The 224730-nt window shown below is 62.8% G+C and carries 227 protein-coding genes, 1 tRNA gene and 1 pseudogene (2 of these 229 running past the window's edge); 155 read left to right on the top strand and 74 right to left on the bottom strand.

Annotation, left to right across the window (positions count from 1 at the left end; all coding sequences use genetic code 11):
* Together BUB23_RS01440 and BUB23_RS01435 are read left to right on the top strand one after the other, a co-directional pair.
* Positions 1 to 545: the 3' end of a TonB-dependent receptor gene (locus BUB23_RS01440; protein ID WP_178372247.1), read on the top strand. 1873 nt of this gene lie to the left of the window's left edge; the window shows 545 of its 2418 coding nt (coding positions 1874–2418); its start codon lies beyond the left edge, outside the window; the stop codon is at positions 543 to 545.
* Between the two features lie 40 nt (positions 546 to 585).
* A complete protein-coding gene (locus BUB23_RS01435; RefSeq protein WP_073101252.1) occupies positions 586 to 1767 on the top strand; it encodes a PepSY-associated TM helix domain-containing protein in 1182 nt (393 codons plus the stop codon).
* On the opposite strand, the gene BUB23_RS01430 is transcribed toward BUB23_RS01435, so the two are convergent.
* Both BUB23_RS01430 and BUB23_RS01425 read right to left on the bottom strand, forming a co-directional pair.
* Positions 1758 to 2624, bottom strand: coding sequence for an alpha/beta fold hydrolase (locus BUB23_RS01430; protein ID WP_073101250.1), 867 nt, complete (start codon positions 2622 to 2624; stop codon positions 1758 to 1760). The two genes, BUB23_RS01435 and BUB23_RS01430, sit on opposite strands and share 10 nt — an antisense overlap.
* Before the next feature lie 146 nt (positions 2625 to 2770).
* On the bottom strand, positions 2771 to 4003 hold the full coding sequence (locus BUB23_RS01425) for an MFS transporter (RefSeq protein ID WP_084135665.1): 1233 nt from the start codon (positions 4001 to 4003) through the stop codon (positions 2771 to 2773).
* A 90-nt stretch (positions 4004 to 4093) separates the two neighbouring features.
* Here BUB23_RS01425 and BUB23_RS01420 point away from each other — a divergent pair, with 90 nt between their 5' ends.
* The gene (locus BUB23_RS01420) at positions 4094 to 4672 is read left to right on the top strand and encodes a TetR/AcrR family transcriptional regulator (protein WP_073101248.1); all 579 of its coding nucleotides are present in this window, start codon (positions 4094 to 4096) and stop codon (positions 4670 to 4672) included.
* Positions 4673 to 4878: 206 nt separating this feature from the next.
* Positions 4879 to 5331 carry an Hsp20/alpha crystallin family protein gene (locus BUB23_RS01415; RefSeq protein WP_073101623.1) on the top strand — a complete coding sequence of 151 codons (453 nt, stop codon included), beginning with the start codon at positions 4879 to 4881 and terminating at the stop codon, positions 5329 to 5331.
* Between the two features lie 104 nt (positions 5332 to 5435).
* On the opposite strand, the gene BUB23_RS01410 is transcribed toward BUB23_RS01415, so the two are convergent.
* Positions 5436 to 6014: a lipid-binding SYLF domain-containing protein gene (locus BUB23_RS01410; protein ID WP_073101245.1), complete on the bottom strand. Its 579-nt coding sequence runs from the start codon at positions 6012 to 6014 to the stop codon at positions 5436 to 5438.
* Positions 6015 to 6160: 146 nt separating this feature from the next.
* On the bottom strand, positions 6161 to 6808 hold the full coding sequence (locus BUB23_RS01405) for a BON domain-containing protein (protein ID WP_073101244.1): 648 nt from the start codon (positions 6806 to 6808) through the stop codon (positions 6161 to 6163).
* A 318-nt stretch (positions 6809 to 7126) separates the two neighbouring features.
* On the opposite strand from BUB23_RS01405, the gene BUB23_RS01395 reads away from it, so the two are divergent.
* From BUB23_RS01395 to BUB23_RS01385, 3 genes are all read left to right on the top strand, one after another.
* Positions 7127 to 7582 carry an Hsp20/alpha crystallin family protein gene (locus tag BUB23_RS01395; RefSeq protein ID WP_073101622.1) on the top strand — a complete coding sequence of 152 codons (456 nt, stop codon included), beginning with the start codon at positions 7127 to 7129 and terminating at the stop codon, positions 7580 to 7582.
* Positions 7583 to 7688: 106 nt separating this feature from the next.
* Entirely contained in the window at positions 7689 to 8090 is a 402-nt protein-coding gene (locus BUB23_RS01390; protein ID WP_073101240.1) for a TraR/DksA family transcriptional regulator, read from the top strand.
* A 30-nt stretch (positions 8091 to 8120) separates the two neighbouring features.
* Positions 8121 to 9224 carry an alkene reductase gene (locus BUB23_RS01385; RefSeq protein WP_073101237.1) on the top strand — a complete coding sequence of 368 codons (1104 nt, stop codon included), beginning with the start codon at positions 8121 to 8123 and terminating at the stop codon, positions 9222 to 9224.
* Positions 9225 to 9302: 78 nt separating this feature from the next.
* Here BUB23_RS01385 and BUB23_RS01380 read toward each other — a convergent pair whose 3' ends face one another.
* Both BUB23_RS01380 and BUB23_RS01375 read right to left on the bottom strand, forming a co-directional pair.
* Entirely contained in the window at positions 9303 to 10175 is an 873-nt protein-coding gene (locus tag BUB23_RS01380) for an SDR family NAD(P)-dependent oxidoreductase (RefSeq protein WP_073101235.1), read from the bottom strand.
* Between the two features lie 124 nt (positions 10176 to 10299).
* Entirely contained in the window at positions 10300 to 11136 is an 837-nt protein-coding gene (locus tag BUB23_RS01375; RefSeq protein WP_084135621.1) for a Crp/Fnr family transcriptional regulator, read from the bottom strand.
* Positions 11137 to 11364: 228 nt separating this feature from the next.
* Between BUB23_RS01375 and BUB23_RS01370 the strand changes: the two genes are divergently transcribed.
* Entirely contained in the window at positions 11365 to 12897 is a 1533-nt protein-coding gene (locus BUB23_RS01370) for a bifunctional aminoglycoside phosphotransferase/ATP-binding protein (RefSeq protein ID WP_073101233.1), read from the top strand.
* Positions 12898 to 12916: 19 nt separating this feature from the next.
* Here the strand turns inward: BUB23_RS01370 and BUB23_RS01365 are convergent, their stop codons facing one another.
* The 3 genes from BUB23_RS01365 to BUB23_RS01355 all read right to left on the bottom strand — a co-directional run bounded on the left by BUB23_RS01365 (position 12917) and on the right by BUB23_RS01355 (position 15200).
* Positions 12917 to 13567 (bottom strand): BON domain-containing protein, encoded by a 651-nt coding sequence (locus BUB23_RS01365; RefSeq protein WP_218598820.1) that lies wholly within the window; start codon positions 13565 to 13567, stop codon positions 12917 to 12919.
* 213 nt (positions 13568 to 13780) lie between these two features.
* The gene (locus BUB23_RS01360) at positions 13781 to 14776 is read right to left on the bottom strand and encodes a zinc-dependent alcohol dehydrogenase family protein (protein ID WP_073101620.1); all 996 of its coding nucleotides are present in this window, start codon (positions 14774 to 14776) and stop codon (positions 13781 to 13783) included.
* Positions 14777 to 14969: 193 nt separating this feature from the next.
* Positions 14970 to 15200, bottom strand: coding sequence for a hypothetical protein (locus tag BUB23_RS01355; RefSeq protein WP_073101229.1), 231 nt, complete (start codon positions 15198 to 15200; stop codon positions 14970 to 14972).
* A 124-nt stretch (positions 15201 to 15324) separates the two neighbouring features.
* Here BUB23_RS01355 and BUB23_RS01350 point away from each other — a divergent pair, with 124 nt between their 5' ends.
* Together BUB23_RS01350 and BUB23_RS01345 are read left to right on the top strand one after the other, a co-directional pair.
* Positions 15325 to 15726, top strand: a complete 402-nt coding sequence (locus tag BUB23_RS01350) for a hypothetical protein (RefSeq protein WP_143160838.1) — start codon at positions 15325 to 15327, stop codon at positions 15724 to 15726.
* 36 nt (positions 15727 to 15762) lie between these two features.
* Positions 15763 to 15963 (top strand): hypothetical protein, encoded by a 201-nt coding sequence (locus BUB23_RS01345; protein WP_073101225.1) that lies wholly within the window; start codon positions 15763 to 15765, stop codon positions 15961 to 15963.
* 215 nt (positions 15964 to 16178) lie between these two features.
* Here BUB23_RS01345 and BUB23_RS01340 read toward each other — a convergent pair whose 3' ends face one another.
* Complete coding sequence (locus BUB23_RS01340) at positions 16179 to 16508, bottom strand: hypothetical protein (RefSeq protein ID WP_143160837.1); 330 nt, start codon at positions 16506 to 16508, stop codon at positions 16179 to 16181.
* A 229-nt stretch (positions 16509 to 16737) separates the two neighbouring features.
* Between BUB23_RS01340 and BUB23_RS01335 the strand changes: the two genes are divergently transcribed.
* Positions 16738 to 16956 (top strand): hypothetical protein, encoded by a 219-nt coding sequence (locus BUB23_RS01335; protein ID WP_073101618.1) that lies wholly within the window; start codon positions 16738 to 16740, stop codon positions 16954 to 16956.
* Between the two features lie 53 nt (positions 16957 to 17009).
* Positions 17010 to 17312, top strand: coding sequence for a hypothetical protein (locus tag BUB23_RS01330; protein ID WP_073101223.1), 303 nt, complete (start codon positions 17010 to 17012; stop codon positions 17310 to 17312).
* Positions 17313 to 17351: 39 nt separating this feature from the next.
* Here the strand turns inward: BUB23_RS01330 and BUB23_RS01325 are convergent, their stop codons facing one another.
* From BUB23_RS01325 to BUB23_RS01315, 3 genes are all read right to left on the bottom strand, one after another.
* Positions 17352 to 17630 carry a hypothetical protein gene (locus BUB23_RS01325; RefSeq protein WP_073101221.1) on the bottom strand — a complete coding sequence of 93 codons (279 nt, stop codon included), beginning with the start codon at positions 17628 to 17630 and terminating at the stop codon, positions 17352 to 17354.
* Between the two features lie 83 nt (positions 17631 to 17713).
* Positions 17714 to 17917, bottom strand: a complete 204-nt coding sequence (locus BUB23_RS01320) for a hypothetical protein (protein ID WP_143160836.1) — start codon at positions 17915 to 17917, stop codon at positions 17714 to 17716.
* A gap of 131 nt (positions 17918 to 18048) precedes the next feature.
* A complete protein-coding gene (locus BUB23_RS01315; protein ID WP_178372246.1) occupies positions 18049 to 18660 on the bottom strand; it encodes a thermonuclease family protein in 612 nt (203 codons plus the stop codon).
* Between the two features lie 67 nt (positions 18661 to 18727).
* Between BUB23_RS01315 and BUB23_RS01310 the strand changes: the two genes are divergently transcribed.
* Positions 18728 to 18919 (top strand): YqaE/Pmp3 family membrane protein, encoded by a 192-nt coding sequence (locus tag BUB23_RS01310; protein WP_073101217.1) that lies wholly within the window; start codon positions 18728 to 18730, stop codon positions 18917 to 18919.
* Positions 18920 to 18953: 34 nt separating this feature from the next.
* On the opposite strand, the gene BUB23_RS01305 is transcribed toward BUB23_RS01310, so the two are convergent.
* The 4 genes from BUB23_RS01305 to fdxA form a co-directional block, all read right to left on the bottom strand.
* Complete coding sequence (locus BUB23_RS01305) at positions 18954 to 19568, bottom strand: peptidoglycan DD-metalloendopeptidase family protein (RefSeq protein WP_245801123.1); 615 nt, start codon at positions 19566 to 19568, stop codon at positions 18954 to 18956.
* A 286-nt stretch (positions 19569 to 19854) separates the two neighbouring features.
* Positions 19855 to 21090: an alpha-hydroxy acid oxidase gene (locus tag BUB23_RS01300; RefSeq protein WP_073101215.1), complete on the bottom strand. Its 1236-nt coding sequence runs from the start codon at positions 21088 to 21090 to the stop codon at positions 19855 to 19857.
* A gap of 88 nt (positions 21091 to 21178) precedes the next feature.
* Positions 21179 to 21757 (bottom strand): YceI family protein, encoded by a 579-nt coding sequence (locus BUB23_RS01295; protein WP_073101213.1) that lies wholly within the window; start codon positions 21755 to 21757, stop codon positions 21179 to 21181.
* Between the two features lie 360 nt (positions 21758 to 22117).
* Complete coding sequence (gene fdxA / locus BUB23_RS01290; protein WP_073101211.1) at positions 22118 to 22450, bottom strand: ferredoxin FdxA; 333 nt, start codon at positions 22448 to 22450, stop codon at positions 22118 to 22120.
* Between the two features lie 198 nt (positions 22451 to 22648).
* On the opposite strand from fdxA, the gene BUB23_RS01285 reads away from it, so the two are divergent.
* Positions 22649 to 23527 carry a LysR family transcriptional regulator gene (locus tag BUB23_RS01285; RefSeq protein WP_073101209.1) on the top strand — a complete coding sequence of 293 codons (879 nt, stop codon included), beginning with the start codon at positions 22649 to 22651 and terminating at the stop codon, positions 23525 to 23527.
* 258 nt (positions 23528 to 23785) lie between these two features.
* Positions 23786 to 24745 (top strand): 3-hydroxyacyl-CoA dehydrogenase family protein, encoded by a 960-nt coding sequence (locus BUB23_RS01280; RefSeq protein ID WP_073101207.1) that lies wholly within the window; start codon positions 23786 to 23788, stop codon positions 24743 to 24745.
* Here BUB23_RS01280 and BUB23_RS01275 read toward each other — a convergent pair.
* From BUB23_RS01275 to BUB23_RS01265, 3 genes are all read right to left on the bottom strand, one after another.
* Positions 24637 to 24963 carry a DUF2269 family protein gene (locus BUB23_RS01275; RefSeq protein WP_073101205.1) on the bottom strand — a complete coding sequence of 109 codons (327 nt, stop codon included), beginning with the start codon at positions 24961 to 24963 and terminating at the stop codon, positions 24637 to 24639. The two genes, BUB23_RS01280 and BUB23_RS01275, sit on opposite strands and share 109 nt — an antisense overlap.
* A gap of 92 nt (positions 24964 to 25055) precedes the next feature.
* A complete protein-coding gene (locus BUB23_RS26565; RefSeq protein WP_143160835.1) occupies positions 25056 to 25466 on the bottom strand; it encodes a hypothetical protein in 411 nt (136 codons plus the stop codon).
* Positions 25467 to 25510: 44 nt separating this feature from the next.
* Entirely contained in the window at positions 25511 to 25720 is a 210-nt protein-coding gene (locus tag BUB23_RS01265) for a hypothetical protein (RefSeq protein ID WP_073101201.1), read from the bottom strand.
* A gap of 485 nt (positions 25721 to 26205) precedes the next feature.
* On the opposite strand from BUB23_RS01265, the gene BUB23_RS01255 reads away from it, so the two are divergent.
* A complete protein-coding gene (locus BUB23_RS01255; RefSeq protein ID WP_073101615.1) occupies positions 26206 to 26958 on the top strand; it encodes a glucose 1-dehydrogenase in 753 nt (250 codons plus the stop codon).
* 82 nt (positions 26959 to 27040) lie between these two features.
* On the opposite strand, the gene BUB23_RS01250 is transcribed toward BUB23_RS01255, so the two are convergent.
* Entirely contained in the window at positions 27041 to 27871 is an 831-nt protein-coding gene (locus tag BUB23_RS01250; protein WP_073101197.1) for an SDR family oxidoreductase, read from the bottom strand.
* A 111-nt stretch (positions 27872 to 27982) separates the two neighbouring features.
* Here BUB23_RS01250 and BUB23_RS01245 point away from each other — a divergent pair, with 111 nt between their 5' ends.
* Both BUB23_RS01245 and BUB23_RS01240 read left to right on the top strand, forming a co-directional pair.
* Positions 27983 to 28879 carry a LysR family transcriptional regulator gene (locus BUB23_RS01245; protein ID WP_073101195.1) on the top strand — a complete coding sequence of 299 codons (897 nt, stop codon included), beginning with the start codon at positions 27983 to 27985 and terminating at the stop codon, positions 28877 to 28879.
* Positions 28880 to 29020: 141 nt separating this feature from the next.
* Positions 29021 to 29341, top strand: coding sequence for a DUF1330 domain-containing protein (locus BUB23_RS01240; RefSeq protein ID WP_073101192.1), 321 nt, complete (start codon positions 29021 to 29023; stop codon positions 29339 to 29341).
* Between the two features lie 7 nt (positions 29342 to 29348).
* On the opposite strand, the gene BUB23_RS26955 is transcribed toward BUB23_RS01240, so the two are convergent.
* Positions 29349 to 29510 (bottom strand): hypothetical protein, encoded by a 162-nt coding sequence (locus BUB23_RS26955; RefSeq protein WP_178372245.1) that lies wholly within the window; start codon positions 29508 to 29510, stop codon positions 29349 to 29351.
* Between the two features lie 249 nt (positions 29511 to 29759).
* Entirely contained in the window at positions 29760 to 30281 is a 522-nt protein-coding gene (locus BUB23_RS01235) for a hypothetical protein (RefSeq protein WP_073101190.1), read from the bottom strand.
* 418 nt (positions 30282 to 30699) lie between these two features.
* On the opposite strand from BUB23_RS01235, the gene BUB23_RS27230 reads away from it, so the two are divergent.
* The 13 genes and pseudogenes from BUB23_RS27230 to BUB23_RS01170 all read left to right on the top strand — a co-directional run bounded on the left by BUB23_RS27230 (position 30700) and on the right by BUB23_RS01170 (position 41318).
* Positions 30700 to 30900 (top strand): type II toxin-antitoxin system RelE/ParE family toxin, encoded by a 201-nt coding sequence (locus BUB23_RS27230; RefSeq protein ID WP_281255532.1) that lies wholly within the window; start codon positions 30700 to 30702, stop codon positions 30898 to 30900.
* Positions 30890 to 31177, top strand: coding sequence for a helix-turn-helix domain-containing protein (locus BUB23_RS01225; protein WP_245801121.1), 288 nt, complete (start codon positions 30890 to 30892; stop codon positions 31175 to 31177). Before BUB23_RS27230 ends, BUB23_RS01225 begins: the two co-directional genes overlap by 11 nt.
* Before the next feature lie 677 nt (positions 31178 to 31854).
* Entirely contained in the window at positions 31855 to 33024 is a 1170-nt protein-coding gene (locus BUB23_RS01220) for an ABC transporter substrate-binding protein (protein ID WP_073101188.1), read from the top strand.
* Positions 33025 to 33047: 23 nt separating this feature from the next.
* Positions 33048 to 33914: a branched-chain amino acid ABC transporter permease gene (locus BUB23_RS01215; protein ID WP_073101186.1), complete on the top strand. Its 867-nt coding sequence runs from the start codon at positions 33048 to 33050 to the stop codon at positions 33912 to 33914.
* Between the two features lie 4 nt (positions 33915 to 33918).
* Complete coding sequence (locus tag BUB23_RS01210; RefSeq protein ID WP_073101184.1) at positions 33919 to 34938, top strand: branched-chain amino acid ABC transporter permease; 1020 nt, start codon at positions 33919 to 33921, stop codon at positions 34936 to 34938.
* Positions 34935 to 35699: an ABC transporter ATP-binding protein gene (locus BUB23_RS01205; RefSeq protein WP_073101182.1), complete on the top strand. Its 765-nt coding sequence runs from the start codon at positions 34935 to 34937 to the stop codon at positions 35697 to 35699. Before BUB23_RS01210 ends, BUB23_RS01205 begins: the two co-directional genes overlap by 4 nt.
* Positions 35692 to 36384, top strand: a complete 693-nt coding sequence (locus tag BUB23_RS01200) for an ABC transporter ATP-binding protein (RefSeq protein WP_073101180.1) — start codon at positions 35692 to 35694, stop codon at positions 36382 to 36384. Before BUB23_RS01205 ends, BUB23_RS01200 begins: the two co-directional genes overlap by 8 nt.
* Positions 36381 to 37220 (top strand): N-acyl homoserine lactonase family protein, encoded by an 840-nt coding sequence (locus BUB23_RS01195; protein WP_073101178.1) that lies wholly within the window; start codon positions 36381 to 36383, stop codon positions 37218 to 37220. Before BUB23_RS01200 ends, BUB23_RS01195 begins: the two co-directional genes overlap by 4 nt.
* A 65-nt stretch (positions 37221 to 37285) precedes the next feature.
* Positions 37286 to 38338 (top strand): LacI family DNA-binding transcriptional regulator, encoded by a 1053-nt coding sequence (locus tag BUB23_RS01190; protein ID WP_073101176.1) that lies wholly within the window; start codon positions 37286 to 37288, stop codon positions 38336 to 38338.
* 20 nt (positions 38339 to 38358) lie between these two features.
* Positions 38359 to 39477, top strand: coding sequence for an NADH:flavin oxidoreductase/NADH oxidase (locus tag BUB23_RS01185; protein ID WP_218598818.1), 1119 nt, complete (start codon positions 38359 to 38361; stop codon positions 39475 to 39477).
* Positions 39478 to 39515: 38 nt separating this feature from the next.
* A complete protein-coding gene (locus tag BUB23_RS01180; RefSeq protein ID WP_073101174.1) occupies positions 39516 to 40652 on the top strand; it encodes an NADH:flavin oxidoreductase/NADH oxidase in 1137 nt (378 codons plus the stop codon).
* Between the two features lie 32 nt (positions 40653 to 40684).
* Positions 40685 to 40907, top strand: a pseudogene (locus BUB23_RS26380) (IS630 family transposase); the annotation flags it as partial.
* Between the two features lie 105 nt (positions 40908 to 41012).
* Complete coding sequence (locus BUB23_RS01170; protein WP_073101172.1) at positions 41013 to 41318, top strand: hypothetical protein; 306 nt, start codon at positions 41013 to 41015, stop codon at positions 41316 to 41318.
* 353 nt (positions 41319 to 41671) lie between these two features.
* On the opposite strand, the gene BUB23_RS01160 is transcribed toward BUB23_RS01170, so the two are convergent.
* Positions 41672 to 41750: transfer RNA gene (locus tag BUB23_RS01160), tRNA-Ile, on the bottom strand.
* A 224-nt stretch (positions 41751 to 41974) separates the two neighbouring features.
* Between BUB23_RS01160 and BUB23_RS01155 the strand changes: the two genes are divergently transcribed.
* The 5 genes from BUB23_RS01155 to BUB23_RS01135 all read left to right on the top strand — a co-directional run bounded on the left by BUB23_RS01155 (position 41975) and on the right by BUB23_RS01135 (position 52887).
* The gene (locus tag BUB23_RS01155) at positions 41975 to 47887 is read left to right on the top strand and encodes an alpha-2-macroglobulin family protein (RefSeq protein WP_245801120.1); all 5913 of its coding nucleotides are present in this window, start codon (positions 41975 to 41977) and stop codon (positions 47885 to 47887) included.
* Positions 47888 to 47920: 33 nt separating this feature from the next.
* Entirely contained in the window at positions 47921 to 50089 is a 2169-nt protein-coding gene (pbpC, locus tag BUB23_RS01150; protein ID WP_073101168.1) for a penicillin-binding protein 1C, read from the top strand.
* Positions 50090 to 50193: 104 nt separating this feature from the next.
* Positions 50194 to 50829, top strand: coding sequence for a SecDF P1 head subdomain-containing protein (locus tag BUB23_RS01145; protein ID WP_245801119.1), 636 nt, complete (start codon positions 50194 to 50196; stop codon positions 50827 to 50829).
* Between the two features lie 135 nt (positions 50830 to 50964).
* Positions 50965 to 51489 carry a hypothetical protein gene (locus BUB23_RS01140; RefSeq protein WP_073101166.1) on the top strand — a complete coding sequence of 175 codons (525 nt, stop codon included), beginning with the start codon at positions 50965 to 50967 and terminating at the stop codon, positions 51487 to 51489.
* A 105-nt stretch (positions 51490 to 51594) separates the two neighbouring features.
* A complete protein-coding gene (locus BUB23_RS01135; protein ID WP_073101164.1) occupies positions 51595 to 52887 on the top strand; it encodes an aspartate carbamoyltransferase in 1293 nt (430 codons plus the stop codon).
* A gap of 12 nt (positions 52888 to 52899) precedes the next feature.
* Here the strand turns inward: BUB23_RS01135 and BUB23_RS01130 are convergent, their stop codons facing one another.
* From BUB23_RS01130 to BUB23_RS01115, 4 genes are all read right to left on the bottom strand, one after another.
* Positions 52900 to 53796 (bottom strand): recombination-associated protein RdgC, encoded by an 897-nt coding sequence (locus BUB23_RS01130; RefSeq protein ID WP_073101611.1) that lies wholly within the window; start codon positions 53794 to 53796, stop codon positions 52900 to 52902.
* A 433-nt stretch (positions 53797 to 54229) separates the two neighbouring features.
* On the bottom strand, positions 54230 to 55855 hold the full coding sequence (locus BUB23_RS01125; protein ID WP_073101162.1) for an MFS transporter: 1626 nt from the start codon (positions 55853 to 55855) through the stop codon (positions 54230 to 54232).
* A gap of 246 nt (positions 55856 to 56101) precedes the next feature.
* Positions 56102 to 57643 carry a sensor histidine kinase gene (locus BUB23_RS01120; RefSeq protein ID WP_073101160.1) on the bottom strand — a complete coding sequence of 514 codons (1542 nt, stop codon included), beginning with the start codon at positions 57641 to 57643 and terminating at the stop codon, positions 56102 to 56104.
* Between the two features lie 23 nt (positions 57644 to 57666).
* The gene (locus BUB23_RS01115; protein ID WP_073101158.1) at positions 57667 to 58356 is read right to left on the bottom strand and encodes a response regulator transcription factor; all 690 of its coding nucleotides are present in this window, start codon (positions 58354 to 58356) and stop codon (positions 57667 to 57669) included.
* A 201-nt stretch (positions 58357 to 58557) separates the two neighbouring features.
* Here BUB23_RS01115 and recA point away from each other — a divergent pair, with 201 nt between their 5' ends.
* Both recA and recX read left to right on the top strand, forming a co-directional pair.
* On the top strand, positions 58558 to 59634 hold the full coding sequence (gene recA, locus BUB23_RS01110; protein WP_073101156.1) for a recombinase RecA: 1077 nt from the start codon (positions 58558 to 58560) through the stop codon (positions 59632 to 59634).
* Between the two features lie 16 nt (positions 59635 to 59650).
* Positions 59651 to 60190, top strand: a complete 540-nt coding sequence (recX, locus tag BUB23_RS01105) for a recombination regulator RecX (RefSeq protein WP_073101154.1) — start codon at positions 59651 to 59653, stop codon at positions 60188 to 60190.
* Between the two features lie 25 nt (positions 60191 to 60215).
* Here recX and BUB23_RS01100 read toward each other — a convergent pair whose 3' ends face one another.
* The gene (locus BUB23_RS01100) at positions 60216 to 61133 is read right to left on the bottom strand and encodes a LysR family transcriptional regulator (RefSeq protein WP_073101152.1); all 918 of its coding nucleotides are present in this window, start codon (positions 61131 to 61133) and stop codon (positions 60216 to 60218) included.
* 131 nt (positions 61134 to 61264) lie between these two features.
* Here BUB23_RS01100 and metE point away from each other — a divergent pair, with 131 nt between their 5' ends.
* From metE to BUB23_RS01020, 17 genes are all read left to right on the top strand, one after another.
* Positions 61265 to 63559, top strand: a complete 2295-nt coding sequence (gene metE, locus BUB23_RS01095) for a 5-methyltetrahydropteroyltriglutamate--homocysteine S-methyltransferase (RefSeq protein WP_073101150.1) — start codon at positions 61265 to 61267, stop codon at positions 63557 to 63559.
* 31 nt (positions 63560 to 63590) lie between these two features.
* Positions 63591 to 64169, top strand: a complete 579-nt coding sequence (locus BUB23_RS01090) for a DUF2889 domain-containing protein (RefSeq protein ID WP_073101148.1) — start codon at positions 63591 to 63593, stop codon at positions 64167 to 64169.
* A gap of 86 nt (positions 64170 to 64255) precedes the next feature.
* Positions 64256 to 65416, top strand: coding sequence for an ADP-forming succinate--CoA ligase subunit beta (sucC, locus tag BUB23_RS01085; protein WP_073101146.1), 1161 nt, complete (start codon positions 64256 to 64258; stop codon positions 65414 to 65416).
* 22 nt (positions 65417 to 65438) lie between these two features.
* On the top strand, positions 65439 to 66320 hold the full coding sequence (gene sucD, locus BUB23_RS01080; RefSeq protein ID WP_073101143.1) for a succinate--CoA ligase subunit alpha: 882 nt from the start codon (positions 65439 to 65441) through the stop codon (positions 66318 to 66320).
* A 178-nt stretch (positions 66321 to 66498) separates the two neighbouring features.
* A complete protein-coding gene (locus tag BUB23_RS01075) occupies positions 66499 to 67197 on the top strand; it encodes a TerC family protein (RefSeq protein WP_073101141.1) in 699 nt (232 codons plus the stop codon).
* An 88-nt stretch (positions 67198 to 67285) separates the two neighbouring features.
* Positions 67286 to 68005: a TerC family protein gene (locus BUB23_RS01070; protein WP_073101139.1), complete on the top strand. Its 720-nt coding sequence runs from the start codon at positions 67286 to 67288 to the stop codon at positions 68003 to 68005.
* Positions 67992 to 68120 carry a hypothetical protein gene (locus BUB23_RS27525; protein WP_281255531.1) on the top strand — a complete coding sequence of 43 codons (129 nt, stop codon included), beginning with the start codon at positions 67992 to 67994 and terminating at the stop codon, positions 68118 to 68120. Before BUB23_RS01070 ends, BUB23_RS27525 begins: the two co-directional genes overlap by 14 nt.
* Positions 68121 to 68123: 3 nt before the next feature.
* A complete protein-coding gene (gene hemC, locus BUB23_RS01065) occupies positions 68124 to 69071 on the top strand; it encodes a hydroxymethylbilane synthase (RefSeq protein WP_073101137.1) in 948 nt (315 codons plus the stop codon).
* Between the two features lie 17 nt (positions 69072 to 69088).
* Positions 69089 to 69919, top strand: a complete 831-nt coding sequence (locus tag BUB23_RS01060) for a uroporphyrinogen-III synthase (protein ID WP_084135617.1) — start codon at positions 69089 to 69091, stop codon at positions 69917 to 69919.
* A 15-nt stretch (positions 69920 to 69934) separates the two neighbouring features.
* Complete coding sequence (locus tag BUB23_RS01055) at positions 69935 to 71290, top strand: uroporphyrinogen-III C-methyltransferase (RefSeq protein WP_073101135.1); 1356 nt, start codon at positions 69935 to 69937, stop codon at positions 71288 to 71290.
* Positions 71291 to 71293: 3 nt separating this feature from the next.
* Positions 71294 to 72811: a heme biosynthesis HemY N-terminal domain-containing protein gene (locus BUB23_RS01050; RefSeq protein WP_073101133.1), complete on the top strand. Its 1518-nt coding sequence runs from the start codon at positions 71294 to 71296 to the stop codon at positions 72809 to 72811.
* Between the two features lie 36 nt (positions 72812 to 72847).
* Positions 72848 to 73381 carry an inorganic diphosphatase gene (ppa, locus tag BUB23_RS01045; RefSeq protein WP_073101131.1) on the top strand — a complete coding sequence of 178 codons (534 nt, stop codon included), beginning with the start codon at positions 72848 to 72850 and terminating at the stop codon, positions 73379 to 73381.
* 4 nt (positions 73382 to 73385) lie between these two features.
* Complete coding sequence (locus BUB23_RS01040; RefSeq protein ID WP_073101129.1) at positions 73386 to 74081, top strand: fumarylacetoacetate hydrolase family protein; 696 nt, start codon at positions 73386 to 73388, stop codon at positions 74079 to 74081.
* 59 nt (positions 74082 to 74140) lie between these two features.
* A complete protein-coding gene (locus BUB23_RS01035) occupies positions 74141 to 74272 on the top strand; it encodes an entericidin A/B family lipoprotein (RefSeq protein WP_073101127.1) in 132 nt (43 codons plus the stop codon).
* A 222-nt stretch (positions 74273 to 74494) separates the two neighbouring features.
* Positions 74495 to 75460, top strand: a complete 966-nt coding sequence (locus tag BUB23_RS01030; RefSeq protein WP_245801118.1) for a Bug family tripartite tricarboxylate transporter substrate binding protein — start codon at positions 74495 to 74497, stop codon at positions 75458 to 75460.
* A gap of 24 nt (positions 75461 to 75484) precedes the next feature.
* Positions 75485 to 76267: a citryl-CoA lyase gene (locus tag BUB23_RS01025; protein ID WP_073101123.1), complete on the top strand. Its 783-nt coding sequence runs from the start codon at positions 75485 to 75487 to the stop codon at positions 76265 to 76267.
* A 22-nt stretch (positions 76268 to 76289) separates the two neighbouring features.
* Positions 76290 to 77441: a CaiB/BaiF CoA transferase family protein gene (locus BUB23_RS01020; RefSeq protein ID WP_073101121.1), complete on the top strand. Its 1152-nt coding sequence runs from the start codon at positions 76290 to 76292 to the stop codon at positions 77439 to 77441.
* A gap of 9 nt (positions 77442 to 77450) precedes the next feature.
* On the opposite strand, the gene BUB23_RS01015 is transcribed toward BUB23_RS01020, so the two are convergent.
* On the bottom strand, positions 77451 to 78353 hold the full coding sequence (locus BUB23_RS01015; RefSeq protein ID WP_178372244.1) for a LysR substrate-binding domain-containing protein: 903 nt from the start codon (positions 78351 to 78353) through the stop codon (positions 77451 to 77453).
* Positions 78354 to 78512: 159 nt separating this feature from the next.
* Between BUB23_RS01015 and phnC the strand changes: the two genes are divergently transcribed.
* From phnC to phnP, 12 genes are all read left to right on the top strand, one after another.
* Positions 78513 to 79346, top strand: coding sequence for a phosphonate ABC transporter ATP-binding protein (gene phnC / locus BUB23_RS01010; protein WP_073101119.1), 834 nt, complete (start codon positions 78513 to 78515; stop codon positions 79344 to 79346).
* An 86-nt stretch (positions 79347 to 79432) separates the two neighbouring features.
* Positions 79433 to 80437: a phosphonate ABC transporter substrate-binding protein gene (gene phnD, locus BUB23_RS01005; RefSeq protein ID WP_073101117.1), complete on the top strand. Its 1005-nt coding sequence runs from the start codon at positions 79433 to 79435 to the stop codon at positions 80435 to 80437.
* A gap of 62 nt (positions 80438 to 80499) precedes the next feature.
* Positions 80500 to 81294, top strand: coding sequence for a phosphonate ABC transporter, permease protein PhnE (phnE, locus tag BUB23_RS01000; RefSeq protein WP_073101115.1), 795 nt, complete (start codon positions 80500 to 80502; stop codon positions 81292 to 81294).
* A gap of 57 nt (positions 81295 to 81351) precedes the next feature.
* Complete coding sequence (phnG, locus tag BUB23_RS00995; RefSeq protein ID WP_073101113.1) at positions 81352 to 81813, top strand: phosphonate C-P lyase system protein PhnG; 462 nt, start codon at positions 81352 to 81354, stop codon at positions 81811 to 81813.
* Positions 81813 to 82421 (top strand): phosphonate C-P lyase system protein PhnH, encoded by a 609-nt coding sequence (phnH, locus tag BUB23_RS00990; RefSeq protein WP_073101111.1) that lies wholly within the window; start codon positions 81813 to 81815, stop codon positions 82419 to 82421. The genes phnG and phnH overlap by 1 nt, the downstream gene beginning before the upstream one ends.
* Positions 82422 to 83522, top strand: a complete 1101-nt coding sequence (locus BUB23_RS00985; protein WP_073101109.1) for a carbon-phosphorus lyase complex subunit — start codon at positions 82422 to 82424, stop codon at positions 83520 to 83522.
* Positions 83519 to 84394 carry an alpha-D-ribose 1-methylphosphonate 5-phosphate C-P-lyase PhnJ gene (locus BUB23_RS00980; RefSeq protein WP_073101107.1) on the top strand — a complete coding sequence of 292 codons (876 nt, stop codon included), beginning with the start codon at positions 83519 to 83521 and terminating at the stop codon, positions 84392 to 84394. The genes BUB23_RS00985 and BUB23_RS00980 overlap by 4 nt, the downstream gene beginning before the upstream one ends.
* Positions 84394 to 85164, top strand: a complete 771-nt coding sequence (phnK, locus tag BUB23_RS00975; RefSeq protein ID WP_073101105.1) for a phosphonate C-P lyase system protein PhnK — start codon at positions 84394 to 84396, stop codon at positions 85162 to 85164. Before BUB23_RS00980 ends, phnK begins: the two co-directional genes overlap by 1 nt.
* A gap of 10 nt (positions 85165 to 85174) precedes the next feature.
* Positions 85175 to 85879 carry a phosphonate C-P lyase system protein PhnL gene (gene phnL / locus BUB23_RS00970; RefSeq protein ID WP_073101103.1) on the top strand — a complete coding sequence of 235 codons (705 nt, stop codon included), beginning with the start codon at positions 85175 to 85177 and terminating at the stop codon, positions 85877 to 85879.
* A complete protein-coding gene (locus BUB23_RS00965) occupies positions 85869 to 87014 on the top strand; it encodes an alpha-D-ribose 1-methylphosphonate 5-triphosphate diphosphatase (RefSeq protein WP_073101101.1) in 1146 nt (381 codons plus the stop codon). The genes phnL and BUB23_RS00965 overlap by 11 nt, the downstream gene beginning before the upstream one ends.
* Positions 86987 to 87625, top strand: coding sequence for a phosphonate metabolism protein/1,5-bisphosphokinase (PRPP-forming) PhnN (phnN, locus tag BUB23_RS00960; protein WP_218598816.1), 639 nt, complete (start codon positions 86987 to 86989; stop codon positions 87623 to 87625). Before BUB23_RS00965 ends, phnN begins: the two co-directional genes overlap by 28 nt.
* Positions 87616 to 88371: a phosphonate metabolism protein PhnP gene (phnP, locus tag BUB23_RS00955; RefSeq protein ID WP_073101099.1), complete on the top strand. Its 756-nt coding sequence runs from the start codon at positions 87616 to 87618 to the stop codon at positions 88369 to 88371. The genes phnN and phnP overlap by 10 nt, the downstream gene beginning before the upstream one ends.
* Here the strand turns inward: phnP and BUB23_RS00950 are convergent, their stop codons facing one another.
* Positions 88372 to 89358, bottom strand: coding sequence for a LysR substrate-binding domain-containing protein (locus BUB23_RS00950; RefSeq protein WP_073101097.1), 987 nt, complete (start codon positions 89356 to 89358; stop codon positions 88372 to 88374).
* Between the two features lie 155 nt (positions 89359 to 89513).
* On the opposite strand from BUB23_RS00950, the gene BUB23_RS00945 reads away from it, so the two are divergent.
* Complete coding sequence (locus tag BUB23_RS00945) at positions 89514 to 91817, top strand: NADP-dependent malic enzyme (protein WP_073101095.1); 2304 nt, start codon at positions 89514 to 89516, stop codon at positions 91815 to 91817.
* Here the strand turns inward: BUB23_RS00945 and BUB23_RS00940 are convergent.
* Positions 91777 to 92154 carry a GFA family protein gene (locus BUB23_RS00940; RefSeq protein ID WP_084135615.1) on the bottom strand — a complete coding sequence of 126 codons (378 nt, stop codon included), beginning with the start codon at positions 92152 to 92154 and terminating at the stop codon, positions 91777 to 91779. The genes BUB23_RS00945 and BUB23_RS00940 overlap by 41 nt on opposite strands.
* A gap of 66 nt (positions 92155 to 92220) precedes the next feature.
* Here BUB23_RS00940 and BUB23_RS00935 point away from each other — a divergent pair, with 66 nt between their 5' ends.
* A complete protein-coding gene (locus BUB23_RS00935) occupies positions 92221 to 92583 on the top strand; it encodes a type II toxin-antitoxin system RelE/ParE family toxin (protein ID WP_073101091.1) in 363 nt (120 codons plus the stop codon).
* Between the two features lie 2 nt (positions 92584 to 92585).
* Positions 92586 to 92906 carry a helix-turn-helix domain-containing protein gene (locus BUB23_RS00930; RefSeq protein ID WP_073101089.1) on the top strand — a complete coding sequence of 107 codons (321 nt, stop codon included), beginning with the start codon at positions 92586 to 92588 and terminating at the stop codon, positions 92904 to 92906.
* A gap of 42 nt (positions 92907 to 92948) precedes the next feature.
* Here the strand turns inward: BUB23_RS00930 and BUB23_RS00925 are convergent, their stop codons facing one another.
* Positions 92949 to 93854, bottom strand: a complete 906-nt coding sequence (locus tag BUB23_RS00925; protein WP_073101087.1) for a DMT family transporter — start codon at positions 93852 to 93854, stop codon at positions 92949 to 92951.
* Positions 93855 to 94311: 457 nt separating this feature from the next.
* On the opposite strand from BUB23_RS00925, the gene BUB23_RS00915 reads away from it, so the two are divergent.
* From BUB23_RS00915 to BUB23_RS00900, 4 genes are all read left to right on the top strand, one after another.
* Entirely contained in the window at positions 94312 to 95010 is a 699-nt protein-coding gene (locus BUB23_RS00915) for an aspartate/glutamate racemase family protein (RefSeq protein ID WP_073101083.1), read from the top strand.
* 71 nt (positions 95011 to 95081) lie between these two features.
* Positions 95082 to 95828 (top strand): GntR family transcriptional regulator, encoded by a 747-nt coding sequence (locus tag BUB23_RS26560; protein WP_073101081.1) that lies wholly within the window; start codon positions 95082 to 95084, stop codon positions 95826 to 95828.
* A 15-nt stretch (positions 95829 to 95843) separates the two neighbouring features.
* Positions 95844 to 96707, top strand: coding sequence for a sulfite exporter TauE/SafE family protein (locus BUB23_RS26555; protein ID WP_073101079.1), 864 nt, complete (start codon positions 95844 to 95846; stop codon positions 96705 to 96707).
* A complete protein-coding gene (locus BUB23_RS00900; protein ID WP_073101077.1) occupies positions 96704 to 97045 on the top strand; it encodes a DUF1634 domain-containing protein in 342 nt (113 codons plus the stop codon). The genes BUB23_RS26555 and BUB23_RS00900 overlap by 4 nt, the downstream gene beginning before the upstream one ends.
* A 48-nt stretch (positions 97046 to 97093) precedes the next feature.
* Here BUB23_RS00900 and tam read toward each other — a convergent pair whose 3' ends face one another.
* Both tam and BUB23_RS00890 read right to left on the bottom strand, forming a co-directional pair.
* A complete protein-coding gene (gene tam / locus BUB23_RS00895) occupies positions 97094 to 97864 on the bottom strand; it encodes a trans-aconitate 2-methyltransferase (protein WP_073101075.1) in 771 nt (256 codons plus the stop codon).
* 51 nt (positions 97865 to 97915) lie between these two features.
* Positions 97916 to 99373, bottom strand: a complete 1458-nt coding sequence (locus BUB23_RS00890; RefSeq protein ID WP_073101073.1) for an aminotransferase-like domain-containing protein — start codon at positions 99371 to 99373, stop codon at positions 97916 to 97918.
* A gap of 116 nt (positions 99374 to 99489) precedes the next feature.
* Between BUB23_RS00890 and BUB23_RS00885 the strand changes: the two genes are divergently transcribed.
* The 20 genes from BUB23_RS00885 to BUB23_RS00790 all read left to right on the top strand — a co-directional run bounded on the left by BUB23_RS00885 (position 99490) and on the right by BUB23_RS00790 (position 122596).
* On the top strand, positions 99490 to 100098 hold the full coding sequence (locus BUB23_RS00885) for a LysE family translocator (RefSeq protein WP_425439507.1): 609 nt from the start codon (positions 99490 to 99492) through the stop codon (positions 100096 to 100098).
* A gap of 144 nt (positions 100099 to 100242) precedes the next feature.
* A complete protein-coding gene (locus BUB23_RS00880; protein WP_126708223.1) occupies positions 100243 to 100470 on the top strand; it encodes a hypothetical protein in 228 nt (75 codons plus the stop codon).
* A 485-nt stretch (positions 100471 to 100955) separates the two neighbouring features.
* On the top strand, positions 100956 to 103121 hold the full coding sequence (locus BUB23_RS00875; RefSeq protein ID WP_178372243.1) for a TonB-dependent siderophore receptor: 2166 nt from the start codon (positions 100956 to 100958) through the stop codon (positions 103119 to 103121).
* A 43-nt stretch (positions 103122 to 103164) separates the two neighbouring features.
* Positions 103165 to 104568, top strand: a complete 1404-nt coding sequence (locus BUB23_RS00870; protein WP_084135613.1) for an alanine racemase — start codon at positions 103165 to 103167, stop codon at positions 104566 to 104568.
* Between the two features lie 24 nt (positions 104569 to 104592).
* Entirely contained in the window at positions 104593 to 105591 is a 999-nt protein-coding gene (locus tag BUB23_RS00865; RefSeq protein ID WP_073101068.1) for an ornithine cyclodeaminase, read from the top strand.
* Positions 105585 to 107000, top strand: a complete 1416-nt coding sequence (locus tag BUB23_RS00860; protein WP_073101066.1) for an MATE family efflux transporter — start codon at positions 105585 to 105587, stop codon at positions 106998 to 107000. Before BUB23_RS00865 ends, BUB23_RS00860 begins: the two co-directional genes overlap by 7 nt.
* 25 nt (positions 107001 to 107025) lie before the next feature.
* Positions 107026 to 108156, top strand: a complete 1131-nt coding sequence (hisC, locus tag BUB23_RS00855) for a histidinol-phosphate transaminase (RefSeq protein ID WP_073101065.1) — start codon at positions 107026 to 107028, stop codon at positions 108154 to 108156.
* Positions 108157 to 108257: 101 nt separating this feature from the next.
* Positions 108258 to 109328 (top strand): PLP-dependent cysteine synthase family protein, encoded by a 1071-nt coding sequence (locus tag BUB23_RS00850; protein ID WP_073101063.1) that lies wholly within the window; start codon positions 108258 to 108260, stop codon positions 109326 to 109328.
* Between the two features lie 55 nt (positions 109329 to 109383).
* Positions 109384 to 109782 (top strand): DUF2946 domain-containing protein, encoded by a 399-nt coding sequence (locus tag BUB23_RS27725; RefSeq protein WP_073101061.1) that lies wholly within the window; start codon positions 109384 to 109386, stop codon positions 109780 to 109782.
* 214 nt (positions 109783 to 109996) lie between these two features.
* Positions 109997 to 112105: a TonB-dependent siderophore receptor gene (locus tag BUB23_RS00840; RefSeq protein WP_143160833.1), complete on the top strand. Its 2109-nt coding sequence runs from the start codon at positions 109997 to 109999 to the stop codon at positions 112103 to 112105.
* Positions 112106 to 112109: 4 nt separating this feature from the next.
* Positions 112110 to 113336, top strand: coding sequence for a PepSY-associated TM helix domain-containing protein (locus BUB23_RS00835; RefSeq protein ID WP_073101057.1), 1227 nt, complete (start codon positions 112110 to 112112; stop codon positions 113334 to 113336).
* 301 nt (positions 113337 to 113637) lie between these two features.
* The gene (locus tag BUB23_RS00830; protein ID WP_073101055.1) at positions 113638 to 114978 is read left to right on the top strand and encodes a hypothetical protein; all 1341 of its coding nucleotides are present in this window, start codon (positions 113638 to 113640) and stop codon (positions 114976 to 114978) included.
* Positions 114975 to 115778 (top strand): hypothetical protein, encoded by an 804-nt coding sequence (locus tag BUB23_RS00825; protein WP_073101054.1) that lies wholly within the window; start codon positions 114975 to 114977, stop codon positions 115776 to 115778. Before BUB23_RS00830 ends, BUB23_RS00825 begins: the two co-directional genes overlap by 4 nt.
* Positions 115775 to 116227, top strand: a complete 453-nt coding sequence (locus tag BUB23_RS00820; RefSeq protein WP_073101052.1) for a hypothetical protein — start codon at positions 115775 to 115777, stop codon at positions 116225 to 116227. The genes BUB23_RS00825 and BUB23_RS00820 overlap by 4 nt, the downstream gene beginning before the upstream one ends.
* A gap of 10 nt (positions 116228 to 116237) precedes the next feature.
* Positions 116238 to 117230: a Flp pilus assembly protein CpaB gene (gene cpaB, locus BUB23_RS00815; protein ID WP_084135612.1), complete on the top strand. Its 993-nt coding sequence runs from the start codon at positions 116238 to 116240 to the stop codon at positions 117228 to 117230.
* On the top strand, positions 117230 to 118672 hold the full coding sequence (locus BUB23_RS00810; protein ID WP_073101605.1) for a type II and III secretion system protein family protein: 1443 nt from the start codon (positions 117230 to 117232) through the stop codon (positions 118670 to 118672). The genes cpaB and BUB23_RS00810 overlap by 1 nt, the downstream gene beginning before the upstream one ends.
* A gap of 3 nt (positions 118673 to 118675) precedes the next feature.
* Positions 118676 to 120511 (top strand): TadA family conjugal transfer-associated ATPase, encoded by a 1836-nt coding sequence (locus BUB23_RS00805; RefSeq protein WP_084135611.1) that lies wholly within the window; start codon positions 118676 to 118678, stop codon positions 120509 to 120511.
* Positions 120512 to 120529: 18 nt separating this feature from the next.
* The gene (locus BUB23_RS00800) at positions 120530 to 121375 is read left to right on the top strand and encodes a type II secretion system F family protein (RefSeq protein WP_073101050.1); all 846 of its coding nucleotides are present in this window, start codon (positions 120530 to 120532) and stop codon (positions 121373 to 121375) included.
* Positions 121376 to 121385: 10 nt separating this feature from the next.
* Entirely contained in the window at positions 121386 to 122255 is an 870-nt protein-coding gene (locus BUB23_RS00795; RefSeq protein WP_073101048.1) for a type II secretion system F family protein, read from the top strand.
* Positions 122252 to 122596 carry a DUF192 domain-containing protein gene (locus BUB23_RS00790; protein WP_178372242.1) on the top strand — a complete coding sequence of 115 codons (345 nt, stop codon included), beginning with the start codon at positions 122252 to 122254 and terminating at the stop codon, positions 122594 to 122596. The genes BUB23_RS00795 and BUB23_RS00790 overlap by 4 nt, the downstream gene beginning before the upstream one ends.
* Here the strand turns inward: BUB23_RS00790 and BUB23_RS00785 are convergent.
* Both BUB23_RS00785 and BUB23_RS00780 read right to left on the bottom strand, forming a co-directional pair.
* Positions 122544 to 123347, bottom strand: a complete 804-nt coding sequence (locus BUB23_RS00785) for a BPSS1780 family membrane protein (protein ID WP_073101604.1) — start codon at positions 123345 to 123347, stop codon at positions 122544 to 122546. The genes BUB23_RS00790 and BUB23_RS00785 overlap by 53 nt on opposite strands.
* Positions 123348 to 123439: 92 nt before the next feature.
* Positions 123440 to 124408, bottom strand: a complete 969-nt coding sequence (locus tag BUB23_RS00780; RefSeq protein ID WP_073101044.1) for a homoserine kinase — start codon at positions 124406 to 124408, stop codon at positions 123440 to 123442.
* 472 nt (positions 124409 to 124880) lie between these two features.
* On the opposite strand from BUB23_RS00780, the gene BUB23_RS00775 reads away from it, so the two are divergent.
* The 12 genes from BUB23_RS00775 to BUB23_RS00720 all read left to right on the top strand — a co-directional run bounded on the left by BUB23_RS00775 (position 124881) and on the right by BUB23_RS00720 (position 135515).
* Complete coding sequence (locus tag BUB23_RS00775; RefSeq protein ID WP_073101043.1) at positions 124881 to 126737, top strand: methanol/ethanol family PQQ-dependent dehydrogenase; 1857 nt, start codon at positions 124881 to 124883, stop codon at positions 126735 to 126737.
* Positions 126738 to 126804: 67 nt separating this feature from the next.
* Entirely contained in the window at positions 126805 to 127686 is an 882-nt protein-coding gene (gene moxJ / locus BUB23_RS00770; RefSeq protein ID WP_073101041.1) for a methanol oxidation system protein MoxJ, read from the top strand.
* A 48-nt stretch (positions 127687 to 127734) separates the two neighbouring features.
* The gene (gene moxG / locus BUB23_RS00765; protein WP_178372241.1) at positions 127735 to 128274 is read left to right on the top strand and encodes a cytochrome c(L), periplasmic; all 540 of its coding nucleotides are present in this window, start codon (positions 127735 to 127737) and stop codon (positions 128272 to 128274) included.
* 128 nt (positions 128275 to 128402) lie between these two features.
* Positions 128403 to 128708, top strand: a complete 306-nt coding sequence (locus BUB23_RS00760; RefSeq protein ID WP_073101039.1) for a methanol dehydrogenase [cytochrome c] subunit — start codon at positions 128403 to 128405, stop codon at positions 128706 to 128708.
* A gap of 133 nt (positions 128709 to 128841) precedes the next feature.
* Positions 128842 to 129882, top strand: a complete 1041-nt coding sequence (locus tag BUB23_RS00755) for an AAA family ATPase (RefSeq protein ID WP_073101037.1) — start codon at positions 128842 to 128844, stop codon at positions 129880 to 129882.
* Positions 129879 to 130745, top strand: a complete 867-nt coding sequence (locus BUB23_RS00750; protein ID WP_073101035.1) for a DUF58 domain-containing protein — start codon at positions 129879 to 129881, stop codon at positions 130743 to 130745. Before BUB23_RS00755 ends, BUB23_RS00750 begins: the two co-directional genes overlap by 4 nt.
* 10 nt (positions 130746 to 130755) lie before the next feature.
* Positions 130756 to 131685: a hypothetical protein gene (locus tag BUB23_RS00745; RefSeq protein WP_073101034.1), complete on the top strand. Its 930-nt coding sequence runs from the start codon at positions 130756 to 130758 to the stop codon at positions 131683 to 131685.
* Positions 131682 to 132710, top strand: a complete 1029-nt coding sequence (locus BUB23_RS00740; RefSeq protein WP_073101032.1) for a vWA domain-containing protein — start codon at positions 131682 to 131684, stop codon at positions 132708 to 132710. The genes BUB23_RS00745 and BUB23_RS00740 overlap by 4 nt, the downstream gene beginning before the upstream one ends.
* Positions 132703 to 133341 carry a hypothetical protein gene (locus BUB23_RS00735; RefSeq protein WP_218598811.1) on the top strand — a complete coding sequence of 213 codons (639 nt, stop codon included), beginning with the start codon at positions 132703 to 132705 and terminating at the stop codon, positions 133339 to 133341. The genes BUB23_RS00740 and BUB23_RS00735 overlap by 8 nt, the downstream gene beginning before the upstream one ends.
* Positions 133338 to 134345, top strand: a complete 1008-nt coding sequence (locus BUB23_RS00730) for a vWA domain-containing protein (protein ID WP_218598809.1) — start codon at positions 133338 to 133340, stop codon at positions 134343 to 134345. Before BUB23_RS00735 ends, BUB23_RS00730 begins: the two co-directional genes overlap by 4 nt.
* A 14-nt stretch (positions 134346 to 134359) precedes the next feature.
* Positions 134360 to 134890 (top strand): SRPBCC family protein, encoded by a 531-nt coding sequence (locus BUB23_RS00725; RefSeq protein WP_084135610.1) that lies wholly within the window; start codon positions 134360 to 134362, stop codon positions 134888 to 134890.
* Positions 134891 to 134924: 34 nt separating this feature from the next.
* Complete coding sequence (locus tag BUB23_RS00720) at positions 134925 to 135515, top strand: amino acid kinase family protein (protein ID WP_073101026.1); 591 nt, start codon at positions 134925 to 134927, stop codon at positions 135513 to 135515.
* Positions 135516 to 135659: 144 nt separating this feature from the next.
* Here the strand turns inward: BUB23_RS00720 and pqqA are convergent, their stop codons facing one another.
* From pqqA to BUB23_RS00700, 4 genes are all read right to left on the bottom strand, one after another.
* A complete protein-coding gene (gene pqqA / locus BUB23_RS00715; protein WP_006410019.1) occupies positions 135660 to 135734 on the bottom strand; it encodes a pyrroloquinoline quinone precursor peptide PqqA in 75 nt (24 codons plus the stop codon).
* 231 nt (positions 135735 to 135965) lie between these two features.
* Positions 135966 to 138050, bottom strand: a complete 2085-nt coding sequence (locus BUB23_RS00710; RefSeq protein WP_073101024.1) for a sigma-54-dependent Fis family transcriptional regulator — start codon at positions 138048 to 138050, stop codon at positions 135966 to 135968.
* A gap of 282 nt (positions 138051 to 138332) precedes the next feature.
* Positions 138333 to 139541 carry an ABC transporter substrate-binding protein gene (locus tag BUB23_RS00705; RefSeq protein WP_073101022.1) on the bottom strand — a complete coding sequence of 403 codons (1209 nt, stop codon included), beginning with the start codon at positions 139539 to 139541 and terminating at the stop codon, positions 138333 to 138335.
* An 85-nt stretch (positions 139542 to 139626) separates the two neighbouring features.
* Positions 139627 to 140919 (bottom strand): hydroxymethylglutaryl-CoA reductase, degradative, encoded by a 1293-nt coding sequence (locus BUB23_RS00700; protein WP_073101020.1) that lies wholly within the window; start codon positions 140917 to 140919, stop codon positions 139627 to 139629.
* A gap of 145 nt (positions 140920 to 141064) precedes the next feature.
* Here BUB23_RS00700 and BUB23_RS00695 point away from each other — a divergent pair, with 145 nt between their 5' ends.
* Both BUB23_RS00695 and dusA read left to right on the top strand, forming a co-directional pair.
* On the top strand, positions 141065 to 143101 hold the full coding sequence (locus BUB23_RS00695; RefSeq protein ID WP_073101018.1) for a helix-turn-helix domain-containing protein: 2037 nt from the start codon (positions 141065 to 141067) through the stop codon (positions 143099 to 143101).
* 35 nt (positions 143102 to 143136) lie between these two features.
* Positions 143137 to 144207 (top strand): tRNA dihydrouridine(20/20a) synthase DusA, encoded by a 1071-nt coding sequence (gene dusA, locus BUB23_RS00690; RefSeq protein WP_281255530.1) that lies wholly within the window; start codon positions 143137 to 143139, stop codon positions 144205 to 144207.
* On the opposite strand, the gene BUB23_RS00685 is transcribed toward dusA, so the two are convergent.
* Entirely contained in the window at positions 144162 to 144620 is a 459-nt protein-coding gene (locus tag BUB23_RS00685; protein ID WP_073101015.1) for a CBS domain-containing protein, read from the bottom strand. The genes dusA and BUB23_RS00685 overlap by 46 nt on opposite strands.
* The gene (locus BUB23_RS00680; RefSeq protein WP_073101013.1) at positions 144604 to 146016 is read right to left on the bottom strand and encodes a YihY family inner membrane protein; all 1413 of its coding nucleotides are present in this window, start codon (positions 146014 to 146016) and stop codon (positions 144604 to 144606) included. Before BUB23_RS00680 ends, BUB23_RS00685 begins: the two co-directional genes overlap by 17 nt.
* A gap of 76 nt (positions 146017 to 146092) precedes the next feature.
* On the opposite strand from BUB23_RS00680, the gene BUB23_RS00675 reads away from it, so the two are divergent.
* From BUB23_RS00675 to BUB23_RS00660, 4 genes are all read left to right on the top strand, one after another.
* Entirely contained in the window at positions 146093 to 146473 is a 381-nt protein-coding gene (locus tag BUB23_RS00675; protein ID WP_073101011.1) for a DUF2069 domain-containing protein, read from the top strand.
* Between the two features lie 9 nt (positions 146474 to 146482).
* A complete protein-coding gene (locus BUB23_RS00670; RefSeq protein ID WP_073101009.1) occupies positions 146483 to 147958 on the top strand; it encodes a protein adenylyltransferase SelO in 1476 nt (491 codons plus the stop codon).
* Positions 147959 to 148097: 139 nt separating this feature from the next.
* Positions 148098 to 149156: a chorismate synthase gene (gene aroC, locus BUB23_RS00665; protein WP_073101007.1), complete on the top strand. Its 1059-nt coding sequence runs from the start codon at positions 148098 to 148100 to the stop codon at positions 149154 to 149156.
* 31 nt (positions 149157 to 149187) lie between these two features.
* Complete coding sequence (locus BUB23_RS00660; RefSeq protein WP_073101005.1) at positions 149188 to 150027, top strand: M48 family metallopeptidase; 840 nt, start codon at positions 149188 to 149190, stop codon at positions 150025 to 150027.
* Between the two features lie 79 nt (positions 150028 to 150106).
* Here the strand turns inward: BUB23_RS00660 and BUB23_RS00655 are convergent, their stop codons facing one another.
* Positions 150107 to 150505, bottom strand: coding sequence for a RidA family protein (locus BUB23_RS00655; RefSeq protein WP_073101003.1), 399 nt, complete (start codon positions 150503 to 150505; stop codon positions 150107 to 150109).
* Between the two features lie 114 nt (positions 150506 to 150619).
* Between BUB23_RS00655 and BUB23_RS00650 the strand changes: the two genes are divergently transcribed.
* From BUB23_RS00650 to BUB23_RS00540, 23 genes are all read left to right on the top strand, one after another.
* Positions 150620 to 152209 carry an ABC transporter substrate-binding protein gene (locus BUB23_RS00650; RefSeq protein ID WP_073101001.1) on the top strand — a complete coding sequence of 530 codons (1590 nt, stop codon included), beginning with the start codon at positions 150620 to 150622 and terminating at the stop codon, positions 152207 to 152209.
* Between the two features lie 13 nt (positions 152210 to 152222).
* A complete protein-coding gene (locus tag BUB23_RS00645) occupies positions 152223 to 153179 on the top strand; it encodes an ABC transporter permease (protein ID WP_073100999.1) in 957 nt (318 codons plus the stop codon).
* A gap of 59 nt (positions 153180 to 153238) precedes the next feature.
* Entirely contained in the window at positions 153239 to 154105 is an 867-nt protein-coding gene (locus tag BUB23_RS00640) for an ABC transporter permease (RefSeq protein ID WP_143160832.1), read from the top strand.
* Positions 154102 to 155142 carry an ABC transporter ATP-binding protein gene (locus BUB23_RS00635; protein WP_073100997.1) on the top strand — a complete coding sequence of 347 codons (1041 nt, stop codon included), beginning with the start codon at positions 154102 to 154104 and terminating at the stop codon, positions 155140 to 155142. Before BUB23_RS00640 ends, BUB23_RS00635 begins: the two co-directional genes overlap by 4 nt.
* Positions 155139 to 156104 (top strand): ABC transporter ATP-binding protein, encoded by a 966-nt coding sequence (locus BUB23_RS00630; RefSeq protein ID WP_073100996.1) that lies wholly within the window; start codon positions 155139 to 155141, stop codon positions 156102 to 156104. Before BUB23_RS00635 ends, BUB23_RS00630 begins: the two co-directional genes overlap by 4 nt.
* A 40-nt stretch (positions 156105 to 156144) precedes the next feature.
* The gene (locus BUB23_RS00625) at positions 156145 to 157413 is read left to right on the top strand and encodes an amino acid deaminase (RefSeq protein WP_073100994.1); all 1269 of its coding nucleotides are present in this window, start codon (positions 156145 to 156147) and stop codon (positions 157411 to 157413) included.
* 14 nt (positions 157414 to 157427) lie between these two features.
* On the top strand, positions 157428 to 158306 hold the full coding sequence (locus BUB23_RS00620; RefSeq protein WP_073100992.1) for a MurR/RpiR family transcriptional regulator: 879 nt from the start codon (positions 157428 to 157430) through the stop codon (positions 158304 to 158306).
* Between the two features lie 38 nt (positions 158307 to 158344).
* Positions 158345 to 159823, top strand: coding sequence for an N-acyl-D-amino-acid deacylase family protein (locus BUB23_RS00615; RefSeq protein ID WP_073100990.1), 1479 nt, complete (start codon positions 158345 to 158347; stop codon positions 159821 to 159823).
* 19 nt (positions 159824 to 159842) lie between these two features.
* Positions 159843 to 160775: a 2-dehydro-3-deoxygalactonokinase gene (locus BUB23_RS00610; RefSeq protein WP_073100988.1), complete on the top strand. Its 933-nt coding sequence runs from the start codon at positions 159843 to 159845 to the stop codon at positions 160773 to 160775.
* A 17-nt stretch (positions 160776 to 160792) separates the two neighbouring features.
* Complete coding sequence (locus BUB23_RS00605) at positions 160793 to 161434, top strand: 2-dehydro-3-deoxy-6-phosphogalactonate aldolase (RefSeq protein WP_073100986.1); 642 nt, start codon at positions 160793 to 160795, stop codon at positions 161432 to 161434.
* Between the two features lie 118 nt (positions 161435 to 161552).
* Positions 161553 to 162956, top strand: a complete 1404-nt coding sequence (gene leuC, locus BUB23_RS00600; protein WP_073101600.1) for a 3-isopropylmalate dehydratase large subunit — start codon at positions 161553 to 161555, stop codon at positions 162954 to 162956.
* A gap of 9 nt (positions 162957 to 162965) precedes the next feature.
* Complete coding sequence (leuD, locus tag BUB23_RS00595; protein WP_073100984.1) at positions 162966 to 163616, top strand: 3-isopropylmalate dehydratase small subunit; 651 nt, start codon at positions 162966 to 162968, stop codon at positions 163614 to 163616.
* 105 nt (positions 163617 to 163721) lie between these two features.
* A complete protein-coding gene (gene leuB / locus BUB23_RS00590) occupies positions 163722 to 164798 on the top strand; it encodes a 3-isopropylmalate dehydrogenase (protein ID WP_073100982.1) in 1077 nt (358 codons plus the stop codon).
* A 41-nt stretch (positions 164799 to 164839) separates the two neighbouring features.
* A complete protein-coding gene (asd, locus tag BUB23_RS00585; RefSeq protein WP_073100981.1) occupies positions 164840 to 165970 on the top strand; it encodes an aspartate-semialdehyde dehydrogenase in 1131 nt (376 codons plus the stop codon).
* Between the two features lie 59 nt (positions 165971 to 166029).
* On the top strand, positions 166030 to 168006 hold the full coding sequence (locus BUB23_RS00580) for a type IV pilus assembly protein FimV (protein WP_178372240.1): 1977 nt from the start codon (positions 166030 to 166032) through the stop codon (positions 168004 to 168006).
* A 6-nt stretch (positions 168007 to 168012) separates the two neighbouring features.
* Positions 168013 to 168825 carry a tRNA pseudouridine(38-40) synthase TruA gene (gene truA, locus BUB23_RS00575; RefSeq protein WP_073100979.1) on the top strand — a complete coding sequence of 271 codons (813 nt, stop codon included), beginning with the start codon at positions 168013 to 168015 and terminating at the stop codon, positions 168823 to 168825.
* A 163-nt stretch (positions 168826 to 168988) separates the two neighbouring features.
* Complete coding sequence (locus BUB23_RS00570; protein WP_073100978.1) at positions 168989 to 169615, top strand: TRAP transporter small permease subunit; 627 nt, start codon at positions 168989 to 168991, stop codon at positions 169613 to 169615.
* A gap of 2 nt (positions 169616 to 169617) precedes the next feature.
* Positions 169618 to 171306, top strand: a complete 1689-nt coding sequence (locus BUB23_RS00565) for a TRAP transporter large permease (protein ID WP_073100976.1) — start codon at positions 169618 to 169620, stop codon at positions 171304 to 171306.
* Between the two features lie 21 nt (positions 171307 to 171327).
* Positions 171328 to 171975 carry a phosphoribosylanthranilate isomerase gene (locus BUB23_RS00560; protein WP_073100974.1) on the top strand — a complete coding sequence of 216 codons (648 nt, stop codon included), beginning with the start codon at positions 171328 to 171330 and terminating at the stop codon, positions 171973 to 171975.
* 25 nt (positions 171976 to 172000) lie between these two features.
* On the top strand, positions 172001 to 173200 hold the full coding sequence (locus BUB23_RS00555) for an MFS transporter (protein ID WP_073100972.1): 1200 nt from the start codon (positions 172001 to 172003) through the stop codon (positions 173198 to 173200).
* Between the two features lie 78 nt (positions 173201 to 173278).
* Entirely contained in the window at positions 173279 to 173980 is a 702-nt protein-coding gene (locus tag BUB23_RS00550) for a GntR family transcriptional regulator (RefSeq protein WP_073100970.1), read from the top strand.
* A gap of 61 nt (positions 173981 to 174041) precedes the next feature.
* On the top strand, positions 174042 to 175016 hold the full coding sequence (locus BUB23_RS00545) for a Bug family tripartite tricarboxylate transporter substrate binding protein (RefSeq protein WP_073100968.1): 975 nt from the start codon (positions 174042 to 174044) through the stop codon (positions 175014 to 175016).
* A gap of 56 nt (positions 175017 to 175072) precedes the next feature.
* Complete coding sequence (locus tag BUB23_RS00540) at positions 175073 to 176443, top strand: MmgE/PrpD family protein (protein WP_073101599.1); 1371 nt, start codon at positions 175073 to 175075, stop codon at positions 176441 to 176443.
* A gap of 140 nt (positions 176444 to 176583) precedes the next feature.
* Here BUB23_RS00540 and BUB23_RS00535 read toward each other — a convergent pair whose 3' ends face one another.
* From BUB23_RS00535 to BUB23_RS00500, 8 genes are all read right to left on the bottom strand, one after another.
* Positions 176584 to 177351: an SDR family oxidoreductase gene (locus tag BUB23_RS00535; RefSeq protein WP_073100966.1), complete on the bottom strand. Its 768-nt coding sequence runs from the start codon at positions 177349 to 177351 to the stop codon at positions 176584 to 176586.
* Positions 177352 to 177415: 64 nt separating this feature from the next.
* Positions 177416 to 178423, bottom strand: a complete 1008-nt coding sequence (locus BUB23_RS00530) for an ABC transporter substrate-binding protein (RefSeq protein ID WP_073100964.1) — start codon at positions 178421 to 178423, stop codon at positions 177416 to 177418.
* Entirely contained in the window at positions 178420 to 179223 is an 804-nt protein-coding gene (locus BUB23_RS00525) for an ABC transporter permease (protein ID WP_073100963.1), read from the bottom strand. Before BUB23_RS00525 ends, BUB23_RS00530 begins: the two co-directional genes overlap by 4 nt.
* Positions 179220 to 179969, bottom strand: coding sequence for an ABC transporter ATP-binding protein (locus tag BUB23_RS00520; protein ID WP_073100961.1), 750 nt, complete (start codon positions 179967 to 179969; stop codon positions 179220 to 179222). Before BUB23_RS00520 ends, BUB23_RS00525 begins: the two co-directional genes overlap by 4 nt.
* A 13-nt stretch (positions 179970 to 179982) precedes the next feature.
* Complete coding sequence (locus BUB23_RS00515; protein ID WP_084135606.1) at positions 179983 to 181509, bottom strand: acyl-CoA reductase; 1527 nt, start codon at positions 181507 to 181509, stop codon at positions 179983 to 179985.
* Complete coding sequence (locus BUB23_RS00510; RefSeq protein WP_178372253.1) at positions 181506 to 182582, bottom strand: LuxE/PaaK family acyltransferase; 1077 nt, start codon at positions 182580 to 182582, stop codon at positions 181506 to 181508. Before BUB23_RS00510 ends, BUB23_RS00515 begins: the two co-directional genes overlap by 4 nt.
* 433 nt (positions 182583 to 183015) lie before the next feature.
* Positions 183016 to 183213 (bottom strand): YgaP family membrane protein, encoded by a 198-nt coding sequence (locus BUB23_RS00505; protein WP_073100957.1) that lies wholly within the window; start codon positions 183211 to 183213, stop codon positions 183016 to 183018.
* Positions 183214 to 183299: 86 nt separating this feature from the next.
* Positions 183300 to 183824 carry a rhodanese family protein gene (locus BUB23_RS00500; protein ID WP_073100955.1) on the bottom strand — a complete coding sequence of 175 codons (525 nt, stop codon included), beginning with the start codon at positions 183822 to 183824 and terminating at the stop codon, positions 183300 to 183302.
* Positions 183825 to 183959: 135 nt separating this feature from the next.
* On the opposite strand from BUB23_RS00500, the gene BUB23_RS00495 reads away from it, so the two are divergent.
* Positions 183960 to 184328: a carboxymuconolactone decarboxylase family protein gene (locus BUB23_RS00495; RefSeq protein ID WP_073100953.1), complete on the top strand. Its 369-nt coding sequence runs from the start codon at positions 183960 to 183962 to the stop codon at positions 184326 to 184328.
* A 74-nt stretch (positions 184329 to 184402) separates the two neighbouring features.
* On the opposite strand, the gene BUB23_RS00490 is transcribed toward BUB23_RS00495, so the two are convergent.
* The 7 genes from BUB23_RS00490 to BUB23_RS00460 form a co-directional block, all read right to left on the bottom strand.
* A complete protein-coding gene (locus BUB23_RS00490; RefSeq protein WP_073100951.1) occupies positions 184403 to 184714 on the bottom strand; it encodes an ArsR/SmtB family transcription factor in 312 nt (103 codons plus the stop codon).
* A gap of 130 nt (positions 184715 to 184844) precedes the next feature.
* Positions 184845 to 185855, bottom strand: a complete 1011-nt coding sequence (locus BUB23_RS00485) for an Ldh family oxidoreductase (RefSeq protein WP_073100949.1) — start codon at positions 185853 to 185855, stop codon at positions 184845 to 184847.
* A gap of 47 nt (positions 185856 to 185902) precedes the next feature.
* Complete coding sequence (locus BUB23_RS00480) at positions 185903 to 187303, bottom strand: MmgE/PrpD family protein (RefSeq protein WP_073100947.1); 1401 nt, start codon at positions 187301 to 187303, stop codon at positions 185903 to 185905.
* Entirely contained in the window at positions 187300 to 188295 is a 996-nt protein-coding gene (gene lhpI, locus BUB23_RS00475; RefSeq protein WP_073100945.1) for a bifunctional Delta(1)-pyrroline-2-carboxylate/Delta(1)-piperideine-2-carboxylate reductase, read from the bottom strand. The genes BUB23_RS00480 and lhpI overlap by 4 nt, the downstream gene beginning before the upstream one ends.
* Before the next feature lie 16 nt (positions 188296 to 188311).
* The gene (locus BUB23_RS00470; protein ID WP_281255529.1) at positions 188312 to 188548 is read right to left on the bottom strand and encodes a tautomerase family protein; all 237 of its coding nucleotides are present in this window, start codon (positions 188546 to 188548) and stop codon (positions 188312 to 188314) included.
* Positions 188520 to 189476, bottom strand: a complete 957-nt coding sequence (locus BUB23_RS00465; RefSeq protein ID WP_178372239.1) for a Bug family tripartite tricarboxylate transporter substrate binding protein — start codon at positions 189474 to 189476, stop codon at positions 188520 to 188522. Before BUB23_RS00465 ends, BUB23_RS00470 begins: the two co-directional genes overlap by 29 nt.
* Positions 189477 to 189571: 95 nt before the next feature.
* Positions 189572 to 190540, bottom strand: coding sequence for a Bug family tripartite tricarboxylate transporter substrate binding protein (locus BUB23_RS00460; protein WP_073100939.1), 969 nt, complete (start codon positions 190538 to 190540; stop codon positions 189572 to 189574).
* A gap of 136 nt (positions 190541 to 190676) precedes the next feature.
* Between BUB23_RS00460 and BUB23_RS00455 the strand changes: the two genes are divergently transcribed.
* A complete protein-coding gene (locus BUB23_RS00455) occupies positions 190677 to 191885 on the top strand; it encodes an ROK family transcriptional regulator (RefSeq protein WP_073100937.1) in 1209 nt (402 codons plus the stop codon).
* Between the two features lie 133 nt (positions 191886 to 192018).
* Here BUB23_RS00455 and BUB23_RS00450 read toward each other — a convergent pair whose 3' ends face one another.
* From BUB23_RS00450 to BUB23_RS00435, 4 genes are all read right to left on the bottom strand, one after another.
* Positions 192019 to 193503 (bottom strand): serine/threonine protein kinase, encoded by a 1485-nt coding sequence (locus BUB23_RS00450; RefSeq protein ID WP_073100935.1) that lies wholly within the window; start codon positions 193501 to 193503, stop codon positions 192019 to 192021.
* Positions 193500 to 194258 (bottom strand): metallophosphoesterase family protein, encoded by a 759-nt coding sequence (locus tag BUB23_RS00445; RefSeq protein WP_073100933.1) that lies wholly within the window; start codon positions 194256 to 194258, stop codon positions 193500 to 193502. The genes BUB23_RS00450 and BUB23_RS00445 overlap by 4 nt, the downstream gene beginning before the upstream one ends.
* 175 nt (positions 194259 to 194433) lie before the next feature.
* Positions 194434 to 194844: a PIN domain-containing protein gene (locus tag BUB23_RS00440; RefSeq protein WP_073100931.1), complete on the bottom strand. Its 411-nt coding sequence runs from the start codon at positions 194842 to 194844 to the stop codon at positions 194434 to 194436.
* Positions 194831 to 195064 carry an AbrB/MazE/SpoVT family DNA-binding domain-containing protein gene (locus BUB23_RS00435; RefSeq protein ID WP_073100929.1) on the bottom strand — a complete coding sequence of 78 codons (234 nt, stop codon included), beginning with the start codon at positions 195062 to 195064 and terminating at the stop codon, positions 194831 to 194833. The genes BUB23_RS00440 and BUB23_RS00435 overlap by 14 nt, the downstream gene beginning before the upstream one ends.
* Positions 195065 to 195386: 322 nt before the next feature.
* Here BUB23_RS00435 and BUB23_RS26550 point away from each other — a divergent pair, with 322 nt between their 5' ends.
* Positions 195387 to 195587 (top strand): hypothetical protein, encoded by a 201-nt coding sequence (locus tag BUB23_RS26550; RefSeq protein WP_143160830.1) that lies wholly within the window; start codon positions 195387 to 195389, stop codon positions 195585 to 195587.
* 124 nt (positions 195588 to 195711) lie between these two features.
* Positions 195712 to 196692, top strand: a complete 981-nt coding sequence (locus BUB23_RS00425) for a helix-turn-helix domain-containing GNAT family N-acetyltransferase (protein ID WP_073101597.1) — start codon at positions 195712 to 195714, stop codon at positions 196690 to 196692.
* Positions 196693 to 196696: 4 nt separating this feature from the next.
* On the opposite strand, the gene trhA is transcribed toward BUB23_RS00425, so the two are convergent.
* From trhA to BUB23_RS00410, 3 genes are read right to left on the bottom strand one after another with little or no spacing between them, the layout of a single operon-like run.
* On the bottom strand, positions 196697 to 197311 hold the full coding sequence (gene trhA / locus BUB23_RS00420; RefSeq protein WP_073100925.1) for a PAQR family membrane homeostasis protein TrhA: 615 nt from the start codon (positions 197309 to 197311) through the stop codon (positions 196697 to 196699).
* Between the two features lie 31 nt (positions 197312 to 197342).
* On the bottom strand, positions 197343 to 197645 hold the full coding sequence (locus BUB23_RS00415) for an invasion associated locus B family protein (RefSeq protein WP_073100923.1): 303 nt from the start codon (positions 197643 to 197645) through the stop codon (positions 197343 to 197345).
* A gap of 30 nt (positions 197646 to 197675) precedes the next feature.
* Complete coding sequence (locus tag BUB23_RS00410) at positions 197676 to 198545, bottom strand: LysR family transcriptional regulator (protein ID WP_073100921.1); 870 nt, start codon at positions 198543 to 198545, stop codon at positions 197676 to 197678.
* Positions 198546 to 198611: 66 nt separating this feature from the next.
* Between BUB23_RS00410 and BUB23_RS00405 the strand changes: the two genes are divergently transcribed.
* The 3 genes from BUB23_RS00405 (at position 198612) to BUB23_RS00395 (ending at position 200379) form a co-directional block, all read left to right on the top strand.
* Complete coding sequence (locus tag BUB23_RS00405; protein WP_073100919.1) at positions 198612 to 199781, top strand: YbfB/YjiJ family MFS transporter; 1170 nt, start codon at positions 198612 to 198614, stop codon at positions 199779 to 199781.
* On the top strand, positions 199699 to 199941 hold the full coding sequence (locus tag BUB23_RS27720) for a Na+/H+ antiporter NhaA (RefSeq protein WP_084135604.1): 243 nt from the start codon (positions 199699 to 199701) through the stop codon (positions 199939 to 199941). Before BUB23_RS00405 ends, BUB23_RS27720 begins: the two co-directional genes overlap by 83 nt.
* 117 nt (positions 199942 to 200058) lie before the next feature.
* A complete protein-coding gene (locus BUB23_RS00395; protein WP_073100917.1) occupies positions 200059 to 200379 on the top strand; it encodes a chemotaxis protein CheB in 321 nt (106 codons plus the stop codon).
* 99 nt (positions 200380 to 200478) lie between these two features.
* On the opposite strand, the gene BUB23_RS00390 is transcribed toward BUB23_RS00395, so the two are convergent.
* Positions 200479 to 201228, bottom strand: coding sequence for an ArsR/SmtB family transcription factor (locus BUB23_RS00390; protein WP_073100915.1), 750 nt, complete (start codon positions 201226 to 201228; stop codon positions 200479 to 200481).
* A 152-nt stretch (positions 201229 to 201380) separates the two neighbouring features.
* Here BUB23_RS00390 and BUB23_RS00385 point away from each other — a divergent pair, with 152 nt between their 5' ends.
* On the top strand, positions 201381 to 202670 hold the full coding sequence (locus BUB23_RS00385) for an MFS transporter (RefSeq protein WP_073100913.1): 1290 nt from the start codon (positions 201381 to 201383) through the stop codon (positions 202668 to 202670).
* Between the two features lie 39 nt (positions 202671 to 202709).
* On the opposite strand, the gene BUB23_RS00380 is transcribed toward BUB23_RS00385, so the two are convergent.
* The 5 genes from BUB23_RS00380 to BUB23_RS00360 all read right to left on the bottom strand — a co-directional run bounded on the left by BUB23_RS00380 (position 202710) and on the right by BUB23_RS00360 (position 207516).
* Complete coding sequence (locus tag BUB23_RS00380; RefSeq protein ID WP_084135603.1) at positions 202710 to 203660, bottom strand: alpha/beta fold hydrolase; 951 nt, start codon at positions 203658 to 203660, stop codon at positions 202710 to 202712.
* 301 nt (positions 203661 to 203961) lie between these two features.
* Positions 203962 to 204828, bottom strand: a complete 867-nt coding sequence (locus tag BUB23_RS00375) for a metal ABC transporter permease (protein WP_073100911.1) — start codon at positions 204826 to 204828, stop codon at positions 203962 to 203964.
* Positions 204825 to 205694 carry a metal ABC transporter permease gene (locus tag BUB23_RS00370; RefSeq protein WP_073100909.1) on the bottom strand — a complete coding sequence of 290 codons (870 nt, stop codon included), beginning with the start codon at positions 205692 to 205694 and terminating at the stop codon, positions 204825 to 204827. Before BUB23_RS00370 ends, BUB23_RS00375 begins: the two co-directional genes overlap by 4 nt.
* Entirely contained in the window at positions 205694 to 206605 is a 912-nt protein-coding gene (locus BUB23_RS00365) for a manganese/iron ABC transporter ATP-binding protein (RefSeq protein WP_073100907.1), read from the bottom strand. Before BUB23_RS00365 ends, BUB23_RS00370 begins: the two co-directional genes overlap by 1 nt.
* On the bottom strand, positions 206605 to 207516 hold the full coding sequence (locus BUB23_RS00360) for a metal ABC transporter substrate-binding protein (protein ID WP_073100905.1): 912 nt from the start codon (positions 207514 to 207516) through the stop codon (positions 206605 to 206607). The genes BUB23_RS00365 and BUB23_RS00360 overlap by 1 nt, the downstream gene beginning before the upstream one ends.
* A gap of 159 nt (positions 207517 to 207675) precedes the next feature.
* On the opposite strand from BUB23_RS00360, the gene mntR reads away from it, so the two are divergent.
* The gene (gene mntR / locus BUB23_RS00355; RefSeq protein ID WP_084135602.1) at positions 207676 to 208182 is read left to right on the top strand and encodes a manganese-binding transcriptional regulator MntR; all 507 of its coding nucleotides are present in this window, start codon (positions 207676 to 207678) and stop codon (positions 208180 to 208182) included.
* Here the strand turns inward: mntR and BUB23_RS00350 are convergent.
* Positions 208115 to 209098: a helix-turn-helix transcriptional regulator gene (locus BUB23_RS00350; RefSeq protein WP_178372238.1), complete on the bottom strand. Its 984-nt coding sequence runs from the start codon at positions 209096 to 209098 to the stop codon at positions 208115 to 208117. The two genes, mntR and BUB23_RS00350, sit on opposite strands and share 68 nt — an antisense overlap.
* A gap of 190 nt (positions 209099 to 209288) precedes the next feature.
* Between BUB23_RS00350 and BUB23_RS00345 the strand changes: the two genes are divergently transcribed.
* The 5 genes from BUB23_RS00345 to argH all read left to right on the top strand — a co-directional run bounded on the left by BUB23_RS00345 (position 209289) and on the right by argH (position 218374).
* Positions 209289 to 211478 carry a TonB-dependent receptor gene (locus BUB23_RS00345; protein WP_245801117.1) on the top strand — a complete coding sequence of 730 codons (2190 nt, stop codon included), beginning with the start codon at positions 209289 to 209291 and terminating at the stop codon, positions 211476 to 211478.
* A gap of 22 nt (positions 211479 to 211500) precedes the next feature.
* On the top strand, positions 211501 to 212760 hold the full coding sequence (locus tag BUB23_RS00340) for an MFS transporter (protein ID WP_245801116.1): 1260 nt from the start codon (positions 211501 to 211503) through the stop codon (positions 212758 to 212760).
* Between the two features lie 55 nt (positions 212761 to 212815).
* Positions 212816 to 214591: an ABC transporter ATP-binding protein gene (locus BUB23_RS00335; protein ID WP_143160829.1), complete on the top strand. Its 1776-nt coding sequence runs from the start codon at positions 212816 to 212818 to the stop codon at positions 214589 to 214591.
* Positions 214588 to 216372, top strand: a complete 1785-nt coding sequence (locus BUB23_RS00330; protein ID WP_073100900.1) for an ABC transporter ATP-binding protein — start codon at positions 214588 to 214590, stop codon at positions 216370 to 216372. Before BUB23_RS00335 ends, BUB23_RS00330 begins: the two co-directional genes overlap by 4 nt.
* A gap of 580 nt (positions 216373 to 216952) precedes the next feature.
* Complete coding sequence (gene argH / locus BUB23_RS00325; RefSeq protein ID WP_178372237.1) at positions 216953 to 218374, top strand: argininosuccinate lyase; 1422 nt, start codon at positions 216953 to 216955, stop codon at positions 218372 to 218374.
* A 63-nt stretch (positions 218375 to 218437) separates the two neighbouring features.
* On the opposite strand, the gene BUB23_RS00320 is transcribed toward argH, so the two are convergent.
* Complete coding sequence (locus BUB23_RS00320; RefSeq protein WP_245801115.1) at positions 218438 to 218890, bottom strand: Lrp/AsnC family transcriptional regulator; 453 nt, start codon at positions 218888 to 218890, stop codon at positions 218438 to 218440.
* Positions 218891 to 219028: 138 nt separating this feature from the next.
* Here BUB23_RS00320 and BUB23_RS00315 point away from each other — a divergent pair, with 138 nt between their 5' ends.
* From BUB23_RS00315 to BUB23_RS00290, 6 genes are all read left to right on the top strand, one after another.
* Complete coding sequence (locus BUB23_RS00315; protein ID WP_073100894.1) at positions 219029 to 220255, top strand: diaminopropionate ammonia-lyase; 1227 nt, start codon at positions 219029 to 219031, stop codon at positions 220253 to 220255.
* Between the two features lie 38 nt (positions 220256 to 220293).
* Positions 220294 to 221424 carry an NAD(P)/FAD-dependent oxidoreductase gene (locus BUB23_RS00310; protein WP_143160855.1) on the top strand — a complete coding sequence of 377 codons (1131 nt, stop codon included), beginning with the start codon at positions 220294 to 220296 and terminating at the stop codon, positions 221422 to 221424.
* Positions 221405 to 221701, top strand: coding sequence for a (2Fe-2S)-binding protein (locus tag BUB23_RS00305; RefSeq protein WP_073100891.1), 297 nt, complete (start codon positions 221405 to 221407; stop codon positions 221699 to 221701). Before BUB23_RS00310 ends, BUB23_RS00305 begins: the two co-directional genes overlap by 20 nt.
* 110 nt (positions 221702 to 221811) lie before the next feature.
* Positions 221812 to 223230: an FAD/NAD(P)-dependent oxidoreductase gene (locus BUB23_RS00300; protein WP_245801141.1), complete on the top strand. Its 1419-nt coding sequence runs from the start codon at positions 221812 to 221814 to the stop codon at positions 223228 to 223230.
* Between the two features lie 37 nt (positions 223231 to 223267).
* Positions 223268 to 223615 carry a RidA family protein gene (locus BUB23_RS00295; protein ID WP_073100889.1) on the top strand — a complete coding sequence of 116 codons (348 nt, stop codon included), beginning with the start codon at positions 223268 to 223270 and terminating at the stop codon, positions 223613 to 223615.
* 112 nt (positions 223616 to 223727) lie between these two features.
* Positions 223728 to 224730 carry the 5' portion of an ABC transporter substrate-binding protein gene (locus tag BUB23_RS00290; RefSeq protein ID WP_073100887.1) on the top strand. 35 nt of this gene lie beyond the right edge of the window, so 1003 of the gene's 1038 nt are visible here — the first part of the coding sequence; the start codon lies at positions 223728 to 223730; its stop codon lies off the right edge, out of view.

Genomic DNA, 224730 nt, shown 5'->3' with positions numbered 1-224730 from the left:
TCGGCCAATTTGCCGCCACGGTCAGCGCCTTTCAAATCGAGCAGCCCAGCGGCTACACCGACGCGGCCACGAACACCTATGGGCTGAATGGCGAGCAGCGCAACCGGGGCATCGAGATCAATGTCTTCGGAGAGCCCTGGCGCGGCATACGCACCCTGGGCGGCGCGGCGTTCACGCAAGGGACGCTGACCAAAACGGCCAACGGCGCCTTTGACGGCAACAAGGCCGTCGGCGTCCCGGCGACGCAGCTGAATCTGGGGGGTGAATGGGACACGCCATTTCTCGCCGGACTGACGCTCACCGGCCGCGTCATCTACACCTCCTCGCAATACTACAACGCATCGAATTCCCAGGACATTCCCGCCTGGACCCGGGTCGATATCGGGGCGCGCTACAAGACCAAAGTCTCCGGCGTTCCCGTCACGATCCGGGCCGGCATCGAAAACCTGCTCGACAAGGATTACTGGGCCGCGGCATCGAGTTCATTCGGCTTGGCGCGCGGCGCGCCCCGGACCTTCCTGCTTTCGACAACGATGGAGTTCTGAGCATGCCGCGCAGACCGGATGAACCGTTGCCGCGATCGACATGAAATCCGCCCGTTCGACAAGGCGCTGGTATGTGTTGCACAAGTGGTCCAGCCTGATATGCACGGGCTTCTTGCTGATCCTGTGCCTGACCGGCCTTCCCTTGATTTTCTCCCACGAGATCGAGGACTGGCTGGACGAGCAGCCTCTCGCCCGCGTCGTTCCCGAAGGACAGCCCCGGGCGGCGCTCGACGACATGGCTGCCGCCGCGAAACGCCGCTACCCGGCGGAAGTCCTGCGTTTCATCTTTATCGATGACGACGAGCCCAGGGTGACGGTCGTCATGGCGCCGTCCGACGGCCCCCGGCGCGACCTGGACCACCGGGTCGAGTTCGATGTCCGGACCGGCTCGGTCGTGAAAGACGATATGTCGGGCGCGCAGCGGCCCGCCACATTCATGGGAGTCATGCTCAGGCTGCACGCGGACTTGTTTGCCGGCTTCACGGGAGAAATGCTGCTTGCGGTGATCGCCCTGGTCTTCGTGGCGGCCATCGTCTCCGGCGCGGCGCTCTATGCGCCCTCCATGAAGCGCCTGGCATTCGGCGCCATCCGCCTACGGTCCTCGCGCACGAAATGGCTGGACCTGCACAACCTTCTGGGCATTTCGGTTCTCGTGTGGATGCTTTGCGTAGCAGTCACCGGCGTGATGAACGAATTGTCCAAGCCGCTCTCGGCGGTATGGAGAACGTCGGAAATGCGCGCCCTGCTGACGGCATACCGGGGGCTTGCGCCGGCGGCAAGCCCGAGCCCGGCGCAAGCCGCGTTCGAGACCGTCCAGCGTGCGCTGCCCGGGCGCAATATCACCAGCATCATCTATCCCAGCGCATCGTTTTCCAATCCGCATCACTATCTGATCTGGACCAACGGCAGCACGCCGCTGACATCCCGGCTGTTCACCGCGGTGCTGGTGGATGCGAAGACCGGGGAATTGACGGCCATCGCCGACATGCCTGTATATCTGCGCGCGCTCCAGTTGTCACGCCCGCTGCATTTCGGCGATTATGGAGGGCTGCCGCTAAAAATCCTTTGGGCATTGCTGGATCTCATCACTATTGCCGTGCTTGGCAGCGGCCTGTACCTGTGGTTCATGCGGCGCAGGACCCATGCCGCCAGAATCGGGCGGCCGGCGGAAGCCGGCGAGCATGGAAGAGCCGCGCCGGTGTGCGACAGAACTCACCGGTGAGGAATGTTGTCCGGGGATGCCGGTTCGCCGAGGAAGCGGGCGAGAAGGCAATTGAATTCTTCGGCGCGTTCGTATTGAAGCCAATGCCCCGTATCGTCGAGGATGGCGGTCTCGCGCAGGCCCAGCCCGCCGGCGGCACTGCGCAGGCGGTCGATCTGGCCGCGATACAAGGCGTCCTGCCGCGCCCATACGCCATAAGCGGGGCACTGCCACTGTTGCGACAGGCGCAGCATGATATCGGTCAAGACCAGCTTGCGGTTCTTGACCCGGTCGCGCGGCGCGCTGCGCTCCTGGACGGCGATTGCCAGGTCATCGACCTTGGCGGCGTCGGACAGCATGAGCGCACTAAGATTGGACCGGAACACTTCGGCGCGCTCCCGCGGGTCTTCGACCCCGCGCATGGATTTGAGCCGCGGCGGCTGGCCGAGCAGCCCCAGCCCCGCGACGCTGACCAGCACCAGGCGGTCGAGCCGCGCCGGCCGCTGGGCCGCTATCAGCGCGGAAACCAGCCCGCCGAAGGAGAACCCGACCAAGTCGAAGCGCTGTCCGTCCAGCACCTGCTCCATGCCGCCGAGGACGTAAGGCGCCAGGGTGTCGGCATCCAGCCCATCGCGCGGCAGATCGGAGTCGCCGAAGCCGGGAAGGTCGGGGGCCCATACCGTGCGCGTTCGCGCCAATGATTCGATATTGCGGATCCAGTGCATCCAGCTGCCGGCTCCGCCATGGACCAGCACGACGGCGGGGCCGGCGCCCCATCGCCGCCACGTCATCTTCGCGGCAGGGCCGCAAGCGGTCCGGACCTTGCTCGATTGCGCATCGAGCCGTTCTATCTCCAGGGCGGCTTTATTCGTGTCCAAACCTGTTCCTCCATGTGTTGCGGTTCGCGGACCGCCACCCGGCAGTCGCGCACAAGGGCCCAGTATATGGCTGATCGCTTCGATTGCGCCTGCGCCATGTTCCGGCGTCCGCGCTTTCTGCGCGGACGCCTGGCATTGCGTTTGCCTCAAGCCGCCGCCTTTTTCCTGCCGGGCGGGAACAGCCTGGCGCCGATCAACGCCGCGGCCGCCAATACGATAAGCGCGGCGCCGTAATAATCGGTCGCGGCGATCAGGCCCACGGCATGGGTCAGGACGCCTGCGCCAATCGCGGGCAGGCTGAAGGCCAGGTAGCTCAGAATATAGAACGCTGCCATCAAACCCGCGCGCTCGTGGGGCTGCGCCGTGGGCAGCACGGTCCGCAGGGCGCCCAGGAAGCCCAGTCCAAAGCCGACGCCAGCCAGGGAGGTGCCCAGAAAGAACAACGATACCGCGCCGCCATGCACGCCGGCCAATGTGACCGCAATGCCCGCCGTCAGCGCGGACGCGCCGAAGACCAGCATGCGCTGCGGCGCCCAGCCGCGCAGCAGCAGCACGGCAATGGCGGCGCTGACGGTCAATGCGAAAATCATCAGGCCGCCAATGACCGGCGCATGGATTCCGCTTACGCGCCCCGCCAGGGTAGGGCCCAGCGACAGATAGAAGCCGCCCAGCGCCCAGGCCGCCACATCCATGGGGGCGATCAGCAGCAAGGCGCGCCATGCCTGGCGCGGCACGTTCACGGTGGGCAGCATGGCCGCCAGGGCCCCCCGGCGCTTGCTGGAAGTCTCCGGCAAGAAACAGGCAGCCAGCGCCTGGACGGCAAACGCCGCCAGCAGCACGATGAACACCACTTGCATGGGCGCCGGCGCAAACTGCACCAGGATGCTGGTACCCAGGGCGCCCAGGGCAAGGCCTATCATGGGCGCCACGCTATTGATCAGCGGCCCGCGCTGGCGATCCAGGTCCATCAATCCCGCCGCCAGCGCGCTGGTCGCGGCCCCGGTAGCCAGCCCCTGCAGCAGGCGCGCCGCTATCAGCAGCGGCACGGCGGAGGCCGTCATGAACACCGCCATCGCCGCGGCATTGAGCGCCAGCGCGCCGATGATGACGGGCCGCCGGCCGATATGGTCCGATAGCGACCCGAGCATCAGCAGGGCCAGGAGCAGGGAAATCGCATAGACGGCGAAAACGATGGTCAGCGTAATGGCCGAAAAACCCCAGTTCGCGCGATAAATGCTGTACAACGGCGTCGGCGCGCTGGAGGCCGCCATGAAGGTAAGCAGGATCAGGGCCTGCAGCCACGTGGCGGCCGGGCGTCCGAACCGGAATGGCTGGCGGGAGCTGCGCGACAGGGCCAGGGAGGAGGGACCAGGAGGCATATTCATTCCAATTAAACGCAAAAAAATTGCATTAGTGGATTGTGCGCTCAAACACTACTTAAAGCAAATAATTTGTGTTAACGTAGCGCCATGAGTATCCGTGAATGTGTTCGTCCGGGGGGGCGCAGCGCCCGCGTGCAGGAATCCGTCCATAAGGCGGTGCGCGAACTGGTCGCCGAAATCGGCCGGCCGCAGCTTACCGTACCCCTGATCGCGGCGCGGGCCGGCGTCACACCGTCGACGATCTATCGGCGCTGGGGAGATTTGTCCGAGCTGCTGGCCGACGTCGCCGTAGAGCGCCTCAGGCCTGACGGCGAGCCGGCCGACACCGGCAGCTTGAGCACCGATCTGCACGCCTGGGGCGAGCAATTTTTCGAAGAAATGACCTCCGAACCGGGCATGGCCATGGTGCGCGATGTCATGGCAAGCGCCTCCGACGGCGGCTGGCAGAACCAGTGCGCGGCCTACATCCGCGAGCAGATAGCGGTCATACTCGACCGCGCCGCCCTGCGCGGCGAAGCCGCGCCGGATGTGGACAAGGTCATGGACCGCTTTGTGGCCCCCATCATCTATCGGAACCTGTTCGACAGCCAGCCCATGGGCGCTGAACGCGCCCGGGCGCTGATGCAATCCTGCCTGGATGAGAAAACCCCAAAGTTCGCCGGATGACCTCGCTCGATAGGCTGTGGGCATCGAGCCGCCCATTCAAAAAACCCGGGTCTTGTTGATAGCGGTCAATAGCTGGCGCCGTCGCGGCCATATCATGATCATACGGCGCCGCGCCGGGCGTGTGTCCCATCACCCGGCGCCCGCGGATGCCGTCATGCTAGCAAAGCTGAAACCTGAACCCGACTTTTTCTTTGATGAGGCTGATCATGGCTAACAATTTAATGCGGTTCGACCCTTTTTCCGATATCGCTCGCTTCGAGCCCTTACGGAGCCTGGAGGATTTTTTCAAGGATTTTCGCATCCAGCCCGCCGCCGGCAATTTCGATGTGGAGCCGAGAATAAAAATGGACGTCTCGGAAACCGAGCAGGCCTATACCGTGAAAGCCGAGATCCCGGGAGTCAGCAAGGACGATGTGAAGGTATCCCTGCAGGGCAACCAGGTCACGATCACGGCCGAAACCAAACAGGAAAAAGAAGAAAAGCAGGATGAAACCATCGTGCGCCGCGAACGTTACTTTGGACGGCAGTCGCGCAGCTTCACCCTGGCGCACGACATAGACGACACGCAAGCCGTCGCCAAATATCAGGATGGCGTGCTGGAATTGTCCTTGCCCAAGAAGGCCGGGCAAGGCGGCGCCAAGGTGCTTGCCATCAGTTGACGGCAAATGGCGGGGCGGCCATAAAGTATCGGCATGCGCCGCGCCCGCCAGCCTTTGCCGGGCGGCGGCGCAAGCGGGGCGGCGGTAGCCGCAGCGCCACTAAGCTAGAGCGCCACTTTGGTAAACCGCCCCCCGGTCAGCGATGCATCCAGCATTAGCCCTTTATTTGTCACGACGTATCCGACGATGCCCGAACGGGCGGTATTGGTGTCCAGATTGCCCGCCACTCCTTTCGTGGCGATGGTGACCGATCCATCGATGCCGGCAGTCCAGCCCTGGCCATTGCGGAAGCGGTCGAGCGCCTCCTGGGTCAGGAACAATAAAACGACTGTCTTCTTTTCCATGCCCAGCTTTGCGCCTATGGACCCGGTAATGAGGTTGTAGTAGGTATGGGCGCCGTCTTCGGTGCGAAGCACGCCGCGCCCGTACTCTACCCCGAGGATGGCGCCGCCGGCGACCACTTCGGGCATGATCAGCACCCCCCGCGACTTGGAAACCAGCTCCTTGGAATCTTTTACCCGCTCGTACAAGCGCTGCAGCGCCTCGTCGGCCTGCTTCTCTACTTGTTGCAATATCACGGGCGATACTTGCACGCTGGGCGCCGTTTCCTGCGCAAACAGCGGCGCCACGTTCAATGCGAGCGCCATGAAAGCCATATGGCCAGCTATGAGGGATTTTTTCATTTCAGTATCCGCTATTCAGAATGGTTCATCGGTCGCGGGCCTTCGTGCCCGGCGCCCCTGGCATGGAACCGGCCGCGGCGCATGCCAGGGAATGCGTCTGCCGCCGCGGGCATGGGTCTTGATGCCATGCCGGGAGGGAGGCCGGATCAGCCTATGGCCAGATTGTCCTTGACGGACGTTACGCCGGCGACGGACCATGCGGCCCGCTCCGCCGCGCTGCGCTCATGCCAGCTGTGCACCACGCCGTCCAGGGTCACCTTGCCGCCTTCGACCTGAACGCGGATGCCATGGGCTTCGAATTCGGCGCCGCGCTTGAGGGCGTTTTCGATGCTGCTCTTGACATTGGCGGAATGAAGCTGAGGCTTGACCTCGATGAGGTTGCTGACGCCAGCCACGCCCGAGAGCCGGCGCACCGCGTCGGCGGCGCTGATGCGCTGGAACTGCCAATCCACCGTTCCCGACAGCGTGACCCAGCCTTTCTGGACCTTGACCAGCACCGCGCCATCGGGAATCGCGGTGTTCCAGGCGAGGATGTCCACGGCCCGCTTGGCGATCTGGTCGTCCGCGGTCTTCTTGGCGTCGGGGAAGCGGACTTCGATCTCCTGGGCGATGCCGCGCACTCCCCTGACACGTTGCGCGGCGTGCTCTGCCGCGACCTTTTCGGCATAGCTGGCGACATGGCCGGACAGCGTGACGATCCCGTCATCGACCGCGACGCCGATGCTGGCGGCGTCTATGCTGGGTTCGAAGTCGAGTTCATCGATAATGTCCTGGCGAAGTTCATCGTCTTTCATAATGCTCTCCATCTCGGTAAGGTTCAGTATGGGTGCACCAGGAAGGCTGAAACGATTTGCCGCGGCGCACAAAACGATTCTGTGCCAAGAGAGGACTAGCGTGTTGATGACGGTCAAGCGCGAGAAAGATAGGCGGTCCGGCAAGGATTTGAAAAACCTGGATCTTGTTGACGCCGGTCAATAGCCGTCATTCTCGCGGCCATATCATGAGTATGCGGTGCCGTGCATCGATCGTGTATCAATCGCATGATGCTTTCCGGATGCCGGCGTGGCAGCAAAGGCAAGACCTGAACCCAACTATTCTTCATGAGGCTGATCATGGCTGACAATCTAACGCGGTTCGACCCTTTTACCGATATAGCTCGCTTCGAGCCATTTCGGGGCCTGGAGGATTTCTTCAAAGGTTTTCGCATACAGCCCGGCCTTGCCAATTTCGGCGTGGAACCGAGAATAAAAATGGATGTCTCGGAAACCGAGCAAGCCTATACCGTGAAAGCCGAGATACCAGGAGTCAACAAGGAAGATGTGAAGGTATCCGTGCAGGGCAAGCAGGTGACGATCACGGCCGAAACCAAACAGGAAAAAGACGAAAAGCAGGACGAAACCGTTGTGCGCAGCGAACGTTACTATGGCTTGCAGTCGCGCAGCTTCACCCTCGACAACGAGATAGACGATGCGAAGGCCGTGGCCAAATATCAGGATGGCGTGCTGGAATTGTCCTTGCCCAAGAAGAAGGCCGGCCAGAGCGGCGCCAAGTTGCTTGCCATCAATTGACGGCAAGAAGAATGCAATGTGGCGGCGCGTCGGGCTGGCGGCGTTGCTGCGCCCGATTATCCGTCCATAGCGGGCAGGCTTTACTAGGCACTGCGGAGAAAAGCAAATGAAGCATCTATCCACCGACGATATTCGCCTGTTGCACCAGCGGCTTGCCGTGATGAAAAGCCAAGCGCTTGATGACCTCCGGGAGGCGGATGCCGATATAAAAGCCGGCTTCGAAGCGCAGAACCTGGATGTCGGAAGCCGCTCGGACGACGCGGAAATCCTGCGTTTCGAAGCGATACGCCGCACTGAGATGGAAATCGACGGCGGCCTGCTGCAGGGGATCGAAGCGGCCGAGCAAAGGATGCGCGATGGCTGCTATGGAACCTGTGTCGACTGCGGCAAGCCCATCGCGCGCGAACGCCTGCTGGCCCAGCCCGCCGCCGCTCGATGTACCGCCTGCGCAAGCAGGAAAGAACTCGCGTCGGCAGCCCCGGGGGGCGGACACGGATATCGCCCGTAATCCTAATCCAGATAGATCAAAGCATCAGACATGGCAAACGATACTTCCCTTTCATTGTTCAGCCCTTATCGCTTGGGCGGCCTCGCGCTGCCCAACCGCATCGTGATGGCGCCGCTGACGCGCAACCGCGCCGCGCCCGGCAATGTGCCGACGCCGCTCATGGCCCAGTATTATGCCCAGCGTTCCTCCGCCGGCCTCATCATTGCCGAGGCAACGCAGGTCAGCGCCACGGCGCAGGGCTACCAGGATACGCCTGGCATTCATACCCCCGCGCAGATCGCCGGCTGGCGCGGCGTCACCGAGGCGGTGCATGCCAAGGAAGGGCGCATATTCCTGCAGATCTGGCATGTGGGGCGGGTGTCGCATCGTTCGCTTCAGCCGGGCAATGCCGAACCCCTTGCTCCTTCCGCAATCCGCGCCAACACCAAGACCTATGTGAATGACGGTTTCTTTGATGTCGATGCCCCCCGCGCGCTCGACATCGCGGAGATTCCGGGCATCGTCGCCGACTTCCGCCAGGCGGCGGCCAATGCGATCGCCGCCGGCTTCGACGGCGTCGAAGTGCATGGCGCCAATGGCTACCTTATCGACCAGTTCCTGCGCGACGGCGCCAATCAGCGCAGCGATGCCTATGGCGGCTCCGTCGAGAACCGTGTCCGCTTCCTGAGCGAGGTGATGCAAGCGGTGATCGCCGAGATCGGGCCAGAGCGCGCCGGCATCCGCATCTCGCCGGTGACGCCCGCCAATGGCATATCTGATTCCGATCCCCAGCCGCTGTTCAACCATGTGGTGGAAGTGCTCGATCGCCTGGCGCCGGTCTATGTCCACATCATCGAGGGCGCGACGGGCGGGCCGCGCGATATCGCGCCAGATTTCGATTTCGGCGCGCTGCGCGAACGCTTCCATGGCACGTGGATCGCGAACAATGGCTATGATCTCGTCCAGGCGGAAAGCGCCATCGCCAGCCATCGCGCCGACCTCATCGCCTTCGGCAGGAATTACGTGTCGAATCCCGATCTGGTCGAACGGCTCTGGCAAGGCGCGCCCCTCAACCCGATAGACCAGGATCGTCTGTATGGCTATGGCAACGGCGCGCGGGGGTACACCGACTACCCGGCCCTGAGCGCCGCATAGCGTGCGCAGCCGCCTTGCCAGAGGCGGCTCGCTTGGGCTTTGATGTCCGGCTTCGATGCCGCCAGGCTTGGTCCGGTGTCACGAGCGCGCGCGGTAGACCTCTTTGCCGCGCAGTCCGTCGTGTGTGTGCCTGAGCGTCAGCGCGCCGTCCGGCGCGCGCCGCAGCTCGGCGCCGACCCTCGCGCCAATATCGCTTTTGGCCGGCGTGACGCCGCCATCGGCCAGCCATAGCGCGCCCGTTACGTAGCTCGCTTCGTCGGACGCGAGAAATGCGAAGATATTTGCGATTTCTTCGGGCGTCCCGCGGCGCCCGAGCGGGACCATGGCGTCGATCGACGCTTGCTCGGCCGGCCCTATCGGGCTGTCGGCGCCGCGGGTCCAGGCGGTGTCGATGGGGCCGGGGCAGACGCAATTGGCCCTTACGCCATAGGGCGCCTGCTCCAGGGCGACGCCTTTCATGAAGGCGTGAAGAAAGCCTTTGCTGCCGCCGTAAGGCGTGAATCCGGGCGAGCCGTTCAACCCGGCTTCCGAGCCTGTGAAAATGATATTTCCGCGGCTGGCCCGCAGATGGGGCAGGGCGAACTTGCTCATCAGAAATGCCGTGCGGATATTGCTCCTGATGGTCCGGTCGAAATCTTCGATACGGTAGGCATCGGTCTCGGCATTGGCGATGAAAATGCCGGCATTGCTCACCAGCACGTCGAGCGCCCCGAATTTCCGCAGGGCGAGATCGACGCACGCGCGGGCTTGCGGCTCGTCGGCCAAGTCCCCGCAATAGGCCTCGGCGCGGCCTCCCGCCCTGGCGATGGCTTGGGCTACGTCGGCGACAGGGTCGGCCGGCAGCCCCGCGAGCACAAGCAACGCGCCCTCGCGGGCGAATTTGTGCGCGATCGCCTCCCCGATGCCGGTGCCCGCGCCGGTAATGATGGCAACCTTGTCCTGTAAACGCATGGCCGTTCTCCCGAATCCTGGATGCTCGCTTCATTCTGCGCCGCCGGTCCGGATCACGGATTGACGGGGATCAACATGCACGTAGCGGTTCGCATGGCGCGATCATCGCGGTGGCACAGGCCGGCTATTGTCCAGCCTCCGCCAGTTCGATCTCCCGCGGCCGATGCCGGGATTTTGCCTTCGGCAAAGGATGCATATGGCGAAACAAATGCAGCAATTCGGGTTTCAGTATTTGTACATGGCGCCGCTCGATGGCGATAACGCCGGCGCTCGCCATGGCGGAAAGCGAGCGGCTGACCGTTTCCAGCGACAGGCCCAGATAGCTGCCGATATCGCGCCTGCTCATGGGCAGCAGGAAATTGCGGGGGGAATACCCCAGGCTGGCGTAGCTATCGGCCTGCTTTTCGAGGAAGCGGGCCACGCGGGCTTCCGCCCTGATCGCGCCAGCCAGGCTTTCGGGGCGCCCGGGCGCCAGTTCGCGGCTGATGGCGAGGTATATCATTTGCTCCAGGTCCCTGTAGGAATGGGCCATGGTCAGCAACTGCTTGAATGGCAGCGCTACGAGTTCACAGTCGGTCAAGGCGATGGCGTCGGTGGCGTAGCGATTGCGGTAGATGCCGTCGAAGCCCAGGAAATCGCCTTTCGCCGGGAAGGAAAGCACCCGGGCGTCGCCATCCACGCTGCGTATCACGGTTTTCAAGAAACCGAGCCTTACGATGTACAAGACATCGAAGGCCTGGCCCATGCGATAGACGGCTTGTCCGGCCTTGGCCCGCCTGTGCCTGAATTGCAGCGCGGTTTCGGTCTGCCCGCCGCTGCGGGCCTGCCGGCCGAACGGCAGCAGTTCATAGATGTCCTGAATCGTGGAGAAGAGCCTGGCGCCCTGCGCGCCGGGGTGGGGATTGGACTCGCCGCGCACACTGGGAACGGCGGCCTGCATACGTTGGATAGCATTCATCATAGCTCTCGATTTATTGCACTATTGGTGCATTGAGCGACTACATCAAGATGACGGTGCGGCAAGTGGAGCGGCCGTATCGCAGGAGCGAGTACTGCAGTTCAGTATAGTATCCGCAGGGCTGCAGGAAATTTGATTTAGATCAAGCACTTCCGTAACGATGTGTGGCATTTTGCATGTAAATACTTGTCCTCGGGGGACCTTGCCCGCATGAGGAGGGGAGCTACCGGTATGCCTGTCCAAGACCAAGCGTCCACCCTGGCTTTTTTGGCCGATCCGGCGAACTACGGCGAGCCTGCGAGCCCTGTCGCCATTATTGAAACTCACATCTCGGTGGTTTTCCTTGTGGGGCGGCGCGCCTACAAGCTCAAGCGGGCCGTTTGTCTGCCCTACGTCGATTTTTCCACGGCGCAGCGGCGCCTGGCTGCGTGCGAGAAGGAGCTCGAATTGAACCGGCGCACCGCCGCCGCCCTCTACATAGCGGTGCACGCCATCAGGCGCGGGGCGGACGGCCGGCTCGCCTTCGCCGACCAGGGGGAGCTCGTCGACGCCGTCGTGGAGATGGCGCGCTTCGATGAGGAAACGCTGTTCGACCGGATGGCGGCGCGCGGCCAGTTGACGCCGGCATTGGCCACGGAACTGGCGCGCGGCATCGCGCGTTTTCATGCCGGGGCGGACATCGACCATCGCCGCCGGGGCGCCGCCAATATCATGTCGGTGCTCGACATCAACGAGCAATCGCTGGCGGCGACGCGCATCTTTGCGCCGGACGATGTCGCCAGGCTCAATGCCGCGCTGCGCGCGGCGCTCAGGCGCCATGAGGCGCTGCTCGATGCCCGCGCGCAAGCGGGCAAGGTCCGGCGCTGCCATGGCGATCTGCACCTGGGCAATATTTGCCTGGTCAATGGCGCGCCCACGCTGTTTGACTGCCTGGAATTCAATGATGCGCTGGCGACCATAGACGTGCTGTATGACCTGGCTTTCCTGGTCATGGATTTGTGGCGCTGCGGCCGCGAATCAATCGCCAATCTGGTCCTGAACCGCTACCTCGACGAGCGCGATGAGGCGGACGGCCTGCCGCTCATGCCTTTTTTCATGTCTCTGCGGGCGGCTGTCCGGGCCCATGTCGTGGCTGCGCGGGCTGAAACGGCCGGGGAAGGAGACCGCGCAGCGTCTATCCGCGAAGCCAGGGCTTTCATGGGGCTGGCGCTGCGCTTGCTCGAGCCGGCGCCGGCCCGCCTGGTGGCGATCGCCGGCCTGAGCGGCACAGGCAAGTCGACGCTCGCGGCGGCGCTCGCCTGCCGCATAGGCCCCGCGCCCGGCGCCCGGATATTGGCCAGCGACCGCATCCGCAAGCGCATCCATGGCGTCTCCGCCGAGACTTCTTTGCCGCAAGACGCCTACGCGGCGCAGGCATCGGAACAGGTCTACGCGATCCTGGCGCGGGAAGCGCGGGCGATACTCGCGACCGGCCATGCCGTGATCGCCGATGCGGTGTTTCTTCGGCCGGAGGATCGCGAGCGCATCGAACAAAGCGCCCTGGATGCCGGCGTCCCCTTCGCCGGCCTCAGGCTCGAGGCCTCGCCCGCCGAGCTGTTCACGCGCGTCGAGGCGCGCCGCGGCGACATTTCCGATGCCAACGCGGACGTGCTGCGCCTGCAGCTTGCGCGGCGGCAAGAATCGGATGGCTGGACGCGCATCCAGGCGGACGATGGCATCGCCGCCGTAGTGGCGCGGGCAAGCGCAGCGTTGCGCTGCGATTAGCGCCGCGCCTGGCTGGCGGTCAGCCTATGGCCAGATTGTTGCTGACGGCGACTACGCCGGGCACGGACCACGCCGCCCGCTCCGCCGCGTCGCGCTCATGCCAGCTGTGCACCAGGCCGTCCAGTATCACCTTGCTGCCATCCACCTGGATGCGGATGCCGTGGGCTTCCAGCGCGGCGCTGCGCTTGAGCGCGCCCTCGATGCTGCTCTGGATGTCGGCGGGGTGAACCTCGGGCTTGACCTCGATGAGGTTGCTGACGCCGGCCACGCCCGAGAGCCGGCGCACCGCGTCGGCGGCGCTGATGCGCTGGAACTGCCAATCCACCTTGCCCGACAGCGTGACCCAGCCCTGCTGGACTTTCACCTGCACCGCGCCATCGGGAATCGTGGTGTTCCAGGCGAGGATGTCCACGGCCCGCTTGGCGATCTGGTCGTCCGCGGTCTTCTTGGCGTCGGGGAAGCGGACTTCGATCTCCTGGGCGATGCCGCGCACACCCTTGACGCGCCGCGCGGCATGTTCTGCCGCGACCTTTTCGGCGTAGCTGGCGACATGGCCGGACAGCGTGACGATCCCGTCGTCGACCGCGACGCCGATGCTGGCGGCGTCTATGCTGGGTTCGAAGTCGAGTTCATCGATAATGTGCTGGCGAAGTTCGTCGTCTTTCATCATGCTCTCCATCTCGGTAAGGTTCAGTGTGTGGGGTGCACATCAAGGCCGCAACGACTGCCGCGGCGCACAAAACGATTCTGTGCCAAGAGAGGACTGGCGTGTTGATGCCGGTCAAGCGGGGGAAAGATTGGCGGGCCGGCCGGGCGCCGCCGCTACGCACGCAGCCATAGCGGCAAGGCGCCTGCCGCAGGCGATGGCATGAGGAGGGGATGCTCAGCCCAGGTCCAGCACCACCGCCCCCTGCGATGCGCCAGAGCGCAGGCGCGCCAGGGCTTCGTTTGCGCGCTCCAGGGGGAAGACGGTAACCGCCGTATGGATGGGGGCCTGCCGCGCCAGCTCGAGAAACTCCAGCCCATCGTTGCGCGTGAGATTGGCGACGGAACGGATGGTCCGTTCCCCCCAGAGACGGGCGTAGGGAAAGCCGGGGATGTCGCTCATGTGGATGCCAGCGCACACTACGCAGCCTCCTTTTTCCGTATGGCCCAGGGCCAGCGGAACCAGCGCGCCGGCCGGCGCGAAGAGCAGGGCGGCATCGAGGGCGGCCGGCGGCGGCTGGTCGGTTCCCCCGGCCCAGGCCGCCCCGAGGCGGCGGGCGAACTGCTGGCTGTCCAGATCGCCCGGGCGCGTGAAAGCGTAGAAGGAACGCCCCTGATGGTTCAGTACCTGCGCGATGATATGGGCCGCCGCGCCAAATCCATAAAGACCGATATGTTGCGCGTCGCCCGCCAGGCGCAGCGCCCGATAGCCGATCAGGCCGGCGCACAAAAGGGGGGCCAATTCCACTGCCGCAGGGGCGTCCGCGGCGTCCCCGAGCGCAAAGCAGTAGCGGGCGTCGGCCACCGTGTATTGCGCAAATCCGCCATTGATCTGATAACCGGTGAAACGGGCCGCGTCGCATAGATTTTCGCGTCCGCTCAGGCAGTAGCGGCATTTTCCGCAGGTCCAGCCCAGCCACGGCACGCCTACGCGCTGATTCAGGGAGAACCCCGACACCTGCGGCCCCACCGCGCTGACGCGCCCGACGATTTCATGGCCAGGCACGATGGGCAGGATAGGATCGTCCAGTTCGCCATCGATAAGATGCAGATCGGTGCGGCAGACTCCGCATGCTTCGACGCGGATTTGGATCTGCCCCGGCCCCGCGACCGGACGCGCAAGCCGCTCGAGGCGCAGCCTGTCGCCAGGGCGGTGGAGAACCATTGCATTCATGGTGTCGGGGCTGGAGTTCATCGCGCTACTTCCTGCAAGCGTTGCGGGCATATCCACCATACCGCGGAAATCGGCGTGGATATTGATCTTGCGCAATATTCACGGCCAATGCCGGCACGGCCTTCATGCCGGCCAAGTCCAGTCGCTTGCGCGGGCGCGCCTGCCGGCGCGGTCGCCTGCCGCTCTCCTTGCGCTATTTGCGGCGCTCAGCCCGATCTCGGCCTTCCAGCGTATCGATATCGACCTCGGCCTGGATGGCTGCCTGTTCAGAGGCGTCCTCCGCGGAGCAGCACGCTTCATCGGTGCGCGTCATTCCCGCCACGGGCAGCCCGTGGCTGTTGAGTATGCGGTAGGTGTAGCGCCACTGCCCCGGCGCAATTTCCACCGGGTCGTCGAATTCGGCGGTATATTTTTCGTTGGGCATGTTTTCCTCCAGAGAGTGCGCCTCGGTGCCGGCCGCGTAAGCCTCGTCATATCCGGACGATCCCCAGCGCGTCGCTGTTGTTCATTGCAGATTCTACCTTCCGTAGGCTCAGCACGCGAAAGAAATGAACACCGCCGCCGGGGCCGCGCGCGGGCGCCCGCTCTTTTCTGAAATACTCCGTTTCAACGTCGTCGCCCCTTTTTTCCGCAGGTGGCCGATACTTGAACGTCCTGCACCACATGCCAACAATGAGGAGATTCCCATGGCTGAACAACCTGCGGACAAGGCCAAAGAAGCAATCGAGAAGGGCGCGGAGAGTGCCGACCGGGCGATCAGCACCGCGGCCAGCAAGGCTTCCGACGCCACGGCCCGCGTCAAGAATATCGCCGAAGACGCGCTGGACGACGGGCGCGATGCCCTCGAAAATGCGCTGGTGTGCGCCAAAGATGCGGTAAGGGCCAACCCGATCACGGCCGTTGCGGTGGTCGCCGCCATCTTCTACCTCTGGGGTCGCATGAAGAAGTGAAGCGGCCCTCGCCGATGTCGATTTCCTGGAGTAGCCATGGGTAAGAAAGTGTTCAACTACAAGGATCGGGAGGTCGAGGTCCTGTCCATCGATAAAGCCGGCGGGGGCCATGGCTTCGGCCTGCTGATCGATGGCATGGCCATCAATCGCGGCGGCTACGATGACAGCGAATCGGCGGACGAAGCCATTGCCGATGGCGTGAAGTTTGCAAAGGAATACATCGATTCCCTGCCGTGAAGCTTTGGCGCCATACCGGTTCCGCAAGGGCGGGCCTGTACAGCGCCGCAAGCCCCGCCACAAATTGGCGCAGGAGATGAAAATGGAACATCAGGAATGACAATGCCCGCGAGGACCTCGCAAGACCAGTCGCTGAATGAGGCCCAGGCCGCCGGCAAAGCGGAAGCCAGTCGCAGAAAGGCCCAGCATCCGCCGGCCTGATTGCCTGGAGCCTTTTACCTGTGACGCAAGCCGCGGTCGCGCCTGTCGTGGCGATAGCGCTGCGCGACCTGGCGGCGTTCGACGCGGGGGCGGGCCCCGCCCTGCTTCCAGCCAGAGCGGCCGCGGTCTTCAGTCAGAACATTGCCAAGCAGGCCGCCTGCGGCCGCGCCCCCCAAGGTCAGGAGTGGATCCCCCTGCGTCAGCACGGCGCCCGCCACGGCTCCCAGGCCGGCTCCAAGCAAGGTGTTGGTGGTTTTGCGATCGGCGGCCGACGCGGAGGTCGCGACGGCCAGGGCCATAAGTCCCGCGATGGCGAATTGAGCCAGGTTCAGGGGTAGTTTCATAGCGGCGCTCCATCAGGTTTCGGAATAGACATCCATAGCGTATCGATGCGCTCGCGCCGCCGCAAGCGCGTCACGCCGATTTTGAAGCACGCTGAAATACCTGGGCTGCCTGGCAGGCGATCTGTTACGTTTTAGTGGCCTGGCGCGCCGGCAACGGGCCGCCGTCCGCGCCTTGATTTTGCTGCTACGCTGACAGGTGTACGATCACCAGGACGACCGGGAGGCGGCCATGGCATACAACGGAGTGGACTGGAAGCAGGCGCCGAAACTTGCGCGCTGGTGGGCGCTGGATGCCGATGGCAAGGCGCATTGGTATTGCGAGCCGGATGTGGCGGCGTCCGCCGATTTCTGGATAGCTGCCGAATTGGCGGCGCCGGATTTCGATTATGAGGGAAGCTGGCGTGAATCGCTGGTGGAGCGCCCGGTCCGGCCCCTGCGCTCCGCATGAACCCAGGCGCGGGCTTGGGGTAAGATGGGCCGCGCGATATATACGGGACAAACATGAGCGAAGAAGCCAGCAGGATCAAAGAAGTGGTGGCCCGCGGCAAGCAGCGGTTTTTCGAGCTCCACCCCCGCTTGCTGCAGGAGATCGAGGCAGTCACCGGCAGGGATTCGGATATGCCGGCGTCCGCTGCGGCCGAGCAGCGGGAAATAGCCAGATACCGCGCGATTGCGGGCGTGGCCAAGACAATGGGGAAGGACAGCCTGATGCTGCTGCTGGAGCTGGGCTCGAGTTCGAAAGAAGAGCTCGATCAGCTCGTCGCGGCCCAGAACAGCCAGATAAAAAAGTCGGTTGGCATGTAATTGCCGCGAGCGCGAGCGTGCCGCCGCTCACCCTTTTGCCTAGGCGGCGGCCGGCAGGACCTCGCTCTCGAATATCAGCTTGCCGTCCCGGTCCGTCAGGAGCAGGTGGGGCGCTTCCCAGCGCTCTTCGGATATCTTTGCCCGAAGCAGGATAAGGGCCTGGGGCCTTTGATGGTCAATGACGGCCGCCGGGACCAGAATAGTGCGCCGGCCTTTTATATGTAAAACACATCCACCATGCCCGCTTTTATTATCATAAGCGGCAATGTAGCCTTCGATACCCTTGTTGAGTTCGCCTACAAATTTGCCATAGCTCATTGGCTTCCTTATATCGTCATGGCGAGTGTGCCGAACAAAAATTTATCAGATCCATGGGCTTAAATCCAGCGGCACATCCCCCGCTATTTGCCGAGGTCTATTCCGTCATCCAGGGGGCTGGCTTTATTGTCCTTGGTCTTGGGTTTGACCGGATTCTCCAGCCCCAGCTCGGGCAACAGGTCGCGCTCCTTGCCGGAGCGCTTCTTGCCGGGGGCGCGGCCGGATTTGTCGTCCTTGCCCGCCAGCGATATTCCGGTTTCGCCTGGCTCGATCTTGGCTTGTGTCATGATGGCCTCCTTAGACTTGGTCAGGGACAAGCAGAAATTGCAGGTCATCCTGACTGGCAAGCAATCGCCGTTCCCGAGTGCGCATGCCGGGGCCGATGCCGCGCGGGCGCGGGCGCCATGTCTGGCGCCTGTTACCGGTCCCGCGGCGCCGCCTCTCTGAATTCCCACGGCGCCACGGGCTCGGGTTCACGCCAGAGTCCCATGTGCGTGGCCCGTGCCTCGGCCTGCAATGCGTACAACTCTTTATCTTTGGCATACTTGCTGTAGACCCAGGCGTGACCCGCTTTGACCATCGCAACATTCGCGTTGATCTCATTGCATGTCACGGAACCGAGCGTACGTTCATGGCGGTCTTTTTTCCCCTGGCTTTCGATCAAGACGTTCATGCCGACGGGGCAGATGAACCTCAAAAAGTCCCGCGATCTGATGCCATTGGGTTGATCGAGTTCGGGGGCGTCGATCTGCATCAACCGTATCGAGATGGGTTTCTTCTGCCCCGGGCAGCGCACGCGCAGGCTGTCGCCCTCGGGTACGGAGATGACTGTGCAGGTTTCCCCCCAGGCGAAGGTGGAGGACAGGACAAGAAGAGCGGCAAATAATAATCTGATCATTTTTACAGGTTGTTCACATCGTCGGCGATATGGCAACACGTCCCGCCATATTACGCCATACAGATAAGCCCTTAATTGCAATTGTTGCAAAGAGCGCGCTCCAGCCGGCATGGCGTTTTCGAGGCGGCCCATCGGGCATTTTCGAGGACGCCGGGGCATCGGGTAAACTGGTTGACGTCTCACTTTTTACGTTAATGACATGCGGCTACTAATCGCTTTGATTCTCCCCTGGCTCACCTTCTTCACGATAGGCCGGCCATTCGCGGGCATCTTTTGCCTGATTCTGCAAATCACGCTGATTGGCTGGATACCTGCCGCCATCTGGGCCGTATATGCCTTGAGCCAGTACAAGACCGATAGGAAAATTGCCAAGGCGCTGGGGCAGCGCTAAGGCCTGGCCGGGGCGCTTGCGATTCCCCGCGCTTTCAATGAGAGGAAGCTTTAGGCAGATAGCGCAAGGCGTCAACCGCCTTGCCGTTGTAGCGCAGTTCGAAATACAGATTCACGGCGTCGCTACCGCTGCTGCCCATCGTGGCTATCGTTTGCCCCTGCCTGACCTGCGCGCCTTCTTTCACCAGCAAGGCCTGGTTATGGGCATAAACGCTTAAAAAGTCAGCGTCATGGTTCACGATGAGCATATTCCCATAGCCGCGCAAACCGTTGCCGGCGTAAACCACTTTGCCCGCCGCCGCCGCCTTGACGGGCGATCCTGCCGCAGCGGCGATATAGATCGCCTGGGAGTTGGACGCCGATGTTCCCCGCCTTGACTTGCCCTCCGCGGGCCAGACCAGATCAATGGACCGGGGCGCGGCTATCGAAGGGCCGTTCGCCGCCGGCGGCGGGGCCGATGCCGATGCCGGGCCGCCCCTGACCTTCAGGACTTGCCCAACCCGAATATGGTCGAGGTCTTTCAGATTATTCAAACGGATAAGGGAGTCGACGCTTTGCCCATGCTTGCGCGCAATCTGCGTCAGCGTGTCGCCCTTCATGACCCGATACTGGCCTTCCACGCCGGGCTTGCTGGTCCCGCATGCGGTCAACAAAGCCGCCACAGCCGCAATCGCAATGAACCGGCCGCATGGCCGGGCCAGGGATGCAAAGCTGAAGAGGTTTGCAAAACCGCGAAATTGGGTAAAAAGTGTCAGTAGTAACATTGCTCGGAAAAAGATGTGCACGGGCCGGGACCTCGGCCAGACTCCACCCGTGTCGGCGCGGGGATGTCGGCCGTCTCGATCGGCGTGGTGCGCGCTCAGGACACTGACATACTACACGATGGCTATTTCCGGCTCTTCATCGGGCCGCGGCGTTGCCGCGGGTTCCCGGCAACTACGTCCGGCCGGCGCGCCACACGTGGGTGGCATCTAGCTTGGCGATACTGTCGACGCCGCTATGCAATACGGTATTGACGAGTTCACGCTGCATGAACTCCATCACGCTGTTGACGCCGCCGGCGCCGCCGACCGCCAAGCCGTACATCAGCGGACGGCCTATGGCCACCGCGTCGGCGCCCAGCGCCAGCGCCTTGACGATGTCGGTGCCGCGGCGTATGCCGCTATCCATGATGATGGGCGCATCGCCCTGCAGGGCCTGGGCGACTTCGGGCAGCACGGCAATGGCCGCCGGCGTGCCATCGAGCGCGCGCCCGCCATGGTTCGACACCTGTATCGCCGCGGCGCCGGCCTTGACGGCGGCCACCGCGTCTTCGGGGCGCGTAACGCCTTTGACTATCACTGGCAAGCCCGTGATCTTGCGGATCATCTCGACATCGCTCCATGAGAGATTCGTTTTGAAGGCATTGGCGCTGCCCGTCGTGAAGTTGCCGTAAGGCAGCCAGGGCCGGGGATTGCCCAGGCGCATGTATTCGTCTGATGAGCCCTGGCCGATGGCGTCAATGGTCAGGACGATGGCCTTGAATCCCGCGTCGCGCGCCCGCTGCAGCACCTCTTTAGACAGCCCTTCGTCGACGTTCAAATACATCTGGAACCATTTGGGGCCGGTGGAAGCCTTGGCGATGTCTTCCATGCTGCGGGTGGAGGCGCTTGAAACCGTAAGCAGGGCTCCCGATCTGGCCGCGCCTTCGGCGGTCGCCACTTCGCCTGCCGGATGATGCAGGCCGTGGCTGCCGAACGGCGTGACGATGACAGGATGAGGAAGCTTTTCCCCTAGCAGGGTGACGGACGTGTCGATTTTTTCGCGCACGATGCCTTGCATGCGCTGCGGAGTAAAGACATAGTCCCCGAAAGCGCGCCGGTTCTCGGCCAAGGTCCATTGATCGCCCGAGCCGTGTGATACAAAAACATAAGTGCCGTGGCCGTATTTTTGCTTGGCCTGCTCTTCAAGGAGATCAATATTGAAGACTTTGATGTCCTTGTCGATGCCTTTGCGTTCTATCATCAGCGACTCGGTGTTCGCTTCCTCGGCCACCTGGGCGCGGGCCAGGCCCGATGCGGACAACGCCGCGGTAGCGAACCCGGCGCCGGCCAGGCGGAGCATATCGCGCCGCGCACGGTTCTGCGGCTCGACTGGATCGTGGGCAATAGCGTCGGTTTTTGTGATATTCATGGTGTTTCCTTTCGTAGATCCAGAATACAGGGATGTCTCGTCGCCATGCCTGGGCTCTCTTTCAACCAGGCCATACTGTCAATACGGCTTATTTCTTGACGGCTTCCAGCGCAAGGTCGATTCGGACCTTGTCGCCGATGTGCGGCGCGAACTTCCCCGCATTGAAATCGGAGCGCTTGATCACCGTGTAGGCATTGGCGCCAATAGCGTCCTTCTTCATCATGGGATGCGGCATCGCCTGAAATGATGTCACGGTGAGGGTGACAGGCTTGGTGATGCCTTTGATCGTCAAATTGCCTTCAATCGTCGCCGGCTTGTCGCCGTCGAAGTTCACCTTGGTGGACTTGAAGATGGCCGTCGGATAGGCGGCGGTGTCAAGAAAGTCGGTCGCTTGAATATGCTCGTCAAACTCCGCAGAACCCGTGTTGACAGACGTGGTGTCTATCGTGATGTCGACGGCGCCGGTCTTCGCCGTCCTGTCGAACACGATTTGGCCGGAGGTGTTGTCGAAGCGGGAAAGCTGCGTGGAAAAGCCAAAGTGGTCGTACGAAAAGCGCGGGTAGCTATGCGCTCCATCGACAACATACGTTTCCGGCGCGGCCATGGCCGGCGCAGCCATGGAGGCGGCAAGCGCGATAGCTGCCAAAGTCTTCGTCAAGTGTTTCATAGGATATCTCCGTGTATTAATGCCGGTTGCGAAGCCGGCAGATGGGGCGCTGCAGCGGGGCGCATGGCGATGGGCTGCGGCACAGTCATGAGCCCTACTCTACAGACATTGGTAGATCTTAAATAGGAGACAATTCGGACATGTTTGTTCCATAAAAAGCAACAATTGCAACGCGCATTTGACAGCGAGGGGCGAGCCAGGAAGCGCTCGATCCATTGCGTATCAACCTTGTCCAGGCGGGTTGGCTCCAGGGCCTGCAGGACAAGGTAATAGCGGTAGGCGCGTAGCGGGAGCGGGGTGTCGAGCGCGACGGCGCGGCGCGCGTCGCCGCCTATCCCGGGCTGCGGGTCAGCCTGCTGTTCAGGGCTGTTCCAGCAAATGCATTTTGTCTTTTACCTTGGCCCAGGCATCGTGTTCAGGCAGGGGGCTCTTGGACCGCGTGATCCGTTTCCATCGAGGATTGCGCGAGAGGTCGCGATTGATGTGTACGAAATGCGCTTGGCCAGGATCGATTTCTTTTTCCTCGACAATGGCGGCGACGGGACATTCCCCGACGCAAATCGAGCAGTCTATGCACTCATCCGGATTGATGACGAGAAAATTGGGGCCTTCATAAAAACAGTCCATGGGACATACGCTCACACAGTCCGTGTATTTGCAGGCAATACACCTTTCAGTAACGACAAATGGCATTGTCTTTGTGTTCCCATTTTTTCCGTTGATAGCGGGGCCAAACGCGATAGCAGTCAAGCTTCGTCCAGCATTTCGCCGGGCTTTCTTCAAACAGCGGGCAGTTGCCGGTGTCGGCCGTTTGCGTTGGAAGACTTTAGCGTTGTTGGACGAAGTTAAATAGACGACAATTTGGACATGTTTGTTTCAGAAAGAGCAACAATGAGTAAACTTAAATCGATGGCAATGTTCATACGTGTTGCCGAACTGGGCAGTTTTTCCGCCGCAGCGCGGCAACAAGGCATTGCCCGCTCTATTGTCACCCGCCACATTGCGCAACTGGAAAGCGCGCTCGGGATAAAGCTGATGACGCGCAGCACCCGGCGCTTGACCTTGACATCGGCCGGCAGCGCCTATCTGGAGAAATGCCGGGAAATCCTTGATTTGATCGAGTCGGCGGAAACCGAGCTGGCGCAAGAGCATCAGACCTTGCGCGGCTCCTTGCGTATCAGTCTTCCATTGAGCTATGGCATAAAGCGCTTGGCGCCTCTTCTTCTGGAGTTCGCGGATAGTCACCCGCAAGTTCGTCTGGAGATGAACTACAGCGACAGGCAGGTCGACCTGATCGAAGAAGGGGTGGATCTCGCGATACGCATTACCCGGCGCTTGGTGGACAGCGACATCGTCCGCAGGATAGGAACCGTGCGCGTGCTGGTCGTGGCATCGCCCGGGTATTTGACGCGGCATGGCGAGCCGCGCCATCCAGCGGACCTGCTCAATCACGATTGCCTCAGCTATACCGCGAGCGACAACTACGACGTTTGGCCCTTCCTCGTGGACGGCGCGCCCGCGGACTTTGCAGTACGCGCACGACTCCATTCAAATAACGGCGACGTGTTGAACCAGGCCGCGGCCCAAGGCATGGGGATTACCTACCAACCCGATTTCATCGTGGCCGACAGCATCGAAGCAGAAAGCGTCAAGCCGATTTTGACCGATTACCCGCCGCCGGAGCTGGGCGTATACGTGATGCTGCCAAGCAATCGGCAGATACCTTATCGGGTGCGCATCCTTATCGACTTCCTTGCCAATCGGCTTTAGCCGCCAGAAATTCTCGCCGGCTTTACCATCCGTGTTCTTGTTTCCGGTTGATTATGCAGCGTCCCGTACCGGCGACCGAATCGAAGCGCGAACGCCATGCCACGCCGGCCCCGAAACAAGGGGCGGGCAAACTTGACAACGGTAGCGGACCGGGATGTGCCGGTCCGCTATCTTGCTATCATGGCCGGGTCCGGGAACTAAAGATGGCCTGGCAAAATATCACACGATACCGGCTCACTATATAAAAAGGTTGTAAGCATGAAGCATGAAAATGGTTTGGGAGCACCGTCGGACTCTTGTGCCGTGGTGGTGGGCGGCGGAACCATGGGCGCCGATGTGGCGGTCGTTTTGCTGCGCGCCGCCTGCAAAACATGGGTGGTCGAGCCCAGGCAGGAAGCCCACGGCGAGATACGCCGTAAAGTCCATGCGAATCTCGAGGCCATAGGCAAGCCGCGGAATATCGAATTATTGCAAACAGTGCGTTCGATTGATGACGTGGACTGGTCTCGCATCGACTTGATGATCGAATGCGTGCCGGAAGTGCTGGATATAAAGCGCTCCCTGTTCAAGCAACTGGCCGACAAGGCGCCTTCCAGCGTCATCCTGGCCAGCAATAGCTCCAGCTTCCCCATCAGCCAGATCGCCGAAGGCCTGCCCACGCAGGGCCGTATGGCAGGCTTGCACTTTTTCATGCCGGCGCATATTGTTCCCCTGGTTGAGGTCGTGCTCGGTCCCGATACCGACAACTCGGTTGCGCAGGCATTGAGAGCCTTCATGCGCCGCTGTGGATCGGTGCCCATCCTGGTGCGGAAAGATGTGCCGGGATTCATTGCCAATCGTCTGCAGCACGCGTTGGGGCGCGAGGCCTTTTCCCTGATCCAGGAAGGCATTGCGAGCCCCGAAGATATTGATGCCGCGGTACGCTTCGGTTTCGGTTTCCGGTATCTGGCTGCGGGGCCCATCATGCAAAAAGAACACGCCGGACTGGATGTTCACGCGGCCGCCGCCGCCACCATTTACCCCACGCTGTCCAACACGGCGGTACCGCCTCCGGTGCTGGCCAGCAAACCGCAAGACGGGACGATAGGAATGAAGTCCGGCAAAGGTTTCTATGAATGGACTGATGAAACCATTCTGGCGGAAAGGCAGCGGTACAACCGCGTGCTGAGAGCGGGACTGGAAATACTGGGCGACGAGCTGCCCAGGATCGATCCCTGATCAGGTAAAAACACTGCTACAAAGGCAAAGAAGGCCGGCATGCCCAGGGCTATCCATATTCGGAAGTAGCGCCAGTATGCCGGTGGCAAGGGGCCATGGTCCCGCAGGGCCTGTTCGGCGAGGTTGCGCAGCTTTATCTGGATACTTACTACTGGCAGCCAGCACGCGATGGCGACAAGGTAAAGCCCGATGGACCATTGCAGCCATGCCGCCGTCATTATCGCCCATAGGAAGCAGGCATGGCCATTCGGGGCATGAGGATTTTAAAACAGCCAGGCGCTGTGTTCACCAATCGCTCTCTACCTTCAGGCTATTCTTTCGGCATATCAAGAATGTCATCTGTTGCATTGCCTGCTTTGTCCTTGGCAGTGTCTGCGTCCTTCCCGGCGCCGCCTTTTACTTGTTCCACTTGCTCCTTGTCTATAGCGCTGTCTTCCTGAAGATCGCGCGCTTTGGGCCCCTTGATGCCGGGATAGCTCTGTGTCTCGCCTTGGCCGGGCTGCCCTTGTTCTTGTTGGCCCGGCTGGTCTTGGCGCGTGTGGCCTGGCGTATTGTGAGCGGGATTTGCATGGCCGGCATTTTTTTTGCCATGAGCGCCGGGCAAGTCTGGATCTGACTGATGTCGGTCCGGATTGGCGGGTTCATTCTGACGGACATCTCTAATGTTGCCTTGCTCCGGGTTTTGTTGAGAAGGGTGCGCGGGCTTTTGATTCTGTTCCATGGCATTTCTCCATATGCGTCGTCTGGGCATGGCTGCGCGGATTGTTATTGATCGTTGCGGGACTCTTTGGATTTTCCAAATGCCATCGGGGTGTCATCCTCGCCGTTAAGGGGCGGGGAAGAGGCTCCCTGCGGATTTGGATTACCGTCAAATTGCGTCGCTTTCCGTCCCGCCGCTTCGCTCTTCTCGGCGCTGTCCTTTGCCTGTTTCCGGTCTTGCTGCGAGGGGTTTGCGCGTTTCTGATCCTGTGTCATGATATTTCTCCATAAGCATCATCCGGGCAGCTCGGTTGAACAGCCTTCACGCTTTGCGTACACGCATTGAAAGCAAACAATGTGCCTGATAGGGGCAGATGACTTCGCCGGGCGCGCATCCAGGAACGGCTTTCAAGAGCATGCTACAAGAAAGGCTATAGCATCTCCGGAGGATCAGGCAAAATGTCCATTCAATCGTTTAGTCGATGCGGCGTAGCGCTTCTTTTTGGCGCACTCGTTGGGTGCTCCTTCACCGGCCCCGAAGCTCCGGGCATCGGCACCAAGGCCTCGGATGCCGGCACCAAGCCCTCGGCTCGTGGAGACAATTGCAGGCAGAATCGCAGCGGGTGCATATATGAAGGGGCGTACGAGCCAAGAGAGCGGGACTACGCTGAACAGGAAGCGAAACGCCTGAATCACGCCGCATTGGAAAGGTTGCGCCGCGGCTCTCGCAAATGACCATCAGTGTTCGAGGATTTAGCCCCATGAAAACATTTACCGATAAAGTCGTTCTCATTACCGGCGGCACCTCTGGCATTGGCCGGGCCACCGCTATTGCTTTTGCTCAAGAAGGGGCCAGCGTTGTCGTTGTCGGGCGGCGGGAAGATGAGGGCGCCGAATCCGTCGCTCTCATCGAGCAAGCAGGTGGCAAAGAACTCTTCGTGCGGGCCGATGTTTCAGTCGAAGATGATATTGCATCAATGGTCGCGCAGACCGTTGAAGCGTTTGGCGGCCTGAATTTTGTTTTCAACAATGCGGGAGTTTTTCTTCAGCCCACTCCCATTACCGAGGTAAGGGCCGAGGCCATCGACCGCATCCTGGCCGTCAACGTGCGCGGCATCGCGCTTTGCATGAAGCACGAAATTCCGGCGCTCATACAGAGTGGTGGTGGCGGCATCGTCAATACCGCCTCGTTCCTGGGCATCCGGCCTTTTCCAGGCACGGCGATATATAACGCGAGCAAGTTTGCGGTCATCGGGCTCTCCAAATCGGCGGCATTGGAGTTCGCTGCGCAAGGAGTCCGGGTCAATGTGGTGTGTCCGGGCGTGATCGACACGCCCATGAACGAGGCGATGCGAGCGGAAGAAAGCGGCCGCGACTTTCTCAATGGACTGCAGCCGATGAAGCGCACTGGTCGCCCTGAAGAGATTGCTGGGGCGGTCCTATACTTGTGCTCGCCGAGCGCGGGGTTTACCACGGGCACGATACTCAGCGTGGATGGAGGGATCACGGTTTAGTGTGATTGCCGGCGCGATTCCGGTGGATCGCAGTCGCGCCGGCGGCCCCCAAAGCGGTACTGGCAAAGAAGGATGATGGACGCTACACCTCACGATCGGCGGAAAGCGTCACCGCTTTCTGCGCCTCCAACTGTCGCAAGCGCTCGGCCAGCGCCTGGCTGATCGAGGCATAGGCGGTGCTGCCCAGGGCAAGGCGCAACGGCGCAGCCTTGGCATCCGCCGCAACAATCATCGCGTCGACCGTCCTGGCGGCATCGCCCTTGATGGCGAAGGCGCCGGATGCGATCGCCCGGCGCACTTCGCCAGCCGGCGTGTCTTCGTAGCATGGCATGGGCGGCGCGCGATCCATGCCCTCGGCGAAATTCGTGCAGGTCGGGCCAGGCTCGACGATCAGGAAATCGATGCCGAATGGTGCGACCTCCTTGGCGACGGATTCCACGAAGCCTTCGATGCCCCACTTGGTCGCGTGGTAGAGGCTGAAGTTCGGGTAGGCGATCTGCCCGCCTTCGGAAGACACCTGGACGATGCGCCCGCCGCCCTGCGCGCGCAGATGCGGCAGGACCGTGCGAATGAACTGGATGGACCCGACCAGGTTCGTAGCGATCTGGCGCTCGATCTGCGCGTCGCTTGCTTCCTCGGCTGCCCCGAACAGGCCGTAGCCAGCATTGCTGACCACCACATCGATGCGGCCCATGCGCGCGAAAGCGTCCGCCACGGCGATCCTCATGGCGCCGGTGTCCGTCACGTCGAGCGTCAGAACCTGCAAGCTGTCGCCGTGCTGCGCGAGCAAACCGTCGAGTGCGCCGGGTTTGCGCAGCGTGGCGACGACCCGGTCGCCGCGCGCCAGCAGACGCTCGGTAAGGAGGCGGCCGAGGCCGGTCGATGTGCCAGTGATGAACCAAGTCTTGACCATGATGTGCATCCAGAAAGAGGAAAAGGCGAACTACTGGAATGGATTGTATGGCCGTATCATTGTTATGATAACCACCAATTATTTGCATGAAGAGGTGAAAATAAATCACCAATGAGCAAACCGACACTGACCGATCTGCGCGCCTTCATGGCGGTGGCCGAACACCGCAGCTTCCGGCTTGCGGCCGATCTGCTGGGAATGACGCGCTCTTCTCTGAGCCACGCCATCCGCGGGCTGGAAGACAAGCTAGGCGCCCGTCTGCTGCATCGGACGACACGCAGCGTGTCCGTCACCGAGGCGGGCGAGCGCCTGCTGAACCGCCTTGATCCGCTGTTGCACGACCTCGACACGGCGCTGGAAGAGGTTGCCGGCGCGCACGGCCAGCTTCAGGGCCGACTGCGCATCAATGGCAACGAGGCCGCGATTCGCCTTCTGTTGCAGACGGTGGTGCCGACGTTCCTGGCCCGCTACCCCGGCGTCGAGCTGGACCTCGTGGCCGAGGGGCGCCTGGTGGATATAGTCGGCCAGGGCTTTGACGCGGGCATCCGGTTGGGCGAAGCCGTGCCGAAGGACATGGTGGCCGTGCGCCTTGGCCCGGACATTCGTTTCCTCGCAGTTGCCTCTCCGGACTACCTGGCGGGACATCCCGCGCCGAAAGTGCCTGACGCGCTTGCAGGACACCAGTGCATCAGGCAGCGGCTGCCTAGCGGCAAGCGTTACCGCTGGGAGTTCAGCAAGCGAGGACAGTCCCTGGAGATCGACGTGCCCGGCGCGCTAACCTTGGACAACAGCCAGTTGATGGTCGAGGCGGCCGTGGCCGGCACGGGAATCGCCTACGTGCCGGAACCCTATGCGCGCGCCGCCCTCGATGACGGGCGCCTGGTTGCCATCCTGGAAGACTGGTGCCCGCGCATCCCGGGATTGTTCATCTATTTTTCCCGCAACCGGCATGCACCGGCGAGCTTGCGGGCTTTCATCGACGCGATTCGGGAAGCGGCAGAAAAGTGAAGGCGGGTAGCAGCCATCAGCGGGTGGCTCGAAGGCATGGCGCGCGCCGTGGGTGTGAAGTTCGTATTCGCTCATGTCATTCCTCTGAGTGGACGCGCGTGCGTGTGATAAAAAAGAGGCGTATGAAACTTGGAGCGGGCGATGACTGCATATGCTGTGGCTGTAATTCGGGAAACTCGATTCAACGATGAAGTAGTCGAGTATTTGCAGCGTATTGATGAGACGCTGGCACCTTTCTCCGGCAAGTACATAGTCCACGGCGGCCCATATCAGCCTCTTGAGGGCTCTTGGTCAGGGGATCTGGTAGTGATCGAGTTTCCTTCGATGGAAATGGCGAAGGCTTGGTATGGCTCTGATGCTTATGCGGCTATTCGCCCGCTGCGCATGAACAACACAGAAGGGGAGGTACTGCTGGTGCCGGGCGTTCCAAAAGGCCACAGGGGCGCAGATATCCTCGGCTAATCATTAGCTATCCAACCGGCCAGCCGATGCCGGGCAATTCCGGTGATACCCGGCGGTAGCTTGCCATTCCCGGCCGATCCAAGAACGGCGTTTCGCCGCCATTGTTTGCCCGGATGTAATCGGCCTCGATCTTGGAACTGGCGATGACCACCTGCCCGATGTCTGACATGGCCTTATTGCAGGCAGGCGAGGATGCGCAGGCAGGAGCCATCCCGATGATCCTCGGGACGAATATTGCAGCAGGCTCGGTTGCGGCAGCCTTCTGGCGGGCGGCGGCTTCTGAACATCGGGAGAGGCAGGTGGCACATACACAGAAAGATCTGCAGGGCCGTGCATGAAATTGATGATTTCTAGTGAAGGTCTGATCTATTGGGCGGCGATTGCTGTGGGGCTGTTGGTGTGGCGCGTGGCTCTTGTGCTAATCCGAACTCAACACGCGGGCTTCACCAGAGCAAAGCGTCAAGCCAATGCTGAGGCGGCCGTCCTCGCGTAAGACCAGATGACAGCAGTCGGCTTCCGTGTCGACAGTAACGTGGCTGTTCTTATCCTGGCCTACCCCAGAGGGCGTTTGGAATACGATGTGCTCATGCCATGTCGCTTTTACGGTTGCAGCATCGGTGCCATGCGAGATGACATCCTTGATTTTTACATCAAGCGAATAGTCGGCAATACTATTCTTGCTCGCCAGCGTGCCAAAGAGTCCACCCAGTTGCAGTATGTCATCCTTCTCGAGCGTCATGGCCACGCTACCCGTATGGGCACCGTCTTTCTGAATGCGGATATCTGCCTGGAACGCGGCGCCTTCGGCCAAATTGGCCTCTGTCCAATCCAACACCAGTTGCGGATCGTAGGCTTGCATCAAATCCTTAGCCTCTTCGCAGATTCTGTGTAAATATTTACGGATATCTTCTTTCGATAAGCCATGCGCTGCCGTGTCCATGTCATCCTCCTTGAGTGTTTTGACATAAAGCCAGCTTTATTCTAGAGCGTTATTCTAGAGCGCAAACGAAATCGCTTCCGCCACGCCTGGTTTCAGAAGCTTACTTTGCTTTTCCCGGGGCTACGGTAACCGTCATGCACTGGCACGGCTACATCATTTCGATGAGCATGCCGATAGCGAAAGATGCTGATGGCCTTGTATAGCGCCCTTGAGCGGAAAAAGGCCAAAGTTACGCCCTTACGTAGCAATGTGGCCGAGGTACTATCAAACATAGCAAAAAAGAGATAAAATGATGACGTGGCGTGTAAAACTGTTGCCCATCGCGGAAGATGAACTGATGACAATACCCGCCGATATGCAAGCGCGCTTTTTACATATATCCGAACTGCTGGAAGAGCTAGGCCCCTGAAACGTGGGGATGCCGCACATCCGGCATTTGGAGGAAAAACTATGGGAAATGCGCATGACCGGGCGCGATGGTATTGCCCGTGCTGTGTACGTGGCTCGCACCGGCAAGCTATTAACGGTGCTGCATGTGTTCATTAAAAAAACACAGAAGACCCCACGCAAAAACATTGCTATTGCCTATGAGCGATTACGGAGCCTTAATGATGACTGAACTATCCAAGCTGAAAGCCCGCTTGCTGGCTGACCCCGAAACAAGGGCCGAGTATGACGCCCAGGCCCCCGAGTTTGCGATTGCCCGTGAACTGATTGCTGCCCGTGTTCGTGCTGGCTTGACGCAAGATGAGATTGCCAAGCGTATGCATACAACGCAGTCCACCGTCGCCCGACTGGAAAGCGGCCGGACTATGCCCTCAATGCGCACGCTCACACGCTATGCCGAGGCCACGGGCAGCCGTACTGTTATCAGGCTGGAAGCAGAGACAGCTTGATGGTTTGAAGCGCTTTACGCCAGCATTTAGTCCGGGGCGAAAAGCCGGACACCTTCACCGGCCTGATGCTGGCACCTTTTCATGAAGGATGCCCGGCGGTCGATACCACCGCTGCCGCGTATTACCTAAACCGTCCAAAGCCAGTGCTCTTTCGAAGCATGATTCACCGGAGGGCTTGCAATGAGCGAAATGCAAGCAGTGCTGTACCGTACGCCAAAGACTGACATGGCACGCGCTGCTCCATGATCTTCCCATGCGCTGCGCGGTTGAAAAAGCGAGATTCCGATGGCCTGTGTTGCTTTAAATAGTTGCGATACAGCCCGAAAATAAAATTGTTTCATTCATGAAAACCCTTACATGGGCGACGGCTTGCCTGCTGTCGAAAGAACGGACTCGTCTGTCAGCCTCAATGCTATTTCACATCGGAAGATAAAAAACATATTCGTTATTATTGTAACTATCTGATTTTTATACATTAAATAATGTAGACGAAAAGTTCGGCGTTGCATGGTACTGCATCGCTGAATTTTTTTCGACTTATAAAGTATATGGTTTGATCTCCGGCTCCTAGTTGACGGTGCCTTACTTTTTAGAGTACTTTTCTCAAAAATGAAACATTTCATTTTTATTGCCTAGAAAATCGATTGTGACTAAATCAGAAGTTTAGAGGAGACGGTATGAAAAGAAAGCTTGTTGGCTTTGTTGTCGCATGCGCGATTACTGCCTTGCCCGGTGTGGCAGCGGCAAACTGTGAGATTAAGTTGGGTGCGACGGGCCCTCTCTCTGGGGCTGCAACTCAGTGGGGGCTCGCCATCAAGGGGGCTGCTGACTATGTGGCCGCCGAGGTGAACGCCAAGGGCGGGATGAAGGTCGGCGATGAAACCTGCCAGCTTCGCGTGATTGCCATTGACGCGAAATATACAGCGGAAGGGGCGGCTGCGGCTGCGAACAATTTCGTCAGCCAAGGCGTCAAATTTATCCTGGGACCCATGGGTTCACCGGAAGTCACCGGTATGAAGCCGATCGCGACCCGCAACAAGATGCTCATGATGAGCGATAGCTATGCTCGCGATGCCATCGGTCCTCGTTGGCCTCTTACGTTTCACATGGGTCCTGGGCCTGCCGCATGGGGCGATCCAATTGTGAAGCATGCCAAGGAGAAATTCGGTGTCAAAAAGGCGTTGACGATTGCACCAAACGACCAGGCCGGAACCGATGTGGCTGAAGTGGTTGCCGGTATTTATGAAAAAAATGGCGTACCGACCAAGCTTGAGTATTACCAGCGCGGCACAACCAACTTTGCACCGATTGTCACGCGCATCATGGCCAATGCACCCGATGTGGTGGATACCGTATCGACCCCTCCGGGCGACGCGGGCATTCTGGTCAAGCAATTGCGCCAGGCCGGCTATCAGGGTGTGATCGGCCGTCTTGGCGGTCCAGGCACTGCCGAGATCGCTCGCGTTGCCGGAGGCATGGACGTATTGCGCGACTTCTACTGGTTTGAACCTGTCTTCATTGATGAGAATGTTCTCGAGCTGCAGAAAAGCTATAAGAAGTTGCTGAACGCAGAACCGCCAGAGAACAACTTCTTCTACCTATTCGTTGCCGGCGGCCGGGCCTTGGTGCAAGCCATTGAAAAAGCAGGTACCTATGAAGATGCCGTAAAGGTGGCCGAAGCCCTGCGCACGATTGATGTGATCGACCCCAACCTTGGCGAGGGCAAGTGGATTGGCCAGGCAACGTACAAAATCAATCAGGAACTGTCATTGCCGTTTGGAATTGGAACGATTCGTGATGGCAAGGAACAGCCTGTGATCCGGGTTGACGCGCCGGTCGATTACTGACATCGAAGACGAGGGGTAGGATCGTGGATAGTTTTATCTCAGCTGGCCTCATAGGGCTTGCGCTCGGCGCTCAGTATGCACTGCTTGCCTTGGGGTTTACTTTGATTTTTGGAATTCTTGGTGTCGTGAATTTTGCACACGGGGGGTTCTATCTTCTAGGCGGGTATGCGGCATACGTATGCGTATCGTGGTTCGGGATACCTTATCCTCTCGCGGTCGTATGTGCGGCTTTGGCAACAGCAGCGCTGGGGTATCTTTTCGAACTCCTGCTCCTTGAAAGGGTGATCGATAATCATCTGGCAACCCTGATCCTGACTCTCGGTCTGTATCTGGTCATCTGCACCGCGGTTGTCGTGGTGTTCGGGCCAGATGCGCCGCTCTTTCAATTCCCTGTGGACGGGGTGTTGCGCTTTGGCGGTGTGTATCTTCCGCTAGCCAACCTCGTTGTCTTTGCGATCTGTTTTGCTGCGATCGGCGTGACATACGGCCTTCTGTATCGAACCAACTTCGGACGCAGCCTTCGGGCGTTGTCTGAAGATCGCTCGGTGGCGGTGGCCTTGGGAATTCGAGCCAAGCTGATGTTCCCACTGGCTTTCGCGCTGGCGACCGGCTTGGCGGGAATGACCGGTGCGCTGGTGACGCCGATTCTTTCGCTCACGCCTCATGCAGGTGATCCGGTGCTGGCCGCGTCTTTCCTGGTTGTGATTCTGGGCGGGCTGGGCAGCTTGAGCGGTGCAACAGTCGCCGCCTTCCTGGTAGGTCTGGTTGAAGCCTATGCCGCTGTTTATCTGGGCGGCTCCAAAGGCGCACTGATGCTGTTTGTGCTTGTTCTGATTGTCTTGCTTGTGAGGCCGACCGGGCTCATGGGTGTGCCGACGCGCGGAGCCTGAAGACATGCAAAAAAATAATCTTGTAAATCGTATTGGATCTTCGGAGCTGATCGCGCTGGCCGCCATGCTGCTTGCGCTGGTTTTACCGGCGATCACCACTGATGCGGCTGCCGTTTCCGTTCTGACGCAGTTTATGATTGCGACCATGGGCGCGCTAAGTGTCTACATCATGCTGCGCATGGATCTGATGTTTTTTGCGGTCCCTGCCTTTATGGCGATTGGGGGCTATTCAGCCGCCATTCTGAGTGCCCACCACGATATCACCGACCTGTTTATCTTGACGGTGACAGCGTTCGGGCTGCCGTTTCTGCTGGCAATCCCGCTTGGCCTTCTGGTCTTGCGGATGAAGGGAGTGTATTTTGTGCTCGTCACCTTCGTGCTCGCTGAAATCATGCCGCTCGTCCTTTTTGAAACTCCTGAGCTTACCGGCGGTTCGAACGGGATATCGGGATTGCCGGCTGTCACGATTTTTGGTGACTACTACGCAATTGAATCCAATAATTCGGTGCTGATGTTCGCCTCTGGCCTGGCGCTGTTGGCCGTGGCGCTTACCGTGATTCTAACCCGCTATTTCAAGCCCCAGTTCGACTCCATCTGTGAAGACGAAATGCTGGCTCAAAGTGTGGGACTGGCGGTCGCGCGCTACAAGATCATTGGCTTCTGTTTTGCTGCAGGTATTGCGGGGCTGGCCGGGTTTGCACTGGTTGAAATGCTCATGACGGCACATCCCACTTCGTTCTCCGCCATGTCTTCAGTCAATTACGTGGCCTACGCCATTGTGGGTGGGCAAAGCGCAATCCTGGGGCCGTTGCTGGGGGCTGGCGTACTGGTCTGGGCAGCCAACTTGTTCAGCTTGCAGGGTGAAATCTCGCAAGGCTTGTTCGGTGTTGTTCTGATATTGGCTGTGGTGTTCGCCAAGGGCGGACTGATCGGTCTCATTCAACAACACGGGGTTCGGCTTCTTGCAGGCAAGCGTCGGGGTAAGGCGCAGGCCAAGGGTCAAAATGAAAAGGAGTACGCATGACTAACGCCTCCGCTCACTCTGCTCCTGTACTGCGGGTCGATGGCGTTTCCAAGCAGTTTGGTGGCAACAGGGTATTCAACAATGTCACCCTGTCCTTGAACGCGGGCGAGGTGCTTGGCGTGATCGGCCCCAACGGAGCCGGTAAGACGACGTTGATCAATGTGGTTTCTGGCCAGATTGCTCCAACCAGCGGCCGTATCTTATACGGCGGGCGTGACATCAACGACAAATTGTTCCACACTCGTAGTTCCATGGGCTTGGTCCGCACGTTCCAGCAGACGAAAACGTTCAAGACGGCATCGGTATACGAGAACCTTCATCGCGCGCAGCTGTTCAGCGGGCGGGGGATTTCGCTTGATGAATCCTATTTGACCGAACTTTTACGTACAGCCAGCCTGCTGGGTCGCCTGGATCAGCTCAGCGATACGCTGCCTTATGGCATGCAGAAGATGCTGGGCCTGCTCATGGCGTTTGTCACTGATCCTCGTATTCTTTTGCTTGACGAGCCTGCCGCCGGGCTTGAGAAAGAGGAGCGCTTTTTCATTGATCAGTACGTGCAGATCGCCATGAGGGAAATGGGTTGCTGCGTGCTATTGGTGGAGCACGATATGGACCTTGTAAAACGGCTTTGTCCCCGTGTGTGCGTTCTGGATGGGGGGTCTCTGATTGCCGATGGCCCGCCCGCCGAGGTGCTGGCTCGCCGCGATGTGATCGAAGCTTATCTTGGAACGGCTGGAGAAGAGGAGCACGCTCATGCTTGAGGTACGCAATCTTGTCGTCCGTTATGGCGGCATTACCGCATTGAACAGCGTTTCTATTACGGTTCCAAAGACTGAGACTGTCATTCTCGTGGGAGCCAATGGAGCCGGAAAATCCAGCTTGATCAATGCCATTATCGGGATGGTGCCGATCAGCGAAGGAAGCATTGTTCTCAATGGCACGGATCTCGGAAAGATTTTGCCCTATGACCGCGCCAATCAAGGAATAGGGTATTCGCCGGAAGGACGTCGGGTGTTCCCGACCATGACGGTACGCGATAACGTGCTCGCAGGCGCATCCCGGCTCGGTAGAGCTGGGCAGAGCGCCATATACGAGAAGCTGGCTGATTTATTCCCCATGCTTGAAGAGCGCGCGAATCATTACGCCGGCTTTCTGAGTGGCGGACAGCAACAAATGGTTGCTATCGCCCGTGCCATGAGTGCTTCGCCCAGGCTGTTGCTTCTGGATGAGCCCTTTCTTGGCTTGGCTCCTGTCTGGATCGAGCAGATCAGCAAGGCGATTCGGGCATTTCGTGCCGAAGGCGTCACGGTGCTTATGACTGAGCAAATGGCAGTACCGGCACTCAAGGTGGCGACCAGCGGTTATGTGATGCGCACGGGCCATATACTGCGTCAAGGTACGGTGGATGAGCTGCGCAGCACAGCTCTCGAAGAGGAATACTTATGAGCTTTTCAAAGAATATCCGGGCAGAAGATAAGCAGTATCGGCTGCTTACAGTGCACTATGCGTCCAGCCCGGCGAACCGGAAGGCGCAACACAACTTCATGTCTGCAGTGGACTTTCATGATGTGCCCATGCCTTTGGATTTTTATGTCTGGGTGGCCATGTCCAAGGATAAGGTCGTACTGATAGACAGCGGTTGCGACCAGGACACATGCAATCGTCGAGGCCACACGTTTCATCGTTGCCCAACTGACGCGCTGCGCAGCCTAGGCGTGTCACCCGAGCAGGTAACAGACGTCATCGTCACACACATGCATTGGGATCACCTGGGCAACCTGGAAAAATTCCCGAATGCACGGATTCATGTGCACAAGGCAGAAATGCAGCACGCCACGGGCTGTGCGATGTGCCATGAAACGCTACGTCGTCCATACGACGTTGATCAAGTCTGTACGGTGTTGCGGGCCCTGTACGCCGGCCGGGTCTCATTCACAGATCAGGATGCCGAGATCTTGCCGGGTATTTTCATTCGGCCGGTCGGAGGCCATGCTCCAGGCCTTCAGATCGTGGAAGTTGCGACGGCTCGCGGGCAGGTGATTCTTGCTTCGGATGCGATGCATTTCTATGCGAATGGTGAATTGACCAACCCTTACCCAGTAATTGTGAATGTATTGGACTATATGAATGGCCTTTCCCTGCTGAAGAGTTTGGGGGCCACACCCGATCATATTATTCCAGGGCATGATCCCAAACTGCGTGAGCGGTTTCCGGCTGTTGCGAACATTGAGGGGATATGGGATATTTCCCAGCCGCCGCTGTCTGCTGCAAATGCCAATTAAAGATTGGATGTTCCCGAGGGCGCGGCTGCGATACTGAAAATAAATGGGTTATATGGAGCATTAGTATGGCGCGAGTCAAAAAAGTGGCGTCGCAATCGTCTCCCGCACGAATTACCGTGCAAGAGGTTGCTGATCTTGCCGGTGTATCGATTGGTACGGTTTCTCGCGTTATCAATAACGTGCCTGGTGTAAAGCCTGCCGTTATCAAGAAAGTGCAGGGGGCGATCGATGAATTGGGCTGGAGCCCGAATATTGCAGCACAGAATATACGGACGTCATCGTCTCGAATGATTGGATTCATATTTTCCGATATTCGAAATTCGCTTTATTCCAGCATGACCAAAGGCGCTGAAGAGGTGCTGAGTACGAGGGGATATCTGTTGGTAACCGCCAGCAGTGACGGCAACCCCGAGCGTGAAGTGGTCCTCATCGACTTTTTCAAACGTCGTCGTGCTGATGGAATGATCCTGACGATCCAGGAAGAAAATAATAATGCGGTGCTTGCCGCTATCGCCAATTCGGGTATTCCGCATGTGATGATGGAGCGGGAAATTCCCATGGGTTCGATTTCCATCGGTGCGGACCACTTTCGAGGAACCCGCCAGGCGGTCCAGTATCTGCTGGGGCTGGGGCATCGGCGAATTGCCTTGATTACCGGCGGTCGGGGCACGCGTGTGGCCCGGGACCGGATTCGTGCTCTCGAAGAGGCATTGGCATCCGCCGGTATCGAGCCCGATCCCAATCTTTTTTGTATTGATTCTTTTGCCGCTGAGTACGGTCTTTCACAAACTCAACGCTTAATGAATATGAAAGAGCCGCCGACTGCGTTGCTATCCATGGGCGTACGCTTGTTGCCCGGCGTATTGGAGGCCTTGCAGCTTCTGGGTAAGAAAATTCCCGATGACCTTTCTTTGATTTGCAGCAACGATACTGATATTGCCCGCATTGTGACGCCACAGATCACGGCTGTGCGATATGACGCCTTGGCGCTCGGCAGAATGGCGGCGGAAAGCTTGATTGACCAAATAGAGAAACGAACACACGAGGACAGGCCTGTCAGGATCGAAATTCCGACCGAGTTGATACTGCGTAACTCCTGCCGGGCGATTTCTTCATAAAAAACCGTGCTGATATCAGCTTGAAAGATAGAAAGAGAGACATAAAAGTGGATGATTTGTTATTTCAATCTTACGAGATGCGTGGGCTGAAATTGCCCAATCGGATCGTGGTGTCGCCTATGGCGCAATATTCCGCGAGCGCGGACGGCCTGGCGACGGACTGGCATCTGGTTCATTATGGCAATTTGTCTCTATCGGGTGCCGGCCTTGTCATTCTTGAGGCAACCGCGGTTGTGCCGGAAGGCCGTGTTTCGCCCTATTGTTTGGGTTTGTGGGATGACTCCCAGGTGGCGGGTCTGCGAAGGATTGTGGAATTTGCTCGCCGGCCGAATGCAAGCCACATGGGTATTCAGCTCGCACATGCGGGGCGCAAGGCCTCGGTTTCTCAACCTTGGCTCGGAGGCGGCGCACTTTCCCTGGCCGAGGGAGGGTGGGGATTGTGGGGCGCCTCGGCCGCCTCTTACCCAGGTCGTGATGAGCCGATATGTCCTGGTGCCGACGACCTGGAACGCATCGCTAAAAGCTATCTTGCGGCGCTCAGAAGGGCGGACGAAGCCGACTTCGACTTGGTGGAGCTGCACGCGGCACATGGGTATTTCCTGAATACCTTTTTGTCGCCCTTGAGCAACTTCCGCGACGACCAGTGGGGCGGGGATATCGAGAGAAGAATGCGCTATCCGCTGGAGATCTTCCAGCGTTTGCGCGCGGCGTGGCCAGCCGAGAAACCGATGGGCGTACGTATCTCCGTAACCGATTGGGTAGAGGGCGGCTGGGATATTGCATCATCCGTGCTGTTTGCAGAGCGTCTGAAAGCATTGGGTTGCGATTATGTCGCCATCTCGAGCGGCGGTATTTCGCCGGACCAAAAAATTACAGTTGGGCCAGCTTATCAAGTGCCTGCCGCTGCCCAGGTTCGAACGCAGTCGGGCCTGCCGGTAATGGCGGTCGGAATGTTGTCCGACCCGGATCTGGCGAACCGTGTATTGGTCGAGGAAAAGGCTGACCTGATTGCCGTGGGACGTGGAATGCTGTTCAACCCCCGTTGGCCCTGGCATGCCGGCCTTGCTTTAAAAGGCCAGATGCGAGTTGCGGATCCCTATTTGCGTTGCCATCCCAGTTTAAGAAACTTGCCGCGCTGACTCATTGAAGTCGAGCGTACATTTTATGAGTGCTAATCATGTCCAATGAGTATTTACTTTTCCGCCCGATCACTTTCCGGGGGGTAACGCTTCCGAATCGCATTGTTCTTTCGCCTATGGCAATGTATGTGGCTGAAGAAGCGGCGCTCAACGATTTTCACATGACACACTATGGCAAGTTCGCCATGGGCGGTGTGGGTCTGGTTATTGTCGAGCAGACAGCGGTTTGCCGTCGAGGCAGAATTACAAACGGTTGCCTGGGTCTTTGGAGCGAGGAACAGCTTCCGGCTTTTCGCCGTTTGACGGATCTAGTTCATGGTTTCGGCAGCAAGGCGGCCATTCAGATTAATCACGGCGGTCGTAAAGCTAGCGCGCAGCGGGCCTGGCAAGGAAATGGCGCGCTGACCGCAGAAGACCTCGCCCGTGGGGAGGAGCTGTGGCAGCCCGAAGGTCCGTCGGATTTGCCTTTTGCAGAAGGATGGCCGGTACCGGAGGCAATGACGCTCGATCGGATCGGCCAGATTCGTCAAGAGTTTGTCGACACCGCCTTGTTGTCTGAGCGAGCGGGCTTTGACATTATTGAGTTGCACCTGGCACATGGCTACTTGTTGCAGAGTTTCCTGACGCCGCTTGCAAATAAACGTACAGACGCCTATGGCGGCTCCCTTGAAAACCGGATGCGTCTACCCTTGGAAATCGCCAGGGACTTGCGGGCAGCTTTATCCGACGATACGCCGATCTTTGCTCGTATCTCTGCCACGGACTGGGTCGAAGGCGGTTGGACACTGGAAGACAGTGTGGTGCTGGCACAGCGCCTTAAAGAGGTGGGCGTTGATTTGATAGATTGTTCATCTGGCGGAAACTTGCTAAGGGGGGCGACCAATTCAAACCTGGCTCGTGGGCCACTATACCAAGTTCCCTTCGCAGAAGAAGTGCGCCGGTGCGCAAATGTTCCCACGATGGCGGTCGGCATGATTCGTACCGGGGCCGAGGCGGAGAGTGTGCTGCGTGATGGCAGAGCCGACTTGGTGGCGATAGGCCGACAGATGCTTTTCAATCCGTTCTGGGCACAGCACTATGCGCAGGAACTCGGGCAAGACCCCGGCTTTTCACGCTGGCCTGAGCCCTACGGTTGGTGGTTGTCCAAATGGGCAAAGGCCTTGGCTTCTGCATAGCGGCGAGGATCCAGATGTATGGCGTCAGGCCCAAGATCAGCAACGATCCACATTTTGCTGAGAACGTGATCGATGTCGTGAGCCTTTATGAACTCGCCCGAGAATGCCATGGTGCTCTCGGGCGACGAGAGGACGCAGATTCAGGCGTTCGATCGTACAAAGCCGATGCTGCCGTTGCGCCCCAGCCAGATCGAACGACGAACCCATGACTATAAGCGCCATGGCACCGCCAGCCTGTATGCGGCGTTCGATGTGCGCATTGATTCATTATATTTGCTACCCATGATGATCTGTTGCCTCATGTAATGTGTTACCCGTCGGATGGGCCGACGGGAGCCCATCATGGCGAGGCAACTAAGCATGGCTACGCGTAAAGAACTAATCGGCGCCGTCAGGCAGCGCTACTGCAATGCGGCGCACGCAGAGAAGAGGCAGCTCCTTGACGAGTCCGTCGCACTCACGGGATATCATCGTAAACACGCCATTCGCATTCTGGGATGCGCGCCTGAGGTGTGCGCCTCGCCACCTGTTCGCAACCGTGTATACAACGAAGCCGTCCGGCAAACACTGATCGGACTGTGGGAAGCAGGAGACCGGATCTGCAGTAATAAACGATTAAAAGAGCTCATCCCGATCTTAATTGAAGCCATGCAGCGCCTTCGGTAAGCTGTGAATACTGGCGCGGCCTCATCATTCCGATGGGAGTGCCGGTATTTTTGGATACCACGGATGATTAAGGGATTAGCAAGTCACGAAGGGCGGGCTACCGCGCCCGAGCCCGTAGTGCGCCGTGTGAATTTTCAGGCCCGGCCGAACATCAAACACAACGAACCGAAGTTGAGCGCCGACGATCTGTCGGATTTCCGGTATCGATTAAGCGCGATACGGTCGGTTGTGGACGGCCTCATTGAAAGGATGGATGCGCTCAAATAAACGGCTCTATTTTTCGTTTTGCGGAGCAACCCCGTTTTTGCGGAGCAAGAAAAAGGCCCTCGATCTCTCGAAGGCCTTGGTATTACTGGTGCCCCCCCCGTGAGTCGAACACGGCACCAACGGATTATGAGTCCGCTGCTCTAACCAAGCATGAGCTAGAGGGGCTTGCCGATTGTGCGCCTGGCTTTTACGCCGGGTTGCTGCTCAATCGATCAGCCCGCAATTATTACATAAACCGCCGATGCTTGCCTAGCGGCATTCGTTCATGCGGCCTTGGCCATATTCCACGAGCTGACTCGCCGTCTGAACGGTGGTATCGTGGCCGAAAATCGGGTCGGAGAAGGCTAGTGTATCGTATCAGGGCTATGGTTTTGGCGTGGGTTTTATGCGTGTCTCCGGCGTGGGCGGCGCAGATCGTCCAGTTTGCGCCGCAAGGCAAGGTCGCCAGGATCGAAAGCGTGAAGCTGGCTTTTGATGCGGATGTGGTCGCGTTCGGCGATGGCCAGGCGCCGGCGCCGGTGGATGTGTCCTGCGACGATCCCGGTATCAAGGGCGAGGGCCGCTGGCTGGACGCCAGGCGCTGGACTTATGTATTCAGCGCCGCGCCGGGGCCGGGGGTGAGCTGCACGGCCAGGGTCAGGCCGGAGTTCCGCACGCTGGCGAACGAGGCGTTGGAGGGCAAAGCCAGTTTTGCTTTCCAGACGGGCGGTCCGGTGGTGCTGGATACACGGCCTTATGGTTCGACCATAGACGAAGACCAGGTGTTCGCGCTGCATTTCAATGGCGCTGTCGACGCCGGGAGCCTGCTGGCCAATACGCGCTGCGTGGTCGAAGGCCTGGGCGAGGCGGTGCCGCTGCGCCTGGTCACGGGCGAGGCGCGCAAGGCCATCCTGAAGGCGATCTACTATTCGCGCGACGGGCTCATGGATACGGCGGCGCTTCAGTTGCTGCAATGCAAGCGCCGCTTGCCGGCCGAGGCGCGGGTCCAGTTGAAGGTGGGGCCCGGAGTGGCGGCGGCTTCGGCGGGCCGGACTGCGGCGGCAAGTTCACAGGCCGAGGTTTTCGACTATAAGGTGCGGGCGGCGTTCAAGGCTGCATTCAGTTGCCAGCGCGAGAATTCCAGCATGCCCTGCACGCCGGTGTCTTCGCTGAACCTGGAGTTTTCCGCGCCTATCGCGCGGGCCGATGCCCGCAGGATACGCTTGAAGACGCCGTCGCGGGAATTGCCGCCGACGCTGGGCGGCGGCGATGGGGAGCGGGGCGATGTTTCGCGAGTGCGTTTCGACGGTCCATTCCCCGAGCTTGCGACGCTGAGCCTGTCCTTGCCCGAGGACCTGAAGGACGATGCGGGCCGCGCTCTGGCCAATGCCCATCAGTTTCCGCTCACGCTGCGGACGGCCGCGTACCCGCCGCTGGTGAAGTTCGCCGCGGTGCCATTCGGCGTGATCGAGCGCTTTGCCAATGCGGCGGCGGATGGCGATGATGCGCAGGCGCCGGCCAGTGTGCCATTGACGCTGCGCAATGTGGAAGCCGCGCTGGGCACGAAAGAGCTGGCGGTTTCGGCGGGCCGGATCAGCGACTACGCGCCGCGGGACGATCTGGATGTGCTGCTTTGGTACGCGCGCGTGCGCCGGCTGGAAGCCGGGCGCTGGACCGCCCATCAGCTCGAGGACATCATGGCCGGCCGCAAGCCGCGCCAGGAGGACAAGCCCGTTGTGATCGATGCGCGCGGATTTTCGGCCCTGAAGGGGCAGCCTGACGCGCGCGAGCTGGCGCTGCCAGGGATCAAGGCGAACGATCCCAGGCCTTTCGAAGTGATAGGCGTGCCGCTGGCCGAACCGGGCTTCCATGTGCTGGAGGTCGAATCCGCGCGGCTGGGGCAGTCCTTGCTGGCATCCGCTGCGCCCATGTATGTGCGCAGCACGGCGCTGGTCACGAACCTGGGTGTGCATATCAAGACCGGCCGCGACGATATGCTGGCCTGGGTGACGACGCTGGACGATGGCCGGGTGGTGCCCGATGCGGCCATTGCGGTCCTGAGCTGTTCGGGCAAGCTCATGGCTGAAGGCAAAACGGATGCGGACGGCATCTGGCGCCACCGGCAGCCGCTGGATGCGCCGGACTACTGCGAAGACACGGGCCTGAGCGGCGCTTATGTGTCGGCCAGAATCGGCGCCGATCATCCGCTGGCGCGCGGCAAGGCGGATTTCTCTTTTGCGTTTTCGGATTGGAATCGGGGCATAGAGCCGTGGCGTTTCAATGTCCCGACGGATACCAGCCCCAAGCCTACGCTGGTGGCGCACACGGTGTTCGACCGCACTTTGCTGCGCGCCGGGGAAACCGTGTCGATGAAGCATTTCGTCCGGATACAGACGCGCGACGGCTTGGCGGTGCCTGCCGATACTGATGATCTTCCCAGCAAGCTGGTGATCGAACACCAGGGCTCCGGCCAGCAGTATGAACAGCCGCTGTCCTGGCGCAAGACCGCCTCGGGCGGCCTGTTTGCCGTCAGTTCCCTTGCCATTCCGCCGACGGCGGAATTGGGCGTGTACGCGGCGCGGCTGACGGATGCCGACAACCACTGGTACGGCAGCAGCGAGTTCCGCGTCGAGGAGTTCAAGCTGCCGGTGCTGACGGGACAGTTGAAGATCAGCGATGGCGCGGGGTCGGACGTCGTGGTCGCGCCGCAAGCGCTCAGCGCGGACGTGCAGATATCCTATGTGTCGGGAGGGCCTGCGGGGCGATTGCCGCTGCGGGTCTCCGGCGTGCTCAGGGATAGATGGGTGAGCTTTCCCGATTATGAGGATTATTCTTTCAGCCCGCCCGAAGAGCGGGACGGCGGGGCTGATGACGAATCGGATGCCGGCGCCGGGCAAGAGGCGGCCGACGCGCAGAAGCAGTCGCTCTTCCTGGACAAGCAGGCCATGGTGCTCGATGCCCGCGGCGGGGGGCGTCTGGCCATCCCGGCGTTGCCGGCCATAAGCCGGCCTCAGACCATGTTGTTCGAGGCGAGTTTCGCCGATCCCAATGGCGAGATCCAGACCCTGGCCCAGTCGGTGCCGGTGTGGCCGGCGCGGGTGCAGGCCGGCATACGGGCCGGCAGCTGGGTGCAGGCGGGCCAGCCGGCGCGTGTCAGCGGCCTGGCCCTTGCTCCATCGGGGCAGCCGCAGGCCGATATCGCCATGACGATCACGGCGCTGGCCCGGACCACGTATTCGACGCGCAAGCGGATGGTGGGCGGCTTTTACAGCTACGACAATCGCACTGAAACGCGCGAGCTGGGCACGGTCTGCGAAGGCAGAACGAATGCCCGGGGCATGCTGGACTGCACCGTGGAGCTGAAAGACGCCGGGGCTGTCCAGTTGATCGCCAGCGCGAAAGACGCGCAGGGGCGGGAGTCCAGGGCCGAATCCACGGTGTGGGTGACGGGCGCCGGCGATCTGTGGTTTGGCGGCGGGAATGACGACCGCATCGATGTGATACCCGCCAGGAAGGTCTGGAAGCCAGGCGAGACTGCGCAGTTCCAGGTCCGCATGCCGTTTCGCCGCGCCACGGCGCTGGTCGCCGTGGAACGCGAAGGGCTGCTGAAGACCCAGGTGGTCAAGCTGGAAGGCAGCGATCCGACCATCAGCATTCCTGTCGAAGCGCAGTGGGGCCCCAATGTCTATGTGTCGGTGCTGGCTTTGCGCGGGCGCCTGCGCGAGCTTCCCTGGCAATCCTTTTTTACCTGGGGCTGGCGCCAGCCGGCATCCTGGTACAACGCCTTTGTGGACGCCCGCGGAAACCAGGCGGCGGCTCCGACAGCCCTGGTGGATCTGGCCAAGCCTTCATTCCGTTTCGGGCTGGCGCAAATCCGGGTGTCCGACGACCAGGATCAGTTGCGGGTCAAGGTAAGCACCGACAAGCAAACCTACCAAGTGCGCGACAAGGCCAGCGTGACGGTGCAGGTCAGCACGCCGGACGGCAAACCGGCGGCCCACGGCATGGTGGCGTTCGCGGCGGTGGATCAGGCGCTGTTGGAGCTGGCCTCCAACGAAAGCTGGGATCTGTTGTCGGCGATGCGCCAGTTCCGTAGCTACGGTGTAGATACAGCAACGGCGCAGATGGAAATCGTGGGGCGGCGGCATTACGGGCGCAAGGCCATGCCCGCCGGGGGTGGAGGCGGCAAGAGTCCCACGCGTGAGCTGCTGGATACCTTGTTGCTATGGAAGCCCGCGGTCGAGCTGGATGCCGAGGGCAGGGCGCAATTCACCCTGCCGCTCAATGATTCGATAACGCGCTTCAAGCTGGTGGCCATCGCCGATTATGGCGCGGGGCGCTTCGGCACCGGCAGCAGCGATATCGCCAGTACGCAGGACTTGCAAATCATAGCGGGCCTGCCGGCCCTGGTTCGCGAGGGTGACCATTACCAGGCGATGGCGACGCTGCGCAATTCCACCCAGCGCGCCATGCGCCTGGATGTCGCGGCCGCTTACACCGGCACGGGTGTGCCCGGGGAAAGCCTCGAGGCGCAGGCGGTCGACCTGGCGCCGGGCGCCGCCCACACGCTGAGCTGGGAGATACAGGCGCCCGAAAGCGATGCCTGGGGTGAAAAGGCGACGCTGGCCTGGACCTTCGAAGCCCGTGAGCAGGGCGCGCAGGCGGCGTCCGACAGGCTGGCCTTCCAGCAGACGCTGGTCCCGGCGGTTCCCGTCGCCACACGCCAGGCGACGCTGCTGGCGCTGGATTCGGGCGAACCGGCCGTCAGCCTGCCGGTGTCGGTGCCGCGCGGCGCTCTGGCGGGCGCGAATGGCGCGCCGCGCGGCGGCTTGCAGGTGCATGTGCAATCCAGCCTGGCGGGCGGCCTGCCCGGCGTGCGCGAGTGGTTCGCGGCCTATCCCTACACCTGCCTGGAGCAGTTGGGTTCCAGGGCGATAGGCCTGCGCAGCGAGTCCCAGTGGCGGGACCTGATGCAGCGCTTGCCCGACTACCTGGACGAGGACGGCCTGGCCGGCTACTTTCCGGGGGCCCGGTATGGCGATGAAGTGCTTACGGCGTATTTATTGACGGCGAGCCACGAGGCCCAGGCGCTGGGTCTGCCCTACGCCATTCCCGAGCGCAGCCGGCTGGCCATGACGCGCGGCCTGCTGGCCTTTGCGCAGGGCAAGCTGACGCGGCAGCGCTGGGCGCCGCAGAAAGACCTGGACGTGCGCAAGCTGATGGCGCTGGAGGCCTTGTCGCGCTATGGCCTGGTCCAGCCGCGCATGCTCGACAGCATTGCGATAGATCCGGATCGCTGGCCGACATCGGCGCTCATCGATTGGCTGGCGCTGCTGCAGCGCCTTCCCGGCATTCCCGATCAGGCCGCGCAGCTGGAGCGGACCGGGCAGATGCTCAGGGCGCGCCTGCTGGTCTCGGGAACGACTGCGGTGTTTGGCGATGAGGCGCGCAACGACTGGTGGTGGCTGATGGTGAGCCCGGAATCGAATCTCGCCAGGCTGATACTGGCGACGGCCGGGCAGGCGCAATGGGAGCAGGACTTGCCGCGCCTGGCGCAGGGGCTGCTGGGTCTGCAGCGCAAGGGCGCCTGGCGCACGACGACGGCCAACTTGCTGGGGACTCTGGCGATCGAGAAATTCGCCCGGCATTACGAGCGCGCGCCGGTTTCCGGCCGCGTGCAGGCAAGCCTGGCCTCGGGCGGCGATGCGCAGGCTTTCGACTGGGCCGCGCTTGCGCCGCAGGCCGGCGTGCGCGCGCATGACTTTTTGCTGCCATGGTCCACGTCGCCGTCCGATACGCTGACCGTCGGGCAGCAGGGCCGGGGCCAGGCCTGGGCCACGGTAAGCTCGCTGGCGGCGGTGCCGGCGGCCACGCCGTTGATGGTGGGCTATGACATTGCGCGCAGCGTCAAGCCCGTTACGCAGGCCGTGCCGGGCGTATGGTCGCGCGGCGACGTCTATCGCGTGACCCTGAACATCAAGTCCAGGGCCGCGACGACCTGGGCCGTGCTGAACGATCCGATACCGGCGGGCGCCACGATACTGGGCGGCGGCATGGGGCGCGATTCCGGCATCGCCACGCAGGGGCAAGCGGCAAGCGGCTGGAGCGGCCCCAGCTTTGTGGAACGCCGCCACGATTCTTATCGCGCCTATTATGAATATCTTCCGGCGGGCGCGAGCACCATCGAGTACACGCTGCGGCTGAACACGGCGGGGCGGTTCCAGTTGCCGGCCACGCGCATGGAAGCGATGTATCAGCCGGATGTCTTCGGCGAGCTGCCCAACCCGCAGGGGTTGAGCGTCGAACCGGCCCAGGGTGATTGAGCCGCGCGCCGGATGGCGCGGCGGGAAACGGGAATGACGAGAATCTTTGGCGCAATGCTGCTTCAGTTCTTGCTGGCGCTCTATGCCCAGGCCGGGGCCGCGGCCTTGCCGTCTTTCGAGGAGGTCAAGGACCATTACCAGGCTTCCGATATCCTGGTGCTGGATCACGCCGGAGAAGTGCTGGAACGCGTGCGCAGCGATTTCCGGGCCAGGCGCGGCGACTGGATCGAGCTTGGCGATGTATCCGTCGCCCTGCAAAGGGCGGTGATCCAATCTGAAGACCGGCGTTTTTATCAGCACGAGGGCGTGGACTGGCGCGCCATTGCCGCCGCCGGCTGGGGCAATCTGTTCCATCAGCAGCATCGCGGAGCGTCCACGCTCAGCATGCAGCTTGTGGGCTTGATCGACGATGAGTTGCGCCGCGGCGGCGCCGGCCGCAGCCTGTCGCAGAAGATAGACCAGGCCCGCCAGGCGCTGTCCATGGAAGAGCGCTGGAGCAAACCGCAGATACTGGAAGCCTATCTGAATCTGGCGGCCTTCCGGGGCGAATTGCTGGGCGTCGACGCCTTGTCGCGCGTGCTGTTCCAGAAGCATTCCAGCGGCTTGAACGGCCGGGAAGCGGCGCTGGCCGCCGTGCTGCTGCGCGGGCCGAATGCGGCGCCGCCGGTATTGCAGCAAAGGACTTGCGCCTTGCTGACCGATATGGGGCTGGCGCAGGAATGCCGCGGCCTGGACGATTTCCTGTACCAGGCGCTGCGGCGCCGGTCGGCGCCATGGGCCGACAACCGCAGCCTTGCGCCGCATTATGCGCGGCTGGCCCTGGGCCAGTTGGCGGCGCCGCCGCGGCCGGGCCAGTCGCTGTCCACCACGCTGGACGCCAATTTGCAGCGCTACGCCCTGCAAAGCGTGAGCCGCCGCCTGCAGGCGCTGGGCATGTCCAATGTGCGCGACGCCGCGGTCGTGGTGCTCGACAACAGCACCGGCGGGATACTGGCCTACGTGGGATCATCGGGCGGGCTTTCGGCCGCCGGGCGGGTGGACCACGCCCGCGCTTTGCGCCAGGCCGGCTCGGCGCTCAAGCCTTTCCTGTACGCCCAGGCGATCGAGCAGGAGCGCCTGACGACCGTGTCCTTGCTCGATGATGGGCCTCTGGATCTTCCCACTGGCAACGGCTTGTATATTCCGCAAAATTACGACAGGCATTTTTCGGGATGGGTGAGCGTGCGCACCGCGCTGGCTTCGTCCTTGAATATTCCCGCCGTGCGCGCCTTGCTGATGGTGACGCCGGACGCATTCGCGCGGCGCCTGGTGCGCCTGGGCCTGCCGCTGGACCAGGCGGGCGATTTTTATGGCTATAGCCTGGCTCTCGGCAGCGCCGACGTGACGCTGCTTTCCCTGACCAATGCCTACCGCAGCTTCGCCAACCTGGGCGCCTATTCCCCGGTCCGGTATTTCCCGGACGCCGGCGCGCCGCCGCAGTCGCAACAAATCATGTCGCCAGCCGCCGCGTGGATCGTGGGCGACATCCTATCGGACCGCCAGGCGCGCGCCCGCACATTCGGCCTGGACAGCCCTTTGTCGACGCCTTTCTGGACGGCGGTGAAAACCGGCACCAGCAAGGACATGAGGGACAACTGGTGCGTGGGCTGGTCGGCGCGCTACACCGTGGGGGTATGGGTGGGCAACAGCGGCGGGGCCAGCATGCGCGATGTATCCGGCGTTTCCGGGGCCGGGCCTGTATGGCATGACCTCATGGCCTATCTTCATCGTGGCATCGAAAGCCGCCAGCAGCCGCTGCCGCCGCAGGTAAGCCGCGCCCCGGTCAGCTTCGAGGGCAATACCGAGCCGCCGCGCGAGGATTTTTTCATAGGCGATACGGCCATTGCCCATGTGCAATTGGCCCAGGCCGGACAGCAGCCGGGGCAGGGGCCGGCGCGCATCGTCGCGCCGGTGGCCGGCACGATACTCGCGCTCGATCCCGATATACCGCAAGGCAGGCAGCGCATCCTGCTGCGGGCGGACAAGCTGGCGGGCGGCAGGCCGCAGGGCGTTTCATGGCGCGCCGGCCAGCGCATCCTGGCGCGCGGCGCCGAAGCGGCCTGGGAGCCGTGGCCGGGGCGGCATCGCATTCAATTGCTCGATGAGCATGGCGCAATCCTGGACGAAGTGGGCATCGAAGTGCGCGCCGCGAGGCCCAAATAAGCCTTTCGCATACTCCTTCCAACAAATTGACAGAGTTTGACTCAACTTCGTTTAGCGACCTGTTAAACTTTTTCCTTGTTGAATAATCAGTCGGGGGAGTTTCCATGAAAACTATTCGTACGCTAGGCCGCATTCTTGTACCCGCCAGCCTGGTAGTGCTGGCCGCCTGCCAGTCCGTGCCGGGCGACAAGACTGTCAGCCAGGCGCCAAGCACCACGACCCCACAGCCAGAAACGACGCTCGAGGCCCAGCGCCAGGGCGCGCCGGTTGCCGTGTTCCTTGCCGATACTGCCTTGCAGACGGGGTGGACGCCGGTGAGCCTTCAAACCGGCACGCTTTACGTCAACCCCCAGCCTGTCATTACACGGGCGGACCTGAGCGGTATCCAGGCCGGCACCAATAAGCAGGGCGAGGGTCTGCTGGCATTGGAACTGAACGAGGCAGGCAAGAAGAAAGTTGCGGATACCACTGCGCAGAACCCCAACAAGCGGCTTGCGCTGGTGGTGGGGCGCACCATGATGGCTGCCCCCGGATATACCGTGCCGGTGACCACCGGGCAGCTGATCTTCGCCGTGGGCACCGAGGAAAACGCCACCGCCGCGGCGCGCGCCATCGCGGGCGCCAGCCCTGAAGGCGGCGCGCCGGGCACCGGCGCCCCCGCCAGCACCACTGCTCCCGGCGGCGCCGCTACCCCGGGCGGCGCGTCGGCTCCCGGCGCTTCCGGCGCGGGCGCTCAATAATCAACTTTCCGCGATTGCCGCGGCCTTGCGCTTCCGCGGCTTGAGCAAGAACGGCACCTTCAGGGGTGCCGTTCTTGTCGGCCCATTCCCCGGGCGTATCATAGCGATGTCTCGGCCTTGCGGTGGTAAGAGTAAATGAATAGCAATCAAATCAATCCATCGCCGCCGGCCTCCGCCTTGGCGTCGACACTCGCGCTGGGGTTCAAGTTCCTGGCCTGGATCAATAGCATGGGAGTGCTGGCGATCCTGTCGTTCGGCATGGGCCTCATCCAGACCGACCTGGCGCCGCAATGGCTGCGTCTGCCCTTGGCGATTTTCCTGGCCGGCCTGGTCTTGTCCGCGCTCGGGCTGCTGTGGTCTTATCCCCTGCAGGCCAGCCTGCTGAATCAGCTGGTGTCGGGGCATGCGCGCCGCACGCACTGGATTCCCCTATTCTGCACCATGGTGGCCTACAGCCTGAGCCTGCTGGCCTTTGTCTGCGGATGCTGGTTCACCCTGGGCCTGGCCAGCATGGCGTACCAGGCGGGCGACGATGCCGCGTCTTCCGAAGACCAGGGCGTCGCGCCGTCCGACCAGTTGGGCGAGGAGCAGGAGTTCATCTACGACGCCCGCGAAAAAACCGTCAGGTTTTCAGGCGCGCCGGGCCCCCGGTCGAACTAGGGCGGACTGTTGTATTTTGTTGGCGGCTCAAATAAATGCTCGTCAAGAGGCGCTGGATCGAAATAAAATATACGCTTTGCGTATATATTGCTTCAGGATACTCTTATGACTGTCTCGCAACAGGTATTTCTTCGCGACGCGATGCGCCGCTTGAATCTCACTCGCGATGTCTTCGCCGTGCGCATAGGCGTCAAGCGCCGGGCGCTCGATACCTGGCTGCTACCGGAGGGCTCGCAGGAATTCCGGACCATGCCGGAAGTGGTCAGCCGTTTCGTCACGGAAATCGTCGAAAATGAAGGCCTGCTGCAAAAGTATGCGCAAAGCGCACAGTCGGGCCCCTTGCGGGACCGCATTGCCTTCGAAGGCAAGCACCAGTTGCTGTCCGTCGACCAGTTCACGCGCGAATCGGTGGAGGAATTATTCCGCATCGCCGATCAGATGCAGCCGATCGCGCGCCGCCAGAAGGTATCGCGGGTGCTCGAAGGGGCGGTATTGGGCAATTTGTTCTTCGAAGCCAGCACCCGCACCCGGGTAAGCTTCGGGGCGGCGTTTTGCCGGCTGGGCGGTTCGGTGTGCGACACCACCGGCTTCACCTTTTCATCGATGGCCAAAGGGGAGTCGATTTATGACACCAGCCGCGTCATGAGCGGTTATGTCGACGCCATGGTGATACGCCACCCGGAAAAGGGGTCCGTCGCCGAGTTCGCGCGGGCCACCAATATTCCGGTGGTCAATGGCGGCGACGGCCCGGGCGAACACCCCAGCCAGGCCTTGCTGGATCTGTACACGATACTGACCGAGTTTTCGCGCTTGGGGAAATTGCTGGATGGCGCGCATATCGCCCTGGTCGGCGACCTGAAATACGGCCGCACCGTGCATTCGCTGATCAAGCTGCTGGCCTTGTACCGCGGCTTGAAATTCACGCTGATCTCGCCGCGCGGCCTGGAAATGCCCGAATACCTGCTGGAACAGACCGGCAAGCATGGCCACACCGTCAACCAGACCAATTCACTGGAAGAGGGCCTGGCCGGCGCGGACGTGATCTATGCGACGCGGGTCCAGAAAGAGCGCTTTGCCGCCGAAGAGCTGGAAGGCTACACGCCCGACTTCCAGGTGAACAAGGCCATCATCGACAAATGCTGCGGGCCTGATGTGATCGTCATGCACCCCCTGCCGCGCGACAGCCGCGAGGGCGCCAACGACCTGAGCGTGGACCTGAACCACGATACGCGCCTGGCGATTTTCCGGCAGACGGACAACGGCATACCGGTGCGCATGGCGATTTTCGCCGTCCTGCTGGGCGTCGAGGGGCTGGTGCAGCACTCGCTGCGCGACGTGACCTGGAGCCCGCCGTCGCACGTGGGGCCGGACGACAGCGTCTTCCAGGACATGGATTGAAGTCCTCCCGGCCTACTTTCTTTCGCCGCCCAGGGCTTCCACCAAATCCGTGATCAGGCGCGACAGTTCGCCTGTCATCAGGGTGAAATCGGAATCGAACTGCTCGGCTTCGTTGTGGCTCCCGCCGTCCTGGCCTTCTTTCAGCACATCCAGCGGGTTTACCCGCTTGATGTCCAGCCCTTCGGTCAGCGTGAACGATACCCGGTCGGCCCAGGTCAGGGCCAGGCGGGTGCATTGCTTGCCCGCCTGCACATGCTTGCGCACGTCGTCGATTTCTATGCTCTGGCGCACATAGCGCACGGCGGCGCCGTTCTCGCTGGTGGAGCGCAGCTCGGTGTCCTGGTCTATGCTGAACCCGGATGGCGGCTCATCGCTGACCAGCCAATTGGTCATGGCCGCGGCGGGCGATTCTTCCACGAACAGCGGCGCGATGGGGAAGGACTCGATGGCCTTGGCCAGCATGCCCAGCACTTCATCGCTTTTGGCCGCCGCGGCGGCATCGATCACCAGCCAGTGGTTGCGGGTGTCTATCCACACGCGCGTATCGCGATAGATGCTGAAGGCCTTGGGCAGGAGCTCGTCAGTCACCTGTTCCTTGATTTCCTTCATCTGCTTGCGGCCCGGCTTGAAGCCCTGCTGCTCTTCGATGTCCTGGGCCTTGGCCTTTGCCACCTGATTGATCACGGTCGTCGGCAGCAGTTTCTTGTCGGCGCGCAGGCTGAGCAGGAATTGTCCGTCCAGGGCGTGCACCAGGCCGCTGTTCTCGCGCGGCGGCACCCAGCCCAGGCTTTGCATTTCCTGGCTGCCGCTGGGCTGGAAGGCCTGTTTTTCTATGGCCGCTTCGAGAGAGTCCACGGTGCATGACCATGAGGGAGCCAGACGAAATATCCTGAGATTCTTGAACCACATGTTTTGATGTCTTCTTGAGTTGTTGGCGCTGAGTCTGGCGCGCTGCGCGCCGCGAGCGTCGGCCAGAATGATGAGCGACGATTGTAAGCCCATTTTCGCCGCCGATTTGTTGCAAGCCATGTAGCGCTGATATCGCTGGGAAAAATGCCAGCGGCGCTTGCCGCTGGCGCGGCGGCGCTGCCCGCGGCCCGCACGCCGCTTGGATTCGGCAAAAAAATGGCCCGAAATGCCGTGGCATCGGGCCATTAGGGGAACACGCACTGCCGCGCTGAAAAGGCTCGCGGGGCACGCGACAGTGGTGATAGAAAGCGCTTTGTGCCTTTATCAAACCGGGGGATCAGACGTTTGACAAGGGAAACAAAAATTCTTCCTACGCTGCAGATTTTAGCCGGCCAGCCTGACGTTGGCCTGAAACCGGAAACCCGCCCGCCCGTCACGCATTGATGTCGTTGTCCTTGGTTTCCTTGACGAACAGGACGCCGATGACCAGGGTCATGGACGCGATGATGATGGGATACCACAAGCCGTCATAGATGTTCCCGGTCGCGGCCACGATTGCGAACGCCACCGGAGGCAGGAAGCCGCCAAACCAGCCGTTGCCGATATGGTAGGGCATGCTCATGGAGGTATACCGTATGCGCGTGGGGAACATTTCGACCAGCATGGCGGCGATAGGGCCGTATACCATGGTGACCAATATCACCAGGAAGGTCAGCAGCGCCACGACCATGACGTAATTGATCTGCGAGGGATCCGCCTTGGCGGGATAGCCGTGGTTACGTATGGCTTCGGTAAGGGATTTCGTGAGTTCGGCCGATCTGGCGCTGAAATCGGCCTTGCTCAGCTTCTGGCCTTCGAAAGCGGTGAATTCCTCGTTGCCTATCTTGGCCTTGGCGATGGTGCCGGCCGGCGCCTTCTGGTTGTTGTAGTTCACGGCATTGCTGGCCATGAAGGCTTTCAGGACGTCGCAGGAACTGGTGAATGACGACACGCCCACCGGATTGAACTGGAAGGAGCAGGTGGCGGGGTCCGCGATGATGGTGACCGGAGCCGAGGCCTGCGCGGCTTCGAGCGCGGGATTGGCGAAGTGGGTGATCGCCTTGAACACCGGAAAATAGGTCAGCGCGGCGATCAGGCAGCCGGCCATGATGATGGGCTTGCGGCCGATGCGGTCCGACAGCGCGCCGAACACCACGAAAAACGGCGTGCCGATGAGCAGGCCCAGGGCGATCATGATATTCGCCGAGTTGGCTTCGATGGCCAGGGTCTTGGTCAGGAAGAACAAGGCATAGAACTGGCCGGTGTACCACACCACGGCTTGCCCGGCGGCCAGGCCGAACAGGGCCAGCAGCACCAGCCTGAGGTTGCCCCATTTGGCGAAGGAGTCCGTGAGGGGCGCCTTGGAGCCCGTGCCTTCGGCCTTCATTTTCTTGAATGCGGGGGATTCGTTCAACTGCATGCGTATCCATACCGAGATGCCCAGCAGCACGACCGAGATCAGGAAGGGAATGCGCCATCCCCAGGCCAGGAAGGCCTCTTCGCCCATTGCGGTGCGTATGCCGAGTATGATCAGCAAGGAAAGGAACAGGCCCATGGTGGCGGTGGTCTGGATCCAGCTCGTATAAAAGCCGCGGCGATTCTGCGGCGCGTGTTCGGCCACATAGGTCGCGGCGCCGCCGTACTCGCCGCCCAGCGCCAGGCCCTGCAGCATGCGCAGCCCGATGAGGATGATGGGCGCGGCCATGCCGATGGAGGCATAGGAGGGCAGCACGCCGACCAGGAAGGTCGACATGCCCATGATGAGTATCGTGATCAGAAAGGTGTACTTGCGCCCGACCAGATCGCCCAGGCGCCCGAACACCAGCGCGCCGAAGGGCCGCACGGCGAAGCCCGCCGCGAATGCCAGCAAGGCGAAGATGAAGCCGGCGGTGGGATTCACCCCCGAGAAGAAATGCGCCGCGATGATGGTCGCCAGCGACCCGTAAAGGTAAAAGTCGTACCACTCGAATACGGTGCCCAGCGACGAGGCGAAAATGACTTTGCGTTCTTCCGGCGTCATTCCGCGCTGCGTCGCAGCGGGAGCCCCCAATACTGGGCCGCCTGGCGGTTGCGCGACGGTTGTCGTTGTGTTCATGATGTCTCCTATCTCGGATTGGCCTGTAGCAGGTCCGGTATTTTTTCCCGTTTACGTCATCGCAAAGCAGGTAAAGCGTAAATTATGGGATCAGCCTGACGCCAAACTGACTATGAGTTGAACATTGTGGTATTTTCGTAAAAATTTGTAATAATTTTTTTAAGGAGCAGCTTATGCCTGCTCGGGCGGATGATGGGCGCCGCCCGGCGCCGTCCAATCGACCGGCGGGCTGACATCTTTCAGCCGGGCGAAAGTGACGCGCAGGCAGGTGCCGCCCGGGACGCCGTGGCGATGGCCGGGCGGCATGAAATTGACGCTGGCGCGGTGCTGTTCGGCGATTTCCTTGACGATGGACAGGCCCAGGCCGCTGCCGTCGACGTTGGTGCCCATGACCCGGAAAAACCGGTCGAAGATGCGTTCGCGGTCCGCGGCGGCTATCCCCGGGCCGGAGTCCTCGACTTCCAGGTAGGTGGACAGGGCGTCGCCGCCCACCCGCACCGTCACCCACCCTTGCGCCGGGGTGTAGAGCAGCGCGTTGTCGATCAGATTGCCCAGCAGTTCGGCGAGCATCAGGCTGTTGCCCAGGACGTGCATGGGCGCCAGCGCGCATTCGAAGCCCAGGTCTATGTTTTTTTTCAGGGCGGTATCGACCCAGGCCGAAGTGGCCTTCTCGGCCATTTCGTTGAGTTCGACGATATCGGACAGCGGCCGGGTGGCGTCGTCGGCGCTTTCGGCCCGCGCCAGGGTCAGCAACTGATTGACCAGGCGGGTCGCGCGCTCGGAGCCGCGCACCAGCTGTTCCAGGCTGGCGTTCATCTTTTCGGGGCTGCGCTCGCGCAGGGCCAGCTCGGCTTGCGTGCGCATGCCGGCCAGCGGCGTCTTGAGCTGGTGCGCCGCATTCGCCACGAAGCGCCGCTGGGTTTCATTGGTGGCCGCCATCCGGGTCAGCAGGCTGTTCATGGCGGCCACCAGGGGAACGATTTCCGCCGGCGCCAGGTCGTCGCTGATGGGCGACATATCGTTGGTGCGCCGCGCGCGTATGCGTTCCTGCAGCAGGCTCAGGGGTTCCAGGCCCTGGGTGAGGCCCAGGCCGGCCAATAATGCGGCCAAGGGCAGCACGATCAGCTGCGGCGTCAGCATGCCGGTGAGGATTTCCTGTTGCAGCGTGGCGCGCATTTCGTTGGATTGGGCCACCACCGTCAGGAAGTCCAGGCCGTTCATGTCCCGCCCACCCCAGATGTACGCCACGCGCACGCTCAGCCCGTTGAGCGTTTCGTTGCGGAAACGGATCACGTCTTCTTCGTAGGACCAGTTGTCGGGCAGGGGAATGCTGGCGTTGCCCCCTATGGAGTTTGCATTGGCGTCCTGGATTTCCCAGTGGATCAGGTGGGTGGGGTCGCCTTGCAGGATGGTGATGGCCGAGGCGGAAAGCTGGATGCCTTCGGTGATTTTCTGCTGCTGGATTTCATGCTTGAGCATGCGCAGGTGGTCGGCCAGGGTGCGGTCATAGGGCGCATTGGCGATGTTCTGCGCGATGAAATAGGTAATGACCAGGCCTATCGTCCACAGCAGGAACAGCGGCCCGAACATCCAGATCATGATCTTGTTGAGCAGCGCCCGGTTGTTCTTTTTGCGCCGGAAGCGCCACAGGAATGGCAGGCGGGGAGCCGGCCTGCCATCGGTATCCGGCGGGGTAGGGGGATTGCGCGACATTCAGGCTACAGGACCGCCGCGCTTCAGGCGGCGAGGGAATCGCTGCGATTCTCGGCTTCCAGGCAGTACCCCAGGCCGCGCACGGTGACGATCTTGGCGCCGCTGGGTTCCAGTTTCTTGCGTAGGCGGTGTATATAGACTTCGATGGCGTTGGGAGTGACTTCTTCGCCCCATTCGCACAGGAGGTCCACGAACTGATTCTTGCTGATCATGCGCCCGCAGCGCGACAGGAAGATTTCCAGCAGGCTGGTTTCGCGAGCCGAGAGTTCCAGCGGCTGGTCGTCGATGCGGGCCACCCGGCCGTTGAGATCGAAGCTCAGGCGCTTGTATTTGAGCAGGGTGGTGCTGTTGCCGGCGCTGCGCCGCGTGAGGGCGCGCACCCTGGCTTCGAGTTCGCTGAGGGAGAAAGGCTTGGCCATGTAGTCGTCGGCGCCCAGGTCCAGGCCTTTCACGCGTTGTTCTATTGTGTCGGCAGCCGTTAAAATAAGCACGGGTATCGGCGTGTTGCGCTGGCGCAGCAGGCGCAATACGCCCAGGCCGTGCATCAGGGGCAGGTCCAGGTCCAGTATCAGCAAGTCGAAGCTTTGCAGCTGCAAGGCGGAGTCGGCGCTGGAGCCATCGGCCACCACGTCGACGGCGTAGCCGTCGTAACGCAGTGAACGGGATAGTCCATCGGCAAGAATACTGTCGTCCTCGGCGATAAGAATGCGCATGGCGGGTGGTTTTGGCTTGGTCTGGAAGGGATGGGCCCATTCTGCCACGGGCGTCGGGGCCTGACCAGTCAGGGATTACGATGTGATGCGCTGGATATCTGTTTATTTATACAGTACAATTTGATGCAATAATTCCTTCTGCTTCCATTGCCGCCTTACCGCGCTTTTATTCATTTCCGCTTTTAGTCAAGGATCCCCTACATGGACGACAAAAACAGCAAAGCCGCCACCGAGCGCGCCAAAGCATTGGCTGCCGCCTTATCCCAAATCGAAAAGCAATTCGGTAAAGGTTCGGTGATGCGCTATGGCGACGACAAGGTCGAGCATGACATTCTGGTGTGCTCCACCGGGTCGCTGGGCCTGGACATCGCCCTGGGCGTTGGCGGCCTGCCGCGCGGCCGCGTCATTGAAGTCTACGGTCCCGAATCATCCGGCAAAACGACGCTCACCTTGCAAGTCATTGCCGAAATGCAAAAAATCGGCGGCACCTGCGCCTTCATCGATGCCGAGCACGCGCTCGACGTCCAGTACGCCTCCAAGCTCGGCGTCAACTTGAACGACCTGCTCATTTCGCAGCCCGACACCGGCGAACAGGCCCTTGAAATCACCGACGCCCTGGTGCGTTCCGGCTCGGTAGACCTGATAGTCATCGACTCGGTCGCGGCGCTGGTGCCCAAGGCCGAAATCGAAGGCGACATGGGCGATTCCCTGCCCGGCCTGCAGGCCCGCCTCATGAGCCAGGCCTTGCGCAAGCTTACCGCCAACATCAAGCGCGCCAATTGCATGGTCATCTTCATCAACCAGATCCGCATGAAAATCGGCGTCATGTTCGGCAATCCCGAAACCACCACCGGCGGCAACGCGCTCAAGTTCTACGCCTCGGTGCGGCTCGACATCCGGCGCATCGGCGCCATCAAGAAGGGCGACGAGGTCGTCGGCAACGAAACCCGTGTCAAAGTGGTCAAGAACAAAGTGGCCCCGCCATTCAAACAAGCTGAATTCGACATCATGTACGGCGCCGGCATTTCGCGCGAGGGCGAAATCATCGATCTCGGCGTGCAGGCCGGCATCGTCGACAAGGCCGGCGCCTGGTTCAGCTACGGCGGCACGCGCATAGGCCAGGGCAAGGACAACGTGCGCGAATACCTGAAAGAACATCCTGAAATGGCGTTCGAAATCGAAAACCGGGTGCGCGAGCAATCCGGTGTCATCGCGCAGGCCGCGGCGACCGTCAGGGCGGCGCCGCCGGTGGCGCCTGAAGAAGACGCCGTAGAATAGTTTTTCGAGGCCGGCCATGCATTCCAAGGGCGACGATTTCGAAACGCTGGCCGCGGATGCCGCAGATGCTGCGGACGCCGCGGGCGGCGGCCCGAAGAAGAAAGGGCCTGGCCTGAAGGCGCGGGCCATAGCCATTCTTTCCAGGCGCGAAAATTCGCGCCTGGAATTGCAGCGCAAGCTCGCCCCGCATGCCAGCGGCCCGGACGAACTCGAACAACTATTGAACGACCTCGAACGCGAAAACTGGCTGTCCAACGAGCGTTTCGCTCAAAACCTGGTCCACCGGCGCGCCTCGCGCCAGGGGGCCAAGCGCATCGTCCAGGAACTCCGGCAACACGGCCTGGCCGACGAGGCCATCGCCGGCCTGAACCAGCAATTGCGCGGCACCGAGGTGGACCGCGCGCGCGCCGTCTGGGAAAAGAAATTCGGCCACGCCCCGGCAGACGCGAAGGAATACGCAAAGCAATTCCGCTTCCTGGCCTCGCGCGGCTTTTCCGCCGATTGCCTGCACCGCATCCTGGGCGACCTCCCTGAAGACGCCCACGGCTTCGGGTAAACCAACCGAACCATACGCCCCAAGCCTAGCGCACCGCCTTTATCCCTTCCAGCGTCTTGAAGCAAGTATCGCGCGCCTGCGCCATGAAGGCCTGCAGATAGTCCGCCTGCAAGTCCTCGCTGCGCACTGCCGCGTACAGCGTGCGCCATACCCCTTGAGGCCCCAAGCGGCATATGCGCAGCCAGCTTTGGTTCAGGTACTCCGTCAGCGCCCAATTCGGCAGGGCCGCCACCCCGCGCTGGCTGGCCACCAGTTGCACAATGATAGGGGTGAGCTCGGCCTTGCGTATCGCGGCCGGCTCCACATCGGCCGCGTCCAGGAAAGCCGTGAACACATCCAGGCGCTGGCGCTCCACGGGATACGTAATCAATACCTGGTCGGCCAACTGTTCCGGCTCTATATATTTGCACTGCGACAAAGGGTTGGCGGCAGCCACCGCCAGCACCAGCTCATAGCGGAACAGCGGCAGGTACTCCACCGCTTCTATCGTTTGCGGGTCCGAAGTGATCACCACATCGAGATCGCCGCGCACCAGGGCGGGCAGCGGGGCGAAAGAGAAAGCGGCCGACAAATCCAGCGCCACATCGGGCCAGTCTTGCCTGAAGGCATCGAGCGCCGGCATCAGCCATTGGAAACAGGAATGGCAGTCTATCGCCAGATGCAGGCGGCCGGTGCGCCCCGCGGCCAGGCGCTGCAGTTCGCGTTCGGTGGCCTTGACCCGCGGCAGCACCTCATCGGCCAGCGCCAGGATGCGCAAGGCCGCCGTGGTAAGCCGCGCGGGGCGGGTGCGCCGGTTCAGCAGCGGCGTCTTGAGCCGCACCTCCAGGTCGCGCAACTGGTGCGACAAGGCCGATTGCGTGACATGCAGGCGGTCCGCCGCTTCCTGCAGGCTGCCCGCCTCGCGTATGGCGCAGAGGGTTTCCATGTGGCGTATCTCAAGCATGCGCTGCGTCGCCCGGTTTATTAAAGTGAATTATATTCATGCTAAGTATGGTGTATTTGATTTTGACTCACTCAATTGTATAGGCACAATATCCGGGTTGACAAATATTCCTCATTTAATAAAGATTCATCATGACTATTACTCATAATTTGGGCTTTCCGCGCATAGGCGTCCAGCGCGAACTGAAACGCGCGCTCGAAGCCTACTGGGCCGGCAACTTGTCGGCGCAGGCCCTAGACGACACGGGGCGCGAACTGCGCGCCCGGCACTGGCAGTTGCAGGCCCGGTCCGGCCTGGATTTCGTGCCCGTCGGCGATTTTGCCTGGTACGACCATATCCTGGAATGGACTACCTTGCTGGGCGCGGTGCCCGCCCGCTTTGCCCAATCGGACAAGGAGGCGGTGGATCTGGACACCTTGTTCAGGATGGGGCGCGGGCGCGCTCCCAAGGGGACGCCGGCCGCGGCATGCGAAATGACCAAATGGTTCGACACGAATTACCACTACATCGTGCCCGAACTGGTGCCGCAGCAGTCCTACCGCATCGCCCGCAGCTATCTGTTCGACCAGATCCGCGAAGCCCAGGCCCTGGGGCATAGCGTCAAGCCAGTGATTCCGGGCCCCTTGACCTGGCTGTGGCTGGGCAAGGGCGATGCGTTTGCGCAAGGGGCGGGCGATGTCGCCAAGCTGGCCTTGCTGGAAAATCTGCTGCCGGTCTACAAGGAAGTGCTGCGGCAAGTCAAGGCGCTGGGCGTGGAGTGGGTGCAGATAGACGAGCCCATACTCGGGCTGGACCTGCCCGGCCCCTGGCGCGAGGCGTTCGAGCGCGTCTACGGGGAATTGGCGCAGGCCGGCGTGCGCGTCCTGCTGGCCAGCTACTTCGAACGCTTGGACGAGAATATCCAGGTATTGAAGGGCCTGCCGGTTCAGGGCGTGCACATAGACCTGCTGCGGGCGCCCGATCAATTGAATGACGTGCTGGCCGTCCTCGGCGACGACCAGGTGCTGTCCCTGGGGCTGATCGATGGCCGCAATGTATGGCGCACCGATCTCGACCGCGCCCGCGCTGTGGCCGAGCCGCTGGCGGCCCGGCTCGGCGACCGGCTGTGGCTGGCGCCATCGTGCTCGCTGCTGCATGTGCCGGTCGACCTCGACGCCGAAAAGGAGCTGGATGCCGAACTGCGCAGCTGGCTTTCTTTTGCCACGCAAAAACTCGATGAGCTGGCATGGCTGGCGGATTCCCTGTCCGCCGCGCCGGCGCCCGCCACGCAAGAGGCCTTGCAGCGCCAGCGCTCGGCCCTGCAGGCCAAGAAGGAATCGGCGCGCATCCACAATGGCGCCGTCCAGGCGCGCCTGGAGGCATCGGCCGGGCTGGCGCGCAACCGCCGGCCTTTCGCCGAGCGCATCGTGGTGCAGCAGGAAAAGCTGCGCCTGCCGGCCTATCCCACCACCACCATCGGCTCCTTCCCGCAGACCGCGGAAATCCGCGTATCGCGGCGCGACTGGAAAAACGGCGCGCTAAGCGATGCGGCGTACGAGAGCGCCATGCGCAAGGAAATCGAACAAGTCATACGCTTCCAGGAAAGAGTGGGCCTGGATGTGCTGGTGCACGGCGAAGCCGAACGCAATGACATGGTCGAATACTTCGGCGAATTGCTGGGCGGATTCGCCTTTACGCAGAACGGCTGGGTGCAGAGCTATGGCTCGCGCTGCGTGAAGCCGCCCATTATTTTCGGCGACGTGGCCCGCCCGGCCGCCATGACCGTGGCCTGGTCGGCCTACGCCCAGTCTCTGACCGACAAGCCGGTGAAAGGCATGCTGACGGGGCCGGTGACCATATTGCAATGGTCCTTCGTGCGCGACGACCAGCCGCGCGAGACCACGTGCCGCCAATTGGCGCTGGCCTTGCGCGACGAAGTGCTGGACCTGGAGGCGGCGGGCATCGCTGTCATCCAGATCGATGAGCCCGCCTTCCGCGAGGGCTTGCCGCTGCGCCGCGCCGACTGGAAGCGCTATCTTGAGTGGGCCGTCGACTGCTTCCGCCTGTCGACCGGGGCGGTCAGGGACGAGACGCAGATACACACCCATATGTGCTATTCCGAATTCAATGACATCATCGAGGCGATTGCCGCCATGGATGCCGATGTCATCACTATCGAAACGTCGCGCTCCAATATGGAATTGCTGGGCGCCTTCGAGGATTTCCGCTATCCCAACGACATCGGCCCGGGCGTGTACGATATCCATTCGCCCAACGTGCCCGAAGTGGAATGGATGGTCGGACTCATGCAGAAGGCCGCCAAGCGCCTGCCGTCCGAGCGCTTGTGGGTCAATCCCGACTGCGGCCTGAAGACCCGCGGCTGGGCCGAGACTGAAGCCGCGCTGGTCAGGATGGTCAGCGCCGCCCAGGCTCTGCGCTATACTTAGAGGGTTTATCGCCATATACGTTTTTTTGTAAATGCCTTTGCCGCCTCCCGACATAGCCCGTGAACCAGTGCACACGCGTTCCATACGCGTGAACGCGTTCGCCCGGGAGGACGGCCAATGGGATCTCGAAGCCGAGCTCATCGACGTCAAGGCCTACGATTTCCCCCTCAGGGATGGCGCAACCATACACCGCGCCGGCGATCCTATCCACCACATGCATCTTCGCGTCACGATAGACGATCAGTTCACGATCACGGCCGCCATCGCCGATTACGACGCCGCTCCGTACAACCAGCATTGCACCGCCATCGCGCCCGACTACCGGGCGCTGGTCGGCATGAATCTGCTGCGCAATTTCCGCCAGGTGGTCAAGGATCGCTTCGGCAGAACGGCCGGCTGCAGCCATATGACGGAACTGTCGTATGTATTGCCGACGGTCGCGATCCAGACCATGTCCGGCAAGCGCCGCAAAGAGCAAGCGCAGCCCGGCCATCAAAAGCGTCCGTTCCAGCTCGAGGGTTGCCATGCGCTTCGGCTCGATGGCCCGGTCGCCCTGGAATTCTATCCCCAGTGGTATGTCGCTCCCAGGGCCGAGGCAAAGTGCGAGTAGGCCATCCTCATCGGGCGGGCAAGCGTGTTTTCGGGCACGGGCGCACGCGTTCTTTTTCTTATTCTTTACGTTCTGACAGGTAATAAATGAAAATTCACGAGTATCAAGGCAAGGAACTGCTGAAGAAATTTGGCGTGACTGTCCCGCGCGGAATTCCTGCTTTTTCCGTTGACGAGGCCGTTGCCGCAGCCGAAAAGCTGGGCGGCCCGGTTTGGGTGGTGAAGGCGCAGATTCATGCGGGTGGCCGTGGCAAGGGCGGTGGCGTCAAGCTGGCGCGTTCCATCGACGAAGTGCGCCAGTTGTCCTCTGAAATCCTGGGCATGCAGCTGGTCACGCACCAGACCGGCCCCGAAGGCCAGAAAGTGGGCCGCCTGCTGATCGAGGAAGGCGCCGACATCAAGAAAGAATACTACGTCGGCATCGTCACCGATCGCGGCACGCAGCGCGTATGCGTGATGGCGTCGAGCGAAGGCGGCATGGACGTCGAAGAAGTCGCCGAAAAGACCCCCGAAAAAATCCTGAAGGTGTTCGTGGATCCGAAAACCGGCCTGACCGACAAAGAAGCGGCTGAACTCGCGCGCGGCATAGGCGTTCCCGAGGCGTCGGTGTCCAAGGCGGCCGCCGAATTCCAGAAACTGTACAAGGCTTACTGGGAAACGGATGCGTCGCTGGCCGAAATCAATCCGCTCATCCTGAGCGGCTCGGGCGACATCATCGCCCTGGACGCGAAGTTCAATTTCGATTCCAACGCTTTGTTCCGCCACCCTGAAATCGTCGAATACCGCGATCTGGCCGAAGAAGATCCCGCCGAAATCGAAGCCAGCAAGTTCGACCTGGCCTATATCCAGCTCGACGGCAATATCGGCTGCCTGGTCAACGGCGCCGGCCTGGCCATGGCGACCATGGACACCATCAAGCTGTTTGGCGGCGAGCCGGCCAACTTCCTGGACGTGGGTGGCGGCGCGACGGCCGAGAAGGTCACCGAAGCCTTCAAGATCATGCTCAAGAACGAAGGCGTCAAGGCCATACTGGTGAACATTTTCGGCGGCATCATGCGCTGCGACGTCATCGCCGAAGGCGTCATCGCCGCCTGCAAGGCCGTCAACCTCAGCGTGCCGCTGGTCGTGCGCATGAAAGGCACCAACGAAGAGCTGGGCAAGAAATTGCTGGCCGAGTCGGGCCTGCCCATCATCAGCGCTGACACCATGGCCGAAGCCGCGACTAAAGTCGTAGCTGCCGCGAAATAAGAATATTGCCGAGGATTTGTAAATGTCGATTTTGATCAACAAAGACACCAAAGTCATTACCCAGGGAATCACCGGTAAAACCGGCCAGTTCCATACTCATATGTGCCGCGAGTACGCCAACGGAAAAGCGGCGTTCGTGGCGGGCGTGCATCCCAAGAAGGCCGGCGAGAACTTCGAGGGCGTGCCCATTTTCGGCAGCGTCAAGGACGCCAAGGCGCAAACCGGCGCTACCGTTTCAGTCATCTACGTGCCGCCAGCAGGCGCCGCGGCCGCCATCTGGGAAGCCGTCGACGCCGATCTGGACCTGGTGATCTGCATTACCGAAGGCATACCCGTGCGCGACATGCTGGAACTGCGCAATCGCATGCGCGACCAGAACAAGACGGCTTTGGTGCTGGGCCCGAACTGCCCGGGCCTGATCACGCCCGACGAACTGAAGATCGGCATCATGCCCGGCCATATTTCCCGCAAGGGCCGTATCGGCGTGGTCAGCCGTTCCGGCACGCTGACATACGAAGCGGTTGCCCAGCTGACCGAATTGGGTCTGGGGCAATCCACTGCAGTGGGTATTGGTGGCGATCCCATCAACGGCCTCAAGCATATTGATATCCTCAAGATGTTCAACGACGATCCCGATACCGACGCGGTCGTCATGATAGGCGAAATCGGCGGTCCCGACGAAGTCGACGCCGCGCAATGGGCCAAAGACAACATGAAAAAGCCCGTGGTCGGCTTTATCGCCGGCGTTACGGCTCCGGCGGGCAAGCGCATGGGCCATGCCGGCGCCCTGATTTCCGGCGGCGCCGACACGGCCGACGCCAAGCTTGAAATCATGGAAGCCTGCGGCATCCGCACCACGCGCGATCCATCCGAAATGGGCAAATTGCTCAAGTCGGTGATATAAGCCTTGCTGTAAACAAAAAGCCTCCCGCGGGGAGGCTTTTTGGCTGCCAGAGTCGATTCGGCGTATTGGTCCCGATGGTCCGCGGGGAATACGCATAAAGATCAAAAAAACATCGGCCGCGCGCAGCGCCTATTTCATTCGCTCAAGAAGGGGGATCTTCTTATGGGACAAATGAAGCATGGATATCAGTTCAACACAATTCTGGCTGGCCTTGTTGGAGATCATCTGGGTCAATATTCTATTATCCGGCGATAACGCCGTCGTCATCGCCCTGGCTGCGCGTTCGCTGCCGGTGGCGCAACAGCGCACGGCGATCACATGGGGCTCGGCCGGCGCGATCCTTCTGCGCATCGTCTTGACGCTGGTCGCGGCCAAACTGCTGCTGCTGCCCTGGCTCAAGATCGTCGGGGCCATACTGCTGTTGTATATCGGGGTCAGCCTGCTCATGCCCGAAGGCGAAAGCGACGGCGAAGCCAAGGAATACGGCAGCTTGTGGGCGGCGATACGCACCATTCTGGTGGCCGACCTGGTCATGAGCCTGGACAATGTGGTGGCCGTTGCGGCGGCCGCGCATGGCGATACCGTCCTGCTGGTATTGGGGCTGGCCATCAGCATTCCGCTGGTCATTTTCGGCAGCACCCTATTGCTCAAGGTTATTGAGAGGCTGCCGGTCATCGTCTGGCTGGGCGCCGCGCTGCTGGGTTTCATTGCGGGCGAAATGCTGGTCAGCGATCCCGTCCTGACGCCTTATGTCGATAGCTTCTCCAGTTCCGCGCAGGCTTCGGCTCATCAACTCGCGCTGGCGGCGGGGGCGGTGGGAGCGATCATCGTGCTGCTATCCGGAAAATTTTTTCAGGCAAAAGCACAGGCTGACTAAAACCTGAATTACAATAGCGCGGAATCTTGGCCTCGGTGTTCTTCCTGCCGAGGCTTTTTATCGCTATTCGGCTAATACAGGAATTCAGATGGTAGAGTTTTTTGACACATTGCACTGGGGCGCGCTATTTCAGATCGTCATGATCGATATTCTGCTGGGGGGCGACAACGCTGTTGTCATCGCGCTGGCCTGCCGCAATCTGGCACAAAAGCAACGTGTTCAGGGAATTCTCTGGGGGACGGCCGGCGCCATCTTCCTGCGCGTCATCTTGATTGCCTTTGCGCTGACCTTGCTCGGCATTCCCTTCCTCAAGATCGTCGGCGGTTTGCTGCTGCTGTGGATAGGGATCAAACTGCTGGCCCCCGAAGATGACCACCACGACAACATCAAGGCCAATGCCTCGGTATGGGCGGCGGTGAAAACCATCATCGTGGCCGACTTCGTCATGAGCCTGGACAACGTGATCGCCATCGCCGGCGCCGCGCAGAATACCGTCCCCGATCACCAGCTCGGCTACGTGATTTTCGGCCTGCTGCTGAGCGTGCCCATCATTATCTGGGGCAGCACGCTGGTCCTCAAGCTCATCGACCGTTTCCCCCTGGTGGTCACCCTGGGCGCGGCCTTGCTGGGCTGGATCGCCGGCGGCATGGTCGTCACCGACTTCTTCGTTGAAAGCCAGCTGGGCGAACTCTCAAGTACAATCAAGATAGCCGCAGAAGTCATAGGCGCAGTTCTGGTGGTGGCGGTTGGCAAATGGATAGCCAGCCGCAAGAGCGCCGCCAAGGAAAAGGTACATGGGTCTGTTTAAATCATCGGGGCGCAAGAAGCCGGACGAGGCCGGCTTGTCGCTATTGCAGGGCTTGCTCATTCTGGCGATCATCGGCATAGTGCTTGCCGTCGTGTTCACCCAGCTGGCAAGCTAAGGCATGGCCGCAGCACCCGCCACCCTGGTCATCGCCACCCGCGCCAGCCGGCTTGCCTTGTGGCAGGCCGAGCACGTGCAAGTCCGATTGCAGGCTCTCTACCCCGCATGCCGGGTCAGCTTGCTGACCATGACCACACGGGGCGACCAGATACTGGATCGCACCTTGTCCAAAATCGGCGGCAAGGGCCTGTTTGTCAAAGAACTCGAAACCGCCTTGCTCGACGGGCGCGCCGATCTGGCCGTGCATTCGCTCAAGGACGTGCCGGTCGATATGCAAAGCCCCTTTGCCTTGTCCGTCATCCTGGAGCGCGATGATCCGCGCGATGCCTTCGTTTCCAATGATTACCCGTCCCTCGACGCCCTGCCGGCCGGCGCCATAGTCGGGACGTCCAGCCTGCGCCGCGAGTCCCAGATACGCCAGCAATTCCCGCAGCTCAAGATCCAGGCCCTGCGCGGCAATCTCGACACCCGCCTGGGCAAACTGGATCGCGGCGACTACGCAGCCATCATCCTGGCGGCGGCCGGCTTGCGCCGCCTCGGGCTCGAATCCCGCATCCGCGGCTATCTGTCGATCGAGCAAAGCCTGCCGGCCGCGGGCCAGGGCGCTTTGGGCATCGAGATCCTGGAGCGGCGCAGCGACATGCATGCCTGGCTGGCTCCGCTGGCCAGCGCCGAGGCCACCGCCTGCACACTGGCCGAGCGCGCGGTTTCACGCGTGCTGGGCGGGTCCTGCCAGGTGCCTCTGGCGGCGTTCGCGCAACTGGACGGCGGCACGCTGCGTGTCGACGCCCTGGTGGCCGAGCCCGACGGTTCACGGATCATACGCGCGCATATTTCCGGCCCCGTAGCCTCGGCGGTGCAACTGGGCGAACAGGTCGCCGGCGATCTGCTCGAAAAAGGGGCCAGGGATATCCTGTCCAGGCTCTTGCCTGCGGATTCGGCCTCCTGATACGCGGCGGCCGTTTCATGACGGGCACCACCATGAAAGCCAGCGTCGTGTTGACGCGTCCGCAAGGCAAGAACGAGCAGCTTGCCGGGCGCCTGCGGGCCGCGGGCTGGCAGGCGCTCATCCTGCCAGCCCTGCGGATATGCCCGCTGCTGCGCGATGGCGATCAACTGCCGTCGCCGGCCGATTACGATTTGATCGTTTTTGTAAGCAGCAATGCCGTTCGCTTCTATCTGGATCTGCTGGATAGGCGCCCGGGCGGGCATTGCTGGCCCGAGCGCACCCTGGCCGCGACCGTGGGGCGCTCCAGCGCCCAGCCCTTGTACGACTCGGGCCTGATGCCTCATGCCCATATCCTGCATCCCGATCCCGGCAGCCAGAGCCAGGATTCGGAGGCCTTGTGGGCCCTGCTGCAGCCGCGGCTGCACCGGCTCGGCCGGGTGCTGATAGTCAGGGGCGTATCGGGGCGGGAATGGCTGGGCGCTCAATGCGAAGAGGCGGGCGCCAGGGTCGAGCGGCTGGCTTTGTACGGGCGCGAGCCGGCCCTGTGGCGCGCCGACCAGGCGGCGGACCTGCGGAAGGCGCTGGCCCGGCCCGAGTCCTGCGTGTTTTTGCTGACCAGCGGCGAGAGCGTCGACGCCGTCCATGCCAATGTCCGGCGGCTGGGCCTGGAAGCCGCATGGGCCCGCTGCCGTTTCGTGGTGATACACGAGCGGGTGGCAGGCCGATTACAATCCGTGCTCGGCGCTTCTGGTAATGTGGCGGCGCCAATGGTAAAAGTATGCTCACCCAGCGACGATGCCATTTTTCAGGCTATCGGCCAGATGGCGTCGCCTCAAGAAAGCTCCTAGGATTACAATCTCGCCATGACTGATAAAAAACCCGAGATCCCGCAAGCTGGCCAGGCCTCTGCCCCAGGTATTCCTGCCTCCCCAGGGCCAGCCACCAATGCCCGGCCCGCCCAGCCATCGCCAGCCAAAAAACCGCGGTCCGTCCTGCTGCCGGCTTTCATTATTGTGTTGCTGGTCGCCCTTGCCCTGGCGGCGGCGCTTTGGTATCAGCAGCGGCAGTTCCATCAGGCCGCCGACAGCCTGGCCGCGCAGGTGCAAAGCGGCGCGAGCGCCGCCAACCAGGCCGCCGAACAGGCCCAGCAGGCCTTGTCGCTGCAGCAGGAACAGTCCGGGCAAATCGCCGCGCTGGAACGCTCGGTGAGCGAAGCGAGAAGCCATGCGGAAAGCCTGGAACAGGCATTCCGCAACCTTACCGACAGCGGTTCCGACCTGGTGCTGATCAACGATGTCGACCATTTGCTGACCATCGCCCAGCAGCAGTTGCAGCTCAGCGGCAACGTCGCCAACGCCGTCATTTCGCTGGAAACGGCGCAGGCGCAGCTGGCCCGGGCCAACCGCCCGGGGCTGGCTTCCTTGCTGCAGACCATCAATGGCGACCTCGACCGCTTGCGGGCCGCGTCCACCGTCGATGTGGCGCTGCTGTCCACGCAGCTCGATGAACTGAGCGCCCTGGTCGGCGAGGCCGCATTGCTGGTTCCCGATGACGCGGCGCCCGACATTGTTCCGTCCACGCCGTCCGCGCCGCCGCGCGCCTCCGAAAGCCGCGGCGGCATGGACGCCGATGCGCCATGGTGGCGGCAAACCCTGGACACGGTCGACGGCTGGTCGCGCAGCGCCTGGTCGTCCATACGCCAGGACCTGGGTCAGTTCATTACCGTGCGCCGCGTCGACGACCCCACGGCCCTGCTGATGTCGCCGGACCAGGCCACGCGTTTCCGCGAGAACCTGCGCTTGCGCATCATGACGGCGCAACTGGCCCTGATGATGCGCCAGCCCAAGATCTGGCAGTCCGAAACCGAGGCGCTGGTCAAGGCGGTGGAAAGCCGCTATGACCAGAAATCGCCGCAGTCGCGCCAGGCGCTCAAGCTGGCTCGCGAGATGGCGGACACTTCCATCGAAGTGAAGCTGCCCACGGTCACCAATAGCCTGCAGGCTGTCGAGGCCCTGCGCGAAGCCAGCGCCAAGTCGGCACAGGAGGGCGCCATTACGTCGCCGTCGTCCAACGGCCAGGCTCCCGCCGATGATGCGCCCGGCGCGGCGCAGGCCGAGCCGGAAGAGCCGCCGCAAGCCGGCGAAGCGCCGCAGTCCGAAGCTGCGCCGTCCGATCCCGTTCCGCCAGCCGATGCGGCGCCTACTACGCCACAGAGGTAAACAATGAGAACCTGGTTCTGGACACTGCTGGTATTCGTTGCCGCCGTCGCGCTGGCGCTCGTCTTGCGCGATCACAGCGGCAATGTGCTGATCATGGCGCAGCCCTGGCGCATAGAGCTGTCGCTCACCCTGGCGGTTCTGCTGGTGCTGGCCACCTTTATCATCCTGTACGTGGTGCTGCGCGTCCTGGCATGGATCTCCGGCGGCCCGGAACGCTTCCGCTCATGGCGCAGCCTGCGCGCGCAGAACCGCGACCACAAGCTGCTGGAAAGCGGCTGGATCAACGTGCTCGAAGGGCGCTACACCGAAGCTGAAAAAGAGCTCTCGAAGCTGCTGGGGCGCACTCGCTCCAGCAGCCGCAAGGTGCTGGCCGGGCTGGCTTCGGCGCGCGCTTCCCATCATCTGGGCGAATTCACCCGGCGCGACCAGGCGCTGGCCCTGGCCCAGGAAAGCGCCGGCAACGACCCGCGGCTGCGCGAAGCGGCGGCCACGGTCGCCGCCGAGATGTACCTGGACCAGAACCGCCCGCAAGACGCCCTGGTGCTGCTGCAGCCGCTGCAAGACGCCAGTTCGCGCTATTTCCACGCCACCCGCCTGTTGTTGCGCGCCCACCGACAATTGCGCAATCATGACCGCGTCTACGAACTGACGCGCCTGCTGCTGCGCCGCGGCGTCATCGAAAAGGCCGAAGCCATGCAGCTCATCGAGACATCGGCGGCGGCCCGCCTGCATGCCGCGGGCGCCGAGGGCTTCAAGTCCATCTGGGGCGACCTGAAGGCCGATGAGCGCAGTCTGCCCGATATCGCGCTTGCCGGCGCTGCCATCCAGGAAGCCGAAGGCAATTACGAAGAGGCTTCCCGGATACTCGAAGCGGCGATCGGCGCCAGGCTCGAGCCGCGCCTGCTCAATGCCTATTCGCAATGCCCGCCCGAGTTCGTCGCGCGCCGGCTCAGCAAGGCCGAAGTCTGGCTCAAGAACCATCCCGACGATTCCGCGCTGCTTGCCGCGCTGGGCAATTTGTGCCTGACCGGGCAATTGTGGGGGCAGGGAGAACATTATCTGTTGCGCAGCATGAAGATACGCAGCGACATGCGCATACACGCCTTGCTGGGCAACCTGTACGACCGCCTGGGCCGGCCGGCCGATGCCATGAAGCATTGGCGCCTGGCCTCCGGGGTGGCGGGCGTGCTGCCGGTGCTGCCTGTCAGCCGGGCTTTGCCGGCCGCCGACACGCGCGGCGATCCCACCCTCATCGATGTCGAAAGCCTGCCCGAGCCCGACATGCCCCAGACGGATCCAGCGCCCGTGGCGGCCAGCGCCGCCGATTTCATGGACGACGATGCGGCGGGCTCCGCGCCGCTGCCGGCGGCGCCGCCCGCGGACAGGCCGGCGCCCGGCGCCGCGCAATCTTCTTCCTCGCCGGATACCGCGCTGGACGAATATTTCGACAGCGCGCCGATTCCGGGCGTCGACTTGTCGCAAACTTCCGACCGGCCACGTCGTGGTCCGGGCCAACACTGATCTTTTTTACATCCATATCTTGAGGCTGAACCTAGCATGAGCTTAGACCGCGTACCCGCCGGCAATAACTTGCCTGATGAATTCAATGTCATAGTCGAAATCCCCATGAATGCGGACCCGGTCAAATACGAAGTCGATAAAGAATCCGGCGCCGTGTTCGTGGACCGCTTCATGCTGACCGCCATGCACTACCCGTGCAACTACGGCTACATCCCCCAGACGGTATCCGACGACGGCGACCCGGTGGATGTGCTGGTGCTGGCTCCCTTTCCTATACAAATCGGAGCGGTGATACGCTGCCGTTCCATAGGCGTATTGATCATGGACGACGAGGCCGGCGGCGATGCCAAGGTCCTGGCCGTTCCGGTCGATAAACTCTATCCTCCCTACCGCCACATCCAGAAGCCGGAAGACCTGCCGCACGAGGATCTTGCCCGCATCCAGCATTTTTTCGAGCACTACAAGGATCTGGAAAAAGGCAAATGGGTGAAGGTCAAAGGCTGGGAAGGGCAGGAAGCTGCGCTTAAAGAAATCAGAGATGGCGCAGAGCGCTACGTAAAAGGAGCTTGATAGAATGGATACAATTATTCCCGCACACCCCGTCGCCGCTATTCCGGTGGCTGGTTCAGCCGCGGTATTCCCCGTGAGGCGCGTCTATTGCGTGGGCCGCAATTATGCCGAGCACGCCAAGGAAATGGGTTTCACCGGCCGCGAAGACCCTTTCTTCTTCAACAAGCCGGCCGATGCCCTGATCAACGTGGCCGACGGCCAGACGGGCGTCATGCCTTATCCGCCCAAGACGGCCAATCTGCATTATGAAATCGAACTGGTTGTCGCCCTGGACAAGGGCGGGCGCGATTTGACGACCGAGCAGGCCGCGCAATGCGTGTGGGGCTACGCCATCGGCCTGGACATGACGCGCCGCGACCTGCAAGGCGAAGCCAAGAAACAGGGCCGCCCATGGGAAGTCGGCAAGGCCTTTGACCAGTCGGCGCCGATAGGGCCTCTGCACCCCCGCGAACAGACCGGGACGCTGGATTCCGGCGCGATTTCGCTGAGCGTGAATGGCGTCGTGAAGCAGACCAGCGATTTGTCGCAAATGATCTGGAACGTCGCTGAATCCATCGCTTATCTGTCGGGCCTGTTCGAGCTGAAGGCCGGCGACATCATCTTTACCGGCACGCCTGAAGGCGTGGGCCCAGTGGTCGCGGGCGACACCATGGTCGGCGCGGTTGCCGGCCTTGGCGAACTCCGTGTGAAAATCGCTTGATCTCGCAGTAGAGTCCAGGCGTCTCGTCATTTAAAACACTTCTGTAAAAGGGGAAAATCATGGCTGCTCGAATTCTTGCCTGCCTGGCCTTGCTGGGCTGCATTGCCCTTGCGGGCTGCAACACCATGGCGGGCGCCGGCGAAGACATCAGCAAAGCCGGCGGCGCGATCACCAAGTCGGCGAACAAGTAAAGCCTGCGCATACAAACGGCAAAATCCGTCGTGCATGCAAGCCCCCTCATGGGGGCTTTTTTTTATCCCCGGCGCGCCGCCAAGGCAAAAACGCCATGCCATTTTTCTATCGATAGCATCGATTGAATCAATGGCTATTAATCATTTCCATATCTGGATTGAGCTTTGTAGAATGCCGATGAAGCCTAAAACATAAATCCCTGCACGATGGAGAGGACGAACATGAAAACATTATTGAAGCTGACGCTGCTGAGCATTGCCGCGGCCGGCAGCGTGGCGAGCGCCGCCGGCTATCCCGAAAAGGCGATACGGCTGGTGGTGCCTTTCGGGGCGGGCACGTCGACCGACACCACGGCGCGGGTCATTGGCGAAGCGCTGTCCAGGCAGCTGGGACAAAGCGTGGTGGTGGAAAACAAGCCAGGCGCCGGCGGCGCCATCGGCACGGACTATGTCGCAAAATCCAAGGCGGACGGCTACACCCTGAGCTTCGGCTCCGTGGGCACATTCGCCATCAACAAGGGCCTGTACAGCCGGCTGCCCTACGATCCCTCGAAAGACTTCACCTACCTCGCCATGCCGGGCTATACGCCCACGCTGCTGGTGGTAGGCAGGAATTCGCCGTACAACAGCCTCAAAGACCTGCTCGACGACGCCAAGAAGAATCCCGACAAGCTCGCCTTTGCCTCGGCGGGCAATGGCACGTCGGGCCATCTGGCCGGCGAATTGCTCAAGAAGATGGCGGGTGTCTCCATGCTGCATGTTCCTTATAAAGAGGGCGCGCAGGCCATGACCGACACGATAGGGGGGCAGGTGGCATTCATGTTCTACCACCCGGTTGCCGTCGTGCCGCATATCAAGGCCGGCGCGCTCAAGGCCCTGGCGGCAAGTTCCAGCAATCGGGCCACCCTGGCTCCCGATGTGCCGACCATCGCGGAGTCGGGATATAAAGATTTCGACTTGACCGCCTGGTATATGCTGGCGGCGCCTTCCGGCATGCCAAAAGAAACCGAGGACAAGCTGGTCGCCGCCGCCGACAAGGCCATGCAGGACCCCGCCGTGATCGACGCCTTGAAAAAGCAGGGCGTGGAGGGTTCCCCCCTGCCATCGGAAAAAATCGCCGCCTTTGTGGCCGGCGAAATCAGCAAATGGGCGGAAGTGATAGATTCGGCCCATGCGCGCATTGATTAATCACATCGATATACAGGTTTTCAAATGAGAATTGGCAAGCAGGACCAGCCCTTTACCGCGATATCCACCTCCGATGCGGCGTCCATTACCGTCAGGGGCAAGGACTTGTGCTCGGAACTGATAGGGAAAATGGGCTTCACCGACTATTTTTTCTTTATGTTGACGGGGCGCGAGCCCAGCGACGAGCAGCGCTTCTTTATCGACGCGGTGTTGTTGTCCATTGCGGAACATGGCCTGGTGCCCAGCGTGCAGGCGGCAAGAATGACCTATGCCGCTGCTCCCGAGGCGCTGCAGGGCGCGGTGGCGGCCGGCCTGCTGGGCTGCGGCTCCGTCGTGCTCGGCAGCACTGAGGCATGCGGCAGGTTTTTGAGCAGGCTCATCGCCGAGTCCAGGGAAAAAGGGCTGTCATTCGAAGAGGTCGCGGCCGGCAATCTGGCCGCCATGAAACTGAGCAAGGCGTCGATTCCGGGCTTTGGGCACCCGCAGCATTCCGAGGGCGACCCGCGGGCCAACAAGCTGCTGGCGCTGGCGGCGAGCCGGAACCTGGCCGGAGACCACATAACGATGCTGTACGCCGTGCAGGCCGCCATTCCCAAGGCGATAGGCAAGGGCCTGCCCATCAATGTCTCGGGCGCCATACCGGCGATCATGCTCGATATCGGCTTCCCCCTGGCCGCGCTCAAGGGCATCCCGATATTGGCGCGCACGGCAAGCCTGATCGCGCACCTGAACGAGGAAGCATCCAGGCCTATCGGTTTCGTGCTGTCGCATCATGCGGCGCAAGGCATTCAATACGACGGCGAGTGAACGGCCAGAGGGATGGAACAGCATGATTAAAGTACTGGACGGCATCACTGTCGTCGACCAGGGCACATTCATCACCGGGCCGGCGGCGGGCATGCTGCTGGCCGACCTGGGGGCCAAGGTGATCAAGGTCGAACAGCCGGGCACCGGCGACCCTTTCCGGGCCTTCAATGGCGGTCTGTACAGCCCCCATTACCAGACCTACAACCGCAACAAGAGCAGCATTGCGCTGGACACTCGCGATGCCGGCGATCTGGAAGTCTTCGACGACCTGATCCGCGGCGCGGATGTCTATATACAGAACTTCAGGCCGGGCGTGGCGGGCAAGCTCAATGCCGACGAGGAGCGTTTGCGCGCCCTGAATCCGGGCTTGATCTATTGCTCGATCAGCGGCTTTGGCGCCACGGGGCCGTCCGCGGGCCGCCCCGCCTACGACACGGTGGCCCAGGCGGCCAGCGGCCTGCTGCACCTGCTGGTCAATCCGGAAAATCCGCGCATCACGGGGCCCGCGCTTGCCGATTCGATCACCGGCATGTATGCGGCCTATGGCGTCATGGGCGCCTTGTTTGAACGCAGCAGAACGGGCAAGGGGCGCAAGGTGGAAGTATCGATGCTGGAAGCCATGTGCCACTTCAACCTGGACGCCTTTACGCATTTCTTTTCGGAAAACGAAGTCATGGGCCCTTACAGCCGGCCCAGTGTTTCGCAGTCCTATGTGTTTGAATGCGCCGACAGGAAATGGCTGGCGCTGCATATGTCTTCGCCCCAGAAATTCTGGGACGGGCTGGCCCTTGTCATAGGATTGCCGGATCTGTTCGAGGATGCGCGCTTTGTGGACCGCCCCGCCCGCATCAAGAACCAGGAAGCGCTCATCAAGATACTGGGCGATATTTTCATCAAGCATGACAGGAACTTCTGGTGCGCCGCCTTGACCGGAAAGGATGTTCCCCATTCCCCGGTCTACGATTCCAGCGAGGCGCTGGAAGATCCGCAGGCCAGGCATCTGGGACTGACCGTGGCGGGGCTGCACCCGACATTGGGCGAATTCAGGACCGTGCGCAACCCGATTTCCTTCGACGGGCAAAGGATGACCGAAGTGACTCCTCCGCCCTTGCTGGACGAGCAGCGCAGTGAAATTCTGGCGGCGCTGGGCAAGAAGCCGCGCGCGGCCGGCTGAGGACCGCCCCTAGTAGTTCTCCTTGACCAGCTTGGCGAATTCCAAAGCGGTTTGGGAATAATGCCGGTTCTTCTTCCAGAGCAGGGCGGCGGTGCGCGTCGGCGCCGGGTCCTGCAGGATAATCTTGTGCAGATCGGCTTCATCGGGAATGGCCCGCTCGGATATGATCGCTCCGATGGGCAGGGTCTTGACGAGGTGGATGATGGGGAAGATCGTGTTGGTTTCCGCCACCACGACCGGCTTGATCTTCACCTGATCGAAATAGCCATCCAGCAGCTTGCGCGTGGCGAATGTGCGCGACAGCAGCACCAGCGGCTGGTTATGCAGCTCCACCATCCGCAGCCGCTTGCGCGTGGCGAAGGGGTGCTCCCTGTTGGTGACCAGCACCAGCGACTCGGTGAACAAGGGTTCGGACCACAGGGCCTCCGAGGCGCTCGGCGTATAGGCGATTCCGATATCCAGGCTTTCGTCCACCAGCCGGTTTTCTATCTCCTGGGCCGGCAGCTCCAGAAGCTCCAGCTTGACCAGCGGAAACTGCTTCACGAACAGCGCCAGGTACTGGCCAAGCAGCTTTATGGAAAAGGTATGCGTGGCGCCTATCACCAGGTGGCCCGTGAGCGGCTGCTGAAACGACTTCAGCTCGCGCAAGGTATTGTCTATCCCTTCCACCGCCCGGGTGGCGCTGGCCAGAAAGTGCTGCCCGGCATGGGTCAGGGCTATGGTCTTGCCCTTGCGCGTCACGAGTTCCAGCCCGATTTCTTCCTCCAGCTGCTTGATTTGATGCGACAGGGTCGATTGAGTGATATAGAGCCGCTCGGCTGCGCGCGTGAAGTTCAAATGCTCGGCAAGCATCCTGAAATAGCGCAGATGTCGAAGTTCCATGGCGGTGTCCGTCAGTATGGGTATGGGCATATTAGACCTCATGCGGGCGATGTTCCGCCGCCGCTCCGCCAGCCGCCGCCGGCGCGTCATAAAACCGTCACCTGCGCTTAATCCCCGCGTCATACGCCGTCCCTAAGATGCTGGGCATCGAAGGCGATTTGTGTCGCCTGGCCTTTTGGGGATATGTGAATGAACACAGTGATCCGGGTCGAAGGCTTGAACAAAAGCTTCGGCGGCAAGCAGGTTTTATTCAATATGGGCCTGGCGGTCCAGCCCGGTGAAATGGTCGCTCTCATCGGCGCGTCGGGCTCGGGGAAATCGACCTTGCTGCGCCATTTGTCGGGCCTGGCCTGCGGCGACCGGCGCGACGCCGGCTCGATCGAGATTCTGGGCCGCCAGGTTCAGGCGGCGGGGCGCCTGAACCGCCGGGTGCGCCGCCTGCGCGCCGACATAGGCTACATCTTCCAGCAATTCAACCTGGTGGGGCGGCTGAGCGTCATGAGCAATGTGCTGCTGGGCTGCCTGGGGCGCGTGCCGCGCTGGCGCGGCTGCCTGGGTTGGTTCACGTCCGAGGAAAAAGCATCCGCCATGGCGGCCCTGGAGCGGGTGGGGCTGGCCGAATACGCCCATCGCCGCGCCTCGACCTTGTCGGGCGGGCAGCAGCAGCGCGTGGCCATCGCCCGGGCGCTCACCCAGGGCGCGCAGGTCATTCTGGCCGATGAGCCGATTGCGTCCCTGGACCCGGAGTCCGCGCGCAAGGTAATGGAAATCCTCGCCGATATCAACGGGAAGGATGGCAAGACCGTGGTGGTCACTTTGCACCAGGTGGATTACGCCGTGCGCTATTGCCGCAGGGTCGTGGCCTTGAAAGCCGGCCATATCCATTTCGATGGCTCGGTCGATGCGCTCAACGGCGTGTTTCTCAACGATCTTTATGGCGGCGACCTGGACGCCTCCCTGATGTTTCCCGACCATGCGGCGCGCGCCCGCGAGCCCCGGCCCCTGGCCCTGGTCGCGGCCTGATTCGGGCGCCGCAAAGCAGGTTTTTCCAACAGGCCTGCCGGGACAGCCGTCCAGGCAAGCCAACTGAGCACTACTGGAGTATCGATATGTTTAAAGGCATGCATCGCGTCGTTCTGGCTTCGGCCCTGGCTGGCATGACGATGGCGGGTCCGGCCCCGGCGGCCGAACCTGCGGAATTGAACTTCGGCATCATCTCGACGGAGTCGTCGCAGAACCTGAAAACCATGTGGGACCCTTTCCTGGCCGAGATGGGCAGGCAGACCGGCATGAAGATCAATGCTTTCTTTGCCCCCGATTACGCCGGCATCATCCAGGGCATGCGCTTCAACAAGGTGGATGTTGCCTGGTACGGCAATAAATCGGCCATGGAGGCCGTGGACCGCGCCGGCGGCGAAATCTTCGCGCAGACGGTGGCGGCCAACGGCAATCCCGGCTACTGGAGCCTGCTGATCGCGCACAAGGACAGCCCCCTGAATTCGGTCGAGGACATGCTCAAGAACGCCGCGAATCTCACCTTCAGCAATGGCGATCCGAACTCCACCTCGGGCTATCTGGTGCCGGGATATTACGTTTTCGCCAGGAACAATGTCGAGCCCGCCAAGATCTTCAAGCGCACCTTGAACGCCAGCCATGAAGTCAATGCGCTGAGCGTCGCCAACAAGCAGGTCGACGTCGCGACCTTCAATACCGAAGGCATGGAGCGCCTGGAGCAGACCAACCCGGCCAAGGCGGCTCAGCTCAAGGTGATCTGGAAATCGCCGCTGATCCCCGCCGACCCTATCGTATGGCGCAAGAACCTGTCGGCGGAAACCAAGAAGAAGATCAATGATTTCTTCACCTCCTATGGCGCCGACGAGAAAGAGCTCGCGGTGCTGGCCGGCTTGCAATGGGGCAAGTTCCGCGTGTCCAACGATGATCAACTGCTGCCCATCCGCCAGCTCGAACTGTTCAAGCAGCGCAGCCAGCTGAGCGCCGACAGCACCTTCGACGCCGCGGAGAAGCAGGCCAGGCTCAAGGATATCGACGCCAGCCTGGAAAAGCTCAATGCGCGCATGGAAGCGCTGGACAAGAAAGTCGCCAGCGCCAAGTAATGGCCCCTGCCATCATCCGGCAATCGGCCGGATGATGGCTTCTGATCTGGAACCCGCCGCACATGACCGCTTTTGCGTCCGCCGCCTTGCCCGACCCGCAGCTCAAGCGCCCCTGGTATCAATGGATGGCCTGGGCCTTGCTGGCGGCCATCCTGGCCTGGTCCTGGAAGGGCGCCGAAATGAATCCGGCCATGCTGTGGCGCGATGCCGGCAATATGCGGCTGTTCGCCGCCGATTTCTTTCCGCCCGATTTCCGCTACTGGCGGCTGTATCTAGGCGAAATGATAGTGACGGTGCAGATCGCCCTGTGGGGCACTGTCCTGGCCATCGTGTGCTCCATTCCCCTGGGCATTCTGTGCTCCGAGAACATCGCCCCGTGGTGGGTGTACCAGCCGCTGCGCCGGCTCATGGACGCTTTCCGCTCCATCAACGAGATGGTCTTTGCCATGCTGTTCGTGGTGGCTGTCGGCTTGGGGCCGTTCGCGGGGGTGATGGCGCTGTTCGTAGGCACCACCGGCGTCCTGGCCAAGCTGTTCGCCGAAGCGGTCGAGGCCATAGACAGCGGCCCGGTCGAAGGCGTCAGGGCGACCGGGGCCAGCGCCCTGCAGGAAGTGATCTACGGTGTCATCCCGCAGGTGCTGCCGCTGTGGATTTCCTACGCGCTGTATCGCTTCGAATCGAATGTGCGCTCCGCCACGGTGGTCGGCATGGTGGGCGCCGGCGGTATCGGCGTCACGTTGTGGGAAGCGATACGCGGCTTCCAGCTGGCGCAGACCTGCGCCATCCTCCTCATCATCATTGCCGTGGTGAGCGTCATCGACATCGTTTCGCAACGCTTGCGCAAGCATTTCATTTAAGGACGCAGGCCGGATGCCGCCGACCGTCGCCGCATCAGCTTATTTCCGGAGACCCGCATGAATAGTAGTGTAGACAGCAAGGGCGACGAAGCTGCCCCGCGCCAGCAATGGATGGGCGTCCTGGCCCGCGCCGGCAAGCAGCTCGATGCGTATGGCGAACAGCTGCGCGCAGCCGGCTATCGCCTGATCCGTCCGCCCGAAATCGGCATGGTGATGGTGCGCGGGCGCATGGGCGCCAGCGGGGCGGCGTTCAATCTCGGCGAAATGACCGTGACCCGTTGCGTGGTCCAGCTGGACGACGGTTGCACCGGCCATAGCTATGTGGCCGGCCGCAACAAGCCGCATGCGGAACTGGCCGCCCTGGCCGACGCGCATCTGCAGGGCGCCAGCCAGCAGCATTGGCTGGAGCGGCTGATAGTCCCGCTGGCGCGGGAGCAGTCGGCGCGCCGCGGCGTCAAGGCGGCGCAAAGCGCCGCCACCAAGGTGGATTTCATGACCCTGCGGCGGGGAGAGGACTGATGAAAGATGCATTGCTGCTGCCGGCCTTTTCCGATCCCGTCGTCCACGCCCAGCAGTCGTTTCGCCTGGCCCTGCGGGCCATGTCGGAGCCCGGCGCGATACAGGCGGTCGAGCATGCGCCGGCGCTGGATGCCCTGGCGCCGGCGACTTACGCCTTGTGCCTGAGCCTGCTCGATAGCGATACGCCGGTCTGGCTGGCGCCGGCCTTCGATACGCCGGGGCTGCGGGCCAACCTGGCCTTCCATTGCGGCTGCCCGGTAGTCGGCGAGCGCGGCGCGGCGGCGTTCGCCTTGCTGACGGCCGATGAATTCGGCGAACCGGGCGGACTGGGCGAATTCAGGCAAGGCAGCGATCGCGACCCGGAGCTTTCGTGCACCCTGCTGGTCCAGTTGCCGGGCCTGGAGGAGGGTGCGCCCTTGTCCTGGCAAGGCCCCGGCATCCGGCAGGAGCGGGTGCTGCGCCTGCCGCTGCCGCAGGCCTTCTGGCAAGAACGCAAGGACGCTTGCGGCTTCCCCAAAGGCCTGGATATTTTCTTTACCAGCGGGCAAAGGCTGCTGGCGCTGCCGCGCAGCACGCGCGTGCTCCACACCATGCAAGAGGTAGTCTGAATGTATGTTGCCGTCAAGGGTGGCGAAAAAGCCATCGACAATGCCCATGCCCTGCTGGCCGCAAAGCGCCGGGGGGACGCCTCGGTGCCCGAGCTGGGCGTGGAGCAGATACGCCAGCAAATGCCGCTGGCCGTGTCCCGGGTTATGGGCGAGGGATCTTTGTACGATGAAGAACTGGCGGCGCTGGCGATCAAGCAGGCCGCCGGCGACTTGCTGGAGGCCATCTTCCTGCTGCGCGCCTATCGCAGCACGCTGCCGCGCTTCATGGCCAGCCGCCCCCTACAGACCGAAGGCATGAGCCTGGAGCGCCGCATTTCGGCGACCTTCAAGGATTTGCCGGGCGGGCAATTGCTGGGCCCCACGTTCGACTACACCCACCGCCTGCTGGATTTCTCCCTGCTGGCCGAAGGCGCGGCGCCGCAAGCGGCGATGCACGAGCCGATGCCTCGCGAGCCGGCGCCGTGCCCGCGCGTGGTCGATATGCTGGCTCAGGAAGGCCTGCTGGCCGTCGAGGCCGATAGCGCGGGGGAGGTGCCCGACATCACGCGCGAGCCGCTGGATTTTCCCGCCGGCCGCGCGCAGCGCCTGCAGGCCCTGGCCCGCGCCGACGAAGGCTTCCTGCTGGCGCTGGGCTATTCCACGCAGCGCGGCTACGGCCGCAATCATCCCTTCGCCGGCGAGATCCGGATCGGCGCGATAGAGGTTTGGGTCGAGCCCGAGGAATTGGGTTTCGCCGTGCCCTTGGGCGATATCGAAGTGACCGAATGCGAAATGATCAACCAGTTCGTGGGCAGCAGGGACCAGCCGCCCCAATTCACGCGCGGCTATGGCCTGGCATTCGGCTGCGCCGAGCGCAAGGCCATGGGCATGGCCCTGGTCGACCGCGCCTTGCGCGCCGGGGAATACAACGAGGACATCGAGTCACCGGCCCAGCAGGAGGAGTTCGTGCTGATGCACTGCGACAACGTCGAAGCGGCCGGCTTTGTTTCCCATCTGAAATTGCCGCATTACGTGGATTTCCAGTCGGAACTCGATCTCATCCGCAAGCTGCGCCAGCCATCGGCCGGCGCGACTGACCTCATCCAGGAGAAACGGGCATGAATAGTCAGGCGCAGCAAGGCGGCGCAAGCGCGGCCGCGGGCTACAACTTCGCCTACCTGGATGAACAGACCAAGCGCAGTCTGCGGCGCGGCCTGCTCAAGGCCGTGGCCATTCCCGGCCACCAGGTGCCGTTCGGCGGCCGCGAGATGCCCCTGCCTTACGGCTGGGGCACGGGCGGCATGCAAGTGACCGCGGCCATACTGGGCCGCGACGATGTGCTGAAGGTGATAGACCAGGGGGCCGACGACACCACCAATGCCGTGTCGATACGGCGCTTCTTCACCCGCACGGCCGGCGTGCGGACCACCGAGCGCACGGTGGAGGCCAGCATCATCCAGACGCGCCACCGCATTCCCGAAACGCCGCTGCGCAGCGGCCAGATCGTGGTTTACCAGGTGCCCATCCCGGAACCCTTGCGCTTCATCGAGCCGTCCGATTCGGAAACGAAATCCATGCACGCCTTGAACGACTACGGCGTCATGCACGTCAAGCTGTACGAAGACATCGCCACATACGGGCATATCGCCACCGCCTATGCCTATCCCGTGATGGTCGACGGCCGCTATGTGATGGACCCGTCGCCGATCCCGAAATTCGACAACCCGAAACTCAATATGAGCCCGGCGCTGATGCTGTTCGGCGCCGGGCGCGAGAAGCGCCTGTACGCCTTGCCGCCCTACACCCGGGTGGAGAGCCTGGATTTCGAGGACTATCCCTTCGAGCTTCCGAAGTGGGAGCAGCGCTGCGCGTTCTGCGGCAGCGCCGAGTCCTACCTGGATGAGCTGATCGTGGATGACCAGGGAGGCCGGGAATTCGTGTGCTCCGACACCGATTACTGCCAGGAACGCCGCGCGGGCCAGGAGGCCGGATAATGAGCCCGCTGCTGTCGGTGCGCGATCTGACCCTGCTGTACGGCCCGGAAAAGGGCTGCCAGGGCGTGTCCTTCGATCTGTATCCGGGCGAGGTGCTGGGTATTGTCGGGGAATCCGGGTCGGGCAAGTCCACGCTGTTGAAAGTGCTGGCGGGCCGCGCCGCGCCCGACAGGGGGGCGGTGGCCTACCGCGACCGGCAGGACCGCGGCGTGGATCTTTATGCCGCCAGCGAAGCGCAGCGGCGCACCCTGCTGCGCACGGAATGGGGCTTTGTCGAGCAGAATCCGCGCGACGGATTGCGCATGAGCGTATCGGCGGGCGCCAATATCGGCGAGCGGCTGATGGCGCAGGGCGTGCGCCACTACGGCCAGTTGCGGCAGGCGGGGCTGGCATGGCTCGAGCATGTCGAAATCGATCCGCAGCGCATCGACGATTTGCCGCGCACTTTTTCGGGCGGCATGCAGCAAAGGCTGCAGATCGCCCGCAATCTGGTGTCCAGCCCGCGCCTGATTTTCATGGACGAGCCCACGGGCGGCCTGGATGTTTCGGTGCAGGCCCATTTGCTGGACCTCCTGCGCGGCCTGGTGCGCGAATTGCAACTGGCGGTGGTGATCGTGACCCATGACCTGGCGGTGGCCCGCCTGCTGGCCGATCGCCTGATGGTGATGCGCCGTTCGCATGTCGTGGAAGCCGGCCTGACCGACCAGATCCTGGACGACCCGCAACACGCATACAGCCAGTTGCTGGTGTCCTCCGTTTTACAGCCTTGAGGCAAAGATCATGATGCCCGTTATGGAAGTGAAAGGCCTGGCCAAAACCTTTACCCTGCACCAGCAGCATGGAACGGTATTGAAGGTATTGCGCGAGGTGGACTTCGAGGTGCTGCCAGGGCGCTGCCTGGTGTTGCACGGGCGGTCCGGCGCCGGCAAGTCCACCCTGCTGCGCACCCTCTACGGCAACTATTTGCCCACCGCCGGCAGCATACGGCTGCGCCACGCCGGCGGCGTGCTGGAGATGGTGGGCGCCGAACCGCGCCAGACGCTGGCCGTGCGCCGCGCCACGGTGGGCTATGTCAGCCAGTTCCTGCGCGTGATACCGCGCGTCAGTTGCCTGAATGTGGTGATGGAGCCCGCCCTGGCGCGCGGGATGGACCGCGCCGCGGCGCATGAACGGGCGGCGGCGTTGCTGGCGCGCCTGAATATCCCGCAGCGCCTGTGGCAGCTGGCGCCCGGGACTTTTTCGGGGGGCGAGCAGCAGCGCGTCAATATCGCGCGCGGCTTCGTGGTGCCCTGGCCCTTGCTGCTGCTGGACGAGCCGACCGCGGCGCTGGACGACGCCAACCGGGCCGTGGTGCTCGAGCTGATCGCCGAAGCCAAGGCCGCCGGCTCGGCCCTGATCGCCATTTCCCATGATGCGCGGGCGCGCGAGGGCATGGCTGATTGCTATTTTGACATGACTGTCGAGGAGCCGGCTCATGCCTGCTGAACAAATATTCACCAATGCGCGGGTGGTCACCGCCAGCGACGTCTTCACCGGCACGGTCGCCGTGCGCGATGGCTTCGTGCACGAGGTCAGCCAGGGCTGCAGCCGGCTCGCCCAGGCGCAGGACCTCGAAGGCGATTACCTGATGCCGGGGCTCATCGAGCTGCATACCGACAACCTGGAAAAGTACATGAATCCGCGCCCCGGCGTGGACTGGCCTTGCGAGTCGGCGGTGCTGGCCCACGACGCCCAACTGGTGTCCGCGGGCATCACCACGGTGTTCGACGCGCTGTCGATAGGCGACGTGAATCCCAAAGGGGATCGCTTGCGGCAATTGCCCATCATGCTGCGGGCGATAACCCAGGCGCAGGGCGATGGCCACACCCGCGCCGAGCATCGCCTGCACCTGCGCTGCGAGCTCAGCCATGCCAGGACGCTGGAGGTGTTTCACGAACTCGTGGACAGCCCGCTGGTGCAGCTGGTGTCGGTCATGGACCATTCGCCCGGCCAGCGGCAGTTCGTGAAAATGGAAAAATACCGCGAATACTATCAAGGCAAGTACCAGTTGAGCGATTCGGACATGGACGCCTTCATCGCGCTGCAGCTGGAGAACTCGCGCCAGTACAGCGACCGCTATCGGCGCGCTATCGTCCACGAATGCCATGAGCGCCTTTTATCGGTCGCCAGCCACGACGACGCCACCCTCGAGCACGCCCAGGAATCGGCCGATTACGGCATGAGCATCGCCGAGTTCCCGACCACCGTGGAGGCCGCCGCGGCCAGCCACCGGCTGGGACTGAAAGTCCTGATGGGCGCTCCGAATATCGTGCGGGGCGGCTCGCATTCGGGCAACGTGGCGGCGGCCGAACTTGCTTCGCAGGGCGTGCTCGATATCCTGTCCAGCGACTATTATCCGGCCAGCCTGCTGCAGGCCGCGCGCCTGTTGGCCGGCCAGGATGGGGATGGCGCATTGCCCTCGGCCGTGGCGGCCATCAGCCTGGCGCCGGCGCGCGCCGCCGGCTTGCATGACCGCGGCGAAATCCGCGCCGGCCTGCGCGCGGATCTGCTGCGGGTCCGCGGCCATGAAAAGCAATTCGTCGTGCAGCATGTATGGCGCTGCGGAAGGCGGGTATTCTGATGGCCGGCCGCTTGATCTATCTGATGGGGCCGTCCGGATCCGGCAAAGACACCGTCCTGCAAGGCTTGTCCAGCTTGCTCGGCGGCAAGGCCTATCTTGCGCCGCGGGTCGTTACCCGGGGGGCGACGGGCACCGAGCCGGGCGCCGTGGCGGTGACCCTGGCCGAGTTCGAGCATATGGAAACCTGCGGGCGGCTGGCCATGGCGTGGCGCGCCCATGGCCTGGCCTATGGCGTCATGCGCGACATCAACGACAGGCTGGTGGCGGGTTGCGATGTGCTGGTCAACGGCTCGCGGGCCTACTTGCCGGAGGCGCAATCGCGCTACGCGGACCTAGTGCCGGTATTGCTCAGCGTCGAGCCGCGCCTGCTGCGGCAGCGGCTGCAGAGCCGCGGCCGCGAAAGCGCCGAACAGATACAGGCGCGGCTGCGGCGCAATGCCCGGTTCATGCGCCCCGTCGCCGCCGGCGATGCCAGGCCGGTGCTGCTGCTCGATAATTCCGCCGACCCGGACAGCACCATCCAGGCGCTGTACGCTCACCTGACGCAGGCGCCGCCGCCGCAATCGGCCGCGGGCCGGCCTGCCGCGCACCGGCTTGCCGAATGCGGTTGAGCCTGCTGGGCACGGGCGATGCCGCGCAGGTCCCGGTCTACAACTGTCATTGCCCGGCCTGCGACCGGGCGCGGCGCGAAGCATGCCACCGGCGCGGCCCGTGTTCGGCATTGATGGAGTGCGGCGGCGCGCGCTGGCTGGTGGATGCCGGCCTGACCGACCTTGCCGAACGTTTCGCTCCCGGCAGCCTGGACGGCATTGTGCAGACCCACTACCACGCGGACCACGCCCAGGGGCTGCTGCATTTGCGCTGGGGTCGGGGCATGCGCATACCGGTATTGGGTCCGGATGATCCCGACGGCTTTGCCGACTTGTACAAACACCCCGGCATACTGGATTTCTCGCAGAAGCTGAACGCATTTCAAACGCTGACGCTCGCGGGTTTCTCCCTGACGCCGCTGCCCTTGTGCCATTCCAGGCCCACTTTCGGCTATGTGTTCGCCGACGGATCCAGCCGCATCGCCTACCTGACCGACACGGTAGGCTTGCCGCCCGCCACGGCCGCCTACCTGAAAGAACGGCCGCTGGACCTGCTGGTCATGGACTGCTCGTTCCCGCCATTGGCGCAGGCGCCGCGCAACCATAACGATTTGACGCGCGCGCTGGATGTCATCGCTTCGCTGCCGGTAAAGAAAACCGTCCTGACCCATATAGGCCACGACTTCGATACCTGGCTGATGGCCCATCGCCACGAGTTGCCGCAAAACGTCTCCGTGGGATTCGATGGCGATGTGCTGGCAATCTAGCTAGTATTGATATGGATCCCCGCCAGCCTGTGCGCTGGCTTGTGCGCACAGGCCCCGCAATGTGGCTGCGAAACGGCTGTCTATCGGCCGGGGCCGGGCGTCCGCGCGCGCGAATAGCGCAATGGGGGGCAAAGTCCAGTCGAAGGAGTAGGGCACGATGGCTACGCCCGCCGTGCGCGCCAGTTCCTCCGCGACGTCGGCGGGAACGATGGACACCGCCCGCTCATTGGCGGCGATCATTTCGCCGATGAGCTTGGATGAATAGCTTTCCACGATGGGCGCCGGCGGATTCAGCCCGGCGCGCAGGAAAATGTCCGAAACCTGCTCGCGCATCGAGGTGCGGCGCGGGCCCAGAATCCAGTCCAGGTCGGCCAGCTTGTCCCATTCCAGGCGCCGCCGCCCCAGCCGCCCCGCCAAGCCCCGGCTGGCTATCAGTCGAGGATGCTGGCGATACAGGATCTCATGGGTGATGCCGGCCATGTCCAATGCCGCCGAAGCCCGCCCGATGACAAAGTCCAGCGCATGGTCGCGCAGCATCGCCAGCAACTGCTCGCTGGTGCCGTCATGTATGGTGACCGTCAGACGCTGCTCGCCGGGAAGGGTGCCCTGGATCGCGGCGGACAGCAATTGGCCGGAAATGAACGGGATGGCCCCGATATGAAGATGGGCCGCCCTTCCGGAGGCGACGGCCTCCATGTCGAGGGTAAGCAGATCCAGGTCGTGCAGCATGGCGCGGGCGCGCGCCAACACGACTTCCCCCTGCGCCGTGGCGGCCATGCCTCTTGCAGAGCGTTCGAACAAAGGGGTGCCGAACATGGCCTCCAGCTCGGCCAGGGCGTGGGTGACCGCCGGCTGGCTGGTGGCCATGTGTTGCGCCACGCGGGTCAGCGAACCCTGCTTCTGAATCTGCAGAAGCAGGGTCAGGTGGCGCATTTTCAGGCGGCTGGCCAGTCTCCTGGCAATATCGTCGGGCTCCGGATGCGCCATGCCAATATTTCTCCCATTAGGAAAAAGTAATGGGGTCATGTTAATCCCAAATAGTTATCTCATGCATATTGTCTACACTGCCTGAAAGCGGAAGCTTGCGCATCGTGCCGGACCCCGAGGACGGCCTTTACCCGGAAGACAGAAGGAAGCGAAGAATGAGCACAGTAGACAGACAGGCGGCATTGGACTATCACGAGTTTCCAGTGCCCGGCAAGATTTCCGTCACCGCGACCAAGCCGCTGGTGACGCAGCGCGACCTGGGCCTGGCCTATACGCCGGGCGTCGCGGCCGCCTGCGAAGAGATCGTGGCCGACCCCTTGAACGCCTTTCGCTACACCGGCCGCGGCAACCTCATCGGCGTCATCACCAACGGCACGGCCGTCCTGGGCCTGGGCAGCATAGGCGCGCTGGCGTCCAAGCCCGTGATGGAAGGCAAAGCGGTGCTGTTCAAGAAATTCGCCGGACTGGATGTCTTTGACATTGAAATCAATGAAACAGACCCCGACAAGCTGGTGGAGATCATCGCGGGCCTGGAGCCGACCTTCGGCGGCATCAACCTGGAGGACATCAAGGCGCCGGAATGCTTCGCGATCGAACGCAAATTGCGCGAGCGCATGAAAATCCCGGTCTTCCATGACGACCAGCACGGCACCGCGATCACGGTGGCGGCCGCCTTCATCAATGGCTTGAAAGTCGTGGGCAAGGATATTTCCGCGGTCAAGGTCGTGACATCCGGCGCCGGCGCCGCGGCGCTGGCCTGCCTGGACCTCATGGTCGATCTGGGCTTGCCGCAGGAAAATATCTGGGTCACGGACATCGACGGCGTGGTCTACCAGGGCCGCAAGCCGGCGATGGGGCCGGAAATGGCCCGCTACGCGCAAAAGACCCGGGCGCGCAAGCTGGGCGACGTCATCAAGAATGCGGATGTATTCCTGGGCTTGTCGGCCGGGGGCGTCCTCAAGCCCGAAATGCTCGCGGCCATGGCCGCCAGGCCGCTGATCCTGGCGCTGGCCAACCCCGCGCCGGAAATCCTGCCCGAGGTCGCCCATGCGCTGCGCGGCGATGTCGTCATGGCCACCGGACGTTCGGACTATCCCAACCAGGTCAATAATGTCCTGTGCTTCCCCTACATCTTCAGGGGAGCGCTGGACGTGGGAGCCACCACCATCACGCGCGAAATGGAAAAGGCCGCCGTGTACGCCATCGCGGGGCTGGCCGAGGAAGAACAAAGCGACGTCGTGGCGGCCGCCTATGGCGGCTATGACCTGGCATTCGGCCGCGAATACCTGATACCCAAGCCCTTCGATCCGCGCCTGATCGTGCGGGTCGCGCCGGCCGTGGCCAAGGCCGCCATGGATGGCGGCGTAGCCGCGCGGCCCCTGGCGGATCTGCAGGCCTATGCCGAAAAACTGCAACAATTCGTCTACCATTCGGGGGCCTTCATGAAGCCGCTCTTTGCGGCGGCCAGGCAACTGCTGCGGGATGGCGGCAAGGCCCGCATTGTCTTTACCGAAGGCGAAGACGAACGGGTGCTGCGCGCCGTGCAGGTCGTCGTCGACGAGAAGCTGGCCCGTCCGATACTGGTGGGCCGTCCGGCCGTGCTGCTGGCGCGCATCGAGAAGCACGGCTTGCGGCTGCGCCTGGGCCAGGATGTGGAAGTGACCAACCCCGAGGCCGATGAACGCTTCCACCAGTACTGGACGACTTATTGGGAGCAGATGTGCCGCAGCGGCATCAGCAAGGAGATGGCCCGGGTGGAGATGCGCCGCCGCTTGACGCTGATAGGCGCGATGATGGTGCATCTGGGCGATGCCGACGGCATGGTGTGCGGCACGGTGGGGGCCTACCATGATCATTTGCGCTTCATAGACCAGGTCATAGGCAAGAGGCCGGATGCGCGGTGCTATGCCGCCATGAACATCCTGCTTCTGGACGAGCGCACGGTAGCCCTGGTCGACACCCACATCAACGATGACCCGAGCGCCGAACAGATCGCCGAATTCACCGTGGCCGCCGCCGAAGTACTGACCCGGCTGGACCTGACCCCCAAGGTGGCATTGCTGTCGCGCTCGAATTTCGGTTCCGGCAGTTCCGCTTCGGGGGCGAAAATGCAGCGGGCGCTGGCGCTGGTCTCGGAACTGGCGCCAGGGCTGGAGATCGACGGGGAAATGCATGGCGACTGCGCCCTGGACGAAGCCCTGCGCCAGCGCATCCTGCCGACCTCGACCTTGAAAGGGCCGGCCAACCTGCTGGTGTGCCCCAATGTCGACGCCGGCAATATCGCCTACAACCTGCTGAAAACCGCCGCGGGCAGCAACGTCGCCGTCGGGCCATTCCTGCTCGGCGTCAATGCGCCCGTGCACATCCTGACGTCCAGTTCGTCGGTGCGGCGCATCGTCAACATGGCCGCCCTGACCGTCATAGATGCGAATCGGGTGGAAGCAGAAGCGGGGGCGTGAGTCGATGAGGGCGGGGCGCATTCATTGCGGCGCTTAAAGCTAAAGCGCCCAATGGCAATCCAAGGAAGGCGGGTTCGAAATCGAACCGGCTTGACAGCGGTGTGCCATATATGCGGCAAAAGCCTCGATGAGTTCCGGCGGATGATTCATAATAATTGAGCAGTTCGGACCCTTTCTCCCACCTGAAGTCGCCGGCAGCTACGCGCGCCCGAGTGCGAAATGCGGCGCCATGGGCTTTGCGGCACATGGAGCAATGGCAATTCAACGCAGAGGTGAGGGGGCCGGTAACTAGGTAGGCGATGCCTCCGCAAAGACAACTTCCTCGTATTGGAGACATGCAAACTCCTATGCAATAAAAAGGACCGGCCGCGCCCCTTGCAATTTATATACGAACAGGTATATTATGCAAAAAAAGCAACGCAAGATTCTGTACTGGGAAGGTTCCTCGAAGAAAGACTTCATGGCTTTCCCAGTGCCGGTGCAGAAGGACATGGGCGTGGCCTTGTTCATCGTACAGCTGGGGCGAACTCCCGGTTCAGCCAAGGCCTGGAAGGGCTTGGGTCCAGGTGTTTATGAACTGGCCGAGGATCACTGGGGCGATACCTTCAGAGCAGTCTATGCCGTCCAAAGCGGTGATGCCGTCCATGTGTTGCACGCCTTCCAGAAGAAATCCAAGTCCGGCATCAGTACGCCGCAGCCAGATGTCGAGCTGATCGAAAAGCGGCTCAAAGCGGTGCTCGCCCGTTACGCGCGCGACAGGAGATAACAATGCTACACAAAGCCACTCGTGAAGGCACCGACAATGTGCTGGCCGATCTTGGGTTCGACGACGCTGAAGACTTGTCCGCGAAAGCTATGCTGGCCGTCAAGTTCAACGATCTGATCGAGACGCGCGGGCTGAACCAGACCGAGGTGGCGACACTCACCGGCATGACCCAGCCCAAAATATCGCAGCTGCGCCGCTATAAGCTCCAGAACATTTCGCTGGAACGCCTGATGCAAGCCCTGGTATCGCTCGATCAGCAGGTGGAGATCATTGTCCGGCCCGCGCGCCGGGCGCAGGAAGCCGGCATCACGGTGGCTGCGTGACATCGAAATCCGCGGGAAGTCACCGGGGGATGCCGGCTGGGCTCAACGGCTCTGTCGCCCGCGCCGCAATACCGCCGTCCCGTTGCCGTCCGCCGCCGGCTGCCGGAACGCCAGGGCTAAACCCGCCAGGATAGCCGCCATGCCCATTATTGCGGGCGCGGACATGGCATTGCCCAGGACCAGATAGTCCAGGATGGCCGTGACCACCGGCACCAGGTAGAACAGGCTGGTCACGTTGACCAGGTTGCCGCTGCGTATCATCCGGTATAGCAGCAGTTGCGCGCCGACCGAGATCACCAGCCCCAGCCACAGCAGGGGAATCAGGAACCCCCAGTTGAACTCGAAGTGGAAAGGCTGGAATGGCGCGAAGCACAGGCATAGCAGCAAGGTCACGGCATATTGCAGCGGCAGCGCTGCGCTGGGCGCCTGCCGGATACGTTTTTGCAGCATCGCGCCCATGGTCATGCACGACAAGGCGCCCAGCGCAAAAGCCATGCCCAGGCCGGAAAACTTGGCCAGCGCCAGGCTCTGATAAACCACCAGTGCCAGTCCGGCCAAAGCCAGCAGCAGGCCGGCCAGCCGCCATGCCGAGTAGCGCCTCTCCGTCAGCAGCAGGGTCAGTATCGGTTGCACGCCGAGCAGGGTGGCCAGCAGCCCCGGCGTGATGCCATGCGCCATGGCCTGGAAGTAGCAGACCGAATAGCCGCCGATCAGCAGCAGGCCCGTCCCGGCGACATGCCGGCGCGTCCCCGGCGCCGGCAGCCAGTTCCCGTTCCTCAGGCCGATCAGCGACAAGGCGCAGAGGGCCAGGGCGAACCGCAGGATCAGCAGCGCGAAGACCGAGCCGTGGTCCAGTCCCCAGCGGGTAAAGACGGCCGCGCTGCCCCAGAGCAGCACGAATATGGACATGGCGCCGTAGGCCGCCCATGCGGAAGTTTTTGGAATCATGATGTACTCACCTGTCGGATGATGAACAGGCCCCGGCCATGCGCCTGACGCAAGCTGCGTCAGCGGAAAATGCGAAGAAAGAGGCGGGGCCGCGAAGTGGGCTGGATCAGCCCAGGGCGATCGCGCGTGGCGGATGTAGGCTTGCCACTGCGATGCGCGCCGGAGGAGCGACAGATGATGCGGGAGGAGGATTCGTGGCGCGCAGGCTGCCATCCGCGTGTTGCGGGGCAGGCGGGTCGATGCGCGCGAACGAAGTCATGGAAAAGGCCGTGTTTTTGGGTTTGAAGTAGCGGACTGGACAGGAATTCGCCAAATATATCACACTCTTTGGCTCATCTATGTGTCCGGGTCCTTATGCCTGGCGCCGTCGGCTATGATGGCTTTCGGGCAAGGCCGTCGTTCTGTGTCCTGTGAGTCAGCATGGATTGCCTCCGATGGCCATTTCTTGGAGAAAACGGTGAAGATCATAGGCCTCATGGGCGGGATGAGCTGGGAATCGACGATACCTTACTATCGTGAAATCAATCTGGCGGTCAAAGCGCGGCTGGGCGGGCTGCATTCGGCGAAGATCATTCTGTACAGCGTGGATTTCCATGAAATCGAGCGCCTGCAGCATTCCGGCGACTGGGAGGCCGCCGGCAAGCTGCTCGCCGATGCGGCCCGCGCGCTTCAGACCGCGGGGGCCGACTTTCTTGTCCTGTGCACCAATACCATGCACAAGGTGGCGGGCGCCATTGAAGCCGCCGTCCAGATTCCTTTGCTGCACATCGCGGATCCGACGGCGCGGGAAATCCGGCAGGCGGGCTTGGCGACGATAGGCTTGCTGGGAACGCGCTTTACCATGGAGCAGGGTTTTTACAAGGAGCGGCTGCGTGAACGCCATGGACTCCGGGTGCTGGTGCCGGATGCGCAAGACCGCGAAATCGTGCACGGCATTATTTATGAAGAACTCTGCCTGGGGAAAATCAACCCGCCATCCCTTGCGGAATACCGCAGGATCATGGCCGGCCTGATCGATCAAGGCGCGCAGGGAATCATCCTGGGATGCACGGAAATTTCGCTGCTGGTCGGCCAGCGGGATTCCGCGGTTCCTTTGTTCGACACCACGGCCATCCACGCCCGCCATGCGGCCGAATCGGCGCTTGCGCCTGGCTGATATTGAATGAGGAAGGGGCAGCCGGCCCCCCTCCCTATAGACATAATGACGTCATTATGTCATTATGCCGCATGAACGGAAATTTCCTCGACCCCACTCCGCTTTATGCGCGAGTGGAAACCGCGCTTGCGGCGGACATCCTCAAGGGCGTCTTGCCCGCGGGCGCCCAGCTTCCGAATGAAGACCGCCTGGTCGAACAGTTCAACGTCAGCCGGACGACGGTGCGCAAGGCCATTCAGAATCTGGCCCGTCGCGAACTCGTCGAAATCCGGCGCGGCAGAGGCACGTTCGTGGCCTCGCCGAAAATCACGCAGGAACTCACCGAACTGAGCGGCTTCGTGGAAGACATGCAGGCGCTGGGGCGCAAGCCGACGGCGCGCCTGATGGACAGCCAGGTCGTGGCCGCCAGCGATGCGGTCGCCCGCCAGCTTGCGCTGGCGACCGGCGCGCGCGTCATGAAAATCCAGCGGCTGCGTCTGGCCGACGGCGTGGCCATGTCGTTCGATGAAACTTATCTGCCACTGGAAATCGGCGAGCAGGTCATCACCCATGACCTGGAGGCCGAGCCCATTTTCATGCTGCTCGAGCAGAAATACAATATTCCGCTGCTGGAGGCCGAGTACCGGCTGGAAGCCGTTGCGGCCGAATCCGCCGTGGCCGCGGCCCTGGGCATCCCGGTCGGCAGCCCGGTCTTCCTGATCGAGCGCACCTCGTATTCCGAGGGAAACACCCCCATCGACTATGAAAAGCTTTATTACCGGGGCGATCTGATCCGGTTCGCCACCCGCCTGAGCCGGCGCGCGCCGGCCGGGCTGTGAAAGGGAAGCGCCAGGGTGGATCTTGAATTCGGGGCATGGCTGTTTGCCGTAGCGCTGGGAGCCAGCGCCCTGGGCGGGATGCTGGGCATGGCCAGCGGGATTTTCATCGTGCCCATTCTTACCGTGTTCGGCGGCGTAGGCATCCACACCGCGATTGCCGCCAGCATTGTGTCGGTGATCGCCTGCTCTTGCGGCAGCGCCGCGCCATTCCTGAAGGGCGGGCTCACCAATATCCGTTTGTCCATCGTGCTGGAGACCGCCACGACCCTGGGTGCGCTGACGGGCGTCTTTCTGATAGGCGTGCTGCCCATCGCTTTTCTATACTTTCTTTTTGCCCTTATCCTGGCCCTGTCGGCCTGGCAAATGCTTGCGCGGCGCGGCGAGCCCGCCGGCGCGGCCCCGGCGGGGGATACCGGCGGATGGGCGAGCGCCTTGAAGCTGCACTCCAGCTATCCCGACCGCGGCCTCGGGCGCGACATTGCGTATCGGGTGCAGCGCGTGCCCATGGGCATGACCCTCATGTACGGGGCGGGGCTCGTCTCCGCCCTGCTGGGCATAGGCAGCGGGGTGCTCAAGATCCCGGCCATGGACAGCGCCTTGCGCCTGCCCATCAAGGTATCGTCCGCGACTTCCAATTTCATGATCGGGGTGACGGCGGCCGCCAGCGCCGGCGCCTATTTCGTCCGCGGCGATATCGTGCCGGCGATCGCGGGGCCGGTGGCGCTGGGATCCGTCCTGGGCGCGCTGCTGGGCGCGCGCATTCTCATGGCCGTGTCCAGCGAGCGGATCCGCTTGCTGTTTGTCGCGGTGCTCATCGCCCTGGCGATACAGATGTTCCTGAGCGCATTCGATATCCATGTGCCCTGGAGCGCGGCATGAAGAGCGGCGCGGCCGGCCATCCCAGGCTCGAGCGGATTCTGGCCGTGGTGCTGCGCTATGGCACCGGCCTGGCATCGGGCGTGATCGCCCTGGGCCTGGCGCTGGCCGCGGCCGGCTGGCCGGCCGGTTCAAACCGCCTGGCGGCGCTGTCCGGCATCGACGTCGTGAGCGCGGGCATCGCGCTGTTCATCCTGCTGCCGGTATTGCGCGTGGCGCTGATGCTGGCCGTTTTCCTGTTTGAACGCGACTACCGCTACGCCGCGATCGCGGCGCTGGTATTGACCATCATTTCCCTGGGATTCGTTTTTGGCATGCAGGCGGCGGTCACGGCGGCCTAGCCGGCGCGCCGCCGTTTTCCCGGGATTCGGCGCCTGCCGCGTCGATGGTCAGTATAGCGAGCCGGCGACGATGAAAAGCCTGGGGAATGGCAGCAGCACGGTGCCGTCGGGCAGGGCCGGATACGCCTGCGCCACGGCGGCCTCGTAGCGTTCAAGAAACGCCGCCTGTTCGGCATCGTCCAGCAGGTCGAGATAAGGCCGCAGGGCGGAACCCTTGAACCATTCCACCACCGCCGCGGCGCCCCCCGCCAGCGGATGGTAGTAGGTGGTGCGCCACACATCGACCCGGGCGCAATGGGGCTTCAGAAGTTCGTAGTACCAGGCGGCGCTGTGCCGCTCGGGGTGCCTGGCTCCGGCCACCTTGCCGGCCCACGGGCCGGCGGCCGCCACTTCGCGCAATAGCCGGTGGGCCGGCTCTTCAAGATTGTCGGGCGTCTGCACGGCCAGGCTGCCCCCCGGGGCGAGCTTGCCGGCAAGGCGAGGATAGAGCGCGGCGTGGTCCGGCAGCCATTGCAAGGACGCGTTCGCCAATATCACGTCGAACTTTTCCGGCGGATCCCAGGTTTGAATATCGGCCTGCTCGAAGCTTATCCCGGGCAAGCGCTTGCGGGCCGCCGCGATCATGTCGGCGGAACTGTCCACGCCGCTGACGGCGGCGCCGGGAAACCGCTGCGCCAGGACCTCCGTGGAATTGCCGGGGCCGCAGCCCAGGTCTATGGCGAGGCGCGCCTCGTGCATGGGCAAGGCGGCGACCAGGTCGCGCACGGGGCGCGTCCGTTCGTTTTCAAAAGTCGTGTACTGCTTGGCGGACCATGTCATCGTATTTCCCGTAGTAGCTTGACGTTCCGGGAAGAGGATACGCCCGACCCGCTATGATTTCAAACGGCGATTTTTCCGCTCCTGCCGCAGCAGGTTTTCCAGCACCTCCCAGCCATGCCGGTTGTCCACCATGGACACCGCCACCCGAAGATGGGAGGAGGGCGCCTGGCGTGGCGAAAACAGCACGCCGGGCGCAAACAGGACACCCTGCGCAGCCGCTTGGCGCGCGAGGGCTTCGGTATCGACGCCGCAGTCCACCCACACGAACATGCCGGCATGGGATTCATGCGCAATCGAGCAACCCATCGCCTGCAGGGTCTTGAGGCATTGGTCGCGCGCCTGATCGACGCGCGCTCGCAGCCGCTCGACATGGCGCCGGTATTGCCCTTCGACCAGTATGCGGCAGACCACCTGTTCGCCCAGCTCCGGCGTCGTGAGTCCGCCCAGCAGCTTGACATCCACCAGCTTCTCTATCAGGGCCGGGGCGCCCGCCACATAAGCGACGCGCAGGCTGGCGGCCAGCGTCTTGGAATACCCGCCCACCAGCAATACCCGGTTCAGGCGGTCCAGCGCGGCCAGGCGCACCGGCGCGCCCGGATGGAAATCGGCATAAGTATCGTCTTCGACCAGCAGGAAATCGTGCCGCTCGGCAATGCGCAGAACCTCGTAGGCGATGCCGGCCGACAAGGTATGGCCGGTGGGATTATGGACCGCGGTATTCACGATGAACAGCTTGGGGCGATGCGTTTCGGCCAGTCGCGCCAGGGCCTGCACATCCGGGCCATCGGCCAGGCGCGGCACGCCCACCACCCGCGCGCCCAGCGCCGCCAGCCGTCCGAAAATCAGGAACCATCCGGGATCTTCCACCAGCACCGTGTCGCCCGGCTGGACGACTGAACGCACGATAAGATCGAGGCCATGGGTGACGCCCGACACCGTCATCAGATGATGGTCGGGGTGCGCGGGAACATCCTGCGCCTGCAAGACCGAGGCGATCTGCTGGCGCAGCGCCCTGAAGCCTTGCGGCACGCCGTAGCTCAACAGGCTGCGGCCGACGCTGCGGCCCACCGAACGCACCGCCGCCGAAACCATTCCGTGATCCAGCCAGGCGGGCGGCAGCAGGCCCGCCCCGCCCGGCATGTCGGGCGGGGCCCCTTCGCGGAACATGCTGCGCAGCAGGAAAGGCGTGTCGAACGCGGCGCCGGGAGCCAGCGCGCCGGCAGCGGCGGCGGGCGGGGCGGCGACAGCGGCGGGCGGGCAGACATAAAAGCCCGCGCCGCGCCGCGACTGGACCAGCCCCTGCGCGACCAGGCGATCGTAGGCCTGCACCACGGTAAAGCGGCTGAGTCCGGCTTCCTCGGCCATTGCCCGCACCGACGGCAGGCGCATGCCTGCGCGCAGGCCATGATTGCGGATACGCTGGCTGAAATGCTCGCTCAACTGATCGGCGAGCGATACGCCCGACTGCCGCAGCGGCGCCCAGGTGGATGCAAAGGAGGGATGTGTCATGGTAAACCGACCAGGCCAGTTTTTATATTGAACTGGATAATTGTACCGGTACTGTATTGGGCGCGCAGGGTAGCATGATGCCTGGTAGCCATTCTGTCCACTTCGCGGAAACGTCCATGACCCTGACCGTACTGCTGTCCCTGGCCCTGTTTGCCTTTGTCAGCTCCATCACCCCGGGCCCCAACAATGTGATGCTGACCGCATCCGGGGCCACTTTCGGTTATCGCCGCACACTGCCCCACATGCTGGGTATCAGCGCCGGGGTGGCGCTCATGCTCTTGCTGGTGGGCGCGGGCCTGGGCACGGTGTTCGAGGCCATGCCCATGCTGTATACGGCCCTGAAGTATGCGGGGGCGGCCTATCTGCTCTATCTGGCCTGGCGCATCGCGCGGGCGGGCGGCGTGGACGGCGCCGCGGCGCGCAGCAAGCCTTTCACCTTCCTGGAGGCGGCCGCCTTCCAGTGGGTCAATCCCAAGGCGTGGATCATGGCGGTCGGCATTGTCGCCACCTATACGCCGCAGGAAGGGTTCTTCCGGAACCTGATCGTGGCGACCCTGGTGCTGTCCATGGTCAACTTCCCAAGCATCAGCGTATGGACGCTGTTCGGCAGCGCTTTGCGCCGGCTGCTGCGCCAGCCCAGGTCGGTGCAGCGCTTCAATATCGGCATGGCGCTGCTGCTGGTCACCTCGCTTTACCCTATCGTGCTCGAATACTTCGCGGGGTGATGCGCCGGGCGGGCCCCTTGCTGATTTTGCCTACCCCGGCATTTGCGAATTGTGCGCAGGCCCTCGCGCGATCACACTGCAATCCTGAATATCCGCCAGGAGAGCACCGTGCAAAAACGACCCGCCGGGCAACGCGGCCAGGGCATGACCGAATACATCATCGTGGTGGCGCTCGTGGCCGTGGCCGCGATTGCCGTGTATCAATTGTTTGGCCAGGTCGTGCGCTCGCAGACCGCCGCCATGGCCAAGGAACTGGCCGGCGAGGACGGCTCCGAGCAATCGCGCATGGCGCAGACCGCCGCCGAAGCCGCCGCCGCCCAAACCGCGGCCAAGACCCTCAAATCGTTCACCGGCAACGCCGGCGCCCAATGACCGCGCGCCGCTTTTGGCCACCGCATTGCGCTGGCGCGCGCAAGGCTTCGACTGCCGCGGGCACATGGCGCAGGCCACTCACGACTTGCGGACGCGCCTGCGGGCGCAACTGCGCCGCATGCCTCTGGAGAAACCGGAGTTTCGAAGTCGGCCTGCTCGCAGTCGTTGCTTGCGGCGTGCTGTGGGTCGCGCAGGATACCCTGGGTCCGGTGTTGCTGGCGGCGGTGGTGGTCGCCCGCTTTAGCAACGGCATCTACCATAATGTCAAGTACCGGGAGTCAGTGCTGTCGATCAATATATGTATTAGCTGGGATGGAGATGAATCAAATTCCATACTACAAGGTCCATGCATTTTTTATTGCCCAATTTATTGTTATGTTATAACATTCTAATAAATTTAAGAGTAGACAGGGTTGGGGCAGCCTTTCGTTCCTATCATGTTCCGCACCGTCCGCTCGTTAGCCCCAGATGACAGAGGTAGTGGTATGCGCATCCGCAAGGCAGCCCGGACCGTGTTCAAAAGAGCTTTACTAGCGACTTTAATCGTGGCCGGTTTCAAAGGGGCATTTGCGCTTGCACAATCCGAGCCGCAGGGTCCGGTGACGGAATTGGGGACCGTGACTGTCACTGCAGCTCCTTTGAACAAGGCATTCGAGGTCAATGCCGGCGCGTTTGGCGCCAAGGACACAATGGAAGTGCCGCTCGCTATCCAGAGCTACGGCCCGCAGATTCTGGCTGAGACGTCGCCCCGTACAGTGCGCGACGTACTTGTGATTGATCCCTCGGTGCTCAGTTCGTCTTATGGTGGCGGCTTCGACAACTTCCGCCTGCGTGGCTTTGCGATGGACAACTTCAATACCATCCGCCGCGATGGCCTGGCCCTCGCACCGCACTACGATGTACCGCTGGAACTGGTCGAGCGCGTGGACGTGCTCAAGGGGCCGTCTGGTTTTCTGTACGGTTTCAACTCGCCTGGCGGCACCATCAACTACATTCCCAAGCGGCCCACCCGCGACCCATTCACCAATGTGTCCCTCCAAGGCTCGTCGCTGCAAGGCCGCTACGCGGCGGTCGATACCAGTTCGTCTCTCGCCGATGGGGCGGTGGGCTATCGCCTGAATGCCGGCTACGAAAAGGTCGGCGACTTCGACCACATGGGGGACCTGGAACGCAAGTTCGTTGGGCTGGCCACGGATGTGCGCTTCAGTGATCGCGCGCTGCTGCAATTGAATGCTGACTGGGCCTGGAAAAGCGCCATGTCGGATCCATTGCTGCGCGCCGACCAGAGCGGCCGCGTCAACTCGCTGGACCCTTCCAGCTATGTGTTGCCGCCCAAGGTAGATCGGCGCGATGCGCTTTCGCCGTCGTGGTATCGCCACAAGACCGAGGCGTACAACCTGGAAGCCAAGTTCGATTACACCCTCAACGACAACTGGGCCTCGATCACTCAGGCCAATTACTCGCAGGTCGAACGCCACGGCGGCTACGTCGATCTGTTCGACATCCAGCCCAACGGCGACATCGGTTACGCCGACCTGTACCAGTCGCGCGGCGAGGTGTTCACCACTTGGTCTTTGCAATCCTACCTGGCCGGCAAGTTCGCGACGGGCAAGCTCTATCACGACCTCTTCGTGGGCGCCTCGTACCGCCAGTTCCGCGACAAAAGCCCGTACTGGGACTTCGTGGAAAGCACGGGGGGCATCAGCGTGGGCGACATCTCGGTGGGCAACATCCGCCATCCGGCGCAGCCGCCGCACTGGGACTTTGGCCCAGAGCAGGACATTGAATTTCGCTCCAGCATCAAGGAGAGCTCGGTCTTCGCCAGTGATTTGATCAGTCTAAGCGACCAATTTCAGGTGCTGCTGGGTGGTCGCTATATTTGGTACAAGGCGCAAAACCTGTCCGCGACGGCGCTGCCACAGGACAAGAACGTGTTCGTGCCTACCGGTGCGCTGATCTACCGGCCAACCGAAAGCGTGATGACCTATGTCAGCTATTCGCGTGGGTTCGAGAAAGGCGACTACGCGCCCTACAACGCCAACAACGCGAACCAGCCGACGGATGCCATCGAGTCCGAGCAGTACGAAATCGGCCTAAAGGCGGACGTCAACCAAAACGTCAACGTGGGCGTGGCGCTGTTCGACATCAAGCGCGATGCCAGCTACCTCGACACCGCCAATGACTACGTCAGCAACGGGCGCTTCCACCATCGCGGCATCGAAGTCAACGCCACCGCCCGCATCACCCATGGCCTGACCATGCTGGGCAATGTCGCCTACCTGGACACCGAGTTGGAAGATGTGACCGACACCACCTCGCTGGGCAAGCGCAGCGAGGGCGTGCCGCGCTGGAAGGGAGCGCTCGGCGCGCGCTATGCCCTCGCTTCAGCACCGGGCCTGTCAGTGGACACCATGATCAACTACGTCGGCAGCCGGCCGGTGGATGCGCAAAACAGCGGTTTCATTCCCGGCTATACGCTGTGGGATGCCGGTGTGAGCTACGAGACCAAGGTCGGCGGCACTCCGACCACCTTCAGGCTCCACGCAAAGAACCTCACGGACAAATACTACTACGCGGGTGTCTACTACAGCGGTGGTCTGGAAGTCGGGCGCGGCCGGGAGGTTTTTCTCTCGGCGCGCATGCAGTTCTAACCGCCGGCGCCAGTCATGATCGCGGGAAACGGGGGAGGCGGATATGGACAGCAACACACATTATTCGGCCTCGCTTGCTAGCGTACCAGCGGCGGTTTCGTTTCCACTGACCGCGCATCTGCATCAGATCACTGCCCGTCTCCTACAAGCGCACAGCGCAATCCTGAGCGAGCTGACGGACGGCCTCGGGTCGCCGCTGCACTTTGTTTTGCCGCAAGTGTTCAGACAGAACGTCGACCAGTTTCGCGAGGTGTTCAACCAACACGACCTGGATGGCGCCGTGCTGTTTGCCAAGAAGGCCAACAAGGCGGATTGCTTCGCCCGGGCCGCGGCCCTGATGGGTATCGGCGCAGATGTGGCCAGCACAGGTGAGCTTGCCAAGGCGCTGGCCGCCGGGATAGTGGGTGAGGCGATTGGCGTTTCGGGACCGGAAAAGGACGATGCGCTGCTCGCTCTCTCGCTGCAGCACCGCTGCCTGGTTGCCATCGATTCACTGCACGAGCTGGAACGTATGGCTTGCCTGGCTCATCGTATCGGCAGTAGCGGGCGCATCCTGTTGCGTTGCCGCCTCGCCAGTCAAGCCAACAGCCGCTTTGGGTTGAACCCTGCGGAACGCGAAGCCGCCATTGGCGTGTGCCTGTCGCACAGCGAGGCCATCCGGCTGCAAGGCTTTTCTTTCCACCTCGGTGGTTATAGCACTGAAGAACGCGCCCAAGCGGCCAGCCAAATGATCGATCATTGCCTCGAAGCGCGCTCACGCGGCTTGGCGCACTGCCGCCACGTAGATCTCGGCGGCGGCCTGGCGGTTCAGTATGTCGATCCAGCATGCTGGAAATCGTTTACAGACCAGGATGAGCCTAGCCACTACCACGCGGGAAAGAGGTTCGGGGGATTCTATCCCTATGGAGCGTTGCGGGCTGGACCCCAGGCATTGGGCGACATCTTGCATGAACTGGTCGATGCGAAAGAGACCTTGGCATCCAAGGCCAGGCGGCATGGCATCGGGATCATCGTCGAACCAGGCCGCGCCTTGCTGGATCAGGCCGGATTCACAGTATTTCGCGTTCAGGCCGTCAAGGACCGCCATGCGAGCGACGGCTACGCCATCGTGACCGTGCAGGGCAGCAGCCTGAGCCTGTCCGAGCAGTGGTTCAACAGCGAGTATCTGCCCGACCCAGTGCTGTTGGGCACTGATCCATCGCCCGAGCGACCGTTTCTTGCCTGCATTGCCGGCTCCACCTGCCTGGAAGGCGACCTGCTGACCTGGCGCAAGCTTGGCTTCCCGCGCGCCATCCGGGCAGGCGACTCGCTGGTGTACCTGAATACCGCCGGCTATCAGATGGATTCGAACGAATCGCGATTTCATGAGGCCCGCCTGCCCTTGAAGGTGGTCCTGGACCTTCACGATGACGACACAAGACCGCGGTGGCGGTTGGACGATATCTGATTATGTGAAAAAGGGGTGTTGACTATGGAGCAGTCCCGGCATTACGCAGCCCGCGGTGAGCTTTGGCTCCTGGCCCAGGCCGAACTTGAAGACCTGGGGATCAGCTACGCGCAAGTCATCCAGGTCGTCGAACGGGCGTTTATCGCTTTGCGCAATGGCGACTCGCAGAACCCGCTCAAGACCATCGTCCAGCCTCGCGACCAGCGCTCGATCGGCTACTCGATGGTGGGCCGCGACGGCGCCAGCGATACTGTCGGCTTCAAGGTGGTCTACGAATTCGACCCACAGCGCAGCCGGGGCGGCTACCGTTTTCACTCCTTCATCTTCCTGTGCGATGACGCCACGGGCGCGCCGATTGCGCTGATGGATGTCGTTAAGCTCGGGCCGTTGCGCACATCGGCCACTTCGGCATTGATGGCGCGCGCAGCGTGCCCGGATGCGCGCAGCGCTCTGGTCGTGGGCACTGGCGTACAGGGGCAGATCGCGCTGCCGATGCTGGTAGCGGCCTTGCCGAAGCTGGACCATTTGCAGGTCTTTGGCCATTACGATGAGGGGCTGCGCGCCGTGCGCGCAGAAGTCCGGCGCTTGTATCCCGAACGTGACGTCGAGATCGTAGAGGACCTTGAGCGCGCCGCCGTGCGGTCGGACATTGTGATCGGGGCATCCGGCCTCTCGGCCCGTCAGCAGGTGCGCCATGCCTGGCTCAAGCCGGGCGCGGTCGCTGTACTGCTGGGCTATGGTGTGGATGCCGATGTGCTGCACGGTGCCGACTATCGCATCGCCACGGACATTGCGCAGATGAAAGTTACCTGCAGCGATCTGGCCGCGCCTGACGGCGGCATTCCGGCAGTGGATGCCGAACTGCCGGATATTCTGTTGGGCCAAGCCCCCGCCCGCCGCGATGCGCGCGATGTGGTCTTCGCCTACAACAGCGGCATGGTGGTGACCGATGTGGCGTTGGGCCGCTATTTGGCCGACCTGGCGCTAGCCAAGGGCCGTGGCTTGAGGGTCAAGCTATGGTGACCAAAGCCGAGACGGGCACGCCACGGTCGCGCTGGTGGCGTGGCGACGTGCTGGCCATCCTGTTGCTGGCCTTACCGTTGATCCTGACCAATTTCGCGCATGTGGCGCTGACCACCATCGACATTGTGGTGCTGGGTCGACTCGGCACGCTGGAACTCGCCGCCGGCGGCTTGGCGATTGCGCTGTTCAACCAATTGCGTACTACTGGGACGGGTCTGGTGACCGGCTTAAGCAACCTTGTGGCCGAAGCGCACGCACGTGGCGAACATCAGCGTGTCCGCGATCTGCTGGTGGCAGGGTTCTTCTGGGCCACCGTATGTGGCGTCATGTTCGCCATCGCCTTGCTGCTGCTTGAGCGTCCACTGGTGTGGCTGGGGCAGGATGCCCAAGTGGCGGCCATGGCCACCCGCTTCCTATTGATCGCCGCGCCGGGCCTGCTGCCGTGCCTGTGGTTCCAGACACTGCGGCATTTCACGGTGGGGCTCAAGTATCCCGGGCCGTTGTTGGTGATCACGCTCATTTGCATCGTGCTGACGGCGGGGTTGAACTACGGCTTGGTGTTTGGGCAATTCGGATTGCCGGCCCTGGGGCTCCAGGGCGTGGCATTGACCACAAGCATCGTCTTCCTATTGTCCTTTCTGATGTTCCTGGCTGTGGTTCTCAATAACCGTATCCTGGCACCGCATGTCGCCTGGCCAGGACTGCGCTGGTCGCCCGATGCCATCAAAGCGGTCTGGCGGCTGGGGCTGCCAATAGCCGGAACCTATGCGTCCGAAGCGGGCTTCTTCAGCGTGCTGACGCTGCTGATCGGCACGCTGGGCAGGGAAGCCCTGGCCGCGCAAACGGTACTCAATCAGATCATCTACATCGTATTCATGATCTCGGCGGGCATCTCCCATGCGGCCTCCATCCATATCAGCGAGGCTTGCGGTGTCGCTGACTATGCGCGCGCTCGGCGGCTTGGCTTCTTGGGTTTGGCCTTGGGCGTCGCGGCCATGCTCGCGGTTGCCGTGCCCTATGTGCTGGTGCCTGATGCGATCGTGGCGCTATTCATTTCGGCCGACCATCGAGCCAATGCCACCACGCTGGCGCTGGCTGCCTCCGGCCTACTGATTGCCATAGTGCTGCAAATCTTCGATGCCAGTCAGAACATAGGCAACGGCATCCTGCGCGGCACCGGCGACACGGCAGGACCGTTCAGGATTTCGCTGCTCGGCTACTGGCTGGTTGGACTGCCTTGCGCCTATCTGTTGGGCGTCACGCTCGGCTATGGCATCTACGGAGTGTGGATTGGCCAGACGATAGGCCTGGCCGCTACAGCCACCTTGCTGTTGGCCTCGTTTCGCAAGCGCGTAGGATGCTTGGCGCGGCAGGCGGAATATGTCACGCCTGCAGCCAATCCGCTGTAAGGCCGGCGGACCGGAGAGAATCGATATGAACGAATATTCTGAAACGGTGCAGTCCTTGCTGCGTCCCGAAATTCATGGCTTGCCAGCCTATGATCCGGGTGCCGATTCAGAAACCGTGTCGCGCGAGTTCAAGCCGCCGCGCGTCATTAAGCTCTCTAACAATGAGAACCCGTACGGCCTTTCGCCAGTGGCCGCTCAGGCCATCCAGCGGCGGCTGGACCAGGGGATGGGGCGCTATCCCGATCCAGCCGGGAAAGAGTTGTGCCGCGTGCTTGCCGAGCGCCACGGCGTTGAACATAGGCGCGTCGTCCTCGGCAACGGTTCGGAGAATATCCTGGAGTTGCTATGCCAGGCGTTCCTGGGCAAAGGTGAAACCGTGGTCGCCCAGACTCCGTGCTTCGGCCTGCATGAGATATTCCCGTTGATGATGGGCGCGGGCGTACACAAGGTGCCGCTGACCGAAACGTTCGGTTTCGATGCGTCACGTTGGCGCCAGGCGCTGGAGGGCCCGGTAAAGCTGGTGTTTGTCTGCCAGCCGTCCAATCCGGTTGGGACGGTGTTTAGCCGCGAAGAACTGCAAGCGCTAATCGCGTACACCTCCGAAAACGCTTTACTGGTGGTCGACGAAGCTTATTACGAATATGCGCGACTGGACCCGGCGTATGCCGATGCACTTGACCTGCTACGCCACGTCAACCGTCCGTGGATCGTACTGCGGACGTTTTCCAAGGCCTACGGCCTCGCCGGTCTGCGGGTGGGCTATGCCATTGCCTCGCATGCCAACCTGATCGAAGCTCTGCATCGCGTGCGCACGCCCTATAACGTCAACCAACTAGCCCAGGAGGCGGCGCTTGCGGCACTGGACGATGTGGCACACCTGGAGAAAAGCGTGAGCTTGATCAGCCAAGAGCGGGCCAGACTCACTCAGGCGCTACGCGTAGCGGGTTTTCGCGTAGCACCTTCGCATACGAACTTCCTGTTTATCGATACCGGGATGGATGCCATATACGTCATGCGGCAACTGCTGCGCGCAGGCGTCATCGTCAAGGCATGGCGCGAGCCGGGCTATGACACTTATATCCGCGTCTCGCTCGCACTACCCGCCGACAACGACGTATTTTTGCAGGAACTGATCCGTGTCCAGAACAGGGTATAGACCACGCGATGCTTAAGGTCCCAATAATGTCCAGCGTCAAATTCGAGACCGAAAGAAGCCGCTCCTGTCCATATGATTTCGGAATCTTTTAGGAGGTTGTCATGCATCCGATCTCGTCTCATTCCCCGATCAAAGTCCGCATTTCTGATCTGATTGGAGGGGCACCGCTGCTCGAACTACCGATGGCAGCGGGCTCTGGCCGGGTATTATTGAAACTGGAGCAGTTCAATCCGACTGGCACTGCCAAGATCAGAATGGCCCGACAGATGATCGATGAGGCTGAGGCGCAGGGCCTGCTCGCGCCCGGTGGCTGGATCGTCGAGTCCACCTCGGGCAACACCGGCTTGGGGCTGGCGTTGATTGCCGCCGAGCGGGGTTACCGGTTTACAGCGGTAGTTGACCACCATTCGAGCGTTGACAAGCTGCGCGGCATGCAAGCGTATGGCGCCGAACTGCTCACGGTGGGTGATCCCGAGGGAGGGCTGGCCACGGCAGATCGCGATGCAACCGCCGCCCGGCTCGCTCGCGAGCATGGCGCCTACTGGACTCAGCAGCATAACAACCCCGGCAATGCAAATGGCTATCGTGGGCTGGCCGAAGAGCTAAGGCAAGCACTTGGCGATGACATCCATTTCCTGTTCGGCGCCGTGGGCACTGGCGGCTCGTTGTGCGGCACTGGCCGGGCGCTCAAGGCTCATCTTCCGGATCTGCGCATCGTCGGTATCGAGCCGGAGGGTTCGGTGATCTTCGGTGGCGACGGTGCGCCATACCACCAATCCGGAACCGGCACACCCGCCGGGGCGGAAATCGGCATGTTGATCGACTATGACCTCATTGATCAGGGACTCAAGGTCAGCGACTCGGCCGCATTCGAGACCGCCCGCTATCTCGCCCGCCACCATGCCGTCCTGGTGGGTGGGTCAGCCGGTGGCGTGATCTACAAGGCCTTGCAACAAGCGCATCTGACCACTCCCCAGATCACCATCGTGGTATTGGTATGCGATGGCGGCGAGAAGTACCTGAATACGATCTTCAATGATGAGTGGATGGGGGCAAACGGCCTATTCAGTGAGCGGATCATCCAGGAACTAAATGGCCTGCTGCTGCCAGCGGCGCGCCGCGGGATAAGGCCCCACGAACCGCAACCCGTTGCGCCGTATCATACTGCCTAAGAGTATTGTCCTCGGTGATGGAATGTTGCGTAACATTCCAAGGTAATATGCGCTGATGAGCCAAGCAAGGTTTTGCTTCTACAAGTATTTTGCGGCATGGATCGCGTGCTTCGCTATCCTGCTGGGGCCCCTTGCATCGTCGTTTTCCCATGCTCAGCGTTCGGCGGCGCAGGGAGAGTGGCATGGACTGTGCGGCAGCACAGGGCTGGTCAAGATATTTGTTTCCGACGCGAACGAACACTTGCCGGCGTCGTCCGATCAGCCGGACCATTTCTCGCACCACTGCCCGTGGTGCTGCAGTCATGGCGCGCCGTGGATATCGCCTCCCACTCAACCCTATGTGGCATTGGAGCCGCAATCACAGCAATCGTATCCCCGCCTGTTCTTCATCGCGCCACGCACATCATCTGTGTGGCGAGCCGCTCAGCCTCGCGGCCCTCCAACGCATTCCTGACCCCGTCCATCGACATGGCACAGGTGAGCGAGCCATCGCTCCATCTGGCGCACACCCGAACCCGGCGCCCCTAACCATACGTTGTTGATGTCTTCTATGGCATCGAAGTGCGCGGACGCGGGCCCGGCGCCAGTTCCTGCTGCCATGTTGCACACTTTTATTGCATGGAGGCGGCATAGGGCGCTTCTCATGCCGCATTGTCGATGAGGACAGCATGATTCAAAGAGCACATTGCATTGGGCCGCTGGCAACGGCCATTTGCGCCGTCTTCCTGGCGGCATCTCCCTTGACAGTTCAGGCGCAAGACAGTTCGCTACGAGACAATCCGGCGCACGATAGGGCTATCACTACATTACCGGCCCTCGTTGTTGAGGGGGCGTCAGCCAGCCCGTCGCAAAGCCAAACCGCAACCAAGACAGAAACCCCTCTGCAAGAGACACCCACGGCCATCCAGGTAATCGATAAACGGGAAATCCAGGAACAGCAGGCCACACGCTTGGGGGATGTATTGAAGAATGTCAGCGGCGTCCAGTCGGTTTACGCCTTCGGCGGCGGCTACGAACGCTTCGTGATCCGCGGGTTCGAGCAGAGCGTGGCAAACTACCGCAACGGTCAGCTCATCCCGCTCTCGCGCTTTGACCTGGCCAATGTCGATCAGATCGAAGTGCTCAAGGGGCCGGCCGGCGCGCTTTATGGAACCGGCGATCCTGGCGGTATCGTCAACATCGTCACCAAGCTGCCGTCCAGCACACCGCGCTATGACCTGTCCCAGTCGATAGGCAGCCATGACAGCTACCGCAGCGATCTCGGAGCCAGCGGACCGTTGACCGAGGATGGCAGGCTGCGCTATCGCCTGGATGCCGCTTATGATACCGGCCACAACTTTCGCCTGCTGTCGGACAATGATCGGGTCTTCGTCGCTCCCGTGCTGGAATGGGACATCACGCCGCAAACGCTGCTGCGGCTCTCTTACGAGCACCAGCGCGACCGCTACGCCTATGACAGCGGCACCCCGGCCGAAGGCAAAGGATTGGCCGGCTATCCGCGCAAGCTGAGTTTCGGGCAGCCCGGTCTGCGCGATCAGAATCAGAGCAATCTGGGCGAAGTATTTTTCGAACATCGCTTCAGCGATGCGCTCAAGCTCTCGGGCGGTGTGCTCAAGGCCGGCAACCGCAAGACCTACCAGGACGTGTATCTGTACGATGGCGGTGATCGCTACGCCTGGTTCGGCAATGAGCGGGTGGACACGACATCGGCCTGGCTCGATCTGCAGGGCAAGAGCCGCCTCGGTGGTTTTGAGCATGAATGGCTGGTTGGGCTGTCCTCTCGCCGGGTGAAGTCCTACACTGACGCAACCGACGATTATTTCGACACCATCGATCCGTACAACTTCGATCCGCGCCTATCGGCGGTGGACGTGGCGCCATTCCTGACCGCAGAACGCGGCGTGGTGTGGGACCAGCGCAGTCGCAACGTAGGCCTGTCGCTGCAAGACCAGATCACGCTGGCGCCGCAGTGGCGGCTGCTTGCCGGCGTGCGCATCGAGCGGCTGACGCGGGACTTGAGCTATGCCTACTACTCGCCCACGGAAATCAGCCATAGGCGCGACACCGGCACCAGCCCACGACTGGCCCTGAGCTACCTGGCATCGCCTCAATGGACCTTCTACGGCAGCTACACCCAGTCCTTCGGGCCCGGCGTGCAATACCAGAATGCCGAGCTTGGCGAACCGGAAAAAGCGCGCCAGTTCGAGCTGGGCGCCAAATGGCAGGCGGCCGATGGCCGTTATACGGGAAGCGCTGCGCTGTACCAGTTGAACAAGAGCAATATTTCCACGCCGGACCCGGATAATCCGAATATCAATGTCGCCATTGGCGAAGCGCGCAGCAGGGGAGTGGAGCTGGACTTGCAGGGCCAACTGAGCGCGCAATGGAGTCTGCTGGGCAGCTACAGCTATACCGACGCGCAGATCACCAAAGACACCGGCGGCCATGTCGGCAATCGGCTGCCCTATGCCGCGCGCCACCAGGGCAGTCTGTGGCTCAAGTACGCGCCGCAGGCTGTTCCGGGCCTGAGCCTGGGAGCCGGCGTGTTCGCCGCCGGCCGGCGCTACGGGGACACGGCCAACAGCTACAGCGACGGCGGCTATGCACAGCTGGATCTTATGGCCGCCTACCGTTTGTCTCTATTGGGGAGCAAGGCGACTTTGCAACTCAATATCCACAATGTGACCGATGCGCTCTACTACAACCTGCGCACGCGCTGGAGCAACATGCCTGCCGCGCCCAGGACGGTCATGGTGACACTCAAAGCGGAGCTGTAAGCCGATGAAGACACTGCGCGCATGCTGCATACGTCTACACCGTTGGTTCGGCTTGGCCAGCGCAGCTTTTCTGGTACTGGTCGGCCTGACAGGCAGTGTGCTGGCCTACTATGAAGAGCTCGATGCCTGGGTGAACCCGCGGTTCCTGGCGCAAGTCAGGCCTGGTGAGCCCAGGCTGGATTTGGCTACATTGGCCGAGCGTGCGCAGGACCTGGCCCCCGAAGTGCAGGTGATGGAGGCGACCTGGCGCTATGGCGGCCGGCAGGCGGAAATCCGTACGCGGCCCTGGCCGGACTCGGATCCATCTTTTGCGCCCGGCTTCGACAGCATCCTGCTTGACCCTTGGACCGGGGCGCAGTTGGGCCGGCGCACCTGGGGCGATATCCGGCAGGGGTGGGTCAACCTGATTCCCTTCCTCTACCGCCTGCACTATGAGCTGGCGCTGGGGCACCCGGGCATGGTGCTGTTGGGGCTGGTTGCGTTGGGCTGGACGGCGGACTGCTTCGTAGGCCTGATCCTGACACTGCCGGCCATTGGATGGCAGTCGCGCTGCCAAAGGAGGAAGTCGACTCGGGGGTGGTGGATACGCTGGTTGACCGCCTGGCGCATCAAGCATCCCGCCTCGGGGACGCGCCGCCTGTTCGACTTGCACCGGGCCTTCAGCCTTTGGTGCTGGATGGCCCTGCTGGTCTTCGCCTGGTCCAGCGTACTCCTCAATCTTCCTTCGGTTTACGAGCCCGTGATGCTAACGCTGACCGGCTATACACCGCCGGCGGTGTCAATCATTCAGGCGTCCGGGAAGCGGGGAGACGCCGAGCGCGGCTTGTCCTGGCGCCAGGCATTGGAGCAGGGGCGCCACTTGATGTCCTATCAGGCGCGGTCGCTGGGCTTTACCGTCCAACGCGAAATCATGTTGCGCTTCATTCCGCGCGACGAGGCGTGGCTATACCGCACACATGGCAGCAGGGACGTATTGCATCGCCGTGGCGCCACCGATTTGTATTTTGATGCACACACGGGACGACTGCGGGCATTGCAGCTACCCACTGGCGAGGGTGCAGGCCAGGCGGTGACGAGTTGGCTCTATGCGTTGCATGTGGCCGACGTATGGGGCTGGCCGTTGCGCGTGGTCGTATTGATCTTGGGTGTGGTTCTGGCAATGTTGTCAATGACCGGTGTATTAATCTGGCGAAGAAAACGCATGGCTGAGAACAGATCAGCAGGTGAGTAGCGCAATGCTTTGCAAACAGCCAGGCGACGCTCGCCAGCATCGCCAATTTGCATCAATATACGGTGCTCAAGCACGCGCGGCACCGCAACGCTTTATCCTATTATGCTCGAACACTTTGCGGGATGACACGCCTGGCGGCCCCTTGCTGATTTTGCCTACCCCGGCATTTGCGAATTGTGCGCCAGCCCTTGCGGGATCACACTGCAATCCTGAATATCCGCCAGGAGAGCGCTGTGCAAAAACGACCCGCCCAAACCGCGGCCAAGACCCTCAAATCGTTCACCGGCAACGCTGGCGCCCAATGACCGCGCGCCGCGCCGTTTCGGGCAGGGCCGGCAGTCACGCCGCGCAGCACGGGCAGGCTCTGGTGCTCGGCATGCTGCTGGCGGGCGCCGCTGTCCTGGTGTTCGTCCGCTATTTTGGCGCCGGCCAGGTGGTGGCGGCCAAGGCCAGGCAGCTTCACGCGCTCGATGCCGCGGCTTACAGCGGGGCGCTGACGCAGGCGCGCGCCTTGAATATGCTGGCCTACATCAACCGCGCCCACGTCGGGCACCAAGTGGCCATGGCGCATCTGGTCACCCTGGGGTCGTGGGCGTCGCTGGGCGGCGCCCAAGCGCGCCAGCTGGCCAGCGGCAATCCGCCGGCCTACCTGCTGGCCATGATGTTCGGTTCGCAGCACGGCGCGGCCTACCAGGCGGCGCAAAAGGCCGCCGGCTTTGACGCGCGGGCCGGCTCGCAGGGCGAGCTGGCCCGCGCCTACGCCGCTCACGACGACGTGGTCCAGCAGGTTCTCGGCACGGTGCAAGACGCTGTCGTCGCGGGCCTGCCGCAGGCGCGCCTGGCGGCGATGCAGGCGGTGCTTGCGCGGAATTATCCCGGCCTTCCCCCCGGCAGCGCATTCGATCTCGTCATCGAACACGACAACTGGGAGGCTTATGTGCAGCGCCATTCGGCGCAGCAGTTGCGGCCTTTCATCCAGGGTGTGGCGCAGTTGTACGGTTTCTTGTCGCCGCGCGACCATACCGTTTACAACCCATGGGTGGTCCAGGCCAGGTGCCCCCATTTAAGGCACCAGTTGCGCCGCCGCGGCGGCACGGAACTCGACGCCACCGGCCGCTGGCAGTCCACGGACACGCAGTCCTACCATGCGCTGCGCTCCAATAAATGGATAGGCTGCTACTACCGCGAGTACGCCATGGGCTGGGGCTGGATAGCCGGCGCCGCGGCGCCGGCCATGGCCGGGCCGCATGTGGATAATCCTCCCGACGATTTTTCGGACCAGGATTTCTGGCGCTGGGTAAAAGAAGCCACCGACTGGGACATTGCATCGGGCCGCGACAACCCCCTGGCCAATTCCAGGGCGGTGGCAAGCCGGCCGCGCTGGCAGGGTTCAGGCTTGCCCGGCTACTTCGATACCGCTGCTGGCGCGGGCGGCCATGCCTTGCGCCTGGACGTAAGCTTGCGGCATCCGGGCCCGCAGGGCCTGACGGTAAGCACGCGCAGCGCCGCAGAAACCTTCTTCGACCGGCCCCGGGCGCGCGCGGATGGCCGGGCTGAAAGCGCCAATTTATTCCACCCCTACTGGCAGGCGCGGCTGGCCGCGCAGCTGGAACCGGGCATCGCTGCGCGGGGCCAGCCATGACAGCTCTTTCGATCCACCGTCCGCAACACGCCGCGGCGCCGCGGCCGGCGGCAGCCACGCCGCAGCTGGGCCAGGCGCTGATGGAGGGGATGGTGGCGCTCATGGCGCTGCTATCTTTGTGGGTGGGCTTGTCCTGGCTTGCGCGGCTCCAGGACATGGCGCTCCAGGCGGCACATGCCAGCCGGTATGCCGCCTTTGCCTTTACCCGCAATCCGCAAGCCGATACAGAAGGGGATGTGCGGCGGCATTACTTTTCAGGCCCGGCGCACCAGTGGTCCGATCGCCGCGGCCAGCGCCTGCTCGGCGACGGGCTGGCCGAAGTGGCCTTGCGCTACGATAGCGGCGCAGCGCTGGCCGCCCAGGCTCAGGCGGGCGGAGCCGCCCCCTATGCGCAGTCGCTGCGGCAAGGCTGGCGCATCGAAGATACCGGCATACTGGCCGGCCATGTCGCGGTGGCGCCCTGGCCCGGCCTGCCGCCGGGGCCCGCGGCCTCCCCATCGGCCGGCCTGAACTATTTCGACAGCCAGCGTCTGGTGTTGCGCCGCCACACGGCCATCCTGGCCGGAGCCGGCCATGCGCCGGACGACGCGGCGGCGCAGCAGTTGTTGGCCGGCTCAGCCCTGGCGTGGGGAAAGAGCGCCGACGCTTCGTATGCGCTGGGCGCGCAAGTCGCGGCAGCCATGGTCCGCGTGGATGCCGCCTGGAATCGCAGCGCGCCGGTCTTCGATTGGCTAGCGCCCTGGGCGGGGCGCGTCCCGGACCCGCATCTCCATTCTGAAATTGAAACGGAGGCCCCATGAAGAACCGGCTTGCGGCAAACACGAGCAGCGGCCTGCCTGGCAGACGCGGGTTGCGCCTTTCCGCCATCGTCCCGGGCATGCTGTTGCTGGCATTGGCGGGCGGTGCCTGCCGCGCGACGTCCGCCCAGGGCGCCCATGCCGTGGAAGCGCGCCTGGCCGCGCTGCCGGCAGGGCAGTTCAAGTGGGGCGAACACCAGGCCCTGCGCCTGTCGGGCGTGCTGGTCTACGTAAAGCCATTCACGTCCGGCGGTTCGGCCGCGCAGGCGGCGCAGTCTCTTGCCAACCATGCGGATCTCTTCCAGCGGGTGCTGGCCGCTGGCGATACCATTGTATTGTCGGGCCTGCAGCGCGATTGGCATTGGCTGGCCAGGATCGAATCCGCCGGGCCGGGGTCCAGCGGCTATGTCTCGGCGCTGCACGTGGATGCCGGGCATCCGGGCCAGGAATAAGGGGAACGCCATGCGGCTGCCCGCGTTCAACCGGTCCATGGCCATGCTGCTGCTTGCGCTCGCGGCTGGCCTGTGCGCGGCCTGGGCCGCGCGGCAGCATATCCAGCGGCGTGTTCAACTGCTCGAAGACCAGGCCCGGGTGCCCATGGTGAACCGGGTCGTGGCGGCCTATGACCTGCCCGCCGGCACCCGCCTGGGGGCCGAACATCTGGCGCTGCGGTCACTGCCGGCGGCCACCGTATCGAGCGACAGCATCCCGCCCGAACGCTACGCCGAATTGAACGGCACGGTATTGCGCGCCCCATTGCGGGCTGGCGATCCGGTGCTGCCGGTGCATGCCATGGCGCAACATCAAACCGCCTTTTCCACCCATCTGGCCCCTGGCCGGCGCGCCATCACCATGCCTGTGGATGTCATCAATTCGGTTTCCGGCCTGCTGCAGCCCGGCGACCTGATAGACCTCTACGTATCATTCGAGTACCAGCGCCGGCGTATTACCGCGCCTCTCCTGCAAGGGGTATTGGTGCTGGCGACCGGCGCCAATACCCAGCATGTCCAGGATCCGGCGCAGTTGCGGCAGGGCGCCTATGCCACCGTCACGCTGGATGCCGCGCCCGAGGACGCGGTCAAGCTGGTCGCCGCCCGGCAGGGGGGCGCCATCACCGCCGTGCTGCGCCATCCGCACGATAGCGAATCGAGCCAGAAGGCCGTGCGCGGCGACCTCGCGAGCCTGCTGGGCGTGAGCGCGGCGCCGCCCGCCGCCGCCAAGAAAATTCCGGTCATCTACGGCGACAGCGCGCAGCGCAGCGTGCCCGGCCTGGCGCCCCGGGCGTCTTCTTCCAGCCAGGCCAGCGGGGTCTTCGACCTGCCTTATACCCCTGAACTGGCCAGCGCCTGGATGCGGCAGCTTGCCGATGGCGAGGAAGCATTGCCCATCTACGGTTTGCCCGCCGGCCCCGCGCAGCCATTCGACGAGACCCGCGGACAAGGCGGCCAGCCATGATGCCCAAAGCCCTTTATTGCCTTCTTGCCCTGGCGCTGCTGCTGGCGCCGGCCAGCTCGTCCGGCCGCCAGGACAGCCTGCTGAGCATGCAGGCAGGCGAGGTCAAGGTGCTGGCCATACCCGGCGTGGCGCGCGTGGCCGTCGGCGACGGCCAGATATTGAACGCGCTCGCAGCCGATGATAAAGAAGTCATCGTCTTCGCCCGCCGCGAAGGCTCCAGCGCCCTGCAGATATGGTCGACCGGCGGGCAGCGCCACCACTACCAGGTCGAGGTCGCGCCGGAAGGCGCGCGGCAGGCGCAGAAAGAACTGCGCGGGATGCTGGAACGCATACCCAAGGCGAGGATCTCGGTGGTGGGCGACAAGCTCATGGTAGAGGGCGAGGATCTCTCCGACCGGGACCGCCAGCGGGTCGCCGAGCTGGGCAAGCGCTATCCTCAACTGCTGGACTTCACCAGCCAGGTCGGCTGGGATCGCATGGTGCTGCTCGACGTCCAGGTGGTCGAGGTGCCGCGCTCGCAATTGCAGGAGCTCGGCGTGCGATGGAACCCGGCCGCCGAGGGCGGCATCAACGCCGGGCTGTCCTGGGACGGCGGTTCCGGGCGCCTGGCCGACAGGCCCGGCGAAACCGTGCTGCCCATGGCGTTTCCGGCCACCGCCGCGGCCGGCTATTTTGGCGTCAACGCCTTGTTGTCGGCCCGCATCAACGCGATGGCCCAGACCGGCGCGGCCGTCGTGTTGGCGCAGCCGCAGTTGCTCGCGCGCAGCGGCGCCACCGCCGAATTCCTGGCTGGCGGCGAAGTGCCGTATTCCACCGTCGACGCCAACGGCAACACCAATACCGCATTCAAGCCCTACGGAGTGTCGCTCAGAATAACGCCGCAGCTCGAGCGCAATGCCGCGGTGCGTTCGCGCATCGAAGTGGAGGTCAGCTCGATCGATCCATCCATGTCCGTCGCCAACGGCCCGTCCCTGAAGACGCGGCGGGCCGCCACCGAATTCAATGTGCGCTCGGGCCAGACCCTGGTGCTGGCGGGCTTTCTTTCGCGCGACGAATCGCGCAATGCCGATAAAGTGCCGGGGCTGGGCGATATCCCCATTCTGGGCCGCCTGTTCAAGTCCACCCGCTTTCAGCGCAATGAAACCGAACTGGCGATATTCGTCACGCCGCTCGTCGTGACGGCCGACCATCCCGACCTGACGCGGCGCGTCCAGAAAGGGCAGGCGATAGTCGATGCCGCCTTTCCCGGCGAACAACTCATCAATGTGCCGCTGCGCCCCGCCGGCGCTTTGCCTGACGCGCTGCCCGATGCGGCGCAATCCTATTGGAATCCCTGGGGCCCGGGTTCGCAATGGGCGCAGCGCGGCCAGCAATCCGGCCCCCTGCCGCCGCAGGAAAGCTTCACGCGCGCCGGGTCGAACCAGCGCAATTTTTCGGAGTAGGCCATGCTAGAACTGGAATTGCGTTTCGAGGACGGCAGGGTGGATCACCTGCAAGCCGGGCTGCCGCTGGAAATCGGCCGCGGCGCCGAATGCGGCTTGCGCCTGAAGGCATGGCGTGTTGCCAGGCGCCATGCCCGCCTGGAGCAGCGCGAAGGCGGCCTGTTCCTGGAAGATTTCGGCGCGCTCAGCGGCACGCTGGTCAATGGCCAGCGCGTCACCCGCCATGGTCCGCTCCATGCCGGCGACGAGATCGTGATCGGTCCCTGCCTCATCCATCTGCGCGACACAGGCCAGGCTGGCACGTCCGGGCCCGCTCCAGCTTCGGCTGCGGCATCCGTCGGTTTGCCTGGCGGCCCGGTTCCGGCACCGGTATCCGGCGGCTGCTACGCCGGGCCGTCCGGCGCGGATGCCGCCGCCCTGGCGGGGCCGGCGCTCTCGCAGGCCGCCGCGCCTGGCGCGGCGCTCTCCGGTCCGGCCATGCCGCCGGCCGATGCCGCGGCGCCCATCCTGAAGGTGATGCTGGGCCACCGCCGGCGGCTGCATGGCGTGCTGCTTGAAAAGCTGGATCTGCGCCGCCGCGACATCGCCGGCATGAGCGACGAGGCCTTGCGCGGCGAAGCAATGGCCGCCATGCGGGACATCATCGCCCACGATACCGAAGTGCCGGCGGGGGCGGATCGCGCCGCGCTGTTGCTGGAGGTGGTGAACGAGGCGGTCGGGCTGGGCCCTCTGGAGCCCTTGCTGGCGGATCACGCCATTACCGAAATCATGGTCAATCGCCACGACGAGATTTTCATCGAATCCGGCGGCCGGCTGAGCCGCCACGCCGCCGCCTTCAGCAGCGAGCAGGCCGTGCTGGGCGTCATCGAGCGCATTGTTTCGCCTTTGGGGCGGCGGATAGACGAAAGCTCGCCCATGGTCGATGCGCGCCTGCGCGACGGGTCGCGGGTCAATGCCGTCATTCCGCCGGTCGCCTTGCGCGGCGCCAGCCTGACCATACGCAAGTTTCCGCAAAGCCGGCCAGCCATGGACGACCTGCTGCGCGCCGGCGCGCTGGACGAGGCCATGCGGGACTTTCTGGCGGCATGCGTGCGGCACCGGAAAAACCTGATCGTCTCGGGGGGCACGGGCTCGGGCAAGACCACGCTGCTGAACATCCTGTCCAATTGTATTCCCGATGGCGAGCGCATCGTCACCATAGAAGACGCCGCCGAATTGCGCCTGAATCACCGCCACCTGGTATCCCTGGAAGCGCGGCCGGCGAATCTCGAAGGGCGCGGCAGAATCGATATACGCGACCTGGTGCGCAATGCGCTGCGCATGCGGCCGGATCGCATCGTCATCGGCGAATGCCGCGGCGGCGAGGCTTTCGATATGCTGGCCGCCATGAATACCGGGCACGAGGGTTCGCTGACCACCTTGCACGCCAACAGCCCGCGCGATGCGCTGGCGCGGCTGGAAACCATGATACTGATGGCGGGCATGGATCTTCCGCTGGCCGCGGTGCGCGAGCACATAGCGGCCAGCATAGACTTCATCGCGCAGCAGGCGCGCCTGAGCGACGGCCGGCGGCTGATCACCTCCATTGTCGAGGTCACGGGCATGGAAAGCGGCAGGATACAGATCCAGGAACTGTTCCGCTACCTGCCCGGGCCGCCAGCCGTTTTCGCGGGCTGCGGGGTAGTGCCGGAGGCCTTCACGGACGAGTCCGGATCGGCGCGCCTGCCGGCGGCCTGGTTCGACCGGCGCACTGCCGCGCATGCTGCGCCGCAAGGTCTGGGCGCCGCCCCGCACGCCGCCTCGCACGCCGCGCCGGCTGCCGGCCACGCGCCGGCCTGATGGCGCCCGGAGCGCATCATGGTAATCGTGCTGGCGCTGTCCATCGCCGTGCTGGCGGGGGTGTCGAGCTGGTTTCTGCAGCAATCGGCCAGCCGCGCCTATGAACGCTATCGCAACGCCTTCAAGAAAGAGGCAACGGCGCGCATGGGCGAATTCTTCCTTTTCCTGGACCCGGCCCAGCTCTGGCTTGCGAACCTGGCGCTATGCGGCCTTGCCGCGGCCCTGGTCTACATCGCCTCGGGCCCGCTGTGGCTGGCCGCGGCGGCGGGCGCGCTGGCCTTGCTTGCGCCGCAGTACAGCATCAAGCAACTGAGGCGCCGCCGCCTGCGGCGTTTCGACGAACAACTGCCCGACCTGCTTCAGGCCCTGGCGGGCGCCCTGCGCGCCGGCTCGGGCGCGCAGGGCGCCCTGCGGCATATCGTGGCGCAGTCGCCCATCCCCCTGGCCCAGGAATTCGGCCTGATGCTGCGCGAACAGCGCATGGGCGTGCCGTTCGAACAGGCCCTGGCCGCCCTCTACCTGCGCATGCCCACCGAGGGCACGGGGCTGGTCGTGTCCGCCCTGCAGATCGCCGCCCAGACCGGCGGCGGCCTGGCCGAGACCCTGGAACGCATTGCCGCGACGCTGCGCGCCCGTTTGCATTTGCTGGGCCGCGTGCGGGCCCTGACCGCCCAAGGGCGCATGCAGGCCTGGGTAATGGCCTGTCTGCCCCTGGTGCTGGGCGTGGTGCTCGCCCAGCTCGATCCGGACTCCATGCGGGTGTTGTGGCAGACCCCGGCGGGCTGGACGGTGATGGCGCTCATCGCCGGCCTTGAATTGCTGGGGGTATTCTTCATACGGCGCATCGTCGATATTCAGGTGTGAGGGCCAGGCCATGTTTTTCTGGATAAGCAGCGCAGCGGCGGGGCTGTCGCTATGCGCGCTGGTTTGGGTGTTCACGCGGCCTCTGGCCGCGCCAAAGGCGGGCGACGATTCCGGCGCTCCTCCCTTGAAGCTGGTATGGCCCTGGGTGCTTGCGCTGGCGCCGCTGTGCGCGCCGCTTGTCTCCTGGCCCGCGCGCGAATATCTGCGGCGGCGCATTCAGGTGGCAGGGCTGGCCGGGGCCTGCCTGCCCGAGCATATTGTCGCCCTGCAATGCCTGGCCTTCGCCGCCGCGGCGGCGGCCGGCTTCGCGCTGTGGTCCGCGGCCGTGGGCATGAGCCCGCTCCAGGGCGCGGCGCTGGGCCTGGCCGGCGGCCTCGCCTCGATGTGGTGGCCCAGGAAATGGCTGCGCGACCTGGGCTTGCGCCGCCAGGCCCTCATGCTGCGCGAATTTCCCTTTTTGCTGGACATGACCACGCTATGCGTGGAGGCCGGGCTCAATCTTCAAGGGGCCTTGCAGCAGGCTGCCGCCCATGGCCCGCCGGGCCCCTTGCGCAGCGAACTGCGCCGCGCCCTGGCGGACATGCGCGCGGGCATGCCGCGCATGCAGGCCTTGAACGAACTTGCGGCTCGTACCGGCCTGGCCGCCGTGCGCAGCCTGGTGACGGCATTGATGCAGGCCGATCAACTGGGCATGAACCTTGGGCCCTTGCTGCGTTCCCAGTCCGAACAGCGGCGCGCCGAACGTTTCCTGCGGGCGGAAAAGCTTGCCCTGGAGGCTCCCGTGAAAATGCTGTTTCCCATGGTGTTCTGCATTTTCCCCTGCACCTTTCTGATTATCGGCTTTCCGATAGCCGTCAAGCTGATGGGGACGCAGTTTTGAAAGGCGTATTGACGCTGCGCAGGGCCAGCGGCTTCCGGGCCCGCTTGCTCGGCCTGCACGCCTGGCCCTGCCTGCCTTGGCACACAGGCCTGCATCTGGCGCCATGCCGCGCCATCCACACCTTCGGCCTGGCCTACGCCATAGACGTTGTCTTCCTGGACGCGGCGTCCAGGGAGCTGAAGCTGGTCGCGGGCCTGGGCCCTTGCCGCGTGGCCATCTGCCTGCCCGCCGCGTCGGTGGTCGAGCTGCCCGCCGGGTATTGCGCGGCCAATCCAGGCTATGCCGCCGCTATAGCGCGCTGTCTGTGTCCGCGCCCGCATTGCCGCCGGTCGGGTAATTGACCCCGAACACGCTGACATAAGCCGGATAGAAGCTGCAATACAAAACCGCCGCCACGATGATATTGACTGGCGTCAGGAAGACCTGCACCATGCCGGGCGACGCGCCCAGCATGGTCAAAAACGAGCCTGTGGTTTGTATGGCGAAGAAGATGGCCGCCCAGCTGACGCCGTATGCCAGGAACGGCCATTTATTGCGCCAGCAGGCCACCATGGAAAAGAACAGCGCCTGCGTCATCTTGATGCGGTGCCAGCCTATCAGGGCGGGCGCGTGCCAGAACAATGCCGAAATCACCACATACAGCAAGGCAAAGGTGATGAATGGGCCGCGCATGGCGGATATCAACGCATTCTCGTCTATGGCGCCCTCGGCGTTGATGGCGCTCATCAGGCCGTCCATGAAGGGCAGGGTGGCCAGGAAGCCCCCGGCCAGGCAGCTGGCCAGGTAGGCCAGGCCCAGCCCGAACAGGCGCTTGCGGGTATCCTTGTCGCGCAGGGGCTCCAGCCACATGGGCAGCAGCATGGGCTTGCCGCCCGCTATGTTGCGGCAGGCGCTCAGCGTGATGAAGGTCAGCAGCGGCGTGCTGGCGATGAGCGCCATTTGCCCGAAGAGCGGAATCAGGTAGCTGACAGTAATGAAGAATCCTGTCATCAGGCTCCAGAAAAACATCGCCATGGGCTGGCGCTTGAAGAGCTTGAATCCATCTTGTATCCAGGACCAGCCGGATGTGATGGGAAGGATGGCAGCTTGCATAATGAGTCGGGCTTCCTGGCGACGCAGCGCGTCTATGGTGATTGCGCAAAAATGCGCTTTGTTCAATGATAGCGGGTTAGCGCGCGCCAGTCTCAGGGAAGAGCCAGGGCGGGGGTTTTCCGGCGCTCCCGCAAAATGCGTTCGAAATGCGTGGGATCGTGCGGCTTGAGTGTCTGGGCCGGCCGCGGCAGGTAGAAATCATAGAGGCGCGATACCCAGAAGCGCAGGGCGGCCGCCTGCAGCAAAGTGGGCCACGCGGCTTTTTCTTCGGCCGTGAAGGAGCGCACCGCCGCGTAGGCATCCAGCCAGGCCTGCAGCTTGCTGGTTTCGAAGACGCCCGTATGGCGTTCGATGCACCAGTCGTTCACGCTTACCGCCACGTCGAACAGCCAGGTATCGCAGCCGGCGAAATAAAAGTCGATGAAACCGCCCATCCGGGGCATCTCGAAGGTGCCGTCAAACAGCACGTTGTCGCGGAACAGGTCGCAGTGGGCGGGACCGGACGGCAGGGACCGGTAGGCGGCGCTGGCGGCAAACAGCGTTTGTTCCTCCAGCGTCTGCCGTATCAGCGCGGCCTGTTCGCCGCTCAGGAAGGGCAGAACCTTGGGTATGGTTTCCTGCCACCAGGGCAGGCCGCGCAGATTGGGCTGCCGGATGGCGAAATCGCGGGCGGCCAGGTGCGCCCGCGCCAGGGTCGCGCCCGCCAGGGCGCAATGCGCCGCGCTGGGCGCCGGCTCGTAGCCGCCAGACAGGCGCGTGACGATGGCGCAGGGCTTGCCGTGCAGCAGGGTCAGCCGGGTGCCGTCGCGCAGCGTCTGCGGCTGCGGCACCGGTATATGGCGCTGCGCCAGATGGTGCATGAGTTCTATGTAGAACGGCAATTGTTCGTAGGTGAGGACTTCGAACAGGGTCAAGACATATTCGCCTTGCGTCGTGGTCAGGAAATAATTGGTGTTTTCGATGCCAGCGGTAATGCCGCGCAGGGAAACGAGGTCGCCCAATGTATAGCGGGTCAAAAGCTCGCGCGCATCGTTGTCGCTGACGGGGGTAAAAACGGCCATAGGCTGAAAGCTCTGCTTGGGTAAACCGTGAATGAATAAAAAGCCCGCAAGGTCGGGCCAGTGATTTTAGTCGAGGTTCAGGGTTCGTGCGGCCGACCGTGCAAACATGGGCGGCCGGGCGCCTTGCGCCGGCCGCCGCGCCCGCTGCCTTTCTTGCGGCACACACTGTCACGTAAGCGCAACACCGCTGGCCGGCGGTGCGCACGGTGTATCGAAACGCCTGCCGGGCGATCGGCCAGGGTCCGTCGCCCATTGTGGCGCAAGCGGGCGCGCAAGACCGCGGCCCCGCTGGCGCGGCCTTTGCCGGGCGGGCCCGGCCGGCCTGCCCGGGAAAAGTTGGTACGGGTCTTGCTTTAGCCTCAATGCGAGATATTTACGCACAGCTTGCATGAGGTGCCGCCGGCGAATGCCGTGAATTGGCCAGGTGGCAGATCCGAGACCGCTAGCAATAAATAAATGGATGGAGACAAAAATGAAGCGTTTACTGCTTTCATTGTCTGTCGTTATGGGCGCCACGATGTCCATAGCTCAGGCAAACGACAAATTGATTGAATTGTCCAAGAGTGATGAAAACTGGGTCTTGCCAGGCAAGAACTATAGCGCCAACAACTACAGTCCCATGAAGCAGATCAGCGTGGAAAACGTTGCGAAGCTGAGCCCGTCCTGGTCGTTTTCGACCGGGGTGCTGAACGGGCATGAAGGGACTCCTTTGGTGGTCAACGGCGTGATGTACATTCATTCGCCATTCCCCAACACGACATTCGCGGTGGACCTCAAGGAGCCCGGCAAGATTCTGTGGACCCACAAGCCCAAGCAGAGCGCGGCCGCGCGGGCGGTGGCATGCTGCGACGTGGTGAACCGCGGCCTGGGCTATTGGCCGGGCGACGACAAGTCGGGGCCGCTCATCCTCAAGACGCTGCTGGACGGCCACGTCGTCGCGCTCAAGGCCGACACCGGCGAGGAATACTGGAAAGTCGAGAACTCCGATTACCGCGTGGGCTCGACGCTGACCATTGCGCCCTTCGTCGTGAAAGACATCGTGCTGATCGGCTCGTCCGGCGCCGAGCTGGGCGTGCGCGGCTATGTCACCGCCTACGACGTCCATACCGGCGAACAGAAATGGCGCGCCTACGCCACCGGCCCCGACGAGGACATCATTCTTGCGGACGACTTCAATGTCAACACACCGCAATATGGCACCAAGGGCCTGGGCACCTCGACATGGGAAGGCGACGCCTGGAAGGTGGGCGGCGGAACCAACTGGGGCTGGTACGCTTTCGATCCCGAAACCAATATGGTGTACTTCGGCACCGGCAACCCCGCGCCGTGGAACGAAACCATGCGCCCGGGCGACAATAAGTGGACCATGGCGATATGGGGCCGCGACGTCGACACCGGGCAGGCAAAGTTCGCCTATCAGAAAACCCCGCATGATGAATGGGACTATGCCGGCGTCAACGTCATGATGCTCAGCGAGCAGAAGGACAAGGATGGCAAGATGCGCAAGCTGCTGACCCATCCCGATCGCAACGGCATTGTCTACACGCTGGACCGGGTCACGGGCGAACTGGTGTCGGCCGACAAAATGGATGACACGGTCAACTGGGTCAAGCACGTCGACCTGAAAACCGGCCTGCCGCTGCGCGATCCGGAATTCGCCACGCGCATGGACCACAAGGGCCGCGATATCTGCCCATCGGCCATGGGCTATCACAATCAGGGACACGATTCCTACGATCCCGAGAAGCGCAAGTTCTTCCTGGGCATCAACCACATCTGCATGGACTGGGAGCCCTTCATGCTGCCATACCGGGCAGGGCAGTTCTTCGTGGGCGCGACGCTGTCCATGTACCCCGGCCCCAAGGGCGACCGCCAGAATTTCGTCGGCCTGGGCCAGATCAAGTCCTTCGACGCGATCACCGGCCAGTTCGCCTGGGAAAAGATGGAGCGCTTCGCCGTATGGGGCGGCACGCTGGCCACGGCGGGAGACCTGGTGTTCTATGGCACGCTCGATGGCTTCATCAAGGCGCGCGATTCCAGGAACGGGGAATTGGTATGGAAGCACCGCCTGCCTTCCGGCGCTATCGGCCACCCCATGACCTATATGCATGACGGGGTGCAGTATGTCGCCATCTTCTACGGAGTGGGGGGCTGGCCCGGCGTGGGCCTGGTGTTCGACCTGGACGATCCGACTGCGGGCCTGGGTTCGGTGGGCGCTTTCAAGAACATCCAGCACTACACCCAGATGGGCGGCGGCGTGATGGTGTTCGCGCTCGACGGCAAGAGCGTCTACAACGATCCCAGGACGGGAGAGTACGCCGGCAGCTAGGCGGGAAGCTGCGCGCGCCGTCCGGGCCGGGCGGCGCGCCGAGTCGCACATAATAACGGAGACAAAGATGTCGAACATCAAGAGCGAAAAGAACGGCCGGCGCCCCTGGCGCCGGCTGGCCCCGGCAACGATAGGCGCTTTGGCCGCTAGCTGCGCGCTGGCGCAGGCTGCGCAGCCTGCGGCGCCGGCCGGCGAGTTGCGTATCTGCGCCTCGGAAAACGAGGCGCCGTACTCGATCAAGGACGGCACGGGTTTCGAAAACCGGATCGCGGCGCTGGTCGCCGAAACCATGGGCCGCAAGCCGGTTTTCATCTACACCAGCCGGCCGGCCATCTATCTGGTGCGCGACTATCTGGACAAGGACCAGTGCGATGTCGTGATGGGGTTGGATGCCGGCGACGACCGGGTGCTGACCACGCGTCCGTATTACCGTTCAGGCTACGTATTCGTGACCCGCATCGACCGCGACATCCGGATACGCAGCTGGGACGACGACAGGCTGGCGGAGATGTCGCGCCTGGCGGTGCCCCTGGGGTCGCCGGCCGAGGCCATGCTCAAGGCGATAGGCAAGTTCGAGAACAATATGAACTATATGTATTCGCTGGTGAACTTCAGGTCGCCGCGCAACCAGTACGTCCGCGTCGATCCGGCCAGGATGGTCAACGAAGTGGCGCAGGGCAACGCGGACGCGGCCATCGCCTTCGGCGCGGAAGTGGCTCGCTACGTGAAATCCTCGGTCGTGCCCCTGCGCATGGAACTCGTGCCCAAGGATACGGTGCCGGACGCCAGCGGCAAGACGATAGAGTTCAACTACGGCGAATCGATGGCGGTGCGCAAGGGCGACACGCGGCTGCTTGCCGCGCTGGATGCCGCCATTGCAAAAGCGCAGCCGCGCATTACGAAATTGCTGGAGGAAGAGGGCGTTCCTCTGCTGCGGGAAGCATCGTGACGGTCACGAGGGCCGCGCGGCAATCTTTAGGAATAATCGGGAAGCACAATGAGCAAATTGGTATCAAGGCAGGCCATCTGTGGACGGGTATTGAAGCAGGCCGTCTGTGGCATGGCGGCGTTGCTGTTCGTCTCGACGGCGTGGGGCCAGATGACGTTTCGCAACGCGGTGACAGGCGAGGAACTGAGCCTGGACGAGGGGCGCAGCGAGGGGCGCGATACGCCGGCGGTCAAGGCGTTCGTGCAGACGGGAGTGAACCCTTACAACGAGGACCGGGCCGTTTTGCCCAAGGCAAAGGAGCTGTTTTCCACGGCATGCTCCGGTTGCCATGGCCATCTGGGCGAAGGCAAGATAGGCCCGGCCTTGAACCACAGCGGCTGGAATTATCAGATAGAGGAGGACAAGGGCCTGTTTGAAGTCATTTACGGCGGCGCGACCCGCCAGATGGGGCCCCAGTATGAAATGTTGACCCAGGATGAAATGCTGCAGATCATGGCCTGGATCCGCCATCTGTACACGGGGCCCGCCGAGGACGCCGTGTGGCTGACCGAGGAGCAGCAAAAGAATTTCAAGCCGTACAAGGAATGATTCCGGGCCGCGGTAGTTCCACGGCCCAGAAGTGATCCCGCGCGCCATGCCGCGCGCGGGCAAAAAGCCGGCGTTTCGGCGAGCCAGGCTCGGCGCGACGGCGGTCCATTACAGAAGGAGGAGCGACGATGATATTGCGCATACTACGTCCCGCGGCGGTTCTGGCGGGTGCATCCATTATGGCGTTCGCGGCGATGAACGCACAGGCCTACGACGGAACCAAATGCAAGGCCCCCGGAAATTGCTGGGAGCCCAAGCCCGGTTATCCCCAGCAAGTGGCAGGGTCGAAATACGACCCCAAGCACAACCCCAAGGAAGTCGCCAAGCAGCAGGACACCATCCAGCAGATGGAGGACCGCAACAAGCAGCGGGTCGAGCATTTCAAGAAATCCGGCGTATTCATCTACGATGTGAAGAAAATCCCCAAGTCGTGAGCCGGGCGGCGCGGGGCGCGGGGATACGCCGGGCGGAATCCGCTCGCCGGCCCCGCGCGCAATGACAAAAAGGGATGGGCCCGGGCATGGGCCTGTCCGCAGCATAGGCGGCCAGCGACCGCCAGAGGAGACCATGTCCATGATTCAAGGCACGGCGTGCGCCGGCGTAGATCTTGCCCATTGGCGCAGCCGCGCGCTGGCCTTCGAGCGCGAGGTTGCCAAGGCCGCCGTCGGGCAGGCGCGGGTGATCAGGCTGATTACGCTGGCGATATTCGCCCGCGGCCATGTATTGCTGGAGGGCGATGTCGGCGTGGGGAAAACCATGCTGCTGCGCGCCGTGGCGCGGGCCATAGGCGGCGCCTACGGCCGGGTGGAAGGCACCATCGACCTGATGCCCGGCGACCTGGTCTATCACACCTTCCTGAACGAGGAGGGGCGCCCGCGCGTCGAGCCGGGGCCTATTCTGCAGCATGGCGAGAATATCTCGGTATTCTTCTTCAATGAGATCAACCGGGCGCGACCCCAAGTGCATTCGCTGTTGCTCAGATTGATGGCCGAACGCACCATCAATGCCTTCAACCGCGATGTGGGGCTGCCCTATGTGCAGGTGTTCGCCGACCGCAACCAGGTCGAGAAGGAGGAAACCTTTGAGCTGCCCGCCGCGGCGCGCGACCGCTTCTTCATGGAAATCGCCGTGCAGACGCCCCGGGATTCCGCGACCCGGCGCATGCTGCTGTTCGATCCACGTTTCCATGATGTAGATACATTGATAGCGGCCGTAGCCGAGGGGGTGCTGGATCACAGGCAGCTGGACGGCGTGGCGCGGGAAATCCAGCGCCAGGTCAAGGCCAGCCCGACGCTGGAACAGTACGTACTGGATTTGTGGGACGCCGCGAGATATCCCGAGCGCTGCGGCATCCGGATAGCGGGCGTGGACATGGACCGGCTCATCAAGGGCGGCGCCAGTCCGCGCGGCATGGCGGTGCTGGTGCGGGCGGCGCGGGTGCAGGCCTGGCTGGAAGGGCGTGACATGATGGTGCCCGAGGATCTGCGCGAAGTCTTCCAGGAGACCGTGGCGCATCGCATCTTCCTGAATCCGGTCTACGAGCCGCGGCGCGACGATATCCTTCCTGAATTGTGCCGGCGGATCTTCGAACGGGTGCAAGTGCCATGAGCGCCCTGCCTCCTTTGCATGCCTGGTCGGCGGACGTCAGCTACGCTCTGCGCTGGCGCGTGCGGGGCCTGCATCCGGGCGCCCACCGCGGCATGGGCGGAGGGCGGTCGGGCGTGTTCCGCGGCCTGGCGCCGTTCGACCGCTGCCCCGACGTGCGGCGGCTCGACCTGCGGCATAGCCTGCGCGATCCCTTCGGGCAGTGGCAGGTGCGGGAGTACGAGCCGCGCACCGCGGCCACGGTTTATGCCTTGGTCGACATATCCGCTTCCATGGCGGGCGGCCCCGCGGCCGGGCAAATGCCGCTGGCGGCCCGGCTATGCGAGCTGCTCGCGCGGTCGGCGCGGCGCAATGGCGACGCGTTCGGCCTGTATGCCTGCGGTTCGGAAATCCATGGCGAATTCAGTTTCCCCGCGCGGCGCGCGGGTATTCATGCCGCCGAGATAGCAAGCCGCCTGGCCGCCGTGGCACCTGCCGGGCAGGGCGCCTCGGGGCTGGGCAAGGCCGCTGGCCCGCTGGCCGGGCTGCGCAAACTGGTCTTCCTGATCTCCGATTTCCTTTTTCCGCCGCAGGAAGCGGCCGCCATCCTGACGGCGTTGTCGGCGCACGATGTCGTGCCCATCGTGCTGGACAGCGACGCGCTGGCGGATTTGCCCGATTGGGGCCTGGCGCAGTTGTATGACCTGGAGTCCGGCCAGCAGCGCCTGATGCTGCTGCGGCCCTCCGTGCGCAAGCGCTGGATGGCGCACGCCGCGGCGCGCGCGGCGCGGCTGGACCAATTATGCGCCGAGCATGCCTGCCGGCCGTTTCGCCCGGGCCGGCAGCTGGATATCGACGCCTTTGGCCAGTATCTTCTGGAGCGCTAGCGCGATGGGTATGCAATGGATATATGCCCGCTTTGCGCCCGTCCTGCTCGCCCTGGCTTGCGCGGCGGGCCCGCGCGCCGGCCAGGCGCAAGTGCATGGCGTCGAGGTGCAGGCGCCGCGTCCGGCCGGATGGATGACGGGCGATGTCATCCCCTTGCGCATGCGGGTCGCCGTCGACGCCGCCTTTCCTTTGCAGCGCGCTTCGCTGCCCAAGCCCGGGCCGCTCAACTACTGGCTCGAGTTGCGCAGCGTGGATGTCCAGGAGCGCGCGGCGGCCGGCGGCAAAGAATACCTGGTGGCCCTGGACTATCAGACTTTCTACGTTCCCCTGGACGTGAATACCCGGGAAATCCCGGCACTGGCCCTGACCTTCGGCCAGGGCCGGGATGCGCTGCAAGTCCGCAGCGAACCCTGGTCTTTCAGCATGTCGCCCCTGCGCGGCGTGCTCATGCCCGACGCGGCCAAGACGCCCCTGGCCTTGCGTCCCGATGCGGCGTCGCAGCTGCTGCCGGTCGACGGCGCCTTGCGGCTGACCCTGGCCTTCGCCGGCGCGAGCACGCTGCTGTTGATCGCCCTGGCGTGGCATTACGCCGCATGGCCTTTTCATGAGCGCCGGGCAAGGCCTTTCGCGCGGGCGCTGCGCGGGGTGCGCGCAGCCAGCCGCGACGGCAGTCCGCAAGCCTACCGGCAGGCCTTGCTGCATTTGCATCGGGCCTTCGATGCGGCGGCAGGCAAGCGCCTGCTGGCCGCCGACGTGGCGGAATTCCTTGCCGCGCGCCAGGCATTCGGCGATGTCCAGGGCGACCTGGTGGCTTTCTTCCAGGCTTCGCGGCGGGTTTTCTTCGCGAACGAGGATGCGCGCGCCATGGATGCGATGCCCTGGCCGTCGTTGACCGGTCTGGCGGCGCGCCTGGCCGCGGCCGAAAGGAGGATGCCGTGAACGCCGCCTTCGCCGGTGTGGCGCTGGACCGTCCTTATGCCTTGTGGCTGGCGGTACTGGCCATATTGCCATTGCTTGCCTTCGGGCGGCGCCTGTCGGCCAGTCCATGGCTGGGCGCGGTGCCGCCGGACCGCCTGTCGGCGCTGGTCGACGCCGGCTTGCGCATCCTGGGCTGTATCGCGATTGCCGCGCTCGCCCTGGGCGCGGCGGGCCTGTATCTGCCGGGAGGCAGCATGCAAAAGATAGGAAGAGGGGCGCACCTGGTGTTGCTGGTGGACCGCAGCTCGAGCATGAACGACAGCTTTGCCGGCCGTACGCCCAGCGGCCGCGAGGAATCCAAGGCGGCCGCGGCCAAGCGGCTGCTCAACGGCTTCGCCGCCGATCGCCCGCAAGACAGGATAGGCATGGCCGCCTTTTCGACCATGCCCTTGTTCGTGCTGCCGCTGACCGACAAGCGGGCGGCGATAGAGGCGGCGATAAATGCCATCGATCGTCCCGGGCTGGCCTACACAGACATAGGGCGCGGGCTGGCGATGGCCTTTTCGATGTTCGACCGGGATGACGACCCGCTGGCGTCGCGCGCGGTCGTGCTGGTGTCGGACGGCGCCGCGGTCATCGACCTGCGGGTGCAGAACCTGCTGCGCCAGGCCCTGGCCTCGCGGCCGCTGCGCTTGTACTGGCTGTTCCTGCGCACGGCGGGAAGCCCGGGCATCGGCGATATACCCGGGGATCCCGGCAGGGACACGCCGCAATCGATGCCGGAGCGGCACCTCGACATCTTCTTCAAGTCGCTGGGCATTCCCTACCGCGCGTTCGAGGCCGAAAATGCGGAGGGCGTCGCCGCCGCGATGCAGGAGATCGACAAGCAGGAGCGGGCGCCGCTGCTCTATATGGAACACTTGCCGCGCCGCGATCTGGGCGGATATGTGTTCGGCGTGGCCGCGCTCGCCCTGCTGGGCCTGCTCGCGGCAAAGCTGGCGGAGCGGCGGATAGGACCCGATCTGCCCCGGAGCGCCGATGCCTGATCTTTCATTCCATCGCAGCCGCGACGCCGGCGCGGTCCGCGGCCGGCATAGGCGCCAAGCCTGGCGGCATTGGCTGCTGTGGCCGGCGCTGGCGGCCGCATTGATCGGCGCCGCGCTGTCGGCCGCGCAGTGGTATCGGATCGGCGCCGACAACCGCGCGATACAGGCCTTGTCCCAGGGCGACGATCTCGCCGTCGCCCTCGATGCCGCTCCCGGCGTGGCCTTTGCCCGCTTGAATTTCCTGCTCGAGCGCTACCAGCTGGATGAGGCCTTGCCATGGGCGGAAGCCCTGGCGCGCGCCGACCTTCCAGGGCCCGGCGCCCGGGAAACGCCGCCTCTGGCGGCGCTTGCGCTCTACAACATGGGAAACGCGCGCTTGCGGCATGCGCTGGACATGATAGACCGCAACCGTATCGGCGAGGCGCCGGCGTCGATACGCGTGGCCAAGGACTATTACACGCGCGCGCTGCGGCTGGCGCCGGACTATTGGGACGCAAGATACAACCTGGACCTGGCCTCGCGCATGGTGCGCGATCTGCCCCGCGGCGCGGCCCAGGAAGAGGACGACGCGCCGGATTCGCCCAAGCGCTTGTGGACCGATCTGCCGGGCCTGCCCAAAGGCCTGCCATGATGCCGCGGGCCTTTTCCGACTATCGTTTCTGGCTGTTGCTTGGCGCGCTGTGCCTGGCGCTCTGGGCTTGCCTGCGTCCGCAATGGCGGCTCGAGCGCGCCAGGGCGCAGGTGCTTTTCGTGGTGGACATTACCCGCAGCATGAATGTGCGCGACTACGCGGCTGGCGCGCAGCAGCGCAGCCGGCTGGAGCAGGCCAAGGATACCGTGACGCAGGCCCTGGCGCGGATGCCTTGCGGCTCCAGGGCCGGCCTGGGCGTGTTCACCGAGAGGCGCAGCTTCCTCCTGCTCGAGCCCATGGAGACCTGCGCCAATTATGCCGCCTTGTCGCAGACCGTGGCCGAGCTCAATTGGCGCATGGCGTGGGAGGGGGACAGCCGTATTGCCAGCGGCCTGTTCGGCGCACTGGAATTGGCCGACACGCTGGGGGCGAATCTGGTTTTCGTGACCGACGGCCAGGAGGCGCCGCCCCTGCCCGCGTCGGGGCGGCCGCAGTTCGAGGGCGAGCCGGGCAAAGTGCGGGGCCTGCTGGTCGGCGCGGGCGGGCATACGCCGGCCCCCATCCCCGCCTATGACGACGACGGGCACGAAAAAGGCTTTCTCGGCCCGGATGACGTGGAGCAGGAGAATCGCAGCGGGCAGCCGCCGGCGGACGCTACCCAGCGTGAAGGATGGCATCCCCGCAATGCCCCGTTCGGCGCGGCGCCGCCCTCGGGAAATGAGCATCTCTCGGCCGTGCGCGATACCTATCTGATGTCGCTGGCGGCGGCTACCGGCTTGTCCTACCTGCCTTTGGGCGACGCCGCCGGCATGCTGGCCGCCATCGACCAGCATGCCGAGGGCCGCCTGGAACCCACGCCGCTCGACCTGCGGCCCTATATCGCGCTGGCGGCCTGTCTGCTGCTGGCGCTTCTGTATGGCTTGGCGCTATTGGCGCCGGGCCCCTTCCGCCCTGGGCCCCGCCGCGGCAAGCTTGCCGCGGCCCGTGATCCAGGTGACCATTAAAGGAGTTGCGTTCGATGAAATTATCTTTTGCCGCAGCAATGCTATTCGGATTTACCGTGATGCCAGTTCATGCGCATGGCCCCACGCCCAAGAAAGTCGATGAAAGCATTGCCCTGGCGGCCGCGCCACAGGCTGTGTGGAAGCAGATACAGGACTTCGGCGCCATCGCCCATTGGCATCCGTCGGTCAAGCAAAGTTCGGCCAGCAAGGGCAATGAAAACGGCTCGGTGCGCGAGTTGACGCTGGCCGGCGGCGTCCTGAAGGAAAGCCTGGATGAATACGACCCGCAAAACCGCAGCTACAGCTATCGCCTCGATACGGAGAACGTCGAGGCGCTGCCCGTCAGTTCCTATTCCGCCACGATTACAGTCCAGCCGGCGGCCTCCGGCGCCGGCAGCCAGGTGGCCTGGATAGCGCGATTCTACAGGGGAGACACCGGCAATTATCCGGCCGAGAACCTGAATGACGAGGCCGCCGTCGCCGCCATGACCGCGTTCATACAGAGCGGCCTGCAGGGGATCAAGGATGCCGCCGAAGGCAGGTAGCGGTGGCGAGCATTGTTAGGCACAGGAGGCCGGCATGTGGGTGATAAAGCTCGGAGGCGGACTGGCGCAGGATCCCATCCTCGATGAATGGCTTGCGCAACTGACGACGCTCGGCGGGGGTAGGGCTGTCGTGGTGCCGGGCCGCGGGTGCTCCGCCGGCTTCGTGCGCGAGCTGCAATTGCAATGGCAGTTCGATGACCTGGTTGCCCATAATATGCTGGTCCTGGCCCGCGCGCAGTATGGCTTGCTGATGGGCGGGCTCGCGCCGGCGCTGGAGCCGGCGGTCGCCGCGGCCGACATCCGCGGCATATTGCAGCGCGGCGGGGTCGCCCTGTGGATGCCGCTGTCCCTGATGCGCGAGCAGGCCGACGAAATGGCTGTGCCGGATATGACCTCGGACTGCATCGCGGCGTGGCTGGCGGCGCACTTGAATGCCGAGCGCCTGATACTGGTCAAGTCCCGGCCCATCGCTGCGCAGGCAAGCATCGCGCAGCACATTCGCGACGGCGTGCTGGACCAGCGTTTCGCGCGCTACGCCCGGATCGCCGCCTGCCCCGTGGACGTCCTGCATAAAAGCGAGCCGCAACGCCTGCAAAGCCTGCTGCTCAACGGCGCCGCCATATAAGCCATATAAGAAGCAAGCGCGGACGGGAAGGGGTGTTGCGCCGTTTGCCGTCCGGCGTGGCGCATGTCGACGAAAAAGCGGCGGGAAGCTTCTTCCCGCCGCCTGCTCGCGTAAAAATTCATTTATCGCGGGAGAAACGCGCCATCACCGATTGGCAATATACATGGTGATTTCAAAACCGAACCGTAGATCGGTATAAGCCGGTGTAGTCCATTGCATGAAGTATTCCTCCTGAATGTCATTGATGAGGACGGCGGCCTTTTGTATGCCGGATGGGCAATACATGAAGAGGCCGCCAAGTCCAGTCTAAGGCGATAGCCGGCGCAATTCAAGCCCTTCAGGCCCTTGTTTTCATGCGGTTTTTGGCGCTGATCCGGGCCGCGATGCCAGATTGGGCGCAGGGTGGACTGCAAAAGGACCAAAGTGTCCTGGAAATGACACGCCGGGCGTTCACGGCCCCTGCCGGCCCGCCGCAACGCCGTCCTGCTCGGATTGCGAGGAAAGAGGAATGCATAGCCTGTGCAGCTTCCTGTATAGCGTATTGCGGCTGATGCCCAGCGCTTTCGCGACATTGCTGATATTCCACCGGTAGGTGTCGAGCAGCTGTATCAGCGTGGCCCGTTCTGTCACCTGCAAGGGGTTCAGCGCATCCATCATCGTCATCGACGCCGCATCGGCGGGAAGGGATTCAGGCGCGGCGGGAGCGGGCGGCGCGATCATGGCCGGAACGGCCGCCGGCGGCTCCGGCGCATTGACGGCGGCTTCGGACAGCGAGGCGGGTATGTGCTGCAGGCCCAGCGTATCGCCGTCGCACAGGACCACCATGGTGCGCAGGATATGGCGCAATTGGCGCAGGTTGCCGGGCCAGGGGTAGCTCATCAGAATGGCTTCGGCCTGGGGGCTGAGCCGCAGGGGGGCGCCGGCCTCTTCTTGAAGTAGTGAGTGGATGAGTTCGCGCTTGTCGGCCCGGTCGCGCAGGGCCGGAAGCCGGACCTCGACGCCATTGAGCCGATAATAAAGATCTTCGCGGAACAGGCCGCGGCGCACCAGTTCGGCCATATTGCGGTGGCTGGCGCTGATGAGCTGCAGTTCGACGCTGATGCAAGTTTCCGACCCCAGCGGTGTTACCTTGCGTTCATCCAGCACGCGCAGCAGGCGCGCCTGCAGCGCCAGCGGCATGTCGCCGATTTCATCCAGGAACAGCGTGCCGTTGTCGGCCTGCAGTATCTTGCCTTTGCGGCCTTGGCGCTGGGCTCCGGTGAACGCGCCGGCGCGATAGCCGAACAGCTCGCTTTCTATCAGGCTTTCGGGAAGCGAGGCGCAATTGACCGCGACAAAGGGGCCATCGCGGCGGGCGCCCTGGTCGTGAAGGGCGCGCGCGAACACCTCCTTGCCGGACCCGGTTTCGCCATACAGCAGCACGGGCACGCGGCGGGCGATGACCCGGCTGGCCAAGGCGAACTGCTCGCGCAGGCCCGCGTCGCCCAGCTCCAGTTCAGAGGCGGCGGCGAGGTCGGCCGCGGCCTTGCCGCGCAATGGGGCCGCGGCGGCGGGTATCACTATGCCGCGCGGCGTGGCGCCGTGCAGCTCGGGGCCGGCGGCGCTCATCGCCATGGGCGGGTGCTGCGCGATCGCGAAGAAGCGGCTGGACGCCCCGGCGCGATATATGGGCACCGGATGGAAGGAGCTTTGCAGGCTGCGCTGCAAGATGGTTTCCAGGGACGACTGGAAAATATCGTCGAAACGGCTGGCGCGCAGCTCGGCCATGGAGGCAAAGCCCAGCTGGAACAGCGCGCTGTGATTGGCGGCGACGATCGTGCCGTCGCCGTCGACCATCAGCTTGCCTTCGTGCACGGTGTAGATGCTTTCCGGACGGCTATGGAAATGGATGGCGTGGGCCTTCTGGCAGGTGGCGTCGAGCAGCCGGTTCTCGATCATGCGCGCCGTCATGCCTATCAGCACAAGGGAGTGCTGCTGCAGCAGGGCGGAGCGGCTGGTGACGTCGAGCACGGCTATCACATCGCCGTGCTGGTCCTTGATGGGAACGGCCGAGCAGGTAAGGCGTATGTGGCTGGAAAAAAAATGGTCGTTCTGCTGGATGGCGATGGGTTCGGCCACGACCAGGCAGGTGCCCATGCCGTTCGTGCCCGCCTGCTCTTCGCTCCATACGGCGCCCGGCCGCAGCCCCAGCATGGACAGATTGTGCTCCAGGCTGGCCGCCGCCACCATGTGCAATATGCTGCCGTCGGTATGCACCAGCACTACCGCCAATTCCGGATCGGCCAATTGCTGGTACAGGATATTCATTTCCTGCCTGGCTTCGGCCAGCAGGATGCGCGAGCGTTCGCGCCGTTCGAGCAATTCGGTCTGGGTCAGCACGGGCGGCAGGCGCTTGCTTTCCGGATCGAGCCCGTAATCGTTGATGCAGCGCGTCCAGGATAGTGTCACCGCCGCGCTGACTTCAGGATTGTCCATGCCGTACTGGACTATCCTGCGTATCCGGTCTACATGATTTCCTGCTTCCAACGAAAGCATCGCTTGTCTCCTCTGAGCGCACGTGCTTGCGTTGGCGGATCGTCGCGGACAAACAGGGCGTCGTCTGGGAAGACCTACAAGCGCTGCAGTGCTGCGTGGATATGCCGGTTTTTATGTAGTGTGTTGCGTTTCTGTAGCCGGCTTCGCTGAATTGTAGCTTACCCGCCGGCCGATGTATCGCTTTCGGCCGGCCAAGATGCGACATTTCGTCTCCATGGCGTTGCGCATGCGGGCGGCCGGAACGGCGCGGCGGCCGCGGCCGGCCGCGCCGCCGTCAATCCATCAATGCTTGAGCAGCGCGCATTTGGAATCCGCGGCCTTGGTGAAAGCCTCCTCTCCGGGGATGGTGGCCACGATCTTCATATAGTCCCAGGGCCCGGTGGATTCTTGCGGGGTCTTCACCTGCAGCAGATACATATCGTGGATATAGCGGCCGTCGGCCCGGATATATCCCTTCGTATATACATCGTCTATCTTGAGCGACTTCAAGGCTTTCATGACCTCGTCGGAGCGGGTGGTTTTGGCGGCCTCGACAGCCTTGATATAGCTGCGCACCGCCGAATAGGCCGCGACCTGGTGCGTGCTTGGCATCTTCTTCATGGCCGCTTGGAAGCGCTGCGCAAATTTGCGCGACGCTTCGTCCCTGTCCCAGTACCAGCTGTCGGTCATCAGGAGTTTCTGCGCCACCGGCAGGCCGAGCCCATGAATGTCATTGATGGTCATCAGCAGGCCGACCAGCTTCATGTCGTCGGCCAGCCCGAAATCATTGGCGGCCTTGATCGAATTGATGGTGTCCGATCCCGCGTTGGCCAGGCCCAGGACCTGGGCTTTGGAGGCTTTGGCCTGCAGTATGTAGGACGACATGTCGGCCGAGGAAGGGGGATGCCTTACCGATCCCACCACGCTGCCGCCGCTGGCCTTGATCACGGCGCTGGTGTCGGCCTCCAGCGAGTGGCCGAAGGCATAGTCGGCCACCAGGAAGTACCAGGATTTCCCGCCCTGCTTGATGACCGCCGAGCCGGTGCCCTTGGCCAGCGCGACCGTGTCGTATTCATAATGGACGGTATAGGGCGTGCAGTCCTCGTTGGTCAGGCGCGCCGTGGCCGCGCCGATATTGATGTAGGGAATTTTTTTCTCGGCGACTATGGTGTTCATGGCCAGGCCGGCCGCGGAATTCACGCCGCCTATCAGCAAGGCGAGGCCTTGCTGGTCTATCCATTCCCGGGCCCGCGACGCGGCAATCTCCGGCTTGTTCTGATGGTCGGCGGAAAGGATTTCGATTTTCCTGCCCAGCACCTGGCCGCCGGCGTCCTGCACCGCCATCCTGATGGCCTGGACGCCGCCGGGGCCGTCGGTATCGGCATAGGGGCCCGACATATCGGTAATGAAGCCGATGCGTACGGTGTCGCCCGCGCCTTGGGCGTGAGCGCCGCCCGCGATTGCGGCGAGCGCCAATGCCAGGGCGCTAAAGTGGGACAGGTTTTTTTTCATGGTTGGTCTCCGTTTTTCAAAGTCGTTATTCTGTTTTCCCCGGCAGGCGCGGGGCCTGCCGCTGGCGCTGCTGGGGAGCCATGGGTCAGGATTTTCCGGCGCGCCGCGCCTGCATCAATTGCAGGGCCAGGTCGACCCGCACGTCCTTGGCGGCCACCATTTCCCTGACCACCCAGTCGACATCCGCGCCTTTGGCTCCCGCCGCCATGGCGATGTTGCGGGCATGCAGCGCCATATGGCCGCGTTGTATGCCTTCGGTCGAAAGCGCGCGCAAGGCCGCCATGTTCTGGGCCAGGCCCACGGCCACGGCTATTTCGGCCAGTTCCCGGGCGGTCGAGACGCCCATGATTTTCAGGGACAGGCGCGCCAGCGGATGGGTTTTGGTCGCGCCGCCCACCAGGCCTACCGGCATGGGCATTTCCAGCGTTCCCACCAGGTCGCCGTTGGCGGCGATTTCCCATGTGCTCAACGAGGTATAGCGGCCCTGGCGGCAGGCATAGGCATGGGCGCCGGCCTCCACGGCGCGCCAGTCATTGCCCGTTGCGACGATGACCGGATCAATGCCGTTCATGATGCCTTTGTTGTGGGTGGCGGCCCGGTACGGGTCGACGGCCGCGAAGGTATAGGCGTCGACGATGCCGTCTATCACTTCCTGTCCCGTGTAATCCTTGCTGCGCAGGCTGCTGGCCGATAGCTGCACGCGGGCGCGCGCCAGGCGCAGATCCGCCAGATTGGACAGGATGCGCAAGCGCACGCGGCCGCCGGTGATCTGTTCGATGCGCCCGGCCACGGCCTCGGCCATGGTGTTGACGGTATTGGCGCCCATGGCGTCGCGCACATCCACGATAAGGTGCGCCACGACCATGGGGCCGCGCGCCGTCTCGGGAAAGACATGCACTTCGATGTCCTGGCAGCCTCCGCCCAGCCCGATCAGCACGCGGTCGCGGCTGTTGGCGATGTCGATGATTTCCTGCCTGTGTTGCAGAATGGCGAGCCGCGCCCCGTAGGGGTCCGAGAGGTTCATCACCTGTACTTGCGCCCGCATCAGCGGCCCGCTGCTGGAGGTTTGAAAGCCGCCGTTTTCCCGCGCGAGCTTGGCCATGTACGAGGCGGCCGCCACCACGGAAGGCTCTTCCACCACCATGGGCACCAGCGCGTCCTTGCCATTGATTTGAAAATAGCCGGCGATGGCATAAGGCAGTTCGAACTTGGCGATGACATTTTCTATCATGCCGTCGGCGGTCTGCAGCGACAGCGCGCCGGATTCGGCCAGCAGCTTGCGTTCCTCGGCCGTCAGTTGCGCTTTTGCGGCGATATGCTCGAGGCGCTGCGACGGCTCGAGCTTGCGGAAATCGGGTAGGCGTGAATCCAGGCTCATGGTTGGTATTTTTCTGTGATGATGGGTTGAGTGATGGGTCAAGTACAGGAACCAAGCCCAGTATAGGTAGCGCCGTCCGGAATTCACATGTTATAAGCGAACATATAAATGCCAAAAACATGTCCATTTCGAACAGGTTCGCCGAATGGCTCTTTCCAGCCTTGATACTTCCGCGGCTGGCGCGCCCGGCTTTGCCGCCGCGCCCGAAACGCTCGAGGCCCGCCTCGTGCGCATGCTGTACCACGGCAAGGACCGCCACGAGCTGGCCCAATTGCTGGACCAGGTCCGCTTGCTGCCCGATGGCGCGGATAAAAACCGCCTGCTGCAAAGCGTGGAAATGGGCATCACCATCCGCGAGCGCTTCGAACAGCACCAGTTGCGCGAGCGCGGCCTGCTGGCCGTCATTGAAACGGCGCAGGATCTTACCGCCCTGACGGATCTGGACCGGGTCCTTCAAGCCATCGTGCAGCGCGCCCGCAAGCTGGTGGGCTGCGATGTGGGATATTTATCGATCTACGATGAGCAGCGGGGCGATTTTTATGTGCGGGCCACGGACGGCGCTTTTTCCGAAAAGTTCAAGCAGGTACGCGTCGGGCTGGACGTCGGTGTCTGCGGTTTCGTTGCGCGCAACCGCGCGCCGTACTCGTCATCGGACTACGAGGCCGACGGCCGTTTCACTCATAATCGCCTTATCGACTCGGCCATGGTCGACGAGAATATCAAGTCCATCCTGGGCGTTCCGCTTTTGGCGGGAGAGCACGTCATAGGCGTGCTGTTCGTGGGCGAGCGCTATGTCCGTTCTTACGTGGCCTGGGAAATGTCCATGCTGTCGACGCTGGCGGCCCATGCTTCCGTGGCCATCGGCAATGCCCGGCTGTTCGAGCAGGCGCAGCAGGCATTGCAGCAGGCCAGCGCGACGAACGCCTTGCTGAGCCAGCAAACCGCCGACACCCGCGCCGCCGCCGAGGCCCATGAGCAGTTGACGTCACTGGTGGCGCGCGGCGGGGAACTGCCCGACATCTGCCATATGGTGGCGGGCCGGCTGGGCGGACATGTGGCGGTATGCGATGGCGGCGAACGCGAAGTCTGCCAGGCGAGCAGCGCGGGATGCGAATTCGAGCATTTCCGGCAGGCCTGGCCGGAACGCAAGCACTGGTTCGAGGACAAGATCCATGCGGCCCTGGACCAGAGCCGGCGCCTGGGCCGCTCGGTAAACGCGTTTTCCATGGCCTCGCAGGTCTGCCGCGTGTCGGCCGTTACCGGCGGCGGCGCTGGCTTGCTGGGCGGCCTGATCATCCATACGGCGGCGCCGCTCAACGATGTCGCGGTCCGGATCTTCGAACGCAGCTCCATGGTGACGGGCATTGTGTTGCTGCTCAAGGAACGCCGGGAATCCACGGCCCTGTCCGACATTCCGGCCGTGCTGCGGCGGCTCGTCCTGCGCCCCCAAAGCGATCCGGCCGCGCTGGCGCGGCAGGTGCAGGCCTACGGGCTGGATTTGTCCCGGCCGCTGCGCATGGTGCTGGTCAGGACGGGCGCGGAAAAGACCGCTTACGCGCTGGCGCAGCTGCGTTCGGTATTGCAGGCGCCGGCCGCCCTGTTCGATGAAGTCGGCGGCGCGCTGGTTTTCCTGGTCAACGCGGCATCGGCCGCCGGCCTGCAGGATACGCTGCTGCAGTATTTCCGCGAGCGCCGCCTGGATTTCAGCGGCGTGGTTTCAGAGCCGGTCGCCGAGCCGTCCGGCATTCCGCCGGCTTTTCTGTCGGCGGGCCGCTGCCTCGATTTTCTGGACGCGCTGGATCGCCGCAACGCGATATTCCAGGAGCGGGAATTGATCATGTATTCATCGCTGTTCGGCGGGCGCGGCGCGCGGGATATCGATCTATTCATGGAGTCGGCGCTGGGCGGGCTTCACCAGGGCGGGGAGCCGCGGAAAGCCGAATTGGCCAGGACCCTGCTGGCTTATCTGGACCACGGCTACAATGCCAGGGCCGCCGCCACCGCCTTGTCCATACACATCAACACCTTTCGCCAGCGGCTCGATGTCCTGGATGCCTTGCTGGGCCCGTGGCGCGATTCCGCCCGGGCGCTGGAGATCCACCTGGGGCTGCGGCTCTGGCATTTGCGCGATCCCGCGGCGTTTTCTGCCGGAATTTCAAAAATGTCCGAAAATACGCCTTGACGCCGATTTCCGGGGGCTGACGCCTCCCCTTTATTGTGACTATTGACCAAGCCCGATTTCCCGCCCCGCCTTCGCCCCAGGCTGCGGCCGATTGGCGCCTTTGCGTGGCGCCCATGATAGACGTGACCGACAGGCACTGCCGCTACTTTCATCGTTTGCTGGCGCCGCGCGCCCGGCTTTACACCGAAATGATCACCACCGGCGCGCTGCTGCATGGCAAGGTGGCGCGGCACCTGGATTTCGATCCCGCCGAAGAACCCGTCGCCCTGCAGCTGGGGGGCAGCGAGCCCGAGGCGCTGGCCGCCGCGGCCCGCCTGGGCGAGCAGTGGGGCTATGATGAAATCAATCTCAATTGCGGCTGCCCGTCCGAGCGCGTGCAGCGCGGGGCCTTTGGCGCCTGCCTGATGGCCGAGCCCGGCCTGGTGGCCGACGGCATGAAGGCCATGCAGGACGCGGTATCCATCCCCGTCACGGTCAAGCACCGCCTGGGCCTGGATTACGACGACTCCTATGATTTCGTGCGCGACTTTGTCGGAAAGATATACGACACCGGTTGCCGGGTATTTATCGTGCATGCCCGCAATGCGGTGCTCAAAGGGCTGTCGCCCAAAGACAATCGCGAGAAGCCGCCGCTGCGCTATGCCATGGCGGCCCGCCTGAAAGCCGATTTTCCGGATTGCGCCGTCGTCCTCAATGGCGGCATCGCGGAAACCGGCCAGGCGCTCGCCTTGATGGAACAGTTCGATGGCGTGATGCTGGGGCGGGCCGCCTGGCACAACCCCGGCGTGCTGTCCGACATCACGCGCGCCTGCTACCCCGCGCTGGCCTTGCCCGAGCCCGCCCAGGTCGTCGAAGCCATGGTCCGGTATGCCGGGCGCGAAGTGGAAAAAGGCGTGCCGCTGCGCCTGATAGCGCGTTCCATGCTGGGCTGGATGAGCGGCAGGACCGGGGCGCGCGCCTGGCGGCGCGCATTGTCTGACCATGCCTTGTTGAATCGCAACGACCCGCGGCTGATCGAGCGGGCCTGGGCGGACCTGGCGTCGCGCACGGGGCAGGCCGCCTACGAGCTGGCGGCTTCCGAATCGGACGGCCAGTCGCGGATATAGGCTTTCAGCATATTGTTTTCGAACGCCTGGGCCGCCACGATGGCTTGGGCCATGTCGTAGAAAGAGATGACCCCCATCAGCGTGGGCCCGTCCATGACCGGGATATAGCGCGCGTGTTTTTCCAGCATCAGGCGCTGCACTTCGTCGGCGCTGGTGTTGGGCGAAACGCTTACCGGCGCGTCGTCCATGATGCTGCGCACGGTGTGGTCGCCGGTGTCGCCATGGTTGTCGTGCAGGTGGCGGATGATCTCCCGGAAGGTGAGCATGCCGGCCAACTGGCCGTGTTCCATGATGACCAGCGAGCCGATGTCCTGTTCGCTCATGGTTTCGAGCGCTTGCCGGATGGGCATGTCAGGTGTGGCGGTATATAGCGTGTGCCCCTTCACGCGTAGAATTTCACTGACTTTCAACATGGTTGTTCTCCTGTGTGTCCCCGTGCGACACGGTAAGGGTATTTTGCACCATATGCGGGCTTTCGGGTAGTGCCAGCTGGCCGGCGAACAAATCCTCCAGCCTTTGGTCCGCGTGTGTCAAAGACAATGAAGTTGCATCGAGAAGTAAATTTTCCGCCAGCAGCCCGGGCTGGGCGCGGTCGATGAGCACGGCATCGATCAGCGGGCCTATGGTGGCTTCGCGCTGATCACAGGCCAGCACCCACTGGTCCGCCTCCTTGCCGTGGGTGTCGACGACGTAGCCCAGGCGCTTGAGGGCTTTGAGCACTGTGCTCAATTCGTCCTGGTGCAGCTGCAGACGGGAGCAAAGAAAACCCATGCTGCGCCCGGGCGGCTGCGTGCCCTGGGCGATCCAGAGCATGCGCAATACGCGTATGGCGTCGACGAAGACGGCGCCGGGATAGTGCTGCAGTTCCCAGCGGCGCTGTTTCAGGGCGGGCAGGGTGGCCGCCACCGTGGCGCCCAGCAGAATGGCCAGCCACGACAGATAGATCCAGAGCAGGAAGATGGGCAGCGTCGCAAAGGCGCCATAGATGATCGTATATGAGGGAAACTGGGTCAGGTAGTAGGCGAATCCCGAGCGCATGATCTCCAGCACCACGGCGGTGCCCAGGCCGCCGACCAGCGCATCGCGCCACAGCACCCGACGATTGGGAACGCCGACGAACAGGGCGGTGAAGCCCAGGCCGGTGGCCAGCAGCGGCACGAAAGACAGGGCAAAGCTGAAAATGGCGGGCAGCTCTTCGACGTGGCCCAGCGATTCGCGCGCCAGGACGGACGTGGCCCACAGGCTGCCGCCCGCCAGTATCGGCCCGAGCGAGATGATCGCCCAATAGACCAGCATGCGCTGGCGCAGCGGCCGCTGGCGCTCGACCTGCCAGATATCGTTGAAGGCTTCATCGATGGTCATGATCAGCAGCGCCGACGTCACGATCAGGAACAGGCTGCCTATCGCCGTCAATCCCGAGGCCTTGGCGGCGAATTGGTTCAGGTAGAACATGACGTTCTCGGACACTGCCGGCGGCATCAGGCTGGTGGTGAGGAAGCCCTCGAGCGCGACCCGGAAGTCGGCGAATAGCGGAAAAGCCGTGAACAGGGACAGCACCACGGCCAGCAGCGGCACGATGCCCAGCACCGTGGTGAAGGTCAGGCTGGCGGCCACCTGCGTAAGCTTTTTTTCCCCGGCGCGCTGCAGGGCGAAGCGGGCGATTTTCCCGGCATTGCCCAGGCCGGACTGCGGCGCATCGGCGGCTTCCAGCCGCGCTGCTTCCTCGGGCGCGACGGCGGACCCGGCGGGCGCTGCGGGATCTTGCGGATCGGCGGACTTTTCGATGGCGCTGTCGTTGCGTGTCGTCATGGCGGCAGTGTTCAAACCTTTACATTCCGGGGCTTGTGCAAACCATTCCCCGGCTCTTTCGGGTCATAATACCAGCATGACTACGCAACTAAACCCTGTTTTACGCTACGGCGCGTCGGCGTCGCTGATAGCGCTTATCGCTTTATGCCTGCTTTGGGAGCTGAAAATCGCTCCCTTGAAGGCCGGCGGTTCCCTGCTGGCCTTGAAAGCGCTGCCTTTATTGCTGCCCCTGCGAGGCGTGCTGAAAGGCCAGTTGTACACCCTGCAATGGGCGGCCATGTTGATCCTGCTTTATTTCATGGAGGGCGTGGTGCGCGCCTGGTCCGATCCCGCGCCCATGTCGGCCCTGATGGCGGGCTTCGAGATCGCCTTTTCCCTGGCATTCTATCTGTGCGCCGTCCTGTACCTGCGGCCCGCGAAGCGGGCGGCCAAGCGGAACGCGGCGCGCAGCGCATAAGGATTTCCCATGATCGATTCCATCAAACAGCTGCAAGTGGCCAACTCGTTCGCGCAGTTGCCCGCGGCTTTCTACACCAGCTTGCCGCCGCAGCCGCTGTCCAGGCCGCGGCTGCTGCATGCCAATATCGATGTGGCGCGCATGCTGGGTTTGTCCGAAGCGGCGTTGGCCGAACCCGGTTTCCTGGACGTGGTGTCCGGGGCGCAGCCCTTGCCGGGCGGCAAGACGCTGGCGGCGGTATACAGCGGCCACCAGTTCGGCGTGTGGGCGGGCCAACTGGGCGACGGCCGCGCGCATTTGCTGGGCGAAGTCGCCGGCCCTGCGGGGGATTGGGAATTGCAATTGAAGGGATCCGGGCGCACGCCTTATTCCCGCATGGGCGATGGCCGCGCCGTGCTGCGGTCCTCGGTGCGCGAATACCTGGCGGGCGAGGCCATGGCCGGGCTGGGCATACCCACCACCCGGGCGCTGGCCCTGGTTGTGTCCGATGATCCCGTCTACCGCGAAACGGTGGAGACGGCCGCCATCGTGACGCGGGTGTCGCCAAGCTTTGTGCGCTTCGGCTCGTTCGAGCACTGGTCGTCATCGCCCGATAAGCTGCGCGCCCTGCTCGACTATGTGGTGGAGCGCTTTTATCCGGAATGCCGCGAGGCCGGGGGCGGCGAGGCTGGCGCCGGCCATGATGTGGTCCTGCGTTTTCTGCGCGCCGTGGTGCTCAGGACGGCGGACCTGGTCGCCCACTGGCAGACAGCGGGCTTTTGCCACGGCGTCATGAATACCGACAATATGTCCATCCTGGGGCTGACCATCGATTACGGTCCTTATGGCTTCATGGACGGCTTCCAGGTCAACCATGTCTGCAATCACAGCGACAGCCAGGGCCGCTACGCATGGAACGCCCAGCCTTCCGTGGCGCACTGGAACCTGTACCGCCTGGCCAGCAGCCTGCTGGGGCTGGGAGTGGACGCCGAAGCCCTCAAGGGCGAACTCGCGCATTTCGAGCCGGCGTTCCTGCAGACCTACCGAAGCAATTTGTGCAAGAAGCTGGGGCTGTCGCAGTGGCAGCCGGGCGACGCGGAACTGGTCGACGACTGGTGGGCCTTGCTGCACACCCAGCGCGCCGATTTCACTCTGAGCTTTCGCGCCCTGGCCACGGCGCCGCGGCAGGCCGAGGCCCTGCTCGACGGCTTCGAGGACCGGGCCGCGGCACAAGCCTGGCTGGACCGCTATACGCAGCGCCTCGCGCAAGAGGGGCGCCCCGAAGCGCAGCGCATTGCCCAGATGAACCGCGCCAATCCCCTGTACGTGCTGCGCAACCATTTGGCGCAAGGCGCCATAGCCGCGGCGCAGCGCGGCGATGCCGGCGAAATCGACACCTTGCTGAAACTGCTGCGCGACCCTTATACCGAACAGGTCGGCTATGAGGCTTACGCGGCAAAGCCGCCCGAATCGGCCCGCCACCTGGAGGTCAGCTGTTCTTCATGACGGGGCCGGCCGGGCGCGCCGCCCGGCTGGTCCGCGTCTTCACAATTTTTAATAGAATCATGGCTTCGGATGGCGTAGACGGGCAGGCCATCGCCCGGTTTATCGCGTATCCTTGGGCCTCAATCATGAAAGATCGACTATGTCCGGCAACACACTAGGTAAACTTTTCTGCGTCACCAATTTCGGCGAATCGCATGGCCCGGCCATAGGCGCCGTGGTCGATGGCTGTCCGCCGGGCCTGGCCCTGGACGCGGCCGATATCCAGCTGGAGCTGGATCGCCGCCGCCCCGGCACCTCGCGCCATGTCACGCAGCGCCAGGAAGCCGACCAGGTCGAAATCCTTTCCGGCGTCTACCAGGGGCTGACCACCGGCACGCCCATCGGGCTGCTGATCCGCAATACCGATGCGCGCAGCAAGGACTACAGCAATATCGCCGACACGTTTCGTCCCGGCCATGCCGACTACACCTATAGCCGCAAGTTCGGCGAACGCGATCCGCGCGGGGGCGGGCGCTCGTCGGCCCGCCTGACCGCGCCCACGGTGGCCGGCGGCGCGATCGCCAAGAAATGGCTGGAGCAGACCCACGGCATAAAGATACGCGGCTACATGAGCCAGCTGGGGCCTATCGCCATTCCCTTCGAGTCCTGGGACGAGGTGGGGAACAACCCTTTCTACGCCCCCAATGCGCAAATCGTGCCCGAGCTCGAAGCCTACATGGATCAGTTGCGCCGCGACGGGGATTCCATCGGCGCGCGCATCGAGGTCGTCGCGGAGCATCCCCCCGCGGGCTGGGGCGAGCCGCTGTACGACCGCCTGGATGCCGATATCGCGCACGCCATGATGGGCCTGAATGCGGTCAAGGGCGTATCGATAGGCGCCGGCTTTGGCTGCGTGACCCAGCGCGGCTCGGAGCACGGCGATGAAATCACCCCTGGCGGTTTCCTGAGCAACCACGCCGGCGGCGTGCTGGGCGGTATTTCGTCGGGGCAGGCGATTACGGTTTCGGTGGCCGTCAAGCCCACGTCCAGCATACGGATAGAGCGCCAGTCCATCAACCGGGCGGGCGAGCCCGTGCAGGTGCAGACCCTGGGGCGCCACGACCCCTGCGTGGGCATACGCGCCACGCCCATCGTCGAAGCTTTGCTGGCCATAGTCCTGATGGATCACGCCTTGCGCCATCGCGCCCAGTGCGGCTGACCATCCCGCATCAACATCGAGGAACATCCCCATGAAGAAAACCGCTATATCCCGTCGTATCGCCAACCTCGGCCTGGCTTGCGCCATCACGATCCTGGCGGGCTGCGCCGCGGTCCAGACCACCGGTTCGGGCGAAGTGGGCGTCGATCGCAAGCAGTATATGTCCGGCATGGTGTCCGAAGCCGCCCTCGAGCAGGAAGCGGCGCAGCAGTACGCCACGCTGGTGGGGCAGGCCAAAGCGCAGGGCGCCCTCGATAGCGACGCGGCCCAGACCCAGCGCGTCAAGGCGATCACCCAGAAACTGATACAGCAAGTCGGGATATTCCGCCCCGAGGCCAGCAACTGGAAATGGGAGACGCATGTATTGACTTCCGACGAGGTCAATGCGTGGTGCATGCCTGGCGGGAAAATCGCCGTCTACACAGGACTGATCAAGCAGATCAAGCCCACCGATGCCGAACTGGCCGCCGTTATCGGCCACGAAATGGCCCATGCCTTGCGGGAACACTCGCGCGAACAGGTATCGCAGCAAATGGCGACCAACCTCGGCTTGTCGGTGCTGTCGGCGATCACCGGCGCGGGCCCGACGGCCGACTTGGGCAGCGCCTTGAGCGACGTGATGTTCACGCTGCCCAATAGCCGCACTCACGAAGCCGAAGCCGACCGGATCGGGGTGGAACTGGCGGCGCGCGCCGGCTATGACCCGCGCGCGGCGGTCACCCTCTGGCAAAAAATGGGGGCGCTCAGCGCCGGCAATGCGCAGCCGGAATTCCTGTCCACCCATCCCTCTGCCGCCAGCCGCAGCGCCGACCTGACCGCGGCCGCCAACAAGGTGCTGCCTTTGTACGAGCAGGCCGCGGGCAAACAGTAAGCGGCGCAGGCGGTAAACACGCGCCGCGGCCGCCCGCTGGTCAGGCGGCTGGCGCGCAGGCCGGCTCGAGCGCGGCGCTTCAGCCCGCCGTCTTTGGCTTGTACGCGGTGACGTCGATTTCGACCTTGGCGTCTATCATCAGGCGGGCCTCGGTGGTCGAGCGGGCGGGCCGGTGCCCGCCCAGGCACTCCATGTATACGCGGTTGAAGCTGCCGAAATCGCGCGCGTCCTCGAGCCAGACATTGACCTTGCAGATGTCATCCACGGTGCAGCCGGCCAGCGCGAGCGCCTTTTTCAAGTGCTCGAAGACCTGGCGGGTCTGCGCCTCGATGCCGCCCGGCACGACCTGGCCCTGGGCGTCGGTCGGGACCTGGCCCGACACAAAGACGAAGTCGCCGGCGCGCACGGCCGGAGAGAGCGGGCGGGCCAGGCGGTCCGAAGCCGCGGGCGCCAGCCCCAATAATTCGACAGTAGGCATTGTTTTTCCTATTTTGTAAAAAAATTACAGGAAAACCCCTATAAAAGCGGATTGACCGGGATATTTTGGCTTGATAGCATCATATTTGTAATTTTATTACTAAATGGTGCCGCCATGCAATCTTCCTCCTGTAGTTTCAGCTTATCCCTGTCCGGGCGGCACGACCCCGCCCGGCGCAAGCTTCTAATACTCGGCGCCCTGGGCCTGGGCGCGGTCTCCGTGGCCGGAAACAAAGCCTTTGCGGCGGGCGGCGGCCAGTCGGCCAGCCTGGCGATGATAGGCGATCTGCAGACCCTGGACCCGATGATGACCACGGCGGACCTGGTGGGCACCATCATGCAGCATGTCTACGAGCCTTTATATACCTTTGACGACCAGTGGAATGTGGTTCCCATGCTGGCCGCCGCGATGCCGGTGATCTCGCAAGACGGCAAGGTGTTTGAAATTGCCTTGCGCGAGGGCGTCCAGTTCCATAACGGCAAGACGATGGGCGCCGACGACGTCGTCGCCTCGCTCGAGCGCTGGACCAGAATCTCGCCGCGCGGCAAAGCGGTCGCCCAGCAGATAAGCGCGATCAAGATCATCTCGCCCGCCAAAATAGCCATACACCTGGCCAACCGCTATGCGCCTTTGCTGGCGCAGCTGGCATTTCCGTCCAGCATGGCGGCCATTTTCGCCAAGGATACGATCGCCACTCCGCTGACCCAGTTCATAGGCACCGGCCCTTACAAGCTGAAAGAACGCCGTCCCGACCAATACACCATACTGGAACGCTTCGAGGCCTATTCGGCGCGTACGGAAAAGCCCAGCGGCTACAGCGGCCGGCGCACCGCCGCCATCAAAGAACTCAGATTCGTGCCGGTGCCCGATTCGAATACGCGGGTGGCGGGCGCCCTGTCGGGTCAATTCGCCTATGCCGACCTGCTGCCTGTCGAATCCGTGGGCCAGCTCGAGCGCGGCGGCGACGAGATCGTCCCCATCATCACGCAGAATTTCGGCTTCCCTTATCTGGTGCTCAATACCAGGGAGGGCGCGCTGCAAAAGCAGGCCATGCGCCAGGCCGTCCAGACGGCCATCAGCGCCGAGGAACTGATGGCCGCCGCGTTCGGCGACCCGCGCTTCTTTATCGTCGAGCCCAATTTCTTTCCCAAGGGCACGCCATACTATTCGGCCGCGGGCGCCGCGCATTACAACAACAACGACCCCAAGAAGGCCGCCGAACTGGCCAGGCAGGCCGGCTACGACGGCAAGCCCATCCGCATCCTGACCAGCCGCCAGTACGAATTCCACTACAACATCGGAATGGTGATGGTCGAGCAGTTCAAGCGGGCGGGCCTTGCCGCCGACCTGCAAGTGGTCGACTGGGCCACGCTGCTGCAACGGCGCAATGATGCCAAGCTGTGGGACATCTATATCACTCATTCCGGCTTGTTTCCGGAGCCCATGCTTTCGCCGCCGCAATTGGGGTCCGACGCGCCGGGCTGGTGGGACACGCCCGAGAAGGCCGCCAGCCTGAAGGCCTTCAACGAGGAAGTGGACCTGGCCAGGAGGGGGCCGCTGTGGAGCGCCGTGCAGGAGGTGGTTTACGACCAGGTCCCCTTCATCGAGCTGGGCAAGTTCAACAGCCTGTCCGCGCGCTCGAGCAAGCTGCGGAATTTCGTGCCGGGCGCCTGGCCTTTCTTCTGGAACACCACGCTGAGCTGAGCGAAGGGCCCCGATGCTGACCGCTATAAAGATACTGTCGGTGCGCCTGCTGGGCGCCTGCATGGTGATGCTGATCGTTGCCGTGCTGGTCTTTTCGCTGGTGCACCTGGCTTCGGGCGATCCGATAGCCGTGCTCCTGGGCGACCAGGCGACGGCCAGCGACATCGCCCAGGTCAGGGCGCTGTACGGGCTCGATCAGCCCTTGCCGGCGCAGTTTTTCATCTGGCTGAGGCAGGTGCTGCATGGCAATCTGGGCACTTCCATATTTCTGCAGCAGCCCGTCGCCGAGGTATTGCTGAGCCGTGCCGAGCCGACCCTGCTGCTGGCTTTTTTCTCGGTCGCGATCGCGACTCTGATAGGCGTTCCCTGCGGCGCATTGGCGGCCGTCTGGCGCGGCTCCCGGACGGACCAGCTGGTCAGCGCCGTGGCCATGCTGGCGGCCAGCGTGCCCAGTTTCTGGATGGGCCTGATCCTGATACGCGTCTTCGCCGTGCAAATGGGCTGGTTTCCCGCGTCGGGATACGGGCCGCCAGACGCCGGCCTGGCGCAGCGCATGTACCACCTGGCATTGCCTTCGATAGTCCTCGGAGTATTGAACTCGGCCCTGATCATCCGCTTCACGCGGGCCTCCATGCTCGACACCCTGGGCGAAGACTATGTGCGCACCGCCAGGGCCAAGGGGCTGCCGGAAACCGCCATCATGGTCAGGCATGTGATGAAGAACGCCCTGATTCCCATTGTGACTGTCATAGGCTTGACCACCGCGCTCATGATAGGCGGAACGGTGGTGACCGAGACCGTTTTCAATTTGCCGGGAGTGGGCGGGCTGGTGGTGCGCGCGGTGCTGCGCCGGGACTATCCCGTCATCCAGGGCGCGCTGCTGGTGGTGGCCTTCATTTATGTGCTGATCAATTTTTTCATCGACTTTCTCTATACCGTCATCGATCCGCGCATCCGCTTGCACAAGTAAGCCCGCGCCGCCTTTCATTGCGTTTCTATTGTTGCCTGTCCAGGATGCCATCTATTTCCATGAGTGTTTCCGCCGCGCCATCCCCAAGCCGATTCAAATACCTGGCGGGGCGCTATTTCGCCCGCCGGGTGGTGCTGCTCGCGACGCTGATATTGCTGGCGGTCATCGTGGCCGCCGCAAGCGTTTCGTGGATATCCAATGTGGATCCCAGCGCCGTGTCCATCATGCAGCGCCTCAAGGCCCCGTCGTGGTCGAACTGGGCCGGGACGGATCAATTGGGGCGCGACGTATTCCTGCGCATGGCCTACGGGGGACGCTATTCGCTGACCATAGGCGCGGTCACGGCCATCGGCGCCGTGGTCATCGGCACCGCGCTCGGCATCGCCGCGGGCTATTTCCGCTGGGCCGATGCGCCCATCATGCGCGTGGTGGACGCCATGATGGCCTTTCCCGATATCCTGCTGGGCATCGCCCTGGTGGCCATTCTGGGGCCTTCCTTGTGGAACGTGGTGCTCGCGCTGGTCATCGTCTATACGCCCAGGGTGGCCCGGGTAGCGCGCGCCTCGACACTGGTATTGCGCGACCTGCTCTATGTGGACGCGGCCCGGGCCATCGGCACGCCGACCTGGAAGATCCTGTACCTGCATATCCTGCCGGGCCTGGTCTCGCCCATCCTGGTGCAGCTGACTTTCATCTTCGCCTACGCCATTCTGGCCGAAGCCGGCCTGTCTTTCCTGGGCGTGGGCGTGCCGCCGTCGATTCCCACCTGGGGCACGATGATAGTGGGCAGCCTGAATTATTCCGACCAGGCATTCTGGACCATCATCTATCCGGGCCTGGCCATAGTGATGACCTCCCTGTCTTTGCAAATCGTGGGCGATGGCATACGCGACTCGCTGGATCCCAAGCTCAGGATAGCGGTATGACGGTTTCTTACCCTGACAATGGCCCGCGGATAGCAGTGCAATCCCTGTCGACCTCCTTCCTGACCGATCGCGGGCGCGTGCAAAGCGTCTCCGATGTGTCCTTTTCGATACCGGCGGGCTCGACGCTGGCGCTGGTGGGCGAGTCGGGGTCGGGAAAATCCGTCACCAGCCTCAGCCTGATGGGCCTGCACGCCAGGACATCGCATCCGCGCGTCGACGGCAAGGCCATGTTCCTGCGGCGCAATGGCGAACGCGTAAGCCTGCTCGATTTGCCGGCGCGCCAGTTGCGCTCCTTGCGCGGCAACGAGATGGCCATGATCTTCCAGGAGCCCATGACGAGCTTGAACCCGCTGCTCACCGTCGGGGAACAGATTGCCGAGGCGACGCGCCTGCATTTGGGCCACGACCGCAAGCAGGCGATGGCTCATGCGCGGCGCATGCTGGACTTGGTGGAAATACCCGACGCGGCGCGCCGCGTCCAAGCTTATCCGCATGAGCTTTCCGGCGGCATGAGGCAGCGCGTGATGATAGCCCTGGCCATGGCCTGTACGCCCACGCTGCTGATCGCCGACGAACCCACCACCGCGCTCGACGTGACGATACAGGCGCAGATCCTGGCGCTGATAGGGCGCCTGCAAAAGGAAAGCGGCATGAGCGTGCTGTTCATTACCCACAACCTGGGCGTCGTGGCGCAGTACGCCAGCGATGTCGCGGTCATGTATGCGGGCAGGATAGTCGAGACCGGCGACGTCAGGCGCGTGTTCGCCAGCCCGGCCCACCCTTATACCCGGGCGTTGCTCAACTGTCTGCCCGCCATGGCGAAGAAGGCCAATGTGCGGGACGCCTATGGCAGGTTGAGGCTGGCCGCCATAGAAGGGCAGGTTTCAAGCCCTTTCAATATGCCGCCAGGATGCGCGTTCAGCCCGCGCTGCCCCCTGGCCGACGGGCAATGCGATGCGTCGGCGCCGGGGCTGTCCCGCCTGGCCGATGGCGGCGGGCAGGTGCGCTGTTTCAAGGCCCACGGAGTCCTGCCATGAGCGCGCCGCAACTGATGATGGATATCCGCGGGCTGTGCAAGAATTTCGGCTCGCCGCGGGCGCCGGTCCAGGCCGTCAGCAATGTCAGCTTCTCGATTTTCCAGGGCGAGACCGTCGGGCTGGTGGGGGAGTCGGGTTCGGGCAAGACCACCATAGGGCGCATGCTCAGCCGCCTTACCGACCCGAGCGCCGGCCAGATGTGGTATCACGGCGCGCCGGCCGCGGTGGACCTGGCCCGCCTCAGCCAGCGCCAGTACCTTCCTCTGCGTTCCGAAATCCAGGTGATTTTCCAGGACCCTTATGCGAGCCTGAATCCGCGCATGCGGGTGCGCCAGATCCTGGGCGAGGCGCTCGATGCTCACGGCCTGGCGCGCGGCGCGGCGCGCCAGGCCAGGGTCCGCGAATTATTGCGCCAAGTCGGCCTGAACGAAGAGCACGCCGAGCGCTACGCGCACGAGTTTTCCGGCGGCCAGCGGCAGCGCATCGGGATCGCCCGGGCGCTGGCCGTCGAGCCGCGGTTTATCATCGCCGACGAGCCCTTGTCGGCGCTCGATGTCTCGATCCAGGCCCAGGTGATCAATTTGCTGGGCGATATCAAGGACAGGCTGGGCCTGACCATGCTGCTGATCTCGCACGACCTGGATGTGGTTGAATATCTATGCGACCGGGTAGTGGTGCTATACCTGGGGCGTATAGTGGAAATCGCGCCCACTGCGAAGCTCTACGCGCAGGCATTGCACCCCTACACCCAGGCCTTGCTGGCGGCTTCGCCTGTTCCCGATCCTCTGGTGTCCCGGCCGCTGCGGCCGCTGCAAGGCGATCTGCCCAGCCCCGCCGACCCGCCTTCGGGCTGTGTGTTCAGGACGCGCTGCCCGCTCGCCGAGGCGCGCTGCGCCCACGCCGATATGGGCTTGCGCGAACACAGCGAAGGCCATTGGCAGGCATGCTGGAAGAATTTTTGAATAAAGCAATGGCGCAAGACAGCCGGGGAAGTGAACGAATATGAGATCGAAGAATTTGCTGGATGCCGGGTTCAAAGGGTTTCCGCTGGCCGCGGGGTCTTGTCCGGCCGAGGATGTCGGCCGCTATGGCTGGAATCTGTTCAAGGATGATTTGCCTTATCCCATGGCGGTGATCAGGCAGGCCGAACTCGAACATAATCTGCGCTGGATGCAGGCGTTCACCGAAGAGCGTGGCATCTTCATCGCCCCGCATGGCAAGACGACCATGTCGCCGCAGCTGTTTCGCCGCCAGTTGGCCCTGGGGGCCTGGGGCCTGACCTTCGCCACGGTCTTCCAGGTCAACGCCGGGCTGGAAGCCGGCGCCAGGCGCGTGATCATCGCCAACCAGGTGGTGGGCGACGCCGACCTCGACGCCTTGGCCCATATGCTCGCGCGGGATGCGCAGTTGCGCATATGGTTCCTGGTCGACTCCATCGCCCAGGTGGAATTGACTGAATCCTGGGCGCTGCGCCGCTCCAGCGCGCGGCGCTTCGACTGCCTGCTTGAGATCGGCATAGAGGGCCAAAGGACCGGTGCCCGGACTCCGGCCCAGGCGCTGGCGCTGGCCGAACGCATCAATGGGTGCGCCAGCCTGGTCCTGGGCGGCCTGGAGTGCTACGAGGGAGGGCTGGCGCATTGCCAGACCGAGCACGACAGCAAAGAGGTCGGGGCCTTGATGGCCAGGGTCGAGGAAATTGCCAGGGAATGCGACAGGCGCGGGCTTTTCGAAGGCGGGCAGATCATCATCAGCGCGGGCGGCTCGGCGGTGTTCGACCTGGTGGTGCCGGGGCTCAAGCTGGCGCTGTCTAAAACCGTGGAGGGCATTCTGCGCTCGGGCTGCTATATTACGCAGGACCATGATTTCTATTCCAGAATGCTGCGCAATGTCGAGCAGCGCCAGGGCCTGAAGGACAGCCTGCTGCCCGCGCTGGAAGTCTGGACCATGGTGCAGTCCGTGCCCGAGCCGGGCCTGGCCATCCTGACTTGCGGCAAGCGCGATGTGTCCTACGATCTGTCTTTGCCGGTGGTCACCCACCATGCCCCCAAAGGCAGCTTGGAGCGGCAGGCGGCTCCCGCGGGCTGGCGCATCGCCGCGCTCAACGACCAGCATGCCTATTTGCGCTTTGCGGACGGCGCCGCGCCGCCCGAAGTGGGCGACAGGGTCGTGCTGGGGATATCGCATCCATGCACCACCTTCGACAAATGGACATGGCTGCCCATTATTTCCGAAACGGGCGTCGTGGTTTCAGCCGTAAGCACCCGTTTCTAGGATATTCGATGGCAATGAATTCTTCATCCGCCGGCTTGTTGCGCCGGCTCCAGGAATCCCTGGAGCTCGTTCCCAAGGCGCAGCAGCGCGTGTTGCGGGCCATGCTCAAGGACCCGGCGGCGATCGTGAACAGCACGATAGAGCAGATCGCCCGGGAGGCGGGCGTCTCCATGCCTTCGGTCATCCGCGCCTGCCGCAATTTCGGCTACGACGGCTTCCGCGATTTCATGCTGGCCCTGGCGCAGGACCTGGCTGTGTCGAATCACCAGCTCCATCGCAGCGTCTCGTTCAATGACGCCGCGCCCGAGGTGGCGGCCAAGATCGTGCAGAGCGCGATATCCTCGCTGGCCGCGCTGGAGCGCCAGCTGGACATCGAACTGCTCGATACCGTGGCGCGGAAGATCGCCCACGCCTCGCGCGTGGATTCCTATTCGGTCGGCTCCACGTCCGCGTTCATGTCCCAGGAATTGCAGACGCGCCTGTTCCGCCTGGGCATCAACGCGAATGCCTTCTCCGATCCTCATCAGCAATTGATCTCGGCCAGCTCCCTGGATGAAAACGGCATCGCCTTCGTCATTTCCCACGTGGGCAGCATGCCTTTCGCCCTGGAGGCCGCGCAGGTGGCCAAAAGCCGCGGGGCGACCGTGGTCGCTTTGACGCAAGCCGGCACGCCGCTGGCCGAGCAGGCCCATTTGACCATTGCCGTGTCGGTGCCGCAGGACGCGATCATGCGCGTCAGCACCGAAGCCTATCTGGCGCACCTGCTGGTCATCGAAATACTGGCGGTGCGCGTCGCCCAGAACCTGGGCCCGGGCACCATCAAGAAGCTCAAGCTGTTCAAGGACGTGCTCGAGCAGCATGGAGTGGACAGTGTCTTGCATACGAATATTTAAGTTTAAGCGCGGGGATACAGGTGTTTGGGGTTGAAGCGATGAGTCAGGCGATAACAGTATTGAGCAACGGCAGGCTATGCGACGGTTCCCTGGCCGACGCGCTGCGGGCCGATGTCTGGATCCAGGGCGAGAAGATCCTGGCGGTGCAGCCGCCGGGCGTCGCTCCGGCGGGCCTGGCGGATTCCCCGGGCGCCCGGCGGCCCGCCATCCATGACTGCACCGGCATGGTCGTCGCGCCCGGCTTCATCGATGTGCACACCCATGACGACGCCGTGGTCCTGGATCATCCCGACATGCTGCCGAAATTATCGCAAGGCATTACCACCGTGGTCGCCGGCAATTGCGGCATTTCGCTGGTTCCCATGGTGACCGGCGAGCCGCCGGCGCCGCTGTCGCTGCTGGGCAGGCAGCAATTCCGCTTCGATTGCCTGCGCGCTTATCGCCAGGCGGTCGACCAGGCGCGGCCCGGCGTGAATGTCGCCGCCCTGATCGGCCACACGACCCTGCGCATGCAGGTCATGCCGGATCTGGAGGCGCCGGCCGCGCCTGGGGAAATAGCGGCCATGAGCCGGATACTGGACGAGGCCATGCGCGAAGGCGCGCTCGGCATGTCGTCGGGCGTGTTCTATCGCCCGGCCTACGCCGCCAACCAGGAAGAACTGACGTCCCTGGTCAAAGTCGTTGCCCGGCACGGCGGAGTGTATTCCACGCATATCAGGGACGAGCTGCGTGGCATCGTCGAGGCCATCGAAGAGGCCGCCCTGACCGCCAGGCAGGCGGGCGCGCCCCTGGTGCTGTCGCATCACAAGTGCGCCGGCCCCGCGAACTGGGGCCGCACCGCCGAAACCTTGCCGCTCATTGAAAAGCTCGCCTTGCAGCAACCCATCAGCATGGATGTCTATCCCTACACGGCGGGCTCCACCGTGCTCAGGGAAGACCTGGTCGATGGCGTGATCGACATCCTGATCACCGGCAGCGAAGCGCACCCCGAAATGGCGGGGCGCTATCTCAAGGACATTGCCGCCTTGTGGGGCGTTTCCCAGGCCCAGGCCTGCCAGCGCCTGCAGCCGGGCGGAGCCTGCTATTTCCAGATGCGCCAGGATGACGTCGACCGGGTGGTCTGCCACCCCCTGTCCATGATAGGCTCCGATGGCCTGCCCCACGACAAGCGTCCGCATCCGCGCCTGTGGGGCGCCTTCCCGCGCGTCCTGGATCAGTACTGGCGGGTGAAAGGCACGCTTGCGCTGGAACAGGCAATACATAAAATGACGGGCATGTCGGCCAGCCGCCTGGGGCTGGGCGGGCGGGGCTATGTGAAGCCGGGCTTTTTCGCCGATATCGTCGTCATCGACCCGGACAAGGTGCGCGACCGCGCCACCTATGCCGATCCGGTCCAGTTCAGCGACGGTATCGAGCAGGTGTGGGTCAACGGCTGCCTGAGCTTTACCGGCCGGGAAAAAGGCCTGCCCGCGCGGGCAGGCCGGTTTGTCGGCCGCCATGGATCTGAACCGCTATGAATAAAGGATATCGCTTGAAATGTCTGCCGCAACGCACTTGATCGCACTGGACTGGGGAACTTCATCGTTGCGGGGCGCCTTGATGGACGCGCATGGCGAGGTACTGCGCGAGGCCGATACGGCCGACGGCATCATGTCGGCCGCCGGCCGGGGTTTTCGCGCCGTGTTCGACAGCCTGGCCGGTGGCTGGCTGCGGGACTACCCGCGGGCCGCGGTGCTGGCGGCCGGCATGATAGGCAGCCGCCAGGGCTGGCGCGAAGCGCCCTATGTGGCGTGCCCGGCCGGTTTCGCCGAGCTGGGCGCGGGCCTGGCCTGGCTGGATGACGCGGGCCTGTCGCTGGGTTTCGTTCCCGGACTGGCCACGCGGCACGCGGATGGCGCGCCCGATGTGATGCGCGGCGAAGAAGTGCAGATTTTCGGCGCCCTGGACGCGCTGGGCGTGGATGACGGCATATTCGTGCTGCCCGGCACCCACAGCAAATGGGCGGTGGTGGAAAACCGCCGGGTATTGCGCTTTCATACCTTCATGACGGGCGAGGTCTTCGCCTTGCTGCGCCAGCACTCGATCCTGTCGCGCACCATGCCGGCCAAAGACGCGACGCCCTGGTCCGCGGCGCGCGACAGCTTTCTCGCGGCATGCGCCGCGGCCGCCGGCGGGACGCTGCTGCATCGCCTGTTCTCGGTTCGCGCGCAAGGCCTTTTCGGGACCTTGCCCGAGGAATTGCAATCCGACTATCTATCGGGGCTGGTGATCGGGGAGGAAATCCGCGAAGCGCTGTCCTTGCTCGGCGGCTCGATGCCGCGGCAGGTCCACCTGGTATGCAGCCCGGACCTGTTCCAGCGCTACCACGCGGCCCTGTCGGTCTTCGGCATCGGCAGCTCGGACTGCGTGCGGCAGGCCAGCTTTCGCGGCATGCTCGCGATTGCCCGCGAACGCGCCCTGATCTCTTGAACACTATTGGAAAATCAATGCATATCGAACCCTTTCTGGACAAGTTCCCCCTGATCGCCATCCTGCGCGGCGTCACGCCGCAAGAGGCCGTTGCCATCGCCGAAGAGGTCGTCAATGCCGGCTTCGGGATCCTGGAAGTGCCGCTGAACTCGCCGCAGCCGCTGGCCAGCATCGAGCTGCTCGCCAAAAGGTTTCCGGACCAGCTCGTGGGCGCGGGCACCGTCATGTCGCCCGACGATGTGCGGGCGGTGGCGCAGGCGGGCGGACAACTGATCCTGATGCCGCACAGCGACCCCGCCGTGGTGCGCCAGGCCAAGCAATCCGGGCTGCTGTGCGTGCCAGGCGTGGCCACTCCCACCGAGGCCTTCGCTGCATTGGCCAATGGCGCCGATGCCCTGAAGCTTTACCCCGCCGAACAGATCGCCCCGGCGGTCGTCAAGGCCTGGCGGGCGGTCGTGCCGTCCAGGCATAGGCTGCTGCCCGTGGGCGGCATCACTCCCGACAATATGGAAGGCTATCTGCGCGCGGGCGCCAACGGTTTCGGCCTGGGCTCGGCGTTATACAAGGCGGGCATGGCGAGCATGGATGTCGCCGCCAACGCGCGGGCCTTCCGGCTTGCGGTGACGCGCCTCAAGGACGCGGGGCTGCTTGGCGGCTGAAAGAGTGGAAAAGCCATCCTGGCACTTTCCATACCAGTATACGCACTAGTCTTGTACCAGGTTTGTACAGTGGCATAATGACATGGAGCTTCTTTTTTCCTTCTCAAAGAGCAATATCATGGCCCAAACCCTGTACGACAAACTCTGGCATGCACATGTTGTGCATCAAGAGGCCGACGGCACCTGTTTGCTGTATATCGATCGCCACCTGGTGCATGAAGTCACCAGCCCCCAAGCTTTTGAAGGCCTTGCGTTGGCGGGCCGCAAGCCCTGGCGCGTCAGCGCCAACCTGGCGGTGGCCGACCACAATGTGCCCACCACCGCGCGCGCGCAGGGCATCACCGACCCGATTTCGCGCCTGCAGGTCGATACGCTGGACGATAACTGCGAAAAATACGGCATCACCGAATTCCGCATGAACGACAGGCGCCAGGGCATTGTGCACATCATCGGGCCGGAGCAGGGCGCCACCTTGCCCGGCATGACCGTGGTCTGCGGGGACTCGCATACCAGCACGCACGGGGCGCTGGGCACCCTGGCGTTCGGCATCGGCACCTCCGAAGTGGAGCACGTCCTGGCCACCCAGACCCTGCTCATGAAGAAGAACAAGAGCCTCCTGATCAAGGTCGAGGGCGAGCTGCCGTTCGGCTGCACCGCCAAGGACCTGGTTCTCTACATCATCGGCAAGATAGGCACGGCGGGCGGCACCGGCTACGCCATTGAATTCGGCGGCAGCACGATACGCGCCTTGTCGGTGGAAGGCCGCATGACGGTATGCAATATGGCGATCGAAGCCGGCGCGCGTTCCGGCATGGTGGCTGTGGACCAGAAAACCATTGATTATTTCCGCGGCCGTCCCTATGCGCCCTCCGGCGCCTTGTGGGACCAGGCGGTCCAGTACTGGCGCACGCTGCACAGCGACGACGGCGCCAAGTTCGACCGCGTGGTCGAGATCAACGCGCGCGAAGTGATGCCGCAGGTCACCTGGGGCACGTCGCCTGAAATGGTGCTCTCGGTGGATGCCCGCGTGCCCGATCCCGACAAGGAAAAAGACGACGTGCGCCGCAACGGCATGGAGCGGGCCTTGCAGTATATGGGCCTCAAGCCCAATACGCCGCTGGTGGACATCCCGGTCGACCGCATCTTCATCGGCTCCTGTACCAATGCCCGTATCGAAGACCTGCGCGCCGCGGCCAGCGTGGCGCGCGGCAGGCGGGTGGCGGCGTCGGTCAAGCAGGCCATGGTGGTGCCGGGCTCGGGCCTGGTCAAGCTGCAGGCCGAACAGGAAGGGCTGGACAAGATCTTCCTCGACGCCGGCTTCGAATGGCGCGAGCCCGGCTGTTCCATGTGCCTGGCCATGAACGCCGACCGCCTCGAACCGGGCGAGCGCTGCGCATCCACTTCCAACCGCAACTTCGAAGGCCGCCAGGGGCAGGGCGGGCGCACTCATCTGGTCAGCCCGGCGATGGCCGCGGCCGCCGCGATCGCCGGCCATTTTGTTGACGTACGAAATTTTCGATAGGAAGCCATCATGCAAGCATTCACGACCCATCATGGCCTGGTAGCGCCGCTCGATCGCGAAAATGTCGATACCGACCTGATCATACCCAAACAGTTCCTCAAGTCCATCAAGCGCACGGGCTTTGGCGCCAACCTGTTCGACGAGCTGCGCTATCTGGACCACGGCGAGCCGGGCATGGACAACAGCAAGCGTCCGCTGAACCCGGATTTCCTGCTGAACCAGCCGCGCTACCAGGGCGCTTCGATTCTGTTGGCGCGCAAGAATTTCGGCTGCGGCTCCAGCCGCGAACACGCCCCCTGGGCCTTGTCGCAATATGGCTTCCGCGCCATTATCGCGCCGTCCTATGCCGATATTTTCTTCAACAACAGCTTTAAGAACGGGCTCTTGCCGATTATCCTGCCCGAGCTGCAGATCGCCCGCCTGTTCGACGAGGTCAAGGCTTTTGTCGGCTACAAGCTGCGCATCGACCTCGAACGCCAGGTCGTCATCACCCAGGACGACCGCGAACTGGCCTTTGACATCGAGCCGTTTCGCAAGCATTGTCTGATCAACGGCCTGGACGAGATCGCGCTGACGCTGCAGAAATCCGATGCGATCCACGCTTTCGAGGCCGAAAGGCTGGCGCGCCACCCCTGGCTGGAAGCGCATCCCATCGCATAGCGCATCTGCTTTGGAGCTGTGGATCCAAAGCTCCATCCCTAAGGGCCGCGGCGACGCAGCCCTTTTTTCTGTTGTGTATGGCCAACATGTTTAGGAAATAAAATAATGAGTCACAAGATTGCTGTATTGCCGGGCGATGGGATCGGCCCCGAGATCATCGAACAAGCCCTGCGGGTGCTCGGCGCGCTGGGCATGGACCTGGATTTGCGCAGCGCGCCGGTGGGCGGCGCGGCTTTCGACGCGCACGAGCATCCCTTGCCGCCGGCCACTCTGGAGCTGGCCAGGAATTCCGCCGCCATCCTGTTTGGCGCCGTGGGCGACTGGAAGTACGACGCGCTGCCGCGCGAATTCCGGCCCGAGCAGGCCATACTGGGCCTGCGCAAGGCCTTGGGCCTGTTTGCCAACCTGCGTCCCGCCATCCTGTATCCGCAATTGGCCAATGCCTCCTCGCTCAAGCCTGAAGTGGTGTCCGGCCTGAATATTCTCATCGTGCGCGAACTGACCGGCGATATCTACTTCGGCCAGCCGCGCGGCGTGCGCGATATCGAGGACGGCCCCTTCAAGGGCGAGCGCCAGGGCTTCGACACCATGCATTACGCCGAATCGGAAGTGCGGCGCATCGCCCACGTGGGCTTCCAGGCGGCGCGCAAGCGCGGCAAGAAACTGTGCAGCGTGGACAAGGCCAACGTGCTGGAAACATCCCAGTTCTGGCGCGACATCATGATAACGGTGGCGCGCGAATATCCCGATGTCGAACTGTCGCACATGTATGTGGACAACGCCGCCATGCAACTGGTGCGCGCGCCCAAGGCCTTCGACGTGATCGTCACCGGCAACCTGTTCGGCGACATCCTTTCCGATGAAGCCGCCATGCTGACCGGCTCCATCGGCATGCTGCCGTCGGCTTCCCTGAATGCGTCCAATCAAGGCCTGTACGAGCCCAGCCATGGCTCGGCCCCCGACATCGCCGGCCAGAACATCGCCAATCCGCTGGCGACGATCCTGTCGGCGGCCATGCTGCTGCGCTATTCCCTGAACGAAGCGGGGCAGGCCGACCGCATCGAGACCGCTGTCCAGGCGGTTCTCGAGCAAGGCCTGCGCACGGCCGACATCCACGAGGACGGCACGACCAGGGTCTCGACCAGCGAAATGGGTGATGCCGTCCTGAAAGCATTAAAATAATGTTTCAGAACCGATTTTTATCTTTTTAGAGTGACAGCAACATGAACCAAGTAGTGGGTTTGGTAGGGTGGCGCGGCATGGTGGGTTCGGTCCTCATGCAGCGCATGCGCGACGAGGGCGACTTTTCCCTGTTCCAGCCGGTATTTTTTTCTACCAGCAATACAGGCGCCGCCGCTCCGGCCTGGGCCGATGGCGCCGGCCTCCTGCAGGACGCCTACGACATCGACGCCCTGAAAAAACTGCCTATCATCCTCACCGCCCAAGGGGGCGACTACACCTCGGCCGTCTACCCGAAATTGCGCGCCGCCGGCTGGGATGGCGTCTGGATAGACGCCGCCAGCACTTTGCGCATGGCTGACGACGCCATCATCGTGCTCGACCCCGTCAACCGCCCGGTCATCGATGCCGCCTTGCAGCGCGGCGTGAAGAACTTCATAGGCGGCAATTGCACGGTCAGCTGCATGCTGATGGGTCTGGCCGGCCTGTTCAACAACGACCTGATCGAGTGGATGACCAGCATGACTTACCAGGCGGCCTCGGGCGGCGGCGCCCAGCACATGCGCGAACTGCTGACCCAGTTCGGCCTGCTCAACGCCGCGGTCAAGCTGCAGCTGGACGACCCCGCATCGGCCATCCTGGATATCGACCGCGGCGTATTGCAGGCCCAGCAGGACCCCGAGCTTCCGCGCGATCATTTCGGCGTGCCGCTGGGCGGCAACCTCATCCCCTGGATAGACAAGGATCTCGGCAATGGCATGTCGCGCGAAGAATGGAAAGCCGAGGCCGAGACCAACAAGATACTCGGTCGCGGCGAAGCATTCGGCAGCGCCCCTACGCCCATTGACGGCCTGTGCGTGCGCATCGGCGCCATGCGCTGCCACAGCCAGGCCCTGACCATCAAGCTCAAGCGCGATGTGCCGCTGGATGAAATCGCCGGCATGTTGCGCGAGGGCTCCAAATGGGCCAAGGTCATTCCCAACGAGCGCGACATCACCATGCGGCAGTTGACGCCCGTCGCGGTGACTGGCACTCTGGACATCCCGGTGGGCCGCCTGCGCAAGATGTCAATGGGGCCGGAATATTTAAGCGCTTTTACGGTGGGCGATCAGCTATTATGGGGGGCGGCGGAACCGCTGCGCCGAATGTTGCGAATTACTTTGGGTGAATTATAAAAATGCGTATGTCCCGCTGTGTGTCGTCGTCTGCTGCGTTAGTCTCAAATACTAAACCTTTGGTCGGGGCACTGGCGGCGGCACTGCTGATGTGCTCGACGGCGCATGCGGCAAGCTTCGGGCATTCGCGCATCGTCTCCGCGCTGGGCCAGCCCTTGCGCATCGATGTGCCGGTAACCCAACTCAGCGCCGACGACTTGCGTTCGATTTCGGTCAGCGCCGCGCCAGCTTCGGCGTGGTTGCAGGCCGGCCTGATACCGCCCGTCGACCTGGCCAGCCTGCAGACCCGGCTGGCCGATGGTTTCGCTCCGGGCAGCAAGATCATACAAGTGCGTTCGGATCAGCCCTTCGACAAGCCGGTGGCCGACTTGCTGCTGGATGTGCGCACCGCGTCCGGCCAGCAGCGCTATCAAGTCAGCCTGCTCACCCACGCAAGCCAGGACGCCATAAGGTCCGCCGGCGCGTCGCCACAAGGCGCCGCGGCCGGCGCATCGGCCGCGGCTATGGGCAATCCAGCCAGCGGCGGCCATGCGTCCGCGGCCGCCATTCGGGTAAAGCGCGGCGACAATATGTTCCGCATCGCCAGGCGCCATGCCGTGCCGGGCGTCACGATTTATCAGATGATGATCGCGCTGCAACGCGCCAACCCCCAGGCCTTCATCGAAGACAACGTCAATCTGGTCAAGGCCGGCGCGACGCTTTCCATGCCGGACATGGCCGGGCTTACCGCCATTTCCGACCGTGAAGCGCGGCGGATTTTCCAGAGGCAGGCGCAGGCTTTCGCCCTGTACCGGCAGCGCGCCGCGGGCCAGGCTTCCGTTGTCGGGCAGGAAGGCGGCGCGGCCAGCGGCGTGGTTTCTTCGGCCGGCGCTCCCCACGCCCCCGAGCCCGCCGCGGGCCCGCGCGACCAATTGCGCCTGTCCGGCGGCGAGACCGCAAGAAACAGGGGCGGCCAGGCCGCCGGCAATGAGCGGGGTGCCGCGCAAGGGGCCGCGGGGTCTGGCGGCGCCAACGCGCAGGGCGGTGGAGGTTCAGGCATTGCCTATGCGCAGGGCGCTACTGGTTCTGGCGATGCCTATGCGCAGGGCGCCGCGGGAGCCGCCGGCAGTGCCCGCGGCTCGGCGGCCAGCGGGACTGGCGCGGACGGGCAAGGCGGCGCATCGTCCGCCGATGTCCAGGCGGACGATAGGCTGGCCACCCGCAAAGGCATCCAGGACTCGGAACAGCGGGTTTCGCAACTGGAGCAGAACGTCAAGCATTTGAACGAGGCTTTGCAATCGCAGGGCGAGGCAGCCAAGGATCTTCTTGTCGATGGCGCAAAGGGTCTCGGGCTATCCTTGCCCGGCATGGCCAGCGGCGCAGGCGGCAGCGACGCGCCGTCTTCCGCGGCTTCTGGCGCGGCGGGCTCTGGCGCAAGCGCCGCGCCAGGCGCCGCAGCGGGCGGTAGCGGCGCTGGCGCGCCTGTGGACTCAGGCGTCGGGGCGGCTGCCGGCAGCACAGCGGCCGGCAACGCTGGCGGCAACGCAGGGGCCGGCAACACCGGCGATGCCGCAGCCGCCAACGGGTCGGGCTTGGCGGCTTCAAACGGCGCGGCTTCAAACGGCGCAACGTCGAACGATGCAGCGGTGGATGGCGTCGATACCGCCACGCCGGGCGCCGCGGCAGCCGGTGCGGGCAGCCCGGCGGGGAATGCTTCGGCATCGGGCGCTGGCGCGAGTGCGGCAGGCAAATCAGGTGGCGGCTCCGCTGCCAGCGGCGCTGGCCGGACGGGCGACGCCGCGCCGCCCATGCCCTCTAATTCAAACAAGGCGGAACACACCGTGTCCTGGATACAAGAACATATGCTGGGCGTCATTACCGGCTTGCTGGCTTTGATCGTGCTGATCATCGCCTGGATATTGCGCCGGGCCAATGCCTCTCACGACGACGACCACAGCGGCCTGGTGACAGAGGCCATGGTCAAGGAAAAGCTCGACCAGATCAACTTCGATCTCGAAGAGCCGCCGCGGGACGATCTGAAAACGCAAAAGAGCTGAGGCGCCATGCCGCGCATGGCCTTGGGAGTGGCCTACGACGGGTCGTCCTGGCAGGGATGGCAGACGCAAACCGGCGGCCGCACCGTGCAGGACCGGCTGGAGTCCGCGCTCGGGCAATTCCTGGCGCAGCCCGTCGGCACCATCTGCGCGGGGCGCACCGATACGGGAGTGCACGGGCTGGGCCAGGTGGTTCATATCGACACCGCCGTGCAGCGGCGCATGGAATCCTGGGTGCGCGGGCTCAATGCGCTGCTGCCCGACAGCATTGCCGTGCAATGGGCGCAAGCCGTGCCCGACACCTTCCATGCCCGGTTCTCCGCCGTGTCGCGCACCTACCTTTATCTGGTCCGCAATTCCAGGGTACGTTCGCCCATGCTGCACGGCCGCGCCGGCTGGGTATACCATGCCCTGGACCTGGCCAGCATGCGCGAGGCGGCGCGGTTCCTGGTCGGCGAGCATGATTTCAGCTGCTTCAGGTCATCCCAATGCCAGGCCGCCAGTCCCGTGCGCACTCTGCAGGCGCTGGACATACAGCGCTACGGCGATTTCTTCCTGTTCACATTCAAGGCCAACGCCTTCCTGCATCATATGGTCCGCAACCTGATGGGCGCTCTGCTGTATGTCGGGCAGGGCAGGCAGGCCCCCGCATGGATGGAAGCCTTGCTGGCGCAGCGCGACCGCCGCCTGGCCGCTCCCACGTTCGCGCCCGACGGCCTGTACCTGGCCAAAGTGGACTATCCCGCCGAGTTCGGCCTGCCTGTTCTGCCTGCCGACAAGGCGCTGTTCTCGCACCTCGGTTTTTACCCGGCCGGCTGCTGACCCTGGGCATACACCAAGAGCCAGGCGCCCTGGAATCGGATAGAATTCATGCCGTTTCCATCAGACACCCATCGTTTATACTTGTTAGCTTTTGCGCGGCAAAATGCGCAGCAGGCGCGCCGCTGTTAGTCCGGAGTCATTGTCACCTTCCTGAGTGGGACTCATGAAATTTCTTCTCGCTTTATCAAAAATAATCGACAACATCAATCTGCGCGTGGGGCAGGCCGTTATCTGGCTGACGCTCGTCGTGGTGCTGGTGAGCGCAAGCAACGCCATCATACGCAAGGTGTTCAATACCAGTTCCAATGCGTGGCTGGAATTGCAGTGGTATCTGTTCGGCGCGATCTTCCTGCTGGCCGCGGGCTATACATTTTTGCGCAATGAGCACGTGCGGGTAGACGTTCTCGCGCAAAAGTTTTCCAAGCGCACACAAATAAAAATAGAGATCTTCGGCGTGCTGTTTTTCCTCTTTCCCGCGTGCTTCCTCATTTTCTGGCTTTCCCTGCCGTTCTTCTATGAATCGCTGGTGCTGCACGAGCTTTCGTCCAATACTGGCGGCCTGATACGCTGGCCCGCCAAGCTGTTGATACCTGTCGGCTTTGGCTTGCTGATCCTGGCGGGGCTGTCCCACCTCATCAAATGCATAGGTTTCCTGATCGGGGCCTGCCCCGACCCGACGGCGCGCGCCCACGGCAAAAGCGCCGAAGAAGAGCTGGCCGATGAAATCCTCAGGCAGGCCGAGCTGGATGCCCGCAATGCCGCTCAAAACACAATAAGCAGGGGCCGTTGATCATGGAGTTTTTTGTCGATAACCTGGCCCCGATCATGTTCATCAACCTGATCGTTTTTCTGCTGCTGGGCTTTCCGGTTGCCTTTTCGCTGGCCGCCAATGGCATCCTGTACGGCCTGGTTGCCATAGACCTGGGGCTGATGCAGCCCGCCTTGTTCCAGGCATTGCCGCAACGCATTTTCGGCATCGTCGCCAACGATACGCTGCTGGCCGTGCCCTTCTTTACCTTGATGGGACTGATACTCGAACGATCGGGAATGGCGGAAGATCTGCTTGAAACCGTCGGGCAATTGTTCGGCCCGATACGCGGCGGCCTGGCCATTGCCGTCGTCCTGGTCGGCGCCATGCTGGCGGCCACGACCGGCGTGGTGTCCGCCTCGGTCATTTCCATGGGCCTGATTTCGCTGCCCATCATGTTGCGCTACGGCTACGACCGGCGGCTGGCCGCGGGGGTGATCGCGGCCTCGGGCACGCTGTCGCAAATCATTCCGCCGTCCCTGGTGCTGATCATTCTTGCCGACCAGCTCGGTCGTTCCATCGGCGATATGTACCGCGGCGCCATGCTGCCCGGCCTGCTGCTGGCGCTGGCCTACATCGCTTATATCGTGGTCATTTCGCTGCTCAAGCCGGCCAGCGCGCCGGCCCTGCCCGAAGAGGCGCGCATCTATGTCAAGCCGGACGGCAGCCGCGGGCTGCGCTCGCTTGGCGTGCTGACCCTTATCGCTTCGGCCGTCTCCTATTTCGGCTCCGAATATTATTTCAGCGAGCACACCCAGGTGGCCGTCGACGAGCGTGTCGTCATCATGCTCGTCGGCTGGGGGATTACCGCGCTCGTCATTGCCCTGGTGAACAAGACTTTGCGTCTGGGGCTGCTGTCCGACATTGCCGAGCGGGTCACTTTCGTGATGATCCCGCCGCTGTTCCTGATTTTCCTGGTGCTCGGCACGATCTTCATCGGCGTGGCCACCCCGACCGAGGGCGGCGCCATGGGCGCCGTGGGCGCATTGGTCATGGCCGTGTCGCGCGGCCGCTTTTCGTTCCCCCTGCTCAGGCAGGCCATGGACACGACCACCAAGCTGTCATGCTTCGTGGTCTTCATCCTGGTGGGCTCGACCGTATTCAGCCTGAGCTTCCGCGGCGTGAACGGCGATATCTGGGTCGAGCACCTGCTCAGCGGGCTGCCCGGCGGGCAATGGGGCTTCCTCATCGTGGTCAGCCTGCTGACCTTCTTCCTGGCCTTTTTCCTGGATTTCTTCGAGCTGGCTTTCATCATCATTCCCCTGCTGGGGCCGGTAGCCGATAAAATGGGCATAGACCTGATCTGGTTCGGGGTGCTGCTGGCGGTCAATATGCAAACCTCGTTCATGCATCCGCCCTTTGGCTTCGCGCTGTTCTATTTGCGCTCGGTGGCGCCCAAGGACGATTATCATGACCGTGTCACGGGCAAGCTCATATCCAAAGTGACCACGGGGCAGATCTACTGGGGTTCGGTGCCGTTCATCGGCATACAGCTCGCCATGGTGGCGGCCGTCATGCTGTTTCCCGGCATGGTCATGCATTACAAGAATGATGCGCCGGTGGTGGACCCCACCACCATCAGGTTCGGCGCTGACAACGTGTACGGAACCGATTCCTACGATGGTGGTTCCAGTGGCGAGGGTACGGCCGACCCTGGCGCCGCGTTCAAATAGATAAAGATAAGGAATATTCAATTGCAAGCACGCACTCGCGTCAAAATCTGCGGCCTGACCCGCCTCGAAGATATTCATGCGGCCGTGCAGGCGGGCGCTGACGCTGTCGGGCTGGTGCTGTACGCCAAGAGCGCGCGCGCCGTATCGCTGCAGCAGGCGCGCCTGCTGCGCGCCGCCGTGCCGGCTTTCGTCAACGCCGTCACCTTGTTCGTCAATGCCCCGGAACACGAAGTGCAAGAAGCCATCGATCAGCTGCGGCCCGAGCTCCTGCAGTTCCACGGCGACGAGTCGCCGCAATATTGCGAAAGCTTCAACCACAGGTATATGCGGGCATTCCGCGTGGGCGCCCCAGGGCTGGATACGCCCGAAGGCCTTCTGCAGGCATGCCGGCGCTACCAGTCGGCCAGCGCCTGGCTGTTCGACAGCTACAGCGAGGGTTACGGCGGCAGCGGCCGCAGGCTAGATCCCTCCCTCCTGCGGCTGGTGCAGGAGGCCGGCGACAGCCGCCCGATGGTGCTGTCCGGCGGCCTCTTGCCCGATACGGTGGCCGCCGCCATCATGGCCACGCGGCCCTATGCCGTGGATGTCAGCAGCGGCGTGGAAGCGGCGCCAGGCGACAAGTGTCCGCAGAAGATCAGGCAATTCCTGGCCGCGGTGCGCGGCCTGTAGTCTTCAGGCCACCATCCCCGCATCCATGTCTGCGCGCGCCGCGGGCCACGCCCGCCCCGTTTCCACCGGCCGCCGCATCGCGGCCGAGCTGTCCCTGGCTGTCGGCGGCTTCGGGATAGGCACGGGCGAATTCGCCATCATGGGCCTGCTGCCCGATATCGCCGCCGATCTGGACCTCAGCGCGCCCGAAGTCGGGCATCTGATCAGCGCCTATGCCCTGGGCGTGGTGATAGGCGCTCCGCTGATTTCGGTCATCGCCGCCAGGCTGCCGCGCCGTCTGCTGCTGATTCTGCTGATGGGGGTGTTCGCGGCGGGAAATTTCGCCAGCGCGCTGGCGCCGTCCTATGGCTCGGTCATGCTGTTCCGCTTCTTGAGCGGCATGCCGCACGGCGCCTATTTCGGCGTGGCGGCGCTGGTGGCGGCGGCCATGGCCGAGCCCTCCCGGCGCGGGCAGGCCGTGGGCCGCGTCCTGCTGGGCTTGACCGTGGCCGTGCTGATCGGCAATCCGCTGGCGGTCTGGCTTGGCCAGGCTACGAGCTGGCGGGCCGCTTTCGCCGCCGTCGGCGCGACAGGATTGCTCACCATGGCGCTGCTGCGCGGCATCCTGCCGGACACGCCCGCGTCGCGCCTGAACAGCCCGATGCGCGAGCTGAGCGCGCTGCGGCTGGAACAGGTATGGCTGACGCTGGGCATAGGGGCAATAGGCTTTGGCGGCTTGTTCAGCGTGGTCAGTTACATTGCGCCCACGCTGACGGAGGTGTCCGGCGTGGCGCCGGTGTGGGTGCCATTCGCGCTGTCCTTCGTCGGGGTGGGCATGATCATAGGCAATATGGTTGGCGGATGGCTGGCCGACCAGGCCCTGATGCCGGCCATCGGCGTGCTGCTGGTCTGGAACATACTGGTGCTGGCGCTGTTTCCGTTCGCGGCGGGCCATCCATGGACGGCCATGTTCAGCATGCTGCTCATAGGCAGCGGCGTCGCGATCGGCCCGCCGCTGCAGATACGCTTGATGGATGCCGCTCCCCATGCGCAAACCCTGGCCGCTTCGCTGAATCATTCTGCGTTCAATATGGCCAACGCGCTGGGCGCCTGGCTGGGCGGCCTGGCCATCGCCGGGGGCTATGGCTGGACTTCCACAGGCTGGGTAGGCGCGGCCCTGGCGCTGGGCGGACTGCTGATCTTCGGCGTGGCGCTGTGGCGCATGCGCCGCCACGCGCCCGGATAAGCAGAGGACTGCGGACGGGTTTCTCTGTTTCCGCAGAATCGTATACAATTATACGACTCAATAAATCTAGGCTCGGAAATGGACTGGCTATTCAACGAAGTCGCACAGAACGATTTCGACGAAATCAAAAATACCTCGCTGGGCAAGCTGGTGCGGGACCAGTTGCTGAGCCAGATCCTGTCGGGAGCTTTTGCGCCCGGCCAGGTCTTGAGGGAATCGGAACTGGTCGAACAGCTCAAAGTGTCGCGCGTGCCGGTGCGCGAAGCCCTGCGGGCGCTGGAAAGCTCCGGCCTGGTGGTTTCCAGAAAGCACTTCGGCGTGTACGTGCGCGAACTGACCGACGCCGAGGTGCGCGACCTCTATGAATTCCGCGCTCTGCTGGACAGCCATGCCGGCCGGATGGCTTCGCACCTGCCCGCCGAACGGCGGCAAATGCTGGTGCAGGACCTGGAAGCCTGCACCCAGGCCATGGACGCCGCGGACGCGGAGGACAATCCGCAGGCCTATTACCGCGAGAATCTGCGCTTTCACTGGCTGTTTATCGACTATGCCGGCAACAAGGAAATCGCCAAGGCTTATCGCGAAGTCATCCAGAAACTGCATTTGTCGCGGTTGACGAATCTTTCGACTTCATCACATCGGCAGCGATCCAACGAGGAACACAAGCAGATCGTCAAAGCCTTGCGCGATTCCGAAACGATCGCGCATGCGGATTACTGCGCCGAGCTGCTGAGCCACCATGTCATCAATGCGCATGGCCGGCTTTCCGGCGACGACTAGCCCGCAAGGCGGCTGGCACAAGAAAACTTAGCGACCCTTCAACATCCAGGAGACAATCAAGATGAAACGCCGTTCTTTCTTACTGGGCAGCGCTGCCTTGCTGGGCATGCCGCAGATATCCTCCGCCCAATCAAAATACCCCTCTCACGCAATCACCTATATCGTGCCGGTCGCGCCCGGCGGAGGCAGCGATTTCGTCGGCAGGGCGGTGACCAACGCCTGGGGCAAGGAACTGGGGCAGACATTCATCGTGGACAACCAGGGCGGAGGCGGGGGCATCATCGCCTGCCAGAAGACGGCGCGCTCCCAGCCGGATGGCTATGTGCTGATGCAAGGGTATGTGGCAACGCTTGCCACCAGCCCGGCCACCCGCCATGTCCCCTACGATCCGATACGCGACTTCACCCCGGTGGGCATGATAGGCGGCACGCCGAATGTGCTGGTAGTCAACTCGAAGCTGCCCATCCATAATCTGCAGGACTTCATCGCCTATTCGAAAAAGAACGATGGGAACACCAACTATGGTTCGGCGGGCGCCGGTTCCCTTACTCACTTGCTGATGGAGCTGCTCAAGCAGCGGGTGGGCTCGAACATGGTGCACATTGCCTACAAGGGCGTGTCGCCCGCGTTTACCGATTTGATCGCCGGCCAGACCCAGGCCATGTTTCCCGGGCTTGCCGCCGCCGTGCCTCACCTGAAATCCCAGACGGTCAGGGCCATCGCCGTGACGGGCAAGACGCGCAACCCCCGCTTCAAGGATGTGCCCACGTTCGAAGAGCTGGGCATAAAGGGCTTTGACGATGTCCTGCAGTGGTACGGCGTGTCGGGTCCGGCGGGAATGGACAAGGACGTCGTGAAGGTCCTGAATGACAGCCTGAACAAGGTGCTGGTTCTGCCCGACCTCGCCAAGCAACTGGAAATCGAAGCCATCGAGCCCATGCCCATGACTTCCGCGGAATTCGCCGATTACGCCAAGCTCGACCTGGAGCGCTGGACCAAGCTGGCCAAAGAACAGAACATCAATTTGACGGCTTGAACAGCCGAGCTTTTTATTTGAATAGTTGACGCTTTTTTTTTGGATGAATGAAATTTATGGCCCGCAATACACAGGTCGACGCCGACCGCAATGCCCCTCCGGTTACCAGGATACTGGCGGAATATATCGTCAATCACCCCTCGCAGGGATGGAGCGCCGAGGTCGAGCACGAAGCGCACCGCACTTTCATGAACTGGCTGGGTTGCGCCATAGGCGCTTCGCAGCATGAAGCCGGCCAGGCCGCGCTGGCCGCCGTCCAGGTGCTCGAGCCCTCGGCCCAGGCCACCGTGCTGGGGCGCAAGGAAAAGGTGGACATCGCCGGCGCGGCGCTGATCAACGGCATTACCTCCCACACCTTCGATTTCGACGATACGCACCTGAAGACCATCATCCATCCGGCCGGCCCGGTATGCTCCGCCTTGCTGGCCCTGGCCGAGCATACGGGGGCCAGCGGCCGCCAACTGATCGATGCCCTGATCATCGGCATTGATGTCTCCTGCCGCGTCGGCAACATGATTTATCCGGATCACTACGATCGCGGCTGGCATATCACCGGCACCACGGGCGGCCTGGGCGCCGCCGCGGCCTGCGCGCGCCTGCTGGGCCTGGGCGTCGAGCAGACCGTCATGGCGCTGGGCATAGCGGCTTCGCAGCCTGTCGGGCTCAGGGAACAGTTCGGCACGATGACCAAGCCGTTCCACCCCGGCGCGGCGGCGCAGGCGGGCCTCATGGCGGCCTTGCTGGCGAAGGAAGGGTTCACATCCAGCAGCCGGGCTATCGAAGCCCCCCGCGGATTCGCGCAGGTCGTATCGACCAAGTACGACTGGAACGAAATCACCGACGAGCTGGGCGAGCGTTTCGAGATTTCATTCAATTCCTATAAGCCGTTTGCCTGCGGCATCGTGATTCATCCCAGCATCGACGCCTGCGTCCAACTGCGCCAAAAGGGCGTGACGCCGGAGAACCTGGTCCGCATCGATCTGAAGGTGCATGCGCTGGTGCTCGAGCTGACCGGCAAGAAAACGCCCACCGACGGCTTGCAGGGCAAGTTCAGCGTCTACCACGGATGCGCCGCCGGGCTGATCTTCGGCCAGGCTTCGGAGCAGGAATATGCCGACGACATCGTCACGCGTCCTGACGTGGTCGCCGTGCGCGACAAGGTCGTGGCCACGGTCGACAGCGCGATCAGCGAAGCCAGCGTCGACGCCGTCGCCACCTTGAAGGACGGCAGCAGCGTGCACGTGCACGTGGAGCACGCCATTGGTTCTTTGCAGCGCCCGATGACCGACCAGGATCTCGAAAACAAATTCCGGGGCATGTCCGACGCCATACTCGGGGCCGGGCAAACCGGGCAGCTGATCGCCGAATGCTGGAAGCTGGCGGATATCGCCAACGTGCAGCGCATTACCGAGCTGTCCAGAAAGTGAGACGCATGGGCGCCTTTGACCGCGTCGTCCTGCCCGCATGACGCGGGCTGGTCTTAATGCGATGTGCTCATTGATTTGCGTGTCGTCGCGCACCGCGCCGTTGCCGAAATCCGTTTCGATCGCGCGTCAGGCATTCAAGATCAGCGCATCACCAGCCCGCCATCCACATACAGCACCTGGCCCGTCATGAAACCGCTCCAGTCGGAGGCCAGGAACAGCACCGGGCCTGTCACGTCTTCGGGGGTGGCGATGCGGCGCAGCGGCGTCTGGGCCGCCAGTTGCTGGCGCAGCGACTCCCGTGTCCCGCGGCTCGCATCAGTGGGCCAGACCAGGCCGGGCGCCACGCAGTTGACCCGTATGCCCGAGGGCCCCATTTCAGCCGCCAGATGGCGGCTGAAGCCCACCAGCGCGGCCTTGGCCGTGGCATAGTCATGATAGGGCACGATGGGGTGTTCCGCCAAGTCGCTGGCAATGTTCACGATGCTGCCGCTGGCGCGCTGGCGCATGTGCGGCAGCACCGCCCGGCATACATTGCAGGCGCTTTGCACCGCGCCGTCGAATTGTTCGCGGTAGGCGGGCCAGTCCAGCTCCTGGAAGCGGCGCCGCTGGTCGGGATCGAAACGATAGGGGCGCAGCGCATTGTTGACCACGACGTCGATACGCCCCGCTTCCTGGAGGACTTGCGCCACCATGCCGTCCACCGCCGCGGCCTGCATCACGTCGGCGCGCAAGGCCCAGGCGTCTCCGCCGAGCTCCGCGCAGCGCGCGACCACCTGGGCGGCTGCATCGGCGTTGCTCAGGTAATTGACCGCCACCAGCGCGCCCTCGCGGGCGAAAGCCTGCGCGATGGCGGCTCCTATGCCGCGGCTGGCGCCGGTCACCAGCACTACTTTGTTCTTGAAGTCCATATCTGATCCGTCCGGTATCTATTCAAATTCAATATTCGGGCAACAAGCCATTCTGGCAAACACGCTATTCGGGCAGCAAATCCAGGGCCACGACGTCGCGCACCGCGATGCCGCGGCTGATCAGGCCCAGCTTGAGGTAGGCATCCGCCGCCTGTTGCAGCGAGGCCAGATCCAGCGTGCCCAGGCCGCGCCGGCGCGTCAGGTCGGAGACGCTGGAGCGATTGCGCACGTCGATGATTTCCCGGTTCAGCGCCGCGTCCTGCCCGTCAATGGCGCGGCGCTGCGCCAGGCTGGCGGCCTGCCCGGGTTCGCCTATCATCCATTCGACGCTGCGGCGATAGGCCGCGAGAAAGCGGCGCAGCCTGTCTTTGTCCTGCTGGTAAGTGGCTTCGCGCACCACCAGCAGATCGCTTGAATAATTCAGGTATTTCCCGACTTCGATCACGTGGACCTCGCCCACGCCGCGCCTGCGCGCCAGCGCCAGGCCTGTGTCGGTGGCGGCCGTGGCGTCCACCTGGCCCTGGATGAGCGGCGCGAAATTGAGCAGGCCGGTCACCACCACCGTCACGTCATCCTCGCTCAGTCCCGCCTGTTGCAGGAGAATCTGCAGATTCTGCCGCGTGCCGCTGGACAGGCTGTACACGCCTATCCGCTTGCCCTTGAGATCGGACGGCGCCGTGATGCCGCTGGATGCAAGCGTCACCACGTTGAACACATTCTGCGGGTAGATGTCGTAGACCGCGCGCAGCCTGGCCCCTTTGTCCAGCGCGGCGAAGAAGGAGCCCGGATCGGTGAAGGCCACGTCGGCCTGGCCGCTGAGCAGGTTGCGCAGGGCGTCGCCGCCGCCGGCGCCGGGCAGATAGTCCAGCGCCAGCCCTTGGGCGCGGAAGAAGCCCTTGTCCGGCTCGGCCAGCAGGTTGATGATCTCGGTGATGGGCTTGCTCCAGCCCGCCAGGGTGATTTTTTCCAGTTGGGCGTCGCGGGCGCGGACCGCCGGCATATTCAGCGTCAGCGCCGCGCCCGCGCCGAGCGCGGCCAGGCGGCGCATGAACGCGCGTCTCATGTGTTTCATGCTTGATTTTTTCCTGAATGATGGGCAGCGTAGGGGCGCAGCAGGCGTTTCTGCAGCCATATGGCGCCGAGGTAGAGCAATAATCCTTCAGCGGTGATGAGCGCCAGCGCCGCGAACATCAGCGGCGTGTCCATGGAGCCCTGGGCGGCGATGATCACGGCGCCCAGGCCCTGGTTGCCGCCGATGAACTCCCCGACGACGGCCCCGACCAGCGCCAGCACGACCGCCATGCGGAAACCGGCCAGGATGCCGGGCAGCCCGCTAGGCACTTTCAGGCGCCACAGGGTCTGCCAGCGCGTGGCGCCCAGCATCCGAAACAGTTCCAGCCGGGAGATGTCGGCCTGGGCGATGCCGGTCAGTGTGCTTTCCAGCAAGGGAAAGAAGCATACCAGCGCGGTAATGACGACCATAGGCAAGGTGCCGAAGCCCAGCCATACGATCAACAGCGGCGCGAGCGCCAGCTTGGGCACGACCTGGCTGGCCACCACATAAGGCATGAGCACGCGCCGGCCGAAGGCCGATACGCCCAGCGCCAGGCCGCAAGCGAAGCCGAACGCGCCGCCGAGGGCCAGGCCGGCCAGCACCTCCAGGGTGGTTTGCGCGATGTGCGGCCAGAAGTAGCCGGAATGCAAGCCGCGCCACAATGAGGCGGCAACGGCGGAGGGAGCCGGCAGCACCAGTTGCGACCATGCAAAGGCGGCCGCCGCCCATTCCCAGGCCAGCAGCACGGCGGCCAGCAGCAACAGCGACCAGGCGCGCGGCGATTTCCATAGCGCGGCCTCCGCGGGCGCGGCCTTCATTGGACGGTCTCCATGGCCCGGCGCAGTTTGGCGCAGACCGCATTGAACTGCGGACTGTGGCGCAGCCCTGGCGATCGCGGGCAAGCCAATTCGACCGGCTCGTCGCAGCGGATGCGGCCATGATCCATCACGGCCACGCGGTCCCCCAGATAAACCGCCTCGGTGATATCGTGGGTGACGAACAGCACCGAGGTGCCCCGCAGGCGGCAGGCGGCGAGCAGGGTGTCCTGCAGTTCCTCGCGCGTCAGCGCGTCGAGCGCGGCGAATGGTTCATCCATCAGCAGCAGTCGGGGCTGTGTGAGCAGGGCGCGCGCGATGGCCACGCGGCTTTGCTGGCCGCCCGAAAGCTGCCGCGGATAGCGCCCGTGCAAGGCGTGAAGGCCCAATTGTTCGAGCAAAACCCGCGCGCGCGCGGTATCGGCGGTGCCGGGACGGCGTTGCAGCGATACCGGCAGCAGCACATTGTCGATCACGCTCAGCCACTCCAGCAAGGTCGGGGTCTGGAACACGAAGCCGGTCGCGAGTCCGGGGCCGCGCACCGGCTGGCCCTCTATCATGATCGCGCCGCTTTCAGGCAACAGCAGTCCCGCGGCCAGCTTGAGCAGCGTGGATTTGCCGCAGCCGCTGCGTCCCAGCAGGCAATGGAAAGCGCCGGCCGGCATGGACCAGTCCACCTCGTCCACCCCGACCGCTGCGCCGGGATAGCGGTAGTTGACCTGCCGCATGCTCAAGAAAACGTCGTCCATAGTGGTCCGTGGTTCAGTCCCGGTATAAGGCCAATGCCTCGGCGGCCTGTTCCGCGGAGGTTTCGATGTCGACCATGCGCACCAGGTCGAGCAGACTGAAGCGCCCGTCGTGGTGCCATCCGGCTTCGGGTGTCGCCATGGAGCCCAGGGCGCAGATGCGGGTCGCGCCCGCCCGGCCCAGTGCGGGGGCCAGGCGGAACAATTCTTCCGGACTGGCCGCGAGGCCCACCGTCTGCAGGTGGACGCGCTGGCCGCCGAGCCAGCGCGCGGCCTGCTCCAGGCTGTCGACCGCCAGCACGCAAGCCGTGCGGTTCAGCGCGCCGGGGGAGGGAGCTTGCGGCATGTCGATGTAGGCCACGCACCAGGGCGCGTCGGCCGGCCCCAGCAATTCGACATTTCCGTCGCGCAAACCCTGCAGCTCGAGCGCCTGGCGCCAGCTGGCGACGCTGTGGATTTCTTCGAGCGACAAGCTGCGGCGCGCGAACTGGCGCTGCAGCGCCGCCAGCTCGCCGGCCAGTTGATAGGCGAACTCCCTGGGAGAGACCTGGGCGCCGCGCTCGACATAAAAAACCTGCGGCGAATAGCAGCCCTGCTGGTCCCACTGCATCATGTCCCGCGCGGCCAGCCGGGCGGTGAGCTGCGATTGGCGCGCGTCCAGCGCCGACGCCGATACCAGCCCCGCGCTCAGCTTGTGGCCGTGCGCCAGAAGGCGGGCTCCCGCGGGCACCTGGCGCTGCCAGGCGTCCAGCGCCGCTACCCCGCCGTAGACGGTCAGCACGTCGGCCTGCCGGCAAAGCGCCTGCTCCAGTTCGGTTTCTCCGCCGCGCCACCAGACCACGGCAAACACGCCGGCCAGGCGCGGTTCGACCTCGGCCAGCACGCGCGCGAACCAGCCCGCGAACAGCGGCTCGTCGCTGGAGACCTTGCCCACGCTGCCGGCTTTCACCAGCAGGCCCGCCACCATGCTCCATAGCGGCAGGCCAGGCACATTGCCCGCCCAGACATGCGCCAGCAGCGCCGGCCCGTAGGCGCGCGACCAGCCGCCCTTGGCGCGCGGGCGGAAGCCATCGAGCAGGCCCGGATCGCCAAAGTCCTCGGCCAGCATGCGCAGCAATTGCGGCCGGCGGAAAGCCTTCAGGCTGGCGTTGAGCCCCAGGCGCAGCATCTCGGGATCGAAACCCGTCACGACAGCCAGCAATTGCTCGGCCTCCTGACGTTGGGGATCCGAAGCGTCGAGCATCCGGGCTATGGCCCGGTCGATGGCGTCCACGATATCCAGAACCGGCAATGCGGCCAGATGCTCCTGCGCCGCCGCGCTCACGCCGGCCGCCACGGTTTCCAGCTGCGCCGGGGTGAGGCGCGGCAGGGCCACCTGAACCCGCTGTCCATGGGCTTCGAAGGCCAGCGTTTCCCAGCTCAGCGCGCCGGGATCGATGCCAGGGATATAGCCGGCCACGGCTTGGACCGCGCGCGGCGCGCATTCGGCGCGGCCGGATGGATGCGCGGGCGGGACGGCCCTGAATGATTCCGCGGGGCTCATGCTCTTGCCGCCTGCAGGAAGGCATCCATGGCCATCGAGCAGCCCTTGGCCTGGGCGCCCTGGGCGCGTCCCAACAGCAGGAAACCGCCGTCTACGGCCACGCCCACGTCCTCGGTCAGGATGGTGGTGACCGAGTTGAAGTTGGCCAGGTCGCAGTGGGCCAGCACGCCGCGTTCGCCCGTGGGCACGTCCCGCCCCGACAGCGGGTCCACCAGGCGCGACCGGATCCAGTGCGGTCCCGACTTCACCGCGGGCAGCGTGGCGTTGCCATCGTCGTAGAACTGGGTGCTCAGTTCCGTCATGCCATACATATTGGTGCACGCGCTGGCGGGCACGCCGAAGCTTGCGGTGAGCTGGCGATAAAAGTCGTCCATGGCGAGTTCGCGCGATTGGCCCTTGAATCCGCCGGTATCGAACAGGCGGCTGCCTGGCGGCAGCGAGAACGCCAGCCCCCGCTGCCGCAGTTCATCCATGAAGTGAACGAAGCTGTAGCTGGCCCCCAGCAAGGCGTAGGGTTCGCCGTCGCGCTGTGCCCGGGCCAGGCTGTCGCACAGGCCCTCGGTGTCCATGCCTTGCGGGTTCACGAAATATCCGCTGCCCGGGGCGCCGAAATCGCGCAGCGCCAGGGCCAGGTAATGAGCCAGCGACGAGTTGGGCATCATGTCTTCGGTCGGAAACAGGATGCCCATGCGCAGGCGTTGCGCCCCGCGCATGAAGCGCCGGGAAAAATGCAGCGCCATGGAGCGGTCGTACACGCGCAAATGCGGGTGGTAGTGGCGGCCCTTGACGTCCGCGCGCGTGGTGCCGCTGGTCATGAAGACCCGCTCGCAGCGTTCGGGCCGCACGCAGCTCAGCGTCAAGTCCTTGAAAGCGTTGATGGGCACCTGCGGAATGTCGCGCCAGTGCTTGATGGTGCGCAGCGTTTTGCCCTGTTGCTGGCAATAGCGCTGGAAAGCGAGGTTGTGCCGGAACTGATGCGCGAACAGCCTCAATGCCAGGGCGTTGAATTCATCATCGCCGGCTTGTGGCCGGTCCATGAAATCCAGCAGGTCTGTCACGATGTCCGGCGCCATTTCTGGCGCAGCGGTGTCGGTATTGGTCACGGTCGCCCTTTCTCTGGTCATTCGCCGGCAAGGGCCGGCACTCATGCTCCGAAAGGGTAGGCAAGCGCCAGCCTGGCGCGCCAGCGCGCAAACCACCCGCCTGGGGCGCATGCGGCTCGCGGCTTGCACCGTGGCAGACGACTCTTCTTACGTCGGTATGATCCGATTCAAGTTCGCGGGTTCGGCGCGGCCATCTCAGCGTCCGCCTTTGCAGGCCAGGACACACCCCGGAGCATCGTCGATTATACATAGCCTGGCGTGCGAGGGCTCGCGGAATGAAATAGCTCTCCGGCAAGGCGGACTGCCTTGCCGTCCGAGCCGAGGAAAGCTGCCGCAGGGACTGGCAAGCCGGGCCTTGTAGTCGCTCATTGCGCGGGCATGGGCGACCGCGGCGCTTGCGCTCCTATTTCGGGTTCTTCAACGGGCAGGTGCCAGTGCCCAGAATCGCATAGAGCGGGCAGAAACCCGCCAGGCCCGTCAGCAGAGGGATGGCGCCCAGCCAGCCCCACCACCCTACGGTATGGGTCGCCGCCAGGGCAATGAGCACGATACCGGCGAGGATGCGCAATAGCCGGTCGATACCACCTACATTGAATTTCATGATTTTTCCTTGGCAAGTTCATTGAAAAGCACTTCCCCGGCCGCCATGGGCCGGGACGAAAAACAGGCGCCGCCGCCGGCGCCGCTTCATGCGGGCGGGTCGCGGTTCCACGGCATTTTCCCGAGCACGCGCGCCAGCCCGCAGAAGCCGGAAAGCCCCGCAAACATCAGCCCGATGCCGACCAGTCCCGAAAGCGCGTGGAACCAGGGCGACACCGCCGCGCCCAGGACCGCGCCGGCCACGATCAGCAGCCCGGCGGCGATCTGAACCTGGCGCGACAGTTCAATGGGCCGCGATTTGTCCTTCACCACGGGCAGCCCGGCCTTCTTCCAGGCATCGATCCCGCCTTCCAGCACATAAACCTTGCAAGCGGCGCAGGCCGCCAGGGCCTGGGCATTTGTGCGCGTGCGATTGCCCGAGCGGCAATGGAAGATCACCGCGCTCGCCTGGCCCGGCGCGAACCCCTGCGCGGCCAACTGCTCCATTGCAATATGGCGCGCCTGGGCAATATGTTCGCGCGCATAGTCGCCGGCGGGGCGGATATCGACCAGGACCGCCCCGTTGGCGGCAAGCGCCTGCGCTTCCCGGGGCTCGATGGAGGGAATAGGCATGATGGATTTCCTCGACCAGAATGGTTCGACTGCATTATATTAGTAATAACTAATTTAGTGTATTCTAATGGATAATCAATGCAATGCAATTGATGCAGCGCAACGCAACGGCACATCACTTCAAGGAGCCAGCATATGACCTCTCGCCATTACCAATCCCTTACCCGGGACATCACGGACAAGCTCGGTTCGCTGCGCAGCGGCCTGCCGCAAGTCATGCAGAGTTTCGGGGCGCTGGGCAAGGCCGCCATGGCGGGCGGCGCACTGGAGCCCAAGACCAAAGAACTGATCGCGCTGGGCATCGCCGTCGCCGCGCGCTGCGACGGATGCATAGGCTTTCACAGCCAGGCGCTGGTTCGCATGGGCGCCACGCCCGATGAATTGCGCGAAGTGCTCGGCGTGGCGGTCTACATGGGCGGGGGGCCTTCGCTGATGTATGCCGCCAACGCCATCGCGGCATACGAGGAGTTTTCAGCGGCGCATGCGGCGGGGCAGGCCGCTTAGATCATCCCAATGGCGTCGGCCGGCATTCCCGGGCGCTTCCCGGCGGCTGGCATGCAAGAGAGGACGTCCAGGCGTCAGGGGCAGAATATCCGCTTAAGCGTGCCGACGAGTATCTCGACGTCGGGGTTGCCGATGCGATAGTAAAGCGTCTGCGCCTCGCGGCGAAACGTCACCAGGCCTTCATCCCGCATCTTGGCCAGGTGCTGGGACAGCGCCGACTGGCTCAGGTCGACATGATCGAGCAGGCCGCCGACTGTCAGTTCGCCATGCTCTATCAGCAGGCACAACACCAGCAAGCGATGTTCATTGCCTACCGCGCGCATCATCGCGGCCGCGCGGGCCGCGCCTTCCTGCATGAAATCGCCGTTCTTTTTGCCTTTCGTCATCTTGCTCCGTGTATCAGCCTTTATTGATTTGGACTGTTCCAATTCTATTCGCTATTCGCGGGCAGGCGTATTCGGCCCGGCGGCGGCGCGCCGGGCCAGGCCCGCCCTCGATTGCGGCGCGGACAGCGGTTCAGCAATAGGCCTGGATTTCCTCGTAGAGTCCGCGGCTGATGGCGATGCCGGATTCCCGGCTGCCGGCGCGGGCCCGCCACCGGCCCGCGCCGGGCACACGGGCGCCCGGTTCGCGCTTTATCCGATCACAGATCTGGTCGACGCGTTGGCCGAATCCGGGCAGGAACCCGTCCGGAGCCATTGCGATGAACAGCTGTCCAATCCCTGGCGGCCCGCCCTCGTCGTCAATGATGGAGCTTGCTTCGTATGAAGGCTGGGCGCCTGTCAGCGAGGATGCCAGCACTTCCGCGATCCATGCCAGGTTCACGCCCTTGGGACCGGCAATGGGGAGCATCGTCCCGGCCAGCGCCGCTTGCGGGTCCCGCGCGGCGCGGCCGTCTGCGTCGAGCGCCCAGCCTTCGGGCAGCGCTTCGCCTGCCAGCGCCTTACGCAGCACCTCGCCCCGGGCGACAATGCTGCACGCTTGGTCGATGACCAGCGCCGGCCCTCGAGGGCCGGGCGCGGAGAAAGCAATGGGATTGGTCCCGAAAAGCGGCCGTATACCGCCCCAGGCCGCGATAGAGGCGGGTGCATTGGCGAAGGCCAGCCCCAGGACGCCAGACCGCGCCAGCCGCTCGACGTGGTAGCCCATCGCGCCGGCATTGTATGAACGCGTCACAGCCATCATGGCGATACCTTGTTTTTTGGCCGCGGCGCTCAAGCTCGGCAAGCCCAAGTCTATCGCCGGATGGGCGAAGCCGTGAGCCGCATCGACCAGCAACGCGCCCGGCATCGGGTATCGCAGGCAGGGAACCGCGCTTCCGTCCACTTTTCCGCACAGGACGTGGCGGCAATATGCCGGCAGGCGCATCAGCCCATGGCTGTGCATGCCGTCGGCTTCGGCGGCCTCGATCGATTCCGCGACCGATGCGGCATTGCTCTCGAGCACGCCGCAAGCACGCAGCGCGCGCACTGCCAGGTTGCGGACGTCTTCCGGCATTAGCAGCACGGGCTCTGAGTTTTCGCGCATTGCTGGGATTCCATATATGTGGAGGTTTTCCGGACAAGGCCGGCGCGTTAGTTGCCGGGCTTGCCCAGGACACTGCTCAGGCTGCCCAGGTCGCCGCGCTGATCTAGGCTGTCGATGACGCTGATGATTTGATCGGCTTGGCCGGCGCTCATGAAGTCCTCGACACAGAAGCGGAATTTTTCTTCCAGTTCCTGATCGGTAAAGGGATTGCGCGGATCGCCTTTCTGGTAGTCCACGCGCTTGCTCAGCTTTCTGCCGTCGTTCAGCGTCATGGTCAGGATGGAAGGCATCGACATCGGACGAAGGGGCACCTTGTCCAGTTCGGGATCGGCGCTGGCGTCGACCTTGTCCGCGATGGCATGGATGCGCGGGTCGCCATAATTGGCGGGATCGAAATGGTCTACTTTCAGCTTTCCATTCTGCAATAGCCCCATGGCGATGCAGAACGGCAGGCTCATTTGCGCGTCCAGTTCATTCCGGGGCCGGAATTTGCGGGAACGGTCACCGTGGTAGTCGATGCAATAAGGAACCAGGAATGATTTGATCCGATAATGCAGCGAGGCCACCTGCTCGATGGCGATCCCATGCTCCTGCAGCAGAGCCAGCGTCGCTTCGAGCGGAGGGGCGTTGCCGTCGCAAAAAGGATATTTCTTGAATGATGTCTCGAGAATGTCGTAGCGTGCGCCGAGCTCGGCCAGCAGGCGCTCGGGGCGCGACTGTTCGGAATAAACATTGAAGATGCCGAAAGCCCCCTCGAATACGGACCTGGGGCCGTTCATGCCAGCCATGGCAAGCCGGGCGCTCAGCACTCCGCCCTGCGCGGCCTTGGCAACGTGAAAGCGTTTGGTGTCCGTGCCTTCCTTGAGAAATTCAATAGTGCCACCCGCATAGCTGGCGGCGATTCCAAACGCATCGGCCATCTGGCCCACGGAAAGCTTGAGCAGTCTGCCCGCCACGGCCGTGGCGGCGAACACACCGCAGACCGCGGTAGGTTGGAAGCCTCTCATGTAGAGTTGCTGGGAATTGATTGCATCGGCCAGGCGCACGGCTACGTCATAGCCCAGCGCGATGGCGGTCAGCACCTCGCGTCCGGAGGCGCCGACCGCCTCGCCGACCGCGGCGGCGGTTGGCGGGATCAGGCTCCCGACCTGAATTCCGGCGTGATCATCGTTATAGTCCATGCTGTGCGCGAACATGCCGTTGACAAGAGCGGCGGACGTATCGGGCACCCGATCCCCATATAGCCATATGCTCGCCTGCCCATGCCCGCCCTGCCTCCTGACTTCACGCAGCGCTGCCTGCGCCCAGGTTTTGGCGCTGCCGGCAACCGCCACGCCGATCGAGTCCAGCAGACAGCGCTTCGCCTGCTGGATGACCGCCGCGGGCAATCGCTGGCTGTCTTGTTCCACGACATATTGCGCCAAGAGTTCTCCCATGGCTTTGCTCATTTCATGATCTCCCTATCCAACGAAATTAATGAATCGGACTGCGTGTTCCAGCAGTCGGCCTGTTTTGCGCCGTCATAGGCGAGCGAGGCAACGGCAAGATCCTCCAGCGCGGTGCCCACGGCTTTGAACAGCGTGATGCCGTTCGGGTCCCGTCTGCCCCGTTTCAGCCTTTTGCACAATTGTTCGAGGGTGGCGCACACGTCCTCCGCGCGAAAGACGCCATCTCGCAGGGGGGCCAAGAAATCCCCCGACTTCTGAAGCGCTTCTTCGGTGTCGATATAGACATTGGCGCGCAGCAGGCAAGTCTCATCGGCTTCACGCATCGCGGCGGTGAAGCTGCCTATGAGATCGAGGTGCATGCCCGGCTGCAGCCAATCGCCATGGATCAGCGGCTGAGTGGCGAGCGTCGCGCAACTGACGATGTCGGCCTCTTTGACTGCCCGCTCGAGATCATGCGCCCATTCGGCATCGAAACCCGCAAGGCGCAGGCGCTCGATCAGCGCCTGCGCCATCGCCGGGTCGATATCCCACACCTTGACTTGCTGGATATCGCAGACTGCCTGGTAGGCTTGCGGAATCAGGCTTGCAACCCGGCCGGCGCCCACTACCAGCAGGCGCGTGGCATCCCGCCTGCTGAGAAAGCGGGCCGCCAGCGCGGAGGCGGCCGCCGTGCGCCGGGAAGTGATCTCGTTGCCATCCAGATGCGCTAGCGGCGTGCCGTCGGCGGCGTCGAAGAGGGTGAAGGTGGAGTTCAGCGCGGGCATGCCGCGATCGGAATTATCGGGATGAACGGTGACAATCTTTACGCCCAGGCGCCCATGGAGTTGCCAGGCAGGCATCAACAGCAGCGAGGCGCGGCCCGCTGGCGGGTCGATGGCGTGCATGTGCCGCTGAGGAACAATACACCCCGATCTGAACATATTCTCGATTGCATCTATCATCTGCGGGAAGGGCAGATGGGTGCGCGTCTGCGTCGCGTTCAGTGTCAGCATTTTTATGCCTCCTGGCTCAGGCCGGCCTGGCCAGCGGCTTGCCGCCCACTCCCCATTCGCTGCGGGGAATTTCGTTGATAACGACCCAGGTGGAATCCGGGTTCGAGCCTAGCGTGTTTACGAGGGCCTGGGTGACAGCCTGTATCAGCTGCTCTTTTTCCTCGTAACTGCGTCCTTTCCCGATGTATAGCTGCGCAAGTGGCATGTCATTTCCTTTCTTGGGGTTAATTCTTCTGGAGGCCGATACTGGCAATGATCGATTGATACTTGGCTACCTCGGCCTGAATGAAATCCTTGAACTCGGCCGGCGCAAGGGGATTGATCATTCCTCCTTCCCCGCTGATGCGCTGTTTGACCTCGTCGGTGGATACCGCAAGCCGTATCTCCGCGTAAAGCTTGTCGATGATGGGCCGCGGGGTTCCCGCGGGGGCGAACATTCCAAACCAATTTGTGATGTCGAAGCCGGCATAGCCCATTTCCGCGACGGTCGGAGTATCCGGCAGCGCCGCCGAGCGGCTGCGGGTCGAGACCGCAATCGCCTGCAGCCGCCCATCCCTGATATGAGGCATGGCCAGCGGCATGCCGGAGAACACCATAGATATGCGCTTGCCTATCACTTCGGGAACGGCCTGGGATGCGCTTTTATAGGGGACATGCAGCACGTTGATCGAGGCCATATGGTTCAGCAGTTCGGACCCAAGATGGGGCGTGCTGCCGACTCCGGCGGATCCGTACGAGAGGGCGCCGGGGTTTTTCCTGGCCAATGCGATCAGCTCCGGCAAGGTCTTGACGCGCAGGGCGGGATCGACGACCAGGACCATGGGGGTGGCGCCCACTATTGTGATGGGCTCCAGATCGCGGATCGGATCGTAGCGCATGCGGGCGAGCAGGCTTTGGTTTATGGCAATTTCGGCGTTGTATCCCAGCAGCAGGGTATAGCCGTCGGGCGCGGCTTTGGCCACGCTTTCCGCGCCTATCATGCCGCTGGCGCCAGGCCGGTTTTCAACCACCACGGGCTGGCCCAGCGATTGGGACAGCTTGCTCGACACCAGCCTGGCGAGGATATCGGCGGTGCCGCCGGCGGCCAGGGTGACCACTATCTTTATCGGCTTGTCCGGGTACGCCGCGCGGGCGCTACCCAGGGATAAAACTGCAAACAGCAGCCAAAGAAGTTTTATCATGCTCGGCATTATTCTTCCTTTTCCGGTTCTTGTACCCTTGGTTTGGGCGGATCGCCAGGGCAGCGTTTCCTGCATGCCCTGGCAGCTACGGACGGTCAATTCAACGCGATACCTTCACTCTTGATGAGACTTCCCCACTTTTCCTCCTCGGCGGCAATAAATGCGGCAACTTCCTCGGGCGGACCATCGGTGAAGTTGTAGCCCTGCGGGGCCAGCCGCTTGCGGAGTTCGGCCGATCGAACAGCCTGGGTGACGGCGGCGTTGAGCTTGTCGATTACGGGGCGCGGGGTGCCGGAGGGCGCCAAGAGGGCCCACCACAAATTGATTTCATAGTCCGGCAGGGTTTCCGCCATCGCGGGCGTGTCGGGCAATTCGGGAATTCTATGTCTGCTGGTAACGGCCAGGGCTTTCAATTGACCCGATTTGATGAATGGCATCGCCAGGGGTACCGTGCCATAGACAATATCGATGTCGCCGGCCAGCAGCCCTTGTATTGCCGGGGCGCCTCCGCGGTAGGGCACGTGGATCGACTTGGCGCCGGCCATCGAATCGAGCAGCACGCCCGCCAAATGGGATGTGCTGCCCGCGCCGAATGAGCCGTAGGTGAATTTCCCCGGAGCGGCGCGCATCGCGCTTATCAGGCTCCCGGTATTGTGGTGGGGGGAATCGGCCCGCACGATGACGACGTGGGGAGCCCAGGCTGGCATGATCACAGGCGTCAGGTCTTTTTTGAGGTCGAAAGAAGCCTTTGCCTGCCGCGCCCGATTCAAAGCCAGCGCCGTCGTATCCAGCAATATCGTGTATCCGTCCGGCGCGGCCCTGGCCGTATAGCCCTCGGCGATCAATGCGTTCGCCCCGGGTTTGTATTCCACCACCACGGGCTGCCCCAGCGCCTGCGTCAGGCGTTCGCCTATGCCGCGCGCCAAGGGATCCGAGCCCCCGCCCGGGGCGAAGGGCACTACGAGGCTGATGGGGCGCGCGGGATAGCTTTCGCCGGCAAGGCCAGCCATTGTGCCGGCGAGAAATATCGCGGCGCCCGCGGCAAGCATTCGAAGCATTTTCATGTCTGGCCTCCTCGCTGAAAAATTTGTGCTTTCTTGTTAAAACGGAGTCTATCGTAGTTTCTTACCGACGACAAGTAATTTAAAGCTGCCTGCGTTTCGAGGCCATCAAGCTGAATGCTTGTTATGATCTGAGGCCATGCACCGACCAAAAACACGCAGCATTTCCACGCAGGATATCCGCCGGGACAACCGCAGCCTGGTGCTTAATCTATTGCGCAGGCACAAGCTCATGTCCAGGGTGGAGCTGGCGCGCATCGCCGGTCTGACCGAACCCGCCATTTCCCGCATCACGCGCGAGCTCGTCGACGCCGGGCTGATTGCCGAGCGGTCGCTGGCCGCCGATGGCCGTCCAGGCCGGCCTATGGTCAGCCTGGGGCTGAGGGGGGAAGGGCTGTTCGTGCTCGGAATGGACATAGGCGCGAATTCCCAGTCCCTGTGCCTGGCCGACCTTTGCGGAGAAGTCGTCGCCCGCCAGGATTTGAACCTGCTGTCGTTCGACAATCCCGAGGCGGCTCTGGAATATGGCGCCGACAGGGCGCGCGACATGCTGCGGACGGCGGGGCTGGAGCCAGGGCGCCTCGCGGGCATAGGCATCGGCATCGCCGGGGCCGTGGATCGGTCCAATCGCATTCTTCTCCAGGCGCCGACGCTGGGATGGGAAAATCTTCCCGTTGCGGATATTTTCGAGTCCGCGCTGTCCGTCCCGGCGTGTGTCGAGGGCAGGCCAAGGGCGATCCTGCATGCCGAACATACGATAGGCATCGCACAACAAAAAAATAACGTCTTGCTGATACACCTGGGGCTGGGAGTCGGAGTGGCGCTAATGATAGACCGGCGCATGCTGCGCGGTGCCAGCAATTCAGCCGGGCAAATAGGGCACTTGAAAGTGGATGCTGCCGGCAGCCAGTGCACCTGCGGCGAATTCGGCTGCCTGAACACGGTGGCGTCGGGCTATGCCGTCCTGTCCCAGCTGGGCATGGCGATCACCTCCGCCCAGCCTGACGACGCCCGGGTAGGCAACGTATGGCTGCTCAAGCATGCGGCTGCGATGGCTTATGCCAACGATATCGCCGCCGTCAGAATATTTCGCTCGGCTGGCGAATGGCTGGGCCGAACCTTGAGCCAGTTGACGCCCATTTTTGATCCGGAGCTGGTCATCCTGGCGGGAGCCATGGCGCAGATTCCGAGTTATGTCGAGGGCGTGAGGAACAATTTCCACCTCGCCCGGGAGCTACCCCTGTCGATATCGACGATGACCCTGGAGCAGGCGGCGGTATGCCTGGCCCTGGACGCTTTCGTGTTTGATCCGCGCCTGGATTTTGGGCGGTTCGCGGGGCTTGCTTAAGGGTGTCGGGAAGCGGCGGCGCCAGGACACGGCGGGCCGACTGCGGCGGCATGCAGGAGCGATGCGCCAGGCTTGCCGCCATGCAAGAATCCGCCCTGGTCCGGGGACGCATGCGAGACGCGTTCTGGCCTGATCAGGATTCTCTGGCCAAGGCGGAAAACGGCAATTGCTGCTTGACCAGAATGACGGTGCACGGCGCGTCGCGCACCACGCGCATGGGCACCGTGGCGACTAGGCGCTGCATCTGGATGCCGTGCGTGGCGGCGCCAAGTATCATGACGCTGACAAAGTTGTTCTGGGCATAACGCACGAGCGCCTGGGCGACATCGCCGGCCTCGATGACGTGGCAACTGACGCTATGCCCCGTCATGTCCAGGGACTGGGCCCACTGCTTGAGCCGCGCCAGATGTTTGCGTTGCAGCGCGGTTGCGCTGCGGTCGGCGTCGGTCGTGCTCCGGTCTGCAGGGGAAATCACGGTGACGCAGGCCAGCCTGGCTCCGGGACGGATGCCCAGCGAACGCCTGACCGCCTGCTTCAGGGAGTAAAGCGTGGCATCGGTGACATCATCATGCGGAATGGCGACCATCAGGATGGGGACTTCGTCGATCTGCTGGGCGGGCAGCGGGCTGGGCTTATAGCACATGCCGGCGGCCTTGATCCAGCGCTTGAAATGCGTCCAGGCGCCCACGCCCCGGGTGCGCCGGCCGCGCTCGGTGATGGCGACCTGGCCAGGGTTGGCGAGATCGAAGGCAAGATGCGCCGCCGAGGGATAGCGCTGCGCGGCTTCCGGCTCCAGGCAGCGCAGAATGATTTCCTGCAGCCAGTCGGGCAGATCGGGGCGGTGCCGGCGCGGCGGTATGGGCGTCATCCATAGACGCTGGCGCAGTCCGCCCTGAGTCAGGGGCGCGCCAAAAGGATATTCGCCGGTCGCCAGTTGATACAGCATGACGCCGATGGCGAAAATATCGCTGCGCAGGTCGCCGCGCACCCCCACGACTTGCTCCGGGGCTATCCATGCCGGCGAGCCCACGGCCTGGCGCATTTCTTCGGCCAGCAAGTCCGGATAATGGGCATGGCATGAGAGGCCGAAATCCAGCAATACCGCTGTGCCGTCATCGCGTATCAGGACGTTGGCGGGCTTGAGATCTAGATGGCATACGTTCTGCCTGTGCAGGCTGTGCGCGGCGATCGCCATGGCATCCCCCAACTGCGCGATGGTCTGCGGCGATAGGGCTTCGGGCTGGTCCAGCCAATGTTGCAGCGTTGCGCCCTGGACATGCTCCATGACCAGATAGGGCAGGTGCAGCAAGTCTCCGGCAGCCACGAAACGCGGCACATGCGGGCCGGTCAGTGTCGGGTAGATCTGCAGCTCGACCTCGAAACCGACTATGTTTTCCGCGCCGGCGGCCGCGTCCATGCGGGGTATTTTCATGACCATGGCAAAGCCGGACACACGGGGCCCGGCCTGTTCGGCAAGGGCTGTTGCGCCTGCGCAGGGCCCGGACCCTTGTTCATTCTTGGCATATTCAACCGAATATATGTGGGCCATGCTGCCGGAGTGTATGCATTCCTTGATTTCGAAGCAGTCTATCCTGGTGCCAGGCTCAAGCTGCTTCATCTTCCATGCTCCAGCCTGTCGGCAAAGAACGCGGGCAGCCCGGCCGCAAGAATGGCGGCCGCGGTCTGCGCGTAATCGTAAGGGACGCGATGGAATGTCAGATGCAGCGTGTCGTCGTCAAACAAGGCATACATGGCGCGCGGGTCGCCGTCGCGCGGCTGGCCGACCGAACCGACGATGGCAAGCCATTGCCGATGGGCCGGCAATGGCACGGCGACGCCGGGTTGAGGGGAAAAGCTCATCAGCTTGCCGGTAGGCGTCAGGAAGTACAGCAGCTGCTCGTGGACATGCCCGCTGAATACATACCGGATGGCTGGATCGTCCTGGCCCGCGGCATTCAGGCTGCGTTCGGCGGCGACGGTGTCGCGCACGTAATGCCATTGTTCGGGATTGTCCGCGCTGGCATGGACAAGCAGGGCATTGCCGCCCAGCGGCGCCGTCAATGGCAATGACGCCAGAAAGCTGCGTTGCGCGGGGGATAGCTGGTCGTGGGTCCATCGGGCGCTCTGCTCTCCCATGTTGCGCGCCGTCAGCGGGGGATCTATGGCATAGCGGTCGTGATTGCCCATGACCAGCGCGGCCCCCTGGCCGGCCAGCATCATGGCCTGCTCCACGACCGCCGCCGGGTCCGCGCCATAGCCCACCAGGTCTCCGAGCAAGGCAATCCGCTGCGCCCCTTGCCCGCGCGCATGGGCGAGGCAGGCCTGAAAGGCCTGCCAGTTCGAATGGATGTCGGATAACAGCGCTGTCTTCATGGGACTCTTGCGGGGGCGGGAATTCTGACCCGTATGGATATTGTGCCGTTGCGGCCAGCCGCCTGACAGGATAATGGCATGGAATGCTTACTTCAACCTTGCGGGGTAATAGCCGTTTATTTTAAGGCGGCCTGTTCAAGCGGGGTGGCTTATGAGGAATCGCGGCGGCCTCGTTTCACGCGTAAGGATTGCGCAGTGTCAGACTATCTTCAATGAGCAGGCCGTGGTGCATATCCTCAGTGTAGAGGGTCCGGCAGCGCTCCAAGATAGCCGTTGCAACGATGCAGGCATCATAGAAGCCCAGGCCGTAGCGTTCAGCGAATCGCCGAGCCAGGTCGTGAATTTCAACCGTCAGCGGCACGACCTTGCACAGGCTTTTCACCACGCCCAGGAACTCACTGACCTCGCTCCAAGCCATATGGAGTTTGCGGACGCATGTACTCGCGACTTCGTTGAGCACCTGGACGCTGATCGTCGGCCGCTGCTTGAGCAGTTCTTCGGAACGGTCGGCCTTGCTTGCGTCGGCCGATAGCAGGTAGAGCACGACATTGCTGTCGACAAAGACCGTGTTCTTAACCTCGCTCATTGGCTTCGTCCCGGCTGAACTTGAAATCGGCAGGCAGTTTGCCGCGGAACTGGCGCAGGCGCTCCAGCAGCGCATCGGCGCCGGGCTTCTTGCGCACGGCGAAGGATCGCGGCGCGTCGATCACGATTTCGATGTCGTCGCCTTCCTGCAATTCAAGCGCATCCACTACGCTGGACGGAAGGCGCACGGCCAGGCTATTGCCCCATTTTGAGACTTGCATGATACGACTCCTTGGATATACATGAATAATTGTATATCTAGACCGGAAAAATGCAAGGGCTGCTGGTTGCTCGCTGGCTCTACATCCCCTGGAAATCCCGACGCCGGACAGGAGTTCGAAAGGTTCTTCATCGGCGAGCACATCGCTTCAGCAAAACCAACGCAATGCACATCGAGTTTTGTTCGCCACATGCGGGCTTTTCAAGCACTCTTTGCGCGCGCGCGCGGTCCATACGGAAAGTTGCCGGGCCGGCGATGTGCGCCTATGATTGTGCGTGGCCCGGGGGGGCGCTCGCCCCCCGTCATCAATGGAGAGTAGAAATATGGTCGTAGCCATCGGAAACAGCGTCATCGTCGGGCGCAAGGAGTACATCTTTTCTGATCGTGATGACGCCATCGACTTTGCCGATTGCCTGAATGCCGGCGGCGCCATAGGGCACTGCTCGACTATCGTCCCGCCGGCCAGGGTTGTCGATCCCGACCAGGGGCTCGATCTTGCTGATGACGATGCCCCTGGCCCGTAATACCGATATCTGGCCGGCGGCGTTCACGCGCGGGATCATGGATCCAAAATTGCAGTTTCTATACCGGGCCTGCACAACATGCCGATAATGTTGTACCATGCAACAAAATTGGCCAGGTATGAAAATGAAACGACAGGATCTCGAACTGATTGACTGCATCCGTTCCGCGTCCCGGCAGATGGTGCGCGAACTGGGGTTCATGCAGTCCACGCTCGCCGCGACCGACTATCCGCCATCTGCCGTCCACACCATACTGGAGATCGGCGCCCAGGGCCGGATGACGGCTGCGCAGTTGTCGGAATGGCTATGCCTGAAGAGATCCAGCGTGAGCCGCATGGTGCGCAAGCTGGTAGACGCGGGCGAGCTGAAGGAGTCCGCCAGCGAGGCCGACGGCAGGCTCAAATGGTTGACGCTGACGGTAAAGGGCAAGCGCTCGCGCGCGGCGATCGAGGCTTTCGGCAGAAAGCAGGTCAGGACGGCGCTCGCACAGCTGGCTCCGGCGCAGCAGTGGGAGGTGGCCGCGGGCTTGGCGACCTATGCGCAAGCGCTGGCGTCTTGCCGGCAGGGCGCGCCGGTAACGAACCTTCGCTCGGTGCGCATCGAAAGCGGTTACCGGACGGGCGCCATCGGACGTATCGTCGAGATGCATGCGCAGTTCTATGCAGTTCAGGCGGGCTTCGGTTCCTTCTTCGAGCGCAAGGTCGCCGGTGGCTTGGCCGAATTCATCGACCGTCTGGAGCGGCCTTGCAACGGTCTATGGCTCGCGCTATCCGGGGAGCGGATCGTCGGGTCGGTGGCGATCGATGGCGAAGATCTGGGCGAGCGCCGGGCCCATCTGCGCTGGTTCATCATGGACGAGGGTTTCCGCGGCACGGGCGCCGGCCGGCACCTGCTGCGGGAGGCCGTGGCCTTCTGCGACGAGCAGAGGTTCGCAGCGGTCGAGCTATGGACGTTCAAAGGCCTGGATGCGGCGCGCCGGCTCTATGAGGCATTCGATTTCGTGCTGGAGCAAGAGCGCCCGGGCCGGCAATGGGGCAAGGAAGTCATCGAGCAGCGATTCTTGCGGGCGCCGCGCGATCTTCATGGCCGCGCCTGGAAGACCTGAGCCATCAAAGTATATGGAATCCGATGGACAGGTAATGGCATGTCGTGCCGCTGAGCACAAATAGGTGCCAAGTTCCATGAGCATGTTTGAATTTTGAAGTGTTGCAGTAGAAAACCGTGCCTGCCGTGTATAACGCAGCACCGGCCAGTAGCAACAGGAACGATGTTGTGCTCAAAAGCCGCCATTCACGCGAAACCGAGATTACGCCGATCCAGCCCAGACTGATGTACAGCCAGACGGAAGGCGCCATTCTGTGTGTTGTGCGTAATTCGCACCACATGCCAAACCCGGACAGACACCAGATGAGGCAAAGTGAGCCCCAGGCCCAGGAGTCCATGCTCGACTTTAGGATAAAGGGCGTGACAGTTCCGGCAATCAGAAGATAAATAGAGCAATGATCCATCCGTTGCCAGACGCTTTTTATGGGTTCTCGAGTGCTATGGTAGATCGTTGAGGAAGCATATAGCAGAATCACCGCCATCGAGAAAATCATTGACCCTGCTAACTGATACTCATCGCCTGTTTGAATCGCTTTTTTAAAAAGCCAGCTTGCCCCATGAATGCCCAAGACGAGGCCTGCCAAATGGCTAAGGCTATTGAATCTCTCACCTGGATACATGATTTATTCTTTCGCTGTCAGGATACAACGTCTAGTACAGCATGAATCGATGAACCTTTTGTGGCAGCAGTCCCCAGGGGGCGGATTGATTGGCGCCCGTCATTTTGCCCAGGGCCGCCGTGCGATCGTAGGCGCTGCCGAAGCTCTTGAGCGAAATCGAGAATGCCGTTACTTTGCCGCCGTCCGGCGTGACATGTACCTGCGGCGTCTTGCCGGCGCGCAAGGCCGTGAGCAGTTTGGCGCCCACATCGATGGTGACCACGCAGCCCACGGGCAGGCAAGCGACGCCGCAGTCGCCAGCGGCAGCCGGCCGGAGGCCGAGATGTCGTACCAAGTAGCCTGCGCCGCGCTGTCCAGGCCGCCGTCAGCTTGCCGATGTCTCCAGCATATTCATAAAACGCTGGAGAGCAGTGGAGGGAATACCGTTCCATACCAGGTGCGTATGGTTGCGGCGGACACGCAGGGGAACTTCGTGCAATGTGAGGTCCTGGACCGCGCGCAGGGAATGAAGAAGAGAGCGGGGAACCAGCGCGAATCCAGTGCCTGCGGCGACACATGCAATCATGGCTTGATAGGAGCCGAACTCCAGCACGCGCGTAGGCATCACCCCCGCGGCGCCCAGCCAGTCCCGCAAACGGCGGCGGTACGAGCAGCCATCCGCGAATGCGATCAGAGTGGCGCTCTCCAGGTCCGCGGCGCGCTTGACCGGAGCGACGCCCTTGGCCGTGATCAGTACCAGCTCTTCCTCGAATGCCTTGACCGACTGCAGGCCGGCTGCTGTGAACGGTTCGGACACGAACGCGGCTTCGATCTCATAGTTGCCTACGCGCTGAATCAAGGCGCCGGTGGTTCCCGTCACAAGCTCGACGACCACTGCGGGATATTTCCGGTGAAAGTCCGAGAGTATTGTGGGAAGGCGGCTTCCCGCGGTGCTTTCGAGCGATCCGATGCGAAACGTCCCTACCGGGCCGCCCGTTCGTAGCTCGCTCTCGGCTTCGTCGGCGAGACGAAAAAGGCGCTGGGCATAGGACAACAGCAGACCGCCCTCTGACGACAGCACGAGATTGCGGCCCTGCTTGCGAAAGAGCGCGACCCCAAGACGCTGCTCAAGCTGCTTGATGCGCGTGCTTACGTTCGATGGAACCCGATTCAGCTTTTCCGACGCGCGGATGATTCCGCCTTCCGCGACGACGGTGCGAAAAATTTCAAGCGACTCCAGATCTATTGTTCTCATGAGAAGAATGATAACAATTAAATATTCAATTGCGGAATGAATGGATTTTCGCTCTAATCCTTGCCTATGGCAACCATAAAACATTCTCCCTCGCTGTTATTCGTATCGCTGGCAGGCGTGCTGTCTTTGGCGGCGGCAATGGGTATCGGGCGATTCGCGTTTACGCCCATGCTGCCGCTGATGGTTCAAGAAGGCCATCTCGACGCGGCGCAAGCCAGTTGGCTGGCGGCGGCGAACTACGTCGGCTATTTCGTGGGAGCGGTCACCGCGTCCCGGCTGCGCGTCAGCGCCGCGTTGCTCGCCTTGGCGTCGCTGATCATGATTGCTTTGTCCACCGCGGCGATGTCGTTGCCCGGCAATATGCTGTGGATGGGGCTCAGGTTTGTGTCGGGAGTGTGTTCCGCATGGGTTTTCGTTGCAACGAGCGTCTGGTGCCTCGGCGCGCTGGCAAGGCTGCGGCGGCAGGACCTGGGTGCGAGAGTGTACTCGGGTGTCGGCGCGGGGATCGCGGCGGTGGGAGTCTACTGCCTTGCCGTGACAGTCATCGGCATGCGCTCGCAACTGATATGGCTGCATCTCGGGCTTTGGACGATAGTGGCTGCCGCGCCCTTGGCATGGGTAGTCGGATCGCTTGAGAACGAGCCGTTGACGAAGCCTTTTGTTGCCCATCCGTCTCAGCCGCTTCCGGGGGGCACAGTCGGGATTGTGGCGAGCTACGGGATCATGGGCTTCGGCTACATCCTTCCAGCCACTTTTCTCCCCGAGCTTGCGCGCAGTGTCGTGGCTGATCCTGCTGTATTCGGACTGGCTTGGCCGGTGTTTGGAGCGACCGCGGCAGTTTCCACATTGATGGCGGGGCCGTGGATGCGGCGCGCTTCCCGCCTGCGTGTCTGGGCGGTATGCCAAGCGCTGATGGGGGCGGGCGCCTTGTTGCCCAGCCTCTGGCTGCATCCAGTCAGTATCGTGATTTCCGCTGTACTGGTCGGCGGTACGTTCATGGTGATCACTCTCGCGGGAGTGCAGGAAATCCGGGCTCGAATCAATTTGAATCCCGGTCCCTGGGTGGGGTATCTGACAGCGGCGTTTGCCCTCGGGCAGATTGCCGGCCCGGTAGTTTCCGCGCTCCTGTTTTCCCAGCCCGCCATTGCAGGTCATGCGCTGGACCTGGGGCTGCAAGCGTCTGCATTGTGCCTGTTCGTCTCGGCCTTCTGGCTGTGGCGCCAATCGGCCGGCTGATGGCGCATGGGATCAGCGATCTGACACCGGCTCCATCTTCATCTCGATGCTGGCCTTCTCGGACGAGAACCTGCTCGGCGCTGCCAAGCTGGGCGTGCTGCTGGGATCGCTGGTGGCCGCTGTCCTTGGCATGGCCTGGGGCGTGATCTACGTCAGATAGCGGGCCAAGGTTCGTTCTCGCGTGTATTCGAACGGCGTTCCTCGAGCGGCAATCGCCGCCGGTGTGCCAATGCTCCTTTCATCGCATGCCAGCGTTCGCCTGGGATAGCATAATCACATGAAACTAGACGCCCGAACCCGCAATATCGTCGTCATCGGCGCATCGGCTGGTGGGGTCGAGGCGTTCACGACTTTGTTTGGCCATCTGCCGCCGGACCTGCGGGCCGCCGTGCTCGTGGTCCTTCACATCCCTGCGCATACGCCCAGCCAACTGCATCACATACTGGCAAGGACAACACCCATGCGGGTCGTCGTGGCCGAAGATGGACAAGTGCCCGAGGCCCAGGCCGTCTATGTCGCCTCTGCCGATCGCCTGTTGCGGGATCAGGCGAGGAGGCCGTGCGATGCCAATTTCTTTGGACACGATCCTGAGACATAAGCGGCCGGTTCCCGCTGCGCGGCCCGGTAGCGGAAACTCACCAAGTATCTGTATGCTGAAATCATGTCAGCCGTCATGTTTGTAGAATCCATTGATCTTTCATTTCAAATCGCTGGGAAAGACTGGCCTCGTCAGGGCAAAGGCGTCTCGGATTGCTTGCTGGCCATGAGGTGTCACGGTCACGGCACGGCTCCCCGCGGCACGCCGGATCCAGCCATTGTCCAGATAACATTGATACATTGCAGCCCCGAGCGCGCCGCCAATATGAAGCCGCCTTTCACTCCAGTCCAGACAAGGACGGCAGAACACCCGTCTTGTTCCTCGGCTCGATGCGCGATGGCGGGCGGCATCCAGATCCACGCCCAGCGACCGCAGAAACCGATGGCCCTCTTCGGTCAATGCGCCGCCGTCGCTTGATAATTCGATTCGACCGAACTCGATCAAGCTGTCAGTCATTTCCACCGCCAGTTGGCCTGCCAGGTGGTCGTAGCAGCTGCGGGCATAGCGCAAAGCTTTGTCACGGGGGCCAGTCACGGGAACAGGCGGTCGCGACGATACGCTTGCGGTATCCAGATCGGCCGCTACCGACATGATGCTTTCAATCATGCGGGCAACCGCGGGTGAGGCCAAGCGATGGTACCGATGTCGCCCTTGCCTTTCTCTGGCAACCAGGCCTGCATCTGCCATGCGGTTGAGGTGGCCGCTGGCGGTTTGGGGCGCAATACCGGCGATATGAGCCAACTCTGTTGCTGTCAGCGCGCGCCCGTCCATCAGTGCGGCAAGCATGCTGGCGCGGGCGAGATCGCCAATCAATGCTGCGGTTTGGGAAATCGAAGAGATACTAACCATGGCGGCTCCTGGAATGTCTCCCGATTCTAGCAACAAGATGCGGCGCTATAGTACGGCCCGCGCCGTAACATTCGACACCCGTCATGGCGACAATGTAGCCATTACCCTCCTTGACAAGAGGCCGACGTTTGCCGGATTGAAGGACAATCTGCATGGAATTCCTCCAGACCTGCCATGCGCCAAAGTTCTTTGGTGTTTGGGTTGTACGTGCCGCATTCCTCCTGGCTGTCTTGGGCTGGGGCGTGGGATTCTACGGTCCGCCTATTTACCTGGCAGAGGTGGCACGGCGAACGGACTGGTCGTTGAGCCTTGTTTCATCGGCTGTGACCTTGCACTTTCTCGTCGGAGTACTGGTGATTGCGAATCTGCCTCGCCTTTATGCGCTGATCGGTTTGCCTGCGGCCACGGCAGCCGGTGCCGTACTCACTGCCGTCGGTGTAGTCGGCTGGGCAATTGTCCAAGAGCCGTGGCAATTATTTTTCGTGGCCATATTGACTGGATCTGGATGGGTAGCGATGGGAGCGCTTGCGGTCAATACCATTGTTGCCGCCTGGTACCACAAGAACCGTCCGACGGCTTTGAGCAAAGCCTATAACGGAGCCAGCGTCGGTGGCGTGATTTTCTCGCCATTGTGGGTGGCCTTGATTGGCTGGCTGGGCTTCGCGGGCGCTGCAAGTATCGTGGGCGTGATTGTAATTGTCGTCGCGCTGCTGCTGACCAGCTATGTGTTTACCAAAACCCCGGAAAGCATCGGACAGCCTCTGGACGGCGAGGGTTCGGATACGCTCAAAGTTCAGCGTCTCGGATCAAATCTCAAGAGAGCGCTACCTGGCTCCTTGCTTTGGCGTGATTGGGCGTTCATTACCCTATCGGCGGGTATGGCAATCGGCCTGTTTGCGCAGATTGGCCTGCTGGCTCATCTTTTCAATATCTTTTCCCCAGTTGTAGGCGCTCAGCGGATGGGGTGGCTCATGGGGCTGGGAACCGCCTGTGCTATTGGTGGCCGCTCCATAGCGGCGCGGGCCGTGCAGCGGTTTGGAAACCGGCGTGTCGTTGCCGCCGCTGGTTATTTCGTTCAGGCGCTGGGCTCGGCGACGTTGCTGCTGTCTGATGGACACAACATATGGCTCGTTACCCTTGGCGTGCTACTGTTTGGTTCAGGCATTGGCAATGCCACCTCTATTCCGCCGCTCGTTGCGCAATCGGACTTTGCGCCCGAAGATGTATCCAGGGTCGTGGCCCTGATCGTGGCAATAGGACAGGGAGCTTATGCCTTCGCACCCACATTCTTTGGCCTGCTGCAAAGCAATGCCCACGGCGGGCCGGATTTTATGCAAAGCCAGTTCTTCACCGCGGCCATTGGCATACAGCTCCTTGCCGCGGCAGCGTACCTAGCGTATCGCGCGCCCCCGATGAATACCCCTGCGGCTGACACCGCATAGCAATGCGCTGAACCGGAATCGCTGGTAATGGGCGAGCGGCTACGGCACGTCGTTAATATCTTCGCCTGCTTCGATGCCGGGCGCGCGCCCAGGATGTGCGGGGTGAACTGGTTCGGCGCCTACCGGCACCGTACGCCCCAGAAACGCAATTACCGAAGTGCCGAAAATGTCGTTGCGGTCTCCCGCCACCATATGGCCGGCGTTCGTTACATTAACGTATTCGCAGTGCGGGCAAAGAGCCAGAAACTCCTGCGCTCCTTCTTCGCTGAGCACGTCGGACAAGCCGCCGCGCACCAGCAAGGTCGGCAGGGCAAGCCGCCGTGCGCACGCCTCCAGGCGCTGCTGGCGCCGTTCCAGGTCCCGTTTGGCGGCGCGCATGCGCGGATCCCAATGCCAGTGGTATTTGCCATCGGCGCCCAGGCGCACATTCTTCACAAGGCCATCGAGGTTTTTGGGACGCACACGTTGAGGCTGATAGTTGCTGATGGCCTGGGCAACTTCTTCCAGCGAATCGAAACCCTCGGGCTTTTGCGTCATGAAGGCCTGGATCTTGTCGATTCCCTCAGGCTCGATGCGCGGCGCGATGTCCACCATGATCAAGGCAGTGGCGTCGACATGACCTTCGCCAACCGCCACCAGGCTGGTGCCGCCGCCCATGGAGGCGCCCACCAGGACCGGGCGGTGCTTGCCCAGGGCCGCGATGACGCATTCCAGATCCCGCACCATCACGTCCTGTCCATACAATCCGTCGCCCGCCCAATCCGAATCGCCATGGCCGCGCGCATCGAACGCAACGGCGTAATAGCCCGCGGCGCCGAGCAGTGCACCGGTGCCCCCCCAAGCATGGCGGGTTTGTCCGCCGCCATGTTGGAGCACCACCAAGGGGCCATCGGGATTTCCCCAGGCGTCGCCCGCGATGCGGATGCCCCCCGCGCCTGGCCATATATGCATAGGGTCAGGGGTGCCCGGAAGTCTTGTGCCAGCTGTCATCGGATTTGTCCTTTTATACTAGTTGCATGATTTTCAGCCCCTTCGGGCCGGAGGGGCATCGCCAAGCATACATTTTTCGCCACCTGCGAAAGCGCGCTGCCGCTACTGGGGGCCGCCATGGGCGAACACCGGGACGATGCCATTGAAAGAATAACACTCGCGGTATGCGCGAATGCCAGCGATTCGGGATGGCATTCCCCGTCATACCCGCCGTGGGGAAGCTTGAGCGGATCATCAGCTTAATGGACTTGCCCTCGATGCGCGCCGAGATTTCCACTGATTGCGCCAGTGGTTCTAGAGGTCAGCCTGGCTTGACGCCTGGCTCCCGTGTCGGCGCCGGTGCGACGTGCGCGCGCCGCACAGAACCGACGAAGACAGCGATGAAGATGAGGGACAACAAGACGACGATGGTCGGCCCCGGCGCGCTGTCGAGGTAAAAACTCATCCAGATTCCGCTTACCGCGGCCGCGACAGCGACGATCACGGCTACGATCAGCATGAGGCCAAAGCTGCGCGTCACCAGCAAGGCGATGGCGCCCGGCGCAATGAGCAGCGCGATTGCCAGAATGATGCCCACGGCCTTGAGTGCCCCCACTATCGTCAGCGAGATCAGCGCAAGCAATCCGTAATGCAGCAGACGGACCGGCAAGCCCACGGTCCTGGCGAGAATAGGATCGAATGCGTGCAGCAAGAGGTCCTTCCAGCGGAGCGCGATGGCGCCGGCGACGACGGCGCTGATGATGGCGCTTTCGATGATGTCGGGCCACCCCACGCCCAGCATGTCGCCAAACAGGATATGGTCCAAATGCACATCGCTCTCGATCTTCGTGTAGAGCACCATGCCTAGTCCGAACATGCCCGAAAAAACGACGCCCATGATGGTGTCCTGCTTGATTCGGCTGTTATCCGCCAGATAGCCGACGGCCAGCGCGCAGCACATGCCGGCCGAAAACGCGCCGATGGCAAAGGGCAGACCGGCGATATAGGCCAATACCACGCCAGGGAAAACGGCGTGGGAAATGGCGTCGCCCATCAGCGCCCAGCCTTTGACGACGAGAAAGCAGGAAAGCAGCGCGGTGGGAATGGCGACTGCGATCGAAATGAGCCCGGCCTGTTGCATGAAATCGATTTGCAGCGGCAGCAGCAGGGTGTCGAGTACGCTATTCATTGCGTATATGGCTCCTGAACCAAGGCCCGCGCTGCGCGGCGGCCTGCGGCCAATACGCCGTATTTCGGGGCAAAGACAAATGCCGTCAGAAAGATCAGCGTTTGCAGGACGATGATAATACCGCCCGTCGCGCCATCCAGGAAATAGCTGATATAAGCGCCGAGAAAGCTGGTGCCTGCGCCGATCGCCACCGCGATCATCAACAGCCGGGGAAATCGGTCGGTCAGCAAGTAAGCCGTTGCGCCCGGGGTGACCACCATCGCGATCACAAGAAAGGCGCCAACCGTCTGCATTGCCGCCACGGTGCAGGCCGATAGCAGGGTGAAGAACAGCACCTTGAGCATGACGGGGTTCAGCCCAATGGACCGTGCGTGGCTCTCGTCAAAAAAGGTGACCATCAGATCCTTCCATTTGGCCAGAAGAATGGCGAGTGATAGCCCGCCGATGATGGCCAGTTGCAAGGTGTCGCCGGGGGTGATCGCGAGAACATTGCCCAGCACGATCGTGCGGATATTCACGGACATGGGTGACAAGGACACCATGAAAAGTCCGACGCCGAAGAAGGCGGAGAACACCAGGCCGATGATGGCGTCTTCCTTCAGTTTGGTGCGCTGGTTGAGAAACAGCATGGCGCCGGCGGCCAGTGCGCCGGAGAAGAATGCGCCCAGCGAGAAAGGCAGTCCGAGCATATAGGCGCCGGCGACCCCCGGGACAATGGCATGGGACAGGGCGTCGCCGATGAGCGACCAGCCCTTGAGCATCAAATAGCAGGAAAGAAACGCGCACACGCCGCCCACCAGCGCGCAGACCCACATGGCGTTGACCATATAGTTGTAGGTAAACGGCTCCAGCAGCAGGGCGGCCATTACTTTGCCCCGTCCCAGTGGGTGGCCCCGTCGCCGCCCTCGGGCGGCTCCGGACGTTCGCGAACCGCCGATTTGCCATCGTAGATGACCAGAGGCCGTTCGTCGTCGGTAATGATCCCGACGGCTTGGCGCAGCGCATGGGTGTCGGCCGGCGCCAGATCGAAGTGGCGCAATACTCCACCGAACGTCTTGGCCAGATTCTCGCGCGTGAAGACTTCAGAGGTCAAACCCTGGGCGAGCACCGTACGGTTGATGAGTACCGTGCGATCGCAGAATTCGGGCACGCTTCCCAAATTGTGCGTGGAAACCAGCATGACCCGGCCTTCATCGCGCAGCCCGCTCAGCAAATGGATAATGGCGTCTTCCGTTTGCACATCGACACCGGCGAAAGGTTCATCCAGCAGAATGACGCGCCCATCCTGGGCCAGTGCGCGAGCCAGGAAGATCCGTTTTTTCTGGCCGCCGGAAAGCTCGCCGATCTGGCGCTTGCGAAAATCGGCCATGCCTACCCGCATCAGCGCCTGCTCGACCGCCTCGTGGTCGCCGGCTTTTGCCCGGCGCATGAAGTTCATGTGTCCATAGCGCCCCATCATGACGACGTCTTCCACCAGCACCGGGAAATTCCAGTCCACTTCCTCGCTTTGCGGCACATAGGCAATCAGGTTGCGCTGGATGGCGGCCTGCACGGGCATGCCGAGCACGGAAATTTCCCCTGCTGCCAATCGCACGAACCCCATGATGGCTTTGAACAGGGTCGATTTCCCGCTGCCGTTGACGCCCACCAGCGCCGTGATCGTGCCTGTCGGAATGGCAAAGCTCGCATCATGCACCGCAGTGAGGCCATTGCGGTAGGTTACCGTTGCGTGCGCGACGTCAATCCCGCCGCCGTCGGCTGCCGCTAGACTTTGCATTATTTGGCCAGGCCTTTCGCAATGGTGCTTGTGGTCACACGCAACAGGTCGAGGTAGGTGGGTACCGGACCGTCCGGACCACTTAACGAGTCGACATACAGTACGCCGCCATACTTCGCGCCGGTCTCGCGCGCCACTTGCCGGGCGGGCTCCGCGGAAATGGTGCTTTCGCTGAACACGGCGGGTATGTGATGGGCCTTGACCGCATCGATGACTTTGCGTACCTGCTGCGGGGTGCCTTGCTGGTCGGCGTTGATGGGCCAAAGATAAAGTTCCTTCAAGCCGAAGTCGCGCGCAAGATAACTGAACGCTCCTTCGCTGGACACCAGCCAGCGGCGGTCTTCCGGGATGGCCTCGAGTTCGGCCCGGATCGGAGCGATGGTGGCGCTTATCTTTTGTTTGTAGGCCTCGGCGTTGGCACGATAGTTGTCCGCGTTCGCTGTGTCGTGCCGGCTGAGGGCATCGCGGATATTGTCCACATAGATCAGCGCGGAAGAAGGGGACATCCAGGCGTGCGGGTTGGGTTTCCCGGTGTAAGGGCCTTCGGCGATGCCCATGGGTTCGACCCCTTCGGAGACCACGACGCTGGGCACATTGGACAGGCGCCGGAAGAATTTTTCGAACCAAAGCTCCAGGCCCAGCCCGTTCCAAAGAATGAGCTGGGCATCGCGCGCCTGGAGGATGTCGCCCGGCGTCGGCTGGTATTCGTGAATCTCCGCGCCCGGTTTTGTGATGGACACAACCGTGGCGGCCTCGCCAGCCACATTGCGGGCGATGTCGGCGATGACGGTAAAGGTCGTCACGACTTTGAATTTTTCCTGCGCGTTTGACGCGGGACTGAACAAGCCTTGGGCAACGATCAGTGCCGCGACGGCGAGCAGTGTTCTTCTTGGGCTGCGGGCGGCGCTCATTCTGTCTTTCCCCGATGGGCGATAGAAATTTTTTCTACCTTGGAAGTCAAATATAACACCTGCTATATTTTATTGTCTAGGTTATTATTGGCCGTACGCTTACGCCTTCGATGCAAGGAATCAGAGCGGGTTTGTCAAATAAAAAGATAGGAGATCCCTATGTCAGAAACTGCGGCCTGTAGCAACACGCAAGTCCAGGCTGGCGACATCGCCCATCCTGCCAGAGAGTCCGGTCTGCGTGATGTAACGCTGCAGGCCGACAGCTTCCGGCATGTGCGCAATGCCCGTCGCCAGGAACTGGTAGACGATTACGTGGAACTGATTTCGGACTTGCTCCGTGAGGGGGGCGAGGCCCGCCAGGTGGATTTGGCCTGTCGCCTGGGTGTGAGCCAGCCGACCGTGGCCAAGATGCTGGCGCGATTGATCGACTCCGGATTCGTTGTGCAGCGCTCTTACCGGGGCGTCTTTCTGACCGAGGCAGGAGAGAAGCTGGCGGAAATCAGCCGCAGGCGGCACCAGATCGTCGAGCAATTCCTGGTGGCCATCGGCGTGGATGAAGACTCTGCCCGCAGGGATGCCGAGGGCATCGAACATTACGTCAGCGAGGCGACCCTGGACGCTTTTGCGCGCCACCTCGACGACTTTCCTTCACCGCGGACGGATTGACCCCAAAGTGTTTCCGAAACGCCGCAGCAAAGTGGCTTGCGTTGGAATAGCCCAGATCGGTCGCCACATGCATGACACTGAATTGCCCGCGCAGCAGTTGCGTGCGGGCGTGCTGCATGCGCTCTTGCTGGAACAGGCTGTAGACGCTCTGCCCGTATTGTCGGCGAAAGGCGCGTGCCAGTGTGGGCACGCTCGTGCCTGCCTCAGTGGCAAGTTCCAGCAGGGTGGGCGCGCAACTCAGGTCGGACAGCAGACGATCGTGCACCCGCGCCATCCGTTTCTGCATCGCGGCGGACATAGACGTTTCCTGCCGTCCGCGGCTCTCAAGAAAGAGACCGACCAGCGCCAGGCTTTGTGCCCGTATCCACAGGCTATGGCGGCTGGGCGTTCCGTGTCCTTCTGTTGTGGCATTCAGGCTGCCTGCCAGGCAGATGGCGGTGCGATGCAACTCCGCGCCGTGATGCCCTTGCAGGAAGCACGCGCCTGAACGCAGTGCTTCGCCCAGGCCTGTATCCATGTCGTGCGTCCAGGCGCTCAACACGTCGGGGTGAACCATAACCGTCAGATTGTTCAGTAGGCCTTGCTGGCAGTAGTGGCCGCGGCGTCCTGGCCCATAGCTGATGTTGCCAAAGCCGCCCGCAAGAGTATATGCGCGCCCGCCTTGCAGTGTGTCAAAGCGGCAGGTGGCGCTGCCCTGCAGTTGGCTGTTGAAACTGAAGTGGACGCGATCGCTGTCGTCCTGCAGGGGGATATCGTGCTTCTCTTCGAACCGGCTGCTCCAGTAGACCAGATCGGCACCGTCCTGCAGCCGCAGGGTCGTCACGCTGCACTGGCTGCCTCGGTCCAGGCGCAAGACCGAGGTGTCGGCAACCATCTGGGAGACGGGTAGCAAGCCAGCTGTGGCGGACGATGTCATGGCAAGCAGAGATCCGGGAAGGCAAGTGCGTTCGGAATAGTGATTAGATCCGGGCCGCGTGATTAGATTCGGGTAGAAACATAAATGAAACTCATTATCATCCAATTGTCTTGCGCACGCAATGTCGGTTCGGTGGAAACCAGCTGCGCTGGACGACATGTTTTTCGTGATCTCTTCATTAAGGCTGCTTATGAATTTCCGCTACTCATCTCCCGCCGGCGCAGGCCTGTCCCTGGCGCCAGTCTTTCCGATGTCCATTCTGGCGGTGGCGCTCGCGCTGGGCAGTGGCGCGGCTCAGGCGCAGCAAACCGGCGCGGCCCACGCATCGGCGGTCGATGAAAGCACGCCATCTCCGGAGTCGGATGCGCAGGGGCTCACTTTGCCGGCGATTACGGTACATGCGCGCGGCAGCGATGAAAGCGCCAAGGACCTGCCTTACGGCCTGTCTGTCATCTCGGGCGAGACACTGACCGAGCGTCGCTTGCTCAGTGTCGAACAGGTGCTGCGCGCCACGCCCGGTGTAAACATCAATTCGTCGGGCGGCGCGAATGTGTCCACGATTTATATACGCGGGGTGGGGGCGTTGTACCCCATGAGCATGGACGACAGCTCCGTAGCGATGAACGTGAACGGCAGTCCGATGTCCATGCGGAACATTTCCATTGGCACCCTGGACGTGGACCAGGTCGAGATTCTCAAAGGACCTCAGGGCACATTGTTTGGCGGCATGGGAGAAGCCGGAGGCATCAACCTCGCGACGCGCCAGCCGACGCGCGAGACCGAGGGTTATGCGCGCGTTGAGTACGGGCAGGACAAACAGTTTCTGACGGAAGCCGCTGTTGGCGGGGCCTTGACCGATAGCTTGGCCGGGCGCTTGGCGATTCGCGGCAGCGGCTCGGACCATTGGATCGAAAACAGCCGCAGCGGCGCGCCCTTGTCCAAACCGCGTGATCTGGCGTTTCGCGGCAGCCTGCTGTGGGATATCACCCCTGATACCAGTGCGCTGGTGTCGGCCGAGCGCCATAAAATGCAGCATCTGGGCGAGCAGCTCGTTTTGCGGCCCTATGGCAAACCGCCCATCGTGGATATGGATCCGTCCCTGCTCGACGATGCAAAAAAGACAGTGGAGCGATATGCCCTGGAACTGGACCACCGCTACACGGGCAGCCGCTTGACGGCCATCACGGCATTCACCGACACCTACAATATTGCACCCGTGGTCTACGACGCGCGTTTGCAAAACGCGATGGGTCGAGGCAGCAGCGAGTTCTGGAACGTGGATGAAGCCCGCGAACGCATGCTGACGCAGGACCTGCGCCTGGGCTCGCTGCCGCAATCGAAAGTCTTCTGGGTGACCGGCCTGTCGTTTTCGAAATCGGATCGCTCCTATGACACGCCACGCAATACCTACGGCAACGCCAGCGCCAATTATCGCGACTTCACCACCGAGCGCTATGGCGTGTATGGCGAGGCAACGTATCCGCTCACCGATGCGCTCAAGCTCACCACGGGGCTGCGTCAATCCTGGGATCGCAAGACCTATGACGGACAGTATCACGGCAGCGGCCAGGTCACCGGCGATCATCGCAAGCTCGACGATAGCTTCACGACCGGGCGCGTCGCGCTGTCTTACGCGCTCACGCCCAATACATCGCTTTACGGGACTTATGCGCGTGGCTATAACCCGGGCGGGTTTAATGACTATGCCGCGCAACCGGCCGACAGCGAACCATACAAGTCCGCCAAGACGGATTCGTTCGAATTGGGTTTCAAGATGGAAAGCGCCGATCGGCGCTATGGCTTGAACGGCTCGGTCTACATGAATCGGGTTCACAACAACCATCTGCTTTCTTATGATTCGGCGACCTATGTGGTCAGCGTCATGAATGCCGATACCCGCAGCAAGGGGGCCGAGCTCGAAGGCGTATGGCGGCTGGACAATGGTCTGGCGTTTACCGCCGGCTTGAGCTTCATCGACGCCGAGATCGCAACCACGGTGACAGGGATAGGCGATGGCGATGTCATGGCGGGAAACCGCATGCCGGACGTCTCGCGGTGGAGCGTTGCGCTGGGCGCGACCTATCGCAAAGCATTGCCCGGGTTTCTGGGCTTGTCTTCGCCCGTATTCGATGCCCGTGTGGACTATCAGTACGTGGGTTCCCGCCCCGCTGACCCACAGAATCATTTCGATCTGAGTGCCTACCACAAGGTGGATATGCGACTGGGTATTGCCAATGGCCGCGCGGAGTACTACGTCTGGGGGAACAACCTGCTTGATGAGCAGCCCGACCTGTACGGTTACTTCGCCCCGCCTTCGGTCGCCTACGGCGCGCCAGCGCGCGGGCGCACGCTGGGCGTGGGCCTGTCCTACGCTTTCTGACTTTTCAAAGGGAAGCGCCGCATTGTCCGCCCATCCATCGCCCATCGCTTCGATGTCGCGCGCACGCATGCCGCGCGCGACGTGGCGCTTGCTCGCCAGTCTTTACAGCACGCAGTTTCTGGGGCTGATGTTTTTCATTGTGGCGATGGTGGCCATCTTGCGCGAGCGCGGCGCGGGGCTCGATGTCATCAGCATGATCTATATGCTGGGCATGATATGGCCGCTGAAGATCCTGTGGGCGCCGCTGGTTGATCGGTTTTCGTTTGGACGAGCGGGCCACTATCGCGCCTGGCTGCTGTTGACCCAGGCAGGCATGGTTGCGGCGTTGGTGGCGGTGGGTGGCTACGACGTGCGTGATGATTTCAGTGTCATTTATGCCTTGTGCGTCGTCACGGCGCTGTTGTCCGCCACGCAGGACATTGCGCTGGACGGTCTCGCGTGCAGCTTGCTGGAGACGAGCGAGCGCGGGCTGGGCAACGGTCTGCAGATCGCGGGGGGCCTAGTCGGAAACATGGTTGGGGGCGGCGTCATGCTCATGGTCTATCCGGTCATCGGATGGCGCGGCTGCACCCTGGCCCTGGCCGCGCTGACGGCGGTGTCTGTTGTGCAATTGCTATGCTACCGCGAACCCGTATGGCCAGGAATGCGCCGGCAAATGAGCGCCATGTATGGGCGCTTCTGGATGTTCTGGAAAGCCCCCGGCAGCATACGGTGGCTTGTGGTGCTGTTGTTGTATCCGGTTGCCAGCGCAACCGCCTATTCAGTATTGATGCCCATACTGGTCGACGCGGGCTGGGCGCTGGATCGCATCGGCTTGATCGTCAATGTGCTCGGGTCGGCCGCCGGCCTGTTCGCGGCGCTGGCTACGGGTCGCGTATTGAGCCGGATCGGCCGGGGCAGGGCAATGGCCGGCGCGGCGGTGCTGCAGTTGGCGGGGGTGCTGGCGATTACGGTTCCCGCGCTAGGGTATACCAGCCCGGTGGCGGTGACCCTCGCCGTCATCGCGTACTTTTTGTTCTACAACCCGGCGGCCACCGTATTGGCCACGTTGATGATGGATCGCGCGTCCACGCACAGCCCGGCGACCGACTACACGCTGCAGTACAGCCTGAGCCAATGCTTTGTCATGGGCATGACCTCGGCAGGCGCCGCGCTGGCCATGCATATCGGCTACCTCGGCGTACTTTCCCTATCGGCCGCGCTGGCCGTGCTTGCCATTTTATTGGTCTTCTTGCTGGACCCCACCCGAATTCGCGCTGTCGCGCTCAAAAATGAACGCTGAACCTTCTTCCTGCTCATCCGAATATCCTTGCGGCGGCAGGTCGCCATGGGCAATCATGCGGCCCGTGCGCGGCCAGATCTGCCTGGCGATGGCCTTGTCCGTGCTGAGCGCCCTGGCCGGCATGGCGGCGCTGGGCTTCTTTGCCTGGTCGATCAACGCCTTGCTCGTACGTCCCGACCAATGGCCATGGTTTGGGATGGGTGGGCTGTTGGGCAGCACCATCGCCAGCTATGCATTGCGGTTGATCGCTTTCGATCAGTCACATTATGGCGCGTTCCGACTCGAGACTCGCTTGCGTACCCGGCTTGCGACGCATTTGGCGCGGGTTCCTCTGGGCGACCTGCAAGGGATAGGGGCCGGTGGCCTGGCGAAGGTCATACAGGATGACGTCAAGTCGCTGCACGCCTTCGTCGCCGACTCCACGCCGCTCTACGCCCGGGCCTATGCAATGCCGGTGGCGAGCGCCGTCGCGCTGTGCTGGCTGGATTGGCGCCTGGCGCTCGCTTGCGCGCTGGTCCTTGTGGCGGGCGTGGTGATGATGGCGCTGGCGATGCGGGGGCGCAGCGATCTGACGCGCCGCTATAACACCGCGCGCGAAGCGGTTAGCGCCGCGGTAGTGGAGTTTGTGCAGGCCATGCCCGTTGTGCGCACGTTCGATACGGGGCAGGCGACCTTCAGCCGCTATCGCCAGGCGCTGGATGAGTACTTGCAGATTCTCGTCTACTGGTATCGCAGCGCCAGTTTCAATTTGCGTTTTGCGCTGGCGATATTGAATCCATTGACAACCCTGACCGTTTTGTTATGGCTGGGCGCATGGTTGATCTGGCGTGACTCACTTGCGTTTTCAATCTGGCTCACCACGCTGCTGGTGGGCGCGGGCATGGCCGAAGCCATGATGCCGCTGATGTCGCTTGCGCATATGGTGGACAAGGCCAAACTGAGCATTGCACGCATCGACCAAATACTGGCTCTTGCTCCACTGGCCGAACCGCCTGGCCGCGGCCTCGAGCCGGCGAACGCCGATGTGCGGTTTGAAAGCGTGAACTTCAGGTACAGCCCCGATGGGCCGGCGGCCTTGACTGGGCTGAGCTTCGTGGCGCCGGCCGGCAGCATTACCGCGCTGGTCGGTCCATCGGGAGCCGGAAAGACGACCGTGGCCCGGCTCATCCCGCGTTTCTGGGATGTGTCGGCCGGCAGCATACGCGTCGGCGGCGTGGACATCCGCGAGCTGGATCACGACACGCTCATGCGACAGGTCGCATTCGTTTTTCAGGACAGCTTTCTTTTTACCGGCACCATCGCCGAAAACATCGGATTGGGACAGCCCTCGATGGATCGCGGCGCGATCGCGCGCGCCGCTCGGGCGGCGCAGGCGCATGATTTTATTCAAACGCTGCCCTCCGGTTACGACACGCAGGTGGGAGAGCGCGGGGGCCAACTGTCCGGCGGGCAGCGCCAGCGCATCACGATTGCCCGCGCGATTCTGCAGGACAGGCCCATTTTGATACTGGATGAAGCCACCGCGTTTGCCGATGCGGAAAACGAAGCCGCCTTGATTGCCGCGTTATCGGTGCTGATGCGGGGCAGGACCGTCATTATGGTGGCGCATCGGCTATCGACTGTTCGCGATGCCGATCAAATCCTGGTCATGGACCGGGGGCGATTGGTCGAGTCGGGTCGGCATGATGACTTGTTGGCTGACGATGCGCTATACGCCCGCATGTGGCGCAATTACGAAAGGGCGCAGCAGTGGACCTTGCACAGCGCCGCAGGCGAGTGCCCCGGCATGACGACCGTTGCCATTGCTACCGGGACGGAGCGTCTGATATGAAGGCCGGGCCACCTCCGACGACATGGCGCGCCACCTATGTCCGATTGCTGCGCGGGGCAGGCCAACAAGCCGATAAATTGCGGTCCAGCCTGCTGATGCTGCTCATTGCCGCCGCGCTGCAAGGGCTTGCCCTGGCCTGCATCACTCCGATTTTCCTGGCGATCGTCCATGAGCCTTCGTCGGAACAAACGGTGGGCTGGTTGAGCGCCTTCACACTGATGGCGCTTTTGGCCACCGCATTGCGCTGGCGCGCGCAAGGCTTTGACTATTGCGGGCACATGGCGCAGGCCACCCACGACTTGCGGATGCGCCTGGGGGCGCAACTGCGCCGCATGCCTCTGGAGAAGCTGGAGGATAGGCGCGCCGGGGAAATCACGACCAATCTGCTGGGCAGTGTGGACGAGCATATGAACTACGTGGTTACGGTCGTGAACCTTATCTTGACTGCGGTCGTGACACCTCTGATCACGGGGGCGGCTACGCTCTTTCTGGACTGGCGATTGGGCCTGGCATTGTTATTGCTGTTTCCGGCCATCATTCCGCTGTACCGCCGGCGGCGTCCGGCGCTGGATGCCGGCATGCGCGCCACCGCCCAGGAAAACGAGCGCCTGAGCGCCGAGGTGGTCGAGTATGTACAAGGGTTGCCCGTGTTGCGTGCGGCATGTTGCGCCGGGGCGGTCAACGAGCGTCTGCAGCAGCAATTTGAGACTCTGGAACGTGTCCAGCGCCAGTCTCACAGGGCAGGCGCCAAGCCCAATTTGTTGAGCGCCAGCATTTTCGAAGTCGGCCTGCTCGCGGTCGTTGCTTGCGGCGTGCTGTGGGTCGTGCAGGGCACCCTGGACCCGGTCTCGCTGGCGGCGATGGTGGTCGTGGTCGTCCGTTTTGCCGAGCCGCTGGCAACCTTTATCACCTACACCACGATATTCGCGCTGATCGAAGCCGCGCTGGAGCGCATTGAACTATTGCTTGCGGTGCCGCCGCTGCCGCAGATGCCGCAGATGCCGGCTACTGGCCGGCCCGGCCCGGCCGTCATCCGCTTTGACAACGTCAGTTTTCAGTATGCGCATGCCCGGACGCCAGCGCTGCGACGCTTGAGCCTGAATTTGCCGGCGCGGGGGCTGACGGCACTGGTTGGCCCATCGGGCTCGGGCAAGACCACTGTGACCCGTCTGTTGATGCGCTACGCCGATCCCCAGTTGGGAACCATCAGCATAGGGGGGGTCGACATACGCAGCTTATCGGCGGAGGATCTCAACCGCATGATTGCCACGGTATTTCAGGATGTCCACCTGTTCGACGATACGGTACTGGCAAACATTCGCATGGCGCGGCCCGACGCCAGCGACGAGCAGGTGATGCAGGCCGCGCGATCGGCCCATTGCCTGGATTTCATCGACCGTCTGGCCGACGGTTGGCTCACTCGGCTAGGCGATGCCGGCAGCCGCTTGTCGGGCGGAGAACGCCAGCGGATCTCGATTGCGCGCGCGTTGCTCAAGGATGCGCCCATTGTGATTCTGGATGAGCCGACTGCCGCGTTGGACACCGAAAGTGAACTGGCCGTGCAGGCGGCCGTCGACACCCTGGTGCGCGAGCGCAACGTGATCGTCGTTGCGCATCGGCTGTCCACGATCAGAGCGGCTGACCGGATTCTGGTGATCGAGAACGGCGAGCTCGCGCAAAGCGGTACGCATGAGGGACTGCTGGCCGAGGGTGGGCGCTATCGCGCGATGTGGCAGGCTCAGGTCAAAATCAATGACTGGCATTTGCTTGAGCCGGGTTAGGCTGCAGCCGCCTTGCCATGCCGGCTTGTAAGAGATTTACCTTCAATGCTGGCGAGGGCCCGAGAACATTTGACGGCGGGCCGCCAGTACCGGGCAGGCCGCCGTTCGGATGCGGGCGAGAGAGCCCGCATCCAGGCATAGAATAAATTTATCGCAAAGCGGCCCGGCTATGAGCTGAATCGTCGTTAGATTGGAAAACATCGAGCTTTTCAATCGGCCCCGACTTTTAAAATAACAATAACAAAGACGCAAAGAATATCTGCCTGTAGGGCGTCCGCCTGAACCTGGTCGGAACTCCAAGCACTTGCCCTTTGTACTTTTCAAGACCACCCAGGAGGACGACTTGCTACACACCCCAATTCTCAAACACTCGGCCAAACAGATACAAGCCCGCGCGGGAAAACTGCGCGCAGCGCGGAACAGCCTATGGCTTGCGTCAGCCCTGTGTATGGCTTGGCCCGCTGCCCATAGCGCATCCAACCCGAAGGATCCGTCGGCAAAAGCCCAGTCTGCGGCCTCCAGTAGCGATGGATCCCGATTCGGTGTCGCGAAAAAACCGCTAGCGCCGGAAATGAAGGCCATGTATGAGTATCGTTCCAAAGCGAAGACTCTCTCGGATGCTACGTTCGAGGCGCAAACGGCAATACACCGCGCGCATATCATCATGCTTGCAGAGCAGAAAATCATATCCCGGGACGAAGCGCGGGCGATTCTCGCAGGACTTGGCGCCGTCAACAAGGCAGCCCAGACCAATCCCTCCTTGTTTGCATACATGGTCTATGAGCGCGCTTTGATGAAAGAGGTCGGCGAGGTTGCGGGCAAAATGCATATCGGCCGCAGCCGCAACGACTTAGTCAATGCCGCTAACCGCATGTACTACCGAGAGGGGATCAATCGCATAGTCGGCGTGATGATACGCCTGCGTGAAGCCTTGGTGGACCAGGCCAAGCAGAATCTGGATACAGTCATGCCGGTATACACCCATAGGAAACAAGCGCAACCTATCACTCTTGGCCACTATCTCATGGCACATGCGGAAGCGCTCGGCCGCAACATCGACCGGTACGAGGACCTCTATCGCAGAGTCAATTTGAATCCGCTGGGCAGCGCAGCGTCGGCCGGAACGGGTTTCCCGCTGAATCGGGAGCGCACGGCCGAGCTACTCGGATTTGACGGACTGATAGTCAATACCGTCGAAGGCGTCGCCGCCTGGGACCAAATTGGCGAGCTGACGACGGTCAACGCGCTCTTTACCTCACAACTCTCCAGGCTGGCTTCCGAACTTCAGCTCTGGGGCACAGACGAATATGGCATGTTGGACTTCGACGGCGGCTACGTCGGCAGCAGCAGTATCATGCCGCAGAAGAAGAATGCGGTTTCGCTCGAGTACATCCGGCAGGCGTCGGCGGAGGCGCTTGGCGATGTAGTAACCGTGATGTCATCCGTCAACAGTGTGGAGTATCAGCACACGATGGTGCGTGAGCCTCTGGAACCGCGATCGTTGGATAGGGTGTACGTTGCCGCAGATCTGATGAAAGGCGTCGTTCAGACCATGACGCCGCAGAAAGCGCGGATGCGGCGAGCCGCCACTGACGGTTTCCTGGCGATGACCGAACTCGCAGACACACTGGTGCGCGAAAGCGGACTGACTTTCCGAGACGCCGATGAAGTGATGGCTGAAGTCGTGCAAGAAGCCATTTCACGCAATATTCAAGGCAATCAAATTACCCGTGACATGATCCGTGCAGCGGGACAACGGGTAATCGGTCGGAACGTCGAGATATCCGGGGCATCGCTCAAGGACGCGCTCGATCCGCAGGTCAATGTGGACCGCCGTAACGGCGCTGGCGGCCCGGCGGCCAGCGCAGTCATGGCAGCGATCAAAGAGGCGACGCAGCAAATCGCTGAGCAAAAGCGCCGTCTCGCGCAGCGCGAGGATAAGCTCAAAAATAAGTATTCACTGCTACTGAAAGCCGAACAGGATCTGGCGCTCAAAAAGTGATTGCGCGGCATCAGAAACGTAGACGATGTCCATGTGTTCCAGCCGATATGCAATTTGGCTGGATTACAGCGGAATACTCAGGCTGACCTTCACCCGATCCATCGCCACGAAGGTACGAAATTTCCTGACGTTTGGATTCTGGAAAAAGAGGCGCTTGGTCAGCGCCTCATAGTCGGCCATCGTCGGAACAATGATTATCAACACAAAGTCGGCTTCGCCTGTGACGTAGTAACACTGCTGCACTTCTGGCATGCCGACAAATTCGCGCTTGGCCGCGTCGATAAGGTCGGCAGTTTCAGCGATAAGTTCCACCTCTACGAGGATGGTAATCGTCGGGCCCACTTGTATCGGGTCCACGATGGCGACATTGCCCTGAATGATTCCGCTGAGCTCCATACGCTTGATCCGCCGCTGGACTGCTGGTGCGGAAAGATTGACAGCTTCGCCGATTACCCGTTGCGGGGTGCTGTTGTCCTTTTGAAGAATGGTAAGAATTGCCAAGTCGAACTGATCCAAATGGTCACCGCGAGAATTCTGGCGCACAGCCACCTCCGAACGAAAGAAAGTTGCATTTTATCGTTGGTTTTATAGCCATGTCGACAGGTTAGGCGAACTATTATTTCGTATCGAACAACACTGCGCACCTTTGAACCTATGTACATTCCAAACCGCCACATCGATTTTCGTAAACCCTTGTCGCCCGGGGACGCCGACACGCTGGGAGTGGCCGCAGCATTGGAAGTGGAGCGATTCCTCAGCTTTCGAGAGCATCACGCCCCCACACCGCTGCATAGCCTGCCGGGATTGGCGGCCGAACTAAGCATCGAGGCCATACATATCAAGGACGAAGGGCACAGGCTCGGGCTAGGCAGCTTCAAGGCGCTGGGAGGCGCCTACGCCGTCATCCGTCTGGTTCTTGAAGAAGCCAGCAAACAGTTGGCGCGCCAAGTTGATGTCTCCGAACTACACGCAGCTGAAGTTCGTGCAATAGCTGAAAAGATGACCATGGCGTGTGCCACTGACGGCAATCACGGCCGGTCCGTCGCACAAGGCGCCCAGTTAGCGGGAGCGAAGGCGGTCATCTTGGTGCACGCGGGCGTCAGCGCCGAACGAGTGGCCGCCATCGCCAATTTCGGTGCCCAAATGATTCATGTCGAAGGCACTTACGATGACTCGCTGGCTGAGGCCACAAACAGGGCTGCTGCCAACGGCTGGATTGTGGTCTCCGACACATCCTGGCCCGGCTACGAACGTATCCCGGCAATGGTAATGCAAGGTTATACAGTCATGGTGCGGGAAGCGTTGCAGCAACTGCCAGAAACTCCGACCCATGTATTCGTGCAGGCGGGCGTAGGCGGCATAGCCGCTGCGGTGGCGGGCCACCTTGCCATTGCCCTCGGCGCGAATCGGCCGCGCTTCATCGTTGTCGATCCGTCTCGGGCTGCTTGCCTATTCGAATCGGCCAAGGCGGGCCACGCCGTAAAAATCGCAGCATCGGAGCCGACCGTAATGGCGATGCTGGAATGCTACCAACCCTCACAGATTGCCTGGCGCATCCTGTCCCGGCTGGCCGACGGGTTCATGATTGTCGAGGATGCTGATGCCGTCGCAGCCATGAACCGACTGGCGCGGCCTGTTGCGGGCGATCCGGTGATCATCGCTGGCGAAAGCGGCGCTGCGGGACTGGCTGGGCTCGTCCTTGCGGCCACCACCGCCGATACGCGCAAACTCGCCGGTCTTGATCGAGCCTCACGGGTCTTCGTCATCAATACCGAAGGGGCCACTGATCCCGGACGCTATGCCGAATTGGTTGGTATTCGACCCGATGGCACGCCGATCGCTGCGCCCGATACTTCCGTTGGCGATAGGAAACCATACTGATGTCTGAACTGAACGCACGCGCTAGTGGACCTTCGACCATGCCAAGACATTCAGGCGTTTACGACGTCGCCGTGGTGGGCGGCGGGCTGGTCGGTTCAGCAATCGCATATGGCCTGCGCCGATCACTGGACCGCATCGCGGTCCTCGATGAAGATGACGTCGCCTTTCGTGCCTCTCGCGGCAACGCGGGTTTGGTGTGGGTTCAGGGCAAAGGGCTCGGGCTGGCCCCCTACGGCAACTGGACTCAATCCTCCGCCGCGCTCTGGCCAAGGCTTGCCACGGAACTTCATGAACTGACCGGCATCGACGTTCACCTGGAGCAGCCTGGCGGCCTGCATCCTGCTTTTTCGGACGCCGAGTTCGATGCGCGACGGCAGGCGATGGCGTTGCTGATGGCCCAGCCGGGCATGACTCCCTATCCGTGGCAGATGCTCGATCGGCAACAAGTTGCGGATCTCGTGCCCGGAATAGGTCCAGCGCTACGCGGCGCAAGTTGGACGCCCAGGGACGGCACCGTCAATCCGCTAAAACTCTTGCGGGCGCTACACGCCGCATTCGCGTGCTGCGGAGTCGACTATCTGCCTGGGCATGGCGTGCAATCGATCACGCAATCCAACGGCGTGTTCAAGCTCGTGACTGCCCGAGATGTCGTGCGCGCCAAATTAATCGTCCTGGCCGCTGGTCTCGGCAATCGCCGCCTGGGTGCAGAGATCGGGCTGGATGTTCCCGTACGGCCGCAACGCGGGCAAGTCATTGTCCTTGAGCGCACCGCGCGCACCTTGCCGATCCCGTTCACGACGCTGCGCCAGATGGACGAAGGCAGCTGGATCATCGGGGATGCGCATGAGGAGGCCGGCTATGCCGACAAGACGACCGGATTGCCCGTCCTCGCCACCCTTGCGGATCGCGCCCTCATGCTGCTGCCGGCGCTGCAGCATGTCCGGGCCGTGCGGACATGGGCGGCGCTACGCGTCATGTCGCAAGACGGCTTTCCCATCTACGAACAGTCCCGCACCCATCCTGGCGCATTCATCGCCACTTGTCATAGTGGGGTGACATTGGCTGCGGCCCATGCCTTCCGGTTCTCCGCCATGGTGGCTGCGGGCGCCGTGCCCAGTGATCTGGACGCATTTTCTACTCGGAGGTTCCATGTTCCACAGCCTGCCTGAGGCCGCGCAAAAATCGCTCGCGGTGACAATTGATGGTCATGCCGTGGCCTGTCGGGAGGGCGATAGTGTGGCGGCCGCCTTGTTGACGCAAGGCGTCACCGCATGCCGCACAACCGCCGTCAGTGGCGCGTGGCGGGCGCCATTCTGCATGATGGGCGTCTGCTATGACTGCCTTGTCATGATCGACGGCACGCCCAATCTCCAGGCCTGCATGACGCCAGTCTGCGCTGGCATGCGTATCGAACGGCAGCTCGGACCGCGAAAGGTGACAGCGTGAACACAATCAGGGCCGAAGCACCTGCGTCGGGCAAGGGGCCGATTGCATCCGATCCGAACCTCGTCTGGCACTACGACAGCGATGCCGCGCCCGACCATGAGTGTGAGCTCTTGGTCATCGGGGCGGGGCCGGCGGGAATCGCCGCGGCAACTCAAGCAGCGCAACTGGGCATAGATACTCTCCTGCTCGACGAACAAGTCGCGCCCGGGGGGCAAATCTACAGGTCCATCACCGCCACGCCGGTCGTCCAACGCCAAATTCTTGGCGAGGACTACTGGCATGGCGCTCCTCTCGTCGACGCATTTCAGCGCTCATCGGCGCGCTACCAGGCCGGCGCGACCGTCTGGGCGATCGTACCCAAGACCCCTGACCGCCAGCAGTACGAAGTCGCGTTCTCGATTGCGGGCAAGGCGCAGCGGCTTCACGCCAGGCACATCCTGCTCGCCACCGGTGCGCACGAGCGTCCCTTCCCTGTGCCGGGCTGGACCCTGCCCGGCGTCATGACGGCGGGGGCAGCACAAATCCTGTTGAAATCAGCCGCGGCAGTGCCCGGCGGCCACACCATTCTGGCGGGCTGCGGGCCGCTCCTGTATTTGATCGCCTGGCAATATTTGAATGCTGGCGTGAAGATCGACGCTCTTTTGGACACCACACCCAAAGGCAGGATGCGCGCCGCCTTGCCCCATGCGTGGGGGTTCCTGCGCTCCCCTTATCTGAACAAGGGCCTGCGTCTGCTTCGTACGGTCAAGTCAGCCATTCCCATCGTTAAGAGAGTCAGCTTGCTGGAAGCGCTTGGCGAGAACAAGATTGAATCTCTACGTTATGCCGCAGACGGTGTCGCCCACACGATAAAAGCCGATCACCTGCTGCTGCATCAAGGTGTCGTCCCCAACATCAATCTCTCAAGCGCTCTCGGCATCGAACACGACTGGAACAACGCCATGGCGTGCTGGGAGCCACGAGTCGACGGGTGGGGCGCAACCATGCTCAGGGGCATCGGTGTCGCAGGCGACGGCGCTGGCATCGCCGGCGCTTTGGCGGCCGAATATCGTGGTCGGATCGCAGCCTTGCAGGTGGCCATGGCACTCGGGCGCATCGATATGCACGAACGCGACCGGTTGGCCGTTCCGCATCAACGGGCATTGGCGCGCGCGGTGCAAGGACGGGCATTTTTCGACGCCCTGTATATGGCGCCGGTTGGTTTTCGGCGCCCCCGGGGTGAGGTCATTGTCTGTCGCTGCGAAGAAATTACCGCCCGGCAGGTCCGCGAAACAGTTGCGCTCGGCTGCCAGGGTCCCAATCAAATGAAAGCCTTTTTGCGTTGCGGCATGGGCCCTTGCCAAGGACGGTTTTGCAGTTTGACGGTGACAGAACTGATCGCGGACGAACGAGGTTGCGATCCTAGCGAAATAGGAAGTTACCGGATACGTTTTCCTACCAAACCAGTCACCGTTGGCGAGCTAGCCTCCTTGCCACAAACCGAAGCGTCCCAGCGCGCGGTCATCCGGTTCAAGTCGTCCAACGGGTGAGAGCATCTTTTTTTTTACCAACCAGAGGAATCCATCCATGAGTGCCATTGTTCGAAACGACCCCAACCCCCGTCTGGCTCGCAGTGTCGTGCACGGCAACACAATCTATCTGACGGGGGTCAGCACCACTGTCGGCAACGACATCGTGGCGCAAACCCAGGAAGTGCTACGCCGGATAGATGGATATTTGACTGCGGCGGGCAGTGATAAAACCCGCGTGCTCCAGGCCACTATCTGGCTGAAGAACATCCAGCGCGACTTTCCAGGCCTGAACGAAGTGTGGGTCCCTTGGATCGGCGAGAACGTACCTGCACGATCGACCTGCCAGGCGGAACTGGCGGAAGACGCCGAACTTGTCGAGATCACCATCATAGCGGCGATTTAAAGCGCTGATCGACGGAACGCGCCGATTCACGTACTCATTCTGCAGTACATGAATGTTATACGGCCCACCAGCACCAGGCGGACTATCAGTTGTCGAAAAAGGGGAATACATTATGAAAAAAAATGCCTATGCAATCTCGGTTGTTCTTTCCGCACTGTGCTGCGCGCCGTTGACAGGCGTACACGCCCGAACGCTGTTCGTTGCTGCAAACGGCGGATCGACTGAGAAAACAATGAAGGAAAAATTGTTTCCGACGTTCGAAGCCGAGAACCCGGGCGTCACGCTGATACAGGTCACCGGCACCTCCACGGAAACCCTGGCCAAGCTGCAGGCGCAACGCAACAAGCCCGAGATCGGCGTCGCGCTGATCGACGATGGCCCCATGTATCAGGCGCTGCAACTGGGGTTTTGCGATCCGATCGCCGCCGACGCCTATGAAGGCCTCTATCCCTTGGCCAACATGAGCGGCAAGGCCGTGGGGGTTGGACTGGTCGCGACAGGGCTGGCCTACAACACCGATGCCTTCAACAAGTTGGGTCTACCGCCCCCGACTTCGTGGGAAGCGCTGGTCGACCCCAAGTTCAAACAAAAAGTCGTCATCCCGTCGATCACCAACACCTACGGCTTGCACACGCTGGTGGTATTCGCCAGGTTGCGCGGCGGCAGCGAGAAGAACATCGATCCGGGATTCAAGGCGATGATTGACGAGGCAGGCAGCAACGTAGTGGCCTGGGAGCCGGCGCCAGGCAAACTGGCCGAAATGTTCCAGAACGGCAGCACCATTCTTGCCGCGCACGGCAGCGGCCGGGTGCAGGCGCTCAAGGCTACCGGCTTTCCGGTGGAGTTTGTCTATCCGAAAGAAGGTGCCGTCGCGCTGCAGGTCGCAGCATGCCCCATCGCTAAGAGTCCAGAGCCCGAGCTGGCACAGAAATTCCTCAAGTTCCTGCTGCGCCCCGCCTCGCAAGTCATTCTGGCCGAAAGCGAGGGTTGGGGGCCCACCAATGTTTCCACCAAGTTGAGCGACGACATCGCAAAACGCGTTCCCTATGGCGCCGAAGCGGTGAGCAAGATGCAGGCTCTCGATTGGGCTGCCATCAATGCGAGTCGCAGTGCAT

The sequence above is a fragment of the Pollutimonas bauzanensis genome, from assembly GCF_900129885.1.
Taxonomy (GTDB): Bacteria; Pseudomonadota; Gammaproteobacteria; order Burkholderiales; family Burkholderiaceae_B; genus Pollutimonas; species Pollutimonas bauzanensis.
The sequence above is the reverse complement of the archived record's forward strand: the minus strand, read 5'-3'. Positions and strand labels throughout refer to the sequence as shown.

Bases quoted from the DNA above. Each gene is read 5' to 3' on its own strand.
- BUB23_RS01140 (WP_073101166.1), top strand. From the start codon at position 50,965: ATGAATAGCAATCAAATCAATCCATCGCCGCCGGCCTCCGCCTTGGCG.
- BUB23_RS00380 (WP_084135603.1), bottom strand. From the start codon at position 203,660: ATGACAGCTGGCACAAGACTTCCGGGCACCCCTGACCCTATGCATATA.
- BUB23_RS00505 (WP_073100957.1), bottom strand. From the start codon at position 183,213: ATGAAATTCAATGTAGGTGGTATCGACCGGCTATTGCGCATCCTCGCC.
- argH (WP_178372237.1), top strand. From the start codon at position 216,953: ATGTATGAGTATCGTTCCAAAGCGAAGACTCTCTCGGATGCTACGTTC.
- mntR (WP_084135602.1), top strand. From the start codon at position 207,676: ATGTCAGAAACTGCGGCCTGTAGCAACACGCAAGTCCAGGCTGGCGAC.
- BUB23_RS01315 (WP_178372246.1), bottom strand. From the start codon at position 18,660: ATGGGCCGCCTCGAAAACGCCATGCCGGCTGGAGCGCGCTCTTTGCAA.
- BUB23_RS00745 (WP_073101034.1), top strand. From the start codon at position 130,756: ATGCAATGGATATATGCCCGCTTTGCGCCCGTCCTGCTCGCCCTGGCT.
- BUB23_RS00735 (WP_218598811.1), top strand. From the start codon at position 132,703: ATGCCTGATCTTTCATTCCATCGCAGCCGCGACGCCGGCGCGGTCCGC.
- phnP (WP_073101099.1), top strand. From the start codon at position 87,616: ATGCGGTTGAGCCTGCTGGGCACGGGCGATGCCGCGCAGGTCCCGGTC.
- BUB23_RS00885 (WP_425439507.1), top strand. From the start codon at position 99,490: ATGACCCTGACCGTACTGCTGTCCCTGGCCCTGTTTGCCTTTGTCAGC.
- trhA (WP_073100925.1), bottom strand. From the start codon at position 197,311: ATGTATCCAGGTGAGAGATTCAATAGCCTTAGCCATTTGGCAGGCCTC.
- BUB23_RS01275 (WP_073101205.1), bottom strand. From the start codon at position 24,963: ATGACGGCGGCATGGCTGCAATGGTCCATCGGGCTTTACCTTGTCGCC.
- BUB23_RS00445 (WP_073100933.1), bottom strand. From the start codon at position 194,258: ATGAAGACAGCGCTGTTATCCGACATCCATTCGAACTGGCAGGCCTTT.
- BUB23_RS01310 (WP_073101217.1), top strand. From the start codon at position 18,728: ATGCGGCTACTAATCGCTTTGATTCTCCCCTGGCTCACCTTCTTCACG.
- BUB23_RS00495 (WP_073100953.1), top strand. From the start codon at position 183,960: ATGACCTCTCGCCATTACCAATCCCTTACCCGGGACATCACGGACAAG.
- BUB23_RS01025 (WP_073101123.1), top strand. From the start codon at position 75,485: ATGAGAATTGGCAAGCAGGACCAGCCCTTTACCGCGATATCCACCTCC.
- phnD (WP_073101117.1), top strand. From the start codon at position 79,433: ATGTTTAAAGGCATGCATCGCGTCGTTCTGGCTTCGGCCCTGGCTGGC.
- truA (WP_073100979.1), top strand. From the start codon at position 168,013: ATGCCGCGCATGGCCTTGGGAGTGGCCTACGACGGGTCGTCCTGGCAG.
- cpaB (WP_084135612.1), top strand. From the start codon at position 116,238: ATGCGGCTGCCCGCGTTCAACCGGTCCATGGCCATGCTGCTGCTTGCG.
- BUB23_RS00900 (WP_073101077.1), top strand. From the start codon at position 96,704: ATGAAGAGCGGCGCGGCCGGCCATCCCAGGCTCGAGCGGATTCTGGCC.
- BUB23_RS00825 (WP_073101054.1), top strand. From the start codon at position 114,975: ATGACAGCTCTTTCGATCCACCGTCCGCAACACGCCGCGGCGCCGCGG.
- BUB23_RS00685 (WP_073101015.1), bottom strand. From the start codon at position 144,620: ATGTTGAAAGTCAGTGAAATTCTACGCGTGAAGGGGCACACGCTATAT.
- BUB23_RS00950 (WP_073101097.1), bottom strand. From the start codon at position 89,358: ATGGCGCATCCGGAGCCCGACGATATTGCCAGGAGACTGGCCAGCCGC.
- BUB23_RS01255 (WP_073101615.1), top strand. From the start codon at position 26,206: ATGAAAACATTTACCGATAAAGTCGTTCTCATTACCGGCGGCACCTCT.
- BUB23_RS01350 (WP_143160838.1), top strand. From the start codon at position 15,325: ATGAACACCGCCGCCGGGGCCGCGCGCGGGCGCCCGCTCTTTTCTGAA.
- BUB23_RS01410 (WP_073101245.1), bottom strand. From the start codon at position 6,014: ATGAAAAAATCCCTCATAGCTGGCCATATGGCTTTCATGGCGCTCGCA.
- sucC (WP_073101146.1), top strand. From the start codon at position 64,256: ATGAAAATTCACGAGTATCAAGGCAAGGAACTGCTGAAGAAATTTGGC.
- BUB23_RS00985 (WP_073101109.1), top strand. From the start codon at position 82,422: ATGTATGTTGCCGTCAAGGGTGGCGAAAAAGCCATCGACAATGCCCAT.
- BUB23_RS00645 (WP_073100999.1), top strand. From the start codon at position 152,223: ATGCTGACCGCTATAAAGATACTGTCGGTGCGCCTGCTGGGCGCCTGC.
- BUB23_RS00615 (WP_073100990.1), top strand. From the start codon at position 158,345: ATGAGTCAGGCGATAACAGTATTGAGCAACGGCAGGCTATGCGACGGT.
- BUB23_RS00360 (WP_073100905.1), bottom strand. From the start codon at position 207,516: ATGAGCGCCGCCCGCAGCCCAAGAAGAACACTGCTCGCCGTCGCGGCA.
- BUB23_RS27230 (WP_281255532.1), top strand. From the start codon at position 30,700: ATGCCGCACATCCGGCATTTGGAGGAAAAACTATGGGAAATGCGCATG.
- BUB23_RS00800 (WP_073101050.1), top strand. From the start codon at position 120,530: ATGGTAATCGTGCTGGCGCTGTCCATCGCCGTGCTGGCGGGGGTGTCG.
- BUB23_RS00780 (WP_073101044.1), bottom strand. From the start codon at position 124,408: ATGGCCGTTTTTACCCCCGTCAGCGACAACGATGCGCGCGAGCTTTTG.
- BUB23_RS00410 (WP_073100921.1), bottom strand. From the start codon at position 198,545: ATGAGAACAATAGATCTGGAGTCGCTTGAAATTTTTCGCACCGTCGTC.
- BUB23_RS00350 (WP_178372238.1), bottom strand. From the start codon at position 209,098: ATGACATCGTCCGCCACAGCTGGCTTGCTACCCGTCTCCCAGATGGTT.
- BUB23_RS01345 (WP_073101225.1), top strand. From the start codon at position 15,763: ATGGGTAAGAAAGTGTTCAACTACAAGGATCGGGAGGTCGAGGTCCTG.
- BUB23_RS00750 (WP_073101035.1), top strand. From the start codon at position 129,879: ATGAGCGCCCTGCCTCCTTTGCATGCCTGGTCGGCGGACGTCAGCTAC.
- BUB23_RS00640 (WP_143160832.1), top strand. From the start codon at position 153,239: ATGAGTGTTTCCGCCGCGCCATCCCCAAGCCGATTCAAATACCTGGCG.
- BUB23_RS00700 (WP_073101020.1), bottom strand. From the start codon at position 140,919: ATGAGCCTGGATTCACGCCTACCCGATTTCCGCAAGCTCGAGCCGTCG.
- BUB23_RS00810 (WP_073101605.1), top strand. From the start codon at position 117,230: ATGCCCAAAGCCCTTTATTGCCTTCTTGCCCTGGCGCTGCTGCTGGCG.
- ppa (WP_073101131.1), top strand. From the start codon at position 72,848: ATGAGCTTAGACCGCGTACCCGCCGGCAATAACTTGCCTGATGAATTC.
- BUB23_RS01300 (WP_073101215.1), bottom strand. From the start codon at position 21,090: ATGAATATCACAAAAACCGACGCTATTGCCCACGATCCAGTCGAGCCG.
- leuB (WP_073100982.1), top strand. From the start codon at position 163,722: ATGAGTCACAAGATTGCTGTATTGCCGGGCGATGGGATCGGCCCCGAG.
- BUB23_RS01060 (WP_084135617.1), top strand. From the start codon at position 69,089: ATGACGGGCACCACCATGAAAGCCAGCGTCGTGTTGACGCGTCCGCAA.
- phnN (WP_218598816.1), top strand. From the start codon at position 86,987: ATGGCGCTGCGGAAGGCGGGTATTCTGATGGCCGGCCGCTTGATCTAT.
- BUB23_RS01180 (WP_073101174.1), top strand. From the start codon at position 39,516: ATGTCCAATGAGTATTTACTTTTCCGCCCGATCACTTTCCGGGGGGTA.
- BUB23_RS00435 (WP_073100929.1), bottom strand. From the start codon at position 195,064: ATGCAAGTCTCAAAATGGGGCAATAGCCTGGCCGTGCGCCTTCCGTCC.
- BUB23_RS00550 (WP_073100970.1), top strand. From the start codon at position 173,279: ATGGACTGGCTATTCAACGAAGTCGCACAGAACGATTTCGACGAAATC.
- BUB23_RS00525 (WP_073100963.1), bottom strand. From the start codon at position 179,223: ATGAAGGCCGCGCCCGCGGAGGCCGCGCTATGGAAATCGCCGCGCGCC.
- BUB23_RS00385 (WP_073100913.1), top strand. From the start codon at position 201,381: ATGGAATTCCTCCAGACCTGCCATGCGCCAAAGTTCTTTGGTGTTTGG.
- BUB23_RS01330 (WP_073101223.1), top strand. From the start codon at position 17,010: ATGAGCGAAGAAGCCAGCAGGATCAAAGAAGTGGTGGCCCGCGGCAAG.
- BUB23_RS00660 (WP_073101005.1), top strand. From the start codon at position 149,188: ATGAAGAAAACCGCTATATCCCGTCGTATCGCCAACCTCGGCCTGGCT.
- BUB23_RS01205 (WP_073101182.1), top strand. From the start codon at position 34,935: ATGACTAACGCCTCCGCTCACTCTGCTCCTGTACTGCGGGTCGATGGC.
- BUB23_RS00940 (WP_084135615.1), bottom strand. From the start codon at position 92,154: ATGTCTCCAATACGAGGAAGTTGTCTTTGCGGAGGCATCGCCTACCTA.
- BUB23_RS01090 (WP_073101148.1), top strand. From the start codon at position 63,591: ATGCCTTTGCCGCCTCCCGACATAGCCCGTGAACCAGTGCACACGCGT.
- BUB23_RS01385 (WP_073101237.1), top strand. From the start codon at position 8,121: ATGGCAAACGATACTTCCCTTTCATTGTTCAGCCCTTATCGCTTGGGC.
- BUB23_RS01250 (WP_073101197.1), bottom strand. From the start codon at position 27,871: ATGGTCAAGACTTGGTTCATCACTGGCACATCGACCGGCCTCGGCCGC.
- BUB23_RS00840 (WP_143160833.1), top strand. From the start codon at position 109,997: ATGATTCAAAGAGCACATTGCATTGGGCCGCTGGCAACGGCCATTTGC.
- BUB23_RS00860 (WP_073101066.1), top strand. From the start codon at position 105,585: ATGGTGACCAAAGCCGAGACGGGCACGCCACGGTCGCGCTGGTGGCGT.
- BUB23_RS01040 (WP_073101129.1), top strand. From the start codon at position 73,386: ATGGATACAATTATTCCCGCACACCCCGTCGCCGCTATTCCGGTGGCT.
- BUB23_RS01035 (WP_073101127.1), top strand. From the start codon at position 74,141: ATGGCTGCTCGAATTCTTGCCTGCCTGGCCTTGCTGGGCTGCATTGCC.
- BUB23_RS00835 (WP_073101057.1), top strand. From the start codon at position 112,110: ATGAAGACACTGCGCGCATGCTGCATACGTCTACACCGTTGGTTCGGC.
- BUB23_RS01420 (WP_073101248.1), top strand. From the start codon at position 4,094: ATGAGTATCCGTGAATGTGTTCGTCCGGGGGGGCGCAGCGCCCGCGTG.
- BUB23_RS00425 (WP_073101597.1), top strand. From the start codon at position 195,712: ATGAAACGACAGGATCTCGAACTGATTGACTGCATCCGTTCCGCGTCC.
- BUB23_RS00890 (WP_073101073.1), bottom strand. From the start codon at position 99,373: ATGACACATCCCTCCTTTGCATCCACCTGGGCGCCGCTGCGGCAGTCG.
- phnC (WP_073101119.1), top strand. From the start codon at position 78,513: ATGAACACAGTGATCCGGGTCGAAGGCTTGAACAAAAGCTTCGGCGGC.
- BUB23_RS00625 (WP_073100994.1), top strand. From the start codon at position 156,145: ATGAGATCGAAGAATTTGCTGGATGCCGGGTTCAAAGGGTTTCCGCTG.
- BUB23_RS00875 (WP_178372243.1), top strand. From the start codon at position 100,956: ATGCGCATCCGCAAGGCAGCCCGGACCGTGTTCAAAAGAGCTTTACTA.
- BUB23_RS00610 (WP_073100988.1), top strand. From the start codon at position 159,843: ATGTCTGCCGCAACGCACTTGATCGCACTGGACTGGGGAACTTCATCG.
- BUB23_RS00630 (WP_073100996.1), top strand. From the start codon at position 155,139: ATGAGCGCGCCGCAACTGATGATGGATATCCGCGGGCTGTGCAAGAAT.
- BUB23_RS26955 (WP_178372245.1), bottom strand. From the start codon at position 29,510: ATGTCAGACATCGGGCAGGTGGTCATCGCCAGTTCCAAGATCGAGGCC.
- asd (WP_073100981.1), top strand. From the start codon at position 164,840: ATGAACCAAGTAGTGGGTTTGGTAGGGTGGCGCGGCATGGTGGGTTCG.
- BUB23_RS01130 (WP_073101611.1), bottom strand. From the start codon at position 53,796: ATGTGGTTCAAGAATCTCAGGATATTTCGTCTGGCTCCCTCATGGTCA.
- BUB23_RS00535 (WP_073100966.1), bottom strand. From the start codon at position 177,351: ATGGACTTCAAGAACAAAGTAGTGCTGGTGACCGGCGCCAGCCGCGGC.
- BUB23_RS00460 (WP_073100939.1), bottom strand. From the start codon at position 190,540: ATGAAAATGCTTCGAATGCTTGCCGCGGGCGCCGCGATATTTCTCGCC.
- BUB23_RS01015 (WP_178372244.1), bottom strand. From the start codon at position 78,353: ATGCCCATACCCATACTGACGGACACCGCCATGGAACTTCGACATCTG.
- BUB23_RS00395 (WP_073100917.1), top strand. From the start codon at position 200,059: ATGAAACTAGACGCCCGAACCCGCAATATCGTCGTCATCGGCGCATCG.
- moxG (WP_178372241.1), top strand. From the start codon at position 127,735: ATGAGCAAATTGGTATCAAGGCAGGCCATCTGTGGACGGGTATTGAAG.
- phnG (WP_073101113.1), top strand. From the start codon at position 81,352: ATGAATAGTAGTGTAGACAGCAAGGGCGACGAAGCTGCCCCGCGCCAG.
- BUB23_RS00935 (WP_073101091.1), top strand. From the start codon at position 92,221: ATGCAAAAAAAGCAACGCAAGATTCTGTACTGGGAAGGTTCCTCGAAG.
- BUB23_RS01125 (WP_073101162.1), bottom strand. From the start codon at position 55,855: ATGACGCCGGAAGAACGCAAAGTCATTTTCGCCTCGTCGCTGGGCACC.
- recX (WP_073101154.1), top strand. From the start codon at position 59,651: ATGCATTCCAAGGGCGACGATTTCGAAACGCTGGCCGCGGATGCCGCA.
- BUB23_RS00335 (WP_143160829.1), top strand. From the start codon at position 212,816: ATGCGGCCCGTGCGCGGCCAGATCTGCCTGGCGATGGCCTTGTCCGTG.
- BUB23_RS00530 (WP_073100964.1), bottom strand. From the start codon at position 178,423: ATGAAACACATGAGACGCGCGTTCATGCGCCGCCTGGCCGCGCTCGGC.
- BUB23_RS00540 (WP_073101599.1), top strand. From the start codon at position 175,073: ATGGCCCGCAATACACAGGTCGACGCCGACCGCAATGCCCCTCCGGTT.
- BUB23_RS27725 (WP_073101061.1), top strand. From the start codon at position 109,384: ATGAGCCAAGCAAGGTTTTGCTTCTACAAGTATTTTGCGGCATGGATC.
- BUB23_RS00565 (WP_073100976.1), top strand. From the start codon at position 169,618: ATGGAGTTTTTTGTCGATAACCTGGCCCCGATCATGTTCATCAACCTG.
- BUB23_RS01200 (WP_073101180.1), top strand. From the start codon at position 35,692: ATGCTTGAGGTACGCAATCTTGTCGTCCGTTATGGCGGCATTACCGCA.
- sucD (WP_073101143.1), top strand. From the start codon at position 65,439: ATGTCGATTTTGATCAACAAAGACACCAAAGTCATTACCCAGGGAATC.
- BUB23_RS01170 (WP_073101172.1), top strand. From the start codon at position 41,013: ATGGCTACGCGTAAAGAACTAATCGGCGCCGTCAGGCAGCGCTACTGC.
- BUB23_RS00725 (WP_084135610.1), top strand. From the start codon at position 134,360: ATGAAATTATCTTTTGCCGCAGCAATGCTATTCGGATTTACCGTGATG.
- BUB23_RS01285 (WP_073101209.1), top strand. From the start codon at position 22,649: ATGAGTAAACTTAAATCGATGGCAATGTTCATACGTGTTGCCGAACTG.
- BUB23_RS00755 (WP_073101037.1), top strand. From the start codon at position 128,842: ATGTCCATGATTCAAGGCACGGCGTGCGCCGGCGTAGATCTTGCCCAT.
- BUB23_RS00650 (WP_073101001.1), top strand. From the start codon at position 150,620: ATGCAATCTTCCTCCTGTAGTTTCAGCTTATCCCTGTCCGGGCGGCAC.
- BUB23_RS00390 (WP_073100915.1), bottom strand. From the start codon at position 201,228: ATGGTTAGTATCTCTTCGATTTCCCAAACCGCAGCATTGATTGGCGAT.
- BUB23_RS01375 (WP_084135621.1), bottom strand. From the start codon at position 11,136: ATGATGAATGCTATCCAACGTATGCAGGCCGCCGTTCCCAGTGTGCGC.
- BUB23_RS00520 (WP_073100961.1), bottom strand. From the start codon at position 179,969: ATGGACGACGTTTTCTTGAGCATGCGGCAGGTCAACTACCGCTATCCC.
- BUB23_RS01335 (WP_073101618.1), top strand. From the start codon at position 16,738: ATGGCATACAACGGAGTGGACTGGAAGCAGGCGCCGAAACTTGCGCGC.
- BUB23_RS00365 (WP_073100907.1), bottom strand. From the start codon at position 206,605: ATGCAAAGTCTAGCGGCAGCCGACGGCGGCGGGATTGACGTCGCGCAC.
- BUB23_RS01220 (WP_073101188.1), top strand. From the start codon at position 31,855: ATGAAAAGAAAGCTTGTTGGCTTTGTTGTCGCATGCGCGATTACTGCC.
- BUB23_RS00570 (WP_073100978.1), top strand. From the start codon at position 168,989: ATGAAATTTCTTCTCGCTTTATCAAAAATAATCGACAACATCAATCTG.
- tam (WP_073101075.1), bottom strand. From the start codon at position 97,864: ATGACATGGTCCGCCAAGCAGTACACGACTTTTGAAAACGAACGGACG.
- BUB23_RS01395 (WP_073101622.1), top strand. From the start codon at position 7,127: ATGGCTGACAATCTAACGCGGTTCGACCCTTTTACCGATATAGCTCGC.
- BUB23_RS01195 (WP_073101178.1), top strand. From the start codon at position 36,381: ATGAGCTTTTCAAAGAATATCCGGGCAGAAGATAAGCAGTATCGGCTG.
- BUB23_RS00500 (WP_073100955.1), bottom strand. From the start codon at position 183,824: ATGCCTATTCCCTCCATCGAGCCCCGGGAAGCGCAGGCGCTTGCCGCC.
- BUB23_RS00450 (WP_073100935.1), bottom strand. From the start codon at position 193,503: ATGAAGCAGCTTGAGCCTGGCACCAGGATAGACTGCTTCGAAATCAAG.
- BUB23_RS00545 (WP_073100968.1), top strand. From the start codon at position 174,042: ATGAAACGCCGTTCTTTCTTACTGGGCAGCGCTGCCTTGCTGGGCATG.
- BUB23_RS00830 (WP_073101055.1), top strand. From the start codon at position 113,638: ATGACCGCGCGCCGCGCCGTTTCGGGCAGGGCCGGCAGTCACGCCGCG.
- aroC (WP_073101007.1), top strand. From the start codon at position 148,098: ATGTCCGGCAACACACTAGGTAAACTTTTCTGCGTCACCAATTTCGGC.
- BUB23_RS00455 (WP_073100937.1), top strand. From the start codon at position 190,677: ATGCACCGACCAAAAACACGCAGCATTTCCACGCAGGATATCCGCCGG.
- BUB23_RS01055 (WP_073101135.1), top strand. From the start codon at position 69,935: ATGACTGATAAAAAACCCGAGATCCCGCAAGCTGGCCAGGCCTCTGCC.
- moxJ (WP_073101041.1), top strand. From the start codon at position 126,805: ATGTCGAACATCAAGAGCGAAAAGAACGGCCGGCGCCCCTGGCGCCGG.
- BUB23_RS27525 (WP_281255531.1), top strand. From the start codon at position 67,992: ATGGGTCTGTTTAAATCATCGGGGCGCAAGAAGCCGGACGAGGCCGGC.
- BUB23_RS01360 (WP_073101620.1), bottom strand. From the start codon at position 14,776: ATGAATGCAATGGTTCTCCACCGCCCTGGCGACAGGCTGCGCCTCGAG.
- leuD (WP_073100984.1), top strand. From the start codon at position 162,966: ATGCAAGCATTCACGACCCATCATGGCCTGGTAGCGCCGCTCGATCGC.
- BUB23_RS00785 (WP_073101604.1), bottom strand. From the start codon at position 123,347: ATGCAAGCTGCCATCCTTCCCATCACATCCGGCTGGTCCTGGATACAA.
- BUB23_RS00655 (WP_073101003.1), bottom strand. From the start codon at position 150,505: ATGCCTACTGTCGAATTATTGGGGCTGGCGCCCGCGGCTTCGGACCGC.
- BUB23_RS00485 (WP_073100949.1), bottom strand. From the start codon at position 185,855: ATGCGCGAAAACTCAGAGCCCGTGCTGCTAATGCCGGAAGACGTCCGC.
- BUB23_RS01340 (WP_143160837.1), bottom strand. From the start codon at position 16,508: ATGAAACTACCCCTGAACCTGGCTCAATTCGCCATCGCGGGACTTATG.
- BUB23_RS00375 (WP_073100911.1), bottom strand. From the start codon at position 204,828: ATGAATAGCGTACTCGACACCCTGCTGCTGCCGCTGCAAATCGATTTC.
- BUB23_RS00730 (WP_218598809.1), top strand. From the start codon at position 133,338: ATGATGCCGCGGGCCTTTTCCGACTATCGTTTCTGGCTGTTGCTTGGC.
- BUB23_RS00490 (WP_073100951.1), bottom strand. From the start codon at position 184,714: ATGACGAAAGGCAAAAAGAACGGCGATTTCATGCAGGAAGGCGCGGCC.
- leuC (WP_073101600.1), top strand. From the start codon at position 161,553: ATGGCCCAAACCCTGTACGACAAACTCTGGCATGCACATGTTGTGCAT.
- BUB23_RS01365 (WP_218598820.1), bottom strand. From the start codon at position 13,567: ATGATGAAAGACGACGAACTTCGCCAGCACATTATCGATGAACTCGAC.
- BUB23_RS01390 (WP_073101240.1), top strand. From the start codon at position 7,689: ATGAAGCATCTATCCACCGACGATATTCGCCTGTTGCACCAGCGGCTT.
- BUB23_RS00760 (WP_073101039.1), top strand. From the start codon at position 128,403: ATGATATTGCGCATACTACGTCCCGCGGCGGTTCTGGCGGGTGCATCC.
- BUB23_RS01265 (WP_073101201.1), bottom strand. From the start codon at position 25,720: ATGACACAGGATCAGAAACGCGCAAACCCCTCGCAGCAAGACCGGAAA.
- BUB23_RS26550 (WP_143160830.1), top strand. From the start codon at position 195,387: ATGGTCGTAGCCATCGGAAACAGCGTCATCGTCGGGCGCAAGGAGTAC.
- BUB23_RS00870 (WP_084135613.1), top strand. From the start codon at position 103,165: ATGGACAGCAACACACATTATTCGGCCTCGCTTGCTAGCGTACCAGCG.
- BUB23_RS00705 (WP_073101022.1), bottom strand. From the start codon at position 139,541: ATGAAAAAAAACCTGTCCCACTTTAGCGCCCTGGCATTGGCGCTCGCC.
- BUB23_RS00695 (WP_073101018.1), top strand. From the start codon at position 141,065: ATGGCTCTTTCCAGCCTTGATACTTCCGCGGCTGGCGCGCCCGGCTTT.
- BUB23_RS26560 (WP_073101081.1), top strand. From the start codon at position 95,082: ATGAACGGAAATTTCCTCGACCCCACTCCGCTTTATGCGCGAGTGGAA.
- BUB23_RS01425 (WP_084135665.1), bottom strand. From the start codon at position 4,003: ATGCCTCCTGGTCCCTCCTCCCTGGCCCTGTCGCGCAGCTCCCGCCAG.
- BUB23_RS01020 (WP_073101121.1), top strand. From the start codon at position 76,290: ATGATTAAAGTACTGGACGGCATCACTGTCGTCGACCAGGGCACATTC.
- BUB23_RS00805 (WP_084135611.1), top strand. From the start codon at position 118,676: ATGCTAGAACTGGAATTGCGTTTCGAGGACGGCAGGGTGGATCACCTG.
- BUB23_RS00345 (WP_245801117.1), top strand. From the start codon at position 209,289: ATGAATTTCCGCTACTCATCTCCCGCCGGCGCAGGCCTGTCCCTGGCG.
- phnE (WP_073101115.1), top strand. From the start codon at position 80,500: ATGACCGCTTTTGCGTCCGCCGCCTTGCCCGACCCGCAGCTCAAGCGC.
- BUB23_RS00515 (WP_084135606.1), bottom strand. From the start codon at position 181,509: ATGAGCCCCGCGGAATCATTCAGGGCCGTCCCGCCCGCGCATCCATCC.
- BUB23_RS00865 (WP_073101068.1), top strand. From the start codon at position 104,593: ATGGAGCAGTCCCGGCATTACGCAGCCCGCGGTGAGCTTTGGCTCCTG.
- BUB23_RS01435 (WP_073101252.1), top strand. From the start codon at position 586: ATGAAATCCGCCCGTTCGACAAGGCGCTGGTATGTGTTGCACAAGTGG.
- BUB23_RS00405 (WP_073100919.1), top strand. From the start codon at position 198,612: ATGGCAACCATAAAACATTCTCCCTCGCTGTTATTCGTATCGCTGGCA.
- metE (WP_073101150.1), top strand. From the start codon at position 61,265: ATGACTATTACTCATAATTTGGGCTTTCCGCGCATAGGCGTCCAGCGC.
- BUB23_RS00670 (WP_073101009.1), top strand. From the start codon at position 146,483: ATGATCGATTCCATCAAACAGCTGCAAGTGGCCAACTCGTTCGCGCAG.
- lhpI (WP_073100945.1), bottom strand. From the start codon at position 188,295: ATGCTGACACTGAACGCGACGCAGACGCGCACCCATCTGCCCTTCCCG.
- BUB23_RS01380 (WP_073101235.1), bottom strand. From the start codon at position 10,175: ATGCGTTTACAGGACAAGGTTGCCATCATTACCGGCGCGGGCACCGGC.
- BUB23_RS01320 (WP_143160836.1), bottom strand. From the start codon at position 17,917: ATGACACAAGCCAAGATCGAGCCAGGCGAAACCGGAATATCGCTGGCG.
- BUB23_RS00480 (WP_073100947.1), bottom strand. From the start codon at position 187,303: ATGAGCAAAGCCATGGGAGAACTCTTGGCGCAATATGTCGTGGAACAA.
- BUB23_RS26565 (WP_143160835.1), bottom strand. From the start codon at position 25,466: ATGGAACAGAATCAAAAGCCCGCGCACCCTTCTCAACAAAACCCGGAG.
- BUB23_RS01235 (WP_073101190.1), bottom strand. From the start codon at position 30,281: ATGGACACGGCAGCGCATGGCTTATCGAAAGAAGATATCCGTAAATAT.
- phnK (WP_073101105.1), top strand. From the start codon at position 84,394: ATGAGCCCGCTGCTGTCGGTGCGCGATCTGACCCTGCTGTACGGCCCG.
- BUB23_RS01100 (WP_073101152.1), bottom strand. From the start codon at position 61,133: ATGCTTGAGATACGCCACATGGAAACCCTCTGCGCCATACGCGAGGCG.
- BUB23_RS00370 (WP_073100909.1), bottom strand. From the start codon at position 205,694: ATGGCCGCCCTGCTGCTGGAGCCGTTTACCTACAACTATATGGTCAAC.
- BUB23_RS00980 (WP_073101107.1), top strand. From the start codon at position 83,519: ATGAATAGTCAGGCGCAGCAAGGCGGCGCAAGCGCGGCCGCGGGCTAC.
- BUB23_RS00465 (WP_178372239.1), bottom strand. From the start codon at position 189,476: ATGATAAAACTTCTTTGGCTGCTGTTTGCAGTTTTATCCCTGGGTAGC.
- BUB23_RS01210 (WP_073101184.1), top strand. From the start codon at position 33,919: ATGCAAAAAAATAATCTTGTAAATCGTATTGGATCTTCGGAGCTGATC.
- BUB23_RS01190 (WP_073101176.1), top strand. From the start codon at position 37,286: ATGGCGCGAGTCAAAAAAGTGGCGTCGCAATCGTCTCCCGCACGAATT.
- BUB23_RS00620 (WP_073100992.1), top strand. From the start codon at position 157,428: ATGAATTCTTCATCCGCCGGCTTGTTGCGCCGGCTCCAGGAATCCCTG.
- BUB23_RS00305 (WP_073100891.1), top strand. From the start codon at position 221,405: ATGTTCCACAGCCTGCCTGAGGCCGCGCAAAAATCGCTCGCGGTGACA.
- BUB23_RS00795 (WP_073101048.1), top strand. From the start codon at position 121,386: ATGTTTTTCTGGATAAGCAGCGCAGCGGCGGGGCTGTCGCTATGCGCG.
- BUB23_RS00930 (WP_073101089.1), top strand. From the start codon at position 92,586: ATGCTACACAAAGCCACTCGTGAAGGCACCGACAATGTGCTGGCCGAT.
- BUB23_RS01115 (WP_073101158.1), bottom strand. From the start codon at position 58,356: ATGCGCATTCTTATCGCCGAGGACGACAGTATTCTTGCCGATGGACTA.
- recA (WP_073101156.1), top strand. From the start codon at position 58,558: ATGGACGACAAAAACAGCAAAGCCGCCACCGAGCGCGCCAAAGCATTG.
- BUB23_RS00330 (WP_073100900.1), top strand. From the start codon at position 214,588: ATGAAGGCCGGGCCACCTCCGACGACATGGCGCGCCACCTATGTCCGA.
- fdxA (WP_073101211.1), bottom strand. From the start codon at position 22,450: ATGCCATTTGTCGTTACTGAAAGGTGTATTGCCTGCAAATACACGGAC.
- BUB23_RS01325 (WP_073101221.1), bottom strand. From the start codon at position 17,630: ATGAGCTATGGCAAATTTGTAGGCGAACTCAACAAGGGTATCGAAGGC.
- BUB23_RS01355 (WP_073101229.1), bottom strand. From the start codon at position 15,200: ATGCCCAACGAAAAATATACCGCCGAATTCGACGACCCGGTGGAAATT.
- BUB23_RS01280 (WP_073101207.1), top strand. From the start codon at position 23,786: ATGAAGCATGAAAATGGTTTGGGAGCACCGTCGGACTCTTGTGCCGTG.
- BUB23_RS00675 (WP_073101011.1), top strand. From the start codon at position 146,093: ATGACTACGCAACTAAACCCTGTTTTACGCTACGGCGCGTCGGCGTCG.
- BUB23_RS01225 (WP_245801121.1), top strand. From the start codon at position 30,890: ATGATGACTGAACTATCCAAGCTGAAAGCCCGCTTGCTGGCTGACCCC.
- BUB23_RS00555 (WP_073100972.1), top strand. From the start codon at position 172,001: ATGTCTGCGCGCGCCGCGGGCCACGCCCGCCCCGTTTCCACCGGCCGC.
- phnL (WP_073101103.1), top strand. From the start codon at position 85,175: ATGATGCCCGTTATGGAAGTGAAAGGCCTGGCCAAAACCTTTACCCTG.
- BUB23_RS00775 (WP_073101043.1), top strand. From the start codon at position 124,881: ATGAAGCGTTTACTGCTTTCATTGTCTGTCGTTATGGGCGCCACGATG.
- BUB23_RS00635 (WP_073100997.1), top strand. From the start codon at position 154,102: ATGACGGTTTCTTACCCTGACAATGGCCCGCGGATAGCAGTGCAATCC.
- BUB23_RS00310 (WP_143160855.1), top strand. From the start codon at position 220,294: ATGCCAAGACATTCAGGCGTTTACGACGTCGCCGTGGTGGGCGGCGGG.
- BUB23_RS01030 (WP_245801118.1), top strand. From the start codon at position 74,495: ATGAAAACATTATTGAAGCTGACGCTGCTGAGCATTGCCGCGGCCGGC.
- BUB23_RS00440 (WP_073100931.1), bottom strand. From the start codon at position 194,844: ATGAGCGAGGTTAAGAACACGGTCTTTGTCGACAGCAATGTCGTGCTC.
- BUB23_RS01145 (WP_245801119.1), top strand. From the start codon at position 50,194: ATGAAAACTATTCGTACGCTAGGCCGCATTCTTGTACCCGCCAGCCTG.
- BUB23_RS00605 (WP_073100986.1), top strand. From the start codon at position 160,793: ATGCATATCGAACCCTTTCTGGACAAGTTCCCCCTGATCGCCATCCTG.
- BUB23_RS00510 (WP_178372253.1), bottom strand. From the start codon at position 182,582: ATGGCGCCGGACATCGTGACAGACCTGCTGGATTTCATGGACCGGCCA.
- BUB23_RS00945 (WP_073101095.1), top strand. From the start codon at position 89,514: ATGAGCACAGTAGACAGACAGGCGGCATTGGACTATCACGAGTTTCCA.
- BUB23_RS01050 (WP_073101133.1), top strand. From the start codon at position 71,294: ATGAGAACCTGGTTCTGGACACTGCTGGTATTCGTTGCCGCCGTCGCG.
- BUB23_RS00720 (WP_073101026.1), top strand. From the start codon at position 134,925: ATGTGGGTGATAAAGCTCGGAGGCGGACTGGCGCAGGATCCCATCCTC.
- BUB23_RS01075 (WP_073101141.1), top strand. From the start codon at position 66,499: ATGGATATCAGTTCAACACAATTCTGGCTGGCCTTGTTGGAGATCATC.
- BUB23_RS00680 (WP_073101013.1), bottom strand. From the start codon at position 146,016: ATGACGACACGCAACGACAGCGCCATCGAAAAGTCCGCCGATCCGCAA.
- phnH (WP_073101111.1), top strand. From the start codon at position 81,813: ATGAAAGATGCATTGCTGCTGCCGGCCTTTTCCGATCCCGTCGTCCAC.
- BUB23_RS01240 (WP_073101192.1), top strand. From the start codon at position 29,021: ATGACTGCATATGCTGTGGCTGTAATTCGGGAAACTCGATTCAACGAT.
- BUB23_RS01405 (WP_073101244.1), bottom strand. From the start codon at position 6,808: ATGAAAGACGATGAACTTCGCCAGGACATTATCGATGAACTCGACTTC.
- hisC (WP_073101065.1), top strand. From the start codon at position 107,026: ATGAACGAATATTCTGAAACGGTGCAGTCCTTGCTGCGTCCCGAAATT.
- BUB23_RS01135 (WP_073101164.1), top strand. From the start codon at position 51,595: ATGACTGTCTCGCAACAGGTATTTCTTCGCGACGCGATGCGCCGCTTG.
- BUB23_RS00850 (WP_073101063.1), top strand. From the start codon at position 108,258: ATGCATCCGATCTCGTCTCATTCCCCGATCAAAGTCCGCATTTCTGAT.
- BUB23_RS00880 (WP_126708223.1), top strand. From the start codon at position 100,243: ATGACCGAATACATCATCGTGGTGGCGCTCGTGGCCGTGGCCGCGATT.
- BUB23_RS01245 (WP_073101195.1), top strand. From the start codon at position 27,983: ATGAGCAAACCGACACTGACCGATCTGCGCGCCTTCATGGCGGTGGCC.
- BUB23_RS00295 (WP_073100889.1), top strand. From the start codon at position 223,268: ATGAGTGCCATTGTTCGAAACGACCCCAACCCCCGTCTGGCTCGCAGT.
- hemC (WP_073101137.1), top strand. From the start codon at position 68,124: ATGGCCGCAGCACCCGCCACCCTGGTCATCGCCACCCGCGCCAGCCGG.
- BUB23_RS27720 (WP_084135604.1), top strand. From the start codon at position 199,699: ATGCGCTGGACCTGGGGCTGCAAGCGTCTGCATTGTGCCTGTTCGTCT.
- pbpC (WP_073101168.1), top strand. From the start codon at position 47,921: ATGACGAGAATCTTTGGCGCAATGCTGCTTCAGTTCTTGCTGGCGCTC.
- BUB23_RS00965 (WP_073101101.1), top strand. From the start codon at position 85,869: ATGCCTGCTGAACAAATATTCACCAATGCGCGGGTGGTCACCGCCAGC.
- BUB23_RS01120 (WP_073101160.1), bottom strand. From the start codon at position 57,643: ATGTCGCGCAATCCCCCTACCCCGCCGGATACCGATGGCAGGCCGGCT.
- BUB23_RS01370 (WP_073101233.1), top strand. From the start codon at position 11,365: ATGCCTGTCCAAGACCAAGCGTCCACCCTGGCTTTTTTGGCCGATCCG.
- BUB23_RS01070 (WP_073101139.1), top strand. From the start codon at position 67,286: ATGGTAGAGTTTTTTGACACATTGCACTGGGGCGCGCTATTTCAGATC.
- BUB23_RS01295 (WP_073101213.1), bottom strand. From the start codon at position 21,757: ATGAAACACTTGACGAAGACTTTGGCAGCTATCGCGCTTGCCGCCTCC.
- BUB23_RS00315 (WP_073100894.1), top strand. From the start codon at position 219,029: ATGTACATTCCAAACCGCCACATCGATTTTCGTAAACCCTTGTCGCCC.
- BUB23_RS00710 (WP_073101024.1), bottom strand. From the start codon at position 138,050: ATGCTTTCGTTGGAAGCAGGAAATCATGTAGACCGGATACGCAGGATA.
- BUB23_RS01415 (WP_073101623.1), top strand. From the start codon at position 4,879: ATGGCTAACAATTTAATGCGGTTCGACCCTTTTTCCGATATCGCTCGC.
- BUB23_RS00820 (WP_073101052.1), top strand. From the start codon at position 115,775: ATGAAGAACCGGCTTGCGGCAAACACGAGCAGCGGCCTGCCTGGCAGA.
- BUB23_RS00925 (WP_073101087.1), bottom strand. From the start codon at position 93,854: ATGATTCCAAAAACTTCCGCATGGGCGGCCTACGGCGCCATGTCCATA.